This is a genomic window from Mesorhizobium sp. C372A (assembly GCF_030323245.1).
Taxonomy (GTDB): Bacteria; Pseudomonadota; Alphaproteobacteria; order Rhizobiales; family Rhizobiaceae; genus Mesorhizobium.
The window spans coordinates 4144243-4369909 of sequence record NZ_CP100475.1; the positions used below are offsets into that span (position 1 = coordinate 4144243).

General features: G+C 61.9%; 226 protein-coding genes, 5 tRNA genes, 3 pseudogenes and 1 riboswitch (2 of these 235 running past the window's edge). Of the genes and pseudogenes, 135 read left to right on the forward strand and 99 right to left on the reverse strand.

Annotated features, from left to right (window positions below):
• Both gcvH and gcvT read right to left on the reverse strand, forming a co-directional pair.
• Positions 1-105: the start of a glycine cleavage system protein GcvH gene (gcvH, locus tag NLY42_RS19655; RefSeq protein WP_023725711.1), read on the reverse strand. The gene continues 264 nt to the left of window position 1, outside the view; 105 of the gene's 369 nt are visible here — the first part of the coding sequence; the start codon lies at positions 103-105; its stop codon lies beyond the left edge, outside the window.
• Between the two features lie 5 nt (positions 106-110).
• A complete protein-coding gene (gcvT, locus tag NLY42_RS19660) occupies positions 111-1211 on the reverse strand; it encodes a glycine cleavage system aminomethyltransferase GcvT (RefSeq protein ID WP_023691145.1) in 1101 nt (366 codons plus the stop codon).
• Between the two features lie 149 nt (positions 1212-1360).
• Positions 1361-1447: riboswitch (glycine riboswitch) on the reverse strand.
• Between the two features lie 200 nt (positions 1448-1647).
• On the opposite strand from gcvT, the gene NLY42_RS19665 reads away from it, so the two are divergent.
• On the forward strand, positions 1648-2649 hold the full coding sequence (locus tag NLY42_RS19665) for a hypothetical protein (RefSeq protein ID WP_023751525.1): 1002 nt from the start codon (positions 1648-1650) through the stop codon (positions 2647-2649).
• 151 nt (positions 2650-2800) lie between these two features.
• Here the strand turns inward: NLY42_RS19665 and NLY42_RS19670 are convergent, their stop codons facing one another.
• The 6 genes from NLY42_RS19670 to NLY42_RS19695 form a co-directional block, all read right to left on the reverse strand.
• The gene (locus NLY42_RS19670) at positions 2801-3592 is read right to left on the reverse strand and encodes a molybdopterin-binding protein (protein WP_023681588.1); all 792 of its coding nucleotides are present in this window, start codon (positions 3590-3592) and stop codon (positions 2801-2803) included.
• A 1-nt stretch (position 3593) separates the two neighbouring features.
• Positions 3594-4469: a cytochrome b/b6 domain-containing protein gene (locus NLY42_RS19675; protein WP_023691148.1), complete on the reverse strand. Its 876-nt coding sequence runs from the start codon at positions 4467-4469 to the stop codon at positions 3594-3596.
• 136 nt (positions 4470-4605) lie between these two features.
• Entirely contained in the window at positions 4606-5298 is a 693-nt protein-coding gene (locus NLY42_RS19680; RefSeq protein ID WP_023688301.1) for a DUF1345 domain-containing protein, read from the reverse strand.
• Positions 5299-5319: 21 nt separating this feature from the next.
• On the reverse strand, positions 5320-5793 hold the full coding sequence (locus NLY42_RS19685) for a YaiI/YqxD family protein (protein WP_023695438.1): 474 nt from the start codon (positions 5791-5793) through the stop codon (positions 5320-5322).
• A 64-nt stretch (positions 5794-5857) separates the two neighbouring features.
• Positions 5858-6427: an S-(hydroxymethyl)glutathione synthase gene (gfa, locus tag NLY42_RS19690; RefSeq protein WP_023710637.1), complete on the reverse strand. Its 570-nt coding sequence runs from the start codon at positions 6425-6427 to the stop codon at positions 5858-5860.
• 67 nt (positions 6428-6494) lie between these two features.
• On the reverse strand, positions 6495-7622 hold the full coding sequence (locus tag NLY42_RS19695) for an S-(hydroxymethyl)glutathione dehydrogenase/class III alcohol dehydrogenase (RefSeq protein ID WP_023691151.1): 1128 nt from the start codon (positions 7620-7622) through the stop codon (positions 6495-6497).
• A gap of 237 nt (positions 7623-7859) precedes the next feature.
• On the opposite strand from NLY42_RS19695, the gene NLY42_RS19700 reads away from it, so the two are divergent.
• From NLY42_RS19700 to NLY42_RS19715, 4 genes are all read left to right on the forward strand, one after another.
• The gene (locus NLY42_RS19700; RefSeq protein ID WP_023691152.1) at positions 7860-9872 is read left to right on the forward strand and encodes an acetyl-CoA carboxylase biotin carboxylase subunit; all 2013 of its coding nucleotides are present in this window, start codon (positions 7860-7862) and stop codon (positions 9870-9872) included.
• Between the two features lie 259 nt (positions 9873-10131).
• Complete coding sequence (dnaE, locus tag NLY42_RS19705; RefSeq protein WP_023753323.1) at positions 10132-13659, forward strand: DNA polymerase III subunit alpha; 3528 nt, start codon at positions 10132-10134, stop codon at positions 13657-13659.
• Between the two features lie 169 nt (positions 13660-13828).
• A complete protein-coding gene (locus NLY42_RS19710; protein ID WP_023667583.1) occupies positions 13829-14227 on the forward strand; it encodes a nuclear transport factor 2 family protein in 399 nt (132 codons plus the stop codon).
• Positions 14228-14377: 150 nt separating this feature from the next.
• Positions 14378-15181 (forward strand): potassium channel family protein, encoded by an 804-nt coding sequence (locus NLY42_RS19715; RefSeq protein WP_023753322.1) that lies wholly within the window; start codon positions 14378-14380, stop codon positions 15179-15181.
• On the opposite strand, the gene NLY42_RS19720 is transcribed toward NLY42_RS19715, so the two are convergent.
• On the reverse strand, positions 15156-16070 hold the full coding sequence (locus NLY42_RS19720) for a DMT family transporter (protein WP_023753321.1): 915 nt from the start codon (positions 16068-16070) through the stop codon (positions 15156-15158). The two genes, NLY42_RS19715 and NLY42_RS19720, sit on opposite strands and share 26 nt — an antisense overlap.
• Positions 16071-16253: 183 nt before the next feature.
• Between NLY42_RS19720 and NLY42_RS19725 the strand changes: the two genes are divergently transcribed.
• Positions 16254-16760 (forward strand): hypothetical protein, encoded by a 507-nt coding sequence (locus NLY42_RS19725; RefSeq protein ID WP_023667580.1) that lies wholly within the window; start codon positions 16254-16256, stop codon positions 16758-16760.
• A gap of 6 nt (positions 16761-16766) precedes the next feature.
• Here NLY42_RS19725 and NLY42_RS19730 read toward each other — a convergent pair whose 3' ends face one another.
• Positions 16767-18095 (reverse strand): DNA polymerase IV, encoded by a 1329-nt coding sequence (locus NLY42_RS19730; RefSeq protein ID WP_023667579.1) that lies wholly within the window; start codon positions 18093-18095, stop codon positions 16767-16769.
• A gap of 67 nt (positions 18096-18162) precedes the next feature.
• Here NLY42_RS19730 and NLY42_RS19735 point away from each other — a divergent pair, with 67 nt between their 5' ends.
• The 6 genes and pseudogenes from NLY42_RS19735 (at position 18163) to NLY42_RS19760 (ending at position 23407) form a co-directional block, all read left to right on the forward strand.
• Positions 18163-18738, forward strand: a complete 576-nt coding sequence (locus NLY42_RS19735) for a GNAT family N-acetyltransferase (protein ID WP_286488413.1) — start codon at positions 18163-18165, stop codon at positions 18736-18738.
• Positions 18739-18828: 90 nt separating this feature from the next.
• Positions 18829-19248: a hypothetical protein gene (locus tag NLY42_RS19740; protein ID WP_023753319.1), complete on the forward strand. Its 420-nt coding sequence runs from the start codon at positions 18829-18831 to the stop codon at positions 19246-19248.
• A gap of 15 nt (positions 19249-19263) precedes the next feature.
• Positions 19264-20478, forward strand: coding sequence for an AAA family ATPase (locus NLY42_RS19745; protein WP_023753318.1), 1215 nt, complete (start codon positions 19264-19266; stop codon positions 20476-20478).
• Between the two features lie 81 nt (positions 20479-20559).
• Complete coding sequence (locus tag NLY42_RS19750; RefSeq protein ID WP_156933735.1) at positions 20560-21036, forward strand: hypothetical protein; 477 nt, start codon at positions 20560-20562, stop codon at positions 21034-21036.
• A 243-nt stretch (positions 21037-21279) separates the two neighbouring features.
• A pseudogene (locus NLY42_RS19755) lies at positions 21280-21779 on the forward strand (GNAT family N-acetyltransferase); the annotation flags it as partial.
• 98 nt (positions 21780-21877) lie between these two features.
• Positions 21878-23407: a DUF2125 domain-containing protein gene (locus tag NLY42_RS19760; protein WP_023753316.1), complete on the forward strand. Its 1530-nt coding sequence runs from the start codon at positions 21878-21880 to the stop codon at positions 23405-23407.
• A 25-nt stretch (positions 23408-23432) separates the two neighbouring features.
• On the opposite strand, the gene NLY42_RS19765 is transcribed toward NLY42_RS19760, so the two are convergent.
• Both NLY42_RS19765 and NLY42_RS19770 read right to left on the reverse strand, forming a co-directional pair.
• Entirely contained in the window at positions 23433-24086 is a 654-nt protein-coding gene (locus tag NLY42_RS19765; RefSeq protein WP_023701190.1) for a hypothetical protein, read from the reverse strand.
• Positions 24083-24382 carry a DUF3572 domain-containing protein gene (locus NLY42_RS19770; protein ID WP_023688310.1) on the reverse strand — a complete coding sequence of 100 codons (300 nt, stop codon included), beginning with the start codon at positions 24380-24382 and terminating at the stop codon, positions 24083-24085. Before NLY42_RS19770 ends, NLY42_RS19765 begins: the two co-directional genes overlap by 4 nt.
• A 239-nt stretch (positions 24383-24621) precedes the next feature.
• Between NLY42_RS19770 and NLY42_RS19775 the strand changes: the two genes are divergently transcribed.
• Together NLY42_RS19775 and NLY42_RS19780 are read left to right on the forward strand one after the other, a co-directional pair.
• Entirely contained in the window at positions 24622-24993 is a 372-nt protein-coding gene (locus NLY42_RS19775; protein WP_023667574.1) for a response regulator, read from the forward strand.
• 31 nt (positions 24994-25024) lie between these two features.
• The gene (locus NLY42_RS19780) at positions 25025-26398 is read left to right on the forward strand and encodes a PleD family two-component system response regulator (protein WP_023753315.1); all 1374 of its coding nucleotides are present in this window, start codon (positions 25025-25027) and stop codon (positions 26396-26398) included.
• 409 nt (positions 26399-26807) lie between these two features.
• Here NLY42_RS19780 and rpmG read toward each other — a convergent pair whose 3' ends face one another.
• From rpmG to NLY42_RS19820, 8 genes are all read right to left on the reverse strand, one after another.
• Positions 26808-26975, reverse strand: a complete 168-nt coding sequence (gene rpmG / locus NLY42_RS19785) for a 50S ribosomal protein L33 (protein WP_006201775.1) — start codon at positions 26973-26975, stop codon at positions 26808-26810.
• A 420-nt stretch (positions 26976-27395) separates the two neighbouring features.
• Complete coding sequence (locus tag NLY42_RS19790; RefSeq protein ID WP_023753314.1) at positions 27396-27851, reverse strand: YqfO family protein; 456 nt, start codon at positions 27849-27851, stop codon at positions 27396-27398.
• Between the two features lie 117 nt (positions 27852-27968).
• Positions 27969-29144: an MFS transporter gene (locus NLY42_RS19795; protein WP_023701188.1), complete on the reverse strand. Its 1176-nt coding sequence runs from the start codon at positions 29142-29144 to the stop codon at positions 27969-27971.
• A 79-nt stretch (positions 29145-29223) separates the two neighbouring features.
• Positions 29224-29964, reverse strand: a complete 741-nt coding sequence (locus NLY42_RS19800; protein WP_023753313.1) for an NUDIX hydrolase — start codon at positions 29962-29964, stop codon at positions 29224-29226.
• 87 nt (positions 29965-30051) lie between these two features.
• Positions 30052-30504, reverse strand: a complete 453-nt coding sequence (locus NLY42_RS19805) for a DUF983 domain-containing protein (RefSeq protein ID WP_031194788.1) — start codon at positions 30502-30504, stop codon at positions 30052-30054.
• Positions 30504-32810: a ribonuclease R gene (gene rnr, locus NLY42_RS19810; protein ID WP_023753312.1), complete on the reverse strand. Its 2307-nt coding sequence runs from the start codon at positions 32808-32810 to the stop codon at positions 30504-30506. The genes NLY42_RS19805 and rnr overlap by 1 nt, the downstream gene beginning before the upstream one ends.
• A 4-nt stretch (positions 32811-32814) precedes the next feature.
• The gene (topA, locus tag NLY42_RS19815) at positions 32815-35478 is read right to left on the reverse strand and encodes a type I DNA topoisomerase (protein WP_023725728.1); all 2664 of its coding nucleotides are present in this window, start codon (positions 35476-35478) and stop codon (positions 32815-32817) included.
• 316 nt (positions 35479-35794) lie between these two features.
• Positions 35795-36172, reverse strand: a complete 378-nt coding sequence (locus tag NLY42_RS19820) for a COG4315 family predicted lipoprotein (RefSeq protein WP_023725729.1) — start codon at positions 36170-36172, stop codon at positions 35795-35797.
• Positions 36173-36389: 217 nt separating this feature from the next.
• Here NLY42_RS19820 and NLY42_RS19825 point away from each other — a divergent pair, with 217 nt between their 5' ends.
• The 4 genes from NLY42_RS19825 (at position 36390) to NLY42_RS19840 (ending at position 41515) form a co-directional block, all read left to right on the forward strand.
• Positions 36390-37139, forward strand: coding sequence for a cytochrome c biogenesis CcdA family protein (locus NLY42_RS19825; protein ID WP_023725730.1), 750 nt, complete (start codon positions 36390-36392; stop codon positions 37137-37139).
• 122 nt (positions 37140-37261) lie between these two features.
• The gene (glmU, locus tag NLY42_RS19830) at positions 37262-38635 is read left to right on the forward strand and encodes a bifunctional UDP-N-acetylglucosamine diphosphorylase/glucosamine-1-phosphate N-acetyltransferase GlmU (protein ID WP_023744818.1); all 1374 of its coding nucleotides are present in this window, start codon (positions 37262-37264) and stop codon (positions 38633-38635) included.
• A gap of 194 nt (positions 38636-38829) precedes the next feature.
• Complete coding sequence (gene glmS, locus NLY42_RS19835) at positions 38830-40653, forward strand: glutamine--fructose-6-phosphate transaminase (isomerizing) (RefSeq protein ID WP_023701181.1); 1824 nt, start codon at positions 38830-38832, stop codon at positions 40651-40653.
• 91 nt (positions 40654-40744) lie between these two features.
• On the forward strand, positions 40745-41515 hold the full coding sequence (locus tag NLY42_RS19840; RefSeq protein ID WP_031193123.1) for a DUF502 domain-containing protein: 771 nt from the start codon (positions 40745-40747) through the stop codon (positions 41513-41515).
• Here NLY42_RS19840 and recG read toward each other — a convergent pair.
• On the reverse strand, positions 41467-43575 hold the full coding sequence (gene recG / locus NLY42_RS19845; protein ID WP_023753311.1) for an ATP-dependent DNA helicase RecG: 2109 nt from the start codon (positions 43573-43575) through the stop codon (positions 41467-41469). The genes NLY42_RS19840 and recG overlap by 49 nt on opposite strands.
• Positions 43576-43889: 314 nt before the next feature.
• On the opposite strand from recG, the gene NLY42_RS19850 reads away from it, so the two are divergent.
• Both NLY42_RS19850 and mfd read left to right on the forward strand, forming a co-directional pair.
• Entirely contained in the window at positions 43890-44177 is a 288-nt protein-coding gene (locus NLY42_RS19850; RefSeq protein WP_023753310.1) for an FAD assembly factor SdhE, read from the forward strand.
• A 10-nt stretch (positions 44178-44187) separates the two neighbouring features.
• Entirely contained in the window at positions 44188-47679 is a 3492-nt protein-coding gene (gene mfd / locus NLY42_RS19855; protein ID WP_023756362.1) for a transcription-repair coupling factor, read from the forward strand.
• On the opposite strand, the gene NLY42_RS19860 is transcribed toward mfd, so the two are convergent.
• On the reverse strand, positions 47676-48284 hold the full coding sequence (locus NLY42_RS19860; protein ID WP_198022173.1) for a hypothetical protein: 609 nt from the start codon (positions 48282-48284) through the stop codon (positions 47676-47678). The two genes, mfd and NLY42_RS19860, sit on opposite strands and share 4 nt — an antisense overlap.
• A 271-nt stretch (positions 48285-48555) precedes the next feature.
• Here NLY42_RS19860 and NLY42_RS19865 point away from each other — a divergent pair, with 271 nt between their 5' ends.
• Positions 48556-49929 (forward strand): class II 3-deoxy-7-phosphoheptulonate synthase, encoded by a 1374-nt coding sequence (locus NLY42_RS19865; protein WP_023753308.1) that lies wholly within the window; start codon positions 48556-48558, stop codon positions 49927-49929.
• Positions 49930-49987: 58 nt separating this feature from the next.
• Here NLY42_RS19865 and NLY42_RS19870 read toward each other — a convergent pair whose 3' ends face one another.
• The 3 genes from NLY42_RS19870 to NLY42_RS19880 form a co-directional block, all read right to left on the reverse strand.
• Positions 49988-50758, reverse strand: a complete 771-nt coding sequence (locus NLY42_RS19870) for an RES family NAD+ phosphorylase (RefSeq protein ID WP_023744821.1) — start codon at positions 50756-50758, stop codon at positions 49988-49990.
• A complete protein-coding gene (locus NLY42_RS19875) occupies positions 50718-51113 on the reverse strand; it encodes an MbcA/ParS/Xre antitoxin family protein (protein ID WP_023667557.1) in 396 nt (131 codons plus the stop codon). Before NLY42_RS19875 ends, NLY42_RS19870 begins: the two co-directional genes overlap by 41 nt.
• A 105-nt stretch (positions 51114-51218) precedes the next feature.
• On the reverse strand, positions 51219-52289 hold the full coding sequence (locus NLY42_RS19880) for a GGDEF domain-containing protein (RefSeq protein WP_023695418.1): 1071 nt from the start codon (positions 52287-52289) through the stop codon (positions 51219-51221).
• A gap of 338 nt (positions 52290-52627) precedes the next feature.
• On the opposite strand from NLY42_RS19880, the gene NLY42_RS19885 reads away from it, so the two are divergent.
• The 3 genes from NLY42_RS19885 to NLY42_RS19895 all read left to right on the forward strand — a co-directional run bounded on the left by NLY42_RS19885 (position 52628) and on the right by NLY42_RS19895 (position 54113).
• On the forward strand, positions 52628-53047 hold the full coding sequence (locus tag NLY42_RS19885; RefSeq protein WP_023667555.1) for a GFA family protein: 420 nt from the start codon (positions 52628-52630) through the stop codon (positions 53045-53047).
• Between the two features lie 75 nt (positions 53048-53122).
• A complete protein-coding gene (locus NLY42_RS19890) occupies positions 53123-53482 on the forward strand; it encodes a diacylglycerol kinase (RefSeq protein ID WP_023753307.1) in 360 nt (119 codons plus the stop codon).
• Between the two features lie 43 nt (positions 53483-53525).
• The gene (locus NLY42_RS19895) at positions 53526-54113 is read left to right on the forward strand and encodes a hemerythrin domain-containing protein (protein WP_023667553.1); all 588 of its coding nucleotides are present in this window, start codon (positions 53526-53528) and stop codon (positions 54111-54113) included.
• 3 nt (positions 54114-54116) lie between these two features.
• Here the strand turns inward: NLY42_RS19895 and NLY42_RS19900 are convergent, their stop codons facing one another.
• Complete coding sequence (locus NLY42_RS19900; protein ID WP_023753306.1) at positions 54117-54725, reverse strand: DedA family protein; 609 nt, start codon at positions 54723-54725, stop codon at positions 54117-54119.
• Positions 54722-55285: a DUF1003 domain-containing protein gene (locus tag NLY42_RS19905; RefSeq protein WP_023688332.1), complete on the reverse strand. Its 564-nt coding sequence runs from the start codon at positions 55283-55285 to the stop codon at positions 54722-54724. Before NLY42_RS19905 ends, NLY42_RS19900 begins: the two co-directional genes overlap by 4 nt.
• Positions 55286-55376: 91 nt before the next feature.
• On the opposite strand from NLY42_RS19905, the gene NLY42_RS19910 reads away from it, so the two are divergent.
• From NLY42_RS19910 to NLY42_RS19935, 6 genes are all read left to right on the forward strand, one after another.
• Positions 55377-56093, forward strand: a complete 717-nt coding sequence (locus tag NLY42_RS19910; protein WP_023695415.1) for a DNA-3-methyladenine glycosylase I — start codon at positions 55377-55379, stop codon at positions 56091-56093.
• Positions 56094-56155: 62 nt separating this feature from the next.
• The gene (locus NLY42_RS19915; protein ID WP_023725738.1) at positions 56156-57871 is read left to right on the forward strand and encodes an NAD+ synthase; all 1716 of its coding nucleotides are present in this window, start codon (positions 56156-56158) and stop codon (positions 57869-57871) included.
• 34 nt (positions 57872-57905) lie between these two features.
• The gene (locus NLY42_RS19920) at positions 57906-58790 is read left to right on the forward strand and encodes an SPFH domain-containing protein (protein WP_023695413.1); all 885 of its coding nucleotides are present in this window, start codon (positions 57906-57908) and stop codon (positions 58788-58790) included.
• Positions 58791-58803: 13 nt separating this feature from the next.
• Positions 58804-59754, forward strand: a complete 951-nt coding sequence (locus tag NLY42_RS19925) for a diacylglycerol kinase catalytic domain-containing protein (RefSeq protein WP_081731269.1) — start codon at positions 58804-58806, stop codon at positions 59752-59754.
• Between the two features lie 70 nt (positions 59755-59824).
• Positions 59825-60235 carry a GNAT family N-acetyltransferase gene (locus NLY42_RS19930; protein ID WP_023681545.1) on the forward strand — a complete coding sequence of 137 codons (411 nt, stop codon included), beginning with the start codon at positions 59825-59827 and terminating at the stop codon, positions 60233-60235.
• Between the two features lie 389 nt (positions 60236-60624).
• Positions 60625-62442: an ABC transporter ATP-binding protein gene (locus NLY42_RS19935; protein WP_023725740.1), complete on the forward strand. Its 1818-nt coding sequence runs from the start codon at positions 60625-60627 to the stop codon at positions 62440-62442.
• A gap of 43 nt (positions 62443-62485) precedes the next feature.
• On the opposite strand, the gene NLY42_RS19940 is transcribed toward NLY42_RS19935, so the two are convergent.
• The 7 genes from NLY42_RS19940 to NLY42_RS19970 all read right to left on the reverse strand — a co-directional run bounded on the left by NLY42_RS19940 (position 62486) and on the right by NLY42_RS19970 (position 66850).
• The gene (locus NLY42_RS19940; protein WP_023725741.1) at positions 62486-62899 is read right to left on the reverse strand and encodes a GFA family protein; all 414 of its coding nucleotides are present in this window, start codon (positions 62897-62899) and stop codon (positions 62486-62488) included.
• Positions 62900-62919: 20 nt separating this feature from the next.
• Entirely contained in the window at positions 62920-63384 is a 465-nt protein-coding gene (locus tag NLY42_RS19945) for an SRPBCC family protein (protein WP_023688339.1), read from the reverse strand.
• Positions 63381-63701: an ArsR/SmtB family transcription factor gene (locus NLY42_RS19950; RefSeq protein WP_023681541.1), complete on the reverse strand. Its 321-nt coding sequence runs from the start codon at positions 63699-63701 to the stop codon at positions 63381-63383. Before NLY42_RS19950 ends, NLY42_RS19945 begins: the two co-directional genes overlap by 4 nt.
• A 185-nt stretch (positions 63702-63886) precedes the next feature.
• Entirely contained in the window at positions 63887-64384 is a 498-nt protein-coding gene (locus NLY42_RS19955; protein ID WP_023667541.1) for an NUDIX hydrolase, read from the reverse strand.
• Between the two features lie 206 nt (positions 64385-64590).
• Positions 64591-65091, reverse strand: coding sequence for a xanthine phosphoribosyltransferase (gene gpt, locus NLY42_RS19960; protein ID WP_023667540.1), 501 nt, complete (start codon positions 65089-65091; stop codon positions 64591-64593).
• A gap of 86 nt (positions 65092-65177) precedes the next feature.
• A complete protein-coding gene (locus NLY42_RS19965) occupies positions 65178-66011 on the reverse strand; it encodes a universal stress protein (RefSeq protein WP_023681540.1) in 834 nt (277 codons plus the stop codon).
• A 98-nt stretch (positions 66012-66109) separates the two neighbouring features.
• Positions 66110-66850 (reverse strand): competence/damage-inducible protein A, encoded by a 741-nt coding sequence (locus tag NLY42_RS19970; RefSeq protein ID WP_023681539.1) that lies wholly within the window; start codon positions 66848-66850, stop codon positions 66110-66112.
• 175 nt (positions 66851-67025) lie between these two features.
• On the opposite strand from NLY42_RS19970, the gene NLY42_RS19975 reads away from it, so the two are divergent.
• Both NLY42_RS19975 and NLY42_RS19980 read left to right on the forward strand, forming a co-directional pair.
• The gene (locus NLY42_RS19975; protein ID WP_050586824.1) at positions 67026-68027 is read left to right on the forward strand and encodes an alpha/beta fold hydrolase; all 1002 of its coding nucleotides are present in this window, start codon (positions 67026-67028) and stop codon (positions 68025-68027) included.
• Between the two features lie 65 nt (positions 68028-68092).
• Positions 68093-68365, forward strand: a complete 273-nt coding sequence (locus NLY42_RS19980) for a hypothetical protein (protein ID WP_023688343.1) — start codon at positions 68093-68095, stop codon at positions 68363-68365.
• A 119-nt stretch (positions 68366-68484) separates the two neighbouring features.
• Here NLY42_RS19980 and NLY42_RS19985 read toward each other — a convergent pair whose 3' ends face one another.
• From NLY42_RS19985 to NLY42_RS20000, 4 genes are all read right to left on the reverse strand, one after another.
• The gene (locus NLY42_RS19985; RefSeq protein WP_023667535.1) at positions 68485-68724 is read right to left on the reverse strand and encodes a DUF2188 domain-containing protein; all 240 of its coding nucleotides are present in this window, start codon (positions 68722-68724) and stop codon (positions 68485-68487) included.
• Positions 68725-68783: 59 nt separating this feature from the next.
• The gene (locus tag NLY42_RS19990) at positions 68784-69062 is read right to left on the reverse strand and encodes a DUF982 domain-containing protein (RefSeq protein WP_032891817.1); all 279 of its coding nucleotides are present in this window, start codon (positions 69060-69062) and stop codon (positions 68784-68786) included.
• An 84-nt stretch (positions 69063-69146) separates the two neighbouring features.
• A complete protein-coding gene (locus tag NLY42_RS19995) occupies positions 69147-69461 on the reverse strand; it encodes an SH3 domain-containing protein (protein WP_023691186.1) in 315 nt (104 codons plus the stop codon).
• A gap of 124 nt (positions 69462-69585) precedes the next feature.
• Entirely contained in the window at positions 69586-70683 is a 1098-nt protein-coding gene (locus NLY42_RS20000) for an NADH:flavin oxidoreductase/NADH oxidase (RefSeq protein ID WP_023701165.1), read from the reverse strand.
• Positions 70684-70826: 143 nt separating this feature from the next.
• On the opposite strand from NLY42_RS20000, the gene NLY42_RS20005 reads away from it, so the two are divergent.
• Both NLY42_RS20005 and NLY42_RS20010 read left to right on the forward strand, forming a co-directional pair.
• On the forward strand, positions 70827-71405 hold the full coding sequence (locus tag NLY42_RS20005; protein WP_023753305.1) for an NUDIX domain-containing protein: 579 nt from the start codon (positions 70827-70829) through the stop codon (positions 71403-71405).
• A gap of 88 nt (positions 71406-71493) precedes the next feature.
• Positions 71494-72465 carry an ATP-grasp fold amidoligase family protein gene (locus NLY42_RS20010; protein ID WP_023753304.1) on the forward strand — a complete coding sequence of 324 codons (972 nt, stop codon included), beginning with the start codon at positions 71494-71496 and terminating at the stop codon, positions 72463-72465.
• A gap of 370 nt (positions 72466-72835) precedes the next feature.
• Here NLY42_RS20010 and NLY42_RS20015 read toward each other — a convergent pair whose 3' ends face one another.
• Both NLY42_RS20015 and NLY42_RS20020 read right to left on the reverse strand, forming a co-directional pair.
• Entirely contained in the window at positions 72836-73024 is a 189-nt protein-coding gene (locus NLY42_RS20015) for a hypothetical protein (RefSeq protein ID WP_023688348.1), read from the reverse strand.
• Positions 73025-73748: 724 nt separating this feature from the next.
• On the reverse strand, positions 73749-73970 hold the full coding sequence (locus NLY42_RS20020) for a hypothetical protein (protein WP_023681532.1): 222 nt from the start codon (positions 73968-73970) through the stop codon (positions 73749-73751).
• An 86-nt stretch (positions 73971-74056) separates the two neighbouring features.
• Here NLY42_RS20020 and NLY42_RS20025 point away from each other — a divergent pair, with 86 nt between their 5' ends.
• The gene (locus NLY42_RS20025; protein WP_023667527.1) at positions 74057-74920 is read left to right on the forward strand and encodes an ATP-dependent DNA ligase; all 864 of its coding nucleotides are present in this window, start codon (positions 74057-74059) and stop codon (positions 74918-74920) included.
• On the opposite strand, the gene NLY42_RS20030 is transcribed toward NLY42_RS20025, so the two are convergent.
• The 5 genes from NLY42_RS20030 to NLY42_RS20050 all read right to left on the reverse strand — a co-directional run bounded on the left by NLY42_RS20030 (position 74917) and on the right by NLY42_RS20050 (position 79356).
• Complete coding sequence (locus tag NLY42_RS20030) at positions 74917-75165, reverse strand: hypothetical protein (RefSeq protein WP_023695401.1); 249 nt, start codon at positions 75163-75165, stop codon at positions 74917-74919. The two genes, NLY42_RS20025 and NLY42_RS20030, sit on opposite strands and share 4 nt — an antisense overlap.
• An 898-nt stretch (positions 75166-76063) precedes the next feature.
• On the reverse strand, positions 76064-76255 hold the full coding sequence (locus NLY42_RS20035; protein ID WP_023667524.1) for a hypothetical protein: 192 nt from the start codon (positions 76253-76255) through the stop codon (positions 76064-76066).
• Between the two features lie 1243 nt (positions 76256-77498).
• Positions 77499-77584, reverse strand: a tRNA-Leu gene (locus NLY42_RS20040).
• Between the two features lie 128 nt (positions 77585-77712).
• On the reverse strand, positions 77713-78375 hold the full coding sequence (locus NLY42_RS20045) for an outer membrane protein (RefSeq protein WP_023753303.1): 663 nt from the start codon (positions 78373-78375) through the stop codon (positions 77713-77715).
• 129 nt (positions 78376-78504) lie between these two features.
• Positions 78505-79356, reverse strand: coding sequence for an alpha/beta fold hydrolase (locus NLY42_RS20050; protein ID WP_023753302.1), 852 nt, complete (start codon positions 79354-79356; stop codon positions 78505-78507).
• Positions 79357-79617: 261 nt separating this feature from the next.
• On the opposite strand from NLY42_RS20050, the gene ade reads away from it, so the two are divergent.
• Positions 79618-81429 (forward strand): adenine deaminase, encoded by a 1812-nt coding sequence (gene ade, locus NLY42_RS20055; RefSeq protein WP_023751503.1) that lies wholly within the window; start codon positions 79618-79620, stop codon positions 81427-81429.
• A gap of 21 nt (positions 81430-81450) precedes the next feature.
• On the opposite strand, the gene NLY42_RS20060 is transcribed toward ade, so the two are convergent.
• The 3 genes from NLY42_RS20060 to NLY42_RS20070 all read right to left on the reverse strand — a co-directional run bounded on the left by NLY42_RS20060 (position 81451) and on the right by NLY42_RS20070 (position 85325).
• Entirely contained in the window at positions 81451-82614 is a 1164-nt protein-coding gene (locus tag NLY42_RS20060) for an alpha/beta hydrolase (RefSeq protein ID WP_023734424.1), read from the reverse strand.
• Between the two features lie 133 nt (positions 82615-82747).
• The gene (locus NLY42_RS20065) at positions 82748-83821 is read right to left on the reverse strand and encodes an alpha/beta hydrolase (RefSeq protein ID WP_023695396.1); all 1074 of its coding nucleotides are present in this window, start codon (positions 83819-83821) and stop codon (positions 82748-82750) included.
• A 100-nt stretch (positions 83822-83921) separates the two neighbouring features.
• On the reverse strand, positions 83922-85325 hold the full coding sequence (locus NLY42_RS20070) for an aminopeptidase P family N-terminal domain-containing protein (protein ID WP_031244496.1): 1404 nt from the start codon (positions 85323-85325) through the stop codon (positions 83922-83924).
• Positions 85326-85448: 123 nt separating this feature from the next.
• Between NLY42_RS20070 and ilvA the strand changes: the two genes are divergently transcribed.
• Positions 85449-86705, forward strand: a complete 1257-nt coding sequence (ilvA, locus tag NLY42_RS20075) for a threonine ammonia-lyase IlvA (RefSeq protein ID WP_023753300.1) — start codon at positions 85449-85451, stop codon at positions 86703-86705.
• Positions 86702-87289 carry a DUF1697 domain-containing protein gene (locus NLY42_RS20080; protein ID WP_023753299.1) on the forward strand — a complete coding sequence of 196 codons (588 nt, stop codon included), beginning with the start codon at positions 86702-86704 and terminating at the stop codon, positions 87287-87289. The genes ilvA and NLY42_RS20080 overlap by 4 nt, the downstream gene beginning before the upstream one ends.
• Before the next feature lie 2 nt (positions 87290-87291).
• Here the strand turns inward: NLY42_RS20080 and NLY42_RS20085 are convergent, their stop codons facing one another.
• Both NLY42_RS20085 and NLY42_RS20090 read right to left on the reverse strand, forming a co-directional pair.
• Positions 87292-87585, reverse strand: coding sequence for a DUF2218 domain-containing protein (locus tag NLY42_RS20085; RefSeq protein ID WP_023753298.1), 294 nt, complete (start codon positions 87583-87585; stop codon positions 87292-87294).
• 133 nt (positions 87586-87718) lie between these two features.
• A complete protein-coding gene (locus NLY42_RS20090; protein WP_023681520.1) occupies positions 87719-88159 on the reverse strand; it encodes a VOC family protein in 441 nt (146 codons plus the stop codon).
• Positions 88160-88515: 356 nt separating this feature from the next.
• Here NLY42_RS20090 and NLY42_RS20095 point away from each other — a divergent pair, with 356 nt between their 5' ends.
• The 6 genes from NLY42_RS20095 (at position 88516) to NLY42_RS20120 (ending at position 91929) form a co-directional block, all read left to right on the forward strand.
• Complete coding sequence (locus NLY42_RS20095) at positions 88516-89112, forward strand: cold-shock protein (RefSeq protein WP_031244492.1); 597 nt, start codon at positions 88516-88518, stop codon at positions 89110-89112.
• Between the two features lie 113 nt (positions 89113-89225).
• Positions 89226-89798 carry a DUF192 domain-containing protein gene (locus tag NLY42_RS20100; RefSeq protein WP_023681518.1) on the forward strand — a complete coding sequence of 191 codons (573 nt, stop codon included), beginning with the start codon at positions 89226-89228 and terminating at the stop codon, positions 89796-89798.
• A gap of 10 nt (positions 89799-89808) precedes the next feature.
• Positions 89809-90576 carry an alpha/beta fold hydrolase gene (locus NLY42_RS20105; protein WP_023681517.1) on the forward strand — a complete coding sequence of 256 codons (768 nt, stop codon included), beginning with the start codon at positions 89809-89811 and terminating at the stop codon, positions 90574-90576.
• A gap of 56 nt (positions 90577-90632) precedes the next feature.
• On the forward strand, positions 90633-91004 hold the full coding sequence (locus NLY42_RS20110) for a hypothetical protein (RefSeq protein ID WP_023741428.1): 372 nt from the start codon (positions 90633-90635) through the stop codon (positions 91002-91004).
• 70 nt (positions 91005-91074) lie between these two features.
• Complete coding sequence (locus NLY42_RS20115) at positions 91075-91389, forward strand: hypothetical protein (RefSeq protein WP_023744842.1); 315 nt, start codon at positions 91075-91077, stop codon at positions 91387-91389.
• Positions 91390-91428: 39 nt separating this feature from the next.
• Positions 91429-91929 carry a GNAT family N-acetyltransferase gene (locus NLY42_RS20120; protein WP_023753296.1) on the forward strand — a complete coding sequence of 167 codons (501 nt, stop codon included), beginning with the start codon at positions 91429-91431 and terminating at the stop codon, positions 91927-91929.
• Here NLY42_RS20120 and NLY42_RS20125 read toward each other — a convergent pair.
• Positions 91926-92540: an HD domain-containing protein gene (locus tag NLY42_RS20125; protein WP_023725759.1), complete on the reverse strand. Its 615-nt coding sequence runs from the start codon at positions 92538-92540 to the stop codon at positions 91926-91928. The two genes, NLY42_RS20120 and NLY42_RS20125, sit on opposite strands and share 4 nt — an antisense overlap.
• Positions 92541-92673: 133 nt before the next feature.
• Here NLY42_RS20125 and cysE point away from each other — a divergent pair, with 133 nt between their 5' ends.
• Positions 92674-93522, forward strand: a complete 849-nt coding sequence (gene cysE / locus NLY42_RS20130; protein WP_023667506.1) for a serine O-acetyltransferase — start codon at positions 92674-92676, stop codon at positions 93520-93522.
• Between the two features lie 255 nt (positions 93523-93777).
• Positions 93778-93981 (forward strand): DUF3126 family protein, encoded by a 204-nt coding sequence (locus NLY42_RS20135; protein ID WP_006200852.1) that lies wholly within the window; start codon positions 93778-93780, stop codon positions 93979-93981.
• Between the two features lie 255 nt (positions 93982-94236).
• Here NLY42_RS20135 and NLY42_RS20140 read toward each other — a convergent pair whose 3' ends face one another.
• Complete coding sequence (locus NLY42_RS20140) at positions 94237-94962, reverse strand: hypothetical protein (protein WP_023734416.1); 726 nt, start codon at positions 94960-94962, stop codon at positions 94237-94239.
• Between the two features lie 110 nt (positions 94963-95072).
• On the opposite strand from NLY42_RS20140, the gene NLY42_RS20145 reads away from it, so the two are divergent.
• Together NLY42_RS20145 and NLY42_RS20150 are read left to right on the forward strand one after the other, a co-directional pair.
• Positions 95073-95441, forward strand: a complete 369-nt coding sequence (locus NLY42_RS20145) for a DUF6949 family protein (protein WP_023710584.1) — start codon at positions 95073-95075, stop codon at positions 95439-95441.
• Positions 95442-95525: 84 nt separating this feature from the next.
• Positions 95526-96053 (forward strand): gamma carbonic anhydrase family protein, encoded by a 528-nt coding sequence (locus tag NLY42_RS20150; RefSeq protein WP_023710583.1) that lies wholly within the window; start codon positions 95526-95528, stop codon positions 96051-96053.
• A 243-nt stretch (positions 96054-96296) separates the two neighbouring features.
• Here NLY42_RS20150 and NLY42_RS20155 read toward each other — a convergent pair whose 3' ends face one another.
• The 3 genes from NLY42_RS20155 to NLY42_RS20165 all read right to left on the reverse strand — a co-directional run bounded on the left by NLY42_RS20155 (position 96297) and on the right by NLY42_RS20165 (position 98570).
• The gene (locus NLY42_RS20155; RefSeq protein ID WP_023753295.1) at positions 96297-96905 is read right to left on the reverse strand and encodes a transglutaminase-like cysteine peptidase; all 609 of its coding nucleotides are present in this window, start codon (positions 96903-96905) and stop codon (positions 96297-96299) included.
• 287 nt (positions 96906-97192) lie between these two features.
• Complete coding sequence (locus tag NLY42_RS20160; RefSeq protein ID WP_023667501.1) at positions 97193-97810, reverse strand: PilZ domain-containing protein; 618 nt, start codon at positions 97808-97810, stop codon at positions 97193-97195.
• Between the two features lie 124 nt (positions 97811-97934).
• Complete coding sequence (locus tag NLY42_RS20165; protein ID WP_023706619.1) at positions 97935-98570, reverse strand: PAS domain-containing protein; 636 nt, start codon at positions 98568-98570, stop codon at positions 97935-97937.
• A gap of 400 nt (positions 98571-98970) precedes the next feature.
• Between NLY42_RS20165 and NLY42_RS20170 the strand changes: the two genes are divergently transcribed.
• The 4 genes from NLY42_RS20170 (at position 98971) to NLY42_RS20185 (ending at position 102502) form a co-directional block, all read left to right on the forward strand.
• On the forward strand, positions 98971-99738 hold the full coding sequence (locus NLY42_RS20170) for a rhomboid family intramembrane serine protease (protein ID WP_023753294.1): 768 nt from the start codon (positions 98971-98973) through the stop codon (positions 99736-99738).
• Positions 99739-99876: 138 nt separating this feature from the next.
• The gene (locus NLY42_RS20175; protein WP_023667498.1) at positions 99877-100308 is read left to right on the forward strand and encodes a CBS domain-containing protein; all 432 of its coding nucleotides are present in this window, start codon (positions 99877-99879) and stop codon (positions 100306-100308) included.
• A 201-nt stretch (positions 100309-100509) separates the two neighbouring features.
• The gene (gatB, locus tag NLY42_RS20180; protein WP_023753293.1) at positions 100510-102009 is read left to right on the forward strand and encodes an Asp-tRNA(Asn)/Glu-tRNA(Gln) amidotransferase subunit GatB; all 1500 of its coding nucleotides are present in this window, start codon (positions 100510-100512) and stop codon (positions 102007-102009) included.
• 4 nt (positions 102010-102013) lie between these two features.
• Positions 102014-102502, forward strand: a complete 489-nt coding sequence (locus tag NLY42_RS20185; RefSeq protein WP_023738941.1) for a GNAT family N-acetyltransferase — start codon at positions 102014-102016, stop codon at positions 102500-102502.
• A gap of 16 nt (positions 102503-102518) precedes the next feature.
• Here NLY42_RS20185 and NLY42_RS20190 read toward each other — a convergent pair whose 3' ends face one another.
• The 4 genes from NLY42_RS20190 to panB form a co-directional block, all read right to left on the reverse strand.
• A complete protein-coding gene (locus tag NLY42_RS20190; protein ID WP_050591055.1) occupies positions 102519-103919 on the reverse strand; it encodes an ArnT family glycosyltransferase in 1401 nt (466 codons plus the stop codon).
• Between the two features lie 183 nt (positions 103920-104102).
• Positions 104103-105263: a helix-turn-helix transcriptional regulator gene (locus NLY42_RS20195; protein ID WP_023738939.1), complete on the reverse strand. Its 1161-nt coding sequence runs from the start codon at positions 105261-105263 to the stop codon at positions 104103-104105.
• A 224-nt stretch (positions 105264-105487) separates the two neighbouring features.
• Entirely contained in the window at positions 105488-106360 is an 873-nt protein-coding gene (gene panC, locus NLY42_RS20200) for a pantoate--beta-alanine ligase (RefSeq protein WP_444849040.1), read from the reverse strand.
• A complete protein-coding gene (panB, locus tag NLY42_RS20205) occupies positions 106357-107187 on the reverse strand; it encodes a 3-methyl-2-oxobutanoate hydroxymethyltransferase (protein ID WP_023681501.1) in 831 nt (276 codons plus the stop codon). The genes panC and panB overlap by 4 nt, the downstream gene beginning before the upstream one ends.
• A 325-nt stretch (positions 107188-107512) precedes the next feature.
• Between panB and NLY42_RS20210 the strand changes: the two genes are divergently transcribed.
• The 3 genes from NLY42_RS20210 (at position 107513) to NLY42_RS20220 (ending at position 109037) form a co-directional block, all read left to right on the forward strand.
• Positions 107513-107911 carry an NADH:ubiquinone oxidoreductase subunit NDUFA12 gene (locus NLY42_RS20210; protein WP_023710575.1) on the forward strand — a complete coding sequence of 133 codons (399 nt, stop codon included), beginning with the start codon at positions 107513-107515 and terminating at the stop codon, positions 107909-107911.
• 115 nt (positions 107912-108026) lie between these two features.
• Positions 108027-108578: a DUF2155 domain-containing protein gene (locus NLY42_RS20215; protein ID WP_023681499.1), complete on the forward strand. Its 552-nt coding sequence runs from the start codon at positions 108027-108029 to the stop codon at positions 108576-108578.
• 75 nt (positions 108579-108653) lie between these two features.
• Positions 108654-109037: a hypothetical protein gene (locus NLY42_RS20220; RefSeq protein WP_023667489.1), complete on the forward strand. Its 384-nt coding sequence runs from the start codon at positions 108654-108656 to the stop codon at positions 109035-109037.
• Between the two features lie 42 nt (positions 109038-109079).
• Here the strand turns inward: NLY42_RS20220 and aat are convergent, their stop codons facing one another.
• The 6 genes from aat to NLY42_RS20250 form a co-directional block, all read right to left on the reverse strand.
• Positions 109080-109697 (reverse strand): leucyl/phenylalanyl-tRNA--protein transferase, encoded by a 618-nt coding sequence (gene aat, locus NLY42_RS20225; protein WP_023681498.1) that lies wholly within the window; start codon positions 109695-109697, stop codon positions 109080-109082.
• A 27-nt stretch (positions 109698-109724) separates the two neighbouring features.
• Entirely contained in the window at positions 109725-111068 is a 1344-nt protein-coding gene (gene accC, locus NLY42_RS20230) for an acetyl-CoA carboxylase biotin carboxylase subunit (protein ID WP_023681497.1), read from the reverse strand.
• A 10-nt stretch (positions 111069-111078) separates the two neighbouring features.
• Positions 111079-111543, reverse strand: a complete 465-nt coding sequence (gene accB / locus NLY42_RS20235; protein ID WP_023681496.1) for an acetyl-CoA carboxylase biotin carboxyl carrier protein — start codon at positions 111541-111543, stop codon at positions 111079-111081.
• Positions 111544-111569: 26 nt separating this feature from the next.
• The gene (aroQ, locus tag NLY42_RS20240) at positions 111570-112004 is read right to left on the reverse strand and encodes a type II 3-dehydroquinate dehydratase (RefSeq protein ID WP_023667485.1); all 435 of its coding nucleotides are present in this window, start codon (positions 112002-112004) and stop codon (positions 111570-111572) included.
• Between the two features lie 147 nt (positions 112005-112151).
• Entirely contained in the window at positions 112152-112955 is an 804-nt protein-coding gene (locus tag NLY42_RS20245; protein ID WP_023667484.1) for a DsbA family protein, read from the reverse strand.
• 58 nt (positions 112956-113013) lie between these two features.
• Entirely contained in the window at positions 113014-114426 is a 1413-nt protein-coding gene (locus tag NLY42_RS20250; RefSeq protein ID WP_023691221.1) for a M48 family metalloprotease, read from the reverse strand.
• A 144-nt stretch (positions 114427-114570) separates the two neighbouring features.
• Between NLY42_RS20250 and NLY42_RS20255 the strand changes: the two genes are divergently transcribed.
• Together NLY42_RS20255 and NLY42_RS20260 are read left to right on the forward strand one after the other, a co-directional pair.
• Complete coding sequence (locus NLY42_RS20255; RefSeq protein WP_023725769.1) at positions 114571-115743, forward strand: pyridoxal phosphate-dependent aminotransferase; 1173 nt, start codon at positions 114571-114573, stop codon at positions 115741-115743.
• On the forward strand, positions 115730-116659 hold the full coding sequence (locus NLY42_RS20260) for a glutaminase (RefSeq protein ID WP_023753291.1): 930 nt from the start codon (positions 115730-115732) through the stop codon (positions 116657-116659). Before NLY42_RS20255 ends, NLY42_RS20260 begins: the two co-directional genes overlap by 14 nt.
• Before the next feature lie 93 nt (positions 116660-116752).
• Here NLY42_RS20260 and NLY42_RS20265 read toward each other — a convergent pair whose 3' ends face one another.
• On the reverse strand, positions 116753-119668 hold the full coding sequence (locus NLY42_RS20265) for a ribonuclease E/G (protein ID WP_023756361.1): 2916 nt from the start codon (positions 119666-119668) through the stop codon (positions 116753-116755).
• Positions 119669-120315: 647 nt separating this feature from the next.
• Here NLY42_RS20265 and NLY42_RS20270 point away from each other — a divergent pair.
• The 5 genes from NLY42_RS20270 (at position 120316) to NLY42_RS20290 (ending at position 126719) form a co-directional block, all read left to right on the forward strand.
• Positions 120316-121575 carry an N-acetylmuramoyl-L-alanine amidase gene (locus tag NLY42_RS20270; RefSeq protein ID WP_023753290.1) on the forward strand — a complete coding sequence of 420 codons (1260 nt, stop codon included), beginning with the start codon at positions 120316-120318 and terminating at the stop codon, positions 121573-121575.
• A gap of 213 nt (positions 121576-121788) precedes the next feature.
• Entirely contained in the window at positions 121789-124245 is a 2457-nt protein-coding gene (locus tag NLY42_RS20275) for a penicillin-binding protein 1A (protein WP_023695364.1), read from the forward strand.
• A 130-nt stretch (positions 124246-124375) separates the two neighbouring features.
• A protein-coding gene (gene prfB, locus NLY42_RS20280) for a peptide chain release factor 2 (protein ID WP_155922402.1) occupies positions 124376-125507 on the forward strand; the annotation gives its coding sequence in 2 pieces (ribosomal slippage) (positions 124376-124441 and positions 124443-125507; 1131 coding nt in all).
• 106 nt (positions 125508-125613) lie between these two features.
• Positions 125614-126033, forward strand: a complete 420-nt coding sequence (locus NLY42_RS20285) for a GFA family protein (RefSeq protein WP_023753289.1) — start codon at positions 125614-125616, stop codon at positions 126031-126033.
• Between the two features lie 287 nt (positions 126034-126320).
• Positions 126321-126719 (forward strand): hypothetical protein, encoded by a 399-nt coding sequence (locus NLY42_RS20290; RefSeq protein WP_023753288.1) that lies wholly within the window; start codon positions 126321-126323, stop codon positions 126717-126719.
• Positions 126720-126773: 54 nt separating this feature from the next.
• Here the strand turns inward: NLY42_RS20290 and NLY42_RS20295 are convergent, their stop codons facing one another.
• Positions 126774-127643 carry an NmrA/HSCARG family protein gene (locus NLY42_RS20295; RefSeq protein WP_023667473.1) on the reverse strand — a complete coding sequence of 290 codons (870 nt, stop codon included), beginning with the start codon at positions 127641-127643 and terminating at the stop codon, positions 126774-126776.
• Positions 127644-127746: 103 nt separating this feature from the next.
• Here NLY42_RS20295 and NLY42_RS20300 point away from each other — a divergent pair, with 103 nt between their 5' ends.
• The 4 genes from NLY42_RS20300 to NLY42_RS20315 all read left to right on the forward strand — a co-directional run bounded on the left by NLY42_RS20300 (position 127747) and on the right by NLY42_RS20315 (position 130799).
• Positions 127747-128637: a LysR family transcriptional regulator gene (locus NLY42_RS20300; protein WP_023741411.1), complete on the forward strand. Its 891-nt coding sequence runs from the start codon at positions 127747-127749 to the stop codon at positions 128635-128637.
• 147 nt (positions 128638-128784) lie between these two features.
• Positions 128785-129153: a GFA family protein gene (locus tag NLY42_RS20305; RefSeq protein ID WP_023667471.1), complete on the forward strand. Its 369-nt coding sequence runs from the start codon at positions 128785-128787 to the stop codon at positions 129151-129153.
• 151 nt (positions 129154-129304) lie between these two features.
• The gene (locus NLY42_RS20310; protein ID WP_023667470.1) at positions 129305-129955 is read left to right on the forward strand and encodes a YiaD family glycine zipper/OmpA-like lipoprotein; all 651 of its coding nucleotides are present in this window, start codon (positions 129305-129307) and stop codon (positions 129953-129955) included.
• A gap of 235 nt (positions 129956-130190) precedes the next feature.
• Complete coding sequence (locus NLY42_RS20315; protein WP_023691231.1) at positions 130191-130799, forward strand: hypothetical protein; 609 nt, start codon at positions 130191-130193, stop codon at positions 130797-130799.
• Positions 130800-131037: 238 nt separating this feature from the next.
• On the opposite strand, the gene NLY42_RS20320 is transcribed toward NLY42_RS20315, so the two are convergent.
• Both NLY42_RS20320 and NLY42_RS20325 read right to left on the reverse strand, forming a co-directional pair.
• Positions 131038-131307 carry a DUF2798 domain-containing protein gene (locus NLY42_RS20320; protein ID WP_023667468.1) on the reverse strand — a complete coding sequence of 90 codons (270 nt, stop codon included), beginning with the start codon at positions 131305-131307 and terminating at the stop codon, positions 131038-131040.
• A gap of 47 nt (positions 131308-131354) precedes the next feature.
• On the reverse strand, positions 131355-132239 hold the full coding sequence (locus tag NLY42_RS20325; protein WP_023691232.1) for an NmrA/HSCARG family protein: 885 nt from the start codon (positions 132237-132239) through the stop codon (positions 131355-131357).
• 119 nt (positions 132240-132358) lie between these two features.
• On the opposite strand from NLY42_RS20325, the gene NLY42_RS20330 reads away from it, so the two are divergent.
• A complete protein-coding gene (locus NLY42_RS20330) occupies positions 132359-133252 on the forward strand; it encodes a LysR family transcriptional regulator (protein ID WP_023691233.1) in 894 nt (297 codons plus the stop codon).
• 166 nt (positions 133253-133418) lie between these two features.
• On the opposite strand, the gene NLY42_RS20335 is transcribed toward NLY42_RS20330, so the two are convergent.
• From NLY42_RS20335 to NLY42_RS20345, 3 genes are all read right to left on the reverse strand, one after another.
• The gene (locus tag NLY42_RS20335; protein WP_031196539.1) at positions 133419-135032 is read right to left on the reverse strand and encodes a DEAD/DEAH box helicase; all 1614 of its coding nucleotides are present in this window, start codon (positions 135030-135032) and stop codon (positions 133419-133421) included.
• Positions 135033-135224: 192 nt separating this feature from the next.
• Positions 135225-135992, reverse strand: a complete 768-nt coding sequence (locus NLY42_RS20340; protein ID WP_023681482.1) for an NAD kinase — start codon at positions 135990-135992, stop codon at positions 135225-135227.
• 444 nt (positions 135993-136436) lie between these two features.
• Positions 136437-139412 carry a caspase family protein gene (locus tag NLY42_RS20345; protein ID WP_023688397.1) on the reverse strand — a complete coding sequence of 992 codons (2976 nt, stop codon included), beginning with the start codon at positions 139410-139412 and terminating at the stop codon, positions 136437-136439.
• A 285-nt stretch (positions 139413-139697) separates the two neighbouring features.
• Here NLY42_RS20345 and NLY42_RS20350 point away from each other — a divergent pair, with 285 nt between their 5' ends.
• The 14 genes from NLY42_RS20350 (at position 139698) to NLY42_RS20410 (ending at position 150038) form a co-directional block, all read left to right on the forward strand.
• Complete coding sequence (locus NLY42_RS20350) at positions 139698-140732, forward strand: extracellular solute-binding protein (RefSeq protein ID WP_023688398.1); 1035 nt, start codon at positions 139698-139700, stop codon at positions 140730-140732.
• 97 nt (positions 140733-140829) lie between these two features.
• Positions 140830-142257 carry an amidase gene (locus NLY42_RS20355; protein ID WP_023688399.1) on the forward strand — a complete coding sequence of 476 codons (1428 nt, stop codon included), beginning with the start codon at positions 140830-140832 and terminating at the stop codon, positions 142255-142257.
• A 69-nt stretch (positions 142258-142326) separates the two neighbouring features.
• The gene (locus tag NLY42_RS20360) at positions 142327-143016 is read left to right on the forward strand and encodes a TetR/AcrR family transcriptional regulator (RefSeq protein WP_023688400.1); all 690 of its coding nucleotides are present in this window, start codon (positions 142327-142329) and stop codon (positions 143014-143016) included.
• 166 nt (positions 143017-143182) lie between these two features.
• The gene (locus tag NLY42_RS20365) at positions 143183-143710 is read left to right on the forward strand and encodes a DUF2569 family protein (protein WP_245260196.1); all 528 of its coding nucleotides are present in this window, start codon (positions 143183-143185) and stop codon (positions 143708-143710) included.
• 337 nt (positions 143711-144047) lie between these two features.
• Positions 144048-145391: a tyrosine-type recombinase/integrase gene (locus tag NLY42_RS20370; RefSeq protein ID WP_023753287.1), complete on the forward strand. Its 1344-nt coding sequence runs from the start codon at positions 144048-144050 to the stop codon at positions 145389-145391.
• Positions 145392-145628: 237 nt separating this feature from the next.
• Positions 145629-145868 (forward strand): helix-turn-helix transcriptional regulator, encoded by a 240-nt coding sequence (locus tag NLY42_RS20375; protein ID WP_023753286.1) that lies wholly within the window; start codon positions 145629-145631, stop codon positions 145866-145868.
• 194 nt (positions 145869-146062) lie between these two features.
• Entirely contained in the window at positions 146063-146965 is a 903-nt protein-coding gene (locus NLY42_RS20380; RefSeq protein WP_023753284.1) for a helix-turn-helix domain-containing protein, read from the forward strand.
• Positions 146962-147138 (forward strand): hypothetical protein, encoded by a 177-nt coding sequence (locus NLY42_RS20385; protein WP_023753283.1) that lies wholly within the window; start codon positions 146962-146964, stop codon positions 147136-147138. The genes NLY42_RS20380 and NLY42_RS20385 overlap by 4 nt, the downstream gene beginning before the upstream one ends.
• A 158-nt stretch (positions 147139-147296) precedes the next feature.
• Positions 147297-147509 carry a DUF6074 family protein gene (locus tag NLY42_RS31830; RefSeq protein ID WP_353622727.1) on the forward strand — a complete coding sequence of 71 codons (213 nt, stop codon included), beginning with the start codon at positions 147297-147299 and terminating at the stop codon, positions 147507-147509.
• Between the two features lie 30 nt (positions 147510-147539).
• On the forward strand, positions 147540-148166 hold the full coding sequence (locus tag NLY42_RS20390) for a hypothetical protein (RefSeq protein ID WP_050591053.1): 627 nt from the start codon (positions 147540-147542) through the stop codon (positions 148164-148166).
• Positions 148090-148308, forward strand: coding sequence for an HGGxSTG domain-containing protein (locus NLY42_RS20395; protein ID WP_084779718.1), 219 nt, complete (start codon positions 148090-148092; stop codon positions 148306-148308). Before NLY42_RS20390 ends, NLY42_RS20395 begins: the two co-directional genes overlap by 77 nt.
• A 169-nt stretch (positions 148309-148477) precedes the next feature.
• Positions 148478-148912, forward strand: coding sequence for a hypothetical protein (locus tag NLY42_RS20400; RefSeq protein ID WP_156933734.1), 435 nt, complete (start codon positions 148478-148480; stop codon positions 148910-148912).
• A gap of 278 nt (positions 148913-149190) precedes the next feature.
• Entirely contained in the window at positions 149191-149283 is a 93-nt protein-coding gene (locus NLY42_RS20405; RefSeq protein WP_286488535.1) for a DUF6471 domain-containing protein, read from the forward strand.
• Complete coding sequence (locus NLY42_RS20410) at positions 149241-150038, forward strand: hypothetical protein (protein ID WP_023753279.1); 798 nt, start codon at positions 149241-149243, stop codon at positions 150036-150038. The genes NLY42_RS20405 and NLY42_RS20410 overlap by 43 nt, the downstream gene beginning before the upstream one ends.
• A 611-nt stretch (positions 150039-150649) precedes the next feature.
• Here the strand turns inward: NLY42_RS20410 and NLY42_RS20415 are convergent.
• Positions 150650-151102, reverse strand: coding sequence for an SgcJ/EcaC family oxidoreductase (locus NLY42_RS20415; RefSeq protein WP_286488536.1), 453 nt, complete (start codon positions 151100-151102; stop codon positions 150650-150652).
• A gap of 86 nt (positions 151103-151188) precedes the next feature.
• Positions 151189-151662, reverse strand: coding sequence for an anthrone oxygenase family protein (locus NLY42_RS20420; protein ID WP_031244451.1), 474 nt, complete (start codon positions 151660-151662; stop codon positions 151189-151191).
• An 86-nt stretch (positions 151663-151748) separates the two neighbouring features.
• On the opposite strand from NLY42_RS20420, the gene NLY42_RS20425 reads away from it, so the two are divergent.
• The 5 genes from NLY42_RS20425 to NLY42_RS20445 all read left to right on the forward strand — a co-directional run bounded on the left by NLY42_RS20425 (position 151749) and on the right by NLY42_RS20445 (position 155661).
• Entirely contained in the window at positions 151749-152396 is a 648-nt protein-coding gene (locus tag NLY42_RS20425) for a TetR/AcrR family transcriptional regulator (protein WP_023753835.1), read from the forward strand.
• Positions 152397-153134: 738 nt separating this feature from the next.
• Positions 153135-153881 carry a Crp/Fnr family transcriptional regulator gene (locus tag NLY42_RS20430; RefSeq protein WP_286488537.1) on the forward strand — a complete coding sequence of 249 codons (747 nt, stop codon included), beginning with the start codon at positions 153135-153137 and terminating at the stop codon, positions 153879-153881.
• Positions 153882-154313: 432 nt separating this feature from the next.
• Positions 154314-154481: a hypothetical protein gene (locus NLY42_RS20435; RefSeq protein ID WP_023756173.1), complete on the forward strand. Its 168-nt coding sequence runs from the start codon at positions 154314-154316 to the stop codon at positions 154479-154481.
• 47 nt (positions 154482-154528) lie between these two features.
• Complete coding sequence (locus NLY42_RS20440) at positions 154529-155344, forward strand: 2-keto-4-pentenoate hydratase (protein WP_023756172.1); 816 nt, start codon at positions 154529-154531, stop codon at positions 155342-155344.
• 164 nt (positions 155345-155508) lie between these two features.
• A complete protein-coding gene (locus tag NLY42_RS20445) occupies positions 155509-155661 on the forward strand; it encodes a hypothetical protein (protein WP_245263608.1) in 153 nt (50 codons plus the stop codon).
• 24 nt (positions 155662-155685) lie between these two features.
• On the opposite strand, the gene NLY42_RS20450 is transcribed toward NLY42_RS20445, so the two are convergent.
• The 4 genes from NLY42_RS20450 to NLY42_RS20465 form a co-directional block, all read right to left on the reverse strand.
• A complete protein-coding gene (locus tag NLY42_RS20450) occupies positions 155686-156258 on the reverse strand; it encodes a recombinase family protein (RefSeq protein ID WP_023756171.1) in 573 nt (190 codons plus the stop codon).
• Between the two features lie 1206 nt (positions 156259-157464).
• Complete coding sequence (locus NLY42_RS20455; RefSeq protein WP_031245005.1) at positions 157465-160275, reverse strand: DUF3131 domain-containing protein; 2811 nt, start codon at positions 160273-160275, stop codon at positions 157465-157467.
• Entirely contained in the window at positions 160272-161549 is a 1278-nt protein-coding gene (locus NLY42_RS20460) for a glycosyltransferase family 2 protein (RefSeq protein ID WP_023756169.1), read from the reverse strand. Before NLY42_RS20460 ends, NLY42_RS20455 begins: the two co-directional genes overlap by 4 nt.
• A complete protein-coding gene (locus NLY42_RS20465) occupies positions 161546-162607 on the reverse strand; it encodes an NAD-dependent epimerase/dehydratase family protein (protein ID WP_069202697.1) in 1062 nt (353 codons plus the stop codon). The genes NLY42_RS20460 and NLY42_RS20465 overlap by 4 nt, the downstream gene beginning before the upstream one ends.
• 444 nt (positions 162608-163051) lie before the next feature.
• Here NLY42_RS20465 and NLY42_RS20470 point away from each other — a divergent pair, with 444 nt between their 5' ends.
• Positions 163052-164380, forward strand: a complete 1329-nt coding sequence (locus NLY42_RS20470; RefSeq protein ID WP_031245008.1) for a nucleotide sugar dehydrogenase — start codon at positions 163052-163054, stop codon at positions 164378-164380.
• Between the two features lie 19 nt (positions 164381-164399).
• Here NLY42_RS20470 and NLY42_RS20475 read toward each other — a convergent pair whose 3' ends face one another.
• Positions 164400-165170 carry an endo-1,4-beta-xylanase gene (locus tag NLY42_RS20475; protein ID WP_023756166.1) on the reverse strand — a complete coding sequence of 257 codons (771 nt, stop codon included), beginning with the start codon at positions 165168-165170 and terminating at the stop codon, positions 164400-164402.
• An 838-nt stretch (positions 165171-166008) separates the two neighbouring features.
• On the opposite strand from NLY42_RS20475, the gene NLY42_RS20480 reads away from it, so the two are divergent.
• The 3 genes from NLY42_RS20480 to NLY42_RS20490 all read left to right on the forward strand — a co-directional run bounded on the left by NLY42_RS20480 (position 166009) and on the right by NLY42_RS20490 (position 168589).
• Positions 166009-166530, forward strand: a complete 522-nt coding sequence (locus NLY42_RS20480) for a hypothetical protein (RefSeq protein ID WP_023756164.1) — start codon at positions 166009-166011, stop codon at positions 166528-166530.
• 90 nt (positions 166531-166620) lie between these two features.
• Complete coding sequence (locus tag NLY42_RS20485; protein WP_023756587.1) at positions 166621-167172, forward strand: isochorismatase family protein; 552 nt, start codon at positions 166621-166623, stop codon at positions 167170-167172.
• A gap of 43 nt (positions 167173-167215) precedes the next feature.
• Positions 167216-168589 (forward strand): ATP-grasp domain-containing protein, encoded by a 1374-nt coding sequence (locus tag NLY42_RS20490; RefSeq protein WP_198022243.1) that lies wholly within the window; start codon positions 167216-167218, stop codon positions 168587-168589.
• Here the strand turns inward: NLY42_RS20490 and NLY42_RS20495 are convergent.
• Complete coding sequence (locus NLY42_RS20495) at positions 168497-169420, reverse strand: LysR family transcriptional regulator (protein ID WP_023756588.1); 924 nt, start codon at positions 169418-169420, stop codon at positions 168497-168499. The genes NLY42_RS20490 and NLY42_RS20495 overlap by 93 nt on opposite strands.
• Before the next feature lie 107 nt (positions 169421-169527).
• Here NLY42_RS20495 and NLY42_RS20500 point away from each other — a divergent pair, with 107 nt between their 5' ends.
• Positions 169528-170346 carry an alpha/beta fold hydrolase gene (locus NLY42_RS20500; RefSeq protein ID WP_286489262.1) on the forward strand — a complete coding sequence of 273 codons (819 nt, stop codon included), beginning with the start codon at positions 169528-169530 and terminating at the stop codon, positions 170344-170346.
• Between the two features lie 289 nt (positions 170347-170635).
• On the opposite strand, the gene NLY42_RS20505 is transcribed toward NLY42_RS20500, so the two are convergent.
• The 7 genes from NLY42_RS20505 to NLY42_RS20535 all read right to left on the reverse strand — a co-directional run bounded on the left by NLY42_RS20505 (position 170636) and on the right by NLY42_RS20535 (position 176833).
• Positions 170636-172339: an adenylate/guanylate cyclase domain-containing protein gene (locus NLY42_RS20505; RefSeq protein WP_286488548.1), complete on the reverse strand. Its 1704-nt coding sequence runs from the start codon at positions 172337-172339 to the stop codon at positions 170636-170638.
• Between the two features lie 460 nt (positions 172340-172799).
• Positions 172800-173315, reverse strand: coding sequence for a DoxX family protein (locus NLY42_RS20510; protein WP_023754759.1), 516 nt, complete (start codon positions 173313-173315; stop codon positions 172800-172802).
• A 36-nt stretch (positions 173316-173351) separates the two neighbouring features.
• Positions 173352-173831: a tetratricopeptide repeat protein gene (locus tag NLY42_RS20515; protein ID WP_023754758.1), complete on the reverse strand. Its 480-nt coding sequence runs from the start codon at positions 173829-173831 to the stop codon at positions 173352-173354.
• A 31-nt stretch (positions 173832-173862) separates the two neighbouring features.
• Positions 173863-174834, reverse strand: a complete 972-nt coding sequence (locus NLY42_RS20520) for an MBL fold metallo-hydrolase (protein WP_023754757.1) — start codon at positions 174832-174834, stop codon at positions 173863-173865.
• A gap of 95 nt (positions 174835-174929) precedes the next feature.
• Positions 174930-175175, reverse strand: a complete 246-nt coding sequence (locus tag NLY42_RS20525) for a DUF680 domain-containing protein (protein ID WP_023754756.1) — start codon at positions 175173-175175, stop codon at positions 174930-174932.
• Between the two features lie 279 nt (positions 175176-175454).
• Positions 175455-176294, reverse strand: a complete 840-nt coding sequence (locus tag NLY42_RS20530; RefSeq protein ID WP_023754755.1) for an anti-sigma factor family protein — start codon at positions 176292-176294, stop codon at positions 175455-175457.
• Complete coding sequence (locus tag NLY42_RS20535; protein WP_023716160.1) at positions 176291-176833, reverse strand: sigma-70 family RNA polymerase sigma factor; 543 nt, start codon at positions 176831-176833, stop codon at positions 176291-176293. Before NLY42_RS20535 ends, NLY42_RS20530 begins: the two co-directional genes overlap by 4 nt.
• A gap of 622 nt (positions 176834-177455) precedes the next feature.
• On the opposite strand from NLY42_RS20535, the gene NLY42_RS20540 reads away from it, so the two are divergent.
• Positions 177456-177974, forward strand: coding sequence for an alpha/beta fold hydrolase (locus NLY42_RS20540; RefSeq protein WP_286488558.1), 519 nt, complete (start codon positions 177456-177458; stop codon positions 177972-177974).
• A gap of 353 nt (positions 177975-178327) precedes the next feature.
• On the opposite strand, the gene NLY42_RS20545 is transcribed toward NLY42_RS20540, so the two are convergent.
• Both NLY42_RS20545 and NLY42_RS20550 read right to left on the reverse strand, forming a co-directional pair.
• Entirely contained in the window at positions 178328-178717 is a 390-nt protein-coding gene (locus NLY42_RS20545; RefSeq protein WP_023754752.1) for a cupin domain-containing protein, read from the reverse strand.
• A gap of 167 nt (positions 178718-178884) precedes the next feature.
• A pseudogene (locus tag NLY42_RS20550) lies at positions 178885-179016 on the reverse strand (alpha-hydroxy-acid oxidizing protein); the annotation flags it as partial.
• Between the two features lie 377 nt (positions 179017-179393).
• Between NLY42_RS20550 and NLY42_RS20555 the strand changes: the two are divergent.
• On the forward strand, positions 179394-180134 hold the full coding sequence (locus tag NLY42_RS20555; RefSeq protein WP_031244648.1) for an SDR family NAD(P)-dependent oxidoreductase: 741 nt from the start codon (positions 179394-179396) through the stop codon (positions 180132-180134).
• 91 nt (positions 180135-180225) lie between these two features.
• On the forward strand, positions 180226-180435 hold the full coding sequence (locus NLY42_RS20560) for a hypothetical protein (protein ID WP_023754749.1): 210 nt from the start codon (positions 180226-180228) through the stop codon (positions 180433-180435).
• Positions 180436-180845: 410 nt separating this feature from the next.
• Here the strand turns inward: NLY42_RS20560 and NLY42_RS20565 are convergent, their stop codons facing one another.
• Positions 180846-181538, reverse strand: a complete 693-nt coding sequence (locus tag NLY42_RS20565) for an outer membrane protein (protein WP_031244650.1) — start codon at positions 181536-181538, stop codon at positions 180846-180848.
• 182 nt (positions 181539-181720) lie between these two features.
• On the opposite strand from NLY42_RS20565, the pseudogene NLY42_RS32020 reads away from it, so the two are divergent.
• Positions 181721-181882 (forward strand): annotated as a pseudogene (locus NLY42_RS32020) (transposase); the annotation flags it as partial.
• Between the two features lie 779 nt (positions 181883-182661).
• Here NLY42_RS32020 and NLY42_RS20575 read toward each other — a convergent pair.
• Positions 182662-182737 (reverse strand) — tRNA-Thr (locus NLY42_RS20575).
• A 158-nt stretch (positions 182738-182895) separates the two neighbouring features.
• On the opposite strand from NLY42_RS20575, the gene NLY42_RS20580 reads away from it, so the two are divergent.
• From NLY42_RS20580 to NLY42_RS20590, 3 genes are all read left to right on the forward strand, one after another.
• Positions 182896-183063, forward strand: a complete 168-nt coding sequence (locus NLY42_RS20580) for a hypothetical protein (RefSeq protein WP_023710564.1) — start codon at positions 182896-182898, stop codon at positions 183061-183063.
• Between the two features lie 170 nt (positions 183064-183233).
• Complete coding sequence (locus NLY42_RS20585; RefSeq protein WP_023702462.1) at positions 183234-183482, forward strand: hypothetical protein; 249 nt, start codon at positions 183234-183236, stop codon at positions 183480-183482.
• A gap of 200 nt (positions 183483-183682) precedes the next feature.
• Complete coding sequence (locus NLY42_RS20590) at positions 183683-183991, forward strand: BA14K family protein (RefSeq protein WP_023667455.1); 309 nt, start codon at positions 183683-183685, stop codon at positions 183989-183991.
• 76 nt (positions 183992-184067) lie between these two features.
• Here NLY42_RS20590 and NLY42_RS20595 read toward each other — a convergent pair whose 3' ends face one another.
• Positions 184068-184430 (reverse strand): hypothetical protein, encoded by a 363-nt coding sequence (locus tag NLY42_RS20595; RefSeq protein ID WP_245263552.1) that lies wholly within the window; start codon positions 184428-184430, stop codon positions 184068-184070.
• 47 nt (positions 184431-184477) lie between these two features.
• Complete coding sequence (gene bhcR, locus NLY42_RS20600; RefSeq protein ID WP_023681470.1) at positions 184478-185296, reverse strand: HTH-type transcriptional regulator BhcR; 819 nt, start codon at positions 185294-185296, stop codon at positions 184478-184480.
• Positions 185297-185500: 204 nt separating this feature from the next.
• Between bhcR and gcl the strand changes: the two genes are divergently transcribed.
• The 3 genes from gcl to NLY42_RS20615 all read left to right on the forward strand — a co-directional run bounded on the left by gcl (position 185501) and on the right by NLY42_RS20615 (position 189294).
• Positions 185501-187282 carry a glyoxylate carboligase gene (gcl, locus tag NLY42_RS20605; protein WP_286488587.1) on the forward strand — a complete coding sequence of 594 codons (1782 nt, stop codon included), beginning with the start codon at positions 185501-185503 and terminating at the stop codon, positions 187280-187282.
• A 168-nt stretch (positions 187283-187450) separates the two neighbouring features.
• Positions 187451-188248 (forward strand): 2-oxo-tetronate isomerase, encoded by a 798-nt coding sequence (otnI, locus tag NLY42_RS20610; protein ID WP_023734386.1) that lies wholly within the window; start codon positions 187451-187453, stop codon positions 188246-188248.
• 158 nt (positions 188249-188406) lie between these two features.
• The gene (locus tag NLY42_RS20615; protein WP_023754745.1) at positions 188407-189294 is read left to right on the forward strand and encodes a 2-hydroxy-3-oxopropionate reductase; all 888 of its coding nucleotides are present in this window, start codon (positions 188407-188409) and stop codon (positions 189292-189294) included.
• Between the two features lie 57 nt (positions 189295-189351).
• On the opposite strand, the gene NLY42_RS20620 is transcribed toward NLY42_RS20615, so the two are convergent.
• Complete coding sequence (locus tag NLY42_RS20620; protein ID WP_023754744.1) at positions 189352-190203, reverse strand: TrmH family RNA methyltransferase; 852 nt, start codon at positions 190201-190203, stop codon at positions 189352-189354.
• On the opposite strand from NLY42_RS20620, the gene NLY42_RS20625 reads away from it, so the two are divergent.
• From NLY42_RS20625 to NLY42_RS20635, 3 genes are all read left to right on the forward strand, one after another.
• On the forward strand, positions 190196-190435 hold the full coding sequence (locus NLY42_RS20625; protein ID WP_155929598.1) for a hypothetical protein: 240 nt from the start codon (positions 190196-190198) through the stop codon (positions 190433-190435). The two genes, NLY42_RS20620 and NLY42_RS20625, sit on opposite strands and share 8 nt — an antisense overlap.
• Positions 190414-190498 (forward strand) — tRNA-Tyr (locus NLY42_RS20630). The genes NLY42_RS20625 and NLY42_RS20630 overlap by 22 nt, the downstream gene beginning before the upstream one ends.
• Before the next feature lie 28 nt (positions 190499-190526).
• A tRNA-Gly gene (locus NLY42_RS20635) sits at positions 190527-190600 on the forward strand.
• 16 nt (positions 190601-190616) lie between these two features.
• On the opposite strand, the gene NLY42_RS20640 is transcribed toward NLY42_RS20635, so the two are convergent.
• Positions 190617-191006 (reverse strand): VOC family protein, encoded by a 390-nt coding sequence (locus NLY42_RS20640; protein WP_023688409.1) that lies wholly within the window; start codon positions 191004-191006, stop codon positions 190617-190619.
• Positions 191007-191104: 98 nt separating this feature from the next.
• Between NLY42_RS20640 and NLY42_RS20645 the strand changes: the two genes are divergently transcribed.
• Complete coding sequence (locus tag NLY42_RS20645; protein WP_023754743.1) at positions 191105-191992, forward strand: helix-turn-helix transcriptional regulator; 888 nt, start codon at positions 191105-191107, stop codon at positions 191990-191992.
• On the opposite strand, the gene NLY42_RS20650 is transcribed toward NLY42_RS20645, so the two are convergent.
• Positions 191989-192465 (reverse strand): YidB family protein, encoded by a 477-nt coding sequence (locus NLY42_RS20650; protein WP_023681465.1) that lies wholly within the window; start codon positions 192463-192465, stop codon positions 191989-191991. The genes NLY42_RS20645 and NLY42_RS20650 overlap by 4 nt on opposite strands.
• Positions 192466-192596: 131 nt before the next feature.
• On the opposite strand from NLY42_RS20650, the gene NLY42_RS20655 reads away from it, so the two are divergent.
• Positions 192597-192854 (forward strand): GlsB/YeaQ/YmgE family stress response membrane protein, encoded by a 258-nt coding sequence (locus NLY42_RS20655; protein ID WP_023667446.1) that lies wholly within the window; start codon positions 192597-192599, stop codon positions 192852-192854.
• A 65-nt stretch (positions 192855-192919) separates the two neighbouring features.
• Here NLY42_RS20655 and NLY42_RS20660 read toward each other — a convergent pair whose 3' ends face one another.
• Positions 192920-193807, reverse strand: a complete 888-nt coding sequence (locus NLY42_RS20660; protein ID WP_023695297.1) for a DMT family transporter — start codon at positions 193805-193807, stop codon at positions 192920-192922.
• A 313-nt stretch (positions 193808-194120) separates the two neighbouring features.
• Between NLY42_RS20660 and tuf (NLY42_RS20665) the strand changes: the two genes are divergently transcribed.
• The 18 genes from tuf (NLY42_RS20665) (at position 194121) to NLY42_RS20750 (ending at position 215980) form a co-directional block, all read left to right on the forward strand.
• Positions 194121-195296 carry an elongation factor Tu gene (tuf, locus tag NLY42_RS20665; RefSeq protein ID WP_023723394.1) on the forward strand — a complete coding sequence of 392 codons (1176 nt, stop codon included), beginning with the start codon at positions 194121-194123 and terminating at the stop codon, positions 195294-195296.
• 282 nt (positions 195297-195578) lie between these two features.
• A complete protein-coding gene (locus NLY42_RS20670; RefSeq protein WP_348528098.1) occupies positions 195579-197078 on the forward strand; it encodes a COG3904 family protein in 1500 nt (499 codons plus the stop codon).
• A gap of 458 nt (positions 197079-197536) precedes the next feature.
• Positions 197537-198619 carry a transposase gene (locus NLY42_RS20675; RefSeq protein ID WP_023754741.1) on the forward strand — a complete coding sequence of 361 codons (1083 nt, stop codon included), beginning with the start codon at positions 197537-197539 and terminating at the stop codon, positions 198617-198619.
• 243 nt (positions 198620-198862) lie between these two features.
• A complete protein-coding gene (locus NLY42_RS20680) occupies positions 198863-199963 on the forward strand; it encodes a COG3904 family protein (protein ID WP_245271319.1) in 1101 nt (366 codons plus the stop codon).
• Entirely contained in the window at positions 199926-200381 is a 456-nt protein-coding gene (locus NLY42_RS20685) for a hypothetical protein (protein WP_050591154.1), read from the forward strand. Before NLY42_RS20680 ends, NLY42_RS20685 begins: the two co-directional genes overlap by 38 nt.
• A 91-nt stretch (positions 200382-200472) precedes the next feature.
• Positions 200473-200955, forward strand: coding sequence for a group II truncated hemoglobin (locus NLY42_RS20690; protein ID WP_023707182.1), 483 nt, complete (start codon positions 200473-200475; stop codon positions 200953-200955).
• A 160-nt stretch (positions 200956-201115) separates the two neighbouring features.
• Positions 201116-201191, forward strand: a tRNA-Trp gene (locus NLY42_RS20695).
• A gap of 433 nt (positions 201192-201624) precedes the next feature.
• Complete coding sequence (locus NLY42_RS20700; protein WP_023708950.1) at positions 201625-202089, forward strand: Hsp20 family protein; 465 nt, start codon at positions 201625-201627, stop codon at positions 202087-202089.
• A 73-nt stretch (positions 202090-202162) separates the two neighbouring features.
• On the forward strand, positions 202163-202630 hold the full coding sequence (locus tag NLY42_RS20705; RefSeq protein ID WP_156933861.1) for a hypothetical protein: 468 nt from the start codon (positions 202163-202165) through the stop codon (positions 202628-202630).
• A gap of 487 nt (positions 202631-203117) precedes the next feature.
• Positions 203118-203321, forward strand: coding sequence for a preprotein translocase subunit SecE (gene secE / locus NLY42_RS20710; protein WP_023667439.1), 204 nt, complete (start codon positions 203118-203120; stop codon positions 203319-203321).
• Between the two features lie 27 nt (positions 203322-203348).
• A complete protein-coding gene (nusG, locus tag NLY42_RS20715) occupies positions 203349-203876 on the forward strand; it encodes a transcription termination/antitermination protein NusG (RefSeq protein WP_006333333.1) in 528 nt (175 codons plus the stop codon).
• A gap of 172 nt (positions 203877-204048) precedes the next feature.
• Positions 204049-204477 carry a 50S ribosomal protein L11 gene (rplK, locus tag NLY42_RS20720; protein ID WP_006333334.1) on the forward strand — a complete coding sequence of 143 codons (429 nt, stop codon included), beginning with the start codon at positions 204049-204051 and terminating at the stop codon, positions 204475-204477.
• Between the two features lie 4 nt (positions 204478-204481).
• Positions 204482-205180 (forward strand): 50S ribosomal protein L1, encoded by a 699-nt coding sequence (rplA, locus tag NLY42_RS20725; protein WP_023667438.1) that lies wholly within the window; start codon positions 204482-204484, stop codon positions 205178-205180.
• A gap of 375 nt (positions 205181-205555) precedes the next feature.
• Positions 205556-206074 carry a 50S ribosomal protein L10 gene (rplJ, locus tag NLY42_RS20730; protein ID WP_023667437.1) on the forward strand — a complete coding sequence of 173 codons (519 nt, stop codon included), beginning with the start codon at positions 205556-205558 and terminating at the stop codon, positions 206072-206074.
• 54 nt (positions 206075-206128) lie between these two features.
• Positions 206129-206506: a 50S ribosomal protein L7/L12 gene (gene rplL, locus NLY42_RS20735; protein WP_023667436.1), complete on the forward strand. Its 378-nt coding sequence runs from the start codon at positions 206129-206131 to the stop codon at positions 206504-206506.
• Positions 206507-206754: 248 nt separating this feature from the next.
• Positions 206755-210891 carry a DNA-directed RNA polymerase subunit beta gene (gene rpoB, locus NLY42_RS20740; protein ID WP_023686024.1) on the forward strand — a complete coding sequence of 1379 codons (4137 nt, stop codon included), beginning with the start codon at positions 206755-206757 and terminating at the stop codon, positions 210889-210891.
• Positions 210892-211038: 147 nt separating this feature from the next.
• On the forward strand, positions 211039-215235 hold the full coding sequence (gene rpoC / locus NLY42_RS20745; protein ID WP_023667434.1) for a DNA-directed RNA polymerase subunit beta': 4197 nt from the start codon (positions 211039-211041) through the stop codon (positions 215233-215235).
• A gap of 79 nt (positions 215236-215314) precedes the next feature.
• Positions 215315-215980, forward strand: coding sequence for an O-methyltransferase (locus NLY42_RS20750; protein WP_023667433.1), 666 nt, complete (start codon positions 215315-215317; stop codon positions 215978-215980).
• Between the two features lie 46 nt (positions 215981-216026).
• Here the strand turns inward: NLY42_RS20750 and NLY42_RS20755 are convergent, their stop codons facing one another.
• Together NLY42_RS20755 and NLY42_RS20760 are read right to left on the reverse strand one after the other, a co-directional pair.
• The gene (locus NLY42_RS20755; RefSeq protein ID WP_023756143.1) at positions 216027-216962 is read right to left on the reverse strand and encodes a Gfo/Idh/MocA family protein; all 936 of its coding nucleotides are present in this window, start codon (positions 216960-216962) and stop codon (positions 216027-216029) included.
• Between the two features lie 106 nt (positions 216963-217068).
• Positions 217069-217350 (reverse strand): transcriptional regulator, encoded by a 282-nt coding sequence (locus NLY42_RS20760; protein WP_023713029.1) that lies wholly within the window; start codon positions 217348-217350, stop codon positions 217069-217071.
• A gap of 495 nt (positions 217351-217845) precedes the next feature.
• Between NLY42_RS20760 and rpsL the strand changes: the two genes are divergently transcribed.
• The 11 genes from rpsL to rplV form a co-directional block, all read left to right on the forward strand.
• On the forward strand, positions 217846-218217 hold the full coding sequence (rpsL, locus tag NLY42_RS20765) for a 30S ribosomal protein S12 (protein WP_006333356.1): 372 nt from the start codon (positions 217846-217848) through the stop codon (positions 218215-218217).
• Between the two features lie 60 nt (positions 218218-218277).
• Complete coding sequence (gene rpsG / locus NLY42_RS20770; protein ID WP_008875664.1) at positions 218278-218748, forward strand: 30S ribosomal protein S7; 471 nt, start codon at positions 218278-218280, stop codon at positions 218746-218748.
• A 30-nt stretch (positions 218749-218778) separates the two neighbouring features.
• Entirely contained in the window at positions 218779-220869 is a 2091-nt protein-coding gene (gene fusA, locus NLY42_RS20775; protein WP_023667430.1) for an elongation factor G, read from the forward strand.
• A 65-nt stretch (positions 220870-220934) separates the two neighbouring features.
• Positions 220935-222110: an elongation factor Tu gene (gene tuf, locus NLY42_RS20780; protein WP_023723394.1), complete on the forward strand. Its 1176-nt coding sequence runs from the start codon at positions 220935-220937 to the stop codon at positions 222108-222110.
• A 69-nt stretch (positions 222111-222179) separates the two neighbouring features.
• Positions 222180-222488: a 30S ribosomal protein S10 gene (gene rpsJ / locus NLY42_RS20785; protein ID WP_010909272.1), complete on the forward strand. Its 309-nt coding sequence runs from the start codon at positions 222180-222182 to the stop codon at positions 222486-222488.
• 61 nt (positions 222489-222549) lie between these two features.
• Complete coding sequence (rplC, locus tag NLY42_RS20790) at positions 222550-223278, forward strand: 50S ribosomal protein L3 (RefSeq protein ID WP_023682606.1); 729 nt, start codon at positions 222550-222552, stop codon at positions 223276-223278.
• Positions 223278-223898, forward strand: a complete 621-nt coding sequence (gene rplD / locus NLY42_RS20795; RefSeq protein WP_023672750.1) for a 50S ribosomal protein L4 — start codon at positions 223278-223280, stop codon at positions 223896-223898. The genes rplC and rplD overlap by 1 nt, the downstream gene beginning before the upstream one ends.
• The gene (locus tag NLY42_RS20800) at positions 223895-224188 is read left to right on the forward strand and encodes a 50S ribosomal protein L23 (protein WP_023672751.1); all 294 of its coding nucleotides are present in this window, start codon (positions 223895-223897) and stop codon (positions 224186-224188) included. Before rplD ends, NLY42_RS20800 begins: the two co-directional genes overlap by 4 nt.
• A 23-nt stretch (positions 224189-224211) precedes the next feature.
• Complete coding sequence (gene rplB, locus NLY42_RS20805) at positions 224212-225045, forward strand: 50S ribosomal protein L2 (protein ID WP_023706515.1); 834 nt, start codon at positions 224212-224214, stop codon at positions 225043-225045.
• Positions 225046-225061: 16 nt separating this feature from the next.
• Positions 225062-225340, forward strand: a complete 279-nt coding sequence (gene rpsS, locus NLY42_RS20810) for a 30S ribosomal protein S19 (protein WP_006205463.1) — start codon at positions 225062-225064, stop codon at positions 225338-225340.
• A 2-nt stretch (positions 225341-225342) separates the two neighbouring features.
• Positions 225343-225667: the 5' portion of a 50S ribosomal protein L22 gene (gene rplV, locus NLY42_RS20815; protein ID WP_006205462.1), read on the forward strand. It continues 65 nt past the right edge of the window; the window shows 325 of its 390 coding nt (coding positions 1-325); it begins with the start codon at positions 225343-225345; the stop codon falls past the right edge of the window.

Here is a 225667-nt window from a genome sequence, read left to right on the forward strand (position 1 = left end):
GAGATCGCCAAGCTGTTCCTGCGCATAGTCGGTTATCCCGACGGTGGCGATGCCTCCCTCGACGCTCAGCCATTCGTGATCTTGTGTGAAATAGGTTTTTGCCATCGGAATTATCCTTTGCGGTAGCGATGAGGAGTGAAGGGCAAGGAACTGATATCGACCGGGATTTTCGTCCCGCGAACGTCGGCGAACAGTTTCGTGCCCGGCTTGGCCAAGGCCGTTGACACATAGCCCATGGCGACGGGATGGCCGGCCGACGGGCCGAAGCCGCCTGATGTCACGTAGCCGGCCGGATCGCCGTCGGCATCGAACAAAGCAGCGCCGGCGCGCACCGGCTGGCGGCCGTCCGGCTTCAGGCCGACGCGCTTTTGCGACGGCCCGCGCTCCAGGATGGACCGCAGCGCATCGGCGCCGATGAAGGACCCGCCGGCGCGGAGATCTTTGGGGATCGCCCACATCAGGCCGGCACTCGCCGGATCGATCTCCGGCGTGATGTCCTGGCCGTGCAGGCACAGGCCGGCCTCCAACCGCAGCGAGTCGCGGGCAGCAAGGCCGATCCACAACACACGCTCGTCCTCGAGCAGTTTCGTTACCAGAGCGCGCGCATCCGCCTCCGGCAGGCCGATCTCGAAGCCGTCCTCGCCGGTGTAGCCGGAGCGGCTCATGAACCAGTTTTGCTTCGGCTCGATGCCATGCATGAACAAGAGTGAGCCGGTCTCGATGCCGGCGCGGGACAAGGCAGCCCAGGCTTCCGGCCCCTGGATCGCCAGGAAGACGCGGTCGAGCGCATCGACTTTGACGTCGAAGTCCGCGGCCAGCGCACGCAAATGCTTCTCGTCCTCGACCGCATTCCCGGCGTTGGCGACCACCATGAAGCGCTCGGCGCCGAGCCGGGTGACGATCAGATCGTCGATGATCCCGGCGGCCTCGTTGAGGAAGAAACTATATTTGGACTGTGAAATCTCAAGCGCGCCGGCATCGAGCGGACTGGCGCGGTTGAGCAGTGCCGCAGCGCCCGGTCCGCTGACAGCGAACAGCTTCATATGCGAAATGTCGAACAGGCCGGCATGTTCGCGGGTGTGAAGGTGCTCCTTCATCACGCCGGCCGGATAGGTCAGCGGCATCGACCAGCCCGCAAAGGCGCCAAAGCGTGCGCCGGCGGCGGTGTGCAGATCTTCGAGAGGAAGGTGTTTGGTGTCGTCGCCCGTCATGTCATCTCCAGAGTCGCACGCAATCGGCCGCTGCTGGCGACCAGTCCGTGCCCCTCTGTCTGAAGCCTGAGAGACTCGCGCAACCGGAACTCTGTCGGCGACGCTTACACCTTCGGCGCGGGGGCAAGCCCCGACTTTCCAGAGTGTCTTTCCCGTCTACGGTTCTTTTGCCTGAGAGATTTCGGGCGATTTCCCCTTCGGCGGCAGCTCGCGCTGCTCTCTCCCGCAAACAGGTAGGACTCAAAACTTAAGCCCTCGACGCGCCATCCATAGCTTGTCGGCGACACCTTGTCACCTGCCAGCGACACGTAAAGCGCGGCGTCTTTACAGTCTTCGCTAACCACGCCGTTTGCCGGTTTTTCAAGACAATGTGCGATATTCTGGGCTGACGGTTTGGCCGGCAATTGCGTTGGGCACGGCGGATGGGGATTGACAGATGGGCGAACGGATCGGGAGCGCGCCGGTGGCGGGGCTGGCCTCGAAGGACCGCATCACGGCGGAAGATGTCGTCATGCTGCGTCGCGAAGTGTTCGCCGACGGCGTGGTGACGCGCGGCGAGGCTGAAGCACTGTTCGCGCTCGATGCGACAGCGACGGACAAATGTCCGCAATGGCCTGAATTCTTCGTCGAGGCCGTTACCGACTACATCGTCCACCAGGAAAAGCCGGCAGGCTATATCTCTGAAGACAATGCCGGTTGGCTGATCCAGACCATCTCGCGCGACGGAATGGTCGACAGTGTGACCGAACTGGAGCTGCTGGTGCATGTGCTGGAAAGGGCGAAATCATCGCCCGGCCGGCTCTCCGCCTATGCGCTCGAGCAGGTCGCCAACGCGGTGGTCGACGGCAAGGGACCACTGATGCTCGGCGGCGCGCTGGTTCCCGGGCTGGTCGCCAAGGCAGAGGTCGATCTGTTGCGCCGCATTCTCCATGCCTATGGCGGCGACGGTAACATCGCCATCACACGGGTTGAGGCCGAGGTGCTGTTCCAGATCAACGAGCAGACCGCAGCGACCCACAACGACCCGTCCTGGAACGACCTGTTCGTCAAGGCGCTCGCCAATTTCGTCATGTGTTCGGCCGGCTACGAAGCGCCGACGCGCGATGTGGCGCTGCGTCGTGACAGTTTCTTGGACCAGGTCGAGCCCGAAATTGGTGGCTTCTTCAGCCGCATGGTGTCGGGCGGACTGGCCGGCATCATGGAAGCCTATCGTTCGCCCGGCGATATCGAGGCCGAATGGGAGTCGAAGAACCGTGCCGCCGAGGCACTCGCGCGCCGCGCCGAGACGATCGACGCCAGCGAGGCGAAATGGCTGGCCGATCGCATCGGCACCGACCGCCCGCTGCGTGACAATGAACGCGCGCTGCTGACGCTGATCAAACTCGCCTCGCCGGAGATACATCCGGCGCTCAAGCCACTGCTCGACAAGGTTGCTTAAGCCGCGCCGTTTTCTGCGACCGTTTTGCAGAGGACGATATTGGAGTGTCTTCAGGCCAATCGCCAAGTTCGGCCACGCGATCGAAACCGGCTTCCTCAGGCAAGCTCGGTTCGGTCGGAGTCAGATCGTGCTCGGTCAGAATGCGAGGCCATCAAATCCCGCCATACCAGTCATAGCCATTGTCTTCCCAATAGCCGCCGCGGCCGCCGCCGATATTGGCAAAACTGTCGACGAGCTCGATCTTGTAGAGATACTTCGGCATCTTGTAGCCGAGCTGTCGTTCGACGCGCACGCGCAGCGGCGCGCCGTTTTCGACCGGCAGCGGCTTGCCGTTGAGGCCGTAGGCGAGGATCGTCTGCGGGTGGCGGGCATCGATCAGGTCGATGGTGCCGTAATATTTGATTTCCCCGGAGAGGCTGCGATCGATCGTATCGAGGCAGTGGAACATGACATAGCGGGCCTGCGGCTTGACCACAGCCTGGTCGAGCACCAGCGACAGCGGGGTGCCGGTCCATTTGGCGATGCAGCTCCAGCCTTCGACACAGTCGTGGCGGGTGATCTGCGTGCGGCTCGGCATGTTCTCCAACTGCTCGCGGCTGAGCGACAGCGGCTTTTCGACCAGGCCCGTTACCTCCAGCCGCCAGTCGGCGAAATTGTTGGCGAGCAGGCCCTTGTAGGTGTCATCGTCGGGCGCGGTGACGCCGTTCGGCCGCTGCGGCTGGCGGATGTCGGCCTCGGTGAATTCCGGCGCCAGAGCATCGCGGCCGGCAAGCCAGCGTTGCGCGCGGTAGGTCAGGCCATTGGCGTTTTCGAGGAAACTGCGCAGGCCGTCGCCCATGCCGAGCTGGCTGTCGAAGGCATCGCAGCCCGACAACATGATGCCGGAAACGCCGAGGCCGGCGCCCGTCAGGAACTTTCGGCGGCTGATCTGGAATTTGGCCATCTCACGCACTCCTCTCGGTGTCGCCATGCCTTGGCGGATCGGTGCGGTACCAGCCGGTGATGATCGAGCGCAGTTCGTTGATCGGGCCGGCGGCGAGGATCATCATCATATGGACGATGAAAAAGCCGACCAGCAGCACCATCACCGTGAAATGGATGGTGCGCGCCGTCTGCCTTCCGCCGAGCAGTTCGTTGAGCCAGGGCAGCACCGAGTTCATGCTCGGCGACATGGCAAGGCCGGTGATGATCATGAGTGGCAACAGCACGAACAGTACGCCGCCATAGGCCATTTTCTGCAGCGTGTTGTATTCGCGTGTGTGGTGGAACCTGAGCTTGGCGTGCTCGATGATGTCCTGCGGCAGCCGCTTGAGATCGTCAAGGCGCGGCGCCAGATCGCGGCGCAGATGGCCGTTGACCAGGCTGGCGACCAGCCAGACGACCAAGGTGGTTGTCAGTATCCAGGCGAAGAAGAAATGCACAACGCGGGCGGTGCCGAGATCGTAATAGGACGGGATTGTCGCCCAGGACGGGAAGGCACGCGACGTTTGCTGCCGGGCCGGGCCCGACCAGCCGAGCACGCCTGTGGTGTCGAAGCGATGGCCGAAGATTTCGGTATAGCCGCGCGGGCCGGTGGCGGTGTTTTCGGCGCCGATGGCAAAGACGGTGTTGTTGTACTCGAAGCCGGATTGCTTGCCGATGTAGAGCTGCGGCCGGGCATTGAAGATCTGCAGGCCGGATAAAAGCAAGAAGAACAGCGAGATCGCCCACAGCCAGTGCGTCAGGCGGGTCCAGCGCGATTGCCGGTAGATCAGCGTCGCATCCTTCGTTGAGGCGGCATCGACGCCTGCGCCGGGCTGACTCATGGTAATGGTTTCCATCTTTTCCTCGCCTCCGGCTGCGCGATCCTGGGATGGCCGCGCTCGTCCTTGTCCTCCCAATACGTCGCTATCGAAAGCGATGTTTCATGCGGTCACGTTTTTATTACGGGCACGGGTTTATCGCGGGCACGGATACTCAATTGCCGAGGCTCACCGCGAGATTGACGACGGCGGCGACGATGACGGCGTTGAAGAAGAACGACAGGATCGAATGGACAAGCACCACGCGGCGCATATGCGAGGTCGTGATCGCGGTGTCGGCGGTCTGCGCGGTCATGCCGATCACCGTCGCGAAATAGAGAAAGTCCCAACCGTCCGGCCGTTTGCTGCCGGGAAAATCGAGGCCGCCGACCGGTATCTTCTTCTTGGTTTCGGCATCGATCGCGTCGCCGTCCATCCAGTAGACATGCGCATAGTGGAGGGCGGCCATGGCATGGATGGTGAACCAGCCAAGCGGGATCGACAGCATGGCGAAGCCGAGTTCGATGGGGTCGCGATCCTTGTGATTGATCAAAAGGAACAGCAGGACAATGGCCATGGCGACGATGCCGAGCGTGATGGCAAAGATGCCCAGCACTGGGAGGTCCAGTTCGCGCGCGTTCTTGCTGAGATAGCGGCCGGACAGCAGCGGCATCTTGGCGATGACGAGCGCGATGAAGACGACGAAGAAGGAATCGGCGGCAATCGAGATCGAATAAGCAAGCCGCGTGGAGACGGGGAGCGATCCAATCAAAGGCAATACCGCGGCAAATACGACCAGACCGACGGCTAGCGACACAAAGAACTGCTTGTGCCGCTGCAAGGGGTTATTCGGCGATGTGTCGGCCATAGCCCGACCTCGGATGATGCTTCACGTCTGGTCGGGTGTGACGGATTTCAGAGCCCGCCGCAAGATACGGTCGAGCTCACCCAGGAAACGCGAGCGATCCTGTGGCGCAAAGCTGGCATTGTAGCCCTTGCTCTCGCCGGTTTCGCGCAGATGCTGCTTCAAATCGCGCATTGCAACCGCCATGCCGATGGTCTCCGGCGTGAACGGCCGGCCGGTTGGCCCAAGCACATGCGCGCCGAGCGCCACGGTGCGAGCGGCAAGCGGGATGTCGGCGGTGATCACGATGTCGTTGGGTTTTGCGTTCTCGACGATCCAATCGTCAGCGGCATCGGCGCTTTTAGAGACGACGACGTTGCGAATCATCGGATCGCGCGACGGACGCAGCCCGCCATTGGAGACGTAGGTGACGACCACGCCATGGCGCTCGGCGACCTTCTCGACCTCGGCTTTCACCGGGCAGGCGTCGGCGTCGACGTAGATGGCGGGTGCCGGCATTATCTCTCCAAAACGGACATGGGGCCGGCATGTTACCCGGCCCCATGCCAGAAATCTCGTACTGTCAGGCCGGCCGCGCGCCCGACTTCTTCGCCGTCCAGGTGGCAATGTAATCCATCAGGCCGGGGTTGAGACAGTCATAGGGCTCGAGGCCCATCGACTTCAACTGGCCGCGGATGCCGTCCATGCGCTTGGGGTCGACACCGGATTCGATGATCGACGAAACGAAAGCGGTGAAGCCCGGCGGTGACCAGCCGTCTTCCTGGAAGCGCTCGGGATGGATGAAGGACAGACCTTTGAACGGATGGTCGCGCTCGACCGGTCCGTGCATATGGACACCGCAGCCGGTGCAGGCGTGACGCTGGATAAGTGCCGAGGGGTCGACCACTTTCAGCTTGTCGCCGTTTTCGGTGACTGTGACATCGCCGGTGCCGGCTACGGCCACGACCGAGAACACCGCGCCGTCAGGCTTCCAGCATTTGGTGCAGCCGCAGGCATGGTTGTGGGCGATCTGGCCCTTGACCGTCACCTTCACCGGCTTGCTGGTGCAGGCGCAGACCAGCGTGCCGCCGGCAAAGCTTGCGCTTTCCTTCGGCAGGCCATTGTCGATTTTCGGATGCAGTTTCTCAGGCATTATCTTCCTCCCTTGTTGAACCCATGCAACTACAGTCGCTGGCCCTTCGGTCGGCGGCTTCTTCTCCTCAATAAACGACGACGCTCCTGATCGACTTGCCCTCATGCATGAGGTCGAAGCCCTTGTTGATGTCTTCCAGCTTCAGCAAATGGGTGATCATCGGGTCGATCTGGATCTTGCCGTCCATGTACCAGTCGACGATTTTTGGCACGTCAGTGCGGCCGCGTGCGCCGCCAAAGGCGGTGCCCATCCAGGTGCGGCCGGTGACCAGCTGGAATGGCCTGGTCGAAATCTCCTGGCCGGCGCCCGCAACGCCGATGACGACCGACTTGCCCCAGCCGCGATGCGAGGCTTCCAGCGCCTGGCGCATTACCTTGGTGTTGCCGGTGCAGTCGAACGTGTAGTCGGCGCCGCCGATCTGGTCGGCACCGCGCTTGGTCATGTTGACGAGGTGGGGGACGATGTCGCCGTCGATCTCCTTCGGATTGACGAAATGCGTCATGCCGAACCTCTCGCCCCATGCCTTCTTGTCGTTGTTGAGATCAACGCCGATGATCATGTCGGCGCCGGCCAGCTTCAGGCCCTGGATGACATTCAAGCCGATGCCGCCTAGGCCGAAGACCACGGCGGTCGCGCCTTGCTCGACCTTGGCGGTGTTGATGACAGCGCCAATGCCGGTGGTGACGCCGCAGCCGATGTAGCAGATCTTGTCGAAGGGGGCCTCGGGGTTGACCTTGGCCACCGCGATCTCGGGCAGCACGGTGAAGTTGGAGAAGGTCGAGCAGCCCATATAGTGAAAAATCTTGTCCTTGCCGATTGAGAAGCGCGACGAGCCGTCCGGCATCAGGCCCTGGCCCTGCGTGGCGCGGATGGCGGTGCACAAATTGGTCTTGCGCGACAGGCAGGACGGGCACTGCCGGCATTCCGGCGTGTAGAGCGGGATGATGTGGTCGCCCTTCCTGACGCTAGTGACGCCCTTGCCGACATCGACGACGATTCCGGCGCCTTCATGGCCGAGGATTGCCGGAAACAGACCTTCGGGATCGGCGCCCGACAAAGTGAACTCGTCGGTGTGGCAGATGCCGGTCGCCTTGATCTCGACCAGCACCTCGCCTTCGCGCGGTCCGTCGAGGTCGACCTCCATGATTTCCAGCGGCTTTCCGGCGGCGACAGCGACAGCGGCGCGGGTTTTCATCAGGCAATTCCTCCCAAGGCGATTGGTCTTCAGGCTTTCAGGGTTTTTATACTGTTTCAACCCGATTTGGCGACCAAATATGGCGCAAATCTTGGCTCAGTCGTCGGCGAGCCCAACCTTCGCCCCTCGGCACGGGCCTGGCGGGCAGGGAGTGTCTTGATGGGTGCGCTGCCGGCGGTGCTTGAGCCCGGCTGCCGAAGCCCATAAGAAGGACGAAAGACCGAGGAAACGCCTTCGATGTTCACGAAAATCCTGATCGCCAATCGCGGCGAGATTGCTTGCCGCGTCATCAAGACGGCGCGCAGGATGGGGATTGCCACCGTAGCGGTCTATTCCGACGCCGATCGCGACGCCGTGCACGTCGAAATGGCCGACGAAGCCGTGCATATCGGGCCATCGCCGGCCGCGCAAAGCTATCTTCTGCCTGAAAAGATCATCGCTGCCTGCAAGGAGACGGGCGCGCAGGCCGTGCATCCCGGCTACGGTTTTCTGTCGGAGCGGGCCGCCTTCTGCGAAGCGCTTGAGGCTGAGGGCATGGTCTTCATCGGTCCAAAAGCCAAGGCGATCAAGGCGATGGGCGACAAGATCGAATCGAAGAAGTTCGCCAATGCCGCAGAAGTGTCGACGGTACCGGGCTGGCTTGGTGTCATCGAAAATGCCGACCATGCCGAAAAGATCGCCGGCGAGATCGGCTATCCCGTGATGATCAAGGCCTCGGCCGGCGGCGGCGGTAAAGGCATGCGCATTGCCTGGAGCCAGTCGGAAGTGCGCGACGGCTTCGACCGGGCGCGCTCGGAGGCGAAAAGCTCGTTCGGCGACGACCGCGTCTTCATCGAAAAGTTCGTCGTCGATCCGCGTCATATCGAAATCCAGGTGCTGGCCGACGCGCATGGCACCGCCCTCTATCTCGGCGAGCGCGAATGCTCGATCCAGCGCCGGAACCAGAAGGTTGCGGAAGAGGCGCCGTCGCCATTCCTCGATGCCAGGACGCGCAAGGCCATGGGCGAGCAGGCCGTGGCGCTGGCCAAGGCGGTCGACTACCAGAGCGCCGGCACCGTCGAGTTCATCGTCGATGCTGAAAAGAACTTCTATTTCCTTGAAATGAATACACGATTGCAGGTCGAGCATCCGGTGACGGAGCTTGTTACCGGCATCGACCTAGTCGAGCAGATGATCCGTGTCGCCGCCGGCGAGAAGCTGGCGATCGAGCAGAGCGACGTCAAGCTGAACGGCTGGGCGGTGGAAAGCCGGCTCTATGCCGAGGATCCCTATCGCAATTTCCTGCCCTCGATCGGCCGTTTGACGCGCTACCGGCCGCCGGAGGAGGGCACGTTCGGCGACATCGTCATCCGCAACGACACCGGCGTCACCGAAGGTTCCGAGATTTCGATGTTCTATGACCCGATGGTGGCAAAACTCTGCACATGGGCGCCGACACGGCTGGCGGCAATCGACGCCATGTCGGAAGCGCTGGACAGTTTCGTCGTCGACGGCATCGAGCACAACATTCCATTCCTGGCGGCGCTGATGCAGCATCCGCGCTGGCGCGAGGGGCGGATATCGACGGGCTTCATCGCCGAGGAATATCCTGACGGCTTCGCGCCGATCGTGCCCAATGGCGATGAAAAGGCAGTGCTGGCGGCGATCGCCACCGCGGTCGAGCTTCTGCGCCGCGACCGGCTCGACCGGCTGGGCGGGCGGCTGGCGCCGCATTCGGGCGCACTCAAGCGCGATTGGGTGGTGAAGCTCGGCGACGACTATCTCCAGGCTTCGATCATCGAGGGCATGATCTCCATTCCGATGGAAATCGATCTGTCGGTCGATGGCGGCAAAGCGCTGACCGTGGCGTCCGACTGGCGGCCGGGCGACCTCATCTGGCGCGGCACTGTCGGTGCCCGCAAGGTCACGGCGCAGATCAGGCCGGCGCCGAACGGCCTGCGCATTGCCTGGAAAGGCATGTCGGTGACGGCGCGCGCCATGCTGCCGCGCACGGCGGAGCTGGAAAGGCTGATGCCGGAGAAGGTGGCGCCGGACACGTCCAAGATGCTGCTTTGCCCGATGCCGGGCCTGGTCGTGTCGATCGCGGTTGCCGAGGGGCAGGAGGTCAAGGCCGGCGAGACGCTGGCCGTGGTCGAGGCGATGAAGATGGAAAACGTGCTGCGCGCCGACCGCGATCTTGTCGTGTCGAAGCTCAACGCCAAGCCGGGTGACAGCCTGGCTGTCGATGCGGTGATCATGGAGTTCGCCTAGAGATTGTTTGGAAATTCTACTCCGGCGGCCATCTGAAGGTGGTTCTGCGCTTCCCGTGCTCACGGACCAATGGCCGCTGCGCTCCGGTTCTCGAAACCACCATCATATGACTCGCCAGTGCGAATTTCGAACAATCTCTGAGCCGTGCGGCTGGGTACGGAAGCCTGTGGTCGGTGGTCATTTGTGCTGGACTGGCATCGCCCGGTCCGGGACAATACATCTCCATCGACTCAAAGCCCTTCGAGCAATTTGAAACATCATGGCGGATGACAAACTTCCACGCGATCCCCTGAGGCGCGAAGCAGCGCTCGCTGCTGCGCGCCCGGAGGCGCCGGCGCGGCCGTTCATCCATCTGCGCGTGCATTCGGCGTATTCGCTGCTCGAGGGCGCCTTGCAGGTCGCCGCCGTTGTCGGTCATGCAGTCAAGGACGAGTGCCCGGCAATCGCAGTCACCGACACAAACAATCTGTTCGGCGCGCTGGAATTTGCCCAGAAGGCGGTGAAGGAAGGCATCCAGCCGATTATCGGTTGCCAGATCGATCTCGCCTTTTCCGGCGAGACCAGCGACGCGCAGCGCGACCGCCGCCGCCATGGTCCGGAGATGCACGCCGTGGTGCTGCTCGCCGCCACCGAGGCCGGCTACAGCAACCTCGTCAGGCTGGTCAGCCAGGTCTATCTGGAGACGCCGCCGGGCGAGCCCGTGCATCTGACGTCAGCAATGCTGGAAGGCCATAGCGATGGCCTGATCTGCCTCAGCGGCGGGCCGCGCGGCCCGATCGGCCGGGCGCTGAAGGAGGATCGCCGAGATCTTGCCGAGACGCGGCTTCTGGCACTCAAGGCGCTGTTCGGCGACCGGCTCTATGTCGAGCTGGACCGTGTTTCCGGTTATGACCGCGCTATCGAGAAATCATCGGTCGACCTTGCCTATATCCATGATCTGCCGCTGGTCGCCACGAATGAGGCGTTCTTCGCCGCCCGCGACGACTATGACGCGCATGATGCTCTGATCGCCATTGCCGAGGGTTCGGTGGTTGCCGCCGACAACCGTCGCCGGCTGAGTTCGGACAATTTCCTGCGCAGCCAGGCGGATATGGCGCGGCTGTTCGCCGACCTGCCGGAAGCGATCGACAACACCGTCGAGATCGCGCTGCGCTGTTCCTATTATCCCAAGACCCGCAATCCGATCCTGCCACGCTTTACCGGCGGCGATGTCGCCGACAATGAGGTGGCGCTGAAAGCGGAGGCCGATGAGCTACGCCGGCAGGCGCATGAGGGGCTCGAGGCGCGGCTGGCTGCGCATGGGCCCACTTCCGGCTACACGGTCGAACAATACCGCGAGCGGCTCGATTTCGAACTCTCCATCATCGAGAAGATGAAGTTTCCCGGCTATTTCCTGATCGTCGCCGACTTCATCAAATGGGCCAAGGCGCAAGGCATTCCGGTCGGGCCGGGCCGTGGTTCGGGCGCCGGATCGCTGGTCGCTTATTCCACGACCATCACCGACATCGATCCGCTGCGCTTCTCGCTGCTGTTCGAGCGCTTCCTCAACCCCGACCGCGTGTCGATGCCCGACTTCGACATCGACTTCTGCCAGGACCGGCGCGAAGAGGTCATCCGCTACGTCCAGCAGAAATATGGCCGCGACCAGGTTGGGCAGATCATCACCTTCGGTACGCTGCAGGCGCGCGCGGTGCTGCGCGACGTCGGCCGCGTGCTGCAAATGCCTTACGGCCAAGTCGACAAGCTCTCCAAAATGGTGCCGCAGAACCCCGCCAATCCGGTCAAGCTGGCGGATGCCATCGCCAACGAGCCGCGCTTTGCCGAGGAGGCCGAGAAGGAGCCAATCGTGCAGACGCTGCTCGATATGGCGCAAAAGCTGGAAGGGCTCTACCGCCACGCTTCGACGCACGCCGCCGGCATCGTCATCGGCGACCGGCCCTTGTCGGAACTGGTGCCGATGTACCGCGATCCGCGCTCCGACATGCCGGTCACCCAGTTCAACATGAAATATGTCGAACAGGCCGGGCTGGTGAAGTTCGACTTCCTCGGCCTGAAGACGCTGACCGTGCTGGAGACGGCAGTGAAGCTGATCCGCCGGCGCGGCATCGAGATCGACCTGGCGACGATCCCGCTCGACGACCCTGAAACCTACGCCATGCTGTCGCGCGGCGAAGTGGTCGGTGTGTTCCAGGTGGAAAGTGCCGGTATGCGCAAGGCGCTGATCGGCATGCGGCCCGACTGTATCGAGGACATCATCGCGCTGGTGGCGCTCTACCGCCCCGGCCCGATGGAGAACATCCCGACCTACAACGCCAGAAAGCATGGCGAAGAGGAGATGGCCTCGATCCATCCCAAAATCGACCATCTGGTGAAGGAGACGCAAGGCGTCATCGTCTACCAGGAACAGGTGATGCAGATCGCGCAGGAGCTGTCGGGGTATTCGCTCGGCGAAGCCGACCTGCTGCGCCGCGCCATGGGCAAGAAGATCCGCGCCGAAATGGACAAGCAGCGCGAGCGCTTCGTCACTGGTGCGGTCGAACGCGGCGTCGGCAAGCCGCAGGCCGACTTCATCTTCGACCTTCTGGCCAAGTTCGCCGACTACGGCTTCAACAAATCGCACGCGGCCGCCTACGCCGTCGTGTCCTACCAGACCGCCTATCTCAAGGCGCATTACCCCGTCGAGTTCCTGGCGGCGTCGATGACGCTCGACATGGGCAATACCGACAAACTCGCCGATTTCCGCCAGGATGCGCTGCGTCTCGGCATCGAGGTGGTGGCGCCGTCGGTGATGACCAGCTTCCGCAATTTCGAGGTCGGCGAGAACCGCATTTACTATTCGCTGGCGGCCCTCAAGGGCGTCGGCGACGCTGCGGTCGAGCACATCGTCGCCATGCGCGGCGAAAAGCCGTTCAAGAATCTCGCCGATTTCTGTGAAAGGGTCGATCCCAAGATCGTCGGCAAGCGCGTCTTCGAAAGCCTGATCATGGCCGGCGCGCTCGACTGCTTCGGCCACGACCGCGCCCAGATGATGGCCGGCGTCGAACGGATGATGGGGCTGGCTTCTCTGGCGCAGCAGAATGCCATTTCGGGCCAGCACGACATTTTCGGCGCGTCGCTCGGCGCGCAACAGCAGGCGCTCAATTTGCCGCAGACCGATCCGTGGCTTGCCGCCGACCGGCTGCACCGCGAATTCCAGGTCGTCGGCTTCTATCTTTCGGCGCATCCGCTCGACGAGTACAAGGCGGCCCTGCAGAAGATGCGCGTGCAAAACTGGGGCGAGTTCTCGGCTGCGGTCAAACGCGGTGCCGCCGCGGGCCGGCTCGCCGGCACCGTCACCACCAAGCAGGAGCGCAAGACCCGAACCGGCAACAAGATGGGCGTCATCGCCTTTTCCGACACATCTGGCCAATATGAAGCCGTGCTGTTTTCGGAAGGGTTGGCGCAGTATCGCGATCTGCTCGAGCCCGGACGTTCGGTGGTGATCACCGTTTCGGCCGAGGATAGGCCCGAAGGGGTCAATCTGCGCATCCAGACGGTGCAGTCGCTGGAGGATGAGGCCAGCCGTATCCAGAAGGCGCTGCGCATCTTCGTGCGCGATGCGGCTCCGATCGGCATGCTGGCCGGCCAACTGGCGGTAAAGGGCGAGGGCCAGGTCAGCTTCGTGCTGATCAAGGAAGCCGGGCAAGGTGAGATCGAGATCGAATTGCCCAATCGCTACCGCATCTCGCCGCAGATCGCGTCGGCCATGCGCGCGGTGCCGGGTGTGGTCGAAGTCGAGCTCGTCTAGGCTGCGCTGATATACACGGCAATCGCATCGACGTCGGCCAGTGCATGACGGCATAAAGATGCTCTGGGCCTGACATTGCAGCCGATAGGGCCAGCGTGCGGGGCGTGGTTGACCTGACCTTCCTTTGAACCACATGCGTTGAGCAGAAACTTCAAAGGAACGCACAATCATGCCCAGCCGCGAACGCGTCGAAGCCTTCCTCAAGGAGGTGGTCGAAGGCAGCCACGTCAAAGCGATCGCCGACTTCTACCATGACGATGCCACCATGCAGGAAAATCTCGGCGTCCCGCGGCGCGGCAAGGAAACACTGATGGCGCATGAGCAGGCAGCACTCGACCGGATCGAGAAGATGCACACCCATCCTGTCCAGACATTCCTGGTCGATGGCGACAATGTCGCCATACGCTGGACCTTCGACCGTGTCGACAAGGCCGGCACCGTGCGCCGGCTGGAAGAGGTGGCCCTGCAGCGCTGGCGTGGTGACCGGATTGCGGAGGAGCGGTTCGTCTACGACACCGCCTCGGCCTGGCGCCTTGTCGGGCCGGACGGCAAGGTGGTGGAGGGGTGACGATCACCGGGTCAGATCATGATGAGATTTGGTTGAAATCTCATCATGATCTAACCCTTTGTTGGAGCATGATCTTTTCCGCAAACCGGCACCCCATTTTTTGGGATCATGCTCTAGACGACCCCGGCTGGGACCGTTACGCACTTGGTGATGAAAGCAGCCGAGAAGGACGGATTGCAGCAAAGCTCAGCGATGGCGCGGCTGCGTGACAGGCTGCGCAAGCTCTATCACGGACGCACGCCGGCGGCGTTCCGGTTTCAACTGGCGGCGGTCATCATCGACCTCGCCATCATCGCCTTCTTCGTTGCCACGCCGGTGCTCCAGGACAAGCCGTCATTCCTGTGGCTCGACTATACCGTCGCCGCATTGGTCGCCGCCGACCTGATTGCCCGGCTGTTAGCCTCCAACGACATGCTGCGGCTGATGAAACAGCCGACATCCTGGGTCGATGTCTTCATCCTTTTGACGCTGCTGATGCCGACGGCGCTGGCAAATCTGGCGTTCCTGCGCATCCTGCGGCTGTGGTCGCTGTCGCGCAGCGGTTCGCTGTGGCAGCATTTCGAAATGCGTGGCTTGAGGCCCTGGCGCGAGGCGAGCCACGCGGTCATCAACCTGTTGACGTTCCTGTTCGTCATCACCGGCTTCGTCTACACCTTCTTCTTCCGCACCGGCGCCGGCCTCGAAAACTACATTGATGCGCTGTATTTCACCGTTGCCACGGTGACGACGACCGGTTTCGGCGACATCGTGCTGCCGGGGATCGCCGGCAAGCTGACCGCGATCGCCACCATGATCATCGGCATCTCGCTGTTCGTCAGACTGGCGACGGCGATTTTTCGACCCGCCAAGGTGTTCTTTCCCTGTCCGCAGTGCGGACTGCAACGGCATGAGCCGGACGCCGTGCACTGCAAGGCCTGCGGGCATCTTCTCAACATACCGGATGAGGGGAATTGACCGACCGCTCCGAGGCCGCGACCTCGGCCGGCTTTGGCGCCTTGCGCTGCAGGTTGAGCAGGTTGCCCATCAGGATCAGCAGGGCGCCGCCGGCTGTAAAGATGTCGATCTGTTCGCTGTAGAGCAGCCAGCCGATCAGCGCCGACAGTGGCACGCGCAGGAAATCCATCGGTGAAATCACCGTAGCGTCGGCATAGGTGAGGGCACGCGCCATGCAGAAATGCGACGACATGCCGGTGAAGGCAATCAGCAGGATCCATGGCCAGAGTTCGAGCGGTGGGTTGCGCCATTCATAAAGCGCCGGGATCAGGCCGACCACTGACTGGATGATCAGCATCCAGAAGATGATGCGCACGACACTGTCCGTGCGGGTCAGCGACTTGACCAACACCACCGATACGCCAAAGCACACGGCCGCGCCGAGAACGACGAGGTGACCCGGATCCATGGAGCCGACGCCGGGGCGAACGATGACCACCACGCCGATCAGGCCAAGCACGACCGCCGCAATTTTCGGGCGGGAGAGCCTTTCGCCAAGAAAGGTCACCGCCAGGATCGCGGTCCAGATCGGCGTGGTGAATTCGATCGATATGAGCACCGCAAGCGGGATCAGCGTCAGCGCATAGAGCCATGCCGCCTGGCCCGTATAGTGGATGACATTGCGAGCGATATGGGCCAACGGGCGCTGCGTGCGCATTGCAGCGAATCCGCCGCTCATCGTCACCAGCGGCAACAGGATGAAGAAGCCGATCACCGAGCGCAGTTCCAGCACCTGGAAGACGTTGAGCTCGGCGGTGGTTGCGCGGCCGGCGACCGACATCGCCAGAAACGAGGCGATCGACAGCGCCATCCAGAACGCGGCTTTGGGGATCGATGGGGAAGGTGCCATAGGCGCTATGTCGCAAGCCGGGACTTCTATCGCAACCGTTAGGCGACGCATTCGACTGGGCCAGACCCGTTGCAAAACAGCCATGCTGGAAGTGGAACCTGACGCAACGGCAGGCGTTGGTTCCCGGTATTGGCCAATTGCTGGACGCATCGTTTCTTCAACATCAACGGGGGAGAGATTCCGATGAAATCATTCGCGCGGTTTCTGCTAGCCGGCTGCCTGGTAACTGCAAGCGCCACGGCCGATGCCGACGAGGCGAATTTTCTCAGCTCCTTGCAAGGGAATTTCTCCGGCAAGGGGACAGTCAAGGTCACCACCGACGCACCGACGGTGAATGTGTCCTGCACCTTCAATTCCGACGCGACCTCGAGTTCATTGTCGCTTGACGGCAATTGCCGTGGTCTTGTCGTGGTGACGCGCGCCATCAGCGCCAATCTGAAGGCCCGCGGGGCGAAGTATACTGGCGTCTATGTCGGGTCGCGCACCGGGCCGGCACAGCTCGCCGGCAGCCGTTCCGGGAACGCGATCAGTCTCGGCATTCGCTGGGCGGCGGAGGTCAATGGCGATCGCAAGGCGCGGTTGACGGTCGAGAAAACCAGCGGCGACGGAATGCGGTTGACCGTTACCGACGTCGATCCGAAAACCGGCAACAACGTGGTGACGAGCCGCATCGATCTCAAGCGTATCTAAGCCGTCTCACTCCTCGATCGGCTCCGGCGGGTTGGCGTTGCGGCCTTTACCGAAGGTGTAGCCGGTTTCCACCGCCTTCTTGCCGAACTTGTCGCGCAGCGTATCGATGGCGCTTTCGGCCATGGCGCGCTTGCGCGAGCCGACGTCGACGAGATCGGGCGGATCGGCCTTCTCGTCATCCGAGAGATCGCTGACACCGATGCCGAGCAGCCGGTACTTTGTCCCGTCCGCCTCCTTGCGCAACAGGTCGAGCCCGGTCTGGAAAATACGGTCGGCCAGCCTTGTCGGGTCGCCGAGCTGGCGGTTGCGGGTGCGCAGCTTGAAATCCTGCGTCTTCAGCTTCAGCACCACGGTGCGCCCGGCAATGCCTGACTTCTTCAGCCGCGCCGAGACCTTTTCCGACAATCCCCTCAGCACTGGAACCAGTTCGCCCATTTCAGCTATGTCGGTGTCGAAAGTGGTTTCGGCCGACACACTTTTCGCATCCTGGTCGGGATCGACACGGCGGTCGTCCTGGCCGCGCGAGAGATGGTAGAGCCGGGTGCCCATCACGCCATAGCGGCGCATAAGATCGGCGCGCTCCATGCGCTGCAACTGGGCGATGCTGCGGATGCCGTCGCGTTCTAGCGTTGCGGCAAAAGCCTTGCCGACGCCCCAGATCAGCGTCACCGGCTGTTCGGCCAGGAAACCCAGCGCCTCGGCTTCGCCGATCACCGAAAAGCCGCGCGGCTTGCGGAAATCGGAGGCAACCTTGGCCAGGAACTTGCAGTAGGAAAGGCCGGCCGAAACGGTGATGCCGATTTCCTTTTCGACGGTCTGCGCAAAGCGTGCCAGCACCACTGCCGGCGGCATGCCGTGCAGGCGCTCGGTGCCGGCGAGGTCGAGAAACGCCTCGTCGATGGAGAGTGGCTCGACCAGCGGCGTCAGCGCCTGCATCAGCGCGCGGACCTCGCGGCCGACGCGGACGTATTTCTCCATATTGGGCGGGATGACAACCGCTTCCGGACAGGCTTCGAGCGCCTTGAACATCGGCATTGCCGAGCGCACCCCCTTGATGCGGGCGATGTAGCAGGCGGTGGAGACGACGCCGCGCTTGCCGCCGCCGATGATCAGCGGCTTGTCCTTCAGCGCCGGATTGTCACGCTTTTCGATCGCCGCATAGAAGGCGTCGCAATCGATATGCGCCAGATGCAGCTGGTAGAGCTCGGGATGGCGGGTGAGTCGAGGGCTGCCGCAACGCTCACAGCGCCTGGTATCGCTGCGCTGAAAGGTCAGGCAGTCGCGGCAAAAACCGTGCTCGGGATTGTTGACAGGGGCCGCCATCGCTGCGAACATAAAGAGAACAAATGCAATGGTACGTCAGGACGGAAGCCGCCACAAGCGGTTAGCCGGGAGAGAACTCATGAGCACCACCATAGCGCCGCTGGCGCCTGACCTGTGGGCGGATTTCGAGGATCTTTTCGGCAAGCAGGGCGCCTGTTACGGCTGCTGGTGCACGCATTTCCGGATGGCGCCGGCGGTCCGACGGGCCAGCGACAAGCAGCGCAACAAGGATCTTATCAAGGGGCGCATCGAGGCCGGGCCGCCGCCGGGGCTTTTGGCCTTCGAGGACGGCCAGGCGGTCGGCTGGATGCAGATCGGTCCACGCGCCGACGTGCCCGAATGGAACAATCGGGGCCGGGGCTCGGCGCCGGCCGATCCAACCGACGCCGTAGATCCCGGCGTCTGGGCCATCTCCTGCTTCTTCATCCGCGCCAGCGCGCGCGGCCGGGGCGTCAGCCACCGCCTGGTCGAGGGCGGCATCGCTTTTGCCCGCCAGAACAAGGCGCGGCTGGTCGAGGCGTGTCCGATCGACGTGTCGCGCGATTCGCGTTCGATCGGGCTGTTCGTCGGCTCGTCGCGTGTGTTCGAAAAGGCCGGCTTCGAGCGGCTCCTCGAACGCAAGGCCGGCCGGCCGCTGATGCGGCTTGTGCTGTAGTCCAGTCGTGTTGTTACTGTGACGATATCTCACTATCGATGTTCGAAGCGGTTTTGAGTTCAGTGATTGAAGTGGGGGTTAACATGAAGCGTGTTTTGCTATTTGTCTTGCTGCTCGCATTCGGCACGCCAGCCTTGGGGGCAGGCCCTCGATAGTCAAGGTGCGAAGCAGCTATCGGATGATCTGTCGCGGTATATCGGCAAGAAGGCGCTCGACAGCGGCATTTTGAAGATCTCGGTCGATGGGAATGCCTACCGGATAGGCTTCGACTTCAACTCGGTCCTTAGGGCAAATCCCATTAAGGACCCGCTGACATTCAATCTCGCGCCCTTTGCGATACTGGTCAAATCGCGCAGTGACGGCAGCTGGAGCGTTTCGTCAGATTTAACGCCCAACGCCTTCGTCGATGTAGAGGACCGCACGGGGTGCGGTTATCCTCATGGCACCGAACTGATACTTTGGCAAAAAATTGTTGAACTATCCGTTATATACTCCTATTTTAACGACTGAAAACGGGAGTTTGGCATGCTTTATCGGCTTGAGATTGAGAACTTTCAATCCATTCGAGACCTGCAGATCATCGACCTGGCGGCAGCTGGAAACGCCCCCGACGATCCCCTCCGGCTGGCGCCGCTGTGGAAAGGCGCGACTGCAGTGGCGCCCAAGGTCGTGGGGATTTTCGGCCCCAACGCGTCGGGCAAGTCGAACGTGCTTCGGGCGCTGTCCTTCCTGGCCTGGTTCATCCGCGATAGCTTCCAGATTCAACCAGATACAGCGCTACCGTTCTGGCGCTTTAACGACGCCGAGAGCGTGGGCAAGCCGACGCGCCTTGCCATCGAGCTGGGAGGCGTCGAGGACATTGACCGCGTCGAGGACGCCGATGCATCACAATGTCGCTACCTCTACGAGGTGGTGATCGGCGGTGGCGCGATGAAGCACATCATCGAGCGCGAAGTTCTCTCCTTCCAGCCGAGCAGGTCTCGCCGCGCTGTGAAGCTGTTTCACCGCGACGCCGAAGGCAAGGTGACGGCTGGCAAGGACTTCAAACTTGCCGGCTTTCGCCCCGCGCTGGAGAAGATTCTCCGCCCCACCGTCAGCGTCATCTCGACATTGGCCCGGCTGGAGCATCCGTATTCCAAGGCAGTTTGGCAGGTGACGGAGGGTGTGAAAAGTAATATCCTCGTAGAGCGGAGCGACCCGTCGGATGACCTCGTCGCCCGCAACTACCTTGCAAATCCATGGCACGTCGAACGCTTCAACTTCGAAGTTCAGCGTGCCGATATCGGCGTGCGCAACATCGAAGTTCGCCAGGGCGAGACTGGCCCGGCGATGTTCTTCCATCACGAGGGGCTCGTAGGACCGCTACCGCCCGCTTTCGAGAGCAATGGCACGCGGCAGTTCGTGAAGGTCTTTCCGCTGGTTCTCGAAGCCCTGGCGAGGGGTGGCCTCGCCGTCATCGACGAGCTTGACGCGGCGCTGCATCCGGTCCTGCTTGCGGAGATCGTCAGCTGGTTTCACGATCCCACGCGCAATCCGCGCAATGCACAGCTGTGGATGAGCTGCCAGAACACCACGCTGCTCGACGAGCTGTCGAAGGAGGAAGTGCTGTTCTGCGAAAAGGACAGGCACGGGCGCACCAGCGTATTCCGGCTGCGAGACGTCAAGGGAACGCGCCGCACCGACGCCTTCTCCCGCAAATATTTGGGCGGCGTTTACGGCGCCCTGCCGCAGATCGGTTGAGGGGCAGCGATGCCGCGCCGGCCCCCAAGGAAGCGCGTCTTCGTAGGTGCGGAGGGTGACAGCGAGCGAGCCTACATCCGCATGGTCAGCGCTATCCTCGAAGAGCGCCGTCAAGACTTTCACCTCGACATCGTGCTCCTGAACGGCGGTGACCCAAAGAGCATGATGCAGTTGGCTGAAAAAGAGATCAGGCGACGGGACCTTGGCGGGAAGGACGCCTATGTGGCGCGCTTCGCCTTCCTCGACCGGGACCGTCTGATTCAGAATGCGGTCCGTGGGCAGCAGGCAATTGCCTTGGCGAACCGACTCGGTATCAGCGTGATCTGGCAGGTGCCTTGTCACGAGGCAATGCTGCTGAACCACCTGCCCGGATGTCATTTGCTGCAGCCCCAAACGACGGCAATCGCCACGCAGCGTGTTCATAAGGAGTGGCCAGAGTACGTGAAGCCGATGACCGCGATGGGATTAAGAACAAGGCTAGACCGTGATGCTGTTCTCCGTGTCGCAGCAGTTCACCCCCAACTGAATGGCTTTCTTCATGCCATTGGCTTTATGTAGCGGGCCCTCCCCGTCGATGGCTCTAATTCCACTCACCCTAAAGTCCATGGAAGCCGAGCCGGTCAATGAGCTGCCCAGCTGCAGGGGGAGATGCGGATTTCACGGGACTTTTCGTCACGAAACACCCCAGATTGCCCGGAATATCCCAATCTTGTTCCACCCATCGTGTTCGTCACGTGCGGTAAACTACTGAAATAATGATATTCGTTTGTCGGCAGGGCACGCCTATCTTAGTGGAGGCTCTACGACTGCTGGTGCACCTATATTTCAGACAGGCGCCGGCGGCGCGGCGCGCGAGCGACAAGCAGCGCAACAAGGATCATATCAAGGCGCGTATCGAGGCCGGGCCGCCGCCGGGGCTTTTGGCCTTCGAGGACGGCCAGGCGGTCGGCTGGATGCAGATCGGTCCACGCGCCGACGTGCCCGAATGGAACAATCGGGGCCGGGGCTCGGCGCCGGTCGATCCAACCGACGCCGTAGATCCCGGCGTCTGGGCCATCTCCTGCTTCTTCATCCGCGCCAGGGCGCGCGGCCGGGGCGTCAGCCACCGCCTGGTCGAGGGCGGCATCGCTTTTGCCCGCCAGAACAAGGCGCGGCTGGTCGAGGCGTGTCCGATCGACGTGTCGCGCGATTCGCGTTCGATCGGGCTGTTCGTCGGCTCGTCGCGTGTGTTTGAAAAGGCCGGCTTCGAGCGGCTTGTCGAACGCAAGGCCGGACGGCCGCTGATGCGGCTGGTGTTGTAGGCGGCAGCAATCCATAGGTCTTGTCTTGCGGCTGTGATGGTATTTTCCTACCAGTGGTAGAAGCGGTTTTGACGACTGCAATAAAGTGGAGGATCGATATGAAGCGCGTTTTGCCATTCGCTTTGCTTCTAGCCTGCAGTGCGCCGGCGCTTGGGCAGACGGTCGACAGCGAGGGCGCCAAGCAGCTTACCGACAATCTGGCGCGCTATTTCAGCAAGAAGCCGTTCGAGATCGGATTTCTGAAGGTCTCGGTCGAAGGCGACGCCTACAAGCTCGCATTCGATTTCAAGCCCGTCGTGGAACTCTTGGCAAAACAGGATGGCCTGAAGCTCGATCTCACCCCTTATACGCTGTTGACCAAACCACGCAGCGATGGCGCGTGGGATGTCTCAGGCAATCTGGCGCCGGAAGGGTCGATGGAGTTCAACGGCCCTCAGGGGCCGCAAAGCATGAAGATGTCTATCAAGGGCGGGAAGTTCGTTGGTGTCTACGATCCCGAGTTGGCGGCTTTCAGCAGCGCCACGTCGTCACTTGAAGGCATGAATATGACGTCGCAGGACGCCAGGCAGCGCACGGAGATGAGTTCTGGTGCTGGAACCGCCACAATGAGCGCTACCAAGGGCGCAAATCGCGGTGTCGATTTTAGCATGGTTCAGACGATTGCCGATTTTGCAGAGGTCATCACGATCGACAACCCCAACAGCGGGCAGAAAATCCCGCTGACGGTCAAGTCGCCCGAATTTTCGGTCGACGCGAAAGGCAAGGGGCTGCGCACGAAGCCTATTCTGGACCTGTTGGCTTTCGCCGTGGCCAATGAGGACGAGGCGAAACTGAAAGCCAATCAGGCGGAGCTCAAGTCGCATCTTCTGACCGCGCTGCCGATATGGGAGCGGATTGATGGGGCTTACAGTCTCAAGGATTTCAGCGTCGGCAGCCCGATCGGCAGTTTCGGCGCAGCAACACTCGGCATCGCCTTCGGCATGGACGGTGTCTCGCGCAACGGAACGATCAGCTACGGGATCAAAGCGTCTGGGCTCTCGATACCGCAAAATCTTGTTCCAGCCTGGAGCGTCGCGCTGTTGCCCACCGACGTCGACCTCAATTTCGGTGGGGCCAACATCGATCTCGACACAATGGCCAAGAAGGCTATCGAGGCCTTCGATCTCAACAACAACCCGCCGCTTTCGGCGGATTTCGGCGACGGCCTGAAGAAAGATTTTCTGGCGAACGGCCCCAAGATCCTCATCGGCCACAGCACGGTCAAGGGCGGCGGTGCCGAAATCGGGCTGGAGGGCGATATGACGTTTCCCGATGGCGAGAAGCCCGATGCCAACGTGACAATCGACGTGACCGGCTACGACAAGATCGTGGCAAGCCTGCAGGAGGCGGCGAAGACCGACCCGCAGGCCTCACAGGCTTTTACCGGCGCCTTGGCCATCAAGGGATTTGCCAAGACGCTGCCGGATGGTCGTATCGAATGGGTGATCAACGCCAGGCACGATGGGTCGGTGACGGTCAACGGCGCCATGCTGAAGGGGCCGGATCCGGTCGTGGAAGACAACACCGATCAGGATGCGATCCCTGGCGAGGGCAACAATGGCGGAGCAGGGGCGAAGCTGCAGCCTTGATCGCCAAGCTTGGAGGCGCTTGGGCTTAAAGCCCGAGCGCGCTCGCGATCTTCGGCGCGGCCTCGTGCCAGTCCTCGACGGAGATGATGTCGTCCGGCACCGGCGGCAGGAAGGCGCGCAGCGAATTGTCGGCCATCAGGTGGAAGAGATGGGCGTCGGCAACCGAGTTGCGTGCCGAGATGAGGTTGGCGGGCTGGTCGTCGACAAAGGCTACCGGCCGGCCGTTCTTGCCGCGCAGTTTCGCCACCGCCGGTCCCTTGGCCATTTCGGTGGTCAACAGCGGATAGGGCAGACCGAGCGCATCGAGATGGGCGCGGCGGGCGGCGCGATGCCGGTGCGGCATGGCGGTCAAAAGGACGATCTCGGCGCGGTCGCCAAGGCTGGCAAGCGCTTGTTCGGCACCATCGGTGACGCTCTGCCAGTCGGCCTGCGTATCGAAGAAATCTCCGAGAAGTGCCGTCACCTCCGGCTGTTCGATCAGCCGGCCGCTCGCCGTTTCGGCAATGTTGCCGGTGAGGCGGAAGGAGGCCAGGGTCAGGCCGAAGCCGCGCGATTTCAGGAAATGCGGAAACGGCCGGATGAATTCGAGCACGACATCGTCGACATCGAGGATCAGCAGAGGCCGGTCGTCGGCTGCAAGTTCGGCGATCTGGCGTGCCGTCTCGGGATCGTCGCTCATATCGAATGCTCATGGTCGTCGCCGCCAAGAGGCAGCGCGCGCAACGCCTTGCCGACTGAGGCCGGCGGAGTGTCGGTTTCCTCGGCAAAGCGCAGCAAGGTCGGCTCGTGGGCGAGGATGAACTGCAGCACGCCGGCAAGGAATCCCGGTTCGGCCGCGGCGCGGCGGATGGCGGACGCCTCGATGCCGGTGATGGCCAGGAAGCGCGGCAGGAGTTCGGGGTCGGCGGCGACGAAGCCCAGTGCCTTCACGGCAATGGTTTCCGCTTCCTCGCGCATTGACGCTGCGTTTGCCATCACTACTTTCTCGTTGCGGAAATGAGTCTCTTTTCCGCAGTAATCGCAAGCGTCGCCTGCGGCAAGCCACAGCCCCGATCCAATGTGGTTTTCGAGGTGGAATCCGAATGGCTTTTGCCGCTTCGGGTTTGCATTTCGTCAATCATATTGCCTTAAGAGTGAGCGAGGGTTTGGTGTGCTTCGACAAAGGCGCATAGCGGCAGGGCTTCGGGCAGAAGCCTGGCCGGGACGGGAAATCGATGCCTAAGAAGGTCATGATCGTCGAGGACAACGAGCTCAATATGAAGCTCTTTCGCGACCTCATCGAAGCCAGCGGTTATGAAACGGTGCGCACGCGCAACGGGCTCGAGGCGCTCGATCTGGCGCGCCAGCACAGGCCCGACCTGATCCTGATGGACATCCAGCTGCCCGAAGTGTCGGGGCTGGAAGTGACGAAATGGCTGAAGGAGGACGACGACCTCCATTCCATTCCGGTCATCGCCGTCACCGCCTTCGCCATGAAGGGCGACGAGGAACGCATTCGCCAGGGCGGTTGCGAGGCCTACATCTCCAAGCCGATCTCGGTGCCGCGTTTCATCGAGACCATCAAATCCTATCTCGGTGATGCCTGATGCCTGATGCCTTCAGCCGGAGCCTTGTGACATGACCGCGCGGATCCTCGTCGTCGACGACATCCCTGCCAATGTCAAACTTCTCGAGGTTCGGCTGCTGGCCGAATATTTCGAGGTGTTGACGGCCTCCAACGGGCCGGACGCGATCGAGGCCTGCGAAAACGGCAAGGTCGATGTCGTGCTGCTCGACGTGATGATGCCCGGCATGGATGGGTTCGAGGTCTGCAAGCGGCTGAAAAGCGATCCGGCGACCGCGCATATACCGGTGGTCATGGTGACCGCGCTGGGCCATGTTGCCGACCGGGTGCGCGGCCTCGAGGCAGGCGCCGACGACTTTCTCACCAAGCCGGTCAACGATCTGCAACTGATGACGCGGGTGAAGAGCCTGGTCAGGCTGAAGTCGCTGACCGACGAGCTGCGGCTGCGCGCATCGACCACCCGCAACATCGGCATCGAGGCGCTGTTGAGCCGCAGCTTCGCGTCGGAGGACGCCACGCCGAAGGTGCTTTTGATCGACGAGCGCAAATCGTCGTTCGAGCGCATCCAGAACATGCTGCGCGGCAGCGCCGAGCTCGACATTGCCACCGATCCGCATGCCGGCTTCTTCCAGGCCGCCGAGGCGCCCTATGAGTGCGTGCTGATCTCGACCGGTTTTACCGATTTCGATCCGCTGCGGTTGTGTTCGCAATTGCGTTCGCTCGACCGCACCCGCTTCCTGCCGATCATCCTGATTGCCGACGAAGGCGAGGAGGGCCGCATCATCAGAGGCCTCGAACTCGGCATCAACGACTATCTGATGCGGCCGATCGACCAGCAGGAGCTGACGGCGCGGCTGCGCACGCAGGTGCGCCGCAAGCGCTACAATGACCAGCTGCGCGCCAGCGTCACCCAGACCATAGAGATGGCGGTGACCGACGCATTGACCGGGCTGCACAACCGCCGCTACCTCGACAGCCATTTGCAGACGCTGTTCGACCGCGCCGTGGCGCGGCGGCGGCCTCTGTCTGTGATGATCACCGATCTGGACCGCTTCAAGACCGTCAATGACTCGCATGGCCATGATGGCGGCGACGATGTGCTGCGCGAGTTCGCAAGGCGGCTGCGCAAGAACGTCAGGGGCATCGACCTTGCCTGCCGCTTCGGCGGCGAGGAATTCGTCGTTGTGATGCCGGACACGGACGGCGCGGTGGCGGAGAAGGTTGCCGAGCGCATTCGCGCCGAAATCGCCCAGCTGCCCTTTGCCATCGGCCCTGAAGGCAAGGCGATCGAAGTCACGGTCAGCGTCGGCGTGTCATCGGTTCTGAAGGGCGCGGACACGGTCGCGGCGTTGATGAAACGTGCCGACGTGGCGCTCTACGAAGCCAAAAGTGGCGGCCGCAACCGGGTCGTCGCCAAGGCAGCGTAGGCTAGACCACCGATTATCCAGTCAATCGGATAGGGTTAGGAATTTACCTTAATCCAAGCGATTCGGCAGGCTTGGTTAAGAAACTATTGATTTTCAAACATTGTTGCGCAAATGTGCGGTGCAAGAACAAGGGCGATGCGGGCACGAGGGTAGACAGCCGCATCGCTTCGCCGAATACCCCATGATGCTCAGGTCCGCCGCATCTCCTGGGTCCGTGGGGTCGGCCGGCCGGCGCTGGCACATAGTGGCCTCCTCGTACCGCTGCCATACGCCGACCGGCCCCCTTTTTTGCCAAAAAATGAGATGAGCACTTCGCGCCAAACAGCGGAGGGTTCTGGCTTTTCGGGGCCTTGAATCAAAAACGCCGCCCGAAGGGGCGGCGCTTTTGACAGAGCGTATGAAAACCAGATTACTTGATCTTGGTTTCCTTGAACTCGACATGCTTCTTGGCGACCGGGTCGTATTTGCGGAACGACAGCTTGTCGGTCTTGGTACGGCTGTTCTTGCTGGTCACGTAGAAGAAACCGGTGTCGGCGGTCGACAGAAGCTTGATCTTGATGTTTGCGGCTTTGGCCATTGTATCAGTCCGTTATGTTCGTGGGGTTTTGGCCGCTGGAGCGGGGGAAAACACCCGGACGCGGGAAACTTGGCGCGACACATAAAGAACGTGCCCGGAAAGTCAAGCCCGACGCCTTGCCTCTGTCGTAAGCACATGAGTTGTCCGGATTAGGTAGCACGTGAGTTGTCCGGTTTTATCATCGGCGCGATGGAGGCTGAGGACGAGACGGACAGCATGGCTATGGGCCGGCGAATGCCGGGACGCAGCGAAGCGGCGGGTTGGGCAGGGTGGATTGTCACCCCCGCCCAATTCTTCGCAGGCTCAGGGCGTTCGAATCTCGAAAAACCAAGCAATTGGCTTTTCGTCCGCTACGGACCGCTTCTCACCTCACAACGGGAGAAGGTAAGGCCGGTGCTTCCCCTCAGCGGGGCCGGATTTCTAGGCTTCTTCCTTAACTGGAAGCGCTTTCTTCCAGTCCCCGGTGGTGTTCCACCAGCAATTCGGATTGGCGCGGTCGTCCAGGCCCTTGGAGCGGCTGGCGAGGATTGGCTGGATGCGGATCACCGGCTCCTGGTAGGAATGCGCCTGGAAAATCGCCTCGACGACGCGGGCGGCGAGCGCCTGGTCGTCGGGCAACTCGAACGAGACCTCGACGGTGCCGGGGCGGCGGCGCAGTTCGGTTTCGATGCCGGCGGCTGCACCTTCCAGCGGTCGGTAGCGTTCGATGCCGTGCGCGGTTTGATAGGCGTTGCGGTCGTATTTGCCCATTGCCAGCGGCGCGATCGCGACCACGGCGTCCATGATGCGGTCGACATCGGCTGCCGGGGCCTGGAAGCTGACAAGCAGCAGAAGCGTCATGCGCAGAGATGTGGTTTCAAAGCCGCTGTCGATCATCGCCGTATCCTCAAACTCGGGTTTTTTGGGACACCCTTTTAGCTGAGGTCTCCTGACACGGTTCTGTCAGCAGCGGCGACATCCCGTCAGGATTGCGCAGGCTGGCGGGCGAACAGGCTACCAGATCTTGCGGACCAGCCTGGCGCTGACCAAGGCGATATAGGCGGCAAAGAACAGGCCGAGCGACCAGCCGAAGCCGGAGGGCCCGAAGGCATCCATGCCGATGCCGATCGCCTGCGGGCCAAGCACCATGCCGACGCCGTAGCAGAGCACGAAGGCGGCATTGGCCGAGGCCAGTTCATGGCCGGAGAGCTGCGAGCCCAGATGGGCAAGGCCGATCGTGTACATGGCGGCCACCACGCCGCCCCAGACGAACAGAAGCGCCGCCATCAGGTGCCAATTGCCGGCGAAGAACGGCATGAAGATGGTGCCGGCAAGTCCGACCGTGGCACAGGCCAAAAGCAGATAGCGGCGGTCTGAGACGCGGTCGCTGATCATGCCGATAGGGATCTGCAACAGCACGTTGCCGAGGCCGATCATGGTGAGCAGGAGGGCTGCATCCGCCTCGGAATAGCCGATGCGGTTGCCATAGACGGGGAACAGCGCAAAGCCGCCGGTCTCGACAGCGCCGAACACCAGCACGGCGGCGGTCGCTGTCGGCACCAGCCAGATGTAGCGCAGGAAGTTGCTGGTTTCGCCGTCAACCACGATTGTGGGACTTTCATTCCGTGCGGCCAGCACCGGGATTGCGGCCAGCGCGACCAGGACGATGATGACGCCAAACGGCAAGAAGCCGGTGCTGCCGATATGGGCGAAGATCCATGGCCCGGCGGCGAAGCCGAGCGACAGCACGGTGGCGTAGATGCCGAGCACCAGGCCGCGCCGACGCGGCGGCGCCGAGGTGCTGATCCAGAATTCCGACAGGATGAACAGCACCGTCAGCGCGATGTGCAGCACGATGCGTAGTGGGAACCACATCCAGAAGTCCGGCGCGAAGTGGAAGCCGACAAAGGCGAGCGCGCCGGCGGCGATCATGGCGATCATCGTCCAGGCGACGCCGAAGCGCATCGCCAGCGGCGTGGCCAGCGGGGCGCCGGCGATCGAGGCGAGGCCGGCGACCGCGGTGTTGAGGCCGATCATCGATGCCGAGTGGCCGCGGCTCTCGAGAATAACGCTGAGCAGCGGCATGCCGAGGCCTATGGCGATGCCGACGACGCTGATCGATGAGATCGCGGCGATCATCGGTAGCCAATGTACGCGCTCGTCGCCCTCTTGCTGGGTATCGACCGTCATGTGATGCCTGAATACTCTGTCTGTTTGATATTGCGCAATTCCGGACGGAAAACCGCGTCACACTTTTCCTGGAATTGCTCTAAAGAATTTCGCGAACGAAGCGGTTGCGGACAAGCCGGTAGAACGGCACGGACCCACCGGGTCGCAGGTGCGGATCGCCGGCAAGCCGCGTTTCCAGCTCCTGCAAGATCGTTCGGGTGATGTCGGGGATATCGGCCTCTCTGGCCTTGGCGAGCGGCAGCCAGACCAGTTCTTCCAGCTCATTGGTCGGGCCGCCACTCGGCAGTTCCACGGCGACATCGCTGCGCCAGGCGCTGAAGAAGCGGGTGTCGAAACGACGCACGCGATTGGGCGGGGTGATGGCGCGGGCAATGAAGCGCAGCGGCGCCAGCGAAGGCTGGACGCCGTGCTCGACAAAGCCCTGCCAGTCGCGTTTGTCGGTTGCGAACGAGCCTTTGCGGCCGATGAGCAGGCCGGCTTCCTCATAGGTCTCGCGGATGGCCGAGAGCGCGATGGCACGGGCCCGCGACGGGCTGATGCGGCCGACGCCGGCGGTCAGCCTGGCTTCTTCCTCCGGGAGCAATGGGGTGGCAACGGCAATGCGGCTGTCGGCCGAATCGGTGCGGCCGCCGGGAAAGACGAACTTGCCGGGCATGAAGGCGTGGCCTGCATGGCGCCGGCCCATCAGCACCAGAATCTCGTCGCCCTCGCGGTCGAGCAGGATCAGGGTGGCGGCATCGCGCGGGCGTATGGGCAGGCCGCTGTGGGCGGCCGCGCCACGGTCCATCCTGCTGACTTCCGCCTTGGTCATACCTTCCATGCGCAGGACCTAGCGGAAACTTCTGGCAAACGAAAGTGGCCTTTCACGGTCGGCATGTTGCGCCAGGCGACATTGCCCTGACGCAAACTAGGTTCCGGGATGCGGCTCGGTGCCGTCTTTTTCGCCGCCGAAGCCGTGCATATAGAGCGCCCATTGCAGTCCGATGACGGCGCCCTTGACCGGTTGCAGCAGAGCGACCGACAGCACGATGGTCAACGGCACCCAAATTGCGATGTGCTGCCACATGGAGAGCGTCGAGGTCGCCTCGACGCCCATGAAGGCGCCGAGAACGATGTGGCCGACGATGACGATGACGAGATAAGCGGGCAGGTCGTCGGCACGGTGGTGGTGGAACTCCTCACCGCACACGGCGCATTTGTCGACGCTCTTGGTGAAGCCGGCGAACAACCTGCCTTCGCCGCAATGCGGGCAGCGGCCAAGGGCGCCGCGCTTCATCGCCGTCCACAGCGGGCGGGCGACTCGGCCCGAATGATGTTCGCCGCCGAAAACCTGCTTCTGGATTCCCATTTCGCTTGCCATTATCGTCTCCTGCCGCGCGACCCCGGGCGCGATTGCGACGCGCGGGCGCGGCCTTTTGCCTTGTGAAACGACCGTTTGGAGCCGGGCAGGGGCTTCGGGTCGGTCAGCATCTCGAAACGCATCGCGCCGGCCATAGGCGCCACCTCGATCAGGCGAACCTCGACGCGGTCGGCAAGCTGATAGCCCTTGCCGGTGCGTTCTCCGAACAGCGATCGCGCGGTTTCGTCATATATATAGTAATCGCCATCCAGACTTGACACCGGGATGAAGCCATCTGCGCCAAACTGCGGCAATTGGACAAATAGTCCCGATTTGGTGACGCCCGAAATGCGGGCGTCGAAGCGGTCGTCGATGCGCTCGGCGAGGTAGGCAGCGATCAGCCGGTCGACGGTGTCGCGCTCGGCCGCCATGGCGCGGCGCTCGGTGCCGGAGATCAGCACCGCGACGTCTTCCAGCCGCGTCTCTTCGTCCTGCGTCAGCCCGCCAGGGCCGAGCCCAAGTGCGGCAATCAGCCCGCGATGCACGATCAGATCGGCATAGCGGCGGATCGGCGAGGTGAAATGCGCGTAGCGCTTCAGGTTGAGGCCGAAATGGCCGATGTTCTTGGGCGAATATTCGGCCTGACTCTGCGAGCGCAGCACCACTTCGTTGACCAGCCCCTCATTGTCGGCGCCACGCACGCGCTCGAGAATGCCGTTGAACTGGGCGGGCCGCATCTGCGCGCCACGCGCCAGCGACAGGCCGAGCGTCTGCAGGAACTCGCGCAGCGATTCCTGCTTGGCCAGCGACGGCGCATCGTGGACGCGGTAGACCAGCGCCTGCTTCTTCGCTTCCAGCGTTTCGGCGGCGGCGACATTGGCCTGGATCATGAATTCTTCGATCAGCTTGTGGGCGTCGAGCCGCTCCGGGACGACGACGCGGTCGACGGTGCCGTCCGGCTTGAGCAGGATCTTGCGCTCGGGCAGATCAAGCTCGAGCGGCTGGCGGCCATCGCGGCCGCGCTTGAGGATGGCGTAGGCGTCCCACAGCGGCTTCAGCACCGTATCGAGGATCGGGCCGGTCTTGTCGTCAGGAAGGCCGTCTATCGCGGCCTGGGCCTGCGGATAGGCGAGCTTTGCCGCCGATTTCATCATGACGCGGTGGAAGGTGTGACGCAGCTTGCGGCCATCGGCGGCAAAAATCATGCGCACGGCAAGCGCGGGACGGTCCTGGCCTTCGCGCAGCGAGCACAGGTCGTTGGAGATGCGCTCTGGCAGCATCGGCACGACGCGGTCGGGAAAATAGACAGAATTGCCGCGTTTCAGCGCCTCGCGATCGAGTGCGGTGCCATAGCGGACATAGGCTGCAACATCGGCGATCGCCACCGTGGCGATCACGCCGCCGGGGTTCTTCTCGTCGAGGTCGGGCGTGGCGAAGACGGCGTCGTCATGGTCCTTGGCGTCGGCCGGGTCGATGGTCACCAGCGGCAGGTCGCGCCAGTCCTCGCGGTGAGCAAGCGTCGCCGGTTTTACCGCCTCGGATTCGGCGATGACGTCGGCCGGGAAGATATGCGGAATGTCGTGCGCGTGGATGGCGATCATCGAGACCGCCTTTTCGCTGGTCAGCGAGCCCAGCACCGCCAGCACTTTTGCGCGCGGCAAACCATACCGGGAGGCCCGCGCGGGCTCGACCTCGACAAGGTCGCCGTTCCTGGCGCCGTTCTGGAATTCCTTGTCGACGATCAGTTCGGGCTGGCGACGTTCGACCGGCTCGATGCGGAAGGTGCCGTCCCTCAGGATCCGGAAGACGCCCAGCACGGCATCTGTCCGCTTCTCGAAAATCTTCATTACGCGGCCCGTATAGGCAGGCCCGGTCGCCTCGTCGGTCGGGAAGGTCTTGGCCAGCACACGGTCGCCAATGCCAGGCTGCGGGCCATTGCCGCCGCGGGAGACGCGGATCGAGATCACCGGCGGTTCGCCGGTGCCGACGGCCTCCGCCGGATGCGCCAGCAGAATACCGTCGCCGTCGCGGCCGAAAATGTCGAGCACGGCGACATGGGGCAGGGCGCCGACACGGGCCAGCCGCTTGCGCTCCTTGGTCAGGATGCCTTCGTCCTGCAGGTCGCGCAGAATGTCCTTCAGCCAGATGCGGTCGTCGCCGCGCAAGGCAAACGCCTTTGCGATGTCGCGTTTTCCCGCGCGGTCGGGGTTCTCGGCGATGTAGCGCAGGATTTCGTCACGCGAGGGCCTGTAGTCGTCCTTGACTTTGGCCCTCGTGTCGGCGGTGCGCGGATCGCCGTGGCTTCTACCGGTGATCCTGCGCGCCACGCTGCTATCCCTTTTTCTTCGCCGCCGGCTTCTTGGTCGCCGACTTCTTGGCTGTGGTTTTCTTGCCAGTGGTTGTTTTGGCAGTGGTTTTCTTGGCTGTGGGGGCCCTGGCGGCTGCCGCCTTGCGGAACGGCTTCTTGCCGCCGCCTTTGGCTTCCTTCTCGGCAATCAGCGCCACCGCGTCCTCGACGGTCACCGACTGCGGATCCTTGCCCTTGGGCAGTGTCGCGTTGACCTTGCCGTAGTTGACATAGGGCCCGTATTTGCCATCGCGCACGACGATCTTGCCGCCGCCATCGGGATGGTCGCCGAGTTCCTTCAGCGCCGCCGCAGTGCCGCCATTGCGGCCGCCCTTGCCCTTCAGCTGCTTCTCGGCGATCACGGTGACAGCGCGGTTGAGGCCGATCGAGAACACATCCTCTATGCTGTCGACATTGGCATAGGTGCCATCATGCAAAACGAATGGACCATAGCGGCCAAGCCCGGCGGAGATCATCTTGCCGGATTCAGGATGCTTGCCGATATCGCGCGGCAGCGACAGCAGCGCCAAGGCCTTTTCATGGTCGATCGAGTCGGGCGTCCAGCCCTTGGGCAGGCTGGACCGCTTGGCTTCCTTGCCGTCGCCGCGCTGGATATAAGGACCGAAGCGGCCTGAGCGCAGCGTGATTTCCTCTGCCGTGTAGGGATCGTTGCCGAGCACCTTGGTGCCGTCCTCGCCGCCGCCATTCTCGCCATTCGGGTTGGCGGCATCGCCGAGCTGGCGGGTAAAGGAACATTCCGGATAATTGGAGCAGCCGACGAAGGCGCCGAACTTGCCGAGTTTCAGCGACAGATTGCCGGAGCCGCATTTTGGGCAGATGCGGGGATTCGAGCCATCCTCCCGCGCGGGGAACACCAGCGGCGCCAGTTCCTCGTTCAGCGCATCGAGCACGTCGGTGACGCGCAGTTCCTTGATGTCGGCGACGGCGCCGGAAAAATCTTTCCAGAAGTCGCGCAGCACGTCCTTCCAGGCGAGCTTGCCGTCGGAAATCTCGTCAAGTTTTTCCTCCAGTGAGGCCGTGAAGTCATATTCGACATAGCGCTCGAAGAAGCTTTCGAGGAAAGCCGACAGCAGCCGGCCCTTGGCCTGCGGCACCAGCCGGCGCTTGTCGATGGTGACGTAGTCACGGTCTTCCAACGTCTTCAGGATCGCGGTGTAGGTCGACGGACGGCCGATGCCGAGCTCTTCCAGCTTCTTGATCAGCGACGCCTCGGAGTAGCGCGGCGGCGGCTCGGTGGTGTGCTGGGTGGCATTGATCGCCTGACGGGCCAGCTGCTCGCCGGCACGGATCTCGGGCAGACGACGGTTTTCCTCGTCTTCGGCGTCGTCGTCCTTCTGGTCGGTGTAGGCGGCGATGAAGCCGTCGAAGCGAACGACGGAACCGACGGCGCGAAGCTCCGCGGTGCGAGCGCCATTGACCGCCTCGATTTCGACCGTGGTACGCTCGATCTCGGCCGACTGCATCTGGCTGGCGATGGCGCGCTTCCAGATCAATTCGTAAAGCCGCAGCTGGTCGGAATCGAGATACTGCCTGACCGAAGCCGGCGTGCGCATGAAATCGGTCGGGCGGACCGCCTCGTGCGCTTCCTGGGCATTCTTGGCCTTGGCTGTGTACTGGCGCGGCTTTTCCGGGAGGTATCTTGGGCCGAATTCCTTGGCGATGGTGTCGCGGGCGGCGTCGATCGCCTCCGGCGCCATCTGCACGCCGTCGGTTCGCATATAGGTGATCAGGCCGGTGGTCTCGCCGCCGATCTCCATGCCTTCATAGAGGCGCTGCGCCACTTGCATGGTGCGCGTCGCCGAAAAGCCGAGGCCCGACGATGCCGCCTGCTGCAGCGTCGAAGTGGTGAAGGGCGGGCCAGGATTGCGCCGCGTCGGCTTGGCTTCCACCGACAGAGCCTTGAAGGTCGCGCCTTCGAGCATGCCCTTGATATCGTCGGCCTGCGCCTTGCTGGCGATGTCGAGCTTCTGCAGCTTCTTGCGCTCGAACGCGGTCAGCCGCGCCTCGAAGCTGTCGTTACGTGGCGTGCCGAGGAGGGCAGCGATCTGCCAGTATTCCTCGCGGACGAAACGTTCGATTTCGGATTCGCGGTCGCAGACCAGGCGCAGCGCCACCGACTGGACGCGGCCGGCGGAACGGGCGCCCGGCAATTTGCGCCACAGCACCGGCGACAGCGTGAAGCCGACGAGATAATCGAGTGCGCGGCGAGCCAGATAGGCATCGACCAATGGCGCATCGATCTGGCGCGGATTGGCCATCGCTTCCAGCACCGACGACTTGGTGATGGCATTGAAGACGACGCGGCTGACCGGCTTGTCCTTCAACACGCGCTTCTGCTTGAGCACCTCCAGCACGTGCCAGGAAATGGCTTCGCCCTCGCGATCCGGATCGGTGGCGAGGATCAGGCCATCGGCATCCTTGACCGCGTTGGCTATGTCGGTGAGACGCTTTCCGGACGCGGTGTCGACCGCCCAGGACATGGCGAAATCCTCGTCGGGACGCACCGAACCATCCTTGGCCGGCAGATCGCGGACATGGCCGAACGAGGCCAGAACCTTGAAGTTCTTGCCGAGATACTTGTTGATTGTCTTTGCCTTGGCCGGCGATTCGACGACGACGACGTCCATGAGGTCTCATATCAGCTGTGGGGCGGCAGAAGAATTCCGCTGCGTGACGCATTCAATTGGTCGCTCACATGGCCGCGCTTTTGCGATCGGTCAAGGGCAAGCGGCCAAAATGCGGAGGCGTGTGCCGCAATACACTCTTAGAGTGTATGGAGAAGATCACAAAATTTTTGTCTGGGACGGTTCGTGTTTCGAGCCACCGGGAAAGGCGCCGCGACCAGTTCGTGCTGCGCGTAAATGCCGAACTGGTCGCCGGGTCGCTTGGAGCCGGCGGCCAGCCGAGTCCCGCCGATGGGGTGCGGGATAGAGGTTCGGACGATCAGTCGGCCTTGACGATGTGCCAGACTTCGCCGACGCCGTCGCCCGTGATGTCACCGGCCTTCTTGTCCTTGATGAAGGTGTAGACCGGCTTGCCGTCATAGGCCCACATCTTGGTGCCGTCGGTGCGGTCGACGATGGTCCATTCGTCGTCCGCCTTAGCGCCGTCCTCGGCCTTCAGCGGCGGCCAGTTGGTGGCGCATTTGTCGTAGCAGTTGGTCTTGCCCTTCTCGTCCTTGTCATAGGTATAGAGCGTCATGCCATTGGCATCGGTGTAGATCTTGGTGCCACCGACTTCGGCTTCCTTCCACGCTTCGGCGGCGAAGGATGCGGCGGTGCTGAGCAGAAGGGCGGCCAGGCCGACGGTGATCGTTTTCATGGAAATCTCCCTGGTGATCCGACGAAGCGCGCAGAAATCGCGGCTTCGCTCTGTGAACGCTCGGCGAGGGACATTTCTTCCCCGGCTTGGTCAACTTGGGATTGGCCGCCAACAATTCGTCCGCCGGACCGTATCTGTAGCCAAATGCCACACGATGGTGATTGGCGAACACGGGTTTGCACCGCTATATCGGCGCCAGGGAATCTGGAGTTCTGGAATGCCATTGGACGTCGGCTATGTCAGCGCGGTCGGAGCGGGGGCGATCTCGTTCCTGTCGCCTTGCGTGCTGCCGCTGGTGCCTCCCTATCTCTGCTACATGGCCGGCGTGTCGGTCGACGATTTTCGCGGTGACGATGCCGGCGTCACGGCCAAGGCCGGCGCCCGCGGCGCGCTCATCTATTCCTCGCTCGCCTTCGTACTCGGTTTCTCCACCGTGTTCGTGGCGCTTGGCGCCGGCGCCTCGACCATCGGCCACTGGCTGCGCGTCTGGCAGGAGCCGCTGGCGATGGCTGCCGGGGTGCTGATCATCCTGATGGGGCTGAATTTCCTCGGCATCCTGCGCATCCCGCTTTTGTCGCGCGAGGCGCGCTTCCAGTCGCAGGGCAAGCCCGCCAGCATGGTCGCCGCCTATGTCATGGGGCTGGCCTTCGCCTTTGGCTGGACGCCGTGCATCGGCCCGGTGCTGGGGCCGATCCTGACCTTGGCCGGCGGCCGCGAGACGGTGGGCGAGGGCGCTCTTCTGCTTGCCGCCTATTCGCTTGGCCTCGGCATTCCGTTCCTGATTGCTGCCCTGTTCTCCGGCGCCTTCATGCGCTTCCTCGGCAAATTCCGCGTCCATCTCGGCCGCGTCGAAAAGGCGATCGGCGCGCTGCTGGTCGTCGCCGGCGTGTTCTTCCTCACCGGCGGCGTGCAGACGGTGTCCTACTGGCTGCTGGAGACCTTTCCGCTGCTGGGCCGGCTGGGGTAGAGATCCGCTGATCGAGAGTGAACTGCCTCATCACCTCACCGGAATTTAACCCCATTGGTGCAGCATGGCGCCAGATGCTACCACTCTGCGATTCCTGATCCCATTCATACGGTTGTCCTTCCATGAGCCAGAGATCCTGCTTGTCCGTCATTCTCGCCGCCGGTGAAGGCACGCGCATGAAGAGCGCGATGCCGAAGGTGCTGCACCAGATCGCCGGACTGCCGATGGTCGCCCATGTGGTGAAAGCGGCCGAGGCCGCCGGCGCCCGCAGCCAGGCGCTGGTGATCGGCCATGGCGCCGATGATATGCGCAAGGCGGCGGCGAAATTCGCGCCCAAGGCCGAGACCTTCGTGCAGGAGAAGCGGCTCGGCACTGCGCATGCCGTGCTGGCTGCGCGCGATGCGATATCAAAGGGTTATGACGATATTCTCGTGATGTTCGGCGACACGCCGCTGATCGATGCTGAAGCCCTAGTGGCCGCGCGGCAAAAGCTTGCCGATGGCGCGGCCGTCGTAGTGATCGGTTTCCGTCCGCCCAGCCCGACCGGCTATGGCCGGCTGATCGAAAAGGGCGGCAAGCTCACCGCCATCCGCGAGGAGAAGGACTGCTCCGCCGAGGAAAAGAAGATCGGCTTCTGCAATGCCGGCATGATGGCGGTGGCGGGCAAGCATGCGCTCGACCTGCTCGACCAGGTTGGCAACAAGAACGCCAAGGGCGAGTACTATCTCACCGACATCGTCGAGATCGCCAGTGCGAAAGGGCTCGATGTCCTCGCCACCGAAACGAGCTTCGAGAGCGCGCTCGGCATCAACAACCGGGCCGAGCTGGCGCAGGCGGAAGGCATCTGGCAGGTGCGCCGGCGCTACGAGGCCATGCTGTCGGGCGTAACGCTGATCGCGCCGGAGACGGTGTATTTCTCGCACGACACCGAAATCGGCGCCGACACGATCGTCGAGCCCAATGTCTGGTTCGGCCCGGGCGTGAAAATTGCAACCGGGGCCAAGATACACGCTTTCAGCCACATAGAGGGCGCCACCATCGCCTCCAATTGCGACGTCGGTCCGTTCGCGCGGCTCAGGCCTGGCGCCGATCTGAGGCAAAAGGCCAAGGTCGGCAATTTCTGCGAGGTCAAGCAGGCGGTCATCGAGGAGGGCGCCAAGGTCAATCATCTGACCTATATCGGCGATGCCCGTGTGGGCGCGGGGGCCAATATCGGCGCCGGCACCATCACCTGCAACTATGATGGTTATTCAAAGTTCTTCACCGATATCGGCGAGGGTGCCTTTGTCGGCTCGAACTCGTCGCTGGTGGCGCCGGTTTCCATCGGCAAGGGTGGCTACATCGCCTCGGGCAGCGTCATCACCGAAAGCGTGCCGGACGATGCGCTGGCCTTCGGCCGCGCCCGCCAGAAGACCATTCCCGGGAAAGGCAAGGAATTGCGCGAGCGCTTTGCCTCGGCCGCTGCGGCGAAGAAAAAGGCCGGCACCGACCATTAACCGCCGAAGCAATTGAACAACCGAGGAATTGCGGTAACCGGATTGCAAGAGCGGTGTGTCATGGTGCATCGGGTTGAGAAGCGTTCCGTTACACCAGACGAAATGCAAAGTGACTTTCGCGGCGGGCCGGCAATCCCTAGATAACGCTGGTTTTCCATCGGGACTGGTTTTCCAGGTGAATCGGGGGCAGGCGCATGTGCGGTATCGTCGGAATTGTCGGCCAGAGCCAAGTCGCGCCGCTCATTGTCGATGCTTTGAAGCGGCTTGAATATCGTGGCTATGACTCCGCCGGAGTCGCCACCGTCGAGAAAGGTGCGCTCGGCCGCCGCCGCGCCGAAGGCAAGCTCATCAACCTCGAACGCCGGCTGAAGGAAGAACCGCTCGACGGCACCATCGGCATCGGCCACACGCGATGGGCGACCCATGGCGTGCCCAACGAGACCAACGCCCATCCGCATTTTTCCAACGGCGTCGCCATCGTTCACAACGGCATCATCGAGAATTTCGCCGAGTTGCGCGATGAGCTGATCCGCGACGGCTATTCCTTCTCGTCGCAGACCGACACCGAGGTCGTAGCGCATCTGGTGGCGCGCGAACTGGCCAAGGGGCTGAAGCCGATCGAGGCCGCGCACCAGGCGCTGAAGCGGCTGGAAGGCGCCTTTGCGCTGGCCATCATGTTCACCGGCGACGAGGACCTCATCGTCGGCGCCCGCAATGGTCCGCCTCTGGCCGTCGGCCATGGCGATGGCGAGATGTTTCTGGGCTCCGACGCCATCGCGCTGGCGCCGTTCACCAATTCCATCACCTACCTCGAAGACGGCGACTGGGCGGTGGTGCGCCGCGATGGCGTCACCATCTTCGACATCGACGGCAAAGAGGTTGCCCGCAAGCGCCAGCAATCACTGTCGACCAGCTTCATGGTCGACAAGGGCAACCGCCGCCATTTCATGGAAAAAGAAATCCATGAACAGCCCGAAGTGATCTCGCATACGCTGGCGCACTATGTCGATTTCGTCTCTGGCGTGTCGAAGCCGCTGGAACTGCCGTTCGACTTTGCCAAGATCGGCCGGCTGGCGATCTCGGCCTGCGGCACCGCCTATCTAGCCGGCCTGATCAGCAAATACTGGTTCGAGCGCTATGCGCGGCTGCCGGTCGACATCGATGTCGCCTCGGAATTCCGCTACCGCGAAATGCCGTTATCGGCGGATGATGCCGCCTTCTTCATCTCGCAGTCCGGCGAAACCGCCGACACGCTGGCCTCGCTGCGCTATTGCCGCAAGGCGGGCATGAAGATCGGCGCCATCGTCAATGTGCGCGAATCGACCATGGCGCGCGAATCCGATGTCGTGCTGCCGACCTTGGCCGGTCCGGAGATCGGTGTAGCCTCGACCAAGGCTTTCACCTGCCAGCTTTCGGTGCTGGCCTCGCTGGCGGTGCGCGCCGGCGTGGCCCGCGGCACGATCTCGAAGGACGAGGAAAAGACGCTGGTACGCGCTCTTTCGGAGGCGCCTCGCTACGCCAACCAGGTGCTCAAGCTCGAGGAGCAGATCGAGCGCATCGCGCGCGAAATCTCGCGCTACAAGGACGTGCTCTATCTCGGCCGCGACACCAATTTCCCGCTGGCCATGGAAGGCGCACTGAAACTCAAGGAAATCTCCTACATCCACGCCGAGGGCTACGCCGCGGGCGAGCTGAAGCATGGGCCGATCGCGCTGATCGACGAGAACATGCCGGTCATCGTCATCGCGCCGCATGACCGCATCTTCGAAAAGACTGTGTCGAACATGCAGGAGGTGGCGGCGCGCGGCGGCAAGATCATCCTGATCACCGACGCCAAGGGCGCGGCTCAGGTGAGCGTGAAGACGATGGAGACGATCATCCTGCCTGACGTGCCGGAAATCATCTCGCCGATCATCTATGCGCTGCCGATCCAGATGCTGGCCTACTACGCCGCCGTCTTTATGGGGACAGACGTCGACCAGCCGCGCAATCTAGCGAAATCGGTGACTGTGGAGTAGTCGGCGCTCATCGGCGGTCTTAAAAACTTCGCGGTTCCAAAGCGCCGTTCGCTTCACTAGTGTGGCCCTGCAACCGCGTCCCCGGTGAACCATGTCTGATGCTCCCAGAACTTCCGGCATGACCCGGCTGAGGAACTATTTCCTCACAGGCTTTATCGTCTGCGCGCCGCTGGCGATCACCGCCTATATCGCCTGGTCGTTCGTCGGCTGGGTCGATTCCTGGGTGAAGCCGTACATTCCGGCGCGCTACAGCCCCGACACCTATTTGCCGTTTCCGGTGCCCGGCTTCGGCCTGATCGTGGCGCTCGTGCTGATCACGCTGATCGGCTTCATGACCGCCAACATCGTCGGCCGCGCGATCGTCAATTTCGGCGAACGGCTGCTTGGCCGTATGCCGCTGGTGCGCGGCATCTACGGTTCGCTGAAGCAGATATTCCAGACGGTGCTGTCGAACAAGGGCGATATGTTCCGCCAGGTCGGGCTGGTCGAATATCCGCGAAAAGGCGTCTGGTCGCTGGTCTTCGTCGCCAGCGAGAAGGAAACCGAGATCAACCAGAAGCTCGACCATGCAGGCGACCCGATGATCGCCGTGTTCATGCCGTGCACGCCGAACCCTACCACCGGTTTCCTGATGTACGTGCCGAAATCCGACATCGTGCTGCTCGACATGACGATCGAGGACGGCGCCAGGCTGATCGTCTCGGCCGGGCTGGTGGCGCCCGAAGTCAAGCCGAAAATGGTGACGATGAACGGCCAGCCGATCGACGGAGATCTCGCCAACCCGCCGCTTGGCGGGCTGATCGCCGAGGGCGCTCAGCCGGCGCGCAAGAGCCGTACGGCCTCGTCGCGGCCGAACAAATAGAGCAGCAGGCGCAGCGCCTCGCCGCGCTCAGACTGTAGTTCCGGGTCGCGCGACAGGATCAGCCTTGCATCGTCGCGGGCTGCTTCGAGCAAGTCGGCGTGCACCTCGATGCGCGCCACCTGGAAGCCCGGCGTGCCGGACTGGCGGGTGCCGAGCAATTCGCCTTCGCCGCGCAGCTTCAGATCCTCTTCGGCGATCAGGAAACCGTCCTCGGTCTCGCGCATCACCGACAGCCGGCGCTTTGCCGTCTCGCCGAGCGGGTCCTTGTAAAGCAGCACGCAGGAAGAAGGCTTGTCGCCGCGCCCGACGCGGCCGCGCAGCTGGTGCAGTTGCGCCAGGCCAAAACGCTCGGCATGCTCGATGACCATGATCGTGGCGTCCGGCACGTCGACGCCGACCTCGATAACGGTGGTGGCGATCAGGATGCGGGTTTCGCCGGCCTTGAAGGCGCGCATCGCCTCGTCCTTTTCGGCGCCCTTCATGCGGCCATGGACGAGGCCGATGCGATCGCCGAACAAGGGCTGCAGCGAGGCAAAACGGTCCTCGGCCGACATCAGCTTGATCTCTTCGGATTCCTCGACCAGCGGGCAGATCCAGTAGATCTTCTGGCCGTCGGCGACAGCATCGAGCATGCGCCCGACCAGTTCGTCCAGCCGTTCCAGTGGCAGCGTGACGGTGCGGATCGGCTGGCGGCCAACCGGCTTTTCCGTCAGCTTGGAGACGTCCATGTCGCCGAAGGCGGTCAGCACGAGAGTGCGCGGGATCGGCGTCGCCGTCATCACCAGCATGTCGGGGGCGTCGCCCTTGGCGGTGATGGCAAGCCGCTGGTGGACGCCGAAGCGGTGTTGCTCGTCGACCACGGCAAGCAAGAGGTCGTGATAGGTCACCGTTTCCTGGAACAGCGCATGGGTGCCGACGACGATGTCGATCTCGCCGCTGGCGAGACCTGATAGCGTTTCAGTGCGTTCGCGGCCCTTTTCGCGGCCGGTCAGGATAGCGACGCGCAGGCCGGCCTGTTCGGCCAGCGGCGTGATTGTCGCCAGATGCTGGCGCGCCAGGATTTCGGTCGGCGCCATCAAGGCCGCCTGGCCGCCGGCCTCCACCGCGCGCCCCATGGCCAGCAGCGCCACCACTGTCTTGCCGGACCCGACATCGCCTTGCAGCAGGCGCAGCATGCGCTCGGGGTCGGCCAGATCGGCATTGATTTCGGCAAGCGCGAATTCCTGGCTGCCGGTCAATGAATACGGCAGGGCTGCGCGCAGTTTCTCGACGATGCGACCGTCGCCGATGAGCGGCCGGCCCGACAGGCGGCGCACTTTTGCCCGCACCAATGCCAGCGAGACCTGGCCGGCGAGAAGCTCGTCATAGGCAAGGCGGCGCCATGCCACCCCCTCGATGGCGACATCGATCGGGTCCGCGGGATAGTGGATGCGGGCGAGCGCGTCGGCGAAGGCGGGGAAAGTCTGCTTGCGCATGAAGGCGCCGTCCTGCCATTCCGGCAATTCCGGCAGCCGGCCGAGCGCCTGGCCGATGGCGCGGCGCAGCACCTTGCCCGACAGGCCGGCGGTCAGCGGATAGACCGGTTCGACCAGCGGCAGTGTTTCCGCCTCGCTCACCAGGGCGACATGGTCGGGATGGACCATGGTCGGGCGGCCGTTGAACCACTCCATGCGGCCGGAGACGACGACATGCTCGCCCACCGGCATCGCCTTTTCGAGATAGGCGGCATGGGCGTGGAAGAAGATCAGGCCGATCTCGCCGGTGTCGTCATGGGCATAGACGCGGTAAGGCACCGACCGGTTGCCGCGCGGCGGCGGCTGGTGGCGGTCGATGCGCACGTCGAGTGTGACGATGGCGCCGGCAGGCGCAAGCGCGATGCCGGGACGATTGCGACGGTCGATGACGGTGTGCGGCAGCACGAACAACAGGTCGCCCGCGCGCGCCGGCCGTTCGCCGAGATCGGCCGCCACTACCTTCTCGATCAGAGCGCCAACCTTGGGGCCGACGCCGGCAAGCGAAGTGATGGGGACGAAGAGAGGGTCGAGGAGGGAGGGGCGCATGGCTTTACTCTCCCCCCTGTGGGGAGGGTCGATCCGCGAAGCGGAGCGGGGTGGGGGTAGGTGCGCGTCTAACTTTCGAGGAAGTCGGTAGGTCAGCGCCGCACCCCCACCCCGTCTCACTCGCTTCGCTTTGCGAAGCGTGCTCGCCGACCCTCCCCACAAGGGGGAGGGTGAAGTGCGGGCGGTGTCCGGCACCAGCGTTGTCAGGAGTGTTCTTCACACCCGGGATGTTTAGCCGCCCACCCGTGCGTTGCAAGGCTGACACCGCCCTCTATCCACGCTATATGCGCCGCACCAAGCAAGGATGCGGCACGATGACCGGGACGAAACGATCGAGCGAGGGGCTGGATATCAGGCGCCGCAAGCTGTTGTTCCGCTCCTGGCATCGCGGGATGCGCGAGATGGACCTTATCCTCGGTACCTTTGCCGACAACGAGATCGGCGCCTTGACCGGCGATGAAATCGACCAATATGAAAAGCTCCTCGACATTCCCGACACCGAATTCCTGCCCATGGTCACCGGCGAAGGCCCGGTTCCCGGGAATATCGACTGTGCCGTCCTGCAAAAGATCCTGGCATCGCGCCGGACCATGACATTTTAAACGTGCAACCATGAGCCTCATTCCCAAAATCGGTCTGCCGAAAGGCCGTGCCGGCCAGTTCATCGTCGACGGCGTTGCCGATGGCTACGAAGCCTTTGCGCTGGTGCAGGCGATCCATGAGATTGCGCCTGACAAACCGGTGCTGTTCGTGGCGCGCGACGGCCAGCGCCTGCCGTCGATCATCGAGGCGCTGACCTTTGCCGCCCCCGGCCTGCCGGTGCTGGAGTTGCCGGCCTGGGATTGCCTGCCCTATGACCGCGTTTCGCCAGGCTCCGATGCCGCCGCCAAGCGGCTCGATGCCCTGACGGCGATGATCGCGCTGGCGAAAAAGCCGCATCGCGCGGTCATCCTGACCACTGCCAATGCGCTGCTGCAGCGCATTCCGCCGGCCGATCTGGTCGAAGCGCAGACTTTCCACGCAAGGCCCGGCAACCAGATCGACATGAACGCGCTGGTGTCCCGGCTGGAGATTTCCGGCTTCGAGCGGGTGCCGACGGTGCGCGGTATCGGCGAATTCGCCGTGCGCGGCGGCATCCTCGACCTTTACGCACCCGGCTGGACGGAAGCACTGCGGCTCGATTTCTTCGGCGACACGCTGGAATCGATCCGTGTATTCGACGCTGCCACGCAGCGCACCACCGGCCAGCGCAAGTCGATGGCGCTGCAGGCGATGAGCGAAGTGGCGCTGACGCCCGAAACCATCAGCCGCTTCCGGCGCTCCTATATCGAAGCCTTTGGCGCGCCGCAGCGCGACGACGGCCTTTATGCGGCGGTGAGCGAAGGGCGGCGCTTTGCCGGCATGGAGCACTGGCTGCCGCTGTTCTACGAGCGGCTGGAGACAGTGTTTGATTATCTGCCGGATGCGCCTGTCATCTTCGACCATCTGGCGCACGAAGCGCTGGCTGAGCGTCACACGCTGATCCTCGACCACTACGAAGCGCGCCGCAAACAGGCCGACGCCGCCTTGAAGGACGCCGTGCCCTACAAGCCGGTGGCGCCGGAACTGCTCTATCTCTCACCCGAAAACCTCGTGGCGTCGCTCGGACCGCGCGAAGCCATCGACTTCACCGCCTTCGACGCGCCCGATGTCGGGGCCAAGAAGGTCTTCCATGGCGGCTCGCGCCATGGCCGCAGCTTTGCCGAGGAACGGGCTGACCCAAACATCAACGTCTTCGATGTCGTCGTAAAACACATCGCCGACGAGCGCGCGGCGCGCCGGCGGGTCATCGTCGCCGGTTGGACCGAAGGATCGCTCGATCGGCTCGGCCAGATCCTGGCCGAGCATCATCTCGGCAATCTGGTGCCGGTGGCGACGTTGGCCGAAGCCGAAAAGCTCGAGCCGGGGCAGGCGGCACTCGCCGTGCTGCCGCTGGAATCCGGCTTCGAGACCGAACAGCTGGTTGTCGTCGCCGAGCAGGACATTCTGGGCGACCGGCTGATCCGCCGCTCGAAGCGCAAGAAGCGCGCGTCGGATTTCATCGCCGAGGCCTCGTCGCTGTCGGCCGGCGACATCGTCGTCCACGCCGATCACGGCATTGGCCGCTTCATCGGCCTGCGCACCATCGAGGCGGTCGGCGCGCCGCATGACTGCCTGGAAATCCACTATGCCGGCGACGACCGGCTGTTCCTGCCGGTGGAAAACATCGAGCTTCTGTCGCGCTACGGCTCTGACACAGCCGAGGCGACGCTGGACAAGCTCGGCGGCGGCGCCTGGCAGTCGCGCAAGACGCGGCTGAAGAAGCGCCTGCTCGACATGGCCGGACAGCTGATCCGCATTGCCGCCGAGCGCCAGATGCGTACCGCGCCCCCCATGGTGCCGGCGGAAGGGCTTTACGGCGAATTCTCGGCGCGCTTTCCCTATGAGGAGACCGACGACCAGCAAGGCGCGATCGATGCCGTCGTGGACGATCTCGGCGCCGGCAAGCCGATGGACCGGCTGATCTGCGGCGATGTCGGCTTCGGCAAGACCGAAGTGGCGTTGCGCGCCGCCTTCATCGCGGCGATGGAAGGGTTCCAGGTCGCGGTCGTGGTGCCGACGACGCTGTTGTCGCGCCAGCATTTCAAGACCTTTTCGCAGCGCTTCTCCGGCCTGCCGATCCGCGTCGGCCAGGCCTCGCGGCTGGTCGGCGCCAAGGAACTGGCGGAAACCAAGAAAGCCATCGCCGAGGGGCAGGTCGACATCGTCATCGGCACCCATGCACTGCTCGGGTCGGCGATCTCGTTCAAGAATCTCGGCCTGCTGATCATCGACGAGGAGCAGCATTTTGGCGTCAAGCACAAGGAACGGCTGAAGGACCTCAAGACCGACGTCCACGTGCTGACGCTGTCGGCGACGCCGATCCCGCGCACGCTGCAGCTTGCCTTGACCGGCGTGCGCGAACTGTCGCTGATCGCCACGCCGCCGGTCGACCGCATGGCGGTGCGCACCTTCATCTCGCCTTTCGACCCGCTGGTCATCCGCGAGACGCTGCTGCGCGAACGCTACCGCGGCGGCCATTCCTTCTATGTCGTTCCGCGCATCAGCGATCTCGCCGAAATCCATGATTTCCTGCGCGAATCCGTCCCCGAGCTGAAGGTGGCGGTGGCCCATGGCCAGATGCCGCCGGGCGAACTCGACGACATCATGAACGCCTTCTATGACGGCCAGTACGACGTGCTGTTGTCGACCACCATCGTCGAATCCGGGCTCGACATTCCGACCGCCAACACGCTGATCATCCATCGCGCCGATATGTTCGGCCTGTCGCAGCTCTACCAGCTGCGCGGCCGCGTCGGCCGTTCCAAGGTGCGGGCATATGCGTTGTTCACGCTGCCGGCCAATCGCAAGCTCACCGACACCGCCGAGCGCCGGCTGAAGGTGCTGCAATCGCTGGACACGCTTGGCGCCGGCTTCCAGCTCGCCAGCCACGACCTCGACATCAGGGGCGCCGGCAATCTACTCGGCGAAGAACAATCCGGTCATATCAAGGAGGTCGGATTCGAGCTCTACCAGCAGATGCTGGAGGAGGCGGTGGCCGAGGTGAAGGATTCCGGTGAGGTGCAGGATGGCGGCTGGTCGCCGCAGATCGCGGTGGGCACGGCGGTCATGATCCCGGAAAGCTATGTGCCGGACCTGCAGCTCAGGCTGGCGCTCTACCGCCGCCTTGGCGATCTCGAAAGCACAGAGGAGATCGATGCTTTCGGCGCCGAGCTGATCGACCGCTTCGGCCCGCTGCCGGAGGAAGTGAAGCATCTGCTCAAGATCGTCTTCATCAAGGCACTCTGCCGGAGGGCCAATGTCGAAAAGCTCGATGCCGGCCCCAAGGGCGTCGTCATCCATTTCCGCAAGCGCGAGTTTTCCAACCCGGTCGGGCTGGTCAAGTACATCGGCGAACAGGGCTCGCTGGCCAAGATCAGGGCCGACCACAGCGTGGTCTTCATCCGCGACTGGCCGACAGCCGAGAAGCGTCTGGCGGGCTCGGCTGTCGTCATGACGCAGTTGGCGCGGCTGGTGGCCACCTAGACTTTCGGATGGAAATTCGACTGCAACTGCAGGTCGGATGCCGAGAACGTGCCGGCGCCGACGATGACGTGCCCGGCAGGCACGGTGAAGCCGCGCGCGGCGCCGGCGCCTTTCAGCAATCCGGCCCGGCGGTCGGGGTCGGACTCACGAAAACTGCCGCCCGGTTCCAGCCGGCAACTGTCGACGGTGATCGCGCCGAGAAGCTGGCTGCCCGAACCGAGCACCGTCTCACCGAACACCGCCGCGCCGTTGAGATAGCGGCCTTGATCGCCGATCACGATCGAGGCTCCCGGCCTGTTGGCCTTTGCAGTAAAACCGCCTTCGCCAAACTGGTTGCGTGAGCCGACGCGGATTGCGCCGGCGGATGCTTCGAACAGTGTGTTGGTGTGGAAAATGTTGGCGTCGCCGATCTCCAGCGCGCCACCGTCGGTGCAGAACAGGTAGACGCCGGGGAAGAAGACGTTGCCTCGCCCGATGACGGCGCCTGCGGAAATCAGCGTGGAGTAGGGGTCGTAGATCACGTTGCCGCGCTCGGACAGGCCAACAACCTCTTCGATCGTAAACAGGCCTTGCTCGCGGCGCACGCGGTCAAGGTAGGCGGACACGGACATAGGGACTCCATGGAGAATTGTTGCGCAGCGGACGATGACCGGCGCGACTACATCGGTGAGGATCGATTCTGGCACCAAGGGATATTGCACAGCCGTCGCGAAGATAAGAAGCCAAAGTGGGTCGCGGCATGGAGCTCCCCATCATTCGCCAGCGCTTGAATTCCGGTCTAGAATAGAAAATCGGCTTCGTGTATGGAGCCGCCATCCCCATATGGGGCGGGAATGGCGGGCAAAAGCCTGCTGGAAAGAGCGTTTGGGTGCAGCGATGACGAAATGGTCGCCGAATTCTTGGAGAGCAAAGCCGATCAAGCAGGTTCCTGCCTATCCGGACCTCGCCGCGCTGAAGAACACGGAAGCCCAGCTCGCCACCTTTCCGCCGCTGGTTTTTGCCGGTGAGGCGCGCAAGCTGAAGAAGCAGCTTGCGGCTGTCGCTGCCGGCGACGCATTCCTTCTGCAGGGCGGCGATTGCGCCGAGAGTTTCGCCGAACATGGCGCCGACAACATCCGCGACTTCTTCCGCGTCTTCCTGCAGATGTCGGTGGTGCTGACCTTTGCCGGCGCGCAGCCGGTGGTGAAGGTCGGCCGTGTCGCCGGCCAGTTCGCCAAGCCGCGCTCGTCCGACAATGAGACCAAGGGCGAGGTGACGCTGCCAAGCTACCGTGGCGACATCATCAACGGCATCGAGTTCGACCCCAAGTCGCGTATTCCCGACCCGGCCCGCCAGGAAATGGCCTACCGCCAGTCGGCGGCGACGCTTAACCTGCTGCGTGCCTTCGCCCAAGGCGGCTACGCCAGCCTGGAGAATGTGCATCGCTGGATGCTGGGCTTCGTCTCCGACAGCCCGCAAGGCGAGAAGTATGGCATGCTCGCCAACCGCATCACCGAGACGATGGACTTCATGAAGGCCGTCGGCATCACCTCCGAGACCAATTACGCGCTGCGCGAGACCGACTTCTACACCAGCCACGAAGCGCTGCTGCTTGGCTATGAAGAAGCACTGACCCGCGTCGATTCGACCTCGGGCGACTGGTACGCAACGTCGGGCCACATGATCTGGATCGGCGACCGTACCCGCCAGCCCGATCATGCGCATGTCGAATATTGCCGCGGCATCAAGAACCCGCTCGGCCTCAAATGCGGTCCGTCGCTGACAGCGGACGGCTTGCTGGAGCTCATCGACCTGCTCAATCCGGAGAACGAGCCGGGCCGGCTGACGCTGATCGCCCGCTTCGGCTCCGACAAGGTCGCCGACCATCTGCCGAAGCTGGTGCGCGCGGTGCAGAAGGAAGGTCGCAGCGTCATGTGGTCGTCCGACCCGATGCACGGCAATACGATCGAGGCTGCCGGCTACAAGACGCGGCCGTTCGACCGCATCCTCAAGGAAGTGCAGACCTTCTTCGAGGTGCATCGCGCCGAAGGCACGCACCCCGGCGGCATCCATGTCGAGATGACCGGCAAGAACGTCACCGAATGCACCGGCGGCGCCCGCGCCATCACCGCCGAGGAGCTGCAGGACCGCTATCACACCCATTGCGACCCGCGCCTCAACGCCGACCAGGCGATCGAGCTGGCGTTCCTGGTGTCGGATCTCTTGAAGAAGAGCCATCCGGTGCAGCACAAGCAGGTGGCTAACGGCTGAACCCGTTTTCAGAATTGAAATGATAAGCGCCAGAGAAATCCGGCGCTTTTTCGTTTGATCAACGCCCGCGTTCCCAGCGCAATCCGTTGAGCCGGGGATCATTGGCGAAGGCGGTTCTGGAAAACTCGATGCGCCTTTCCGGAAATTCGCAGATCCCCTGGACGCCGAGGGAGCCTAGCCGGATGCGCCATGTGTGCGGCTCCAGCGGCTTGGCCTTGGTAAAGCCGCGGCATGTCAGCAGCGCCACATTGACGCCCTTCGGGTCGCGCGCCGAACGGTAACGGATCGCCTCCAGCCCAGCCTCACGCGCGACATCGGCAATCGCCTGGCTGGCGGCATAGTCGGTCGGATGCGTCCAATGGGCCCGATCGCGGTCGAGCGGCGGCCGCGTCAGGTCGATGGCATTGTCGGTATGGATCGCGGCGGCGAAGGCGGTGTATTCGGCGGCGTCGCGCGGCCATGGCGTGTCGGGCGAATCGGCGAAGAACAGCAGGCGGTAGAAGGCCATTTCGGCGACCGCCGTCATGATCGTCTCCGCCGCATAGTAGACGCCCAGGGTGCGGCCGGCGCGGCGGAAGCGCGAGCCGTAGGGATAGATCGAGCCGTAGCGGAAGGGCGTCGCCAAGAGATAGTGGAGATGCCGGCATTCCATGGGGATCTGCGGCTTGGTCTCCTCGATCAGATCCTCGAGCAGCGCCTGTTCGTCCAGCGTGTCGACGATCTTCAGCGTCGAGACGCGGTGCTGCGCCTCGACCATGCGCCAGTATTTGCCGTCGAGCCGGACGGCTTCAGACGAGAGCGCGTCGGGAGTCCAGATAGGCAATGACATCGACAAGCCCGGTAATGGTGAGGATCTTTTCAAGCGGGCTGCCATCGAAAGCCGTGTTGGCGTTCTTCAGCCATGCCCGGGCTATCGTCTCGTCACCGCCGACAATGGCATCGAGCGAACGGAACAGCCGCACGAACAGCACCGCGAGTTCGAACGGCTTGGTGCCGCGCTCCAGCAGGAATTCCTGCCTGCGCATGCGTGAAACCGTGGCTTCCGAGACGCCGATGATCGACGCAAGCACCCTGGCGGTTATATCCAGGAGTTCGGCGGCACGCAGCGTGGCCTTGGTCAGAACCGCGTTTTCGGCCGCCGTCGCGGTGAGATCAGGGGCAGCATTGGGTTGTGTAACAGACATGGCCTCTCTCTTTCCATGGAAAATATAGTCCACGGAAATTCATATGGAAAGAGGCGGGATCCGATAAATTTGCCTGTGCCCGGGAATTAGCTGCACGCCGAAGCGTCAGTCTTTCTTGTATAGCAGCCAGTTCTTGCCGGTGCGGCCGGCCATTGTCGAGTGCCGGGTGACGCGGTTGCGCCCGCCAACCTTGGAGCGGTAGAGCGCCCGGTCCGCCTTGGTGTAAAGATCCTCCGGGCTTTCCGCTTCGGAAGCCATGCAGATGCCCATGGAAACGGTCACTGTGCCGTAATTGGCGCCGGTCTGGCTGCTGGTGAACGGCGTCTGTTCGATCAGCACGCGGATGCGTTCGGCGATCTCGTAAGTGGTATCCTCGCTGGCGCCCTCGACGATCAGCGCGAATTCCTCGCCGCCGGTGCGGGCAACGAACATGTCTTCACGGATGCTGGTCTGGAAGATGTCGGCGACGATCTGGATGATCTTGTCGCCGACCGGGTGGCCGTAGCGATCGTTGACACCCTTGAAATGGTCGATGTCGGCAAGGATCAGGGCGTTGAACAGGATCCCCTTGTTGGAGGTGTAAATCGCCGTGATTTGCTTGTCGAAGGCGCGGCGGTTCCAGATATGGGTCAAGGGGTCGGTGTCGGCGAGCCGCTTGTACTCCTCAAGCTTCGACTTGACGCTCTCCAGTTCCGCCGTCTTGTCGCTCAGCGTGGTTGCAACCTGCTTGCCGTGGTCGAGGGTCGAGTTGGTGGCCGCCGCCATGGCGCTGGCGACCTTCTGCAGCAGATCCTGCGAAAGCAGGCTGCGGTTGGCGAGGCCACTCGATGTCTCATCGAGGATCTTGCCGTATTTCTCGATATGGCTACGTTCGCTGCGCAGCAGCAAGGCGATGTCCTCGAGTTCCCTGGCCAGCACGTCGCGCGCCTGCTCGACAATGCCGGGACCGTGATGCTGGGCAAAGAAAGCGCGGCCGATGCGGTCGAGATCGTCCTGCGTCGGCTGGTTGCCCAGCGCGACGACGGCCAGGCCGAGTTCGCGATTGGTGCCTTTCAGTGCTTCGTAGAAGATTTCGTAATTGCGCGGCAGGCCAAGCACGCCGAGCTGACGCATGGTCGCCACAACGGCTGTTGCAATGTCGCTGTTTCGGTCGGTCTGGACGGCTGCCGGCTGCATGTTCTGTTCACTCTGCCTCTGGGAACCATCGCAGACCGTGCGAGATGCCGCCGACCGGAGAGTGCCAGCCGTATTTCGGATCATCCTGCGAAAGACACGTCCCCAATCGCGACATTCGCTTGGCAACGACCATAGATGCGCCGGCGCTAAAGTTTCCTTAATTTGCCGCCAGGTAACGCGTCCGTTCTACCGCAGGCTGCAGAAATGGTTTGCAAAGATCCTGAGGTCAGGTCCGAACACGCCCACCCCATGTCGCATTTGCCGGTGCCCGGCTGCGGCAAAACTGAAATCCTCTCGGCCAGCGGCGAAGCCGTGGACAATGGCTGGTGGAGGTAGGGATGAGCAACAACCACAGCGGATCTTGCCTGTGTGGAGCCGTGCGTTTCCAGACGCGAGGGCCGTTGCGCGGCGTCATTTATTGCCACTGTTCGCAGTGCCGCAAGCAGAGCGGGCATTTTTACGCCGCGACCAACGTCGCCGACGGCGACATCACGATAACCGGCGCCGACAACATCAGCTGGTACGAATCGTCTTCCTTTGCCAAGCGCGGCTTTTGCAAGATCTGCGGCTCGGTGCTGTTCTGGAAGCCGGGTCAGGATGCCTATGTCTCAGTTCTGGCCGGATCGTTCGACAACCCGACCGGGCTCGAAGGCCAATGCCACATCTTTGTCGGCGACAAGGGCGATTACTATACGATCGACGATGGACTGCCGCAGTTCGAGAAGTCGACGCCGACGATCAAGGTTGCGGAGGAGTGATTTTGCGGCGGCTGCCTTATTCCCTTGATCCAGCCATTGCGATATCCCCTGCCGGTGATTCGAAGGGGATGCGGCATGCAGCGGCTGATCGGTGCTTACTTCAATTCTGTGCGAGCCTTTCGCAAGCTCGCCGCCAGCGAAAGGGCATTTCAGCAGGAACTGATGCTGCTGGTGCTGGCGCTGCCGCTCGGCTGGTTCGTCTCGGTCTCGTGGCGCGGCTACGCGCTGTTGATCGGCGCGGTGCTGCTGCTCATCATGGTCGAAGTGCTGAACACCGGCATCGAGGCAGCCTGCGATGCCTTCAGTCGCGAGTTCAACGTCGACATCCAGCTCGCCAAGGACTGCGGCTCGCTGGCGGTGCTGATTTCGGTTGTTATCGTCGCCGGCGTCTGGGGAATCTCCCTCATCGAGCGCATCACGGGACTACCGATCTGATCTGAACGCTCCCATATGTTAGTCACCAAAGGAGACTGACGTCGTGGAAGCCAATTTTCTGCTGCTTGAAAGAGCCGGCCTGCCGGAAGACCTGCGCTGGCTGGCGGAAAAATATCCGCGCGAGACATGGCAGGGCCACGCCAACATCCACGGCATGGCAAACATGTGGCTGCAGCGGCACGACATGTTCCGAGAGCTGGGCGGCATGCTCACCAACGGCATTGGCGACTATCGCGAAGGCAGGCTGACGGCGCCGGATTTCGCGCGCTGGTTCGCGCCGCGGCTGAACCACTTTCTCGGCAATCTCGACGGCCACCACAATGTCGAGGACTACCAATATTTCCCGGCTTTCGCCAAGGCGGAGCCGCGCCTGAAGCGCGGCTTCGAAATCCTCGATGCCGACCATCACACCATTCATGAGGGGCTGGAGCGCAACGCCGAGACGGCGAACGCCTTCATCCGCACGCTCGAGGAGAGCGAGGACAGGCAGCGCTTCGCCGCCGACGCCTATGCGGACGAGAACAGCCGGCTGATCGCCATGCTGAAGCGGCATCTGGCCGACGAGGAAGATCTCATCATCCCGCTGATCCTCGATCGCGGCGACCGGGCTCTGGTCGAGGACGACGACTGAACCTTACGATGTGGTTTCGCTGTCGCGGGCGTCCTTGGCGCGCTCCTTACCGGCGATGGTGCGGGCGATGAGCCAGGCAAGGATGGCGACACCCAGACCTATGGCAAGCGCGATCAGCAGCCGTTCGTGATGGAGCAGTGCCTTGCCTATCATCTGCTCGGCGCCGAGGCCGAAGACGTAGCCGATGCCGCAGAACAAAGCCGCCCAGACCAGCGACGACACCGCGTTGAGGATAACGAAGCGCGCTACCGAAATGCTGGCGAAACCGGCCGCGATGCCGCCGACCAGGCGCAGGCCATAGATGTAGCGGTTGGACAGGACGAATATGTTGGGATGGGACGAGACGAGACGGTAGGCGTGGTTGAAGCCGGGCCTCGCCTTCAGTTTCAGCACCCTGGGATGGTCGGCAAAGCTGCGGCCGAGAATGAAGAAAAACGTGTCGCCGACGAAGGCGCCAATGGCGGCCGCGAGGAAAGCCTTCCAGAGGATGAAGACATGCTGATGGGCGAAGAAGCCGCCGAGGATGGCCGCACTTTCGCCTTCGGCGACACAGCCCAGGAAAACCGCGATCAACCCATATTGCTCGATGAGGTGATGGACGATCCCGGTCATTGAGAGGTTTGCCGGCCCGACACTTTTTCGTCTATGCGGTTCACCTGTTCGGCCAGGCGCGCGATGTCCTCGCGCACGCCGATGATCTGGCTGTGGCGCAGTTCGTCCAGCTTTTCATGCAGAGCCATGATCTCGATCTCGGCCTTGAGGTTGACCTCATAGTCATGCGCGGCGTCGATGCGGTCGCGTGCGGCCTGGCGGTTCTGCGACATCATGATCACCGGCGCCTGCAGGGCGGCGATCATCGACAGCACGAGATTGAGGAAGATGAAGGGGTAGGGGTCGAATGAGTCTCGCCCGAGCAGCCACCAATTGGCGCCGATCCACAGCACCAGGAAAGCAATGAAGGACAGGATGAACGTCCACGAGCCGCCGATGCGGGCAATGGCATCGGCGATCCGGTCGCCGGCGCCCTGAAGGCCGGTGAGGCTGTCGTTGATATCCTGCGAGATGGGCTTGCGGTCGACAGTGCTCTGCAACACCCGCCGCTCGAGCTCGCTGAGGCCCTCCGGCGTTCGCCTCAGCCAGCGGTTGGCCAGTTCTGGCACGGTCTTGTGCATGGATGTCTCCATAGGAAAAGCATCGGCTTGGCAGCCTCGTTTGCATATAGGAAGATGGCGTTTCGTCAAAAGCGCGGCGCGAGGATGCAGGATGCCCGATTTCGCGAAGATTCGCGCCCGTGCTGCAAAACGCAAAGGCGGCGACGCCGTGCTGACCTCGCTGCTCGGGCCGGCGCCTGACAATGCTGCTGTTGCCGACATTACGGACGATCGCATCCTGTCGACGATGGCCGAGCGGGTGTTTGCCGCCGGCTTCGTCTGGCGCGTCATCGAACAGAAATGGCCGGGCTTCGAGGAAGCCTTTCTCCATTTCGAGCCGAAACGGCTGTTGTTTCAACCTGATGACTTCTGGCATGACCTGACGGCTGATCAACGCATTGTGCGCAACCCGCAGAAGATCAAATCCGTCCGCGACAACGCCGCCTTCGTTGAGCGTGTGTCGAAGGAACATGGCGGTTTCGGCAAATTCCTCGCGGAGTGGCCTGACGACGACCAGGTCGGGCTGATGGCGTATCTCGGCAAGCATGGCAGCCGGCTTGGCGGCAACACCGGCCAGTATTTCCTGCGTTGGCTGCAATGGGACGCCTTCGTCATCTCGGCCGATATGGTCGCGGCTTTGCGTGACGCCGGCCTCGACATCGCCGAAAGTCCGACGTCGAAGAGGGATCTCGACAGGATTCAGGCGCAGATCAACAAATGGGCGCAGGAAACCGGCCTGCCGCGCCGGCACATCTCGCGCATTCTGGCGATGTCGATCGGAGAGAACCATTCGCCGCAATCGCTGCGGGAATATATGGGCGATGACTGATCACCGAATTGGTCCAAACGAACGCCATTGCCCGGGCAAATTTGCCGCGCTAAACCGCAGGCATGACCCAGAAGACCGCACCCGATATTCTGCGCATCGCCGTTGCCCAGCTCAACCCGACGGTCGGCGATGTCGCCGGCAACCTTGCCAAGGCGCGCGAGGCGAGGGCCGATGCCGCCCGCCAGGGCGCCGACATCGTGCTCTACACCGAGCTTTTCCTTGCCGGTTACCCGCCGGAGGACCTGGTGCTGAAGCCGGCCTTCCTCAAGGTTTGCGAGAAGGCCGCGCAAGACTTCGCCGGAGATACCGCCGATGGCGGGCCGGGCGTCATCATCGGCACGCCGCTGAAGCGCAAGAGCGGCACCCACAATTCGATCATCATCGCCGATGGCGGCAAGATCCTCGCCGAGCGCTACAAGCTCGATTTGCCAAACTATGGCGAGTTCGACGAGAAGCGCGTCTTTCAGGCCGGCCCCGAGGCTCAGGGACCCGTCAATTTCCGCGGTGTGCGCATCGGAATTCCGATCTGCGAGGACATCTGGGGCGACGTCGGCATCTGTGAAACCCTGGCCGAAAGCGGCGCGGAAATCCTGCTGGTGCCGAACGGCTCGCCCTACTACCGCGCCAAGATGGACGTGCGCCATCAGGTCGTTATCCGCCAGGTCATCGAGACCGGTTTGCCGATGATCTATGCCAATCAGATCGGCGGCCAGGATGAGCTGATCTTCGACGGCGCCTCTTTTGCCATAGGCGCCGACAAGACGCTTGCCTTCCAGATGAGCCAGTTCGAGGAAACTGTCGACGTCACCACCTGGAAGCGCAACCGCGTCGCCGCAGGCGCGCAAAACGCAGAAGAGTTCGACGGCTGGGTCTGCTCGGAAGGGCCGATGTCGAAAATCCCCGAGCGCGAAGAGGCGGACTACCGCGCCTGCATGCTCGGCCTGCGCGACTACGTCAACAAGAACGGCTTCAAGAACGTGGTGCTGGGTCTCTCCGGCGGCATCGATTCGGCGATCTGCGCGGCCCTTGCCGTCGACGCACTTGGCGAGGAGCGGCTGCGGGCGGTGATGATGCCCTACCGCTATACCTCGGAGGATTCGCTGAAGGATGCCGAGGATTGCGCCCGTGCGCTTGGCTGCCGCTATGACATCGTGCCGATCTTCGAACCGGTCGAGGGTTTTCTGCATACGCTGACGCAGCTTTTCGAGGGCACCAAGGAAGGCATTACCGAGGAAAATTTGCAGAGCCGCGCGCGCGGCACGATCCTGATGGCGATTTCCAACAAGTTCGGCTCGATGGTCGTCACCACGGGCAACAAGAGCGAGATGTCGGTGGGCTACGCCACGCTTTATGGCGACATGAATGGCGGCTTCAACCCGATAAAAGACCTCTACAAGATGCAGGTCTATGCGCTGTCGCGCTGGCGCAACAGCCATGTGCCGCCGGGCGCGCTCGGTCCCTCAGGCGAGGTGATCCCCAGGAATATCATCGACAAGGCGCCGTCGGCGGAATTGCGCGAGAACCAGACCGACCAGGATTCGCTGCCGCCCTATCCGGTGCTGGACGACATTCTGGAATGCCTGGTCGAGAACGAAATGGGCGTCGACGACATCGTCGCGCGCGGCCACGATCGGGCGACGGTGACGCGCGTCGAACATTTGCTCTACATTGCCGAGTACAAACGCCGGCAAGCGGCGCCGGGTGTGAAGATCACCCGTAAGAATTTTGGACGCGACCGCCGCTATCCCATCACCAACCGTTTCAGGGATCGCGGCTAAACATCTGATTAAATTGATGAACCTTGGGGGGCGCATGTTTATCAGCTATTTCAAGGGAACGCCTGAGTATCACATCCTGCGCTTCAAGAACGGCAAGATCAGGGAGCAGGGGCGCGGCATCTCCTTCTGGTACGGCACGTTCGGCACCACGATAGCGATGGTGCCGGTGACGTCGCTCGATAACCCCTTCATCTTCACCGAGACGACGGCGAATTTCCAGGATCTGGCAATCCAGGGGTCGGTCAGCTACCGCATCATCGATCCACTCAAGGCAGCCGAAGGTTTTGATTTCAGCGCCAAGCTCAGCCGTGCCGACGTCGTCGGCGACGGCCGGGAGAAGATCGCCGAGCGCCTGGTGCTGGCGATACAGAGCCGCGCCCGCGCGGTGGTTTCGAGCATGACGCTGGAGCAGGCGCTGGCCGAGGTGACCAAGCTCGGCGGCAATCTCGCCGAACTCCTGCGCAACGATCCGATTGCGGCAACCGCCGGCCTGTCGATCGAGGAGGTCCACATCACCTCGGTCCAGCCGACGCCGGAGATCCGCAAGGCGCTCCAGACCGAATATCGCGAGGCGCTGCAGCGCCAGGCCGATGCCGCGATCTATGGGCGCCGTGCCTGGGGCGTGGAGAAGGAGCGCGAGATCAAGCAGAGCGAACTGGCGACCGAAATCGAGCTTGCCGAACGCAACAAGCTGCTGGTCGACACCGAAGCGCGCAACAAGCTGACGCTTGCCGAGGCGGAAGCCAAGGCGCAGCAGCTGGAACTGACCGTCTATTCGTCGGCGCCCGCCCACGTGCTGACGGCGATGGCCTTCAAGGCCTGGGCGGAAAAGGGCGGTTCGGTCGGCAATCTGTCGATCACGCCTGACATGCTCACCAGCGCGCTCAGCCAGCTTTCCACGCCGAAAGCCGGGTCCTGAAAGGCAAGCACGGGTGGCAAGCGACCAGAGCGGCAGGCCGATCGACCGGGTGATCGTCGTCACCCGCAAGACCGAGCTGGAGGAGCTGACGACGCGCTTCAACACGCAGGGACAGGCGCGCTTTTATCTCCGGCAGGCCGGCATGGATTTCGACCCGGTCAAGGCGGCGCATGACGTCTATCACCAGGCGCTCGACCGGGTGATGGGTTCGCTTCCCCAAGGCCTCAAACAGTTGCGGCTCGACCGCGAACTGGTACCGCAGTTCGAATTCGGCTCCGACGCGGTGATCGCGCTCGGTCAGGACGGGCTGGTGTCCAACACCGCGAAGTACCTCCCGTACCAGCCGCTGATCGGCATCAACCCGGACCCGGCGCTTTTCGACGGCGTGTTGCTGCCGTGGAATGCCGACGATACCGAAAAGGTCCTCGGCCTGACGATCGCCGGCAAGGCGAAGCGCCAGGCGGTGGTGATGGCCGAAGCGCGCTCCAATGACGGACGCCGGCTGATCGCCTTCAACGATCTGTTCGTTGGCGCCTCGACGCATGTCTCGGCGCGCTACGAATTGACCTATGGCGGCAGGACCGAGCGCCAGTCGTCGAGCGGCATTATCATCTCCACGGGCGCCGGCTCTACCGGCTGGCTGCGCTCGGTGATGGCGGGCGCCGCGGGACTGGCCGCGGCCTATGGTGACAACTCCGTGCCGACCGTGCCGCCGCAAGGCTATGACCGCGAAGCCGAACAGCTGTTCTTTTCGGTGCGCGAACCGTTTCCGAGCAACACGACCGGCGTGTCGCTTGTGCATGGCGTCATCACCCGCGACCGGCCGCTGGTGGTTTCTTCGCGGCAGAGCAGGGGCGGCGTCATCTTCAGCGACGGGATGGAGCTCGATTTCGTCGAGTTCAATTCCGGCACCCACGTGACCATCGCGATCGCCGACCAGAAGGCCTATCTCGTGGTGCCATAAGCGCGCCACGTGGGCAGCCAAATCACCGGCCGGACTGAATTCGGCCGCCCTCCATTCTTTGCGAGGCACCATGCCCGACTGTGAAATCAGCTTCGACATGTCACGGATCGATTTCCGGGCGACCTCCGATCTGTTGATGGCGAGTTATTGGGGCGCCGGCCGCAGCGATGACTTTCATCGCCGCGCCTTTGGCAACTCGTTCTGCACCGCGGCCTATATCGATAGGAACCAAGTCGGTTTTGGCCGGGCCATCACCGACCGTACGGTGTTTGCCTATCTCGCCGACATCATCATCTGGCCGCAGCATCGCGGCCAAGGCATTGGCACGCAACTGGTGCGGGCGCTCATCAACCACCCTGAACTCAACACGGTCTCGCACTGGAGCCTGTCGACCAGTGACGCGCATGGCCTTTATGAGAAGCTGGGCTTCAAGGCATCGACCGACGGCCGCTACATGCGCCTCGATCGCAACCCGGAATGAGGCATAGCGAGGGGTTGACCCGCTGTTGTTGCAAAATAACCTCACTGGTTGGACCAGTTACGCTTTGCCACGTGCCCGGCCTTGGCGATCCTTCATGGCGTCTCTATAAGGACCGCTCCGCAAGTGTCTTGCGGGAGGTCTGAATGGCAGTATTTCACATGGTAATGCGAGGCCGCGAAGCCTAGGTCTCACCTGGCGTCCGGCGAAGGTTTGCCCTTCGCACCGATGCCGGGTCGAGTACAGGCTTCTGCCGATGCCGGTCGCCACCCGACAACCCGGGGCGCGCCGCCACCCATGCCGAACCTCCGCAGCCCCGGGCGAATTGCCCAGCGCGGTTTTCAATTTTCAGACCTTACCGGGACCGGGCAGATTTGCGCCCGGATGACATCATGGCTCGTTTTCGAATCGATCTGCGTGCAAGCGCCTTTCGCAGCGTTCTTGGCTTCACGCTCAGCCACTGGCGGCGCCAGCCGTGGCGGCTTTCGCTGATCATGGGCAGCTTCCTGCTGTCGACCATAGCGGACGTGTTGACGCCGCTCTATTCCGGCCGGCTGGTCGACGCCGTCGCCAGCAGTGCGTTGGCTGACGATGTCGCGTGGAATGCGGCAATGGCGGCGTTCTTCGCGCTCATCGCTTTGGCGATGACCGGCGTGGTGCTGCGCAACCTGGCTTTCATGGGCATTGTCGAGCTGACGCTGAAGATGATGGCCGACATCGCCGCCGACGCGTTCCATCGCGTGCAACGCTTCTCAACCGACTGGCACGCCAATAGCTTTGCCGGATCGACGGTGCGCAAGGTCACGCGCGGCATGTGGGCTCTCGACCTGCTCAATGACACCATCCTGATTGCGTTGTTGCCGTCGGTCGCCATGCTGGTCGGCTCGACGTTGCTGCTCGGCTGGTTCTGGCCACTGATGGGGCTGGTCGTGGCAGTCGGCTCGCTGCTGTTCATCACGGTGACGGCGCTGCTGTCGCTCGGCTATGTCGCGCCCGCGGCACGGCTCGCCAACAGCTGGGATACGCGGCTTGGCGGCTCGCTTGCCGATGCGGTGAGCTGCAATGCCGTGGTCAAGGGTTTCGGTGCCGAGACGCGCGAGGAGACGCGTCTTGCCAAGGTCGTCGCCAAATGGCGCGCGCGGACCAGCCGCACCTGGGTGCGCGGCACCATCAACGGCACGACGCAAGGCGCCATGTTGCTGGTGCTGCGGACGGCAGTAATCGGCCTGTCGCTGATGCTGTGGGCCTGGGGCCAGGCAAGTGCGGGCGATGTCGCCTTCGTGCTGACCTCGTTCTTCGTGCTGCAGGGCTACCTCAGGGACATCGGCACGCATATCCGCAATTTGCAGCGTTCGGTCAACGACATGGAGGAACTGGTCGATTTCCAGTCGCAACCGCTCGGCATCGAGGACCGGCCCGGCGCCAAGCCGATCCGGATCACGCATGGCCACATCGCCTTCGATAACGTCACCTTCCACTATGGCTTCCACTATGGCAGCCATCGCCTGCCGCTCTACCGCGATTTTTCGGTGGAGATAGCGGCGGGCGAGCGGGTCGGACTGGTCGGCCATTCCGGCTCGGGCAAGACGACCTTCGTGAAGCTGATCCAGCGTCTCTATAATGTCAGCGGCGGCAGGATCCTGGTCGATGGCCAAGACATCTCCCAGGTTGCACAGGCGTCGCTGCGCGCGCAGATTGCCATCGTCCAGCAGGAGCCCATCCTGTTCCACCGCTCGCTGGCGGAAAACATCGCCTATGCCCGTCCGGACGCCACGCAGGCCGAGATCGAGCATGCCGCCAAGCTCGCCAGCGCGCACGACTTCATCACCAGCCTGCCGAAGGGCTACGGCACGCTGGTCGGTGAACGCGGCGTGAAACTGTCGGGCGGCGAGCGCCAGCGGGTGGCGATCGCACGCGCCTTCCTGGCGGATGCGCGCATCCTGATCCTGGACGAGGCGACATCGAGCCTCGATTCGGAATCGGAAGTACTGATCCAGCAGGCGATGGAGCGGCTGATGGTTGGCCGCACGACGCTGGTCATCGCGCACCGTCTGTCGACGGTGCGAGCGCTGGACAGGCTGCTCGTGTTCGACCGTGGCAAGATCGTCGAGGAAGGCTCGCATGACGAGCTGATCCGGCTGAAGGGCGGCATCTACCGCCGCCTGTTCGAGCGGCAGGCGCTGGAACTGACCAAGGGCCTGGTGATCTGAGCTGAACGCAGAGCCCTATCCGAGGGATAGGGCTCTGCCTGGTTCATCCAGGCATTCGCTCGAATGGCTGAAGCGCTGGGTCGATCGTGTCCCAGGCGTGGCCGCGCACGGTGTAGGTGACCGCCTGCGGGTCGAACTGGCCGGGATCATCGAGGCTCGTGGCCTGGATAGCCGTCACCTCCGGCATGGCGACGAACGTTACGTAGACCGGCGTGCCGCAGGTCGGGCAAAAGGCCTGGGCTTTTTCATTGCCGCTGTCGGCGATCATCCGCCACGTGCTCGGCTCGCCGGTGATCTTTACGTCAGCGCGCCGGCCGAAGGTCACATAGGAACAATGGCCAGTACCGCTGCGCTTTTGGCAATCGAGGCATTGGCAGTGGTTCTGAAAGATCGGCTCGCCGCTGGCCTCATAGCGGATCGCGCCGCAGGCGCAGCCGCCGGTAAAGTGCTTGGTCATCATCGTTCTCCGCGGTTGCTTCAGGCCGATTTCGGCTTGGCGAACAGGTCGATGCCCGTGCCGGTTTCGAGGAAGGATTTCATGCTGGACAGCACGGCCGGCCAACCCTGGCTGATGCCCTTGGCCATGCCGCTGCCGGCTTCGAGCTCGTCATGGCTGACGGTCAGCTTGACCATGGTGTCGTATTCCTCGATGGCGAACGTCACCTGGCTGTGCTTGGTCGGATCGTCGGCCTGCGAGGCGTTGGCCCAGCTCATGACCAGCCGGGTTGGCGGCGAGATTTCGACGACCTTGCCAACGAGTTCGACGGTCCGTTCGTCATTGGCGCGGATGTGTTCCCATTTCGAGCCGGGCTTCCAGTCGGAGACGTTTTCGTGGCCCCAGTAGCGCTTGGCGATATCGGGCCTGGTGATGGCTTCGAACACCTTTTGTGGCGTCGATCTGATGTAGGTCACGTAGACAAAACTGGTGGTTTCCCGGGTCATTGGTCGTCTCCTTCGAGTTCTTGTTTCAGGTCGTGCAGCAGGCTCAGCCGCTGCCGTTCGAATTTTCGCACCCACCGCTCGTAGACTTCGTGCAGCGGCACGGGGTTGATGAAATGCAGCTTCTCGCGGCCACGCTTGACCGTGCTGATCAGATTGGCCGCTTCCAGCAGATCGATGTGCTGCGTGGCGGATTGCCTCGCCATGTCGAGATTTTCGCAAAGCTCGCCGAGCGTCTGGCCGTTCTTCTCACACAGAAGATCGAGCAGCATTCTGCGGGTCGGGTCGCCCAGCGCTTTGAAAACCTTGTCGGCGTCCATCGGTCTCACTCATCTTGAAGACACAATATGCAGGTAAATGCCTGCATGTCAAGCTGTGGCTAAGCTTGGCCTGAAGGGGAGGGATTTATAGTGTCGGATTGCTGGCGCGCGGAGCGAAGCACCGAGCCCGGAATCGGGGCAAGAACCGGTGCGGGCGCGCAGGACTATGCAGCGGTGGCTGTGAGCTAGGCTCTAACGACGAACTTGTCGGGATCGGCGCAGAAATGGGCGATGATCTGGCAGAGGTCCGGCTCGTTGACCATGCGTACGGCCTCGGCCCCATTGACCCATTTGCGGGTGCGCGCGCGCTTTTCCTTCCAGCGGTCGGCAACGTGCTCGACCTGCAGCGGAAACACCAGCACTTCGCAAGGGACTTCCTCGCCGGACGCGAGGGCCTTGGCGTAGAAGTAACGACCGGCCTCGAAAAGCGAAATTTTGCCACGCAATCCGGCTTCCTCGCCCGCCTCGCGCGCCGCTGCCTCGCAGAGCGGCTCCCTGGCCTCGGGCCAGCCCTTCGGCAGCACCCAACGCCCGGTGTCTCGGCTGGTGATCAGCATGATCTCGACGCCGTCTTCGTTATTGCGCCATGGCAAAGCGGCAACCTGCAGGCGACAAGGCGAAGTGCCGAAGAGCTTGCGGACCCTTTCAGCCAGATGGTCGTGTGTCGCCGGTGTCGTCAGCATCAGTGAAAGCTACCCCAGCCCTCAGAATCGTTAGCCGCCGTATGAATCTTACCGACAAGTGTAAGTCTTAAAAGTAAAAAACATCACACCAACCGTCCAATCCGCCAACAGGCGTCGATTCGACAGAATAATGTGCCTTCCAGTGTCTGTTTTCATAGCAGACGGGGCGGGTTTGGCCGTCTGGGCAGAAATGGGGCTGGCGCGAATCAGCCGGCGTGATCGTCGGCGATCGGCTTCTGGTAGGTGAAACCCATGTCCCAGGGAAAGTAGATCCAGGTGTCCTGGCTGACTTCGGTGATGAAGGTGTCGACCAGCGGCCGGCCTTTCGGCTTGGCGTAGACGGTGGCGAAATGCGCCTTGGGCATCATGGCGCGCACGATGCCTGCCGTCTTGCCGGTGTCTGTGAGGTCGTCGATGATCAACACGCCCGCGCCATCATCGGCGAGCAGCGCCGGCGTGATCTCCTTCAGCACCTGCAATTGCCCCTGGCTGGTGTAGTCGTGATAGGAGGCGACGCAGACCGTCTCGATGACGCGTATGCCGAGTTCGCGTGAGATGATGGCAGCGGGAACCAGGCCCCCACGGGTGATGCAGACGATGGCCTTCCACTGACCCTTGTTGGCGCCGGCAAGCCGCCAGGCGAGCGCCCGGGCATCGCGGTGGAACTGGTCCCAGGAGACCGGAAAGGCTTTTTCGGGAAGGGACATTCTGCACTCCGCGCGCAACATTGTGGAATGCGCGCGGAATTAACTGGAAAGTCAGGGCATTGGCAAGGGCGGGGCCAGCTGTGGAGTTACCGCGACAAAAAGGCCGCAACCGGCACGCTGCGCAACACGGTGCGCGTGACGCCGCCGAACAAAAGCTGACGCAGCCAGGAATGGCTGTAGGCGCCGAGCACCAGAAGGTCGGCTCCGGTCTCGGCGATCCGGGTCTGGATGACGTCATCGACCGAAGCATTACCCGATTTCTGCACCGACACGCTGACCGTTGCGCCATGCCTGGAGAGTGCCGCGGCGATCTCGGCGCCGGCGGCTTCCGGGTTGTCATCCAGCGTATCCGGCGGATCGATGACCAGAATGTCGGTCTTTTCGGCCTCGATGATGAAGGGCAGCGCGTCGAAGGCGGCACGCGCCGCCTCCTTGCTGCCGTTCCAGGCCAGCAGCACATGTTTGAATGTGGTGACCAACGGCCCCTCATGCGGCACCACCAGCACTGGCCGGCCGGCATCGTAAACCAGCGTGTCGACATCGGCGCTCGTGTCGCCCCCGGTCTCGCGCTGCGCGGCAATAATCAGATCGGCGGCGCGCACGCTGGAAATACCCGTCAGCGCGCTGTCGCCGGAAAAGCTCTCGAGGCTGCGCCATTCGAAGGAAAGGCCGGAATTCTCGATCCGCCCAACGAAAAGCGCCTGCAATTTCTCGGCGCGCTCGCGGTTCATGTCGGCGGAGACCTGCAGGAACTCAGTGTCGGGGAAGCCGGTTGCCGAGGTGTAGGGAACGGGCAGCGCTTCGGCATGGATGCCGATGAGATGGCTCTCGAACCGGTCGGCAAGCGGGATGGCGCAGTCGAGCACGCGTTCGGCGTCCTGTTCGTTCTGCAATATGGCGACGATGGTCTTGAAGCGCATGCGAAATCCCTCAAATCTGCCAGCGCGTGCTGCGCCCGAGGGAAAACGTGGGAGTGCGGTGCTTGGTTCCGGCCCGGCGATGGTCCGCGAACCCAGGGTCAATTGGCGGCGGTGAAGCCGGCCACCATCGCCTCGACGTCCTTGCGTGCCGAATCCAGCGCCTCCTGGCTGCGGGCGCGGACCACCAGCTCCGTCCAGAATTTGCCGTCGCCATATTTCGGATAGGAGCCGATGATGGTGTCGGGATGCGCCTTCTGGATGTCGCCCAGGGGACCGCCGATCAGGCCTTCGCCGAACGGGCAATGGACGGTGGCCGACAGCATCTTGGTGCCGGCCTTCAGCGTCGGCACGACATTGTCGAGCATGGCCTGGAAAATCGCCGGCACGCCGGCCATGACATGGACGTTGCCGATGCGAAAGCCGGGCGCGACGGAGACCGGATTGTCGATATGGTCGGCGCCGCGCGGCATGCGCGCCATGCGCTTGCGGGCCTCGGTGTATTCGATGCCGCGCGCGGCATAGCTCTCGCCCAGCATGGCATAGGCCTTGGCGTCGTATTCGCACGGCACCCCAAAAGCCTTGGAAACGGAATCGGCGGTGATGTCGTCATGCGTCGGGCCGATGCCACCGGTGGTAAAGACATAGGTGTAGCGGGCGCGTACGGCATTCACCGCAGCGACAATCTCGTCCTCCTCGTCGGGAACGATGCGCACTTCCTTCAGGTCGATGCCGATGGCCGTCATGATGTCGGCGAGGTGGCCGATATTTTTATCCTTGGTGCGGCCGGACAGAATCTCGTCGCCGATGACAAGCATGGCGGCAGTGACGATTTCAGGCATGGAAGGCTCCGGCAAACAGGCCCGTTGGCAGACAAGGTCGCCTGAGGCAGAAAGAAGGTCGCCTGAGATAGCGCGCCATCGAACTGGCGGCAATGCCGACACAAGCCGCCATCTGCCTTGCCGAGCGTTCGTCAGTGGGTGATGGTGCGCGCCGGTCCGCTTCCCGGGTGAAAACATGCTGGTATCGATTCTGCTTTGGCTTGTCGCCGGCCTGTCCGTGCTGGCTCTCGTCATCGTGGCCTGTCTGGTGGCCGCTACGCTCTGGATTGCCGCCAAGGCCGAAAGGCTGGTGCCGGCCAGCGGAAACTTCGTCGAGATCGACGGCAGCCGCATCCATTATGTCGAAACGGGCGAGGGACGGCCGATCCTGTTCGTGCACGGACTTGGCGCGCAACTCCACCAGTTTCGCCACACGCTGTTTGAGCGCTTTGGCCCTGGCTACCGCCTCATTGCACTCGACCGGCCGGGATCGGGCTATTCTGTTCGCGCGCGAGGAGCCACCGGCCGTCTGCCTGAACAGGTCGAGATCATCAGGCGCTTCATCGAAACACTCGGGCTGGAAAGGCCGCTCGTGGTCGGGCACTCGCTGGGGGGCGCCGTCGCGCTGACCCTGGCCTTGGAGCATCCCGGCGCGATTTCCGGCATCGCTTTGCTGGCGCCGCTGACGCATCTGGAAGCCGGCGCCCGCGAGAAAGCGGGCCTGCTCTATATCCGTTCGCGGCTTTGGCGCTGGATCATGGCCTACACCGTCGCGATACCGACAAGCCTCAGATATGCGCGGCAGACACTGGAGTTCATCTTCGCGCCGCAGGCCGTTCCCGCCGACTACATGATCGATGGCGGCGGATGGCTCGGGCTGAGGCCAAGCCATTTCCATGCAACCTCCACCGATTTCGTAGCGGTCGAACAGGATCTTGGCCGCATCGAAGAGCGCTATGAAGAGATCGCCATGCCGGCCGGCATTTTCTTCGGGACAGCCGATCGCGTCATCGCCATGCGCATACATGGGGAGCCGATGAAGGACAGGATCGAAGGGCTCGATTTCGAGACGGTCGAAGGCCTCGGCCACATGCCGCAATTCGTCGAGCCGGACCGCGTCATCGCCTTCATCAAGCGCATTGCCGAGCGGACATTCGCCGGCCAAGACCTCACCACAGCCTCACAACAATTTCACTGAACCATTCGGCTGATATCCGGTTTTACCCCGTGTCGCACCCAAGGCGGCGGATACGGAGTAATTCAATGTACAGGAAAGTTTTTGCAGCATCCGTGCTGACGATCGGTCTTGCCACATCGGCGATGGCGCAGTCATCGGACAGCACGTATTCCAACCATCACAGCTGGTGGCCGTTCGGGAACGAGCAGTCATCGACCGTCGACCAGAGCACCACCGGCAGCATCAATGCCGACGGCAGCCAAGGCTATGGCGGCGCTACGGGGCCGTGCGCCTCCGACCCGTCAGGACCCTATGGAAATGTGAGGCCCAACGTGAACGATCAATATTGCGGCAAGTGATCAAGCCGCGGCTTCGACTGACCGGCAGGATGTCCCGCCTGTTTGTTTTGACACGCAATTCCCAAGGGAATTGCTTAGGCGAGCATCCATGGCCGGCAGCGAAAGCTGAGGGGCAAGGATCAGTCGGAAACTTCGGTCTGCGGCCGGTCGCGGCCGTCGGCCAGTTCGTCGTGCCACTTGCCTTCGGCATCCTCATACTGGATGCCGTCCGTGGCGCCGGCGATCTGCTGTTCGGCCGAGGCGATCTCGGCGGCGCGCAGCGCATCCTGGTGGGTCGGGAATGTCTCCGAGAATGTCGAACCGACCTTGTAGGCCCAGCCCCCGTCATGCTCGACGATCTTGTAAGTCAGCTTCGCCATGGAATCCTCCGGTTCGTCCGTCCGCTCAATGCGGCCCGTTTTTCATTGCAATTTGGGCTTCAATGCAACTTGGCGTCTGGCAGCCGGTCTTCGGGAACCAGCACTTCCGATTCCTTGGCCGCTTCGATCAAAGCCCTGCGTGCATCGGCCGTCGAACGATAACCTTCCAGCACTTTGAGGCAAGTGTCGAGAGCATCACGATGGCGCGGGCCGCGATTGAGCGGCCACACCGTCATCAGACACTCCGCCGCTTCCTGGGTGCTGCGGATCTGGCGATATTTGCCGACATGGCCGAGTTCGACCACGACCGGGGTTTCAAAAGGTTTGTTATCCATGATGGCCGCAACGCAAAGCAGCCAATATGGTTGCAAAAGTGGCCGTCAGCCTGCGCCCAAACGTCTCACCAACCGCAATCGTTGGTCTCAGTAACCGCAGTCGTTGCGCAGCCAGTGGGCGTTGGCCCAGCCGGTCCGTCCGCCGATTTCGACCTGGTACCAGTTGCCGCGGCGGTCGAAAATCTCCGTGTGGTCGCCGTTGAACAATTGCCCGATCATGCGCGACGACGAGTTCGGCCGTGCGCGCACGGCGAGAAACCCGCTGCCGGTATCCAGATCGTAGTGCCTGGACAGGCCGTGCACCGTGCCTTCGCAATATTGCGCGCCGACCGGAGACGACGCGGCGAACGACAGTGCGACCACCAGAGCGGCTGCCGCCGGATAGATTGCCCTTGATGCCATGGACTTTGCTCCCAATCCGGCCGCCAAGGCGGCCTGCCCCCAGGGACTATAGCGGGCGGATTAACGCGAAGCTGCGGCAATCTGTCCAGCAGATGCGTTTGGCGCATCCGTCGGCGCTGCCTGTTCAGCCCTTCGTCCAATGCTGCATCGTCGTCACCGAGCGGGCGAGCTGTGGCGCGGGATGGATTTTCTCGCTGAAGGTGGCGGCGGCGCGCCAGCCCCAGCGCGGATCGGCGAGGAAGGCGCGGGCCAGCGCGACTATGTCGGCGCGGCCGTCGGCGACGATCGCCTCTGCCTGCGAGGGATCGTCGATCAGGCCGACAGCCCGTGTCGGGATGCCGGCGCCCTTGCGCACCGCTTCGGCCAGATGCACCTGATAGCCGGCGCCGGTCGGCAGCTTCTGCAACGGCGAATTGCCGCCGCTCGAACAGCAGATATAGGCAACATCAAGCGCCTTCAAAGCTTTGGCCACCTCGATCGCCTCTTCGACCTCGAAGCCGCCATCGACCCAGTCCTTCACCGACAGGCGGGCGCCAAGCATCAGGTTTGGAACTGCCTTCCTCACCGATTTGGCGATCTCGATGAGGAAGCGCATGCGGTTTTCCAGCGAGCCGCCCCAGCGGTCGGTGCGCTGGTTGGAAAGCGGCGACAGGAACTGGAAGATCAGATAGCCGTGCGCGGCGTGCAACTCGAGGAAGTCGAAGCCGGCGCGCTCGGCCCGCTTCGCGGCTTGAGTGAAGCGCTCGATAAGCTGCAGGATTTCATCCTCCTCCAGCGCATGCGGCACATTCCAGCCGGTGTCATAGGCGATGGCCGAGGCCGAGACGGTCTGCCAGGGATCCTCGCCCGGCTGCAATGGGCCGCCGCCTTCCCAGGGCTTTCGGTTGGAGGCCTTGCGGCCGGCATGGGCAAGCTGAATGCCGAATTTCGTTTCCGGCGCGGCGACGCGCCTTGCTGCATCCAGCGTGCGCCGGGCGGCCGCCTCGTTGTCGTCGGAATAGAGGCCGAGGCAGCCATGGGTGATGCGGCCGCGCCGTTCGACGTCGGTCATCTCGACGGTGACCATGCCGGCGCCCGACATCGCCAGGTTCATCCAGTGATAGAGATGCCAGTCGCTGGCCGAGCCATCTTCGGCGGAATACTGGCACATCGGCGCCACCGCGATACGGTTCGGAAAGGTCAGGCCGTCGAGAGCGATCGGCTGGAAAAGCGCTGCGGTCATCAAAAAACTCCGGAGAGGGACTGCAGCTATTTAGGCGATGGCAGTTGCCGGCACCAGACACGAGGCGGTGAAAGCGTCGCCGTTTCGGTTGCGCGCAAAACCGTTCGCGGTTACGCCATGGCGCCGACAGCTTGGAGCTCATCATGGAAGATCGTATCCGCATCCGCTCGGAGGAAGTCCTGTCCGACGACTGGGCGGTCCTGAAGAAGACTATTCTCGATTACCGTCGGCGCGACGGGCAGTGGGAGACGCAGATTCGCCAGACCTACGATCGTGGCGACGGCGCGGTGATCCTGCCTTTCGATCCCGAGCGTCAGACGGTGCTTCTGGTGCGGCAGTTCCGCTACCCCGCCTACGTCACCGGCCACCGCGAACCGCTGATCGAGGCCTGCGCCGGCCTGCTCGACAAAAACGATCCCGAAACCGCCATCCTCAAGGAGGCCGAGGAAGAGCTCGGCTATCGCCTACAGAACATCGAGCGGCTGTTTTCCCCCTATATGAGCCCGGGCAGCGTCACCGAACGGCTGTGGTTCTTCGTGGCGCGCTATTCACCCGCCGACCGCATCTCGGCCGGCGGCGGCGCGGCCGACGAGGGCGAGGACATCGAGGTTCTGGAAATGCGGCTTGATGAAGCGCTGGCCGGCATTTCAGACGGCCGCATCATCGATGCCAAGACGATCATCCTGATCCAGCATTTGAAACTGTACCCGATGAAGGGCTAGCTCGGCGAAGCTCGACGTGCCTCACTGCTGCGGGCAGGGTGGCCGTCCACTTCGCGGATGAAGTTGCGCAAGTTGCAAGGACACCGGAATGGCGCGTGGCGCAAAGGCATGGCTGAAGCGAAACAGCGCGCGGGCATCTCTCCTGTTGCTGAACGCCGCGCTGCTTGTCCGCTATCGCCGGTTGACCCAGCGTTTCCTTGAGCGAATGCGGCATCTGCCGAATTTTGCAGCCCCGGTGACGTTCACGGAAAAGGTCCACTGGCGCAAGATTTTCGATGACGATCCTCGCTTTATCGGCCTTCTCGACAAGCTCAAGTCCAAGGAAATCGTCAGGGAGCGGCTTCCCGGGCTCGCCATCCCGGAGGTGCTGTGGCAGGGCGACGATCCGCGCCAGATCCCCTTCGATGACCTGAAAATCCCATACGCCGTCAAATGCAACCACGGTTGCGCCATGAATGTCATCGTTCGCGATCCGGCCAACGCCGACCGGGAGGCGATCATTGCCGAGATGACGGAATACCTTGGCCAAACCTATGGCGCCCGCAAGCTGGAGCGCAGCTATGCGCACATAGAGCGGCGGGTTTTCGTCGAAGCGCTTGTCGGCAAGGACCAGGATTATGACCCGGTCGACTACAAATTCTGTGTGCTGGCTGGCCACGTCGCCTACATTGTCGTCGTCGCCTTCCGTTCCACGGTCAAGAATACCGCCCACCTGGATCGCGATTGGCGCCCGCTGAACATCGTCCAGGGCGCGATCGACTCGAGCCTGGAAATTCCCCCTCCCAAGAGCCTGGCGCGGATGATCGAGGCAGCCGAGGCGCTCGGCAGCGAGTTCGACATGGTGCGTGTCGATTTCTACGAGGAGGAGGGGGAGCCGATCTTCGGAGAATTCACGGTCTACCCACGCAGCGGCTTGCTGCAATTCGACCCGGCTGCCTTCGACCGCGAACTGGGCGCGCATTGGGATATTGGCGCGTCAGGTTACCTCAGTCGTTTGCCCAGCCGATTTGCCCAACGATACAAGGCGATGCTCGTCGCCGCCGGCTATCTCGACGTTTGAGATGGCTGCCTTGGGTGGCGTGCCACCCGAAGCTCGAAGAGCGAAGGGTGGTGCGGAGAACCCATACGATTAGAGATCGAGGCAAACTGATAGCTCAGCAGGTCAATAGCCGTGATTTCGAAGTGCTGCCTCAACTGAGCCGTAGCGGTCAATTTGCCCTGCTGGGATCAATCTTCGTGAGCCGCTGCCTGGTCTCGACCACGCGCCTTTGCGCAGATCGGATTCGGCAAGGCGAGATTCATAGCGACGCCGCAGTCTTCATCGAGCAAGTTTTCAGCGCGCTTCCTGCTGCGACTCGGCCGATTACCGCTAAGGTTACCGGCAAGCTCTCCCACGTCCGGACTGGGTCGAGATCATTTGAAGAACTCTTTCAGCTTGTTGAGTCGACTGTCGCCAGAGGCCTTCCGGCCTTCAGGACACGCCGCCTCGCCGATCGTATCCTGCTGGATAAAGCGAGGTTCTCAGCCACCATTTTCTCGCTGAGTACCAGCGCGAACTCGGTCTGTTTGATGCGCTGCTGAGCATCAGCGAGTTGCATCGTGAAAAGATCGGTTGCCATTGTTGATCCGGGATCCGCGAGATTCATGATTGCGTAACACATGGCGGCCGAAATCGTTCCTAGTTGTCGGGCGAAGCCGGTGCCGCAAAGGGCGGCTGAGTTTCAACTTCCGACCCGACCAGACGTCCGCGAGCGCCAAGGCATCGAGAGCCCAGTGATCGGAGGGCCACGACGAGCGGGCGCAACCCGACCACTTAAGTGATCAGCCTCGCTACAGCCTTGACAGGTACAGTCGCGGCCTCATCAAGGGGAGGTATCAATGGTCTCGGCGATTGGAAACCAACATCGGCAGGCAGCTGAAACTCGACCGAAACCCGCAAAGACAGAACCGGGCGAAGGATTTGCGCCAGGCAAAAGCGCAGACAGCGTAGGACATCGCGCCAAGGCAATGGCGGCAGAAAGTGGCGACACGGATTCTGGCGCCCAGGGGCGCGCCGCATCGACAATCGCCAGGATGGATATCACCGTTTTGGCTCCACAGAGCGAAGAGCCGCCTTTGGAGTAGCCCGGGCGGCCGTGCCGCTGCCTCAGTCCTTGTGCAGCACAACGCGCGCTGGCTACGCTCGGTGGCCATCGTCGTCTCGAAACACTTCGGGCGTTGCACTGCCGCGAGCCGCCTTCGCTGCTGGTCGAGGGGCTGTAACCCTTGGTGAGGCCGGCATCGCCTCGCCGGTCGTTGCGAGCCCACGATCGGGCGGCCAAGCGACCTTCCCTGTGTCGGTCTCTATTTGATACTAGGGGACGGCGGTTTCATCACGGGCAGTTGCAGCTGGTCAATGGTTGCGACGATGCCGGCGGCAATGGCTTCCGCCTCATGGATCAGTTCCGGACCATAGAGCCCATTGACCATCTCTTCGCTCGGCAGCACGCCAGGAGGACAGTGCTCTTCCATTGTGCGCCGGATGAGCGTCAGCGCTGCCCGGCATTGGTCGGCTTCGATCTTCATAGCTCTTCAAACATCCAATTCGTCTAAAATGTTCCGGAACTAATTTAGCGATAGCTAATTGAAGTCGTGGTTCTGCGAGTCAGTGCATGCGTCTGAAATTCATCAAGCCTATGGAACCCGAACTGGTCGACACGCCGCCGATGGGCGATGATTGGATTCATGAGATCAAATTCGATGGCTACCGCACCCAGGTCATCAAGGATGATGACGGGATTCGGCTGATCACCAAGAACGGTTATGATTGGACGGGCCGCTACATCCAACTTGCCGGTGAGGCGGAAGCGATCGAGGCGAAAGACTTCATCATCGACGGCGAGACCATTACGATCAATGAGGCTGGCCTATCCGACTTCCATGCGCATCAATCAGCCGCGACCAGCCGCAAGCCGTCGCGCGATCTGTATCTGCTAGCATTCGACCTCTTGCACCTGAACGGGCATGACTTGCGGAACACGCCGGTGGAAGACCGTCGCGAGATCCTCCGGGCGTTGATCCCGGACGGCGGCCGAATCCAGTTCAGCGAAGCGATGCCGGGCACTGGCGACGCCGTCTTTCATCTGGTCGACCAGGCTGGGCTTGAAGGTATCGTTTCAAAGCGGAAGGGCAGCAAGTATCGGTCGGGTCCGACGACGAACTGGCGCAAGATCAAGTGCTATGCCGAAAAGGAGATGGACATCATCGGCGTGCAGCGCGAGGCCGGCAAGCCTGCCATGGTGCTGATGGCCGACAAAGGCCACTATGCCGGCGGCGCCTTCGTCACCTTCAAGGCGGACAAGCGCCAGCGCCTATGGGACCGCGTGCAAGGCAAGATTGGCGGGCCGGCGCCGAAAGGGCTCAAGAGTGACAAGGCCGAATGGCTAAAGCCGGGCCTGGTCGGCCGCGTGCGGTTCCTAAAGGGCGAGGAGAAGCTTCGCCATGCCAAGCTGCTGGATTTCCGGGAGGAGACTTAGCCCGGAGGCTTGTCCCGGGGCTGTGCCGGTCCTGTCCCGTTCCACTGGATGAACTTCGCCCTCTGGCCGGTGATGGTCTCGATCGACTTCAACAGGGGTCCATGGACCTTACGTAGAGCTTGGTAGTGCTCGCCGTGGTACGCCAGGAGCGGCCCGACGATGCTCTTGTGCAGCGCTTCGGCTGCCGCCAGGAAGCGCTCGATTTCAGCCCGGGAAAGTTGTTCCGAAGGTTTGGTTCTGGCCATTGGCGCTCTCCATTGAGGGGTCGCCGCAACGAGGACTATAATCCTACATGCCGGACTGCCTGACAAGAGGGCTCGCCGGCCTTACCCCGCAGGTAGCAGTAGGGCGACGGCGCCAAGCGCAGCATCAGGAGCAACCACCAGCAAAGATGAGCAACGGCAGGCCCGGCGACCTCCTTTGGCACACGGGACAAACAAGAAGGTCGCCGAGCCTTACCGGCGCTGCTTTGTGAGGGAGACGACGCCGGATGAGATGAGAGTATGCGATCGTGCTAATCTCTGCGAACCATGCGAACGAAGGAAAGCCTTGTGGCACCGACGTTGAGATCAAGGTCGGCGGGGCGCTGATCGCTGCGGCAGGATTCTTCCAAAGCGGTAGTGAGTCCAGAGCGGAACATTAGCGTCGGCTAACGGTTAATTCGGCAGTGTTCCGAACCGTGATTGGTAGAGCGATGGTGACGTTTCATCTTGTCTATTTTTCCGGCCTGACGGCAGACCAGCTGCTAGGCAGCGCCGTTTCTATCCTGGCGTGTTTGCTGCTTTATAACGCTCTGGCTACGGACGCCTGACTGATAGGTCGGCCAGCGGCCCGGCATCCTTGGCAGCCGGCGATTGCCATCCCGATGCCAACTTCAAGACCTATCACGAGGCCAAAGACAAGCTTGCCGACGAAATCAATGGCGAGGGCCGGACAGGACGCCACACGTCCAGGCAGGGCTCTCTGAGGGCATTGGCGATGCCCGTTGCCTCAAGGTGGCGAGCTTTTTTAGTTAATAGGCCTCCGCGCTGGGCAATCTGTTCCGAGAGCTTCTGTGATGCCTCTATGACGTGGCAAACCTTGGAAAAGGTTTCCGTGGCAGGACCGGGGTACGATTCTAACCAACTAGGGCTGTATAGGCCACTAGCGCCCGACGATCCGGCTAATCATGTCGTCGTCAGGTGCGCTGTCGGTGAATTCCCGTAGGAGCGCCTTCGCGTGGTCTACCCAATGCTCTTCAGCCAGGTTCAGCTCCCGAACGGATCTCCTGAAGGTCTCGCACACCACATCGAAATCGAAGGCGTCAATGCTGTAGCCTTCCTCGTCATGGTCCATCGGCCGCCTCCCCCAATGGGGGAAACTGTACGGAATCGTACGAAGCAAGTGCAAGGGCATTCAAAAGCAATTGGCTGATGCCGCCCGATCGTTCCACAATGTGTTGCTAATATGCAGCACCGACTGAATCTCCGATCAGCGGCACTTGTGGTTGGTTCCAACAGCTGCGCGTTGACGGCAAGATGCCAAAGCCAACGACATGCGGGCGACGAAGATGGACAAGCGACAAAACACAAGAAATGTTGAGTTGGTCGGTCTTCTGGCCGTGCCGTTGTCAGTTCTAATCACGCTGCTGATAGCTGGAATGATCCTTTGCTGAAATGTTTGAGTGGCAAAAGGCTGGGGCGGGTTTTTCCCCTTTGAAAGAAGTCACGATGTCCCTATCCGTCGAACCCCCGATATTGCCAGAGGATAGCCCAGACCGTGAGGTGAACTGTGAAGTCGCATTAGAAGCCGCGTTTGCGGCCTTGGTGACTGCGTCAGAAGCGCAAGGTTGGACGCCACAGGAAACGGCTGCAACTCTTCTTAAAATCGCGACGGAGCATGCCCACCGGGTTGAGGCCGCTGCGGCCCCAGCCGGCTCCCAAGGGAGTGCTTGACCTGGCCCGCGCGGTCGGTCGCTACCGACAGGAGTGTTGCAGCAGGTATTCCAGCAAGAGTGTTAAACCTCTTCAGTTTTGTCCCTCTCCTCTGCCAATGCGCTTTTATCAAAGCCAAGCCCCAGTGGCATCGGCATGATAAGGTCTGTGAGTTGCGGCTTACACTCGAAGAGGATTGCCCTGGCCAATAGGTGGCCGGCTCGCAAAGGTCTTTGAGACGTTCTGCAGCCACATCCTCTATGCCGACATGCTCCATAGCGTATGAAGAGCTACCAGCACGCTTGTAATATAGCTTTTGATCGCTGCGGTGTGGTCGACGTTCCGACCGTGGCACGTCGATGACTATGAAACCGGCGTTTTGGTCGGCATTCGATGCAAGTCCGGCGACACGGATACCGTCGTTTTTCGGCTGCATTAGATCCCCAACTGCCGAGCTTACGACCGAAAGGGCTACAGGTTCGGGATTTGGCTCAAGCGCAGTTGCGCCGTCAGCCCCGTCACTGTTCTTACGGCAGCCAATACCGAACACCAAAACTCCAGCATGGCAGTTCCTGGCTTTGTATCCCGGCTCTACGGCTACCCGCGTCAGCCTTTTCTATGGTAGCCAGTGAGTTCTTACAGAACGAATCCTAAGCATTTCAATTTGGTGCGGACGACGGGAATCGAACCCGTACGATCAGAGATCGAGGGATTTTAAGTCCCTTGCGTCTACCAATTCCGCCACGTCCGCAGGCCAGCCCTTTTCAGACGCCAGCGAAAACCCGTCAAGCCATCTTTTGCCGAGTGTCGGACTCATGAAAGGTGGTTAGTGATGGCAAAACAGTTGGTTGTTGCCAAAATCTCAGTCGCCGAGAAGGCTCAGAATTTGTAGCTGAGATTGATACCGACCGCGTTCATCTTCACATCCTGATCGCGATCGTTGAAGGGTTCCGCCACGTCATAGTGCTCGGAGCCGAAATCGTAATAGCGATATTGCGCGCCGACGATGAATTTGTCGGTCAGCGCGTAGTCGACGCCGGCGCCCAAGGTCCAGCCGACATTCGTGCGTGTGCCGGCGAACGACGCGCCCGCGACTTGCGAAGTTTCGATGCCGGCAAAGGCGACGCCGCCGACGCCGTAGACCAGCACGCGGTCCATGGCGAAGCCCGCTTTGGCGTTTACAGATCCGAACCACTTGATGTCCGTGCGGAATGTGCTTCCAAGGCCTGATACCGCCGTACCGTCGACGGCGGAATAATTGAGCTCCGCCTCGGCGCCGAGCACCGCCTGATCGAACTGCCACAGGCCGGCGACATGGCCGCCGACGAAACCGCCGTCAATGTCGGGCGAGATGGAAAACGGCGCGCCTTCTGTCACTGATATGTCGGACTGGCCCCAGCCGTAGCCGGCCTGCAGGCCGGCATAGTAGCCGGTCCAGTCGAAGCCTGGTTCGGTCATCGGCACCGCCATCGGGTCGGCGGCGAACGCCGGCGCGGCCAGAGCAATCAGAAATCCGGCACTGGCAATGGTCAGACAGCGCATCGAGTTCTCCGAAAAGGCGGTTAAGAAGGCGCCTTGCCGGAAGGTAATCCTATTCGTCGCAAAACGGAACCCATTGTTCAACAATCGGAAGCACCCGTTGCTGTGCTGGGGTGCTCTATTTTGGGGGCGCTATTTGGCGTCGATGAAGTCCAGCGCCGCCTGACTATATTCGTCCGGCGCCTGCAGCATGGCGAAATGACTGGCGTTGGGCAGGATGATGAGCTTGGCGCCCGGAATGACGGAGGCCATGTATTCGGTGTGTTCGCGCTTGATCGCCTCGTCATGGTCGCCGGCAACGATCGCGGTCGGCGTGGTTATCTTGCCGAGCTGTTCCTTGGTCCAGGCCGGCTCCGACTCCCACATGTGGCTGATCTGCGCCACGAAGGCATCGTACTGGTCGGGAGTCTTCGACAGTTTCTTGTAGTCGCGGCCCGAGCGGTCGATATAGGCGGCAAAGGTCTTGTTGGTCAGCACACCCGGATCGACGCCATCGGTGGTGACGTTGGCGGCCTGCGCAAAGAGCCGTGTCAGCCGCTCCGGATGATGCAGCGCGATGTCGATGCCGATAATGCCGCCGTCGCTCCAGCCGACAAGAGCGGTCTTGTCGATCTTGAGATAGTCGAGCAGCGCAAGATAGTCCGACGCCATGAGGTCATAGCCGTAAGCTTGCTCGGTGCGGGTAGAACGGCCATGGCCGCGGCTGTCGGCGATGATAACCATGTGCGTCTTGGACATCGTCGCCACCTGGCTTGCCCAGATGTCGCCATGGCCAAGGCCGCCATGGATCAGGAGAATCGGATCACCGGCGCCGAAAACGGCATAGTACATCTGAATGCCGTTGACCGGCGCATATCCGCTCTGATCCGGTTTGGGCATCGCCGCCGGCTCCGGCAAGGTCTGCCAACGCTCCTCGGCGGATGCAAAGCCGGACGAGATCAGGAACAGGGTGACGAAGGCGAATGCTTTCAGGAACCGGATCATGACTTCACCTCAGGAGGTTTCGGGCTCATCACAACAAAAACCCGCCTCGCGGCGGGTCGTCGGCGCAAATCAGCACGATCGCCAGAATAGTAGCATAAGTGCCGGCACAAGCCAAACTGAATGACTGCACCGTTGATGCTGTCGTCGGGGTGAACAGGTGCAGCGCATCCGCCCGGGCGAGTTCTCATCGACCGGATTTCGTCCGCAATCGCTGGTCAAAACGTTGCCGGCTTGGCACAGTCGGGCAAACAGGAGTCTTTCATGGCCAAGCAGCCGTCGGCGACGAAACCCAAGCCCTGGACCGAGATGGCGACGCATCTGGTCGATGTCGCGACGGGGCGCAAGCCGGCCGACCTCGTCATCCGAAACGGCCGCTGGGTGAACGTGCATTCGGGCGAAATCATCGCCGGCACCGACATCGCCATATCAGGCGGCCGCTTCGCCTATTGCGGGCCGAATGCCAGCCATGCCATCGGCCAGGGCACCAAGGTGGTCGACGCCGGCGGTCGCTATCTCGTGCCCGGCCTGTGCGACGCGCACATGCATGTCGAGAGCGGCATGGTGACGGTGACCGAGTTCTGCCGCGCCGTCATCCCGCACGGCACCACCTCGATGTTCATCGATCCGCACGAGATCGCCAATGTGCTGGGTCTGCCCGGCGTGCGGCTGATGCATGACGAGGCCGTCGCCATGCCGATCAACGTCCATGTCCAGATGCCGTCCTGCGTGCCGTCCGCGCCGGGGCTGGAGCATGCCGGGGCCGAACTGACGGTCGCCGATGTCGCGGAAGCGATGACCTGGGAAAACATCATCGGGCTCGGCGAAGTGATGAATTTTCCCGGTGTCGTGGCCAACGATCCGGTGATGTCGGGCGAGATAGCCGCCACGGTGCGAGCGGGCAAGACGGTCGGCGGCCACTATGCGTCGCGCGATCTCGGCCTGCCGTTCCATGGCTATGTCGCCGGCGGGCCGGAGGACGACCATGAAGGCACGCGCGCCGAGGACGCGATCGCCCGCGTGCGCCAGGGCATGAAGGCAATGCTGCGGCTGGGCTCGGCCTGGTACGATGTTGCCTCGCAGATCAAGGCGGTGACCGAGAGCGGGCTCGACCCGCGCAACTTCATCCTGTGCACCGACGACAGCCATTCCGGCACGCTGGTGCATGAAGGCCATATGGACCGGGTGGTGCGCCACGCCATCCAACAGGGATTGAAGCCGGTGACGGCGATCCAGATGGCGACGCTGAATACCGCCCAGCATTTCAAGCTGGAGCGCGAGATCGGCTCGATCGCGCCGGGACGGCTGGCCGATCTGCTGATCGTCGCCGATCTCGCCGCCATGACCATCGACGAGGTCTATGGCCGCGGTATCAGGCTGGCCAAGGGCGGCAAGCTCGAGATCGACATCCCGGCCTATGATTACCCCAAATCGGCGAAGAACACCGTCAAGCTCGGCAAGAAGCTGAAGCCAGGCGACTTCGACATTGCGGCGCCCAAGGGCGCCAACGAGGTGCGGGTGCGGGTCATCGGCGTGATCGAAAACCAGGCGCCGACGCGGGCGCTGGAGGCCGACCTGCCGGTCGAGGACGGGCTGGTCGCCATGGACCGCCGCAACGACATCTGCCAGATCGCGCTGGTCGAGCGCCACCGCGGCACCGGCGGCGTCACCAATGCCTTCGTCTCAGGCTTCGGCTATATGGGCGACTGCGCCATTGCGTCGAGCGTCGCACATGATGCCCACCACATCATCTGCGTCGGCACCAACAAGGAAGACATGGCGCTGGCCGTCAACCGCCTGGGCGAGGTCGGTGGCGGCGTGGTGCTGTTTTCAAAGGGCAAGGAACTGGCGCTTGTCGAAATGCCGATCGCCGGGCTGATGTCGGACGAGCGCGCCGAAATCGTGGCGGCCAAGGCCGAGAAACTCACCGAAGCAATGCGCAAGATGGGCTGCTCGCTCAACAACGCCTACATGCAGCACTCGCTGCTGGCGCTGGTCGTCATTCCGGAGCTCAGGATTTCCGATGTCGGCCTGATCGACGTGACGACGTTCCAGAAGGTCGATCTTTTTATCTGAGATCAGCCCGCTGCTTGGCTCTCATCCGCCGGTGGCGATGGTCAGCACCTTGAATGGCGTGGTGATGATGATCTCGGCGACGGATCCGACTGCCTTGCCGAGGCCTCGGCCGAGATTGTCGATCTGGCCCTGCGTGGGTTCGTCCGATGCCAGGCCGGCTGGAGCGCGCAGACGGTCGCCGAGCAATTGCACAAGGAACGGGTTGTCGGCGAATTTGGCGTGGTTCAGGCGGTCGCCGCCCTTGATCTGGCTGAGGTCGGCCACAACGACGCCGTAACTGGCAATGTCGGCGGCGTTGCCGTAGTCGCCGACGCGCGGCTTGTCGCCGGATAGCAGGCTGGACAGTCTCAGAGCACGGTCGTCGGCGGAAAGCAGGATGACGAACGGCCTGTCGGGCTTGCCGTAGCGGATCATCTGCTTCTTGAAGACGTCGACATCGATATCGGGCGATGCCAGGACGACACGGCCGAGCTTGCCGTCGAGATCGCGGTCGCCGGTGATGGCGAGCTGGCGCAGCGCTTCCATCGTCACCCAGGTTCCCATCGAATGCGCGATGATGTCGATGCTCTTGACCTTTGTCTTGGCGAGCATCCTGAGCGTCGCCTCGAGGTCGTCGCGCGCGGCGTTGGCGCTGTCCTTGTCGTAGATATAGCCCGTGGTCTTGCCGCTCGAAGCCCACGAAAACAGGATCGGCGTGCCGGGATATTCGGTGTCGTGGGCGATCTGCGTCAGCCGGTAGACCCCGTCGTCGAAGCCGTTGTTGAAGCCGTGGACGAAGACCAGCGCGCGGTCGCCATTCATGGTGATGTTGGCACCGACGGCCTTGGCGAATTGCGAGGCGTCGCCATAGTGGACGACGTCGGTGGCGGTGAATTGCTTGGCCGGGTTCGAATTTGCCGAGCCCTTGGCGCGCTCGATGGCGCCGACCTGGTGGACCTTCGGCACGGTGACGTCGACGCGGGCGTAGCTGGTGGTCAGCGAGCGATCGCCATCGAACACCTGGCGTGGGTCCTTGGTCGCCTGCTTGCGGGTGGTGGCGACGAAGATTTCGTGGGTGGCCGCGATGTCGGAGGCAGGCACCGAAACCGTCGTCTTGTTCAACAGGTCATGGGTGTTGGGGCCGGCGCAGCCGGCGGCAGCGAGCGCGAACGCAAGGACCAGGACAGTCTTCCAACGCTCGTTCACGCGGGCTCCCGCTGGCGCATTGGCGCCGATTTCAATGTCGTAGAGGCAGAGACCGGCCCGGTCCAGTTGAAAGTGATCGGGCCGAGCGGCATTCGCGACCTCACGCGGCGACGGTCGCCGCAAGGCGACAGCCTTATTGTCCGAGCGCGCTGATACGGTCGGTCACCGTCTGGTCGCTGGCAAAGCCATCATCCTCGCGCAGCCGCTGGCCGATCATCTTCACCAGTTCGGGATTGTCGGCGAACTTGGTGTGGTTGAAGCTGTCGCCTCCCTTGACCTTGGAAAGGTCGACCACGGTGACGCCATAAGCGGCGAGGTCGGCGGCATCCTTGTAGTCGCCGACGCGTGGCCGCGAGCCGGCGATCAGGCCTGAGAGCCGCAGCGCCCGGTCGTCGTCGGAGAGCAGCAGGATGAACGGCTTGTCCGGCTTGCCGTAGCGGCGCATCTGGCTCTTGAAGACGTCGACGTCGATGTCGGGAGAGGCCAGCACGACATCGCCGAGCTTGCCGCCGAGATCGCGGTCGCCGGTGATGGCCATCTGGCGCAGCGTTTCCATGGTCACCCAGGTTCCGAGCGAGTGGGCGACGATGTCGATGCGCCGCGCGCCGGACTGCTGCAGCATGCGCAATGTCACCTCCAGCTGATCGCGGGCGGCGCTGGCGCTTTCCTTGTCATAGACATAGTCGGTGGTTCTGGCGCCGGATGCCCAGGAAAACAGCACCGGCGTGCCGGGATAGCCGGAATCGTGGACGATCTGGGTCAGGCGGTAGACCGCGTCATCGAAGCCGGTGTTGTAGCCATGCACGAAGACCATGACGCGGCCGCCGCGCGCGGCAATGTCGGCATTGAGCGCGCTTGAGAATTGAGGCTGCGCATCGTAGCCGACGACCTCGGAAGCCATGAAGTATTTCGCCGGGTCGTTCGACTTGCCGCGCGAGCGGCGCTCGATCTGGCCGGTCTGGTGGGTGCCGGGAACGGTGACGGTGACGCGGGCGTAGTTCAGCGTCGCCGAGCGTTCGCCGTCGAAAACTTTGTTGGGATCGTCGGATTTCTTGCGTGTGGTGGCAATGAAGATCGAGTGATTGCCCGAGATTTCGGTCACCGGCGTGGACATGACGGCGCTGCCGAGCAGTTCCTCGGTTTTGCGGCCGCCGCAGCCGGCGATCAACAGGGCAAGTGCAAGAATGCAAATCGTCTTCAAACGCACGTCAAAAATTCCACTCCGGCCAAAAGGCCCATATACCCCCGCGACACCTCCCGGACAGTGAGAGTGCGGCAGAAGTAAGTCGTGTCCAGCCGAAATGTGGTCAGCGTCGAGCCACGGTCATCGCACTGTTGCGCGAAAGCCAGAATGGCGGCAGGAACGCCGGAATGTTGGAGAAGGGCAATACCTCGGGTTTGAGCCTGATGCCCAGCACGTCGCGCATGAAGGCGCGGCGCGCCTCGATGCGGCGCCATGCCTCGGGATAGCGGGCCGCGATCTCCTCGCGCAGGGACTCATCGGCAAGCGCGATGCCGTCTTCGATGTTGGTGGTGAAATAGCTGGTTCCGGTCGCCGGAATGATGTCGACCTGCAGCGCCATGCCCGATTGCAGCTTGATGTCCGAGCCGGAAAACACCGGCGAATGCATCCATTCGTCGATATGGACGAGATGGCCGGGATTGAGCGAGACGCCGAAGAACGGGTCGCCTATGCGGTCATGCACGGCTTTCCAAAGCGCTCCGCCGGCAACGCCTATGCCGATGGTCTCGTACCAGTCGACGACGGCGGCGAAATAGGGCGCTACCAGCTGTTCGACATAGTCGCTTATCTCGCGCGGCAGTTCGGCCGCGCTCTCGACCAGGAAGCCGGCGCGGGCGTTGAGCGAGCCCTGGATGCCGTACGCCATGGTGACGGGATCGCCGCGCTTGATGATGTCGAGGCGCGGGCTAGGCAAGCCGTAGGGCGCACGCCTGCCGGCGGACAGCATCGGGTGGCAGCAAAGGGGCAGGCCGTTGATCCCCATCAGCCGCGCGGCCTGCAATCCGCTCATGCCGGGCTCGATATTCCCAAGCACGTTGCGCAGGCCCTGCGAGGAAAAGGTCGCGGCGAATTCGAAGGACGCCAATTGGTCTGCCTCGTTGATGGCGCGTAGGCCGTCGGATGGGTTCATCAACGGGTTGGCGGCGTTGACCACCGCGCCTCTGTCGCCGGCCAGTGTGCGCAGCGTATCGGCGATGAAGGACGGCAGGTCGAGCGTCGTCTCGCCAAAGCCGCCATCGCCGGGCCCGAACGGCTTCCAGCCGATGGCGCCGATCTTCTGGCCGGCTTTCAGGCCGCAGGCGGCAAGCGTGTCGGATAGAGAGGCCGAGCGGTCGCGTGGCTGCGCCGGCAGCGAGAAGGTCTGGTAGAGGACGCGCTCGTAAGGCCCGTCGCAGAATTCGGCATAGCCCCAACCCTCATTGCCGACGAGAAGTTTTGGCTGGCTGCCGGGAACGATGACCAGCAGCGTCTCCTCGAAACGCGGATCGTAACCACTGAGATAGGCGACATTGGCCGCGTGCTCGCGGTCGCCATAGACGGCAAAGGCGTCGAGCCCGGCCTCGGCGCCGCGCGCCAGCAGAGCCTCGATGCGCGCTTCGTAGGTCCGCCGCTGAACTAGCGGCATCACTGTTGGTTCGCCGAATTCAGGAAGGTCTACGGTCTTCAGGGCGACAGCCGAAACAGGCATGAAGATGGCTCCAATGGATTCCTGCTGGCGCGTCAAAGCGGCCGCGCCGCATCGGTGGCTGCAAACGGCGAATTGTGCAATAGGCTTCGCCTTCGAACCATTCGATCCAGAGGTGACGGCGCCATGAACAGTTTCTCCTCCCGTGTCGCCACCGCCGCAGCCGCGATCCGCGAGATCTTTCCCGAAACGCCGCTGCAGGAAAACGACTATCTGTCGAAGAAGACGGGGGCTCGGGTGCTGTTGAAGCGCGAGGATCTTTCGCCCGTGCGCTCCTACAAGATCCGCGGCGCCTTCAACTTTTTCCGCAAGGCGCTTGCCGCCGGCAACGAGGCCGAGCTGTTCGTCTGCGCCTCGGCCGGCAACCATGCGCAGGGCTTTGCCTTCGTCTGCCGCCATTTCGGCAAGAAGGGCGTGGTCTTCATGCCGGTGACGACGCCGCAGCAAAAGATCGACAAGACGCGGCTGTTCGGCGGCGATTTCGTCGAGATCAGGCTGGTCGGCGACTTCTTCGACGACTGCTACCGCGCCGCCTTCGAATTCACCGAAAGTTCCGGCGCGCATATGGTGCCGCCCTTCGACCACAAGGATATTATCGAGGGGCAGGCGACGGTCGCCTATGAGATCGCCGACCAGATGCCAGGCGCGCGCATGCCCGACATCATCATGCTGCCGGTCGGCGGCGGTGGCCTGGCCGCGGGGGTGACGCACTATTTCGCCGATCAGCAACGTGAGGCGCGCTACGTCTTTTGCGAACCGGCCGGTGCGCCGAGCCTGCATCAGAGCCTCGCCAGCGGCAAGCGCGTCCGGCTCGCCAATGTCGACAATTTCGTCGACGGCGCGGCGGTGGCCGAGATCGGCCGCGAGCCGTTGCGCCACCTCAAGGAGTTCGCCGCTCAGGCGGTGCGGCTGATCCCTGAGAACCGGCTCTGCGCCACCATGATCGAGATGCTCAACATCGAAGGTGTGGTGCTGGAGCCGGCCGGTGCCTTGGCGATCGACGCGTTGAAGGATTTTTCGCGCAAGGAAATCCGCGGCAAGACCATCGTCGCGGTGGTGTCGGGCGGCAATTTCGATTTCGAGCGGCTGCCCGACGTGAAGGAGCGGGCGCTGCGCTTCGAGGGGCTGAAGAAATATTTTATCATCCGCTTTCCGCAGCGGCCGGGCGCGCTGCGCGACTTCCTGGAACTGCTCGGTCCCGACGACGACATTGCCCGCTTCGAATATCTGAAGAAATCGGCGCGCAATTTCGGCTCTGTGCTTATTGGCATCGAAACCAGGGATCGGCGAAACTTCGATTTGCTGAAGGCGAATTTCGAGGCCGAGGGCGTCCACTATCAGGACATCAGCGACAACGAGACCCTGGCCGGGTTCATCATATGAGCGGTACAGCCTGCCACCCGAAGCTCGAAGAGCGAAGGGTGGTCTTCGTCGCGCTGTTTTCCGGCATCAATGTCGGCGGCAACCGCATCGTCAAGATGGCGGAGTTGCGGGCGTTTTTTGAAGAGCTCGGTTTCTCCGACGTAGCCAGCTATGTACAGAGCGGCAATGTCGTGTTCCGGGCCGAGAAGGGCGACGCCGCCACGCTGGCGAAACAGATCGAAACGGCGTTCGAGAAAAAATGGGGCTTTCACTCGCGCATCATGGTGCGCGATCTCTCCTGGTTCGAACGGCTGGTGGGCGAAAATCCCTATCCGGAGGTCGCCGGCGATCCGACCAAGCTGCACGCCTACACGCTGGAGCGCCAGCCGACGGCGGACGAGATCGCCAGGCTTGCCGAAAAATGCACCGGCCCGGAAAGCTTCGAGGTCAAGGGTGACGTGCTCTACCTCAAGGCGCCGGACGGGCTCGGCAAATCGATGTTCGCCAATCTCATCCCGCGCACGTTGAAAGTGCCCGGCACCGCGCGCAACTGGCGGTCGGTGCTGGCGCTGCTGGAGATGGCCGGCAAAGCCGGTGCAAAATAACGCTATGCCGCCGGTGCCTGCTTCCACTCGAAAGTCAGCTCCTCGCGGAAGGCAAAGCGCTTGATGTGATCGGCAACGACGCTCTCCATGCGCTCCAGCGATCCGCTTTCATCCGTCGACACCGTGATATGCAGCGCTGCCGCATCGGCATCGAGAACCGTGCGGCCGAGCGACAGATCGATGGTGCCGTGGTTCGGATCGAACTCGACGGGAAATTTGTGCGCCCAGTGCTTGCACAGCTGCTGCAAATAGCGGCTGGCATATGCGGTGGTGACATCGGCACGGCTGGTCGGCATGAACGAATTCTCCTGGATGAGGCACTGGCTTTGCTTGGCTGGCGCGACAGGCAGGTAAATAGGTGCCGTTGGTCGAAATGGCAAAGGCGGCCGGCTTGTCGGCGCGGCCGCCTCGCTCAAGATGGCGTGATCGCTACCAGGTGCCGGTGTTCGGCATCGATGCCCACGGCTCGGCCTTGGGTTTGGCCGGGCCCTTCTGCAGCAGTTCGAAGGAGATGCCGTCCGGCGACTTGACGAAGGCCATGTTGCCGTCGCGCGGCGGCCGGTTGATGACGACGCCATTGTCCATCAGATGCTGACATGTGGCGTAGATGTCGTCGACCTCATAGGCGAGATGGCCGAAATTGCGGCCGCCCTTGTACTCCTCCGGATCCCAATTGTAGGTCAGTTCGATCAGCGGCGCCTTCTCAGTGATGCCGCTTTCTACATCCTCAGAGGCGGCGAGGAAGATCAGCGTGAAGCGGCCCTGCTCGTTTTCGTAGCGGCGCACTTCCTTCAGGCCGAGCTTGTTGCAGTAGAAATCAAGCGAGACATCGACGTCGGCGACACGGACCATTGTGTGGAGGTAGCGCATGGGATTTCCTCGGGAATGTTTGGGTTGCGAGGCAACATAAGGTCCACCCCGCCGAAGGGCAACGAGCATCGGACTGGAAAAGTGGTCACCGGTTTTGGAAAATCAGGTTGCTCTGACAAAAGCGTCGGACACAAGTGGTTGCCGATTTCGGCGAAATCCCTTGCAAATTGCCGACCGGTTGACCGCCTTGATGGATCGTCATTGCTGTCGGCAGCAACGCCGGCAAACAACAAGTCAGCTATTCCTGTATTCAACCGTGAAAAAAGGCACGGCAGGTCTTGCACACCCCGGAAGCGGCGGTGTTAATCTAATGTCAAGAATCACTTGCGGTTTTCTTGAAAAAAGGGGGCATTCTTATGGGGGATAAGGCCTCTTTCACGAGGCGGGATGAGAACCTTGACGACGCCCTGAAGAGTGACAGTGGCGGCGATAGCGCCGACCTTGTCGAAATCGCCGGCGCCATCAAATGGTTCGACGTGGCCAAGGGCTACGGTTTCATACTTCCCGATGACGGTTCTTCGGGCGACATCCTCCTCCATGTCACCTGCCTTCGAAAGGACGGTTTTCAGACTGCATTGGAGGGCGCGCGTGTCGTGTGCCTTGTCAAGCACGGCGACCGTGGTTTGCAGGCGTTCCGGGTGCTGTCCATGGACACCACTACGGCGATCCATCCGGCCGAGATGCAGGAACAGCGCACCCATGTGGCGGTGACGCCGGAAAGCGGGCTCGAGCGGGCGCTGGTTAAGTGGTTCAACCGCACCAAGGGCTTCGGCTTTCTGACGCGCGGCGAGGGCACCGAGGATATCTTCGTCCATATGGAGACGCTGCGCCGCTATGGCATCACCGAGCTCAGGCCCGGACAGGTCGTGCTGGTGCGTTTCGGACGCGGTGACAAGGGCCTCATGGCTGCCGAGATTCACCCTGATATGGGCACCTTGCCGGTCGCGCATTAGGACGCGAGCCTTCCTGAGGAAGTCAGGACGGCGTTTTTCTTGGTTTCACCACGATCTTATCCGAATACCTGAGACCACTTTTAGGGATCATGGTCTTTGGTCGAGGATTTCCAATGGCGTACAGGAACTGGCTGACAGCGGGCGCGCTCTGCGTCATCGTTGCGGTAGCCGCAGGCGCTTACTTCTATTCCGGGCAGCCGACCGCATCCCAGCAGACGATCGCCGGCGGTCAGGCGATGATCCTTCCCGTCGATCCGACACCATTGGTCGTGGCGACGAAAGGGGGCGATAAATCCTTTTCGATCGAAGTCGCCGACACCGACTCGGAACGCGAGGCCGGCCTGATGTATCGCCAGGATATGGCCGACAATCATGGCATGCTGTTCGTCTTCGAGATGCAGAAGCAGGTCGGCTTCTGGATGCACAACACGCCGATGCCGCTCGACCTGATCTTTGTTGGACAGGACGGCAAGGTCCGGGCCGTCAAGCACGGCACTCCATTGTCCGATGCAGTCATCTCGCCGGGTGTGCCAGTGCGCTTCGTGCTGGAGCTCAAGGCCGGCACCGCCGCCAAAAACGGCATCGACTATGGCGATCTGCTGCGCCATCCGGCCGTCGGCACGGTGTCCGGCCCCGGCATGCCGCCATCGGACAAGGGCAACGCGCCCACGCCCGGCGCCGGCTGAGCCGCTCCCGATGCAATTCTTCTCCCATGACGGGTTCGACTTCGCCTTCCTCGACCGCCAGCCGGCGTCGGGGGCGGGCGATCCGGTGCTGATGATCCACGGCTTTGCCTCCAGCCACTATGTCAACTGGGTATCGCCCGGCTGGTTCAAGACGCTGAACGATGCCGGCTATCGCGCCATCGCCTTCGACAATCGCGGCCACGGCTCGTCGTCGAAAAGCTATGACGAGGCCGACTACACCCCGGCCAAGATGGGCTCGGACGCGGCGGCCCTGCTCGACCATCTTGGCATCGGCCGCGCGCATGTCATGGGCTATTCGATGGGCGCGCGCATCGCGGCGTTCCTGGCACTGTCGGATCCCGACAAGGTGGCGACGCTTGTCTTCGGCGGGCTCGGGATCGGCATGGTCGACGGCGTCGGCGACTGGGATCCGATCGCCGAGGCGCTGCTGGCCAACGATCCGGCCGCCACCAGCCATCCGCGCGGTCGCTCGTTTCGCGCCTTTGCCGATCAGACGCGCAGCGACCGCCGCGCGCTGGCCGCCTGCATCGCCACGTCGCGCGAACTGCTCAGCGAAGACGACATGACGCGCATCGCCCAACCAACGCTGATTGCGGTCGGGACGACAGACGATATCGGCGGCTCGCCCGACGAGCTCGCCGCGCTGATGCCGAACGCCAAGGTGTTTCACATAGACGGCCGCGACCATATGCTGGCTGTGGGCGACAAGACCTTCAAGCAGCGGGTTTTGGAGTTTTATGCCGAAAATCCGCTTTAACCGGTAAGCGATTTTCGGGCGATATGGATTGGGCGGCCGGCGAGGGGTGGCAAACAATGGCACAATGGGGAAGAAGCGCCGACGCTCTGCCGGGCGCCGTCGTGACAAGCAAGTTCGGCAAGCGTTCCGTCATCCTGGCGCTGCTCGCCTTCGGTGCCGGTGTGATGGCGCTGACCACAATGGTGGCGCTTCCGACCCACGCATCCGAGCGTGCCCAGAACATCGCCACGGGTTTCTTCATGGCGGTTTTCCTGCTGGCAGGGCCGTTGGCGCATATTGCCGGATTGATTTTCGGACTGATGGCGCTGGTGCGTTCGAACGATAGCCGCGTGCTTGGGGTCGTCGGCATCCTGCTCAACGGCGGCTCCCTGGCGGTTGGCTTCCTGCTGCTTGTGGCAATGGCATCGACGATAGGCGCTTTCACCTGATCGGGGACGAGTAATGGCCGGATGGGGAAGAAGCACGATAGCAATGCCCGGCGTGGTGGGGCGGAGCAGCTTGGGCAAACGCTCGGTGATCCTGGCCCTGCTGGCGTTCGCAATGGATTTTGCGGCGGTGGTCACGCTGGCGTTGATGCCAGGCGAGGCGTCGCTGGCCGCTCAAAACGTCCTCGGCGGGGTTTTTCTGGTGGTGTTTCTCGTTGCGGCGCCGCTGGCGCACATCACCGGCGTGGTTTTTGGCTTGATGGCACTGGGACGTTCAAACGACAATCATGTCCTCGGCATCATGGGTATCCTCCTCAACGGGCTGTCGTTGGTGATCGGCCTGTTCTTTGTTTGGGCGGCGACCAAATCCGTTGGCGCCTTCAGGTGATCGATCTTCGTCTGGCTTGCAGCCGGAGGCGGTGCCGCTTTGGTTGAACTTTTCGTCACCTATATGGAAATGCGCCAGGCCGATCTGGCGCCTGCGCGCGCCAACCCGGCGGCAAGTGCCAGGGTTGTGCGTGAGAGGCTGGACCGCGCCGCCTATCTCAGCCTCTACCGCGCTGTCGGCGAGCCGGTGCAGTGGGACCAGCGGCTGCGCATGCCGGCGGAAGACCTCGAGCGCCTGCTGGCGCTGCCCTCGACACATATCCATGTGCTGCGCGTCGAGGGCGAGGCCGCTGGCCTGTGCGAATTCAACGGCGTCGGCCAGCCTGAGGTCGAGCTGGTTCATTTCGGGCTGGTTCCCGCCTTCCAGGGTCGCAGGCTCGGCCCGTTCCTGCTCGACCAGGCGCTTCGCGCCATCTGGTCGCGGGCGCCGCAAAGGGTCTGGCTTCATACCGACACATACGACCATCCGGCCGCGCAATCGGTCTACAGGCGCGCCGGTTTCAAAGCCTATGCGCAGCGCATGGGGACATTTCCGGATTAGGATTTGAGCGTTTCTAGAGACCGCGCCAGGTTTTGCCTGGCCTGGGGCTCGAACCTGTGGCGGAATTCCTGCGTGTGAAAAATATGCTGGCGCGCGAGGAAAGTCTTGAGAATCGCGCCGCGGCCGGCGCGCCACATAGGCTCCTCGACCCAGCCATATTCGCGTCGGACCGCTTGTTCATAGGCGTCGAAAGCGTCGGCTGACGCACCCAGTATCGCCAGGTCCATGTCGAGGAAAAGCGCTGCGTCGTGGAGGGCGTTCTCATCGGCAAGGCCCCGTGGTTGAAGGCTGGGCAGTTCATGCGTGGCAGTGGCGACGATCATCGCCGCGATGCGGCCGAGGCGCTCCGGATCGGTGCGGGCGGCAAGTTTGTCCTGCGCAAGTGCTGCACTCCTGGCCTCGTTGTCCTTGGCGCGGCTGTCATATATGGCGTCATGGAACCAGATTGCGGCTTCGACGGCGCCGGAATCATGCAGCGATGCTCGATATTCGTCCGCCAGCGCCAGCAACGCCTCGATATGGGCGAGGTTGTGATAGTGGCGATCCGGAGCTTGATAGAGCGCGGAGAGCGCGCGTTTCAGCGGAGCGTCGATCAAGGGTTCGTTTTCCATGGCGGCTTGAATTTCCGTGAACCAAATCCATTTCACCGAGCACTAAGGAAAATTGAGTTCAATCGTGCTATGATCTGGCTTATATGTGCCGCCGGAGAATAGGCAAGCGGCCAGGACGCAGGACAAGACGTCGATGAACAGCATCAGCATTTCCCGCCCCACAATGGTCCAGCCGGTCGATCCGATCTGGCGTTCGGTCCGCGACGAGGCGATGGAAGCGGTCAACCGCGACCCGCTTCTGGCGGCGTTCCTCTATTCGACCATCCTCAACCAGGAGAGCCTGGAGGAAGCTGTCATCCATCGGCTCGCCGAGCGGCTCGCGCATCAGGACATCGGCTCCGACCTCATCCGCCAGACGTTCAAGTCGATGCTGGCCGACGACAAGGAATGGTCGTCGATCGTGCGTGTCGACATCCAGGCCTATTACGACCGCGATCCGGCCTGCGACCGCTTCATCATGCCGGTGCTCTATTTCAAGGGTTTCCATGCGATCCAGACGCACAGGCTGGCACATTGGCTGTGGAATCAGGGCCGCAAGGATTTCGCGCTCTATCTGCAGAGCCGCTCGTCCTCGGTGTTCCAGACCGACATCAACCCGGCCGCCCGCATCGGCAAGGGCATCTTCATCGACCACGCCACCGGCCTCGTCGTCGGCGAGACGGCGGTGATCGAGGACGATGTGTCGATCCTGCATGGCGTGACGCTGGGCGGCACCGGCAAAGCCGGCGGCGACCGTCACCCCAAGATCCGTTACGGCGTACTGATCGGCGCCGGCGCCAAGATTCTCGGCAATATCGAGATCGGCCATTGCTCGAAGATCGCGGCAGGCTCGGTCGTGCTGTCGCCGGTGCCGCACAACAAGACGGTTGCCGGCGTACCGGCCCGCGTCGTCGGCGAGACCGGCTGCGACCAGCCTTCGCGCCAGATGGACCAGCTTTTGCCGTCGCAATCGATGGACCAGGTCGTCAGCTTCGACATCTGATTTGCAACACCCGGCGTGCCGGACTGAGTCCGGTTGCCGGCGCCGTTGCCCCTGGAGCATGATGCCGAAAAGTGTGAGGCGGTTTTCGGACGACATCATGCTCTACCTCCTTGATTTAGAGGCGGATTTGGATTCGACCTGAAATCATCCGGCCCCAGGGTTCGCGTTCTATCCAGCCGGCTTGCCTTTACATCGCCATTGTCGACGTGCCAGAAGCGCGTTCCAACGAGCAAGCCCGACGATCGGAGAAGACTTTTGAAGCCGGACGAAATCAGAAAGCTGGACGCCTATTTCAAGCGCGTCTTCCAGAATCCCAAACTCGAGGTGAAGGCGCGGCCGCGCAAGGAAGATTCGGCCGAGGTCTATGTCGGCGACGAGTTCCTCGGCATCGTCTTCAAGGACGAAGACGACGGCGACTATAATTTCTCGATGGCGATCCTCGACATCGATCTGGCCTGAGCCCAGACGGCTACGGACTTCGGCGATTGGCGGCAGCCAGCTGCGCCATCGTCATCCCGGGGAGAAGCAGCCGCACAGCGGCGTCGCTGAGACCCTGGGATATATTCCAGGCCTCGGCTCAGGAATGTGGCGGTCCAGAACTGCCTCTGCTGCTTCCCAACAGTAATTCTGCACCGCTTCGCTGCCTTAAGGGCATGGAACGGATCCTCGGGTCCGCGCGGCTTCGCGCCCATGTATGACAAAAGCAGAGGGCCGCTACCGTGCGGTCTTTAAGACGCGCGTGGCCTCGGCGACGATAGCGGCGTCAAGCGCTGGCCAGTTGCCCAGCAACTCCCGGGGAAAGCGGTAGGTCAGGCTGAGGCTGTCGCCGACCTGGATGTCGCGCTCGCAGGGCGCCAGCGATTCCTCGGCGCTCGGTCCGCTCAGGCAGCGGGCGACGAACGGGTCCTTGCCGGCCCGGTCGGCGACCGCAAGCACCTCGTTGAGATAGCCTGATTTTTCGCTAAAGCCGTAAATCGTCGTGCCGCCGGGGCCGGGCGCGCCGGGCTGGCTGATCAGCGCGCTATAGATCGGCGCGAAACGGCCGCTCATGTCGCGCGACATCATCTGCGGTTCGAACGACAGGAAGATGATGTTCTTGGCCGTGCCCGTGTGGTTGAAATCGTCGCGTGCGGCTTCGCTGTAGCCGTCCATCTGGGGATAGCGCAGATAAAGGTCGAGGCGCGAAGCGATGCCGTCGCGCCGCGCCTGCAGGAAGCGGATGGCGTTGGCCGGCACGGCAATGACATTGTTGCCGATCACCACCTTGTGGACTGTGGTGTCGTCGGTGTAGCCGGCCATGGCGATCGAGCGGCCGAACCATTTTCCGCCAAGGCTGATCGCCAGCGACAGCAGCGCCAGTGCGGCAAAGGCATAGAACACCCGCTTCATCAGCACGGAATCGACGACGTTGAACTCTTCGGCGGTCGCTGCCTGCTTCATCGCAATCCCCATAGTCGCCGCCGTCTGTCCCTGGGCGGCACACATGCCGTGGCACGGCTCTTGCTGCGCTGGACGCGACTGTGCGATCTCATGGTAAACGGAAGGTAAAGATGAGCCTGCTGCTGCCCGTTCTCTTCGCTTCTGCAGTCGGCCTCACTGCCTGCGGGCTTACCGGGTCCGTGATGGAACTGGCGGCGGGCCGCCGGCTTGCCTTTGCCGAGCCTTATGTGTCGCCGGCGTACATCCTGCGCTCGCTGGCCGCGACCGCTTGCGCCGGTCCGTTCATGCTCGCCAACGATGCGCTCGATGCGCGGCGCGAAGGCCGCATTTCGATGCTGATGCTGGTGTCCTGCGGCTGCACGGTGATCGCCTGGGCGCTGGCGCTGGGCATCGTGCTGATCGCCATTGCCTCCTGGGGCATTGGCTCTCCTGGTGCGCTTCAGCTTTTGGTGGAATCGCTGGCGCGGTATTTGCCTTGAGGCAATTGCTGGGGAAACCGCTACGCGGTTTTCCCAGGATTGTTCTAGGGTTTGTCCCGGCCTGCGACGAATCGGAGACTGGAAATGCCGACCTATGCAATCGACGGAAAATCGCCCCGTTTCGAGGATGCCGACAGCAACTGGATCGCGCCCGATGCGACCTTGATCGGCGACATCAGCGTCGGTCGCAATGCCGGCTTCTGGTTTGGCGCAGTCATCCGCGGTGACAATGAGCCGATCGTCGTCGGTGCCGACAGCAATGTCCAGGAGCATACGGTGATGCACACCGATCCCGGCTTTCCGCTGACGATAGGGCAAGGCTGCACCATCGGCCACCGCGCCTTGCTGCATGGCTGCACGATCGGCGACAACAGCCTGATCGGCATGGGCACCATCGTGCTCAACGGCGCCAGGATCGGCAGGAATTGCCTGGTCGGCGCCGGCGCACTGGTCACCGAAGGCAAGGAGTTCCCCGACAATTGCCTGATCGTCGGCTCGCCCGCGCGGGTGATCAGGACGCTGGACGATGCCGCGGTCGCCAGGCTGCGCGCCTCGGCCGCGCACTATGTCGCCAACGGCAAGCGCTTCAAGGCCGGGCTGAAGAAGGCCTGAACTCTATTCCTGTTTGACGATGATCTTTCCCGAACGGCGGGTCAGCGCAGCAAAAATCGTTTCTCGCTTTCGCTGACGCGGTCCTTCGGTTCGGGATCATGGTCTGAAATGGTGGAGCCGGCCCGGGGACGGGGCCGGCTCCTTAAAACCCGGTCGTTGGGGACGGGGAGGGTGGGGACTCGACCGGGCTTTCTCGTTAGGCACGTCGCATTATTCGATGTGCTTGACCTCTGTAATGGCGTCCTAGCGGACGCTGGCGACCGCGTCGGCGCGGCCGTCGTTGATCGTCACCCACACGCCGGAATTCTGGTCGGACTGGCGCTTCAGGTAGGTGTAGTCGGTGTCGGTCCAGGACAGCACCTTGGACTCCAGATTATCGAGGATGAACTCGCCGAGGCTGGTGCGCACGGTCAGCACCGCATGGCCGTCGCCATTTTGTTGGCGCGCCACGGTCATCAAGAGATTGCCGGCGGGAACGCCAAGCGCCATCAATTCGCGGCGCTTCTCCAGCGCATAATCCTCGCAGTCGCCGAAGCCGCTGTCGGGATAGGACCAGACCTCTTCCTTGCCCCACATTTCCATGTCGGTGCGCGGCACGATCCGGGTGTTGACAGAATTGTTGACGTCGACGATCGCCGCCCACAGCTTGCGGGTCAGTTCGACCGGTGTCTGCTTCGGCGTGCGCTGAGCGCATTCCTGCGGCAGCTTCTGGCAGAATTCGTAGTGACCGACCGGCTGTGTCGTGCGGCCGCCAGTGTGCATGTAGGCCGGTCCTGCTGCTTGCGCCGTTCCCCAAGCGGGAAGCTGCATCGCCATTGCCATGAGCAACAGCTTGCCCCACGTCTTTGCCATTCGTCAGTCTCCCCGTTTGAGGAGACAATGACAGCGTTGGATTTATTTGACGCAAAAACCCGAAGTAGACATTGAGTAAAACCCCAATAGAATAAGCGTAAAATTTGATCTATTTTAATATAAAATCGTTCAGGGTCTCGGCGTAAAACCGCGGTGTCGGAGGCGCGGATTCCGGGTGGAGCCGTGGATTTGCGAGTGCCGCTACAAGCTGCAGAGGCAGGCGGAACGCCGGCAACAAAAACCGGCCGCGCAGGGCGGGTTCGTCTTTGCTGCCTGTTGCCGATCGTTCAGGCGCGCGGAGCGTTGAACTCGGAATCGAGCGTTTCCGGGCGCTGGATGACGGCGAATTCGATGGCGACGCCATCCTCGAAATGACGCACCACCTGGCCACGCATGGTGCCCAGCATCACCTGGATGCCGAGCGCCGGCTTGACGTCGATCTCGACCGCCGCGCCCGACAGCGACAGGTCGATGATGCGGCACTGGTACTGCCGCCCATCGGTGAGCTGCAGCACGCTTGTCGGGTTGCGCGGCGCCACGCGTTCGTGGCGGCGGTCTTCCGGCAGGTCGAGTTCATGCTTGTTGGCGAGCCAGGTCAACTGCGCGGCCAGTTTGTCCTTCTTGCGATCCGAGGCAATGACGGTCATGGCAAAGCCGTCCTGCGAAGTGCGCGTCACCACGCCCTCGATGCGGCCGATATGATCGATATAGGCAATGATTTTTTCGCCCGGCATGCCGACGCGCTCGGTGCGCAGCGCGACATTGCCCGGCGACATATCGACGACCTGGCAGGGGTGCTCGGTGCGGTCCTCCAGCATGAAGCGCCCGTAGATCTTGACCCGGACGCGCTGAAAATTACGCCTTTCGGCGCGGGACGGTGCGTATTCGACCGCCGCTGACCTCATGACTGCCTACACCCCGTTGGCATTCCCGCGTCGTGCGTGGAATCTCGGCAAAAACTACAGCCAAGCAGGTTAACAAAGGGGAAAAGCGGGCCGCCGATAGTTAAGATTAGCGCCGGCTTGGAGACTATTGCTCGCGCCCGCCGTCGAACACGACGAGGTGGCGGATACGGCGCGAGCGACCGAGCGCCGAGATGGTCTCCGGCGCTTCGAGTTCGGGAGCCAACGACGGAACGGATATTTCCGGCCGGTTTTTCAGGAACATCGGGTCCTTGTCGGGATCGATGACGTGGATGGCATCGATCAGCGCATCGGTGATCGGGTCGGCGCCCAGCCAGAACGGCTTTTCCACGGCGCTGATGACGCCGAGGCAGCGCGGGTTCTCGACGCCGCCATCGAGCGGCAGCGCAAGCAGTTCGAAGTGGTTGGAACGGCCGCTGCGGCTGAACCCCTCATAAGTGATCAGCACCACGGATTTCTGCTCGAAAACCCCGTGAATGAGGCGCGACACCAGCCGCTGGTCCTTCTCACGCCATAGCGAGGGGAACGAAAAACCCTTGAGCTCGCGGCCGTAGCCGGCGCAAAGCCTGGTGCCGGCAAGCCGGAACACCGCTTCGCCACGCGTATCCCTTTCCAGGATGAAGGTGTCGGCCAAAAGCGCCTTGATGTCGGCAGGTTCGATCTCCGAACGCTTTGGGGCAGGACGTCCACCACGCAGGCGATTCCAATAATGGAACAGCGCGATTGATCCGTTCTGGTTCATGCTATTAAACTCCGCGCATTCTGCCGTCTGATGGTCCCATCGGTGAACAGAAAGGGCGCCCTCCGATGACCTACATGCGTTCCGGAGCAGGATGCGTGCCAGCGTCGTTAAGACTTGTTCACGGGTCGGGGGCGTTAAGGTTAACAAGTGGTTTACGTTGCGCGCGCAGGCTTGCCATGGCACACCAAAACCACTCCAGAAGCGGTCGTTTCGCGACGACCAACAGCACTTCGGTCAATAGTTTTAGGGGAGCAGGGGGCTCGACCAGCCGTTCAAGGGAAACCTTGGACGGCTTCTTTTTGATTCGCGGTTTGTGATTCGCGCTTTGTGATTCGTAGTTTGTGATTTGTCCGGGCATGGCCTAGATGCTCGCGACACGCAAATCCCTGGATCAGAGCATATGAGCGAACCGGCCGGCCCCCTGGAGACCGAACAGACCGCGGAGGCGCCGCCGCCGCGCCGCGAGCCGGTGTTCAACCTGCCACCGGCGGTGCTGGCGGTGATCGGCATCTGCGTTGCCGTCTTCCTGCTGCAGCAATATGTGCTGACCGAAGAGCAGCAGATAACATTGCTCACCGACGGCGCCTTCATTCCGGTCCTCTACACCGGCCAATACGGTTTCGACTGGTTCCTCTTCACCCGTCCTTTCACCTATGCCTTCATGCATGGTGGCGTTGCCCACATTGCCATCAACATGGTTGCGCTGGCCGCCTTCGGGTCGCCGCTGGCCAACCGTCTCGGCTGGTTCTGGTTCGCCTTGTTTTTCGCCGCCACCGGGCTGGCCGCGGTGGTGCTGTTCTGGGCGGTCCATCCACACGGCGAAGCACCGCTGGTCGGCGCTTCCGGGGCGATATCGGGCATGATGGGTGCGGCGGCTCGCTTCGGGTTCCGTACCGAGCGCTCCTCCGGCAGGGCGGCCTTTGCCGGTCCCATGCTGCCGATCGCAATGGTTTTGCGCATGCGCGGCGTCGTCAATTTTCTCGGCGCCTGGATGGTCATCAACCTCGCCACCGGCCTTTACGGTCTCGGGCTCGGAGAACCCGGCCAGATCGCCTGGGAAGCGCACATTGGCGGCCTCGTCGCCGGCTTCTTCGGGTTGCGCTGGTTCGACCGGCGCTGGCGGGCGCCTGAATGGGAGATCCCCGACGACCAGCGCACCCTCGACTAGCGCACTCTATTGGGGCACCCCACTGGCCCACCCCACTGGCACACTTGAAAAGCAACCGATCACGGCGCACGATGTTCACTCTTATGTGAAGCCGGTCAGGGCGGGAGCTGGCTAGCCAAGCAGGAGGAGGAGGACGCCATGACGGTTAAGGCAATTCTCGAGAGAAAAGGCCATGACGTGTTCACGCTCGGGCCGAATGTAAAGCTCAGCGAAGCCATTCGAATCCTGGCCGACCACAAGATCGGTGCACTGGTCATCACCAATGGCGATCGCAAGATCGTCGGCATCCTTTCCGAGCGTGACATCGTGCGGGTCGTTGCCAGGGAAGGCGCTGCCGCACTTGATATAACGGTACGCTCGGCGATGACGCCGAAAGTGAAGATCTGCAACGAGAACCACACGGTCAACGAGGTGATGGAGATCATGACCAAAGGCCGTTTCCGCCATCTGCCGGTGGAAAAGGACGGGCTGCTCGACGGTATCGTGTCGATCGGCGACGTGGTCAAGCGCCGCATCGAGGATGTCGAGCGCGAGGCCGACGAGATCAGGGCCTATATCGCAACGGCCTGACCTGACGAAGAGACCGCCGACCGAATACCGGCCGGCGGCGTTCATTCATCGGTTGCCGAGCGGCCGAAAAGGGCTGAAAAGGCCAGCCCGCTGCTCTGCGCTGCTTTGGGCGCTTGTCTCGCGAAGCGGTTTGCACTAGCGAAGACCGATACCCAAATTCGCGAAAATCGCAGTTTTCGCGAGCCAAAAGCGCAGGCCACCATGACCCTTATCGATACCCGCACGCCCGATGCCAAACGTTTTATTCCCGGCGCTACCGGCGATTGGGAGATCATCATCGGCCTCGAGGTTCATGCGCAGGTGACCTCGGAAGCAAAGCTGTTTTCCGGGGCGTCGACGACTTTCGGCGCGGCGCCCAACGCCAATGTCAGCCTCGTCGACGCGGCCATGCCCGGCATGCTGCCGGTCATCAATGAGGAATGCGTCAAGCAGGCGATCCGCACCGGCCTCGGATTGAAGGCGCAGATCAACCACAAGTCGGTGTTCGACCGGAAAAACTATTTCTATCCCGACCTGCCGCAGGGCTACCAGATATCGCAGTTCAAGCAGCCGATCGTTGGCGAAGGCACGATCGTCATTTCGGTCGGTCCCGACCGGCAGGGCAAGTTCGAGGACATCGAGATCGGCATCGAGCGCCTGCACCTGGAGCAGGACGCCGGCAAGTCGATGCACGACCAGCATCCCACCATGTCCTATGTCGATCTCAACCGCTCCGGCGTGGCGCTGATGGAGATTGTCTCCAAGCCCGACATGCGCTCCGCCGACGAGGCCAAGGCGTATGTCACCAAGCTGCGCACCATCGTGCGCTATCTCGGCACTTGCGACGGCAACATGGACGAAGGTTCGATGCGCGCCGACGTCAACGTCTCCGTTCGCAGGCCCGGCGGCGAATTCGGTACGCGCTGTGAGATCAAGAACGTCAACTCGATCCGCTTCATCGGCCAGGCCATCGAGTTCGAGGCGCGCCGCCAGATCGCCATCCTCGAGGATGGCGGCAAGATCGACCAGGAAACCAGGCTGTTCGACGCCGTCAAAGGCGAGACGCGCTCGATGCGCAGCAAGGAAGAGGCGCATGACTACCGCTACTTCCCCGATCCCGACCTTTTGCCGCTGGAGTTCGACCAGGCCTATGTCGACGCGCTGGCCAAGGAGTTGCCGGAACTGCCCGACGACAAGAAGGCGCGGCTGATCTCTTCACTTGGCCTGTCGACCTACGACGCCTCGATCCTGGTGTCGGAAAAGCCGATCGCCGACTATTTCGAGCAGGTGGCCTCGGGCCGCGACGGCAAGCTTGCCGCCAACTGGGTCATCAATGACCTGCTCGGCCAGCTTAACAAGGCCGGCAAGGGCATTGAAAATGCTCCTGTAACACCGGAGCAGCTCGGTGCCGTGATCGACCTGATCAAGGAAGGCACCATCTCCGGCAAGATCGCCAAGGATCTGTTCGAGATCGTCTGGAACGAGGGCGGCGATCCGCGCCAGTTGGTCGAAAGCCGCGGCATGAAGCAGGTCACCGACACCGGCGCCATCGAGAAAGCGGTCGACGAGGTGATCGCCGCCAACCCCGACAAGGTCGAGCAGGCTCGCGCCAAGCCGACCATGGCCGGCTGGTTCGTCGGCCAGGTGATGAAAGCCACCGGCGGCAAGGCCAACCCGCAGGCGGTCAACGATCTGGTCAAGGCCAAGCTCGGTATCGAATAGAACAATGTTCGTCCGCACCGCCAGCGAACGTGACCTTGCCGCTGTCCGCGCGCTGCTGGTCGAAACCTGGCACGCAACCTACGACGCGATCTATGGCGCCCAGCGGGTGATCGAAATTACCGACGACTGGCATTCGATCGCCTCGCTCAAGGCGCGGCTGACAAGGCCGAACTCGGAATTCCTGGTCGCCGATGACGGCAAGCGTATCGGCGGCATGGCTTTTGCCGCCGCAACGACGGATGCGAAGATCGTGCTGCTGAACCAGCTCTATGTACTGCCGGCCTGCCAGCGGCAAGGCATCGGCCAGGCCTTGCTGGACGAGGTCGAAGCCAGCTTTCCCGAGACGAACAGGTTGCGCGTCGAGGTGGAAGAGGCCAACGTGCCGGCCATCGCCTTCTACCGTTCGAAGGGATTTTTGCCGGTCGGCAGCACCGCCGATTGCGGCGGCGGTTCGGGGTTGCCGGCGCTGATCTTCGAGAAACCGCTGGGATAGGCGCCCGACGAAACGCTCAGTGCTGTCCTTTCAGCACGACCAGATAGCCGCGTTCCACCGGCTGCCGGAAGGCGATCTGTTCGGATGTGCCCGGATCTTTCGATTGCTTTTCGATGACGTAGCCGCCGGGGTGAGACTTGAGCCATTCCTCAGGCTTGTCGGCGTTCTCGAATGGCTTCTCTATTCGCCCAAGGAAACCGACCTCGCCCTGATAGTCGTAAGCGACGGCCCAGTCGGCGTCCTTTCGTTCGTCGATGAAGCTCGCCAGCTGCGTGAGATCGTAGCGTTTGAACACGGTCGCCGAGGCGGCGGCGTGGCCGATGGCGAAAAGGGCAAGCATGACAAAGGCCGTCGCCCTCAGCCTGGCGACTGAAATCTCGGCCATGAAATAGCCCAGCAGAATGGTCGCGAACGGTAGTGCCGGCACGACATAGTGCGGCTGCTTGCCGGATATGGCGCTGAAGACCAGCAGCACCGCAATGAACGAGAACGACAGCAGGCGCAGGGCACGCAGATCCGGGGATTTGGTGTCGATCAGGCTGCGTATCCGGGCAACCGGCCTCAGCCGCCACACCGGGGGGATAACGGCCCAGGGCACGAACATGAGCGGCAACAGCATCAGGTAAAAGTAAAACGGCCGGCCATGCGAATTGTGCAGGCTTCCGGTAACCCGACCTGCCGACTGGTTCCAGACGAGATCGTAGACGAAACTGCCCTTGGTCAGGATGGTCGCGGGCGCCAGCCATATAGCGACCGGGGCAAGGGCGGCGAGAATTGCCAGGCCGGCTCCGGCAAAGAACTGCAAAGGGGCAAGGCCGGCTCGCCGGTCACGCCAGAGGGGATAGAGCAGGACGGGCGCGCCGATGTGAATGAGCACGACCGGGCCTTTGGCCAGCACGCCGAGCCCGATGAAGAGACCCGCCAGCACCGCCTGCCAGCGGTTGCCGGTCCTGGCGAAGCCCAGCAACGCCAGCAGTGCGGCGACCACACAGGCCGTCAAAAGCATGTCGAACAGGATCAGGGTCGAATAGATGACAAAGACGGTGCTGCCGGCCACCAGCCAGGGGATGCGACTGGCGATTTCCGGGCGCTCGGGAAACAGGGTTTTGGCCAGAAGTGTCGTCAGCCAGATGACCAGCGACGAGGCAGCGAAGATGACGAGCATCGCCGCCGCGCGGCTCACACCGAAGATGTTCCAGACGAGATCGATGAGCCAGAACAACAGCGGCGGCTTCTGCAGATAGGGCGCAAAGTTCATCGTCGGTACGAAGACATGTCCACCGAGATACATCTCCCAGGCGACGCTGAGATAACGCGTCTCGTCGACCGGCAGTAGCGGACGGAAAGCGAGCGCGATGCAAAGCAGGGCCAGCAGGAAGAGGTAAGGCAGCAGCCGTTCAATTCGTGTCGGTATCAAGTTCGGGGACCGCCCAGGAAATGGTTTTCCACGTCCGGTCGTGCACGATGCACCGTCTCCGGACCGGAGCAGAACCGCACCATGATTTTGGCCGAATTGCAACGATGCCGGCTTGGTATTGTGGATTACGCCTGCGTACCGGCAAATAGTTGAAAAATTTGATGATTGGCTCCGAGTATGGCTTCAGGCCGAGCGCAGCGGCGGCGTCAATTCGCGCATCAGGAGTTCCAGCTCTCGCTGGTCGCCGGTGGCGGTCTTGTCGAAGATGGTTGCCAGCTGTGATTTGACGGTGCCGTCCGAGACGCCGCTGGCAGCCGCGATTTCACGCCGTGTCAGCCCGGCGGCGACATGGCCGGCGACACGCTTTTCCGCTGCGGTCAGTCCGAACAGCGCAGCGATCGCTTCCAGCGCCGGCACTGATGCGGCGCCGGCGGCGGCAATGAAGATGGCCGCGGCGGCGCGCGGCGACATGCGGGCCGAAATGTCGCGTCGCGCCAGAGGCATGACATGCGCCACCGCCGGAGACATGGCCTTCACCAGCGGAATGTTGATGCCGGACGGTCCGAGCGCGAATTCGTCGCGCGTGCCGAGCTGGACGGCGCGGCCGATGGCGGTGTTGGCGTTGGCATAAGCGAAGGACAGCTGGCCGCGCACCGAGGACACTGAGGCGGTTTCGGTGAGCAGGGCTTCGGCTGCCGGATTGGCGAAAATGATCTGCATATCGTCGGCGACGATCAGCACTGGATGGTCGAGGCTCTCAAGGATCGAGCGAAAGATGTCGGCCTTGCGCCGCTCGGCCTCGAACAGGTCGCCGATGGTCACCGCACGCCGGACATGGGGGGCGAGCCTGGACATCAGGTCGATATCCCTGGCTGAAATCTGGGGCCTGTCCTTGTCGGTAACCACCATCAGCGTGCCGGTGCGCGCCGGCTGCTTCATCAGCGCTACCCAGAAGAAATCGTCGAGACGGTTGGGTTCCACCCACTCGCGCACGATGCGGCTTTCGAGCCAGTTCTGGCGGGCGTCAGGGCCTTGCAGGGCGTAGACGCTGTCGACGGTCAACGGTATGTCGACTTCCATCTTCGGCACCGCCTTGAAAAAGGGCACCTCGCAGGCGTAGTCGCGCTGCAGCGGCTCAAGCAGAACCGGATCGCCGCAGGAAGTCGAAAACCGGGCCGAGTTTCTCGCCGTATCGACGACCGCCAGCATGGCAAGCCGGCCGAGCGCCAATTTGCAGATTGATTCAAGCGTCGATGGCCAACGGCCGACATCGACAATCGAATCGTAGATTGCCTCGACGATCTGCGGCAGGGCGCGACCGACTATGTTGGCCTGGACAGACACGTAGAGCCTCGTAAGGATTGCAGCGTAGTGGCAGGTCACACACTGTCTCTGCCTGGGGTCGCACACAACATAGCCGGCTTGGTTACGTCTGTGAAACGTCTCACAGCGGCGTTCGGTGTATCGTGAGCGCTTACGGGCTGGCCAGAACGTACCTGATGAGCCGTTGTCTAAGAGCGCTCGGGCCGCTCTGCGATACAAATCAAAGTGAACGGAATTGGAATTTTTCAGGGAATAAATGAGTAAACTTCCACATTGTCGATCAACCTGGTTCTGCCAAGCCACGCCGCGGCAAGCAGGCGGCCATCGCCGTCACGCCGCCACGAGGTGAGCGTCAGGCTCTCGCGCGCGGCGACATAGTCGACGCTGTCGAAGCCTGCCTCGAGAAGCGCGGCAGTGGCTTTACCGGTCACGCCGTTTTCATCGGCACCGGCCGCGAGCGCTGCCGCCGTCTGGCGCAAGATGACATTGAGCTGTCGCGCGACGTCGAGCTCGGCGGCGTCGAGATAGGCGTTGCGCGACGACATTGCCAGGCCATGCGCATCGCGCACGGTTGGCGCGCCGACGATTTCCACCGGAAGGTCAAGATCGCGGCAGAGCTTTCGGACGACGCAAAGCTGCTGGTAGTCTTTTTCGCCGAAGATGGCGTAGTCGGGCAGGGCTTGCAGAAAGAGCTTGGCCACGACCGTGGCGACGCCCTCGAAGAAGGTCGGCCTGAAATCCGATTCCAGGCCAGAAGACGGGCCGCCGACCGAAATCTTCGTCGCAAAGCCTGCCGGATACATTTCGGAAACCGTAGGCGTGAAGGCAAGCTGTGCGCCGGCCTCGGTCAGCCGGTCGAGATCGCGGGCCAGCTGCCGCGGATACTTGTCGAGATCTTCAGTGGGGGCGAACTGGGCCGGGTTGACGAAGATGGAGACGACGCAGCGATCGGCCGTTGCGAGCGCAGCCCCGACCAGCGAGATATGGCCGTCATGCAAAGCGCCCATGGTCGGCACCATGGCGACGCTCAGGCCTTCGCGCCGCCATTCGCGGATCTGCGCGCGAAGGCCGGGCACGGTGTCGACGACGAGCGGCTGGCGGATGGGGGGCCGGTTCATGCCTTGTCCTTGTCGCTCGCGGCTGAAAAGACGTGGCCCGGCCCGGGGAAGGTGCGGCTGCGCACCTCCGCCGCATAACGCGCCGCGGCATCGGCGACAGCGCTGCGCAAATCGGCGTATTCCTTGACGAATTTCGGCACCCGGTCGACCGTCAGGCCGACCATGTCGTCGATGACCAGGATCTGGCCGTCGCAATCGCGGCTGGCGCCGATGCCGATGGTAGGAATGGTAATGTGCCGGGTGAGGTCGGCGGCAACGGTCTCGACCGTGCCTTCGATGACCAGCGAAAACGCGCCGGCCTTTGCGACCGCGTCGGCGTCGCGCATGAGCGCGGCCACATTCTCCGGCGTGCGGCCCTTGATCTTGTAGCCACCGTCCTTTTCCACCGATTGCGGCTGCAAGCCGATATGGCCCATCACTGGAATGCCGGCCGTGACGATTGCGGCGATCTGGAGGGCGACTTCGACGCCGCCTTCCAGCTTCACCGCCTCGCAGCCGGTTTCCTCAGAGATGCGGCGCGCCGAGGCAAGGGCTTGCGCGGCCGAAGTCTCGTAGCTGCCGGCCGGCATGTCGACCACCACGCAGGCCTTTGACGAACCGCGCATCACGGCCTGGCCATGGGCGATCATCATCTCCAGCGAGGCGCCGAGCGTGGTCTTGTGGCCATGCAGCACCATGGCAACGCTGTCGCCGACCAGGAGAAGGTCGACATGATCGTCGAGCAGGCGGGCGACGGGATAGGTGTAAGCGGTAAGGCATACGACCGGCACGCCGCCCTTGCGGGCGCGTATTGTCTCCGCACTGATCCTGGCGACAGCTAAGGCCATTCCTCACCTCCCGCAGCCGGCGTTGACTACAGCGCCGCGCGTCCCGTGGACGCGCAAAGGACGCTGTAGCACTTTGGTTTGCGCATGATCCTTTCCGAAAATCGATTTCGATTTTCGGGGTCATGCGGCAGCGCCGGGCGATGAGAGCTTTAGGAAGACGCAGCCGGCTTGGCAAGCGTCGGTTCGCAGGTGCGAAATGGATCGGCCAATGACCGAGCGTTTCGGCATGCCGTCAGTGCCGCAGGCGCCGCAAAACCCTTGCCTTCGCCAAGGCCTGACGCCATAAGCAGGGAACAGCCACCGCCGCGCGCCCGCGAGGATCTGAATGAAAACTTTCCTTCTGCAGTTTTTCACCTGGTGGAACCGCCAGACGCTGGGAACCCGTTTTCACACCTGGCGCCACGGCAACAAGGTCGGCCAGGATGGGGCCGGCAATGTCTACTACGAAGGCGGCGTCGATTCGGAAGGCCGCACCCGCCGCTGGATCATCTACGCCAATTATTCGGAGGCGTCGGCGATCCCTCCGGGCTGGCACGGCTGGATGCATCACCGCGTCGATGTGGCGCCGCCAAGCGACGACTATCGGCCGCGCGAATGGGAAAAGGCGCATGAGCCGAACCTCACGGGAACACCGGCGGCTTATCGCCCGAAGGGTTCCGTGCTCACCAATCAGCACCGTCCGCAGGTGACGGGCGACTACGATGCGTGGACGCCTGGTTCTTGACCGCCGGCCGGTCCTTTGTCGCCACAATTGGCGTTTAGCTGCTTGCTGATATGACAACGGCGAATAGCCTTGGGCGTGACAGAATCACCCGGGCCCAAACCACCGGTATCTCCGCATGAACATTTTCAGCCTGACATCGATGGCCGGACTGGCGGCAATTGGCGCTGTCGCCATGTTCCCGACAGCGTTTGCCGCGGCGCAGGCGCCTGCGGCAGCACCCGCAATCTCCGATCGCATCACCAATCCGGTCGCCGAATTTGCCGGCATCGACAAGATCACCGGCCGTATCATCACCTTCGATGTCTACATCGACGAAACCGTGCAGTTCGGCGCTTTGCAGGTGACGCCGCGCATCTGCTATTCGCGGCCGGAGAATGAAGAGCCGAAGACCGATTCCTTCGTCGAAGTCGACGAAATCACGCTCGACCGCAAGATCCGCCGCATCTTCACCGGCTGGATGTTCGCCGAGAGCCCCGGCCTAAACGCCGTCGAGCACGCCGTCTATGACGTCTGGCTAAAGGGCTGCAAGCAGAAGTCGGATGTGCCGCCGCCCGACGCGGCCAATGCCGAGACGCCCAAGGTCGACACGTCCAAGCCAAAGCCCGCCGCTGCTCCGGCCGCCGAACAGCCGGACCCTACGGAACCTGACGCGACCAACACCAACTGATCCTCCGGAACCGTGGTGGCAACTATGCGTTGGGCCATGGACGATGACGCATTTATGCGCTTGGAGGATATTCTGATGTCGGACAGCAAACGGATCACGGCCAGCAAAGACGACCTGCTCGAACTCGAAAAGGGGTTCTGGACGGGCGACGAAGCTTACTACGCCGCCAATGTCGACACAGAATGCCTGGTAGCATTTCCTGAGATGGCACAGGCAATGGACAATGCCGATCTGGCCAAGACCGCGACCAAGCCCAACCGCTGGCGCGACCTTCAGATCGACCTCAAGGGTATCATCGAGCCCGGCAGCGACATTATCATGCTGACCTATGAGGCTCATGCGACACGAGAAAACGGCGAGCCCTACGCCGCGTTGGTTAGCACCGGCTATGTTCATCGTGTCAACGGCTGGAAGATGATGTTCCATTCGCAGACGCCGATGGAAACCGCGAAGGGCTGACCCCTTTCACCGGTCGAGCCGGCTCGGCCGCTCGGTCTCCGGTCAGGGATAAAAAACGGCTTCGCCCTTCAGCGCGTCGGCCAACATCTTCTCGTATTTGACGCGCGGCACGTCGACCGCGCCGAAGCGTTTGAGATGCTCAGTGGTGAATTGCGTGTCGAGCAGGGCAAAGCCGCGCGCCTTCAGCCGCTCGACCAGATGATACAGGCAGGTCTTGGACGCGTCGGTTTCCCGGGCGAACATGCTTTCGCCGAAGAACACGCGACCGAGCGAGACGCCATAGAGGCCGCCGACCAGCCGTTCCTCGCGCCATGCCTCGACCGAATGGCAGTGCCCCAGACGGTGCAGCTCGATATAGGCTTCGCGGATCGGCGCGTTGATCCAGGTCGAGCGGCGCTCCTCGCGCTTTTCGGCGCAGCCGTCGATCGTCGCCTCGAAATCGAAATCGAAGCGGATGTCGAACGGGTGCTTGCGAATTGTCTTCCGCAAGCTCTTCGGCGTGTGGAAGCCATCGAGCGGTATGATGCCGCGCGTCTCCGGCCGCACCCAGAACACTTCCGGGTCGGAAGCGCTCTCGGCCATCGGGAAGACGCCCGAGGCATAGGCCTTGAGCAACAGGTCGGTCGGAATGCGATAGCCGGGAGCGTAAGGACGGGTCATCGCGGCATCATAGCGGCAAGTCGGGCGCTATTCCTCTTTGGCCAGATACTTTTCCAGCCAGTGGATGTCGTAGTCGCCATTGGCGATATCGGCATTGCCGACCAGGTCGCGAAACAGCGGCAGCGTCGTTTTGATGCCGTCAACGACGAATTCGTCGAGCGCCCGGCGCAGCCGCATCATGCATTCGACGCGGTTGCGGCCGTGCACGATCAGCTTGCCGATCAGGCTGTCATAATAGGGCGGGATCTTGTAGCCGGAATAGACACCGGAATCGACGCGGATGCCGAGACCGCCAGGCGTGTGGAAATGCGTAATCGTGCCGGGCGAAGGCGTGAAGGTGCGCGGGTCCTCGGCATTGATGCGGCATTCTATGGCGTGGCCGTTGAACTTGATGTCCTCCTGGCGCACCGAAAGCCCGCCGCCGGAGGCAACGCGGATCTGTTCGTGGACGAGATCGATGCCGGTGATCGCCTCCGTCACCGGATGCTCGACCTGCAACCGCGTGTTCATCTCGATGAAGTAGAACTCGCCATTCTCGTACAGGAATTCGATGGTGCCTGCGCCGGAGTAGCCGAGGTCGGCGATGGCCTTGGCACAGATATTGCCGATGCGGGCGCGCTCCTCGGCGTTGAGGGCCGGCGAGGGCGCCTCTTCCCAGACTTTCTGGTGGCGGCGTTGCAGCGAACAGTCGCGCTCGCCGAAATGCACGCCGCGGCCGGCGCCGTCGCCGAATACCTGCACCTCGATGTGGCGCGGCTTTTCCAAGTATTTCTCGATGTAGACGGCATCGTCGCCGAAGGCGGCTCCCGCTTCCGTGCTCGCTGTCTGCAAGGCGATCTCGAGGTCAGCCTCGGTAAGGGCGACCTTCATACCGCGCCCGCCACCGCCTGCCGATGCCTTGATGATCACGGGATAGCCGATCTCGGCGGCAATGCGCCTGGCTTCCTTTTGATCGGTGACGGCGCCGTCGGAGCCCGGCACAACCGGAATGCCGAGCCGCTTTGCGGTGCGCTTGGCCTCGATCTTGTCGCCCATGATGCGGATGTGGTCGCCCGACGGGCCGATGAAGGTGATGTTGTGGGCGGCGAGAATGTCGGCGAACTTGGCGTTTTCCGACAGGAAGCCATAGCCCGGATGCACGGCATCGGCGCCTGTGATCTCGCAGGCTGCGACGATCTGGTGGATGTTGAGATAGCTGTCGCGCGACGGCGGCGGACCGATGCACACGCTTTCGTCGGCGAGCCTGACATGCATGGCGTCAGCGTCGGCGGTCGAATGCACGACCACGGTCTGGATGCCGAGTTCCTTGCAGGCGCGCAGCACCCGAAGCGCGATTTCGCCGCGGTTGGCGATGAGGATCTTCTGGAACATCCGGCCCGCTCTACTCGATCACGACGAGCGGCATGCCGTACTCGACCGGCTGGCCGTCCTCGAACAGGATCGCCGTCACCGTGCCGGCGCGCGGCGAAGGGATCTGGTTCATCGTCTTCATCGCTTCGATGATCAGCAGCGTCTGGCCTTCCTTGACCTTCTGGCCGACTTCGATGAAGGCCTTGGCGTCGGGCGAGGGCGCGAGATAAGCGGTGCCGACCATCGGCGAGGGGACCGCGTTCTTGGACGGATCGGCCACTGCTGGTGCGGCAGCCGCGCCCGCCGCGGGCTGCTGCGCTGCCGGAGCATAACCGGCCTGCGGTGCGGCGATGGCGTGGACGGCCGGCGCCTGGCGCGACACGCGCACCTTCAGGTCGCCGAGCTCGACTTCGATCTCGGTGAGATTGGTGTCGTTCAGTATGCCCGCGAGATCGCGGATCAGTTGCTGGTCAACACCGGTCTTCTTTATCGACATTTTCGAGCCTTCTGTTTGTGGGCCGGTCATAGGCGTGCCGCCAGCGCCTGCAGCGCCAGCGAGTAGCCAAGCGGCCCGAACCCGCAGATCATGCCGACAGCGACCGGCGCGACCATGGAGACGTGGCGGAATGGTTCCCGCGCGTGGATGTTGGAGAGGTGAACTTCGGCGACGGGCAGCGGCGCGACAGCGCGGATGGCGTCGTGAATGGCAATCGAGGTGTGGCTGTAGGCACCCGGATTGATGACGATGCCGGCTGCCTTGTCGCCGGCTTCCTGGATCCAGTCGACGAGGTCGCCCTCATGGTTCGACTGGCGAAAATCAATCTCGAGGCCAAGGGCGGCGCCCGCCTGCTTACAGTCGTCGGCGATCGCGGCAAGCGTCTTGCCGCCATAGATGCCCGGCTCGCGCTTGCCGAGCGCGTTCAGGTTGGGGCCGTTCAGGACGAAAATCGTTTTCAAAAATGCCGACCTTTTCCGACGCCGGCCTCAAGCCGGCGCGCAGGGCCTTCTATAATGGGCATAGCCGCCCGCGGAAAGAGCACAAGTGCGATCTTTCACTGTCCACAACAGGCGGAAATGTGCCCGTGAGAAGGCTCGCGTGCAAGATCAGAGCGCGGCTTTCGCCGCCTCGATCTTTTCGGCCAGCACTTCCTGGCCGAGCGCGCCGAACACCACTTCATTGCCGACGACATAGGACGGCGTTCCGGTGATGGCCAACTTGTTGGCGAGGTCGAAGGTCTTGGAGAAGGCCTCGGTGATGGTCGGGTCCTTCATCTTCTCGCGCAATTTCGCCTCATCGGCGCCTAGCGACAGCGCAACCTTGATGGCCGCCGCCTCGGTGGCGCGGCCCTGGCCGCCGAGCAGGGCGTTGTGGAACTCGCCGTATTTCTCCGGATGCATCAGGTGGAAAGCCATCGAGACGACGCTGGCCTTTTGCGAATCCGGCCCGAGGATCGGGAATTCCTTGAGCACGAAGCGCAGCTCCGGATCGGCCTTTGTCAGAGCCTGCATGTCGTCGATGGCGCGTTTGCAGAAGCCGCAATTGTAGTCGTAGAATTCGACGATGGTGACCTTGCCCTTCGGATTGCCGACGACGCCGTCGAAGGTCGAGTTGAAAATCTCGGACTTGGCCTTCTCGATGACGCCGAGGCTGGCTATGCGCTGCTCTTCCTTCTGCTTGGCCTCGAGCGCCTCCTGCACTTCGAGCAGCACTTCGGGGTTCTTCAGGAGATAGTCGCGGATAATGCCCTCGACCTCAGTGCGATCGATCTTGGTGTCGGCAGAGGCGGTCTGCACGGTCTGCGCCGTGCCGGCCTTGGCCACCTGCGGACTGCCGGCGACGAACCCGAAAGCGAGCATGGCAAGAGCAGCCGCCACTCCCGTCGTGCCGAGCAATATTGCCTTGTTCATCGTCTCATCCTCTTTACCGGTTCCGGTCTATCCTAGTCGCCGCGGGCGACCGGAAGGTTCATTTCTTGAGTTTGCCTGAAGGGTTGTAGTTTATGATGTCCTGCGCCCGAATCCAGCCGGGCTCGCCGCGCTTCAAGTCTTTTTGCGCGCGCATGGCGAAAATTTTCGCATTCGTGTAATCGCCGGAATAAAAGTGGCCCTCGGCGGTGGCGAGTTCCGCCGCCGGAATGTTGCCAAGCTCGCCATAGGCCTGGGCGAGATAGCGGTATCCGACCGTGTTTTCCTTGTCGCGCCCGAGACCGTTGTTGATCTGCACCACCGCCTTCTTCAGCGAGTCGGGCGTGCCGATGGCCATCAGCGCCTGGCCGAGGGAAACGGGCAACAGGCCCGACCTCACCGGATCGAGGCTGACCGCCTTGGCATAGGCGTCCGCGGCGTCCTTGGGCTTGTTGGCCTTCATCAGTATGTCGCCGCGCATTTCCTGGAAGTAGGGGTTCTTCGGCTGTTCCTTGATCAATGCATTGGCCTTGGTCAGTGCTGCACCCAGATTGCCGTAGAGATAGGCCATCTGCGCTTCGCCATAGCGCGAGGCGAGGCTGCCCGGGGCCTTGCGGATCAGCCGCGTGGCGGCGGCCTGGCCGCCCATATAGGCGGCGATCTTGATGCGCATCATGTCGTGCCGCTGCTGCAGTGCCGGCGGATCGACCTTGTCGACGTTAGGGCTCTGCTTGACCAGCACTTCGAGATTGGCGATGCGCTCCTGTGGCATCGGGTGGCTGATGCGGTAGGGATCGACCTGCGTGCCGGAAAGCGACAGCGCGCTCTGGAAGCGGGCGAAGGTCTTCAGCATGCCCATGCCGGACTGGCCGGTGGCATTGAGATAGGTGATGGCAGAGCGGTCGGCGGTCGACTCTTCGGTGCGCTGGTAGGCAAGAATGCTGCGCTGCGCCATCTCGCCGCCGCCCGCAGCCACGCCCATGCCGGCGCCGGCAAGGCCGCGGCTGTTGGTGGTGGCGCCGGCAACGATGGCGCCGGCGCCAAGCAGCGTGGCGATGATGGCCATGGTCTTGGCGCGCTCGAGCTGGTCGCGCAATTTCTGCTGATGGCCGCCGGCGATGTGGCCGGCCTCGTGGGCGATGACGCCGATGATCTCGTTGGGCGTTTCGGCCTGCATCAGCGCGCCGGTGTTGATGAACAGCCGGCGCCCGGTAACGAAGGCGTTGAAGCTCTGATCGTTGACCAGAACGATATCGACACCGTCATTGGCAAGACCGGCCGCCTTGAAGATCGGCCGCGCATAGTCGCGCACCAGCGCCTCGATCTCGGCATCGCGCACGACCGGCACCGCCTGCGCGAAGGCCGTCACCGAGCCGGTGACAGCGACGGCGGCGGCAAGCAAAAGCGTCGCGAAGCCGCGCGCTGTCTTCCCGATGGAAGATTTGGACATCGTCGATTTGGGTCGGCTCAGCATGAGGTCCACTGGTAAACGAGCGGGCGAACGATGAAAAGTCACGGCACCGAAACTAGGCGAACTTGTGATCCTCACATCAATCGGGCATTTGTGCGGCGCTGCCGCCGGTTGATGGCTTCGAGCGGCGGGCCGGACGGAGGTCAAATGGTAGTTTCGCTGTCGCGCCGCGGTGAAGTCGAGCCGTTTCACGCCATGGACATTCTGGCCGAAGCCAACCGGCTGAAGGCGACGGGCGTGCCTGTCGTGTCCATGGCCGTCGGCCAGCCATCCGATCCGGCGCCCGTGGGCGTGAGGGAAGCAGCCGCAAATGCGCTGAGGATCGGACGCATCGGCTATACCGACACGCTCGGTCTGGCGGATCTGCGTAAGGCGATCGCGACGCATTGTGGCGACCATTACGGGATCGATGTCGCGCCGAACCGGATCGCCGTGACCACGGGATCGTCGGCCGCCTTCAATCTGGCATTCCTGGCGATGTTCGATCCCGGCGACCGCGTCGCCATCGCAGCACCCGGCTATCCGGCCTACCGCAACATCATGGCCGCGCTCGGTATCCAGATCGTCGAGATCGAGCTCGGCAGCGACGCCTATCTTCATGCCGAACATTTGAAATCGGCGCACCGGGAAAAACCGCTGAAGGGCGTGTTGTTCGCCAGCCCGGCCAATCCGACAGGTGCGGTCATTCCCGTCGACGAGTTGTCGGCACTGGTGAGGACAGCCGAAGAACTCGGCATCGCGGTGATATCGGACGAAATTTATCACCGGCTGGCCTATGCCGCGCCCGACACCACGGCGCTGGCCCATGGCTCAGGCGTGACGGTGATCAATTCCTTCTCGAAATATTATTGCATGACCGGATGGCGCATCGGCTGGATGGTGCTGCCGGAAGCTCTGGTGAGGCCGATCGAGCGCATCGCCCAGAGCCTCTACATCTCGCCGCCGGAACTGTCGCAGATCGCGGCGATCGAAGCCTTCAAGGCGACGCAAGAGCTGGAAGCGGTAAAGGCGCGCTACGCCTGGAACCGCGAGCTGTTGATGCGGCGCCTGCCGGAACTCGGATTTCCCTTGGCGGCGCCGATGGACGGCGCCTTCTACGCTTTCTGCGATGTTACCCGGCATACCAATGACAGCATGGCCTTTGCGCGCAAGATGCTGGCCGGGGCGCATGTGGCGGCGACGCCCGGCCGCGATTTCGATCCACTTCAGGGCCACCGCACGATGCGCTTTTCCTATGCCGGCAGCCATGACGACATGGTCGAGGCGATGGCGCGCATCGAGCGCTGGCTGAAAAGCGGGGACGAGCATGCCGGATCTTGAACAAGTGCTGGCCGATGTCGCCGCCGAGATGGCCGAGCGCACCGATCGCGGTGACGTCGCCACCTACATTCCGCAGCTCGGCAAGGTCGATCCGAAGAAATTCGGCATTGCCGCCGTGACCAATGACGGCCGCGTGCTGGTCGCCGGCGACGCCGACCAGGCGTTTTCGATCCAGTCCATCTCCAAGGTGTTTACGCTTACGTTGGCGCTCGGCAATGTCGGCGACGCGCTGTGGCAGCGTGTCGGACGCGAGCCGTCGGGCAATCCGTTCAACTCGATCGTGCAACTCGAGCATGAGAACGGCATTCCGCGCAATCCGTTCATCAATGCCGGCGCCATCGTCGTGTCCGACATACTGCTTGCCGGCCACCAGCCGCGCGAGGCGATCGGCGAAATCCTGCGCTTCATCCAGTTCCTTGCCGATGACGAAACCATCATCATCGACCGCGAGGTCGCGGCATCCGAACGCGCCACCGGCTATCGCAACTTCGCGCTTGCCAACTACATGAAATCCTTCGGCAATCTCAACCATGCACCCGAGCTGTCGCTGGGCGTGTACTTCCACCATTGCGCGATCGCCATGAGCTGCCGGCAATTGGCGCTGGCCGGCCGCTTCCTCGCCAATGGCGGCAGAAACCCGGCAACCGGGCACTCCGTGGTGTCTGCCGAGCGGGCGCGGCGCATCGGCGCCATGATGCTGACCTGCGGCCACTATGACGGCTCCGGCGATTTCGCCTTCCGTGTCGGCATTCCGGGAAAAAGCGGCGTCGGCGGGGGCATATTGGGGATCGTGCCGGGTGTTGCTTCGCTCGCCGTATGGTCGCCGGGCTTGAACGCCAACGGCAATTCCAAGTTGGGGTCGATCGCCTTGGAAAAACTGGCCAGGATGATGAACTGGTCGATTTTCGCCCCCTGACGCCTTCCATCATTCGCGCATGAAAAAATCCCGCGCCGTGGTTTGAATGGCGCGGGATTTTTGTCAGGAACCTATCTTAATCGGCTGAATAGCTTAGAAAAAGCCCTTCCGCTGCCACCAGCCGGCGCGCTTCGGCTTTTCCTCGGCCTTTGCCTCGTCGGCAACGCTGGAGGAAACCACCGGCACCGCGGAGGTATCCGCGGCCACGGCTTTGCGCCGTGACGGGCGAGCCTTGGCGGGCTCGTCGTCGACGGTCGTTTCCGTGGCGGCATCGGCCGCAGCGGGGGCGGCAGCTTCGACGGCAGCTTCCGGTGCAGCCTCGGCCGCCGTCTCATCGGCGACTTCCACCACAGCCTTCTTTGCCCTTGAAGCGCGCTTCTTCTTCGGCTTTTCGGCTGGAGCGTCGTCGTTCGCCGCGGCGGGAGCCGCCGCTTCTTCAACCGCTACGGCTGCTACGGGCTCGCTTGCGGCCGTTCCGACTTCAGCGGCCTCGGCCACCGAGGCGGTTTCGCCGGCTTCGGTCTCCGTGCCGTCTTCGCGACGATTGCGCTTGCCGCCGCGCTTGCCGCGACGGCGCTTCTTGCCCTGGGCGTCATCTGATGCTTCCACCGTTTCGACGGCGCCAACCTGGGCTTCGTCTTGCTGTGTTGCATCGTCATCGCCTGGTTCAGCGGCAAAGTCGTCGCTTGCCGCCGAAACCGAAGCACCTTCGGCGCCATGCTCGCGATCGCCATGTTCGCGTTCGCGATCCTTGCCGCCGCGCCGCCTGCGGCGCTTGCGACGCTTGCGGTCGCGGCCTTCGCCGTCCTCAGCCGATCTCGGCTGCTGCTGCGATTGCGGCTGCGCCTGGCGCGGCTGCTCGGCCTGTACCACAACCTCGTCGTCTTCCTCCTCGATGACGATCTCGTCCTCGGGCTCTTCCGGCTCGACATAGGCCGGGAAGGTTCGCGCTTCGACAAAGCCTTCCGGCTTTTCGGCAATGGCGCCGCGGAAGATCGCGTAGTGCTGCACACCGACCGTATCATCGGCCTCGACGGTGATGGTCAGGCCAAAGCGGCTTTCGAGTTCCACCAGCGTGCCGCGCTTGTGGTTGAGCACATAGAGAGCGGTCGCCGCCGGGGTCCGCACCGTGATGTGGCTGCGCGAATCCTTGAGCAGGAATTCCTCGATCGCCCGCACCACCATCAGCGCCACCGACGAATCGGAGCGCACATGGCCGGTGCCGCCGCAATGAGGGCACGGCTTCATGGTTGATTCCAGCACGCTGGCGCGGATGCGCTGGCGCGACATCTCCATCAGGCCGAAATGCGAGATGCGGCCGACTTGGATGCGGGCTCGGTCGTTCTTGAGGTGATCCTTCAGCCGCTTCTCGACGGAGCGGTTGTTGCGGTTCTCCTCCATGTCGATGAAGTCGATGACGATCAGGCCGGCGAGATCGCGCAGCCTTAATTGCCTGGCGACTTCTTCCGCCGCTTCAAGGTTGGTGTGGAGAGCGGTGTCCTCGATCGAGTGCTCCTTGGTGGAGCGGCCCGAATTGACGTCGATGGCGACCAGCGCCTCGGTCTGGTTGATGATGATGTAGCCGCCGCTCTTCAGCGTCACCTGCGGCTGCAGCATGCGGTCGAGCTGCGCCTCGATCCCGTTGCGCACGAAGATCGGCGTCGTGTCGCGGAACGGCTGAACCACCTTGGCGTGGCTCGGCATCAGCATGCGCATGAAATCCTTGGCCTCGCGGTAGCCTTCCTCGCCGGAGACAAGAATCTCGTCGATATCCTTGTTGTAGAGGTCGCGCACCGAGCGCTTGATCAGGCTGCCTTCCTCATAGACGAGGGCAGGGGCGGTGGATTGCAGCGTCAGATTGCGGACGTTTTCCCAAAGCCGCATCAGATATTCGTAGTCGCGCTTGATTTCCGCCTTGGTGCGGCTTTCGCCGGCGGTGCGCAGGATGACGCCCATGCCCTGCGGCACTTCGAGATCGGCAACGACCTCCTTGAGGCGCTTGCGGTCGACCGCACTGGTGATCTTGCGCGAAATGCCGCCGCCGCGTGCGGTGTTGGGCATCAGCACGGAATAGCGGCCGGCAAGCGACAGATAGGTGGTGAGTGCAGCGCCCTTGTTGCCGCGCTCTTCCTTGACCACCTGCACCAGCAGGATCTGCCGGCGCTTGATGACTTCCTGAATCTTGTACTGGCGGCGCACCGGCTTGCGGCGGCTGCGCACCTCTTCCAGCGCATCCTCGGCGCCTACGGATTCGATCTCGTGGTCGTCCGGATGCGAGGACTGCACCTCTTCCAGCATGCCGCGATCATTGTCCTCGGAGGTGGCTTCGCCACTTGCCTCGCTGGACGACCTTTCGTCACCCGGCTCCGCCGCAGGGACAGCTTCGGAGATCACATCCGCTTCGACGCTTGCCGCGATCGATGTCGGGCCGCCTTCCGACGGTTCGGTCCCGGATGTCTCGGCGTCGGAGGCTTCGCTGTCGCCATGCCCGGCATGATCGTCATGCCCGGCGGTATTGGCCGCGGCATGCTCGGAAGCAGGCGCTTCGGAGACGGCATCGCTGCCGGCATCGCCATGTTCGCCGTTTTCATCATCGGCGCCGGCGTCGCGCTTGTGTTCGCCGCGCTCACGACCCTTGCCGCCGCGCCGGCGGCCGCGCCGGCCGCGATCGCGACTCTGGCGGTCGTCGCCGTCATTGTCCTCGTTCTCCTCGTCCTCGGCTTCCTGCGCTTCGGCGCGCAGCAAAGCCTGACGATCGGCGACCGGGATCTGGTAATAGTCGGGGTGAATTTCACTGAAGGCGAGGAAACCGTGACGGTTGCCGCCATATTCGACAAAGGCTGCCTGGAGGGAAGGTTCGACACGCGTTACGCGGGCGAGATAGATGTTTCCTTTGAGCTGCTTCTTGTCCTGAGATTCAAAGTCGAATTCTTCAATACGGTTACCGCGGATAACGACAACGCGTGTTTCCTCCGGGTGGGAGGCGTCTATCAGCATTTTGTTGGGCATTATTTCGTTTCCTCCCGGCAGCCGTCAGCCGCAGCTTGCGAGGCAAAGCCCGCTGCTGCGTGTCTGGGATGTGGGTGCCGGATGTCTGAATGTCCGCCGGACGCCGCTTGAGCGCCATGGCGGTGCCGCCCGCAGCCACAATGGCGCGGTTTGATGCGGACCTTTCCATGATTGCGCTTGAAGCCATCGTCACCAGCAGAACCTTTTGAACCAAAGCCCGGACGAACCGGACCAGCTTGTTTGCTCATACAGAGCCGGCACGGGAACAAACCCGGCCGTTTTCCTCACGCAGGCGATTCCCCCGCCACGGGCGCACACCTGCGAAATTCGTCGCGATCACCTGAAGCCTTTTCGCTGGAGCGAAAGGAGCCGCCTTTCATCTGACCTGTAGCAGGAAGCTGCGGGAGAAGCGGTTCCAGGATTGCAGTGATCCACCATCGCTTTTATGATTTGACGGGGTGGAAGGCAACCCCGATTTCGGATGCCGGCAAAAAGCAGTGCCGTAACGGAAGCACAGGCCTTAATCCTCAATGAAAAGGCTTGGTTAACCTTCTCTGGATACCAATCGTTAATCGAGTCTGCGGCCTGACCGGCATTTCGACCAACCACGCGGGCGCAAGCGCCAAATCGGGAGCGACTGCAAAGAAATGGGACTGGCGGGCATCACAGACAAGGGCCATGGCCGTGCAGGCCGTTTCCTGCGCGCTGCCGGTGTGCTGTTGCTGCTGGCGCTTTGCCTTGCTTTTGCGCCGGTTTCACGCGCCGCCGATGCGCCACTCGGCGCCACCGCCTACAAGATGGCCGGCGACGCAACCAAGATGCGCATCGTCATCGATTTCGACCGCGAGCCCGACATCAAATGGTTCCTGCTGCGCGGCCCCAACCGGCTGGTCATGGACCTGCCGCGCACCCGATTCGCCATTGGCGCGAAGGAGGCCAAGGCCCGCGGCCTGGTCAAAGCGGTGCGTTATGGCGATCAGGGCGAGGGATCGCGGCTGATCCTGACCGGCAAGGGGCCGTTCTCGGTCGACAAGCTCGAGGTGCTCAAGAACGAGGACGGCGCAGGCTATCGCATCGCCATCGACATGTCGGCAGCCTCCGACCGCGAGTTCGACGAAGCCCTTGCCAACCAGGCGCTGACCACTGGCTCGACCGTCTCCACCGACAAGGGCTCCAGGGTCGGCACAGGGCCGATCTCCAATCCCGGGCATCGCTTCACCATCGTCATCGATCCCGGCCATGGCGGCATCGACGGTGGCGCCGAAGGCCTCAACGGCACCATCGAGAAGAACGTGACGCTGGCCTTCGCCACCGAATTGCGCGACAAACTCGCCGCCGTCGCCAACTACGACGTGTTCATGACGCGCGATACCGACGAGTTCCTGCGGCTCGATGACCGCGTGCGCATCGCCCGGCAGCACGAGGCCGACCTTTTGATCTCGATCCATGCCGACACGATCAGCGTCAAGGGTATCAGAGGCGCCACCGTTTATACCGTCTCCGACAAGGCGTCCGATCCGCAAGCGCAGGCGCTTGCCGACCGTGAAAACCTCTCCGACCAGTTCGCCGGCATGGTGATCAAGGACGACAACAAGGAAGTCACCGACATACTGATCGACCTGATCCGCCGCGAGACGCATAATTTCTCGATGAGCTTTGCCCACACTCTGGTCGGCCAGTTGTCCACCAGCGTTGGCCTGATCAATAATCCGCAGCGTTCGGCCGGCTTCAAAGTGCTGAAAGCGCCCGATGTGCCGTCGGTGCTGGTGGAACTTGGCTATCTCTCCAACGCCAAGGATGAAGCGCAACTGCTCGACGCCGACTGGCGCGGCAAGGCGGCGCAGAGCATCACCAACGCCGTCGCCCTGTTTGCCTCCGCCAAGATGGGAACGGGAACCGGAGGCTGAGATGGTCGCCGCCGCCCACGACCGGAGGCAGCGTTGCACGACGACAACACCAGGCGCTTTTATTTCAGGTGGGGGATGCCTAAACCGGGCACTGCCGTATTTTGCCCACATGGTGGCGACATGGGTTTTCCATCACGGATCGGGACAGTTGCGAAGGCTTGCGCGAAAGGCGGCTTCGTCTAGGAAATTCCCGGACCTCGGACTGGAGCGGGCATGATTCGTCTTATCGGCTATTTCTTTGGTATCGGCACGACGCTGGCGCTTATCGTCGCCGCGGGCGTGGCGATATACATCAGCCATCTGTCGAAAGACCTGCCCGACTACGAGGTGCTGGCCAAGTACGAGCCGCCGGTGACGACCCGCATCCATGCTTCCGACGGCTCGTTGATGGCCGAATATGCGCGCGAACGGCGGCTCTATCTGCCGATCCAGGCGGTTCCGGACCGGGTCAAGGCGGCGTTCCTGTCGGCCGAGGACAAGAATTTCTACAACCATCCCGGCATCGACATCACCGGGCTTGGCCGCGCCATCTACGTCAACCTGCAGAATCTGGGTTCGGGCAGGCGCCAGGTCGGCGCCTCGACCATCACCCAGCAGGTGGCGAAGAACTTCCTCTTGTCCTCGGACCAGACCTACGAGCGCAAGATCAAGGAGATGATCCTGGCCTTCCGCATCGAGCAGGCTTATTCGAAGGACCGCATCCTTGAGCTTTACCTCAACGAAATCTTCTTCGGTTTCGGCGCCTATGGCGTTGCGGGCGCGGCACTGACCTATTTCGACAAGTCGGTCAACGAACTCACGGTCGCGGAAGCCGCCTATCTGGCGTCGCTGCCGAAGGGGCCCAACAACTACCATCCCTTCAAGCATGCCGACCGCGCCATCGAGCGCCGCAACTGGGTCATCGACCAGATGGTCGAGAACGGCTACGTGACGCGCGAGGAAGGCGACAAGGCCAAGGCCGAGCCGCTCGGCGTGACGCCGCGTCGTAACGGCTCCTATCTGTTTGCGGGTGAATATTTCACCGAGGAAGTGCGCCGCCAGATCATCTCGCGCTATGGCGAGAACGCGCTCTATGAGGGCGGCCTTTCGGTGCGCACGACGCTCGATCCGAAGATCCAGCTCATCGCCCGCAAGTCGATGCAGAACGGCTTGCTCAAATATGACACGCTGCGCGGCTATCGCGGACCGGTGACGCATATCGATGCTTCCGGCGACTGGGGCGTGGCGCTGGGCAACGTCAAGGGGCTGGAAGACGTGCCGGAATGGTCGCTTGCCGTCGTGCTCGACAGCTCGGCGACCGGCCTTTCCATCGGCCTGCAGCCGACGCGGCAGATTTCGGGCGATATCGTCAAGGAACGCGTCGAAGGCGCCGTCAGCAAGGAAGACATGAGCTTTGCCATGCGCCATGTGGTCGATGGCAAGACGGTCAAGGCCAAGTCTCCGGCCGATGTACTGCAGCCCGGCGACGTCATCTTCGTGCAGAAGAACGAAGGGTCGGAAGGCGCCTACACGTTGCGCCAGGTGCCGGAAGTGGAGGGCGGCCTGATCGCCATGGATCCACATACCGGCCGCGTGCTGGCCATGGTCGGCGGCTTCTCCTATGCGCAGTCGGAGTTCAACCGCGCCACGCAGGCGATGCGCCAGCCGGGATCGTCCTTCAAGCCGATCGTCTATTCGGCCGCGCTCGACAATGGCTATACGCCGGCCTCGGTTATCATGGACGGACCGATCACCATCCAGAGCGGCAACACGACCTGGACGCCGAAGAACTATGACGGCACGGTGGCCGGCCCCGCGACCTTGCGCTCCGGCATCGAAAAGTCGCGCAATTTGATGACGGTGCGGCTCGCCAACGACATGGGCATGAAGCTGGTGGTGGAGTATGCCGAGAGGTTCGGCGTCTACGACCATCTGGCGCCGTATCTGCCGATGGCGCTGGGCTCCGGCGAGACGACGGTGATGCGCATGGTGTCGGCCTATTCGATCATGGCCAATGGCGGCAAGTCGATCAAACCCTCGCTCATCGACCGCATCCAGGACCGCTACGGCAAGACCGTGTTCAAGCAGGACGAGCGCGGCTGCGAAGGCTGCAACGCGCCCGAATGGAACAACCAGCCCGAACCGGAACTGGTCGACAATTCCGAGCAGGTGCTCGATCCGATGACGGCCTACCAGATCACCTCGATGATGGAAGGCGTGGTCCAGCGCGGCACCGGCGCCACCATCGCCGAGCTTGGCCGCCACATCGCCGGCAAGACCGGAACGACCAATGACGAGAAGGACGCCTGGTTCATCGGCTATACGCCGAACCTCGTCGTCGGCCTTTACATGGGTTACGACACGCCGCGCGGTCTCGGCCATGGCGCCACTGGCGGCGGTCTGGCGGCACCTATCTTCAAGGACTTCATGCGCGTTGCGCTGGACGGCACGCCGAATGTCGACTTCAAGGTGCCGGAAGGCATGAACCTGGTCGCGATCAACCGCAAGACCGGCATGCGTGCCGCGTCGGGCGATCCCGGCACCATCATCGAAGCCTTCAAGCCTGGCACCGGCCCAGCCGACAGCTATTGGGTGATCGGCATGGGCGCCGACGGGTCCAACGGCGCCGGCGGACCGCTATCGCCGCAGGCAACGGAAGCCATCCAGGCACCCGGCGGCGGACTCTACTGACGACCTGATTTTTTACGTCGAATGGGCTGGCTTGTTGAGCCGGCCCATTTCGCTTTACAGGCAGCAATGCCGTGCCTATGTATCGCGCCGACCCAAGCGCCACTTCGAAAACAGGACAGAACAACCAGCCATGCGCGCGGAAACGCAGAATATTGTCGACGAGATCAGGCAGGCGATCACCCTGCTGAGGAGGCATCTTTGACTGGGATCAGGCTATAAAGCGGCTTGAATACCTGAACGTGCGCGCCGAGGATTCCAGCCTCTGGAATGATCCGCTGGAAGCGCAAAAGCTGATGCGCGAGCGCCAAGGCCTCGAAGACGGGATCGCCGGCGTCAAAAGCCTGACTCAGGCGCTGGAAGACAATATCGGCCTGATCGAACTGGGTGAGGAAGAGGGCGACCAGAGCGTGATCGCCGAGGCGGAAGCAGCCCTCCGCTCGATGCAGGGCGAGGCCAAGGCCCGCCAGGTCGAGACGCTGCTGTCGGGCGAGGCCGACGCCAACGACACCTATCTCGAAGTCCATGCCGGCGCCGGCGGCACCGAGAGCCAGGACTGGGCCTCGATGCTTCTGCGCATGTACACGCGCTGGGCCGAGCGTCGCCGTTTCAAGGTCGAAGTGCTGGAAGTCCATGACGGCGAAGAGGCCGGCATCAAGTCCGCCACGCTCCTGATCAAGGGCCACAATGCCTATGGCTGGCTGAAGACCGAGTCGGGCGTTCATCGCCTGGTCCGCATTTCACCCTATGACAGCAATGCGCGCCGCCACACGTCCTTCTCCAGCGTCTGGGTCTACCCGGTCGTCGATGACAGGATCGAGATCGACGTCTCGGAATCCGATGTACGCATCGACACCTACCGCTCATCCGGTTCGGGCGGCCAGCACGTCAACACCACGGACTCGGCGGTTCGCATCACCCATATCGCCACCGGCATCGCGGTTGCCTGCCAGGCCGAACGCTCGCAGCACAAGAACAAGGCGAAGGCCTGGGAAATGCTGCGCTCGCGCCTTTACGAGGAAGAGCTGAAGAAGCGCGAAGCGGTGGCCAATGCCACAGAAGCGTCGAAGAGCGACATCGGCTGGGGTCACCAGATCCGTTCCTATGTGCTGCAGCCCTACCAGTTGGTGAAGGACCTGCGCACCGGCGTCGAGAGCACCAGCCCGTCGAGCGTGCTCGACGGCGACCTCGACGACTTCATGGAAGCCTCGTTGTCGCAGCGCATCGAGGGCGGTGCCGGTGAAGCCGTGGCCGACCTCGACTAGGATATGTTCATATTCAGCTGAGGCCGGCCTGCGAATGGATGATACCTGCGCTTCCGCCACTTTCTTGAATAAGAACATCCCTTGGCGGGGGAGCGAAGGAGGAACCATGACTCGCAGGCTCACCGGCAAATGCTTTTGCGGCACGGTTCAGTATGAAGTGGCGGACGAGTTCGTCTATGCCGCGATCTGCCATTGTTCGAACTGCCGGCGCACCACAGGTTCCGCCTTCAAGCCCTTCGCCGGCATCGAGCGCGAGAAACTTGCCCTTGCCGAAGGGCATCACGGGCTCATCCATTTCGGCGATGACAGCGGCCACGATGCGCATTGCAGCCGCTGCGGCTCGTTGCTGTATTCGCTGGTCCGCGACGGCGCCTATGTCCATGTCGCCATGGGCACGCTGGTCGACGATCCGACGATCCGGCCGACCGCGCACATCTTCGTCGGCTCCAAGGCGCCATGGTTCACCATCGCCGACGACTTGCCGCAATATGAAGGGCATGTGATCGCCGGTCCAGGCGACGTATAGGCTGGAACCACATACGGCCAATCCCGTTGTTTCGTTGCCCGTCTGCCGGGAGTTGAGCCTGGCCTTGGATCTCGTCAGCGGTTGCAGATAGCGGCGCAGATGTGCGGCCTCGCGCAGCAACTTCTTGCGCCGGCCAAGGAATCAGCCCAGCATCCGAGGGCTGGAAGAGAAAAAGCATTTATGGCCGGACGCGGCATATCTGCGACCTGACGATCCGGCCACTGGGAAGACACGTTCCGGGAACGGGCAAGCGAAACGCTTGATGCTCGTTTGAAAGGAACGCTTCCATGTCTGCTGCCACTCTCCGATCGGCCAGAGCCGTTCAACCGGCTGGCCGACTCGTGTTTTCAATGTTCGTGACCCCGATCTTTGCCATCGCGATGCTTGCGATGGCGGTGCTGACCGCACCCGCCTTCGCCCATGACGCCAAGCCCACGGCGGCGAAGCCGCAAGGCTGGAGTTATCCCTTCGCCTGCTGTGCAAACTACGACTGCCGCACCACCCATACCGGCGAGGTGCTGGAAAAGCCGGAGGGCTATGTCATCGCCGGAACGGGGGAGGTCGTGCCGATGAGCGACAAGCGGGTCAAGGACTCACCCGACGGCGATTTCCACTGGTGCGCGCACCAGGCCGGCCTCGACGCAGGCAAGACGATCTGCCTGTTCGTGCCACCGCGTTCCTACTGAGTTCTGTTGGCAGTTCTCATCGGAAGGCCGGCCTTGGTGCTGAAGGCGCTTGCGTCAGACGGAAGCAGCGAGTGCTGAGGCGAAGTCGCGATACGGCCGCAGTGGGCGACCCAGAAGTGCCGTCAGGCGCTCGACGTCGCCGGTCTCGGGCAGCATCCCGTCGGTAAAGAAACGCTCGCCCATCAGGCGCATGTCGTAGGCCATCCAGGCGGGCAGGAACTGCTTGAGATTTTGCTCAAAACCCTCCGTATTGTCGCCGCTGTAGCTGATCGGGCGGGCGAGTACGTCTGACCAGATTGCGGCAATGTCCGTCCCGGTCAGTGTCTGCGGACCGACGAGGTTGATCCTCTCGAACGCAAGCGGCTCCTTGGACCGTTCGCGACGCAGCAGCTCAAGAGCGGCGATCTCGGCGATATCGCGGGCATCGATCATGGCGAGACCCTTGGGGCCGATCGGCATTGGGTAGGTGCCGTAGCCGGTGATGACGTCTTCGACCGTCAGATCGTTCTGGATGAAGTAGGCCGGGCGCAAGATCGTAGCTTTGAAGTCCATCTGTTCGATCATTCGCTCCACGCCGAACTTGCCCGCGAAATGCGGCACGTTCACATAGACGTCAGCGTGGATCACCGAGAGATAGACGATCCGCTCGATGCCGGCCGATCGGGCGACATTCAAGGCGATCAAAGCCTGGGTGAATTCGTCCGGCACCACGGCGTTCAAGAGGAACAGCGTGGAAACGCCAGACATGGCTTTGCGCAGCGAATCGACATCGAGAAAGTCGCCTTGCACGACGGATACGCCTGCCGGAAAACTGGTTTTCGACGGATCGCGCACGAGAGCACGCACATCGGCGCCGCGCTTGGCGAGCTGTTCGACGACTTGGCGGCCGATATTGCCGGTGGCGCCGGTAACGAGAATGGTCATGGAATTTCTCCTGTTGGGTTGCTTGACAGCCCCAATATGTGTGGCTCACAAAGAGCCCAGTAGACGGCAATTTTAGACACGTCGTCTCACTGGTGGGACAGTCATGGATCTTTTAGCCCTTGCCGATTTTAACCTCGTGGCTCGCCATGGCGGCTTCGGCAAAGCGGCAAGGTCCACCGGCCGGCCCAAGGCAACATTGTCCCGGCGCGTTGGCGAATTGGAAAGCAGTCTGGATCTGCGTCTGTTCGAACGGGGTGCGCGTAACCTGAAGCTGACCGAAGAAGGACGGGCGCTCTTCGAGCGGACGGGGGCGTTGCTTGCCGAGCTGGACGAGACGGCATCGGCGATTGCCTCGGGCGGTCAGAGACCCAAGGGCAGATTGCGGATCAGCGCGCCTTTGCATTTTTCGCAGACTGCAATGGGGAGGATCGCTGCGGGATTTGCCCTGAGGTATCCTGAGGTGAGGCTTGAAGTGACCACCGAAGACCGGCATGTCGACATGATCGAGGAAGGCTACGATCTGGTAATCCGGGTCAATCCGGATCCCGATGAAAGCCTGGTCGGACGGGCGTTTCTCCGCGACCGCCTGGTCGTCGTCGCGAGCCCGGACCTTCCTCGCCCGACCGATGGGCTCGCCGCTCCTGGCGTTGCGCGCGGGACAGGCGAGCGGCAAACATGGCAGGTGAAGACACCAGGTGGCCGGGCAACACTTAGAATCGAGCCGATCCTCGCCTTGTCGACACTCATCATGGTCCGCGATGCGGTGCGAGCCGGAATCGGCGCAGGACGGCTTCCCATTTCGTTGGTGGCCCACGACCTGGCTGACGGCACACTGGTGAATTGGGGGGATATCGACGGCCCGGAGATCTCTCTATGGACGCTCTACCCGTCGCGGCGGCTGCTCAGCGCGCGCGTGTCGGCGTTCCTGGATTTTCTGAAACAGGCTTTCCCAAACGGGACGCCGGACGAACTGGCCGCCTATATCGGCAGGTGACCACGATTGGGAGGTGACGACGGGTCCGCTTCGGCCAGAGCGCCGCTCGGCTCGATCGATCAGAGCCTGCTGACAGACAGTTGTCAGGAGCCTTCCTTTATGGTGCCTTGCCGCATGGGTGGCGGGCAACGGAGAGGAAAGCTTTTCATGACCATCAAGGCCAGCTGTCATTGCAAGGCGACGACGTTCGAGGTCTCGCAGGCGCCCGAGACGGTAACACAATGCACCTGCTCGTTCTGCTCCAAGCGCGGTTCGCTGTGGGCTTACTACGTTCCGTCGCAATTCAAGCTCACCAGCTCGCCGGAAAACGTTTCCTTCTATCAATGGGGATCGAAGACCGTCAAACACGGGTTTTGCGCCATTTGCGGCTGCGGCACCTTCACCGAAACGCCGGACTGGTCGACCGGAAAACCGGACTTCGACAATCCCAAGATCTCAGTCAATTCGCGGCTGTTCGACGATTTCGACCTCGACAAGGTCGAGGTGGTCGTCATTGACGGCAAGAACCTCTGGTAGGCCAGCACCAGCCACCGAAGCGGAAGTGTGGCGCGAGCGGGGAGAAGCCGCTTTCGCCGCTCGGTTTTTCGCCGCATTTCATGTTACAAGACCGGAGAAGGGCTTATATGCGCGAGCCGCAAAGGCCGCGCTTTGGAGAGGGACGATCCTTATGAAAAAGACTGTGCTCGTCGCCGTTGCGACGGCTGTGCTGGTGAGTGCCTGCACCACGACCGATCCGTACACCGGGGAGCAGAAGGTTTCGAACACCGCAGCCGGCGCCGGCCTTGGCGCCCTGGCGGGCGCGGGCCTCGGCCTGCTTGCCGGCGGCAATGACCGCCGCAACGCGCTGATCGGCGCCGGTATCGGCGCGCTGGCCGGCGGCGCCATCGGCGCGACCATGGACCAGAACGAGGCTGAACTGCGCCGCCAGCTCGAAGGCACCGGCGTCAGCGTCACCCGCACCGGCGACCAGATCATCCTCAACATGCCGTCCGACATTACTTTCAACGTCGACCAGGATGCGGTGAAGCCTGGCTTCTACCAGGTGCTGAACTCGGTTGCGCTGGTGCTGAAGAAGTTCAAGCAGACCACGGTCGACGTGTTCGGCCACACCGATTCGACCGGCGGCGACGAACACAATTTCGATCTGTCGCAGCGCCGTGCATTGGCGGTCGCCAACTATCTCTCGGGCCAAGGTGTCGATTCGCGCCGCTTCGCCGTCACCGGTTTCGGCAAGACCCGTCCGATCGCGTCCAATGGAACGGCGGCCGGCCGTGCGCAGAACCGGCGCGTCGAGATCCAGCTTTCGCCGCTGACCTGATCAGGTCGGCATCGAAATGCGAAGGCGGCCCCGCAAGGGCCGCTTTCTTTTTGGGCTCCTGCGGTCCGCCAAAAGGTCTAACGCATTAGAGATTTCTAATAAGCCCTTTCCGGAGGCCTTGGAAGGGATTAGCATTGGTGCGGTTCCAGAGGGGATGGGGCGATACAAACGGCCATGCAGTCACTTAGTCGGCCCCGGTCCTGCACGGCCAGATAAGGAAATCTGGGAGGAATGCATGACAAGAACAGCTCGTCTTGGGCGTTGCGGCGTCCTCATTTTGACAGGTCTGGTCTCTGCTTGGTGCGCGGCGGCCACGGCTCGAGCCGAGGACGCCAACAAAGCCGACATCGAAGCGTTGAAGAAATCGCTCGCCAAATATGAAGACTACACGGTCGCCGTCCGCGACCTTTATCTGTCGACTGTCGGGTGCGTCTATTACAGCGGGGACAGGATCGAGGGCGCAATGGACTATCCGAAGGGCGCTATGGGCATCCATTTCGTCAACGTCCCGAGTGTCGGTCAGAAACTCGATCCGATGCGCCCCAATGTGCTGATCTACGAGCCGACCAAGAAAGGCTTGAAATTGGTTGGCGTGGAATGGCTGGTGCCCCTGACGCCAGACACCAAGGAACCTCCAAAACTATTTGGCCAGACCTTCATGGGACCGATGGAAGGGCACTATCCGCTCATTCCGAGGGAGTTCGTCCACTACGACCTTCATGCCTGGCTGTTCAGAGACAATCCGAACGGCATGTTCAGTCCGACCAACCCGAACGTGAAATGCAGCAAGGCAGAGTTTCCGATGCTGGAAAACCCGACCAAGATGATGCCCGGCCCGATGTGACGGACGGGCCAGGATAGGAGCGTGCCAAGAGTGCAAGCTGGCCGGCTGCATTTGAGAGCGCTCGGGAGTCAGGCTCGGACGACGATCGGCATGAGGGCCGGCGCGCATGAAGGCTGCCCGCATGAAGACAGGTATCTGGTCGCGGAAGTCGACAATGGCGCTGCGAGCCGTCAGTCGAAGGTAAAAGCGGCCCGCAAGGGCCGTTCTTGTTTGGCATGTCGGACTCCGTAATCAAGGCCTACGAGGTCGGCTGATCGACAATTGCCGCAACGATACGGCGCACGATCGGCAAGACCAGCAGCAGACTTGGAAAGCCCACTAGCCATGATGCTCCCCATGCATACGGCCAGGTCGCCACGAAACCGGTTGTCCAGCCCGCATTGATCAGCGTCGCTACCGCGGAAACAATGCACGACATCAGGATGGAAAGTACGAATGGCATTACCAGCGCATTGTAGGAGGCCGGTAGCTTCCTCGATTTCAAAACCTTGTGGGATGACGGTCGCATCACCTATCTCCTTCTCGAAAAGTGGAAGTATGCGCGGCTGGGCGCAGTCAGGCGGCCTGCGCCATTTGCTGGGCAAGGTTTCGAATAAAGCCGCGCAACGAACGCGGTTCGCGGCCCAGGGCGGCGCGCAATGTCAGACTGTTTCCGCCAAGGCCATAGTGGGCATAGTGGGCGTATATTTTGGCCAGCACCTGCATTTGGCGGTCATTGTAGGGAAGGCGTGCCTCGGCCGCCCACTCGCCAAATGTCGGCTCACCAGAAGAGATGGGTCTGCCAAGTTCCTCACTCATCATCGCAACGATGTCTTCCCGGCTGTGCATGCCGTCAGCGCACAGATCGAGGGTCGCGTAGGACAATCGCGCTTCGGTTAGGGCGATCGCCGCCACCTCAGCGACATCGCGGTAGTCGACGCGGGCCAGCTTCGCCGTCTTTGGAAACGGTTCCGAGAAAACACCATGTTCAACGACGGACGGCCAGGCCGCTGCGAGGTTCTGCATGAAATTGGCAGGGTGCAGAATCGTATATTCCATCGTCGTCGAGTAGAGAGCAGCCTCGACAGGCACCTTGCTGGCATGGTTCTTCAGTCGCGTATTGGTAGGCTGGATCACCGACGAGAAGACGAACTTTCGAACTCCTGCTCGCGTGGCGGCCTCAACCATGGCAACGCCCATGGCTGCTTCATCGGGAGCAAAAGCCGGCCCAATGTGAAAGACGCCGTCGACGCCCGCGACCGCCCTTTCGAGGCTCTGACGATTTCGCAAATCTCCTGTCGCAACCTCGGATGCCCCCACCTTCCGGGCCTTTTCGGCATTCGCAGGGTCGCGAACGAGCGCTCGAACATTGGCATTGCGGCGGACAAGTTCAGGCACGACAAGTCCCGCAACTCGGCCTGTGGCACCAACAACCAGAACAGTTGGATTGGCTACTTGCATGACGATTTCCTTCCATCAAGCCTGTCCTCGCGGGACAACTTGCAGAGAGGTACGACGTCGCAATTGTCGTTACAATTACCCGTTTTTGCGATATATTATGTCGAATGTCGGGAGAATGCATGAGCCGGATGGACGATTTCGAGGCTTTCATCGCGATCGTCGAGCATGGAAGTCTGACGACTGCCGCACATCGGCTGAACCGCTCGCTGCAGTCGGTCAGCCGGTCCCTGGCGGCACTGGAGCAATCAGTCGGCGTCGAGCTGATCCACAGGACAACGCGTCGCTCGACACCAAGTGAAGTCGGAGCAGCCTTTTTCAACCGGATCAAACCCGCGGTCGACGAAATAAACGACGCAAGACTTCAGGCGATCAATCAACGATCGGAGCCGGCAGGCGTCCTGCGCATCGGGGCGCCGGTTCTGTTTGGCCCGAACGTCCTGATGCCTGTCATCGCGGAATACATGCGGACATTTCCCCGGGTCGAGGTCGATCTTCAACTTTCCGATGGATTTGCCGATCTTGGCGCCGAAGGTCTCGACCTGGCAATACGCATCGGCGATTTGCCGGATTCCAACTTGAAAGCCAAACGCCTGGGAGCGTTGCGGCGCGTTGTGTTCGGCGCGCCTTCCTATTTCGCGCGGTGCGACCGGCCGGCCCATCCCTTCCAGCTGAGTGAGCACAGTTGCATCATCAGAACCGCTAACGAGCGTCCAGGTGAATGGACGTTTCAGATCGACGGGAAACCCCGGACCGTGAAGGTCGCAGGCGCTTTTCGCTCCAATCTGATGACCTCGGTCTATGCCGCCGCAATCCACGGACTGGGTTTGGGCTTCTCGCCTCTGTGGCAGATAAGACATTTGGTCGACGACGGTCTCGTCGAACTGGTTTTGACGGAATTCGAGCCGGCACCGGTGCCGATCCATGCCTTGTGGCAGGAAGGCCGGTCATCTTCGGCCAAGGTTCGGGCATTTCTGGATTTATTGGCATCCCGCCTGGAACTCAAAAGCCTGTAGCATCGACGGGTATTTGAAGCGCTCCAGGCCGGAAGAGATCGGGCAGATCGAGCCTGTCTTGCGAATGCCGCGCATGGCGCTGATTGATCCTGAGCGGGCTCCAGATCTCGCATCCCAATCGCGTCCAGGAAAGCCGCGCGTCCTCGGGACGCCGCGGCTCATGGAATCAGACCTTGGCGACGATCTTCATGAAGGCCGGCATGTCGTCGCCGAAGCCGACGGTGCCGTCATTGTCTTCACCGCGGTTGTTGCCGCGGGCAGGGCGGCTGTTGCTGGCGCGCTGCGGCCTTGTGTCGCCGCGTTCCGGGGCGCGGTTCTCGTTGTTGCGATCGGAGACCTTGCGGTCGCTGTTTTCGGAGCGGATCGCTTCCTTGCGCTGATGCCGTTCGCCGATGTCGGCGACCGCGGCCTCGGCTACCACCGGCTGTTCCTCGCGCGCGGCATCTGCCGCCGGCGCGTCGTCGCTGCGCTTGGCATGGCGTTCGCGCGGCTTGCGCTCGCCACCCTCCTTGCGATCATGGGCCTTGCGGTCCTCGTCCTTGCGGCCGGCGCGGCGCGGAGCGCCACGGCCACGGCGGGGCGCTTCGTCCTCGCCGCCTTCGCTGGCGACCACGGTCGACAGGTCGCCGTCATGCCACTCGATCTTGTTGCCGATCAGCCGCTCGATGGCGTCGATGTATTTGGTGTCGGACTTGGTGGCGATGGTGAAGGATTTGCCCGAGCGTCCGGCGCGGCCGGTGCGGCCGATGCGGTGGACATAATCTTCGGCGTGGATCGGCACGTCGTAGTTGAAGACGTGGCTGACGTCGGGAATGTCGAGGCCGCGCGCGGCGACGTCGGACGCCACGAGATAGCGCAATTTGCCATCGCGGAAATTGGCCAGCATCTGCATGCGGGCGCGCTGGTCCATGTCGCCATGCAGGGCGCCGGCGTCGAAGTCATACTTCAACAGCGAGCGGAACAGCTCCGCGACCTCGACCTTGCGGTTGCAGAAAATGATAGCGTTCTTCAGCTCGGCGTCTTCGGCCTTTATCAGATTGCGTAGCGTCTCGCGCTTGTCCCACGGCTTGGAGCCGGACTTGACCAGGCGCTGGATGATGTTGGTGGCAGCGGATGCCGCCTTGGAAACCTCGACGCGCACCGGCGCATGCAGGAACTTCTCGGTGAGCTTGGTGATCTCCGGCGGCATGGTCGCTGAGAAGAACAGCGTCTGCCTGGTGAACGGGATCATCTCGCAGATGCGCTCGATGTCGGGGATGAAGCCCATGTCCAGCATGCGGTCGGCCTCGTCGATGACGAGGATCTCGACGCCGTTGAGCAACAGCTTGCCGCGCTCGCGGTGATCGAGCAGACGGCCGGGCGTGGCGATCAGCACGTCGGCGCCGCGCTCCAGCTTCTTGTCCTGCTCGTCGAAGGAGACGCCGCCGATCAGCAGCGCGATGTTGAGCTTGTGGTTCTTGCCGTATCTGATGAAATTCTCTTCGACCTGCGCGGCGAGCTCGCGCGTCGGCTCGAGGATCAGCGTGCGCGGCATGCGGGCACGGGCCCTGCCTTTTTCGAGGCGGGTCAGCATCGGCAGCACGAAGGAAGCCGTCTTGCCGGTGCCGGTCTGTGCTATGCCCAGAATATCCTTGCCGAGCAAGGCATGCGGGATGGCGCCAGCCTGGATCGGCGTCGGCACGGTGTAGCCCGCATCGGTGACTGCGGAAAGGACCTTGGGCGACAGGCCGAGGTCTGAAAAGGTCAACGCTTCTAGAGCGGTCGTGGTGTCTGAGGACAAGAGTTGCTGTCTTTGGCTGGTTCGGGGAAGCGCAACGGCATCCGTCGCGGCAAGCACAGCGTGCCTGCAAGATTGGTATTGCGATTAGGCGCAAGCCCGCGATTTGTCAACAGAAACGGGCGGGATTGGCACGATTGTGAAAACGTAAGCTTAATCGCGATGCTTAATTAGGTAGTCACTCTTTGCGCCGGCTCAATAGCGAAACTGCTCGGCGAGAATGCGTTCGTTCCACGAATGGTTGGGATCAAACAGCAGCGTTGCCGTCGCAGTCGGCGATTCGCGGACCGTTACGGAAGCCACCGCCTTGACCTCGGTGTGGTCGGCGGCGGTGTTCACCGGGCGCTTTTCCGACTCCAGAATATCGAAGCGTACGGTCGCCTTGTTTGACAACAAGGCACCCCGCCAACGGCGCGGCCGGAACGGGCTGACCGGGGTCAGCGCGAGCAACGGCGCATCCAGCGGCAGGATCGGCCCGTGCGCCGAAAGATTGTACGCGGTGGAGCCGGCCGGCGTCGCGATCATCACGCCGTCGCAGTTCAGTTCCTCGATGCGGACCTGCTCGTCGACGGTGATGCGGATCTTTGCCGTCTGGTAGGACTGACGCCACAGCGCCACCTCGTTGATGGCGAGTGCCGAAACCGTCTCGCCCTCATGCGTCAACGCCAGCATTTCCAGCGGGCGGATCGTTTCGGCGACGGCGGCCGCGATGCGCTCGGTGAGGCCCCCGACGCGGTACTCGTTCATCAGGAAGCCGATGGTGCCACGGTTCATGCCGTAGACCTTCTTTCCCGTGCTCATCGTGTCGCGCAAGGTCTGCAGCAGGAAGCCGTCGCCACCCAGTGCCACCACCACCTGGGCGTCGTCGAAGGATGCCTGGCCATAGCGGGCCGACAGGCTCTCCATCGCCGCCTTGGCATCGGCAGTGTCGGAGGAGACGAAGGCGAGATTGGCTTTGCTCATGACATTCCGATGGCGGTCGGCCGATGGCGGTCGGCGGCGGTTGCGTGGGGTAGCATGGGCAAGCGCATCTGCAAAGGGAGGCATCGTCCGGGCCAGTTGCGGCCGCGGCGAAACGAAATCGGCGGCTCGCGCTTCATGTCGCCGGAACGGCGAATGTGATGGTTAAGTGCGAGCTTAAGCACTCGTAAAGCCTGATCGATCATGTTAGCCGACAGAGGATGGGTGGCTGGGGGGCTAGCCAGTCGAGACCTGTCTATTGCCGGTGACACGCCTGATTATCGTCTTCCTTGTGATGGGAAGTTTCGCCCTTCTCTTTGCGGAGCTTGTGCGGCAGTCCGAAGACATGAGCTCCAGGCCGATGGCCTCACGCTGCGGCGGCGCCGGCGTGCCATGCCCGCAAAACGCATTGTAGGCGAAGCCAATCCGCCAACGACGATCCGTCGCCTACTGCCCGACAATCCTCAGATTGGCGTTGCCGTAGAATGTGTAGGCGAGATAGGTCGGATCGCCGGTCCGGTAGAATTCTCTGCGGACATCCTGCAGGATCTCGGCCAGATAGACCGGCCCGTCCTTGATCCGCGTGCTGATGCCGCCATAGAAATCGGTCGAGAAGGCCGCTGCCGCGCGGTCGGTCAGTGGCCACATGCCGCCGATGAAGCCGGAAGCGCCGCCCGCCAGCACCGCCGGACCCCAGCCCTGCACGAAGCCGCCGAGCATCTGCGAACGGCCGGTGTCGCAGGCGTTGAAAAAGTAGAACGGATTGCCCTTGCCATGCGCGGCCGCGACCAGCGCGGCCCATGTATCGGGGTCGAGCGACTGGTCGACGAGATCGATGGCAAAGACCGGCCGGCCACTGCTCGGCTGGTTGACCTCGCCATGACCGGAGAAATGAATGAAACCGGTCGAGACTTCACCGACCAGTTTCTCGAAAGAGGTGAAATCGCCATCGAAGCGGCGGTAGCCGTAAAGCTTGCTCAGCGCCGCGATCTCGTCCTGCTGAAAGCGCAGCGAGCGCTTGTCGAGATAGGAGGGCGCGACGGCCGCGACGCCGGTGAAGGTCATGCGGTCGAGCGGGTTGTCGACCTGTGAGGCACTGCTGCGCGGAGCCCAGCGCGCCAGCCGGTAGCCCATGCCGAGAAAACCGTCGGCGACGGCGCCGTCGGCGCTGCGCGGGCGGATCAATTCCCAGGGCAGCGTCGGGCTGTTCGAGGTGATCTGGATCGAATGGAGTTCGCCTTTGCCGCGCAGCGACCAGAACACGTCCTTGAACGGTTTCGGCACATAGTCGCGGTAGAGCGCATCGCCAAAACCTTCGGCGGCGAGCGTGACAAAGCGCTTTTGCGCCCCCGTATCGCTGCTTGCGGCAGGCTGCTGCAGCGAAACGGCGCCGCGCAGGCTCAATCCGAGCTGCAGCAGGCGGCGGTATTCGGAGTCCAGCCATGCCGCCATCTCAGGTGGCGTCGAGAACGTATCGGTCACCGGACCGGCCAGATGCGGCGAATGGATGATGATCTGCCCCGAACCCAGCCCGCTCGGATCGTCATAGAGGATGGTCACGTCGAGATCGGGGACGTCATCGCCGGCTGCGCCGCCGAGCGTCACATTGCCAGTTACCGCCGGCTGCGGCGCCGCTGCGGCCAGCATCAGCATGGCAGGTGCTGCGGAGCGTTCGGCTGTGGCGCTCAGAGCGGCTGCCTCGACAGGCGCGGTGCGGCGAATGATAACCGACCGCGATGCCGATCCCAGGAACCTCCCGGCGCTGTAGATGCGCGCGATGAACTGGGCCGGCTTGCTGTCCTTGGCGATCGGCCGCGCCTTGACGTCGAAGCGGACGAAGTCGCTGTCGCCCTGGCGGTAGAGCGTCGTCCGTCGGCTCCATTTGCCGCCGTCAGCGAGATCGAAGCCGGAGGCGAACAGATCGATATCGATCGGCCATTGCTCGGTTCCCGCCGGCATCGCCATGGCCAGGGCGCCATCTTCCGTCACCGACGAGCCCGGCGCTGCCTTCACCTTCACTTCGGGCGTGAATTGCTCTTCGGTAAGGGCGATCGAAACGGTCACCGTCTCGCCGGCGACAATCTCATCCGGCGCATCGATGGTTGGATGGCGCACCACCTCGACAGCGCCCGTCTCGGGTTGTGGAAGGGCGCCGCCGGAAGGAGGGCTTTGCGCCTGGTCGATGGGCGGCGGCGCTGGTTTCGGTGGCGCCTGCGCCTCCGGCGGACTTTCGGCGCCGGTCGCGGGTGGCGGGGCCGATGTCATGCCGTCCTCAGGGGGGATCCCTGCCTTATCGGGGGGCGGTTCGGCGCCGGTGGCTCCGCCATCCTGCGGATAGGTCCCGCCGAGATTGTTCTGGGCAGCGGCCACAGCTGCGTCTTCAAGACGTTGCTTTTCCTCTTCGTATCGTTGCCGAGCCTGCTCTTCCTGCAATTGGCGCTGCTGTTCCTGGCGTTTGTATTCCTCGTAGAGCGCCGCCTCCTTGGCGCTGTCGCCCATCGCGGCATCGGGACTGCCGGAGCCCGGTGCAACGTCCATGGGGTAGGGCTCCTGACCGCTGCCATCGGCGTAGTCGCTGCCATCAGGCTCCCAACCGCCACTCCCGGAGATGTAGCCGCCGCTCGCCATCGCCGGCGGTGCCGGTTCCGGCACAAGCGGCAGCGCCGGTGCCGCGCCGGCCACCTGGTCCGGCGTCAGCACAAAGGCAGCGTCTGCCGAGCGGCCATATGCCATCCATGGCCACTGGGCGCCTGACGTTTTGTCGATAGTGGTTTGCCTGACCGAGGCGAGGATGATGGCTATGTCCGCGCCGCGCTTGACCAGCGCAGCGGTGAGCGCATCGGCAAATACGGTGACGGGGCGGGCTTCGTCCAGTGCAACGGTTCCGGGTTTGGCCGACAGAGCGACGATGGCGTGGGTGAGGGGATCGACCGCCGCCAGACCCTGCATCACGCCGGAAGTAGGGTTGTGGCCATCGCCGGGATTGTCGAGCAGAACCACCTTCAATGTCGGGGTTGCCTCGAGCGCCTGCATGAACAGATCGAGGGGCAATGCCGTCTGGTCGACCGTTTCCTTTGAATCGATCCGGGTGCCGCGCGTCAGTAAATAGTTCCTGCCGTTGGCCTGCGCGGTGTGGCCGACATAGTAGAAGATGCCGACGGAGTCCGGTTTGGCCAGGGATTGGGCGAAATCATGCATGGCGCGCGCGACATCGGCGCGGTCGCCATCCGACACCTGCCGGACGGTGAAGCCAAGCGATCGTAGTGTCGCTGCAACGAGTTCGGCACTGAGGTCGGCGTTGGCGATTGCCGGTGAGCCCTCAGAGGCCGGATTGGCGACAACCAGCGCTATCCGCTCTTCGCCGCGCGCAGCGGAGAAGAGCGCCATGGTCATCAGCAGCACGACCGCCAGAAAAAGGCGCATGACCGTGATCCAAGCCCTGCAGGCTGCGGCGCTCACGCCACGGCTTGCCCCAATTCATCAATGGCCCAACCTTGACCATATCATGTCGGCTTCGCCGGCGCACTGCCGGTGCCGATGATGCAGTTGTGTCGCTAAAAGATATTGACTGTATGTTTAGTAATTAATACCGTTGCCCGAGATACCGAGTTGGTCAGCCGGCATTCGCCGGTGAATGATCACCAGGACGAAGGGAACTTAGGGACTCGAGGCGCAATCCCGCCGGTCCCAACAATGGGAGACACAAGCATGCAGTTGAAATCGACCGCCACGGCGCTCGGCCTGTCGCTGCTGGCGATGACCGGCATTGCCCGCGCCGAGGGCGAACTCCAAATCTACAATTGGGGCAACTACACCAGCCCGGACCTGATCAAGAAGTTCGAGGAAACCTACAAGGTCAAGGTTACCGTCACCGACTACGACTCCAACGATACGGCTCTGGCCAAGGTCCGCCAGGGCGCTTCCGGCTATGACATCGTCGTTCCATCGGCCAGCGTGATGCCGATCTGGATCAGCGAAGGCCTGCTCTTGGAAACCGATCCCAACACGATGGAGAACTTTAGAAACGTCGATCCGAGATGGGTCGACGTGCCGTTCGACCCCGGCCGCAAATATTCGGTGCCGTGGCAATGGGGCACGACCGGCATCTCGGTCAACAAATCGGTCTATGCGGGCGATCCGAACACCTCGGCGATTTTCCTCGATCCGCCGCCGGAACTCGTGGGCAAGATCAATGTCGTGCCCGAAATGGGAGACATCATGTTCCTCGCCATTGCCTATGAGGGCGGTAAGTACTGCACCGACGACAAGGTGCTTTTGAAAAAGGTGCATGACAAGCTCATCGAGGCGAAAGCGAAATGGCTGTCGCTCGACTATGCGGCCGTCGACGGTCTCGGCAGGGGCGACATTGCCGCCGGCGTCAACTGGAACGGCATATCGCTGCGCGAGCGGCTGGAGAACGACAAGATCGTCTACGGCTATCCCAAGGAGGGCTTTCCAATCTGGATGGACAATGTCGCGGTGCTCAAGGATGCCAAGAACGTCGAGAACGCCAAGCTCTTCCAGAATTTCATCATGGACCCCAGGAATGCAGCGATGATCTCGGCCTTCGCGCACTACGCCAATGGCATCAAGGGCTCCGAGCCCTTCCTGCCGGCCGATATGAAGGGCGCGCCCGAAGTGGATGTTCCGGCCGAATTTGCCGACAAGGGCCAATTCATGTCGGCCTGTCCCGCCGACGTCCAGGCGCTCTACACCAGGATCTGGACCGATCTGCAGAAATAGCAGCGCCGCCGGCCGAAGCTGACCAACATCGGGCCGCGCATCGCGGCTCGGCCATCCCCAATGCCAGATGCCGTAAAGCCGCCGCGGGAGATTTTTTATGTCCGATCTCGACCTTTGCTACATGCCGGCCAGCGAGGCGTTGCGGCTGTTCAAGGCGAAGAAACTGTCGCCTCTGGAACTGATGCAGGCCACCATCCGCCGCGCCGAGGCAACCAAGGCGACGATCAACTGCCTCACCTTCACGCATTTCGACGAGGCGATGGATCTCGCCAGAAAAGCCGAGGCGAAATACGCCAGAGGCGCCAGGACCGGCGCGCTCGAGGGCCTGCCGATCGGCATCAAGGATGAGAGCTACATCAAGGGCAAGCCGACCTCGCATGGCTCGCTGCTGTCCGGGGACGCCATTGGCGGCCATACCTCGACCATGAACGAGCGTGTCATGAAGGCCGGCGGCATCGTCCACGCCCGCACCGCGACGCCCGAATTCAGCTGCGCCGGTTATACCTGGTCGAAGCGCTGGGGCGTCACGCGCAACCCCTGGAACCCGGATTTCACGCCGGGCGGTTCGTCGGGCGGTTCGGCGGCAACGCTGGCCTCCGGCACGTCGTCGATCGCAACCGGCTCGGACATAGCGGGCTCAATCCGCATCCCTGCCTCGGCCTGCGGCCTGGTCGGCTTCAAGCCGCCTTACGGCCGCAATCCCGATGAGCCGCCGTTCAATCTCGATTTTTTCTGCCACACCGGGCCCTTGGCCCGAAACGTCGGGGATGCGATCCTGCTGCAGAACGTCATGGCCGGGCCGAGCCCGCTCGACATCGCCACGCTGCGCCCGAAACTGCGCCTGCCGCTCGACTACAAGCCGATCAAGGGTTGGAAGATCGCATTCTCCATGGATCTCGGGTCCTTCGAGGTGGATGCGGACGTGCGCAAGAACACGCTCGCTGCCTGCGATGTGTTCCGCTCGCTCGGCGCCACCGTCGAGGAGGTGGACCTCGGCTGGGGCGACGAGGTGCTCAAGGCCGGCATGGCCTATCTCGAACATCTCTTCGGCGCCTCGCTGTCGCCGCTGCTCGCCAAGAACGGCAAGGACATGACCAGCTATGCCAGGCAGTTCGCGCAGGACGGGCAGAAGTCGAAGGCGACGGATTTTGTCGCGACGCTCGATGTGGCGGCCAGGATGTACCTGACGCTGGGGCCTTTGCTGGAAAAATACGACGTGCTGATCTGCCCGACCAATGCGCTTCCCGCAGTGCCGGCGGAATTCGATCAGACCAAAGGCAAGGTCGAGATCAATGGACGAGAGGTGAACCCGTCGCTGGGCTGGGTGATGACGACGCCGTTCAACATGCTGAGCCGCTGCCCGGTTCTGTCGATCCCGTCGGGCCGCGCCGCCAACGGCGTGCCGACAGGCATCCAGATTGTCGGCCGCACCTATAGCGACGCTGACGTGTTCCGGGCGGGTATGGCCTATGAGACGGCTCGTGGTCAGTGGTACACGAATGCCGGGACACGCCCGGCGCTGTGAGTCCGCAGGGCGCCGGCATGCCAAGGCAGCGGCGGGATGTTTCGGCCGCCGGGGAAAGGCCTGACGACAATGGCGCAACGCATAGCCACTCCGGATGCGGGAAAAAGCAAGGCGGCCAAGGGTGCGGCGAACGACGCCGCGCCCAAGGACCGCCGGCGCGAGCGCGGCGAAGCGAGCGTCCAGCGCATCATCGACGCCACCATCGAGCTCATCGCGGAGGAGGGGCTGGCCAGCGTCACCATGCAGCGCATTGCCGAGCATGTCGGCTCGTCCAACGCACTGGTGGTCTTTCATTTTCGCAGCAAGGAGAACCTGTTCCGGGCCGTCCTGCAATATCTCAGCGACCAATATGACGCGCTGTGGCTGACGCTGGTGCGGGCGCCCGGCCTGTCGCCGGTCGAGCGGGTGTTGGGCGCGGTCGATTGCGCGCAGCGCTTTGCCCGGCAGCATCCGAAATGGGTCTCGGTCTTCGTCGTGTTTTCCAGCGACCGCAAGAGCATGCAGATCTACAATGAAATCGGCCTGCCGAGCGATCTCGCCTACACGGCCGAAGCGCGCGAGCTGCTGATCGAGATTTCACGCAGCGGCGGTTACACCGGCGTCGACATAGACACGCTGTCGGAGAGCCTGAACTATCTGGTGCATGGCGCCTGGTATTGGGACCATCTCAACCCGTCCAGCCGCGACACCGACGTGCTGCGCAAGACCATGCTGCTCCTGCTGCACCAGGCCTTTCCGCGGCATTTTGACTTGGGGTGAGATGCGGCCATTGCGAGCGACGAAAGCGTCCTCTGCAAACCTAAACCCGAAAATCTCTACGATGCCTTGATCTCTGTAAAAACGCTTGCACAATCCAGAGGTGCGAGCTAAACAACCCAGGGATGTATTCGAGGGTGGGTAAATGTGGCATTGGGCGATACTTCTGTTGCTGATTGGCGTGCCGGTTTTCTTCGCCGTCCGGTCGTCGCGCAAATCGTCACAGAGCCCAGATGACCTCGTGGGGTTCGGCGGCTGGCTGATCCTGCTGGCGATCAGCCTGTCCCTTTCGCCGTTGCGCACACTTGTCGATATGGCCAGTCTGGTCAAAACCTACCAACAGCTTGTTACAGTGCCCAACGGGGCCTTGGCCATCTATGGCGAGGCAGCCCTCAATCTGGCATTTCTGGTGCTTCAGCTGGTCGTGCTTGTTTCGATGCTGCGGCGAAGCCACCGCTTTCCGCAGCTGTTCATATGTCTGTGGTTCGCGATCCCTCTCTTATTCGTACTGGACACAGTTTGGATATCGACTGTTCTGGGTGTCCCGGTAAACCGTTTGCTTGCCGGAGGAGCTCTGGTTACACCTTTGGCATCCTTCATAGTCACAGGGATCTGGGCCGCCTACGTCTACAGGTCGGTTAGGGTGAGGAACACGTTCGGCGATACGGCAGCCATACAGGCTGCCACATTTTCCTAGAAGGTCCGACGGCTGCGAGTTGGCCTGATGTCGTGCTGCCAGCTCCGCAGAATAGAACCGTCGGCAGTCCTCCTTCGTCTAACGAGCTTCGAGTGGCCTGCCACCCGAAGCTCGAAGAGTGAAGGGTGGTGCCCCCGGACGGAATCGAACCGCCGACCTTCGGTTTACAAAACCTGAAACTCAGGGTAACGGCGCCTAACAAAACCGAACATCCAATCCTGGTCTATGCCTTTCTCTGCCTTGCTTTGCGGCATTTGTTATCATACGTTGCCAACATCGGGTAACGGAGCATAACACGCGCATTGTGTTACCCCAATGTTACCCAGGGGGATCGGACATGGCAAAGGCACTTACGGCGGCGTCTCTTCTCAAGCTGAAGGCTGACCCCTCCAGGCGACGAGAAATTGCAGACGGGATTTTGACGGGTCTTTATTTCGTGATCCAGCCCACCGGCCGGAAATCCTGGGCAGTTCGCTACCGGGCCTCCGGCATCCCGAAAAAGGTCACGCTCGGCAATTCTCTCTTCGGTGACGACGTCGACGCTGCCGGCGAAGAGTTGACCCGCATCCGCCGGGAAGCAGCGCACATACTGGATCGCGTTCGCCGGGGCGAAGATCCCGGTGCTGAAAAGCAGGCCGCGAAGCGAGAGGTGAAGGACGAGGACCGGGACAAGTTCCAGACCGTGGTCGAACGCAATCTCAAAGAGTATGCATCGAAGCGCCGGGGTGCGACCGAGAAGGCGCGGCTCCTAGGCATGCGCCTACAAGATGGCGAGTGGATCACCAATCCTGAGCGCGCTGTTGGCCTGTGGGGCGACAAGCGCATTCAGGACATCACCCGCCGCGACATCAGAGAGCATCTGGAGAAGCTTGCCGCCACGGCGCCGATCGGCGCCAACCGCACATTTGCGGAGCTGCGCAAGTTCTTTAACTGGACAGTTGGCAAGGACATCCTGACAGCATCGCCAATGACGGACCTACAGGCGCCGTCCGAGGAGAACAACAGCCGCAACCGAATCTTGACGCGGCGCAAGGAAGTCCCCGGCTCAAGTGACAATGAACTGCGCTGGTTGTGGCAGGCCTGCAAAGCCTATGACGGCGCAGCGGGCAGGGGGCCGTTCGGGCTGTTCCTGCAACTGTTGGTCATGACCGGACAGCGCCGCTCCGAGGTCGCGGAGATGACATGGGGCGAGATCGACATGGAGGCTGCCGAATGGACCATTCCGGCAGCGCGGTCGAAGAATGGCGAGCCGCATGTGGTGCCCCTGTCAAAGCAGGCTCTCGCGATCTTGCGCGCCGTGCCACGCATCAAGAGCAAGGCGGGTTATGTTTTCACCACCGGCGGCGAAAGCCCCATCAGCGGCTTCTCCAGGATGAAACTGCGCGTCGACAAGCTCATGGCCAAGAGTGCCGGCGAGACAAAGATTGCTGATTGGACACTGCATGACATCCGCCGCACCGTTGCCGCTGGCATGCAGCGCCTAGGCGTGCGGATGGAAGTGACGGAGAAGGTGCTCAACCACAAGTCCGGTTCGTTTCGGGGCATAGCTGCTATCTACCAGGTTGATGACTACGCCGACGAGAAGCGGGCCGCGCTCGACGTGTGGGGGCGGTTCGTCATCGACCTTGTAGAAGGCAAGGCGGCGCAAAATGTGGTGCCGCTCCAGCGGACGAGCGCCTAAATCTGGTCCTACCCCCCAAATGCCTGTGGAAACCGGGTATTGCCGCTGATTTGGAACGAAAAAAGAACGGAACTGCTTGCCGCCGAATCACTACATACGATAACTTGTAGCTAACGAGCCGCATGGTTCGGAAATTGAAACAGCCGGGCTTCGCCCTAGGAAAGCTGCCCGGCTGTTTTTTAATCAGAAATCACACCCGAAAGGTGTGTCTCCCCTTTGCGCAAGGATTCCTCACGCATGGTTTTTATGCCCCAGACTGCAGCAGCAAGCAACACACAAAATAATCCGAAGTCCGAGTTCCTCCCCGCCGGCCAAGTCTGGCGTCGCTACGGCGTCTCGTCGATGTCGCTCTGGCGCTGGGTGAAGGACGAGACGCTGGGCTTCCCGAAACCGTTCTATATCGGGCGCTATCGCTATTGGCGCCTTGCCGACATCGAAGCCTGGGAGTCTGCACAGTCCGTTAGGGCGGTGGCATGATGACCGGCGTCTACAGCGACGACCACGCCTCCTGTGAGGGCGCCAATGTCGAGCGCGGCCTTCGCTTCCTGTCGGAAACTCCGCGCCATATCAGGGGTGCCGCTATACCAGCGCTGCGCCAACTCGGCCTTAGCCCAAAAGAGTCCTGTGAGGCAGTTCGCCAGCACAATCTTGCAATGTCGAGGGCGGGCTAAATGGAGATCAGGAAGAAATCTCCAATCGAGGAATTGAAGCGGGCATTCGATGCGATTTCCTCCGCCGAGTGCCCGGCCATTCCAACGGAAATTGCGCCCAGGATGACCATCGAAGGTTCTCTGGGAGCGCTGCCGACGCCGCGGAACCCCGATAAGGCAACGGCCGCCGAGGTCAGCGCGTTTACGAGTGCCAAGCTTGACATGATCAGTTGGATCCTGCGGGACCATCGTAAGGAGATGACTCCTTCAGCCAAGACCACGGCCATTTATCTGTTGCAATGCGTCAACTGCGCGACGCTCCAGTGCAACCCGTCATATCAAACGATTGCCGACGGCCTAGACTACAAGGACGAGAAGACGGCAGAGCGCGCCGTTAAAGTCCTTAAGCATTGCGGATGGATCGACATCCGGCGCTACAACCGGAAAAAGTCAAATCGCTATGTCTTCCTATCCAATGCCCAGGTCACGAAGGAAATCGATGACTACCAGGACCACCTGCGCGATCAGAGGAAGGCCGAACGAGAACAGGGTGAAAGGGCATCGCTCGAACAGACAAATATGTCGGGTCGAACTGTTGTCGAACCGACATTTGTGTCCCCTCTCGAACAGACAAATATGTCGGGTAAACACCTTAAGGGAACACCTGAAGTAGTTATTAGCTTTGAAGGTGAAGAACCCTATAGCGAGGCTATTTCTAAAAACGGGTATGCGGCTGCAAAATCCGACGATCTGCACATCCCGTTCCCCTCGCCATCCAGCGAAGACGAATTGGCCGCGGTGATGTCGAGTCTGTTCGCCGGCGTCGGGCTCGGTCCGCTCACATTGCAACGAATGAGGACGCTGCTCGCAACGGGGCGGCTTACCCCAGCCATTGTTCAAGGTCAACGGAGGGACGCGGCATGAAAAAGCGCAAGCACGATCCGGCCCAACTCGACCTCTTCGCATGGGCAGCATCGCGGCCGACCGCGAAGATCATCAGTGCCATCCCCGGCCTCGCGAAACGCATGTGGCGCGAACGGCATATGCAGCAGCCCAACAATCCGCCGCACATTGTTCCGATGCGGAGGCGAGCATGACTGAAAACCAGGTGACACTCGGACGGCGATTTGACTACGCCGCCGTGCCAACCGACCAAGCGGCAGTTTCTAGTACGCCCTCCGGCAGAAACAGTGGCTTACGTGGCAATCGCCTCCAATTGAGGCTGAACATGCCTGACAAGGTGATCTGTTCCCACATGCGCCGGCGCGTTGGACAAATTCGAAAGGCCGCGAAAGCCCTGGCTAACCTGAAAGGGAAGGGCGCTGACCACTATCGGCGCCAGACAGCGGCAGGCCTTGTCGGGCAGCTCACCAAGGGGGGCCCGAATCTGAATTCCGGTCGCACATCGGCGCCACTGCAAGGCGAGTGCAGCGGGCGACTGGTCCAGAACGATGGCGACGGGGCATGACCTGTATCTCCGACCGAACAGTGTGGGCACATGACCGCCATTAAGCAGTGCAGAGACAACGCGGTTACCCTTCAGGTCGACCCCGACGCACCGCCGGGTCGTCTGCATAGCCTGGGTGGATCTAAATCCGATGTCGGGAACAACCTGATCGCCAACCAGGCCATCCAAGCTCTCTGGCTAAAGAATTCAAGCGCTGAAGAACGGGACAAGCAATTAACTGCTACGGTTGCGGCCCTGATGGGTATCGCCCCAAGAGACGAACTGGAAGGAATGCTAGCTGCTCAAGCGATCGCCGCCCACAATGCCGCGATGGAATGCTATCGACGCGCTATGATCGGCGAACAGACTTTTGAAAGCCGCAAAGAAAACCTCAGCCAGGCAAACAAGCTGTCGCGAACTTATACGACCCTGCTGGAGGCTTTGAACCGTCATCGAGGCAAAGGGCAGCAGAAGGTCACGGTCGAGCACGTTCACGTCCATGCTGGCGGACAAGCGGTCGTCGGGACGGTGAACGCCGCATTGAAGGAGGGGGGAGGGGCCACCAACCAAATCGAGGATCAACCCCATGCAAAGCTTTCAGATGCATTCCAGCCCGCGATGCGGTGCAAGGACGAGGTCGACGACCCCGTGCCAGTCACCGGCGATGCCGAACGGTAGGTGCAGATTGCACGGCGGCAAGTCTCCTGGTGCGCCGAAAGGCAACAGCAATGCTTTCAAACATGGGAGGTACTCGGCTGAAGCAATGGCGGAACGTCGGCACTTCCGCGAGCTTCTTGCGGATATCAAAGAAGTGGGCTGACATGCCAAGACCTCTACAGCGAGCTACGCTGGAAGCCGGCCTTAAGCTCGACATAAACCGCTTGATCCGAAATGACTTCCTCAGGCCCGGTTCATATCGGAGCTGTTCGGTCACCTGGACAGATAGCTATAGCGGTGAGCCGCGGGCGGCCGCTACGATCACCGCCGACATGAGCAGTCCCGAGGGCTGGTTCGAAGTCCGCATCAACAATGAAATCCAGCGCATCCCTCTATGGACGATGCCCCGACACTTCGGGGGACGGCAGTGGTATTTTGCATGTCCTCGTCTGCATGTGCCCGTGTCAGTGCTCTGGATGCCGCCAGGCGCGGTCAGGTTCGCCTCAAAGAGACATTGGGGCCGACAGGTCGCATATCAGTCCCAGTTCCTCGACCAGACGGGGAGAGCGCATCAGGGAAAAGCCAAGATCAAAAGGCGCCTCTGTTCCATCGGGTCGTTCGATCCTGATGAATGGGACTTCCCACCGAAGCCGAAATGGATGCGTCAGCGAACGTATGACAAAGCTGAGGTGAAGTTCGACCACTACGAAGAAATGCTGGAAGCTGGAACGTGGGAGCTCGTGGCCAGGCTGAAGGGCTTTTTTTAGGGATTTGTCCCCTGTGCGAGGCAGGGGCTCGGATTCCCGCTTAAGCTGTGCTCAACTCGCTCGAATGGCCGGATCCCCCAGACATCGAAGTTTAGCGTTCTCATGCCGGATCACCTGATCCAACAGGCGCTCTCACTGTATGGGACAGATGCGGACGCGCTTGCCGGTGCTTTCCAAGTCTCGCCCGAAGCCATGCGAATCCGCCTAGGCTTGCTGCCGAAGTACTAGGCGGTCGCGCGTGCTGATGGAAGATTGGCGTTGACGAGAAAGAGGTAAACGTGCGGAATAAGCTCCCTAGGGGCAAATTCACGGCGGCGTTTCTACTTCAATGTCTAACCGCAATCGGTTCACAGACGCTGCACTTGGCGTAGTTGTTGGCGTCGGCATTGCCCTATTATTTCTTGTCTGGGCCTTCCCTGGGTTTCGTAATCCAGCCTATCAGCAAGATGGATACCAAAACTCGCAAAACAGCGAGACCGGGAAAAACAATCCAGTCATAAGGCCCAGCCTCTGGGAAACCTACACTTCGCCTACGGATACGTACGCACAGTGGGTCGCAGCGCTCTCCGCTCTCTTCGGCATAGGCGTCAGCACTTGGGCCGTATGGTTGGTCAGAAGCACTCTTAGCGCGAATACCGATGCCAACCGCATCTCTCGGGAGAGCACTGAAGCGCAGCTCCGCGCCTACCTCATCGTTGAAGAGGTCAGCGCTGAATACGTGCTCTACGATGACGGAACCGCCGCCGCTGTCCACCTGAAAGTCATCTTGCGCAATGGCGGCGCAACGCCTGCTATTCAGATAGGCCAAACAATCTCGGTTACAGAAGCCGCAGTTGGCAAACCGGCGAATACCCGCGCCGTTATCACTTTCGACGGGCAAACCCATCGCGCCATCGACCTCGGCCCCAACATGCCTTTGACTATTCTGGATCAGGAAATTCCAATCCAGAACTTTCAGGAATATCGGCACAACAAAAAGATCAATTGCAGCATCCGATGCTCCGTAGGCTACATGGTAGTTGTCAGCCCGGAATTGAGATATCTGGAAGCCAACTTTTGGGTGCGAAGCAGGTCGGTACCCACTGGCTTTAACATCTCCCGTTCCGGCCCACAAAGATCCACCTAAAAGGATTGCGGCCGCCGCCACGCGCGCGGTCACCGCGCAACTCTGGCGCTTGGTGCGTTTACTACTTAAGACCGCGCTTTTGTGCCCCTATTCTAGACCATCGTACTTTTATAACGGGATAATCCTCTTTTTTAAAGCTGCGCCGAACCGGGCATTTCGGAAAAGCCGAATACAAAAAACGGGGCATTTGAGATTTGGCAACCTATTTCGATTTCCGAAGTGCAGCTTAGGCAGAGCTAAGAGCATTCGCCGGGACATAGGTTCAAATAGATTTATCGTCTGAACCATCTCGAAGGGACCTTAGGCCGTGAACTCATAATCCGGAAACAGATGGGGTGGAAGCAGAAAGCAACCGGACGATCTGCTGGGTGGCAAGCGATACCCGATTCCCACACAGGATCCGCCGCGGTTGAATCCCAACATGAGTTCAGAAGCTCGCGTGTGGTGGCATTTGAAATCCCCCCGTGCAGCGAAGCTCTTGGTGCTTGGTAGTTGACAGTCCGGTTTCTTCCCGCTGATTTCGATCGGCGCGATGAAATTCACCCGAATGCGTCATGGAATCCTGGGAAGGATCAGGCGGCCAACAGCGATCAGCCGCCTATAGAAGCAACTCAGGCCCGCGGCATGCGTGCTTCTGCCCCGGAGACCTCGTTGGTGTTTTGCCCAGCCGCGATCCGCCATCCGGCAGGTGATTTGACGGTGACCAGCAAAAGAATTCCTTGACGCGGCGCCCCGATCGCCTCGAACGGATCCAGATGCCCAGTCATCCGCCACCGGACGTGGACCAGGGCAACCTCGGCACCGAGGAATCTGAGCGAGGCGATGTCCCACACGAGAACACTGTTTTTAAGGAAGGTCGCATGCGTATGGGCGTGGGCGGCCTGAATAGCATTGCGGCCGCGCCACCACATTCCAACTACGTTGACGAACTCGGCGTCATCGGCAAAGAGCGTTCCGAACGCCTGCATATCGTGGCGGTTCCAGGCAGTATCGAAACCTTTCACCAACTGGGTAACGGCGACCCGATCGGCGTCAATTGTGGAGGGATCTAGATTTGTAAACATGAGTTTGTTCCTTGGAATGAGCGGGCGCGCTCTCATAGACGCTGGTCGCCTCGTGGATTGGGTTGACGATCGGCAGATAGGATCGTTCACGCAGTGCGGTCGGCAAAGATTGCAGCAATGAGCATGACTTCACCCGCAAAGCTCGCACAAAGCCGAACAAGATGGAGCGTCCACCATTTGTCCCGAATGTTGGCCCAATTGTTGGGAAGCGAGGCCGCTGACCAGTGCATCATCTGCGCGTTGATTGGTTGATTTCCGAATCGCGTGACAAGGCCCGCGATTGCGATGGCGGCAAGCGCGGTCAGATAAAGGCCCAATACAGGCGGCCGGTTCCGGCTGAGAGCCGCAAGAGCTGCCGTCGCCAGCAAACATGCCAGTCCAAGGGCCGGCAGCAGAAGATTTAAGCCACGGATGGCGCCTTGTTGCATCTCGACGAAGGTAGACGCACTGAGAAGGGCAGGATTGTAACCGCGCCAAACGCCGAACACAGCCCCCATCACTAAGGAGATCAGAAGGATTGCGGTAAGTTGCAGGCCGGAAGTCATGAGGTCGGAAGACATTGTAAGCTCCTGATTAATGCGCGGCTTGCGCCGCGCGCCGTATTGATGCACTGTAACTGCATTCAATACACCTGTGGTGCATCTAAATGAATGCTGATGTCAAGCCTCGCCGTAAATACGAGTCCGCTTCACGCCATCGCCAGGCTGAGCAAACCCGTTCGGCGGTCCTCGATGCGGCGTGGAAGTTGTTTGGGCAGAATGGCTGGGAACGAACCACCATCGCGGCAATTGCCCGTGAAGCAGCTGTCTCGAAGGAGACCATTTATGCGGTGTGGGGCGCAAAGACCGCCATCCTCGCCGACCTTGCCAAGCGAGCGGTACGAGGCGCGGCTCCCGAAACTCCACTGCTGGACCAGGATGCGCCAAGGGCGGCAATCGAAGGAGCAACGGCTGCGGAAAAGATCGAGCGGTTCGCAGCGACTGTCACCGAGATCCTGGGTCGCATCGCACCGATAGTGGACGTCGCACGAGCCGCTGCCCAAATAGACGGGGACTCGGCCGTGCTATACAGGTCACTCCACGAAGGTCGGCGCCGCAATCTTAACGTGTTCGCGGCTTCGCTCGCCCCCGATCTGCGAGCCGGCCTATCGGTGTCCGACGCCAACGAAGAGCTTTGGCGTCTCGCAAGCCCCGAGCTCTACCTGCTCCTCATCAAAATCGGCGGGATGACAGCGGATGCCTATGCGGAATGGCTGGCTCAGAGCATCAAGGCACTGGTCCTAGGCCCACATTAGTGCGATCGATGAACGCTTCCTAATGGCGCTTCCTGCCCGCCAAAACGGCCGTCGATATTGCATCATTACGACAAGGGAGATTTTGGCTAGTTGGTTTGTTCCCGCTTGCGCGGCGTGACTGACTTTTTTTGCCCAGCAGGGTCGTCGGAACGCCTGTGGATGCAGTCGAAGACCATGGTAGAGCGACACCCCGGAGACCTAGCGGAACTCGAACTTGGTACCAATGCGTTTGCGGCCTCTCATTTGGCGATTCTGCTATCGACCCTTTTGGCAATGGCCATGCGTGGCTCTCTGGTGGACCCCGACGCGTTGGCCCGTTGGCAGCATGACCAACGGCCGCAGGCCTCGAATTCCTTGAACAATAACATAAGTTAATCCGGCGGATAACAGGCTGTGATCCGGAAGGTGCGGCTTCGAAGGAGTTGGGGCCTCGCAAAACAGTCACTTAGATGGGAACTTATATCAAATGTTATAGTTAGGAGGGGTCTTTGAGCGGTCAGGAAGGAGTTTAGGCAGCATGAACTCTGAAGCCGAGCGTCGCCTTGTACAAAGGCTTATCGAAGAGAGCGACATCACGGAGCCGCAAGCATTGGAGTTGATAGCGTTGCTAGGAGCGAATTGGTCCTCCCTGATGCGGGAAGCCAAAGGCATCAAGCACAATCTAACGTCGCCAGCCCTACCGCCATCGAGAACGTTAGCGCCCACAGCAAATTGGTCGGCTACCCGAACGGGGTCTTGATGGCACAGGCTCCTACTTCAAACATCTTGATCCGCAAGCTCCAGGCCATCTCGGAACTCGCACAATCAGATATTGGCATTCTGGGGAACATCTCGATTCAGGAGAAGAAATATCAGGCCAATGAAGACATTTTGCGCGAGGGCGAAAAGCCGACCCTTTCCTTCGTCGTTCTTGACGGCTTGATAGGGTCGACCAAACTAACCGGGGAGGGCAAGCGTCAGATCTCCTCCTTTTTTGTTCCGGGCGACATTCCCGACCTGCATGGTTTGCATTTGTCGGTCATGGATTGCACTTTCACCCCTCTGATGCCCTCTCGAGTAGGCTTCATGCGGCACGACGATCTTCGCGCCATTTGCGAACAGCACTCTTCGATAACGAGAGTGTTTTGGCGCTCCACTGTGATCGACGCGGCGATCTATCGAGAGTGGGTCACCAACGTCGGAAGGCGCGACGCCTACTCTCGTATGGCTCACATTTTTTGCGAACTCATTGTCCGCCTTCGCTCAGTAGGTCGCATTGAAGATCATGTGGCCTATCTCCCCATAACGCAGGCTGCACTTGGCGACGCACTTGGCCTCTCCACCGTGCACGTCAACCGAGTGCTTCAGGACCTTCGACGCGACGGTCTGATATCCACCGTTGGCTCGCGTTTTCATGCGACCGACTGGGCAGGGCTCATTCGCGCCGCAGATTTTGACTCTACCTATCTGCATCATAGGGCTGCGCAGACGGGTGCCGGTTTCTGAGAAGGCTGGGTCGCTCATGATGCATTGAGCCAACCCACCCCTCGCGGCCCTGCCGTGATGATCTGGGGCAGAGCAAATGGCTTCGTGATCATGATGCTTTCCGGAACACCCTCAGCGCCCCAGTGAACCGCGCTATCCCCGCTGATGTAAACCACAGGGAAAGTGGGATTTGTGCCTCTCAGGTACTTGGCTAGCTCCCATCCGGCTTCTCGTTAAACACCTCAATGGCCGCTTCGGCGGTGGGGACGGCGAGGACTCGAAGGCCGGCCTCTTCCAACGTCGTTTCAAGGTCGAGCAATATCAGTGGCTCGTCTTCTACGACCACAACCAACTTTTTTCCATCCGGAATGCACCCCTACACCCGGCGCCGAAACGCACAACCCGCACCTTAGTTCCATCTAATACATCATTCGGTTGTGGTACGGATGGGACATGCAACCACTGAACGACATCGTATTGGCGCGCGCCCTACGTATCAGCCTGGCGCACCACCGGGCGCTAATGCGCGCCTTCCTGGACGAACTGGCCCGCGTCCGCATGGAAATCAGAGACGCCGCAGCAATCCGCGCTCATACGCGAGCATTCGCTGCCCAGCCGTAGAGGAATGGACACAAAATACCCGCCACTAGAGAGGGGGCTCGAAGTCAATGATAGAGCATTCAACGATTGAAACCATCGCTCGTGAACTGAGCGATGTGTTTGGAAGTGGGCTCGAACGACCGCGGCTTACCGAGACGTACCCGGGTTTAGATCTCCCAACCGCCTATCGCATCGCCCAGGCGGTGCAGCTTCGTAGGGAATCGCTGGGCGACCGCTGCGTCGGGCGCAAGATTGGATTTACCAATCGCCACATGTGGCAAGCCTACGACGTCAAGGCACCCATCTGGGGGCCAATTTATGAAAGCACTGTACGCGACCTTCAAGACACTAGCGGTAGCCTCGTTGTCTCGAATTTTCCCCATCCGAAGATCGAACCAGAGATCGTTTTCGGGCTTGGGGCATCACCACGGTTTGGGATCACTGAACGAGAGCTGCTGGATTGCGTAGAGTGGGTGGCCCTCGGCTTTGAACTCGTCTCTTCAATCTTCGCCGGCTGGAAATTCGAGGCAGCTGACGCTGTTGCGGGCTTCGGCGTTCACGCGGGCCTCATAATAAACGATCGTGTGCCTATCTCCAGCGTAGACGAGTGGCTCGAGTGGCTCGCCAATTTCGAGGTCGAGTTGTGCTGCAACGGAGAAGTGGTTGCCAAGGGCAAAGGTGCTGATGTTTTGGGAAGCCCGTTGAATGCTCTGCGGCATCTTAATGAGCTTCTTTCAAATTCCGCCTACGGCCCTCCGCTGTGTTCTGGCGAAATCATAACGACCGGGACCTTAACCTTGGCGATGCCTGTGCAGGCAGGTCAAATATGGTCTGCCACGCCAACAGGCACTCGATTGCCGGCGATGTCGGTTCTTGTGGAGTAGCATTTCTTGCTGTGAGCGAGACGTACAGCCCATTAGCCAACGCCCGTCTCGTCAGACCATACGCCAATTGGGATGATCCTGGCGCGGCAGCAATGGAACTAACTTCCAGACTTGGTCGGTTCCTTCCATCTGCCAGCCAGCAGATCTGAACCGCCGAGCCGCACTTGGTCGAATCCGCCATCGCCGCTGCCGCCTTCGGGCTGGGCAGCAGGCTGGTATTCACTCGACCGGCTTTTGCCGAGACACAGGTGGAGCCGACGGTCGGGTTCTCGGCACGCATCGTGAGTCGTAATCAGCGTGACGCGGCCTGTCATTGAAGCTTTGAGCACTCACGAATTCGGTCAACGCAACGAGCTAGCGCGAGCGGACGGGAAATAAGAATAAAACGTCGTGCGTGACACTCCTAGCCTTTGAGCGATTTCTGCGACGGGGATTGTGCCCGCCCTCAAAAGTGCGCGCGCGGCCTCCAAGTCCCCGTCAGTGAGCTTCTTCTTACGTCCTCCTTTGCGACCGCGGGCAAGGGCTGCCTTGAGTCCCTCCATTGTGCGCTCGCGGTTAAGGTCGAGGAAATACTCGGCCATGGCTCCGTGCATCTGCAACGCGAAACGCCCATGAGCGGTCTCGCTGTCGAAATGTTCGGTGAGACTTTGAAAAGCCACTTCGCTGCGCCGTAGCGTGTCGATGGTGCGCATCATCTCGACCAGGGATCGCCCCAGTCGGTCGAGCTTCCAGACGATCAGGACGTCGTCGGGCCGCAAGAAGGCGAGGGCAGCCTCGAACTCCGGCCGCTTGGTACCGGACCTGCCGGATTTCTTTTCCTCGAAAATCTTCGTGCAGCCGGCACGGGTGAGGGCGTCACGCTGCAGGTCAAGGTTCTGATCGATGGTCGAAACGCGCGCGTAGCCAACTAGCATGTGCGGATTGTTTCATGAAAGGGTTATCCACACAATAGAATTCTGTACATAATTTCTGGACACATGCGGCTTCGGTTCCTGCCTCTCTGGAGGGTCTCGGCCTGCTGTCCGGAAAACGGTCGATTGCCGGACACTACGATGTCGCATATTTGCCAAGGTTGCTAATGCCCGACGGTGAGACTTCGCTGTCAGGATAGCGCCTCATGTCGGCCGTTTAGACCCATTTCGGCGTTCCCAAAAGCGGACATTGCGAGCGCTAGGCGGCACATCTAAGTGGCGACACACCGGACATTGATCCGCGAGGATAGCCACAACACAATGGACTAGCGCTGCTACTGACGGCCGTATTTCTTGAAGGTCGCGTTCCTTCGCGATCCTCTGAGGTGCATTACGCATCGCCGCGACGAAGGCAGCGGCCTCAGCGCCGCAGTTGATCATTGGGCAAATCACTCCGTAGGCTCTGGTGCTCGATAGGGCAGGGACTATTCTAGCCGCCAAGACTAAAATTCGGTGGGCACACCCACCTGAAGTCGCATAAAATGCAGTCCGGAACTCAATCAGGACCAAGGCCAACAAGAGGCCACAAACAGGGTTAAGCGCCGGGAGGCTTGGCGGGCGAGATGAGCGTGCCATTCGAAAATCTGCCGGCGCAGACAGAAGTGCATCCGGCATCATCCCTGTTTCCAGGACGGCCGTCATCAAGACTGTCGATAAGCGAAGCGGCGAGATCCATTCATTGCTGCAAAGGTGGATCGGAATAGCGTGTGCCAAAGGTCAAAGGTCAACCGCGGTGCACGCAGCGAGTTCGTCGACGGTCCCGGGTGCTGACCGAGATATGCCCTCATATCTTGGTCCGCTCGCGCCTTGCGCGGAGCGAGCCACCATTCACCAAGGGAACCCAATCCAGCGGTCGCCCGTTTATTCACGCCAGGGCCTTCCTGGTTGCTCCAAGCCTTTGCCCGCTGGCTTCGGTCTCAGCAGCTATCGTACTTCTCGCGCGCGCCGGAAACTCTGCACTAACGAGAAATTCGAGCGATTCCCGGCGCGAGGCTCGCGGAGAACGCGGCTCTACTTAAACGCGGCTCTACTTACATGACCGAGACGATCGCAGGGGCCAGCGCCGCAACGCGCATCTCCGCAATCGCTCCCGGCGGAAGCCCATGCTACACAATCCGTACAAACCGCTTCAAGCTTTGTTGGAATTGCTCATGCCTCTTCCGAGAGCAGGAGTGGTTTTCGCCCACCAAGAATATAGGCGACGGATTCGAGGATGATGCCGTTGGTGTTGACGTCGCTGACCCGGATGGCCTTGCCTGTCTTTTCCGAAATGCCGGAGGAGAAGCCCATGCCCGGCATTTTCGCTCGATCCCTGACCAGGTCGACCAGGATGGTCGAATAATCACCGGGGCGTGACGCGTGCCAGAGATAGGCGCCCTTGGCGCTGACCAGACGCAGGGAATCAGCCAGTTTTGCCGCCTTGTCCGGGGCCGAGGTTTTCATCGTGTCGACCGTGAAATTGCCGCCAATGTCGGTCAACTGATACCCCTGATAGGTAAAATAGGGTGGGCCGACCATGGCGCTTTCCGAGACGCAGGTGACAATGCCGGTCTCACGATAGCGCTTGAGCTGGGCGGCGTAGAGGATGTCGGCCATCAGGCGGCAGTGCGGTGAACCGCCCAGCTCGATCTCCTCGGTGACGTGAGGTTCGGTGGCGATCCGCCCGCGGCGCTGGATTTCCCCCAGCGCAACAACGGCCTCGTCCATGTTGCGGTCCGGATGGGCTGTATCGAAGACCGGCTTGAGCTCTTCGCCCCACATGCTGTAGCCGCGGCCGGCATAGCCGGCATAGCTGTTCGCATGCGCGGACGAAATGCGGCCCTTGTCGCTGACGACATGCATTTCGCCGCCCTTGAGTACGGGCTTGAACGACCAACCCGACACAAGGTCGAAAACAGGGAACGTGCCGGACGTGTAGTTGTCGAGGATCTTCAGAGCGATCAGCAAGCGTCCGGTGTCGGCGCTGTCGAAGCCGTCGCGCTGGCCAGCTTGCGACTTCAAGGCGCGCTCGGTGTGCGGCAGTTTTCCGCCTGCATAACGGAAGCTGGTTTCGCCCAGGAAAGCAATGATCCGGCTGACGGTCGTCTCGAATTCGGTTTGGCCGATGATGCCGAGACGCTCGGCCGACAAGGCGGCGAGGATGTACGATCCGACATCCCACATCGTCGTGAACGGGTAGCCCGTCTGCTTGCCGAACTCGATCCATGACGTGGCCGGAACCATGCCGTTGTAATTCTTCGCGCCCCAGTCGAAATAGCTCCAGGCCAGTGCCGCATCTGCTTTCAGCACGCCGTCGTCCAGCGGATACGGATCCGGTTTGATCCAGTCGCGCACCGACACATCGGCGCGCGCGCTGCGAATGCGATCGACCTTCGGCATCGCCGGACTGACGGCGCGACAATATTCGTCGAAGTTGACGAGTTTCGTGCCGGGCTGACTGGAAAGCTCGGCCAGCATGTCGAGGACCAGCGCCTGCTTTTCCGGCGTGTTGGCAGTTTGCGGATGGATGCAGAACACCGCATCGTTGTGGGTGCCAAAATAGTCGAGCACCTGCTGCCTGGTGAAATAGGGGAGGTCGGGGGTCCAGGCTTTCTCGAATTTCATGGTGTTGGAGACGTGCAGGATGCCACGCCTGTCGATCCCGCTGAACCAGCGCAGATCGCCCTTCTCGGCGCTGAAAACGGGCGTGCCGGTGGCAGCCACAGCATTCAGCGTGTTGTCGTCGAAGGCGTCGTTGGGCGGGATGTAGGAAGTCGGGAACTTGCCCGTGGAGCGATAGACCTCGCTGATACCGTCCCTGATCAGGTCGAAGTCCTTTTGCGACGAATTGCCGAGCAGTTCCTGTGGCGTATGGTTCCAGCCATGTGCGGCGATATCGTAGTGCTTTTCCGGCAGCATTGCGCGCAGAAAGGCCTTGATTTTTTCATCCGTGGACAAACGGCCCGACCGCGGCGCGGGGATGATCGCATCGGTGACGGGATAGCCGGACTCGATCAAATCGTAGACAAAAGCCATATGGCTCGGGTCGGTGTCGCGGTCGACGCGGAGATCATCGACCCGGACGACGATGAGGCGGTTGGTCTGCTTGCTCTGGACGTAGAGTTTTTGCGGCAGAATGCTCCGCACCTTGCCGCTCGCGATGGCATCGACCGCCGCCTGTGCGACGGTCGCCCCATAACCGGCCAGATCGCCGTCGCTGAGGCCTGCCAGTGCCGCAAACGGGATATCGACAATGATCGGATTTTTGCGGTCGGTCAGGCCGGCAATGTTGGCGCCGAGGGTCGGCACATCCATCGGGCCTGAACTCGCGGCCGCCGGCCTGGTCGAGGTCAGGGCGGAAGCGAAGACATTGACCAGGTTGGTGTCGGTGCTCCAGTAGCCGCCATCAACCGGCTGCAGCCCGACCTTGTCCTCGAGCCCGCCACGCAGCCTGATCAGCGAACGGATACCGGCCGCGCGCAGCGACGAGGCGTCCTGGTGCGACCGCAACGGCGAATTGGTTGTCATTGTCAAAGCCGTGATGACCGCCTTCGACTGATATCTCTGGTACTCGTTGGCCAGATAGGAAAAGGCGGCCTGGATGTCGCTGGCCTGCCGCGCCTGGAAATAGGGATCCGCAGAAGTGATGGTGTCCGTGTGCGCGCCGAATTCGATCCCGCCCGTATTGAGCAGGATCGTCTGGCGCAGCCATTTGGCCACGTCGGAATTGTAATCGAGCAAAGCACCAGTGGCATCGACGGGCGCGATGGTGACCAGGATCGGCACCTTGCGGGCCAGGAAGGCATCGGTAAGTGCTGCGAGCCGGGCCGGCTTTGCCGTGGCATCAAGTCCGCTGATGGCGACGATCAGCGGGTTGGGCAATGTCTCGGCGGTCGCGGCCCGCGAAATGCCTTTGCCCGCGAATGCGAGCAGCGGCATCGCAAGACCACCAAGAAGGGCAGTCCGTCGGGTTATGTTCATGTTTTCCTCCCGTCGAGGACGACTGGCACGTATCGTTCCGGACTGATCCAGCGGCCGTCCGATTTTGCGGAAAGCGACTTGAGCAGCGCGCGCAGGAAAAGAGCAGCGTCGAGCAGCCGGATGAATGGAAATGCAAGGCCATAAACAAGCAGACTTGGACGGCACTCAATGACGGCGACGACGAAGGTGAGCGAGTAGTCGACCGCAAGGAACAGGGCCAGCAGGCCTAGTGGAGACACCGGATGCACAGCCAATTCATTGAGCGAGATGGCCGGAATCTCGATACCCGTTGCGAGATAGAAGATCGCGGCGAAAGGCAGTGCCAGCGCAAACAATGAGATGACCATCAACTCCGTCAGCAGTCCGCCCAGCGACAGCCAGAACCGGCTTGGCCAGATCCCGTGGCGCCATACGGTCTGCCAGAAGCCGAGGTACCAGCGCTGAACTTGCTTGCGATAGTCGTTTAGTGTGAAGGGGTCTTCGGAAGAGCAGCGGGCCAGTGGCGAGTAGGCAACACGCCCCAGCCGCTTGTGCTGGACCTCGAAGGTCATATTGAAATCCTCGATGACAAGTCCGGGCGCGGTGATATCGATGAAGCGTAGCGCGTCGGTGCGATACATGCTGGCAAAGCCCGGCGCGATATAGGTGACATTGGTCCATTTCCAGGACTGTCCGTATTGAAATGCTGTCTGCAGAATCCGATAGAGCCGCGTCCGGTAGGCCGCAAACAGCATGTCAATGCTTGGCCAGCGGTGGTCGCGCCAGCGCGACAGGACATGGCCTGCAACTGCCGCCACACCGGGATCGTCGAACAATGGCAGTGCGTGGCGGAAATAATGCTGATCGATTTCGGAATCCGCGTCCTGGATCAGCACGGCCTTGTATCGATCGCAAAGACGGTAGTGCCGTATCGCCTGGTCGATGGCCTTGGCCTTGCCGCCATTGGGCTGGATGTCGAGAGCCCTGCAGCCGGCAGCGCGAGCAATCGCCACTGTGGCGTCGCGGGAACCGTCACTGGCCACGTAGATTTGTCTGGCCGGAATGATCTGCTTCAGCGCTGCGATGCATTTCGGCAGGGCGATCGCTTCATTGTGCGCGGGAATGACGACGGCTACATCGGCGAGGCGGACACTCGGCAGTGCGCCCGTGGCATTTCGCGATCCGAATTCGCTCACGAACCTGATGACGCCGATCGTGCACCAGAAGATGATGTTGATGCCCAGCGAAGCGCTGAGCACCATCATGGCTATGTTGGCCGCCGCGACCTCGTTCATGTCAGGGCCGGTCGCAGATCGGGATCGAGTCCTGCGGAAATTCGACGTCCCAAAAGCTGACTGGTCACCGCGCCGTTGCTGCAGGGCGAATGAGCGTTGATCGATGCCAGCAGATCGCGATGGCTCTGGCGAATGCCGTCGGCGAGCGAGACCTGCGGGCGCCATCCCAGCGCCCGTACTTTTGCGGTGTCGGGGCACCGGCCGCGATGATCGGCAATGAAGTGTTTCTTGAACTGTGCCTTGCCCGCGAGGCCGGTTGCCGTCTTCACCAGCTCGAACAAGTCGCAGATGGTGATCTGCGTATCGCCGCCAATGTTGTAGACTTCGCCTTTCTTGCCTTTTTCCATGACGGTGACCAGGCCGTCGACCAAATCGTCGACATGGAGGAAGGTCCGGGTCTGGGCGCCGTCGCCATAGATCGGCACCGGCTTGCCGGCAATCAGCCGCGACAGCATCTGCGGGATAACCCGCTGGTCATCGGGCGACATTGCTGCACCGTAGGTGTTGAAGATACGCACAATGCGGACATCGACATCGTACTTCTGGGCCCAGAAGTGAGCGAGGGCTTCGCCGAAGCGCTTGCCTTCCTCATAGGGGCTGCGCGGGCCGACAGGATCGACCTTGCCGACATAGCTTTCCGGCTGCGGAAAGATTTCTGGGTCGCCATAAACCTCTGCGGTGCTGGCGAAGAGGTAGCTGGCCTTTGACCGGCGTGCGACCTTGAGCAGGTTCAATGCGCCAATCGAAGATGTCATGAGCATTTCTTCGCCGAGCAACGCAATATTGGGTACGCCGGTCGGGCAGGCAAGGTTGTAGACGTGACTGTAGCGGCGCCGCAGCAAGCGGTCGCAGGATGCCGTATCCGTCACATCGAGCTTGATGAAGTTGAAGTTCGGATATCGGGCAAGATCCGTCACATTGGCCTTGCGGCCTGTCGAAAAATTGTCGACGCAATCCACGGTAGCGCCATTCTCAAGCAGACTGCGCGCGAGGTTCGTTCCGACGAACCCTGCACCTCCCGCTATCAGGCATCTGACTTCTCTGATGTATGTACCCATAATGGCGACACTCCTGCATTGAAGACGAAGGACAACCGCACCCCCTCATTGTGCGCCCCAGGTATCGAAACAACTTTTCCACAGGCAAATGCAACTAATTGTTAACGATATGACTAACGGGAGTGGTTAACTATCGTATTGTAATCATTGGATTTTTTGGGACACAATTTGCTATATGAGCTACTACGCAACAAAGATGTATGATTTTGGCACGTCTCTTGCTCTTGACATTTTCAATGCTCAGCAGCAGCCGGAATCCCGTCTTTCTCACCTCCTGGGCCGTTTGAATGCGGAATTTTGCCGGATAAATACGGATTGGCACAAAGGTTGCGCTCTGTCTCAAGGCGGGAGACGCAATTCGCGGCTCTCAAGTTGTTGAGATTGCAGCGCGAACGTCCTCGCCTTGCATCTTTGGAGGCGCAATTGAACATTCATACGGACAAGATGCGCGGTGCCTTGCTTCTTTCCAGACTGGAAAACCGCACGGCGACAATCGGTGTTGTCGGGCTTGGTTATGTCGGCCTGCCACTGGCCGCTGTCACAGCGCGCGCCGGCTTCAAGGTCATCGGATTCGACGTCGACCACAGCAAGGTCGAGAAACTGAAAACAGGCCGCTCCTACATTGGCGCGGTCAGCGACGAAACGCTGCAGTCGATCATGGCCGAAGGCTCGTTTACGCCGACATGCGACTTCGCCAGCTTTGCCGAATGCGATGTCATTTCCATATGCGTTCCGACGCCGCTGACCAAGCAGCGCGAACCCGATCTTTCCTTCGTCGAGAACACGACGCGCGCAATTGCTGACTATCTGCGCAAGGACCAGTTGATCGTACTTGAATCCACCACCTATCCCGGCACGACCGACGAGGTGATGAAGCCTATTCTGGAAGCCGGCGGGTACCGGTCCGGGCGTGATTTCTTCCTCGGCTATTCGCCGGAGCGCGAGGACCCAGGCAGCGTCGGCTTCGAAACCGCGACCATCCCCAAGGTCGTTGCGGGCGATGGCGCGATCGCGGCCAGGCTGGTGGCGCAGTTCTATGGTGCCATCGTCGACAAGGTTGTGCCGGTGTCCTCCATCAAGGTCGCGGAGGTGGTCAAGCTGACCGAAAACATCTTCCGCGCGGTGAACATCGCGTTGGTCAACGAACTCAAGGTCATTTATGCCGCAATGGGCATCGATATCTGGGAGGTGATCGAGGCAGCCAAGACCAAGCCCTTCGGCTACATGCCATTCTACCCGGGACCGGGGCTTGGCGGGCACTGTATCCCTATCGACCCGTTCTATCTGACGTGGAAGTCCCGGGAGTTCGAGGTGTCGACAAAATTCATCGAACTGGCCGGCGAGATCAACGTGTCGATGCCGCACTATGTCATGTCGAAGCTGTCGGAGGCACTGGATACGCAGCTTGGTCTTCCACTCAGCCAGGCATCCATTCTCATCGTCGGCGTCGCCTACAAGAAGAATGTTTCCGACGTGCGTGAAAGTCCGGCGCTCAAGCTCATCGAGTTGCTGGAAACAAGAGCCGCGGACATCGCCTATCACGACCCGCACGTGGCGCGCATTCCAAAGACGCGCAAGCACCCGACGCTTGCCGGCAAGGATTGCATCAAGTTAAGCCGTGATTCCATCGGCGCTTACGACGCCGTGGTCATCGTGACTGATCACGACGATATTGACTACGGCTTGCTGGCCAACCATTCGAGGCTCATCATCGACACGCGAAACGCCATGCAGCGCAATGGCATAGTCTGCGACCGGGTGGTTAAAGCGTAGGATTTCGGGCAGGGCAGGGTCAACGCCGTGGCGCACCCTGCAACGCCCGCACCACGGCGTCAAAAGCCGGCTTTGGCTGAAGCCCGTCATCGAACAAGGCAGGGCGAGCCTTACCGGATCGGCGCCTTTCCCGTGTCTGGCGCCGGACCACCCAATTGTCGAAATCCGAGATGCCCCAGAACACCAGGCGCTTGACCGATCGTCTGCTGAGAACCACCGTCAGAAAGTCTTCGTAGTAGGCTGCGACCGCATTGTCACGAACCGCAGTGTCGACGGGCATGGTGGAGTCGTTGACGTCGAGTTCCGAAATGAAGACATCGAGACCGAGATCCGCTAGCCGGTCGATGAAGCGCACGGTCGATTCAGCCGACGCTTTGTGGATCGACGACAGGTGGCCCTGGATGCCGATCGCATGCAGCGGGCCGCCCATGGCCTTGATCTGCACGATCAGCCGCAACATGTTGTCTTGCTTGGCATGCGACCAGTCGGTGGCGCATTCCAGATTGTAGTCGTTGATGGCGAGGCGGGCGGCCGGGGCACATTCGTGCGCGAGGCGCAGACAGTAGTCGATGAACTGCAGGCCGAATGGCTGGATGAAGAACTCGTCGCGCAACGGCGCCTGCTCGCCGACAATCTCGTTGAAAACATCCCACGAGACCGCCTGGGGGTAGTGTTGCATGACATCACGGATGAAGCCGCCATAATTGTGCTTCACCCGATCGAATTTTTCACTTTGCGCCCAGCGGATCGGCTCTTGGTGCCAGAACAGCGTATGGCCGTGGAACGCCATGTTGTTCGAGCCAGCTTTGCAATCGCGTTACAGGGTTCGAAATTGTACGTCGAGGTCCGCCTCGGTCGCACAAATCGTGGTTTCAGTTGCCATTCCGGGACGATTAGTCGGGAATGATGAGCAAGCAATCGACGATACCGCGCGTCGACATTTCCGGAAAAGGCACAACCTATCTCCAAACCGCTATTTTTGCCCAATTCCGCAAGGGAGGGATATGCTGTTGCCAAGCCCCATTTGATATCATCTTGTTCCATTGTTTCTACTAAGTGTGCGGGCAGTTGTAGCGGTCGACAGCGTCTTGCGCGTTCCAGTTCGGCTGTCGTGGCGCCCCACACGCATCAAGGCTTCCATAGCGTCTGGCGCGGCGCCTACGGCACGGTCGTCACGGCTATCGTGCGCCTGCCCGACGGACGCGTTGCCGGTGCCTTTACCACAACCGGCGGCATCGGGTGACATACGGATACCGATCTGCCAAGTTGACGCCAACAAGACTGTGCAGGTCGTGGCAAGCGCAACCGGTGGCCGGGAGGGGGTGTTCGTGTACGGGTCAGCGCCGCTGATTGGCTTTTTGCGATCGAGACTGTTGCAGGCAATTGCGGTGTCTGGCGCTCTGGCGTGCCTGGTCGAGGGCTGCGCGAACCCGCGCGTCATTGAAAGCGCCGTCCCGGCGGTTCCCCCATCCAAGGCCGCTCCCCCATCCCCTGCGGTTCCCCCGGCGCCGGCGGCTCCTCCGGCCGGAGCCCAGCCATCCTGCACCGCGCAATGGCGGGCTCGAGGCCACACGACCCAGCCCCAGGCACAGGCGTTCGCCAAAAAGTGCCTTGACGGGCAAGGCGCGGTGGAAAAGCAGCTCGACAACAAGATAGTCACCCGCAAGGTGACGGCGCTGATCAATGCAGACACACCCTTGACTGCGCTGGAACCCTCCGACATCGCAACTTTCTGCCCCGGCTACATGCTGCAAGACAGAAACGGGCGGGCGGTTTTCTGGCGCACGATGATTGCTGACCTGGCCGCTGAAGAGTCCGTAAACAATACCTCGGCGGCCTTTTGGGAAGCGGATCAGGGCCAATATTCCATCGGGCTGCTGCAGCTGTCGCTGGCAGATGAAGAGAGATACAGATGCGGCTTCAAGTCGGAGGTCGACATCACCGATCCCAACCGCAACCTCGCCTGCGGGATCAAGGTCGTGACGATGCTCGTCGGGGCGGACGGCATGATCGGCGGCGGCGCGGGGCGCGAGATGAAGGGGGCCGGAGCCTATTGGCAGAACCTTCGGCAGCCATCCGTAGTGCGCACCCGGTTGATCAACACTACCAAGGCGGTCCCGCAGTGCAGACCCGACCCGCGCAGCTCGTAGCCGATACCGACGGCGCCGGCAGCTCGCGTCCGGGAGTGCCTGCATCCTGAAATCCTTGACCCGCCTGTCACCCGCGCTATGGTCGCGGCCATGTCAAAACCAGCACCTGCATCCACCGCGCCGCTCATCGTCATCGATCTCCAGACCGGCATGTTCGACGGCATCGCCGAGCCGCCGATCCATGATGCGGCGGGCATCGCCGCGCGTGTCCAGGCGCTGTTGGAATGGGCACGCCGCGGCGGGCGCAAGATCGCTTTCATCAGGCATGATGGACCGGCGGGAGACCCGCTGGCGCCCGGCGCGCCGGGCTGGCCGGTGTGGTCGGCACTCGGCCAGGCCGACAGCGAGCCGACCTTCGCCAAGAATGTCGGCGACGCCTTCAGCAATGCCGCACTTGGCGAATGGGTTGCAGGGCAGGGCGCGGGTGAGGTCGTGCTCATCGGCGCGCAGAGCGACTATTGTGTTGCGGCCACCGTGAAGGGCGCCTTTGCTCGCGGGCTCGGCGTCACCGTGGTGTCCGACGCCCACAGCACGCTGGACAGCCCCAGTGAGACGGCCGCGCAGATCATCGCCCGGCATAATGCCGATTTCGCCAGCGCCGGTGTGACGCTGGTGACGACAAAATCCTTGACCGGCGTTTGATCCTCGCTCCGCTGTGATGTCGGTGCCGCATGCAAATAGCACCGTGCTGATCACCGGAGCCCGGGCGCCGGTGGCGTTGCATCTGGCGCGGCTGCTGCACGGCGTCGGGCGGCGAGTGATCCTGGCCGACAGCCCGGCACATCCGATCGCTGCGGCGAGCACGGCATGCGCGCTTTATCGCCGCCTGCCGCCGCCTCGTTTTGCGCCCGATGCCTATGCCGAGGCGGTGGAAGCGCTGGTACGCAGCGAGGGCGTCGTCCTCGTCATCCCGACCTGCGAGGAGGTTTTCTATCTCGGCCAGCTCTGGCGCGACCGCGCCATGACTGCCCGCCTGTTTGCGCCTGACATGGATCTGCTCGCCCGGGTCCACGACAAGCACGCCTTCATCCGGCTGGTTGAAAGCCTCGGCCTCGCCGTGCCGAAAACGACGCTGCTGCAGAGCAGGCACGATCTGCAGGCTGTGCACGACCGGTCGCGCGAGCTGGTGTTCAAGCCGGTCTGGTCGCGTTTTGCCAGCCATGTCCTGCTGCGCCCGTCACCTGAAGAACTCGACGCCATCAGCCCTTCGCCGGAAATGCCGTGGGTGGCGCAGCGTTTCATTGCCGGCGAGGAGATCAGCGCCTATGCGGTGGCCCGTGACGGCAAGCTCAAGGCGCTGGCGTTCTCTCGTTCGCTCTATCGTGCCGGCAAGGGCGCCGGCATCTGCTTCGAGCGGGTCGAGAATGTGGCCGCGCGCGAGCTGCGCGTCGCGCTCCCTGGCCTCTGCCAGCAGCGTTTCGCGCGGCGGCATGGAGATGATGGCGTTCACGCGCGGGTTGAATGCGTAGATGCGGTCGAGATAAGCGGTCATCACCTCGACGCAAGAAACTTGCTTCGATTTGATAGCGCTCGAAAGCCCGATGCCGTCCATAAGGACGATGTCGGAGATCCTACCGGTAGCCATTGCCTTGCGTCCCCAGTCTCATCCGTCGAGCACCCCGGCACTTCGGTACCGCCCGGCGGCCGGAATCTTACTAGCAGGCTCTCTTTCCTCAGTGCAACGCGAGTGACCGCAGACAATTTGGGCCGGCCCGATGTGAGCGAGGGCCGCTTCTGGCGCAAAGCGGTCTGCACTAGGCTGGACGCAACGGTCGGCTTTCTTGCCAGTCATCCTGAAAGCTGCCAGGCCGTTAACGGCCCCAAATTAGACGTCGGTAAAATGAGGGCAGGGGGCAGTTCATGGCGCAGACGAGATAGAGTCTCTGAGCAATTATCGGTTGTGCGCGACAAGCAGCCCGCCACGATCTTACCCTCGCGGCCCTCGAACTCCCAGTTCGCGTCTCTATTACTGTGTGTCCGCGTACCGAATGATGCTCTGATTTTGCACGCTATCTATCAACTCATCGACCCGAGACAGGAGCCGTTGCAGCAATGGTGAAGAATTCGCGTCGTTGTATCCCAGGTTGAGACCAATTTTAGGAGGTGTACCGTCAAGTGCCCTCGCGACGACGTTTGGGCTCAACATATTCTGCGCATACAGTGGCACGAGTGTAACTCCGCCAGTGGAGACGACAAGCGACATTGCCGACGATATGTTCTCGCCCTCGTATCTCGCCTTGAGCGCGATCCCGGCTTTCGATGCGTAATCGAGGATTACCTCCTGCAGGACCGGGGAGGTCCGCGCCGAGCTGACATAGATTTCGGACACAAGATCCTGCGGCGAGATTTTCTTGCGAGAAGCCAAGCGATGACCTGCCGGCAGAACCGCAATCAATGGTTCTTCAGCAAGCAATTTGAACGAGAGGCCCAGACTTTGTTTCTCGGTGCGAAGAAATGCGATGTCCAGTTTCCCGCGCATCAATGCAAGGGCGAGCTCAGGGGAGGACAGGCTGCACAGGGTGACCTCTATGTCCGCTGCTTCCTCTCGGAGTATGCGCAACAGATGCGGAAGCCACGTAACCTCCAGTCCTACCAGGAATCCTATGGAAAGAGATGGCCTTTTCGGCTCAGCCGCTCGTCGCGCGCTATCAACAGCTGCTTCGACCTGCAGTAGGGCCAGGCGCGCGTGATTGAGGAAAATGCGACCCGCAGGTGTAAGCGAGACGCCTCGCGCTTGTCGTTCCAGCAGTTGCACACCCACTTCAGCTTCCAAGTCCCGGATTTGCCGGCTCAATGAGGGTTGCGACGTATTCAGCCGCCGCTGCGCTGCCATCAACAAACTACCTTCTTCAACCACTGCGACGAAGTAACGAAAATGCCGGAGTTCCATCGTATCCCTCGACCTATACCTTTCAGGCATAGGTCGAGCATACAAGGTCTTTGTTGCGGGAAGAAGGAGAATCTATGTTCCGCGATATCCAAAAAAGGAGCGGATCGATGCCTACTTTTACAACGACGGACGGCGTAAGTATTTTTTACAAGGACTGGGGCTCGGGCCAACCGATCGTTTTCAGCCACGGCTGGCCGTTGTCGGCGGACGACTGGGATGCCCAGATGACATTCTTCCTTCATCACGGGTATCGGGTGATCGCCCACGACCGGCGCGGCCACGGCCGGTCCGACCAGCCCAGCAGCGGAAACGACATGGACCACTGGGTTGCCGATCTCGCGGGCCTGACTGAACACCTCAACCTGCGCGAGGCGATACATGTCGGGCACTCGACAGGTGGCGGTGAGGTGGCTCGCTATGTCGCACGGCACCCGGAGCGCGTCGCGAAGGCGGTGCTGGTCGCTTCCTTGACTCCTAACATGTACCGGAGCGAAGACAACCCGTCCGGTCAACCGCCGGAGTGGTTCGAAGCGATCCGGGCAGGCGTGCTGGGCAACCGGTCGGAATTTTTCCGTTACGTCCCTGAGCATCCGTTCTACGGGTACACCCTCGATGGAGCCAAGCCTTCGGAGGCAATCATTGCGAACTGGTGGCGCCAAGGCATGGCCGGCGGTGCCCTCGCTCACTACGCGACCGTAGACTCTTGGCTCGAGGATTACACTGAGGACCTCAAGAAGATCGCCGTGCCGGTGCTGGTGATGCATGGCGAGGCTGATCAAGTCGTCCCATTCGCAAGTTCCGTGCCGCGCGCGGTTGAATTGCTCAAGATCGGGTTGCTGAAGACTTATCCCGGCTTCCCTCACGGCATGCTAACCACACATGCTGATGTCCTCAATCCCGACCTGCTTTCGTTCATAAGGTCTTGACGACATCTCTCATCCATCATCGTCCAGAGAATGCTGACGGCGGTCTCTTCGCATTTGTCTTCACAAGCCCATGCAATTACCTGACATAATTTCCGTACAGGATTCTATGTCAGCTTTCCGGTCGATTGCCGGACACTGCGATGTCGCATATTTGCCAAGGTTGATATTGCCCGACGGTGAGACTTCGCTGTCAGGATAGCGCCTCAGATGACGCTCGATCCGGTTCGCGCCGACTGACCTCCGGCATCGTAGGGAGTGTGCGAGGCCGGCATTTCGAGCCCGCCTTATCTCATTTTGCTGGCAAGGCGATCGGCACCGCCGCGCCGCGCGGCACGACCAGCACGCCGAGCGGGCGCGCACGGCCGCGGATGTCGATCTCGCGCGCCTCCGCGCCGGGTAGTTCCATGCCCGAAAGCCGCACCGTCGCTTCGGAGACGACGATCTCCGCCTCGAATTCCTTCGCCGCGGCCTCCAGCCGGCTGCCGACGTTGATAGTGTCGCCGATCGCGGTCACGTTCGTGACCGCGCCGTAGCCCATCGAGCCGACGATCGCCTGGCCGACATGGATGCCGATCGCGACCTTGATGGTGGCGCGCAGTTCCTCGGCAAAGTCGTCGCTGAGGGCGCGAACCCCTTCGACGATGGCGCTGGCGGCAGAAAGTGCGTTGCGGCATGCCTCGCCGGGCGTGGTCTCCAGCCCGAACAGCGCCATGGCGCCATCGCCAACGAACTTGTCGACGCGGCCGCCTGAGCTCTCGACTGCGCGGCCGATTACGCCGAAATAGCGGTTGAGCAGGAAGACCACGTCGAATGGCAGGCGCTGGTCGGCCATCGCCGTGAAGCCGCGCATGTCGCAGAACATCACCACCACTACCTTCTCGTGGCCGGGATCGCTGGCGGTTGCGCCGAGCGGGCCCCCCGCCGTGACCGGCGGCGACAGCAGCGGCGCGACGCGAAGATCGCCGCGCGGCCTGAGCTGGCAGGCGAGCCGCACGTCGCCGTCGGCCGCGATGCGGCGCAGGGTCGCCGCTTCGATCGGACTGGGCTCCGGCTGCTCGGCCAGGCCGTCGACCACGCGGATGCGGCAGGTCGAGCAGCGTCCGCGCCCGCCGCACACGGCATAATGCGCGATGCCGCCCAGCCGGCTGGCGTCGAGCACGCTGTAGCCGCGGGGAATGCGTACCTTGCGCCCGCCGGCATAGCGCACCTTGATCAGGTTGCGCCGCTCGATGCGGTCGCGAACGATGCGCGCCGCCAGCACCAGGACGATCAGTCCCGCAAAGCCGGCATAGATGCTGCTGTCCATGCGCTCCTTGGTCGCCAACGCCCGGTCGAAAAGGGCTGGCTCGATGGGCTGCGACTGAGGCGGTCCCATCGCCGAGACCTCCTTTCCGGCGCTGGCGAAACCGAGCAGCGCCAGGACTGGAACCAGCACCGCCAGGACCAGCAGAGCCGACGCGACGCGCGGATACCACCGACGATAGCGCAGCCAGAAGCAGAGGCCGAGGCAGCCATGTGCCCAGATGACGACCACCGCGATCGCCTGCCGCACCCCGACCTGCGGTGTCAGGATCCATAGCGAGCGCACCACAAACTCGTAAGTGTCGTTGGCCTCATAGAGGGCGTGCATGGCACGCGTGCCGACCACGTGCTCGGCAATCAGAAGCGGGATGGAGAGGCCGAGCAGTATCTGTGCCCACTCTCGCACCGGCATGGCCAGCGTGCGGCGGTGGTAGAGCGCCAGCAGCGACAGAACGAGATGCGTGGCGACCGCGCCGTAGAGGAGCAGCGTCCCGGCCGGGTTGCGCCAGATCAGCAGGAACACCGCGCGCCCCTTATCCGCTGCTTCAAGCGAGATCAGGAGCAACGCATGGTTCAGGAAATGCAGCGTCACGAACGCCATCAGCACAAGGCCGGACACCAGCCGTGCGTTGCGGAGCCACGCGTCCGGCAACCATCCGGGCGGTGGTGCTGGGACCTGCGATTGGCTCATTTGCAGTGCCTTGCACGATTCGCTGACCAAAACACGCCGGCAATAGCGCCTTCCGGTCAAGATTTGCCGGCGGCGACAATCAGTCAATCAAGCCTTGCCGCCTGTCATTCCACGACGTGGTGGCAGTTCGATACGGCCAAATCGCCTGGGGTTCCTGGATGCTTTTGCGGGGCTTATGGACAAAGTGGGACAAAGATTCGGTTTTTGGATAGCTTTGAAGGCAGCGACTTCTGGCACATGCGCCAGATAGCGCGTCGGCACGAACTTCCAAGCGTGCTACCTTTTGAACGGCAGCTTTGCGCCTCATATCGGCGATAGGACGTTCCTATCCGTGCCGATAAGCGGACGTCGGTAAACAACCCGCCATGAACGGCTTTCGTCATCAGGGGTCGCCCGAGGCGTTTGTAGCGTTCGGATCGGGCGGGCGGGTTGATATGAGACCCCCCGATGTCTTGGCGATTTAGAATGGAAGCTTGATATCGCCGACCGAGAGAGGCCTACCGGCCGCTATGAGCGCCGCAACCGTCTCTCTGTCCTGTTGCCGGCGCTTCACGAGGCCGTTCAGCACCCTGTCGAGAGATATCGCGCCGGCGCCGGCTATAGCCAGGACGAACATGCCGCCCGCTATGGCAAGGTCCTTTTCGAAATGCAGCAATTCGTCCTGGTTGGCGAAATTGGTGTGGAACAAAGCTGCCGTTGCCAAACAGAAAAGTCCGAGCGCGACCGCGCCCAGACGCGTCAGCAGACCAAGGCCGACCGAAAGGCCAGCTCCCAGCTGCAGCGCTATGGTGGCTATCAAAAGCGGCAGGCTGACGCCGAGCGCCGTCATCGCCTTGGCTGCACCGGCGAAATGCGTCGCCAGCTCCAGGCCTTCATGCACGAAGAGCAATGAGAGCAGCAGGCGACCCGTCAGCAGGGTCAAGTCGGTGAGATGAAGTTTCGAGGCGGTTTGTGTCGTTGTCACGATGGGCTCCATGGGAAAGGAGCAGGCGCCTTGCAGCGCCTGCCTGGTTTACTTGGTCACCTTGGTGTCGATGGACTTGTGGAGGTCTTCGAGTTCTTCACAGCCGGCGGGACACAGCTTCTGCAGCGATGCCAACTGCTCGTTGGCCTTGGCCATGTCGCCGGTCTCTACATAGAGTTCGCCCAGATATTCGCGGGCGGCCTTGTGGTCGGGCTTCAGCTCGAGCGCCTTGTTGTAGTAGGTCAGCGCGGTGGTGAAATCGCCGGTCTTGCGCAGCGTGAAGCCGAGCAGGTTGTAGACGTCGGCCTGCTGGTTGTCCTGCGCGAGATCACGCAGATCGGCCAGCGCGCCCTTGTAGTCCTTTATGGCGATCTTGGCTTGGACGGCGGTGAGGTCGGGCGCATCGGCGCCTTCGATGTCGTCGACCGCATAGGCCGGCAGGATAGTGGCCACGGGAAGGACGGTCAGCACGGCAATGGCGCCGAGCAGGCCAAACAGGGCGTGCTTGCCCAGATAGTATTGTTTCATCATCTTTCTCGCCTGGGTTGGGAGCTCGCGCTCAAATCTGAACTGGGGTGAAACCATAGGCATTGCCGTCTTTCACGAAGACGCCGGTGCCGGGGAACGGGAAATGCGAACCCGAAATGCGGATGTTGTCGGCGATCACCCGGTCGATGATCTTGTGGCGCGTGGCGATCGCCGTCGGCCCATCCTGGTCGTAACTGCCCTGCCACTCCGGATGCGGCGCCAGAAGGGCGGGCACATACATGGTGTCGGCCGAGATCATCAGCTGTTCCTTGCCGGAGTTGGCGAGGAAGACCGAATGTCCCGGCGTGTGGCCGGGCGCAGCGATGATCTGGATGCCGGGTGCGACTTCGGCGCCGTCATTGACCAGCTTCCAGTTCTTCCATTTCGGAAAATTTTCGGCGATGCGCTTGCCCGCCGGCTTGCGGCCTTCCGGCAGCTTGGCCAGCCGGCTGGGGTCGGTCCACCACTTGTATTCCGTGGCGTTGACGATCAGCTCGGCATTGGGGAACACCGGTGCATTGGTCCCCTTTTCCATCAGGCCCCAGACATGGTCGGGGTGGAAATGCGAGATCATGATGGTGTCGATCGTCTTATAGTCGATGCCGGCGGCGGCCATGTTGGCCGGCAGATGGGTGGCATTGGTCTGCCATTGGCCGACGCCCGATCCGGCATCCATCATGATCAGCCTGCCGTTCATCTTGAGGACGACGACGGTGAGCGGGATGGGCATGAAGTCCGTCGTCAGGCCGGCCTTGGCAAGGGCGGCCTTGGTGTCCTCGACGGAGACATCCTTGATGAAGGCCGGGTCGTGCGGCTTGCGCCAGATGCCGTCATAGATGGCCGTGATCTCGATATCGCCGACCTTGTATTTGTAGAAGCCGACGGCCGGCTCGACCGACGTTTCTGCGAAGGCGGGACGGGTGAATTCCAGCTTGCCGGCGAGGCCGAAGGCGGTCGCGGCGAGCGTGGTTCCAAGCAACGTGCGACGTGTCATCATGAACATAGGTGTTCTCCTGCAGCGTTATGGGGTGATGATGGAGAGGCAAAGGTTTGGCTCTCCATCATGAGTGGTGAGAGAAGATGTTCGGAAGGGTGCCTTCAGCGGCCCCAGATGCCGTCGTTGTTGTGCCTGGTGATGATGTCCTGAACCGACCCCTGGCGCGGCTCGGTCGTCACCATGGTGTCGACGCCGGCTTGGTGCGGGGAGGGGGAAATGGAAGCAGTGGCATTGGTGTCAACGGTAGCGACCGGCTGATTGGAGTTGTTGGCGCCGTGGTCGCTGCCGGCAAAGGCAGCGCTTGAGGCAAGCAGCAGGGCAGCCACGCTGAGAGCGAGCTTGGTCATCTCGGTAGATCCTTGTTTCGTTTCTTGGGTGCGTGCCGGGAAATTGGGCCCGCTAACCACAAGACCCATCAGGACATCCCTTTATTCCCGGGCGGCGCGAAATTCTTTTGAGATTTCCCGAAAACAGGGGCCGGCGTCCGCCCCGAACTGGAGCCGACGCTGCACGAGGACGCGTTGGACGTCGGCGCCATGCTGCTGCCGTGGTCTGTCATCCGGGCAGGAACGTCACGGCTAGTCAGGTCGGCACTCGATATCGGTTGGGGTGCCGACGGTCGGTTATCAGCCGGGGACGACCGCGGCGCGGAAGCGCGCGACGAAATCGTCGAGCTCCGGCCGCTCCATGTCGGAAATCGCCCAGTATGAGAAGGCGCCGTCGCTCCAATGCACAAGCGAAAAACCGCCCTCCGAGAGATCGACAGGGTCGGTCACAGCTCCGGCATTTTGAGGCTCGGCCACAAGGGTGATCAGATGTTCGCGGTGGCGATAGACCAGCGCTGGCACCGCCCGGCCGCCGATGACCTCGACCCTGCCACCGATGAGCGCAAATCCGTCCTTGGCCATGTCCGGCGCCGGCGGCGAAAGGCCGAGCCTTGCATCGAGCCATGGCTTTACCGTGTGCCGGTCCGACGAGACGACATCGACAGGGCTGGTCGCCAGCAGGCTGCGTTGGTGGCCGCTGGCTACCCCTGCGGCAAAGCTGTCGGCTACGCTAGGCTGCATCGCCCATTGCGTCGCGCCGCTGGCCAGAACTGCGCTGATCATGATCGAGGCCGCCATCGTGCGCCAGTCGAATGATCCGAAGTTGCGCGCCGACCACCACGTTTGAGCCGACTTCGCCTGTGTCGGCGCTCTGGGCCGCAGCACCTCGACGCGGCTGGACGCGGCCAGGGCTGCAATGCGCGCGCTGAACTCGTCGCTCACTCGGGGCTTCGGAAGCCTGGCCACAGCCCCTTGCAAGACCATGATGCGGGCATGTTCGGCCGCCAGCTTGGGATCGGCTGCGATGCGCCGCTCGACAGCCATGGCCGCGGCGGCGTCAAGCTCGCCATCTATCAGCGCGTGCAGCATCAGGTTCATGCCTGCGGCGTCCTCGGGCAATCCATCGTTGTGCGCACTCATTGCGCCCTCCCAAGGTCAGAGATCAGCAGGCCACGCGCCCGCGCCAGCCGCGACATCACCGTGCCCATCGGCACGCCCAGCATGGCTGCGATATCGCGGTAGGCGAGGCCATTCACGTCGCGCAGCACGAGCGTTTCTCGAAAGGGTTGCGGCAGAGCGGCGATCGCCGCCTCAAGGGCCGCCACGTCTGCCTTGGCGATCAGGCTCGCCTCCGGGCTTTCGCTCTCAGTCAGATCGACTGCGTGAGCGGCGCTCACCTCGTCGAGATCACCGAGGTCGCCCACCGAGACGATGCTGCGCGGGCGATTGCGCGACAGCCATGTGTAGCACGAGTTGCGAACGATGGTGAGAAGCCAGGCACGTGCATTGCCGCCGGCATAGCTTGCGATGTTGGCGTGTGCCTTCATGCAGGCGTCCTGCACGACATCCTCGGCGTCGGTGGCATTGCCGGTCAGCCAGCGGGCCAGCGAAAGCGCGTCGGCGAGATGGGGCATTACCACTTCGCCGAAGCGGTCGGCCCGCGCATTGCTGCTCAGCATCGGTACACCGTCATATGCGCCTCGCCTCGAGCTCGTGTGCTCATATGGCGAGAATGGTTCTGCGTTGCGATCGAACCCAGAGGAAATATGCCGGGTCGCCAGCTGCGGTGAATTTGAAGGCAACTGTCTCATCGATGTCAATCACACACAGGACCGCAACGATGCATCCACCCGGACGCGCTCTGAGCACAAGCATTGCCGAATCCACGGCCGGCATCGATCCGTGGCGTCTTAGCTTTCTCGATCCCGACCGGGGCAGGACGTTTTAAGGTAGACAGGCTGGGAGCCAGCCAGCCGCAGGCGCCCAACGCGTCGCCTTCAAGAGGTCTTGGGAACGCGTCGACCGTTGCCGTCATGGTCGTCAGTATGTGGGATTGCAGGGGGGCGTTCCTTCAAGGTCAATCAGCAGCGTATGCATGGAAGACCAGGGCGGGCGGCGTTTTATTCCCGAACAGCGAAAAAAGAGGACTGGAGGCCGTGCGACAGGCGCCACCAGCGGCGCACAGACATTGTCCATCTGGCGTTAGCCGAGAGGATCAAGAGTTCGAACCCTCCGACAATATCTGCTCTTTAAAGAAATCAATAAATTTCCGCGTCTTCAGGGGCAGGTAGGCGCGCGAAGGTGGCTCGCTATGTCGCACGCCACCCGGAGCGCGTCGCGAAGGCGGTGCTGGTCGCTTCCTTGACTCCGAACATGTACCGGAGCGAAGACAACCCGTCCGGTCAACCGCCGGAGTGGTTCGAAGCGATCCGGGCAGGAGTGCTGGGCAACCGGTCGGAATTTTTCCGTTACGTCCCTGAGCATCCGTTCTACGGGTACACCCTCGATGGGGCCAAGCCTTCGGAGGCAATCATTGCGAACTGGTGGCGCCAAGGCATGGCCGGCGGTGCCCTCGCTCACTACGCGACCGTAGACTCTTGGCTCGAGGATTACACTGAGAACCTCAAGAAGATCGCCGTGCCGGTGCTGGTGATGCATGGCGAGGCTGATCAAGTCGTCCCGTTCGCAAGTTCCGTGCCGCGCGCGGTCGAATTGCTCAAGATAGGGTTGCTGAAGACTTATCCCGGCTACCCTCATGGCATGCTAACCACACATGCTGATGTCCTCAATCCCGACCTGCTTTCGTTCATAAGGTCTTGACGACATCTCTCATCCATCATCGTCTAGAGAAATGCTGAAGGCGGTCTCTTCGCATGTGTCATCACAAGCGCATGCAATTACCTGACATAATTTCCGTACAGGATTCTATGTCAGCTTTCCGGTCGATTTCCGGACATCGCGATGTCGCGTACAGACTAACGCGCTATCCGGGCTCTAAGGTCCGATCCAGGATCTGATTTAGGCGAGCAAGATACGCTCAGCGAGCGTGCGATGACCTTCTTTGGGGTAGGCTATCATTTTGTCGATCAAAGAGCGCAGAACTCCTTTGACCCATTCGTCGCCCACGGCACGGATCGCGTACTGCGCGCATCGATAATCGTCGAAATTCGGGATCAGTCTGCCGCCGATGGAAGCCAGCGACGGACAGGCTCGCTATGATCAAAGGCCGCCTCGAAAATTGATGATGCGAGCACGGCATATATGTGAAGGATTTCAGAGCCGACGTTTCGAAACCGGTGTTTTCGATTAGCCGGAACAACAAGCGATTGCCCTTCGATTATGCTAACCGACTCGTTGTCGATCCAAATCTCTGCTTTGCCGGTGACCACAGAGAGCACTTCTTCAACACGGTGACTGTGCGTCGGGGCACCCATAGCCGGCGCTACCCATTGCTCGAAAATGCACAGCTGAAGCGCGCCGTTCTCAGCGGATATAAGCATCCGGGTTTCTACTCCAACGCGCCATTCCTCCCGTCGCTGTTCTGCATGTGAGATTATCTTCATGATGATTGTGGACCCCTCTCACTTCAAGCAAATGTTCTTCTCCTGTAAGGACCCCCCCGCCAGTCTGAAATGCACATCGAAGCAACGTCCCAACCTTGGCCAGAGCACAAGTAGATGGTCCGTGTCGGCGTCCCCGGAGCCCTCAGCGACATCCATCCCCCTGCTTGTCACCAGATGAGACTTCGATCAATCTCGCCAATTGAGGTCCTCCCGGTTAACGCCATTGCCGTTTCAAATTCCCGGCTTAACAGGTCAACACAGTGCCTGACGCCATCGGATCCGCCCAAGGCAAGCGCATAAAGAGCCCGTCGGGGGAGACGCCAAGGGGATAGGCATCGCGGCTGGCACGATTGTAGTAGGTGCTAAAGCATCTCTGCCCAACATGCAGGCGGCTCTCTGACCGCGAAGAACACATATTAGCCTGCGCTAACTAATGGCGAAAGCCCCCCTCATCGAAATATCGCCGGCCTGTCCTGATTGTCTCTTTGGTTGTTTCAAACTGGGCAATGGCGTGTCGCCGCAGGAGAGCGGGACAAAGAACAACATCGTCGGTGTACGACCTGGCTCGCTGCCGACCAGGTCATAGCTGGCTCCGGCGCTGCCAAGATCTGGTGACACCCGTCTGGCCGCTGGCTAAAATATGCGATCCTGCTAAACTTAGCCCGTGTGAACACGCATGAATGGGGGCTTTGTGCCGGTATCATATGACCTCTTTGGCAAGACAGCCGTCGTAACCGGCGGAGCAAAGAGTATCGGCAAGGCAATCGTAGAGCGCCTTGTAGCGTCGGGTGCTGCAGTGCACGTGTGGGATCGAGATCAGATCGAACTGAAGGGTGTGGTGTCTACGAAGGTCGATATTACCAGCCGCGATCAGGTAACCCATGCGATCAACATGATCGTCGGTCGTGGCCAGCGTATAGACGTTCTGGTTAACAACGCCGGTTATCTAGGAACCCTTCACCCGTTTGACCAACACGAACCTGCAGACTGGCGAAGCATCATCGAAACCAATCTGATCGGCACGATGCAAGTGACGCAGTTGGTTTTGCCCCACATGCGAAAATGGGGTGTTGGCCGCATTGTCAATATGGGCTCTTTGGCGGGCAAGGAAGGACTTGCCAACCTTGCCGCCTATTCAGCCTCCAGCGCAGGTATCGTAGTCTTCACAAAGGCGCTTGGGCGTGAGGTCGCCAATACAAACATACGCGTGAACTGCGTCGCTCCTGGGCCAATCGATACGGACATGATCCGAAACCTCGGGGTCGCAGCTGTCGAGACAATGGTCGCCGATAGTCCAATGAACCGGCTCGGCCGGGTCGAAGAAGTTGCCCACATGGTGGCCTGGCTGTGCTCGGACGCCAGCAACTTCAATACCGGCGCGGTATTCGACATGTCGGGTGGGCGGGCGCGTTACTGAACGCCGACTGTGTCTCGGTGCTTTCAGGCGGCCCCGCGTCACCGTGGACCAAATATTCCCAACCCCTAACGCGGACCTATGTGATCCCCTCATGGCAACTCTGCGGTACGAGGTAAGGCGGGAACCGGATGGGACGTGGACGGTGTTCGACGTGTTCACGGGGCTGCCGGCTATTGTAGCGGGCCACCCTTCTGTCGACCTTCCCGACATGGAGTATGCTGAAGAGCTGGCAGCCATCCTGAATGCCAACGACCTGAAGCAGAGGCTATCTCATGGGAGGTTCCCCGGAGGGTTCGCCTGACTAAGGTGGCATGACAAGTTAGCCATTCGCCAGCCTGCGTACTGCCCATTCAGGATGGTTCAACCGTTTCCATGCAACAATGGCTGCTTTTCCGCTTATGCTTTCCTCTGCCGCCGGCGCCACTGTCTGTTATCAGTGGCGAGGCCGCTATCACCTTCTGAGCGGTCTAGCGATGGAGTGCCTTCGAGGGTGAAGACAATTCAGGCGTCCTCAAACGCTTGGCGCATGGCCGCGATGTTGTGGGGACGCGGTTTCCGCAAAGGCCAATCCTAGCGAAATGACGATCCGCGATTTTGAGCAGGGCGTTAGGCGGTTGCACATCGTGGATGCCGTCGACCGCAGTGGTACGTTTGCAGGGCGAGGAGGATTTAAGAACGCTTCGCTTCAGGATTTTCGCGAAGACGTATAGCTCAGAACTTGTAGCTGAGAGCGAACTTGACGGCATTTTCCTTCAGATCCACCTTCGTGGTGCCAACCCCGGCGAACGGCGTTGCAAAGGTGGTGCTGCCATAGTCGGAATACCGATAATCAACATTGGCAACGAAATGATCGGTTATGGCGTAGGCCAAGCCTGCACCAACGGTCCACCCGGCCTTGGTTTCGCTAAAATCGGTCCCAGCAACGATGGGGCCAGGGAAGAAGCCGATGCCACCGCCGCTATAGTCAATGAAAGCCAAGCCGCCGGTCACGTAAGGCAAAAACCGGTCAAAGGCATATCCAACCTGGCCGCGCAGCGACCCGCCGTAGTTCACTGTTATGGATTCGCCGTTGGGACCGCTATTCAGTTGTGCAGCGTCTTCTTTGTTAAAGTAGCTGTAGATATCGCCCTCGACGCCTACGACGACGCCACCATCAAATTGATAGCGATATCCAGCTTGGCCGCCTAAGGAAAACGCATTAGGCGAAGGATTGCCTTCAAAACCTCCGGGGAACCCTGGGAAGGTAATGCTGGAATCAACCCAAGAATAACCGCCTTGCGCACCGACGTACAAGCCGGACCAGTTGAACGACGAAACCGGCGCCGCGGGTTCCAAGATATCAGCGGACCAGGCCGAGCCCGTAGCGGCCAGGAAAATGGCGGCTGCAACAGCAACTTGTTTCATCGATTTTGACCCCAAGTCTTTGACCCGCTCTGCCCGACCTGTAGACCAAATGGGGCGGCGCGTCTGTGACATTCCGGCAACTTCGGGAACCATTTAAGCCTCAGAGGCTGACTGAAAAAGGAGTTGGGTGATTTCGAATCGGTTGTGATTGCATTGGGTTTCGAAGCACAATGGAGATCACGATGGCTTGGACTGAAACCACCCGGCGGCACTATCGGCGCGAAGCCCTGCGCTACGCAAGCGATTTGACGAATGCGGAATGGGCGCTGATTTCGCCGTTTCTGCCGGCGGCCGGCAAGCGGGGGCGGCCAAGAAAAACCGGCCCGCGTTCGGTGGTTGAATCTGAAATCGCAGGAAGTGCTGGTGGAGCGCGGCCCCTAAGAATTGTCTGGAACAAGAGCCGCCTCTGCGGGTTTATGTCGTGCAGCGGTCTTCTCCGGAAAGTGGCCGCCCTATTCAAGGTGCAGAACCCGCCGCCCTGCGCCCCGTCTCAGCGGCGGGTTTCTCTATTCCGGCGGACTTTTTCTGTTGAGCCGGTCGCCCTAAAATCGGGTCCGATTCCGACCCAATTATTCGGCCTCCCACTTTGAAAGAGGCTGAATTGGCACCGTAATCTGCCTCACGGTGGCAGGCTTCTTATATTAGCAATGCATAAAATTCGAGAAGGTCCATGGCATAGTTGTTAGCAAACTCGCTGCTATCGTGCCACCTAGTGTCGGTGGATGGCGTGTTTGCGATGCGCGGGGCTGGATGGATCAAGGGCTTAAGGGAAGCCGAGGCTCGCGAACTGCGAAGCGATATCGATCGGCTCGAAATAGACTTGATCGCCGCAGCCAATTGTAAGGGTCAATCTAGGCTGCACGACGTCGCGAACACACTGCGATGCAAGAGAGTACGCTTGGAACGTCTGGAAGAGTTTCTCGGTTCAATGACGTTGAAAGGCCGGCCAGCGATATCCGCAACCCCGCCCAATGAAGGCCGGCGGTAAAAGCGCCTGACCATTTCCCCGAAGAGGAACGATTCTGCCTCCCGGTGGGGGCTTTTTGTTACCCTATTTGTTACCCAGGAGGGTATTCCTAGCGGGATGACGCGAAGGGAATGTTCTCTAACATGTTGATTTTATTGGTGCCCCCGGACGGAATCGAACCGCCGACCTTCGGTTTACAAAACCGCTGCTCTACCAGCTGAGCTACAAGGGCACGGCGCTCCGGTTAGCATATTTCGTGCGCCAGTAAAGACAAAACTCCGTTTTCGATCGCTAATGGACCCCGCCGAGGTGGGCGGGCCGCCATGCTGAAAACCGCCAATGCGATCCCTACATATCTCTCAGGTGCAAACGCATCGAACGGGGTGTCGCATGATCAGACTTGTCATCATCCTGCCGCTTGTCGTCATCGCCTGGTTTCTCGTGGTGAAGCTCATCAAGGATGTGAAGAGCGCCAAGATCGACTGGACCGGCGTCGCCACCATCATCGGCTTCATCGTGCTGGCCTTCTGGCTGCGGCACGTTACGGGCATGGGGTGACGGGAGCGAATAGCGAATAGGGAGTAGCGAATAGGGAAGTCTTAACTCCCGAAAGCCATTTCGCTACTCGCTACTCGCTACTCGCTACTCGCTGAAACCTTCGAACCTTTCGCCGCACCGCGACGACTGATCTCCAGAGGCGAATGGTCGCCTCGACCAGGGAGATCATCATGTTGAAGCGCACTCTTACGTCAGGCCTCGTCGCCATTCTCGTCGCCACCGGCGCGCTCGCCGGCACCGTGCAGTCGTCCTCCGCTCACAGCCACCACCATCATCACAAGCACCACGACAAGCCTTGGTGGTGGTGGAACCACCACCACAAGCACCACCACCACGACAAGCCTTGGTGGTGGTGGAACCACCACCACAAGCACCACCACCACAAGCATCATCATGGCAAGGTGATCATCTTCCTTTGAGCGAGACGACCGCCTCGCGGAAAGGGCGGCTTCGGCCGCCCTTTTTTGCTTGGCCTCGATAGCGATGAAACCGGCACGCAGCAGATTTTTGCCGGACCCGAGAAGAAATCTCAAAAACCTTCGAACCTTTTTTCTCGTCGCGACGACCCATCATCAAGAGGCGGATGGATCGCCTCTCGCAACGAAACAAGGAGATCGTCATGTTCACGCGCAAAATCGCTTCCGCTCTTATCGCCAGCACTGTCGCCGCCACCTCGCTGGTCGGCACCGTCCAGCCGTCGGCCGCCCACAGCCATCACCACAACCGCGAAATCGGCATCGGCATCGCCGCCGGCGTCGGCGGGTTCGTGCTCGGCAGCCTGCTCAACCAGCAGCCCCGCACCGTCTATGTCGACGACGAGGGTGGCTCCTGGCACGTCCGCCGCTGCGCCAACCGCTACGCCAGTTACGATCCGTACTCCGACACCTATGTCGGCTATGACGGCTACCGCCACTATTGCCGCCTTTAGGAGGAGGCACCCCCACACGGAAAGGAGGGGCTGTACACAGCCCCTCCTTCCTGATTTGAGCGCGCCGCGGTGCGGGCTACGGTTCGGAGATCGGCAATCCCGCTGCACGGCAGATGCGGGCAACACTCGCATTCTGCGATTGATCGCCCATGGCGATGAGTTCGAAGCTGCTTCCTTCATCCGGATAGATCTTGGCGGCGAACGGTTGGTCTGTTGTATGACCACCGGACGACGTCTTTGCAGCGACATGGCCGCAGACCAGGATTTCGCGGCGGCCGTCGAGCGTTCGCTCGCCGGCACGCATCTGCCCGAATCTGGCGGATACAGGATCCTGCAAATGCTGGCGAATGCCGATCGTGATTGTCTCCTCCAAAGCGAGCGAGATCGGAATCTCGCTGACTTGCTGGGAGACAGGGGCGGGTTCGGGCGCCGTCGCCACGCATCCGCACAGTGAAGCGGCGAGCAAAAGCTGAAGCGTTCTCCGCATTATAATCGGAACCCGCCGATCATCCTCGTCACCTCAGCGGCGGCGTCGCGCACCAGCGGCCCGATCTCGTCCAGCCGCTCCATCGTCACCCGCACCGTCGGTCCGGAGACCGAGACACCGCCGATCGGCTCGCCGAACTCGTTGAAAATGGCGGCGGCTACGCAGCGCATGCCGGGATGCCGCTCCTCGTCGTCGACCGACCAGCCGCGGTGCTTGATGACAGCCAGGTCATGGGCCAGCGCCGAAATGTCGGACAGCGTCTTGTCGGTGAAGCGCTGCAGGCCCGACTTGCGCAGGATGGCGGCGACGCGTTCCGGCTCGAGCTGCGCCAGCACCGCCTTGCCGATGCCCGAGGCATGGAAGGAGCTGCGCGTGCCCGGGCGGAAGAAGGCGCGGATCGCCTGATGGGTCTCGACCTGGCTGACGAAAACGACGCAATCGTCCTCGGCGACGCCGAGATTGGCGGTTTCACCGGTCTTCTCCATCAATTCCTGCATGACCACGCGGGCCCGGTCGACAAGCTTGCGGCGGCGCAGGAAGGCGGCACCCATGCGGTAGGTCTCGACGCCGATCGACCACAGCTGGTCCGATGTATCGAATTCGACCATGCCGTGGTTCTGCAGCGTCGTCAGCATGCGATAGGCGGTGGACGCCGCAAGCTCGCTGCGCGCCGAAATCTCGCTCAGCGACAGGCCGCTGCCTTCGGCGACGATGGCCAGGATGCGCAAGGCCCGGTCGAGCGACTGTACAGAACCGGCCTCGGACGGACCGTTGAAAGCGCGCGGCCGGCCGCGCTGGCGTTTTTCGCTGGTTTCCATGGCGGCATTGTCGCCGGTTTCGCCGAAATCGCAATGAAAAACTTTTTCATCGATTTTGATGGCCGGATTTATGGAAAACGAAAAAGCCAGGGGAATCAGTGTATAGAAGCGGTTTTCTCGAAATGAAAAATTATTCTGAAAAAATTGAAAAATGAAAACGACACTGGCATTGTCAACCAACCAACAATCTTGAGGAGGCTGGACATGGCCAGGATGCGCGCTGTCGATGCAGCGGTTCTCGTTCTCGAAAAGGAAGGCGTTTCCTGCGGCTTCGGTGTGCCGGGCGCGGCGATCAATCCGTTCTATTCGGCGCTGAAGGCGAGGGGCTCGATCCGCCACATCCTGGCTCGTCACGTCGAAGCGGCCTCGCATATGGCCGAAGGCTACACGAGAGCCAAATCAGGCAATATCGGGCTGTGCATCGGCACGTCGGGCCCGGCCGGCACCGACATGGTCACCGGGCTCTATTCGGCGGCGGCGGACTCCATCCCGATCCTGTGCATCACTGGTCAGGCGCCGCGGGCACGGCTCAACAAGGAGGATTTCCAGGCGGTCGATATCGCCGCCATAGCCGCACCCGTCGCCAAATGGGCGGTCACGGTCATGGAGCCCTATCTCGTGCCGATGGCGCTGCAGAAGGCATTTCACCTGATGCGCTCGTCGCGACCGGGCCCGGTGCTCATCGACCTGCCGGTCGACGTGCAATTGGCCGAGATCGAATTCGATATCGATGCCTATGAACCGCTGGTCCCGTTCAAGCCGGCAATGTCGCGCGCCCAGGCCGAAAAGGCCTTGGCGATGCTCAATGCCGCGGAAAAGCCGCTGATCGTCGCCGGCGGCGGCATCATCAACGCCGATGCGTCGGATCTGTTGATCGAATTCGCCGAGATAACGGGCGTGCCGGTCATCCCGACGCTAATGGGCTGGGGCGCGATCCCCGACGACCACCGGCTGATGGCCGGCATGTGCGGGCTTCAGACCTCGCATCGCTACGGCAATGCGACGATGTTGGAAGCCGATTTCGTCTTTGGCATCGGCAATCGCTGGGCCAACCGCCACACCGGTTCGGTCGATGTCTACACCAAGGGCAAGAAATTCATCCATGTCGACATCGAACCGACCCAGATCGGCCGGGTGTTCGCGCCGGATCTCGGCGTCGTCTCGGACGCCGGTGCGGCACTGAAGATGCTGCTCGACGTCGCCACCGAATGGAAGACGGCAGGAAAGCTGCGCGACTGGTCGGGCTGGGCGAAGGAATGCCAGACCCGCAAGAAGACGATGAAGCGCAAGACGCATTTCGAGCAGGTGCCGCTGAAGCCGCAGCGCGTCTATGAGGAGATGAACAAGGCGTTCGGCCGTGACACCACCTACGTCACCACGATCGGCCTCTCGCAGATCGCCGGGGCGCAGTTCCTGCATGTCTACAAGCCGCGCAACTGGATCAATTGCGGCCAGGCCGGCCCGCTCGGCTGGACGCTGCCGGCAGCGCTTGGCGTGCGCGCCGCCGATCCGGATCGCACCATCGTGGCGCTGTCGGGCGACTACGACTTCCAGTTCATGATCGAGGAACTGGCGGCCGGCGCACAGCACAAACTGCCGTATATCCATGTCGTCGTGAACAATGCCTATCTCGGCCTGATCCGCCAGGCGCAGCGCGGTTTTGCGATGGATTTCGAGGTGAGCCTGGCCTTCGAGAACGTCAACCGCGCCAACGATCCGGAGGCCGGCTACGGCGTCGACCATGTCGCGGTCGCAGAAGCGATGGGCTGCAAGGCGGTCCGGGTGCGCAAACCGGAAGAGTTCGCCGGCGCGTTCAAGGAAGCGCAGCGGCTGATGAAGGAATACCAGGTGCCGGTGGTGCTCGAATTCATCCTCGAGCGCGTCACCAACATTTCCATGGGCACGGAAATCGACAAGATCACCGAATTCGAGGACCTTGCCGAAAGCCATGAGGATGCGCCGACGGCGATTGTGTTGCTCGATTAGGCGCGCCGATATTCAGGTGAGACAGGCCTGCAAACGGCGCCTTCCTGCGCTTCCGGTGCTCACGTACAGAAAGTACGTTCCGCTCCGGTTCTCGAAAGTCACCGTTTTCGACTCTGCCTGACCTGAATCTCAACACGCCTAGGGCCAAGCAGAAGAAGGAGAAAAAGAATGCCGCGTTTTTCAGCCAATCTGTCGATGCTCTTTGGCGAGCATGAGTTCCTCGATCGCTTCGATGCCGCAGCCCGCGCCGGCTTCAAGGGCGTCGAATATATCGGCCCCTATGATCATACGCCTGACGTGGTCGCGGCCCGGCTGAAGAAGAACGGCCTGACACAGGTGCTGTTCAACCTCCCGGCCGGCGACTGGGGCAAGGGCGAGCGCGGCATCGCGGTTTTGCCCGACCGCGCGCCGGAATTCCGGCAAGGCATCGCCAAGGCGATCAGCTATGCCCATGCGCTCGGCTGCGAGCAGGTCAATTGCCTCGCCGGCATCGCGCCGCAGGGCGTGGATCGTTCGGTGCTGGAAAATACCTTTGCCGAAAACCTGGCGTTTGCAGCCGAGAAACTGGAGCAGGCCGGCATCCGGCTTTTGATCGAGCCGATCAACACGCGCGACATACCGGGTTTTTTCCTGAACTATTCGGAGCAGGCGCTGGCGCTGATCGAGCGCGTCGGCTCGAAGAACCTGTTCCTGCAATACGACATCTATCACATGCAGATCATGGAGGGGGATCTCGCCCGTACCATCGAGGCCAACCTCGGCCGCATCGCGCATATCCAGCTTGCGGACAATCCCGGCCGTCACGAGCCGGGGACGGGCGAGATCAATTATCCCTTCCTCTACGAGCATATCGACAGGATTGGTTATTCCGGCTGGGTCGGGGCGGAATACAAGCCGAAGGCGGGGACGGAGGCCGGGTTGGGGTGGTTCAGAGAGCTTAACGGGCAGGGGAGTGCTGCGGCTTAAGCGTCGCAGCCCCCTCATCCGGCCCTTCGGGCCACCTTCTCCCCGAGGGGAGAAGAGATCGCCGAGGTTAGCGCCAGCCTCTTCTCCCCAACGGGGAGAAGGTGGCCGCGTAGCGGCCGGATGAGGGGGCGTTTCACACAGTCATTTGGAGAACAACAATGGAAACCATCGGCTTCATCGGCCTTGGCATCATGGGCGCGCCGATGGCGGGGCATCTCCTGGATGCCGGCTACGCCGTCATTGCCAGCGACCACCGCTCGAAGCCGCCGGCCGATCTCGTCGCCAAGGGCTTGAGAAGCATCACCGGCCACGCGGCAGTGGCGAAGGCCGCGGATATCATCATCACCATGGTTCCCGACACCCCGCAGGTAGCCGAGGTGCTGTTCGGCGAGAACGGTGTCGCTTCCGGCCTGAGCAAGGGCAAGCTGGTCATCGACATGAGCTCGATCTCGCCGATCGAGACCAAGGTTTTCGCCAAGAAAATCAACGATCTCGGCTGCGACTATCTTGACGCGCCGGTGTCGGGCGGCGAGGTCGGCGCAAAGGCGGCGTCCCTGACCATCATGGTCGGCGGCGAGGACAAGGCGTTCGAGCGCGCCAAGCCCGTGTTCGAAAAGATGGGCAAGAACGTCACGCTTGTCGGCCCGAACGGCGTCGGCCAGACCACCAAGGTTGCCAACCAGATCGTCGTAGCCCTGACCATCGAGGCGGTCGCCGAGGCGCTGGTCTTTGCCGCAAAAGCCGGCGCCGACCCCGCCAAGGTCCGGCAGGCGCTGATGGGCGGGCTGGCGGCATCGCGCATCCTCGAGGTGCATGGCGAGCGCATGATAAAGCGCACCTTCGCGCCGGGCTTCCGCATCGAACTGCACCAGAAGGATCTCAACCTGGCGCTGGAAGGCGCCAAGGCGCTCGGCGTCTCATTGCCCAACACCTCGACGACGCAGCAGCTGTTCAACTCGTGCGCGGCGAATGGCGGGGCGAAAGAGGATCATTCGGCGCTGGTGCGGGCGCTGGAGCGGATGGCGGGGCATGAAGTGGGTGAATAGTGAACGGTGACGGTAAGAACGCTTCCATTCACCATTCACCATTCACTATTTCACCATTCACTTTCCAAGGAATTTCCGTGCCGCATAAAGGCTCACCGCCGCGGCGTTCGACACGTTGAGCGAGCGGATGGCGCCGAGCATGTCGAGGCGGGCGAGTGTCGTCACCGTCTCGCGCGTTTTCTGGCGCAGGCCCTTGCCTTCGGCGCCGAGCACCAACGCTATCTTTTCGCCTGAAAAACTCGTTTCGAGCTCCGCTGGCCCATCGGAATCGAGGCCAATGGTCTGGAAGCCGGCTTCGTGCAACTGTCCCAGCGCGTCGGCCAGGTTCTTCACCTCGATCTGGTCGATATGTTCCAGTGCGCCGGAGGCGGATTTGGCCAGCACGCCGGATTCCTGCGGGCTGTGGCGGGCCGTGGTGATCAGCGCACCGGCGCCGAAGGCGACCGCCGAGCGCAGGATGGCGCCGACATTGTGCGGGTCGGTGACCTGGTCGAGCACCAGCACCAGTTTGGTATCGCCGAGCGCGTCAAGGCGCTTGGGCTTCAGCGGCTCGGCCTCGATCAGCACGCCCTGGTGGACGGCGTCCGAACCGGTGATCTTGTCGATGTCCTTCGGCTCGACCAGTTCGGCCTTGAACGGCAAAGCGGCGAGGTCGGCGATCGCCAGCCGCTCGGCGGCATTGCGCGTCACCAACATCTTTCTGATCCGCCGGCGCGGATTGTCGAGCGCGGCGCGCACCGTGTGCAGGCCATAAAGCCGCACCAGCCCGTCGGCGGCGTTCTCGCCCGGCGGCACCGGCTGGCGCGGCCGGAAGGCGGGCGCGCCGCCGGCCTTCTCGTCGCGATGGGCGCGACGCAGCTTGGCGTAGTGGGTGTCTTTGGCGGTCTTGGGCGTGTTGTCATTGCTCATGGCCGGCTTCTATAGCCGCGTCGCCGGGCTGTGGATACAGGCAGAAAGCCGGCTTGCCGGGCAGGCTGTCAAATTCAGCGCATTTTGCCTTGCGGTGCGGTTGACACCCACTGGCCTTGCCGCCATAAGGCGCTTCGCTGATTTCGGACAAAACCCTGGTTTCGACCTGATCGGCGAGAATGCCTCGTTGCAAGGCTTCGACGGCAGGCTGGAGAGGTGCCCGAGTGGTTAAAGGGGACGGACTGTAAATCCGTTAGCTTAGCTTACGTTGGTTCGAATCCAACCCTCTCCACCACTGCCAGCCCGCGAACCTTGAGGACGATGCGGGTATAGCTCAGTGGTAGAGCAGCAGCCTTCCAAGCTGAATATGCGGGTTCGATTCCCGCTACCCGCTCCAAACTCCCCACTCCGCATCAGATCTCAGCGAATATCTCGACAACGTTGCCGTCCGGATCGCGGAAGAACACTGTCCTGTGGCCCCATTCCTGGTCGGTGAGCGGCAGGACCGGCTGCACGCCCTTGGCCTGAAGCGCCTCGGCGCAAGCAGCGACCATCTCCGGCGCCACCCGGAATGCCAGCTGAAGCGACAGCGCATCCCGCTGCTGCGGCGTGTCGTTGAACATCATGCCGAGGCTGGTCAAGGCCAGCGTGTTCGGGCCGACCCGATATTCGATCCACCTGTCGCCGAGTTCGCGCTGCAGATCAAATTCCATCACATCCCCGTAGAAGTGCCGCATGGCGGCCATGTCGCGGGCGAAGATGACGGTGTAGTCGATCTGACGGATTTCATTGAGCGCATTCATTGTCGAAGTCCCGTGGGCTGATGTTCGATCGCCCGCAACCTAGCTTTCCTTTAAAGTAGTACAAGACTATAGCTTATACTGGTATCGGAGGTGACTGCATGCCATACGACGGCCCACGGCACGATGAGCTTGCCCGCTTCCTGCGCGAGCGGCGGGACCGCTTGCCGCGGATCGATGGCGCCAATGGCCGCCGCCGGGCGCCGGGCCTCAGGCGCGAAGAGGTCGCCGCCGAGGCGGGGATCAGCACCACCTGGTACACCTGGCTCGAGCAGGGACGGGAGGTGAACGCGTCGCCGCAGGTGCTTCGCTCGCTGGCGCGGGTGCTGAGACTGAGCCGGTCGGAGCAGGCCTATCTCTTCCAATTGGCGCGGCCCGATCTCGATTGGCGAAACCGGCTCGGCGCGCAAGGCCTGCCCAGCGCGCCGTTGCTCAGCCTGCTCGACGGGCTGGCGCCGCACCCGGCATATGTCGTCAATCGCTACTGGCAGGTCGTCGCCTGTAGCCATCCGGCGGCGGTGCTGCTTGGGGATTTCGAGACGGATGATGAGTGGTCCGGCAGCCTGCTCGCCCGGCTGTTTCTCGACCTGGAATGGCGGCAGCGCTTTGTCGACTGGCCGGAGGTTTCGCGCTCGGCGGCGGCGCAGTTCCGGCTTGCCACTGTCGCCATGACTCGCGATCCGGTGCTGGCTGCGCTGGTTTCGTCACTGGAAGCGGCAAGCGAAGCGTTCGCCACGTGCTGGAACAGCCGCGACATCGCCGAGCCACCGATCTGGCGGAAATCCATCCGGCACCCTGTCGCCGGCGCGATGTCGTTCGATTTCGCCACGCTGCAGCCGGGCGGCCGCGACAGTGATTTCTCGGTTTCCGTCTACACGCCGGTCGATGCGTCGACTGCCAGGCGGTTCGCGGCGCTGGTCGCAGCAACGCCCGACAGCCGCAAGGCGGTGCCGGGCGTGTTTGCGCGTGATGCAGGCGCAGAAGTCTAGCTGTTGAAGGCGGACGCGACCTGGTGTTGCTGCGGCACCTGTCCGTTCGGCGTCAGTCTGTCGACAATGCCGGGCAGGGCTGTGGACAATTGCTTGAGCAACTCCTGCTCGTCCAGTCCGGTCCTTTGCGCGATCTCTCGAATGACCTGCGGGCCGATCGCCTTGCCGAGATCATTGGCGTTGATCGGCTGGTTCTGTCCGGTGCCGACCCAGGAGTCAGCGACATTGCCTTGGCCGGCAGTCTTGAGCTTGTCGAGCAGTCCGCCCAGTCCGCCAAGCAGGCCGCCATCCCCTGAGGCCGTGGTTCCGGTGGGGGCTGGCGTTTGAGGCTGGGCGGGCTCGCCCGTCTCTTCGGCACTCGTCTGTTCGGCGCTTCTGCCGCTCAGCATCTTTCCCACCAGCAGCGCGCCGAGCGCGATCATCAGCGGTTTGGTGATGTTGCCGCCAGGTACGGCGTTGTCAAAAAGTCCCATAGGTCAATCCTCCATAACGACCAAGCCCGTCCCGCCGGCTACAATGGAGCATGCGGGCGGAAATTCAAGTTGGCTTGAGCTTTTGACAATCATGTGACCATGATCGGCCGGCGGGGGAATGGAGAGGAAAAATGGGCATTATCAGTTGGATCATCCTCGGCGTCATCGCCGGCTTTATCGGCAGCAAGATCGTCAACAAGACCGGCCAGGGCCTGATCATGGATATCGTGCTCGGCATTGTCGGCGCCATCGTCGGAGGGCTGATCTTCAGCGCCTTTGGCGCCACGGGTGTGACCGGCCTCAACATCTGGAGCCTGATCGTCGCCGTCATCGGCGCGGTGGTCGTGCTGTGGGCCTATCACCAGTTCTCCGGCAAGCGAACGCTTTAGGCGCCAGTCTGCCGACTGGTTGACCGCAGGACGGCCGAACCTGCTTCGACGCGTTGACTTGAAGGTCAGGCGACGACGGTCAGCCTTCGTTTGCGTTCATCGAGCGAGACGATGGTCAGCCCGCTCGCGACCACCAGCAGGATGCCGCAGACCGCCAGGGCATTCGGGAACTGCCCGAACACCAGCACGCCTGAGATGACCGCCCAGACGGTGAAACAGTAGTAGAACGGCGCCACGATGCCGGTCGGACCGACGCGATAGGCCATGAAGATGAAGAAATGGCCGAAGATCAGGAAGAATCCGGCGCCGGCCATGAGCAGCAGGTGCCGGGCTTCCGGCATCACCCAGCGCTCGGAAACGAGATGCGCGGCGCCCGCGCCGATCAGCACCACCACGACGGCGGAAATGGCGACGATCATGCCCGGCACCTCGGCCGCGACCCGCCTGCCGGCAAGATCGCGTGCCGCCGCCAATGCCGCGTTGCCGAGCGCCAGCAACGCATAGACCGAGATGCCCTGCATGGTCGGCTGGGCCACCATAAGCGCACCGATGAAGCCGAGCCCGATCAGCGCCATGCGCACGCCGCCGATCCGTTCGCCGAACAGGATGGAGGAGCCGACCAGCATCAAAAGCGGGGTGATCTGCCCGAGCGCGGTCGAATCGGCGATCTGCATGTTGGCCAGCGCCACGACGTAGCAAAGGATGGCCGCCAGCTCGAGCAGGTTGCGGCGCAGCACGCGTTTGTCGAAGATCAAAGGGATCTGCCTGCGATAGCCCAGCAGGAACAGCAGCGGCATGCCCCATAGCGTGGCCGCGACCCCGCGCAGGAACAGCACTTCATAGGACGGCAATCCCGCTGTGGCGAGCTTCATCATCGTGTCGTTGACGAGGTACGACCCCGTCGAAACGATCATGAACAGCGGGCCGCGTATGGAGGTCGGTATGAATTGCATGGGGCAACCAAATCAGACCGCCGCCGCAGCGGCAATGGGCCAGGCGCCGGCTGCAAATCCGGCAGGCAAAGGCCAGGACATGGGCGGGACAGGACATGGGCGGGAATAGCAAACAGGTGCTGGAGCCCGCAGCCCCCATTTCATTTCCGCTCGCGCGTTCCTATATCAGCGCCACATCCCCGCAATCGGATCATCGGTTGAGACCGAGTGGACAGCGCACCCGGCCACAAGGCACTTGTGTTTTTCGGCCGTAGTCGCTAATCGCCCCGCATTCGACTGAACTGAAGGTCAAGGCCGTCCAAGGAAAGAGACTATGGCAAAAGGTAAATTCGAGCGTAACAAGCCTCATGTGAACATTGGCACGATTGGCCACGTCGATCATGGCAAGACGTCGCTGACGGCGGCGATCACGAAGTATTTTGGCGAGTACAAGCGCTACGACCAGATCGATGCGGCGCCCGAAGAGAAGGCCCGCGGCATCACGATTTCGACGGCGCACGTCGAATACGAGACGGCAGCGCGCCACTACGCCCATGTCGACTGCCCCGGCCACGCCGACTATGTGAAGAACATGATCACGGGTGCTGCGCAGATGGACGGCGCGATCCTGGTGGTGTCGGCCGCCGACGGCCCGATGCCGCAGACCCGCGAGCACATCCTGCTTGCCCGTCAGGTCGGCGTGCCGTCGATCGTGGTGTTCCTGAACAAGGTCGACCAGGTCGACGATGCCGAGCTGCTCGAACTGGTCGAGCTTGAGGTTCGCGAGCTTCTGTCGAAGAACGAGTTCCCCGGCGACGACATTCCGATCGTCAAGGGTTCGGCGCTGGCTGCTCTGGAAGACTCCAACAAGACCATCGGCGAAGATGCGATCCGCGAGCTGATGGCTGCGGTCGATGCCTATATCCCGACGCCGGTTCGTCCGCTGGACAAGCCGTTCCTGATGCCCATCGAAGACGTGTTCTCGATCTCGGGCCGTGGCACGGTCGTGACCGGCCGCGTCGAGCGCGGCATCGTCAAGGTCGGCGAGGAACTGGAAATCATCGGCATCCGTCCGACGACCAAGACGACCTGCACGGGCGTCGAGATGTTCCGCAAGCTGCTCGATCAGGGCCAGGCCGGCGACAACATCGGCGCGCTGCTGCGCGGCGTTGATCGTGAAGGCGTCGAGCGCGGCCAGGTTCTGGCCAAGCCCGGTACGGTGAAGCCGCACAAGAAGTTCGTGGCCGAAGCCTACATCCTGACCAAGGACGAAGGTGGCCGTCACACGCCGTTCTTCACCAACTACCGTCCGCAGTTCTACTTCCGCACGACCGACGTGACCGGCATCGTGTCGCTGCCGGAAGGCACGGAAATGGTTATGCCCGGCGACAACATCACGGTCGATGTCGAGCTGATCGTGCCGATCGCCATGGAAGAGAAGCTGCGCTTCGCCATCCGTGAAGGCGGCCGCACCGTCGGTGCCGGCATCGTCGTCACCATCAAAGAGTAATCGAGCCCGGCATCGCCGGATCGAAACGGATAGGGGCGGCCCTCGGGCCGCCCTTTTTCGTTGGCCAGATGTGCCTGTTTGGGGTCCCAATCTCTGTTGCAAGTCTGTGAGCCTCTACAGTATAGATTGCGTTGAGGGCTTGGTCGGATGGTTCCACAGCACCGTTTGCATAGTCGGCCATGGTTGGCACTGGGGCTGATCTGCCTGGTGTCGATGCTTGCCGTGGGCAGCGCCGCCTTCGCGGCCGAGACAAAAAATTCAGAGCCGGATCCGGATCCGCCGATGCGGTTCGTCGTCGTGCGCAGCGACGCGGCGGGCTGTGAGCCGACCTGTCCGGAATGGATATCGGCCGAGGGTGCGATATCGGCCAAGTCGCCGGCGCTGCTCAAGGCTGCCCTGAAAACGCTCGGCGGCCGCAAATTGCCGATCGTCATCAACTCTCCCGGCGGCGATGTCGATGCGGCCATCGCCATGGGCCGGATGATACGCAAGAACAAGCTCGACATCGCGGTCGGCAGGACCTGGTTCGTCGGCTGCGAGCCGGGGGTGAAAAACTGCAAGGAGAACGACGCCAGAGGCGCGCACTATATCGGCAGCCCCTATGTGCTCGGCAGCTATTGCGCATCCGCTTGTCCAATGATGCTGGCCGGCGGCACCAGGCGCCTGGTCGGGCCGCTGGCCTATCTCGGCGTCCACCAGATCACCACCACGATCGTGCAGATGAACGTGCAATATCAGGTCCGCTACCGGATCGTGAAAGGCAAGAAGCGGGTCATCAGCAAGAAGGTCGTCAGCCGCAAGAACACCGGCAGCTACAAGACCTACGAGATGAGCAAGGGGGTGGAGCGCAAGCTGTCCGCCTATTTCAAGGAGATGGGTGTCGACCTCAGCATCATCGAGACGATGAAGAGCACGCCGGCCAGCGACATCCAGCAGATCGACCTCAGCGACATGCTGACAATGAAGCTGGTCACCAGCGACGACGCTGCAGATTTGCTGACCAGCGCAAGCCTGTGCAGGCTGAACCTTCCGGCTCCGAATTGCCGGGAGATACCGGAGAACAAGCCAGCCGGCGGCCTGCCGGAAGTGGCAAAGGCTGCGCCGCTGCCGGTGAAGCCGGAGAGCGCGCCGCACGATGACGGCATGCGCTTTGTCGTGGTTCGCGGCAGCAACCCGCTCTGCAATCCCGACTGCCCGGAATGGATTGCAGCGCAAGGCGCGATTACGCCCCAGACGCCGCAGAAACTCAGCCAATTGGTCGCCACGCTTGGCAACCGGCGGCTGCCGGTGGTGATCAGCTCGCGAGGCGGAGACCTCTCCGGCGCCCTGGCGGCGGGCCGGATCATCCATGAAAAGAAGCTCGACGTTGCCGTTGCCCGCACCGATTTCGTCGGCTGCGACCCGGCAGAGTGGAATTGCCTGGCCAAGGACGGCGCCTATGCCGGGCTGAGCGTCGATGGCGACGGCGAGTGCGATTCGGCCTGCGCGCTCATGCTGGCCGGTGGCGCCAGGCGGCTTGTCGGTTCCCAGGCGCGGCTCAGCCTCTATCTGATGGGGCAGAAGCAGGCGGTCAAATCCTACCTCGACGAGATGGCGATCAGCCCCGCTTTGTTCCGGGCGCTCCAGGGCAGTTCGGTCGAGCGTCAGCTCGAACCCGACATGATGCTGGAGGTCGGCCTGACGACCGGGCGCCAGTCGGTGGATGCGCTGACGGGGTCCAGCATCTGCAGATCGGCGCCGAAACCTGAGAATTGCCGCGTGGTGCCGTCGTCCAATGGCTGATCGCGCCTATCGTCATGGAAGAGAAGCCTTGCTTCGCCTTCCGTGAAGGCGGCCGCACCGTCGTGCCGGCGTCGTCATCACCATCGAGAAATAGTCGAGCCGGTGTCAGCCGGATGGACCAGGAAAGGGCGGTCTTTGGGGCTGCCTTTTTGTTTCCGGCGTTGCGCGGCACAAGTATTGCACGATTGTTTCAAAGCTATTGCAAGCACCGTCGCCGCAACTATTATGGATTGCATTGAGGGGTTTGCCGGGCGTGGTTTTGGGACAACGTTCAGACACTGTGGGACGGTGGCGGCGCGGGCTGGTCCGGCTGTCGACGGTGGCCGCGATGGCGATGGCTGCCTTCGCCGCGAAGGCCGAGGATGCCTCCCCCGGGACATGGCAGACAGTACCCCCTTGTGGGCATAGGCGCTAAGATAGGTATTGCCCTGCGGAATCGGGTGTGATTCTACACTGCGATGACACACGAATCGCTTGTTGATGACGGCTGGGCCGAGACGATTGAGCTTCTGGGCGGCGAAGAGTTGATCGCAGCAAGTGCCCGCGAGACGAAGGCGTTCCTGCGCCCGCGCGGCGTCAGGTCGGCGAGCGACCTGTTGCGCCTGACACTGGCTTACTGCCTTGGCAAGGTTGGCATGCGGGGCGTCGTGGCCTGGGCGGCGGCGAGCGGGATAGCCGACATTTCGGACGTGGCGTTGCTTGGCCGGCTGCGCAATGCAGGACCATGGCTGCAGCAGTTGATTGGGCACCTTTTGAAGCGCGAGGATGCAGGTTTGGCCAAAGGCCGACTGGTTCGCATCCTCGATGCGACAGCGGTTGCCAAGGCCGGTGCGTATGAGAAGAAGAAAAATGGTCTTTGGCGCATGCACTGCGCCTTCGAGCTTGAGCGCGAGCAGTTCGACTTCATCGAGATCACCGATCAGAGCGAGGCCGAGCTGATCGACCGCGTGCCGGTGGTGCCGGGCGAGATCCGCATCGGTGACCGCGCCTATCTGCAGGCCGAGCGGATCGCAAAGGTGATGGCGCAAGGCGGCGATGTTGTTGTGCGCGCGTCGTGGAAAAACGCGCGATGGCTCGACGCCAACGGCAGGGCGTTCGATCTCATCGGCTACCTGGAGAACTGCCGGGAGGAAGTCTGCGAAACGCCTGCCCGGCTGGCACTCAAGAAGGGCGAGCCTGTGAAGATGCGCCTGATCGCCTTGCGCAAATCCGAGGCTGCGGCACAAGAAGCGCGGCGCAAAATCAACAAGGAAGCCAGGGCCAAGGGCAACAAGGTTCAACCACAGACGCTGATTGCGGCCGGCTTCGTCCTGCTTGTGACCTCGCTTGACCGGGAGGAGTTTCCCGCCGATACGGTCCTCAAGCTCTACCGCATGCGCTGGCGCATCGAACTCGCCTTCAAGCGCCTGAAGAGCCTGATCGGGCTGCGCTCTCCTCCCGCCAAAGACCCAAGGATCGCAAGGCCTTGGATCCTTGCCCACTTCCTCATCGCGCTCGTGACCGAACCCCTCTCGCAGGAGTTGGGTGTCTCTCCCCCTTGAGCGACGGGCGCCCGCTACTGTGGCGCGCCACCCGCCAGATCGTCGCCTCTCTGATCGCGACCATCTTTACTCAACCTTCCTTGGCGGCCCTGCGCCGAAATCTCCGTGCCTTGCGATATCGCTGGCGCGAACCACCACGAAAGCGCAAATTTCAGTCCATGCCAAAGCTATCTTAGCGCCTATGCTCTGCAGGGAGTGCTCTATCCGACCGATCCGACGATATGGACCGACGATCACTCGGAGATGCAGTTTGTCGTCACGCGCAGCAGCGCACCTGGCTGCGAGCCCAATTGTCCGGAGTGGATCTCCGCCGAAGGCGACATCTCAGCCGGCACGCCAGCCTTGCTCAAGCGTACCTTGAAGAAGCTTGGCAGCCGCAAACTGCCCATCATCGTCAATTCCTTTGGCGGCAACGTCAATGCAGCGCTCGAACTTGGCCGGATAATCCGCAAGAACAAGCTCGATATCGCCGTAGGCAAGACCGAGTTTTCCGACTGTTGGCCCGGGACGGATGGTTGTGGTTTTAGTTACGGCAAAGGTTCCGCCTATCTCGGCCGGGCGTCTGATGGCGCCAGCTGCAACTCCGCCTGTCCGCTGATGTTTGCCGGTGGCGTCCGCCGCGTGGCCGGCGGCTGGAACTATCTGGGTGTTCATCAGATCACCACCACCTGGTTCCCCTCCACAACGCACTACCGGACCACATATCGCGTCAAACGGGGCAAAAAATATCGGGTCACCACGCAAACGGTCACTCAAGGTGAAAGCTACAAGACCTATGAGATGAGCAAGGGGTACGCGAGAAAGATCTCGGCCTATCTCCGAGAGATGGGTATCGGGCAGGGCGTGCTGGACTTGATGAAGGCGACGCCGGCGAGCGACATCAGGCAGATCGGCCTCCACGATATGCTGACGATGAAACTGGCGACCAGCACGGACACTCTTGAGCTGTTTACCAGAGCAAGTTTGTGCATGTTCGACCCGCCGGCTCCGAACTGCCGGGAAGTGCCTGGACCGGCAGGCAAGCCGACGCCGCCGGTCGCTGCCACGACGGTCGCAGTCAAGCTCGCGAATGTGGCAGCCAAGCCCGCCGCTGTCACAAAGCCTTTGCCGGACCCCGCAGCGGCTCGTGTGGATATGAGCTTTGTCGTGGTCCGCGGCAGCGACCAGCATTGCACGCCGCAGTGTCCGCAATGGATTTCTGCGCAAGGCGCGATCACGCCTCAGACACCGCAAAAAATTGCGCCAATTACTCGACACGCTTGGCAACCGGCGGCTGCCCGTGGTGATCAGCTCACGAGGCGGAGACTTGTTCAGCGCTCTGGCGACCGGACGGATCATCCATGAAAAGAAGCTCGACGTCGCCGTTGGCCGCACCGATATCGGTGACCCGGTCGAGGACGGCATCTATGCCGGGCTGAGCTTCGACGCCGGAGCCGACTGCGATTCGGCCTGCGCGCTCATGCTTGCCGCCGGCGCCAAAAGGCTGGTCGATCCCAAGGCGAGGCTCAGCATGTCCTCGAGGGGACAGACGCAGTTGGTTAAAGCCTACCTGGAGGAGATGGAGATGGACCCAGCTCTGTTCGCCGCGATAGGCTCGGTCGAGCGTCAGCTCGAGCCCGACATGATGCTCAAAGTCGGGCTGACAACCGGGCCGGAGTCGGTGGAGGCGCTAACTGGCCCCGCTATTTGCAAAACCTCACCCAAGCCCGACAACTGTTTGCTTCCGCCGACAGCCAAGGCCGAGTCGCCCGCCAAACTGTAGGCATCGCAGAAACTGGCCATCGAGGCAGGTTGAGCCATGCCCGATTTCTCCGCTATCGTCGTGGCAGGCGCCGCCCGGGGGAGGATCGAGAATGAGCCAGGATATCCCGACACTCTACGAATGGGCCGGCGGCATCGAAGCCCTCAATCGGCTGACGGAAACCTTTTACGACATGGTGTCCCGCGACCCGGTGGTCGGCCCAATGTTCAAACACATGTCGCCGGATCATCCCGCGCATGTCGCGGCCTTTATCGGCGAGGTTTTTGGCGGGCCGAAGACCTACAGCGAGAAATTTGGCGGTCACCGCGAGATGGTCATGCATCATCTCGGCAAGCATTTGACGGAGGAACAGCGCCGCCGCTGGATCAGCCTGCTTGCCGATGCCGCCGATGCGGTCGGGTTGCCGGACGATCCCGAATTCCGCTCCGCCTTCATCGGCTATGTCGAATGGGGATCGCGGCTGGCCAAGATGAACTCTGCCCTCGGCGAGACTTGCGACCCGCAGACCGAACCGATGCCGGCCTGGGGCTGGGGCGTGCCGGGCGGGCCGTACAAGCCGCCGGCCGGGGGCTGAGCGCCGGCATGCGGCTTCAGGCAGGCGAAAAATCGAGATAGGCAGGGACGGGCTGGTCATCACCTATCCGGATTTCCGGCAAAGGATCTGAAAGCGCGTCAGACAACTCTTTACAGCGCGCCCGGAAGCTTTTAGGAAGCGCCTGCGCTGAAACGCGCGTACGGGCATAGCTCAGTTGGTAGAGCGGCGGTCTCCAAAACCGCAGGTCGTAGGTTCGAGCCCTGCTGCCCGTGCCATTTTCCTTGTTGGAATCCGGCATTTTAGAAACGCCTTGTTTTGGCTCCTCGTTTGGTTGGGCTGAAGCCGCGTACTCACGAGCGACGTTCCGAAGGCATGCGCAGAGCGAGAGCGCTGATGCGCAATGCCGAAGTCGGCGTATTTCCACGAACCGATTTCCTTGATCCAACTGCCATTGGCGAGCCAATTGCCGTTTGCGTTCACAATTCAGAATAGGCCTATTTTGCTGCCGCCGGCTGCTTTTCAGCGGCTGCGAATTATTGGAAGCGGGATGCTGGCCTGGCTTCTGGAATTTTTTTGAACAGGGGTCTTGAACCGGTTTTCAGCCCTTCCTAATTCGTTTCGCGCCGAGGCCGATTGGCTTGGCAAAAAATGGCGGCGCCGCACGGGGCGGCGTCCTTGTACCCATGTTGCTTCAAGGAGGATGTGGCTATGAGAACCTTTGATACTCTCTATCGGACCACCGTCGGTTTCGACCGGCTTTTCGACATGCTCGACAGCGGCACGCGTCCGGACTGGCCGCCCTATAACATCGAGAAGGTCGACGAGAACGGCTACCGTATCTCGATGGCCATCGCAGGCTTCAGCCAGGATGAGGTTGAGCTGACCCAGCATGGACCCGAACTGGTCGTGGTAGGCCAGAAGGCTGATGATCAGAGCGGACGCCAGCTGCTGCACCAGGGCATCGCCTACCGCAGTTTCAGGCAGACGTTCAAGCTTGCCGACCACATGAAGATCAAGGCAGCAAACCTTGAGAAGGGTCTCCTGACCATCGACATCGTCCGTGAGATTCCCGAAGAGCTGAAGCCGCGCCGCATCAGCATCGGGGCCGGCGACGCTCAGGTGGGCGGCAAGCAGATCGCCCAGGATACGGAACGCACCCGCAAAGCGGCCTGATCGTATCGATTCAGTTATCCCTGCGGTCCGCCTCCCGGCTTCGGCCGGGAGGCCCAGATTGCGGAGAATGGAGATGGACAACTTCTACGAGACACCGACACTTTCTGCGGCACGCTCGGGCAAAATTGAAACTTCTTTGTGCCTGCTCGACAATCCAGACGACGTCATCAACCATCCACGCCTCAGCCGTGGAGAAAAGCGGGCACTGCTTTCCTCGTGGGCGTCCGATGCCTGCGCGGTGGAAAACCAGCCTGCCTTGCGCCGCCTGGACAACGGCACGGTAATCCCTGTCGACCAGATTCTGAGGGCGTTGAAGGCTCTGGATGAGAAACCCACGCTGGGGAAAGAGACTTCAGGCCGAGTGCTGCCTTGGCGACCCTCCTCGCGCCGCAGCGCTCTCAAGGCTTGGCGGCGTCGTGGCCGTTCTTTCGGCCCCGACGATGACGACGACCCGCCCCCGTGCCCGGCAGTGATCGCGCCGCGCCCACGCCCACCACGCGGAATCGGCGCAGTGGCCGGGGTCGAACTCGCCTGTGCCTGAACTAACCCTGGGTTGATCCAGCTGCCTCGCCAGGGGCAGCTGGATTCCAACCTTGGGTGCTTCATTTGCTTTCCAAAACAGCAGGTCGCAGGTTCGTCCTCAACGCCATTTCCTCGAACTTGTAGTCACGTGCCTGATTTCCGGATGCACCTCCGGAATTCGGGTCCGGCATTGAAAAACGGCAGGCGGCTTGCCATATTGGGTGAACTGAGGCATAAGGCCCCGATAGCCGGGACGGGACGACTGGATGGTTCCGAGGCGGCGTTTGGTCATAAAGCGGACACTTGCCACTTGCGTGGATCAAGAATCGGTTTTATGTAGACACAACAGACACGCGACGCGTGGAGCTGGGAAGCCGGCTTTACGCGTCCGATTTGCATGGGCGAAATGGCGCTGATTCGGCGCCGACTTGAACCCAGGCGGCACGTCCCGGCCAGCGGGATCATCCAGGAGACCCGGCCAACGGGTCTTGAAGACAGAGCGGCATATGGCTTCGAAAACCACAAATCCTTTCGTCTTTCTCCAGCAGGTCCGCGCGGAGACCGCCAAGGTGACTTGGCCGTCGCGCCGGGAGACGATGATCTCGACGGTGATGGTGCTCGTATTCGCGGTCATCGCGATGATCTTTTTCTTCACCGCCGACGTGGCCATGGGCTACGCGATCGAGCGGTTACTGAGCCTCGGCCATTAAGTCCGGCGATTACGGAGAAGTCTTGAAATGACCGCGCGCTGGTACATCGTCCACGCCTATTCGAACTTCGAAAAGAAGGTCGCCGAGGACATTGAGAACAAGGCCAAGCAGAAGGGCCTGTCCGCCGATATCGAGCAGATCGTGGTGCCGACCGAGAAGGTCGTCGAAATCCGCCGCGGCCGCAAGGTCGATGCCGAGCGCAAGTTCTTTCCGGGCTATGTGCTGCTCAAGGCCAATCTGACCGATGCGGTGTTCTCGCTGGTCAAGAACACGCCGAAGGTCACCGGCTTCCTCGGTGACTCCAAGCCGGTGCCGATCACCGAAGCCGAGGCGCAGCGCATCCTGAACCAGGTTCAGGAAGGCGTCGAGCGGCCGAAGCCTTCGGTCACTTTCGAGATCGGCGAGGCGATCCGCGTTTCGGATGGTCCGTTCGCCTCGTTCAACGGTTTCGTCCAGGAAGTGGACGAGGAGCGGGCGCGGCTCAAGGTGGAAGTTTCGATCTTCGGGCGCGCCGTGCCGGTCGATCTGGAATTCGGACAGGTCGAAAAGGGCTGATCCGAAAACCCTGCGCCGGTTCGCCGGCAAGGGGAGGCGGCGCGGAAAGCGCGCGGCCATGAACGGGTGGGAGGCGAATGCGGCTTTAGCCGGCCGCGCGGACCGCACCACCAGACTGCAACCGCCGGTGTTCCCGATACTGGGGCCGGCATGAGATAAAGGCAGGAAAGAGATGGCTAAGAAAATTGCAGGCCAGCTCAAGCTCCAGGTCAAAGCGGGATCGGCTACGCCGTCTCCGCCGATCGGCCCGGCACTTGGTCAGCGCGGCATCAACATCATGGAATTCTGCAAGGCGTTCAACGCGCAGACCCAGGAAATGGAAAAGGGATCGCCGATCCCGGTCGTCATCACCTATTACCAGGACAAGTCCTTCACCTTCGTCATGAAGACGCCGCCGGTGAGCTACTTCCTGAAAAAGGCGGCGAACTTGACTTCGGGTTCGAAAGAGCCGGGCAAGATCAAGGCCGGCACGATCGGTCGCGACAAGGTGCGCGCCATCGCCGAACAGAAGATGAAGGATCTGAACGCAAACGACGTCGAGGCGGCCATGCGCATGGTCGAGGGCTCCGCCCGCTCGATGGGTCTGGAAGTGGTGGGCTGAGATCATGGCAAAGATTGCAAAGCGTGTATCGAAGTCCCGCGACGGCATCGACCCCAACAAGGCCTATGCCCTTGGTGAGGCGCTGAAGCTGCTCAAGGACCGTTCGACGGTGAAGTTCGACGAGACCATCGAAGTTGCGATGAACCTCGGCGTCGACCCGCGCCATGCCGACCAGATGGTCCGCGGCGTGGTCAACCTGCCGAACGGCACCGGCCGCTCTGTCCGCGTCGCCGTGTTCGCACGTGGCGGCAAGGCCGATGAGGCTCGCGCCGCCGGCGCCGACATCGTCGGTGCCGAGGATCTGGTCGACATCGTCCAGAAGGGCACGATCGACTTCGATCGCTGCATCGCCACGCCGGACATGATGCCGCTGGTCGGCCGTCTGGGCAAGGTGCTCGGCCCGCGCGGCATGATGCCGAACCCGAAGGTCGGCACCGTCACCACCGACGTCGCCGCCGCCGTCAAGGCATCGAAGGGCGGCGCTGTCGAGTTCCGCGTCGAGAAGGCCGGCATCGTTCATGCCGGCGTCGGCAAGGTCTCGTTCGACGTCAAGGCGCTGGAAGAAAACGTCCGCGCCTTCGCCGATGCCGTGACCAAGGCAAAGCCGGCTGGCGCCAAGGGCAACTACGTCAAGAAGGTGTCGGTCACCTCGACGATGGGCCCGGGCCTCAAGCTCGACGTCTCGACGCTCGCAGCGTCTTGATACGAACATCTGGATCGGCTGCCAAGGCGCTGATCCGCAAGTGAATTCCGGGCCTCCGACTTGTCGGCGGCCCGGTACCGGAAGTCGAGAGGCTTCCGGACATCCTGTCCGAGATTGCAGGCGGCCCAGAAGCCTTAATTGAATTGGGCCTGCATGAGACGGGTGAAAACCGGACAACGGAGCGACAAGCTCCAATGAAAGGTTCGAACCGTGTTTGCCTTTTGTCTGCGCATCTCCGGCTTGCCGTCGATGTGGCGAAAGGGGGCAGGATCCTCGAGCGTCGTTCGGGAGATCTGTAATGGATGGCCCGGCCGGCAAAAAGGCAACCCGACGCCTGTCCCACTAGCGGGGCCAGGGGTCAACTGGAGATAGGCAGTGGACAGAGCGGAAAAACGCGAACTCGTCACGGGCCTGAATGGTGCTTTTGCAGGCGCTGGTTCAGTCGTCGTGGCCCACTACGCCGGTATCACCGTCGCGCAAATGAACGACCTTCGGTCGAAAATGCGCGCTGCCGGTGGCACCGTCAAAGTCGCGAAGAACCGTCTCGCCAAAATCGCTCTTCAGGGCACGGACTCCGCATCGATCATCGACCTGTTCAAGGGACAGACGCTGATCGCTTATTCGGAGGATCCGATTGCGGCGCCGAAGGTCGCGTCCGATTTCGCCAAGGGAAATGACAAGTTGGTCATTCTCGGCGGCGCAATGGGCACCACCTCGCTCAACGCCGACGGTGTGAAGGCACTCGCCACACTTCCGTCGCTCGATGAGCTGCGCGCCAGGCTGGTTGGCATGATCGCCACGCCGGCAACCCGGATCGCCCAGATCGTCAATGCGCCAGCGGCTTCGGTCGCGCGCGTCATCGGCGCTTACGCCCGGAAGGACGAGGCGGCATGAGGCCGTTCCTCGCTATCACAAACACACGTTCGAACCTGATGAAGGAATACAACAATGGCTGATCTGGCAAAGATCGTAGACGACCTTTCGAAGCTGACCGTCCTCGAGGCGGCCGAGCTGTCGAAGCTTCTGGAAGAAAAGTGGGGCGTTTCGGCTGCTGCTCCGGTGGCGGTTGCCGCTGCCGGCGGCGCTGCCGCTGCTGCTGCTCCGGCTGAGGAAAAGACGGAATTCGACGTCGTCCTCACCGAGGCAGGCGCTCAGAAGATCAACGTCATCAAGGAAGTCCGCGCCATCACCGGCCTGGGCCTCAAGGAAGCCAAGGATCTGGTCGAAGCAGCTCCGAAGCCGGTCAAGGAAGCCGTTTCCAAGGCTGACGCTGAGAAGTTCAAGGCCCAGCTGGAAGCAGCCGGCGCCAAGGTCGACCTGAAGTAAGCGTAAAAGCGGCGGGCGGCCTCGCGCCGCCCGCCACTCCCTTCATCAGAGGGGAGGATGCGTAGCGCGAGATGTACGAGAACCTCTTTCCTGAGGGCCGAAACCGGCCTTCAGGAAACGGGTTTTCTCCCGTTTTAGCCGTCGCCGCCAGGCGGCGGGAAACAGATCAGGGGCCGCCGCCGAGGTGGCCGCGCATGCAAGGTGAGCCGCGGCGAGGCTCGCCCCGAGTTTATAGCTAAGGAGCGACGATGGCCCAGACCCAGACTTTCAATGGCCGCAGACGCGTACGCAAGTTCTTCGGAAAGATTCCGGAAGTTGCGGAGATGCCGAACCTGATCGAGGTTCAAAAAGCATCCTATGACCAGTTCCTGATGGTGGCGGAGCCCAAGGGTGGGCGTCCGGACGAGGGACTGCAGGCCGTTTTCAAGTCGGTTTTCCCGATCTCCGATTTCTCCGGCTCCTCGATGCTGGAGTTCGTGAAGTACGAGTTCGAAGGACCGAAATTCGACGTTGACGAATGCCGTCAGCGCGACCTGACCTATGCCGCGCCACTCAAGGTGACGCTGCGCCTCATCGTGTTCGATATCGACGAGGATACCGGCGCAAAGTCGATCAAGGACATCAAGGAGCAGGACGTCTATATGGGCGACATGCCGCTCATGACGCTCAACGGCACCTTCATCGTCAATGGCACGGAGCGCGTCATCGTCTCGCAGATGCACCGTTCGCCGGGCGTCTTCTTCGACCATGACAAGGGCAAGTCGCACTCCTCGGGCAAGCTTTTGTTTGCGGCGCGCGTCATTCCCTATCGCGGTTCGTGGCTCGACATCGAGTTCGATTCCAAGGACGTCGTGCACGCCCGTATCGACCGCCGCCGCAAGATTCCGGTGACGTCGCTCTTGATGGCGCTCGGCATGGACGGCGAAGAGATCCTGTCGACCTTCTACAACAAGATCACCTACAAGCGCGCCGGCGACCACTGGCGCATCCCGTTCAACGTCGAGCGTTTCCGCGGCCTGAAGGCCGTTGGCGACCTCGTCGATGCCGACACCGGCGAAGTTGTCGTCGAGGCCGGCAAGAAGATCACCGCCCGCCAGGCAAGGGCGCTTGGCGAAAAGGGTCTGAAGGCGATCAAGGCGACCGACGAGGATCTGCTCGGCAACTACCTGGCCGAGGACATCGTCAACTACGGCACCGGCGAGATTTTCCTCGAAGCCGGCGACGAGATCGACGAAAAGACGCTGAAGGTGCTGCTCGGCACGGGCGAAAGCGAGATCAAGGTTCTCGACATCGACCACGTCAATGTCGGCGCCTACATCCGCAATACGCTCAACGTCGACAAGAACGAGAGCCGCCAGGACGCACTGTTCGACATCTACCGTGTCATGCGCCCGGGCGAGCCGCCGACGCTTGAAACCGCCGAAGCCATGTTCAACTCGCTGTTCTTCGACTCGGAGCGCTACGACCTGTCGGCCGTCGGCCGCGTCAAGATGAACATGCGCCTCGAGCTCAAGGCTGAGGATACCGTGCGTGTGCTGCGCAAGGACGACATCCTGGCCGTGGTCAAGACGCTGGTCGAGCTGCGCGACGGCAAGGGCGAGATCGACGACATCGACAATCTCGGCAACCGCCGCGTGCGTTCTGTCGGCGAGCTGATGGAGAACCAATACCGCGTCGGCCTGCTGCGCATGGAGCGCGCGATCAAGGAACGTATGTCCTCGATCGAGATCGATACGGTGATGCCGCAGGACCTGATCAACGCCAAGCCGGCGGCTGCCGCCGTGCGCGAGTTCTTCGGTTCCTCGCAGCTGTCGCAGTTCATGGATCAGACCAACCCGCTGTCGGAGATCACCCACAAGCGCCGCCTGTCGGCACTTGGCCCGGGCGGTCTGACCCGCGAGCGCGCCGGCTTCGAAGTGCGCGACGTGCACCCGACGCATTACGGCCGCATCTGCCCGATCGAGACGCCGGAAGGCCCGAACATCGGTCTGATCAACTCGCTGGCGACCTTCGCGCGCGTCAACAAGTACGGCTTCATCGAAAGCCCGTACCGCAAGATCGTCAACGGCAAGCTGACCAATGAGGTCGTCTATCTCTCCGCTATGGAAGAGTCCAAGCACCACGTCGCGCAGGCCAATGCCGAGCTCGACAAGAATGGTGGTTTCGTCGACGAATTCGTCATTTGCCGCAGCGCCGGCGAAGTGATGATGGCGCCGCGCGAAAACGTCGATCTGATGGACGTGTCGCCCAAGCAGATGGTGTCCGTGGCCGCGGCGCTGATCCCGTTCCTCGAGAACGACGACGCCAACCGCGCGCTGATGGGCTCCAACATGCAGCGTCAGGCCGTGCCGCTGGTGCGCGCCGAAGCGCCGTTCGTCGGCACCGGCATGGAGCCGATCGTTGCCCGTGACTCGGGCGCCGCCATCGGCGCCCGCCGCGGCGGCATCGTCGACCAGGTGGACGCGACGCGTATCGTCATCCGCGCCACGGAAGATCTCGATCCCGGCAAGTCGGGCGTCGACATCTACCGGCTGATGAAGTTCCAGCGTTCGAACCAGAACACCTGCATCAACCAGCGTCCGCTGGTGCGCATGGGCGACCGCGTCAACAAGGGCGACATCATCGCCGACGGTCCGTCGACCGAGCTCGGCGATCTGGCGCTCGGCCGCAACGTGCTGGTCGCGTTCATGCCGTGGAACGGCTACAACTACGAGGACTCGATCCTGCTCTCCGAGCGCATCGTGGCCGACGACGTCTTCACCTCGATCCACATCGAGGAATTCGAGGTCATGGCCCGCGACACCAAGCTTGGACCGGAGGAAATCACACGCGACATTCCGAACGTTTCGGAAGAAGCGCTGAAGAACCTCGACGAAGCCGGCATCGTCTATATCGGCGCGGAAGTGCAGCCGGGCGACATCCTGGTCGGCAAGATCACGCCGAAGGGCGAAAGCCCGATGACGCCGGAAGAAAAGCTCCTGCGCGCCATCTTCGGTGAAAAGGCGTCCGACGTTCGCGACACCTCGATGCGCATGCCTCCGGGCACCTTCGGCACCGTCGTCGAAGTGCGCGTCTTCAACCGCCACGGCGTCGAGAAGGACGAGCGCGCCATGGCGATCGAACGCGAGGAGATCGAACGCCTCGCCAAGGACCGCGACGACGAGCAGGCGATCCTCGACCGCAACGTCTATTCGCGCCTTTCCGACGTTCTCGTCGGCAAGGAAGCGATTGCCGGGCCGAAGGGCTTCAAGAAGGGCTCGAAACTGTCGAAGGACACGCTTGACGAGTATCCGCGTTCGCAGTGGTGGCAGTTTGCGGTGGAGAACGAAAAGCTCCAGAGCGAACTGGAAGCCCTGCGTGGCCAGTACGACGATTCCAAGAAGGCGCTCGAGCAGCGCTTCATGGACAAGGTCGAGAAGGTCCAGCGCGGCGACGAAATGCCTCCGGGCGTCATGAAGATGGTCAAGGTCTTCGTGGCCGTGAAGCGCAAGATGCAGCCGGGCGACAAGATGGCGGGACGTCACGGCAACAAGGGTGTCGTGTCGCGGATCGTTCCGGTCGAGGACATGCCTTTCCTCGAGGACGGCACGCATGCCGATATCGTGCTCAACCCGCTGGGTGTGCCGAGCCGCATGAATGTCGGCCAGATCCTGGAAACGCATCTGGGCTGGGCATGCGCGGGCATGGGCAAGAAGATCGGCGAGCTGATCGACGCGTACAAGACGGCTGGAGACATCAAGCCGTTGCGCAAGACGCTCGAGAGCTTCATCCCAGCCAACGACCGCAACGAGCCGGTCCGCGAATATGACGACGAGAGCATCGTTCGCCTCAGCGAGCAGATGCGCCGCGGCGTCTCTATCGCGACACCGGTGTTCGACGGCGCGCATGAAGTCGACATCAACATCATGCTGGAGCAGGCGGGCCTGCACACCAGCGGTCAGTCGCAGCTCTATGACGGACGCACCGGCGAGCCGTTCGATCGCAAGGTGACGATGGGCTATATCTATATGCTCAAGCTTCACCACCTGGTGGACGACAAGATCCACGCGCGTTCGATCGGTCCGTACTCGCTCGTTACCCAGCAGCCGCTGGGCGGCAAGGCGCAGTTCGGTGGCCAGCGCTTCGGCGAAATGGAGGTCTGGGCGCTGGAAGCCTATGGCGCCGCCTACACGCTGCAGGAAATGCTGACGGTGAAGTCGGACGATGTCGCCGGCCGCACCAAGGTCTACGAGGCGATCGTGCGCGGCGACGACACGTTCGAGGCCGGCATTCCCGAGAGCTTCAACGTGCTCGTCAAGGAAATGCGGTCTCTCGGCCTCAATGTCGAGCTGGAGAACACCAAGCTCGACGACAACCCTGTCCGGCTGCCAGATGCTGCCGAATAGGGGCGCGGCCGAGTAAGCAAGACATCCGGTCGCGGAACGCCGCGACCGGATGCGACAAATTCTACGGCCAGTGGGCCGACCACTCAGCGGGCATTTGGCCCGCGTTAGATGCAAGGGGTTTTCGAGGACCCCGAAAAGGAGAACGGCATGAACCAAGAGGTCATGAATCTCTTCAATCCGCAGGCGCCGGCGCAGGTGTTCGATTCCATCCGGATATCGCTCGCCAGCCCTGAGAAGATTCTGTCCTGGTCGTTCGGCGAGATCAAGAAGCCGGAGACCATCAACTACCGCACCTTCAAGCCGGAGCGTGACGGTCTGTTCTGCGCGCGCATTTTTGGCCCGATCAAGGACTATGAATGCCTATGCGGCAAGTACAAGCGCATGAAGTACAAGGGCGTCATCTGCGAAAAGTGCGGCGTCGAAGTCACGCTGTCGCGCGTTCGCCGCGAGCGCATGGGCCACATCGAGCTGGCGGCACCTGTCGCTCACATCTGGTTCCTGAAGTCGCTGCCGTCGCGCATCGGCACGCTGCTCGACATGACCCTGAAGGACATCGAGCGCGTCCTCTACTTCGAGAACTACATCGTCACCGAGCCTGGCCTCACCGCGCTGAAGGAGCACCAGCTGCTCAGCGAGGAAGAGTACATGATCGCCGTCGACGAGTATGGCGAGGATTCGTTCACCGCCATGATCGGCGCCGAGGCCATTCATGACCTTCTGGCCGGCATGGACCTGGAGAAGATCGCCGGCGACCTGCGTTCGGAACTGGCTTCGACCACGTCCGAGCTGAAGCAGAAGAAGTATCTGAAGCGGCTCAAGGTCGTCGAGAACTTCATGGAGTCCGGCAACCGTCCGGAATGGATGATCATGAAGGTGGTTCCGGTGATCCCGCCGGACCTGCGCCCGCTGGTTCCTCTGGATGGTGGACGTTTCGCGACGTCCGACCTGAACGATCTCTATCGCCGCGTCATCAACCGCAACAACCGTCTGAAGCGGCTGATCGAGCTGCGCGCCCCCGGCATCATCGTGCGCAATGAAAAGCGCATGCTGCAGGAAGCCGTCGATGCGCTGTTCGACAACGGCCGTCGCGGCCGCGTCATCACCGGCGCCAACAAGCGTCCGCTGAAGTCGCTGTCGGACATGTTGAAGGGCAAGCAGGGCCGGTTCCGCCAGAACCTGCTCGGCAAGCGCGTCGACTATTCGGGCCGTTCGGTCATCGTCACCGGTCCGGAGCTCAAGCTGCACCAGTGCGGCCTGCCGAAGAAGATGGCGCTCGAACTGTTCAAGCCGTTCATCTACGCCCGCCTCGACGCCAAGGGGTTCTCCTCGACCGTCAAGCAGGCCAAGAAGCTGGTCGAGAAGGAGCGTCCGGAAGTCTGGGATATCCTCGACGAGGTCATCCGCGAGCATCCGGTGCTCTTGAACCGTGCGCCGACGCTGCACCGCCTCGGCATCCAGGCGTTCGAGCCGATCCTGATCGAAGGCAAGGCGATCCAGCTGCATCCGCTGGTCTGCACGGCCTTCAACGCCGACTTCGACGGCGACCAGATGGCCGTTCACGTGCCGCTCTCGTTGGAAGCGCAGCTTGAAGCCCGCGTGCTGATGATGTCGACCAACAACATCCTGCACCCGGCTTCCGGCGCGCCGATCATCGTGCCTTCGCAGGACATGGTCCTGGGTCTCTACTATCTCTCGATCGTCAATCAGAACGAGCCGGGCGAAGGCATGGTGTTTGCCGACATGGGCGAACTCCAGCACGCGCTCGAGACCAAGGCGGTGACGCTGCACTCCAAGATCAAGGGTCGTTTCCGCACGGTCGACGCCGAAGGCAAGGTCGTGTCGAAAATCTACGACACCACGCCTGGCCGCATGATCATCGGCGAGCTGCTGCCGAAGAACGTCAATGTGCCTTACGAGACGGCCAACCAGGAGATGACCAAAAAGAACATCTCCAAGATGATCGACACCGTCTACCGCCACTGCGGTCAGAAGGAGACGGTCATTTTCTGCGACCGCATCATGGCCCTCGGCTTCAGCCACGCCTGCCGCGCCGGCATTTCGTTCGGCAAGGACGACATGCTGATCCCGGACGCCAAGATCAAGCTGGTTTCCGACACCGAAGCTTTGGCCAAGGAATACGAGCAGCAGTACAATGACGGCCTGATCACTCAGGGCGAGAAGTACAACAAGGTCGTCGACGCCTGGGCCAAGTGCTCGGAAAAGGTCGCCGACGAGATGATGGCCCGCATCAAGGCCGTCGAGTTCGAGGACAGTGGCCGTCAAAAGCCGATGAACTCGATCTACATGATGTCGCATTCGGGTGCGCGTGGTTCGCCCACCCAGATGCGTCAGCTCGCCGGCATGCGCGGCCTGATGGCAAAGCCCTCGGGTGAAATCATCGAGACGCCGATCATCTCGAACTTCAAGGAAGGCCTGACCGTGCTCGAGTACTTCAACTCGACCCACGGCGCCCGCAAGGGTCTGGCCGACACCGCCTTGAAGACGGCGAACTCGGGTTACCTCACCCGTCGTCTGGTCGACGTGGCGCAGGACTGCATCGTCAACTCCGTGGATTGCGGCACCGACAAGGGCCTCACCATGCAGCCGATCGTCGATGCCGGTCAGGTCGTCGCTTCGGTCGGCCAGCGCGTGCTGGGCCGCACCTCGCTCGACGACATCACGCATCCGGTTTCGGGCGAAGTTCTGGTCAAGGCCGGAACGCTGATGGACGAACGTGACGTGGAAAAGATCGAAAAGGCCGGCGTGCAGTCGGTCCGCATTCGCTCGGCACTGACCTGCGAGGTCAGGATCGGCGTGTGCGCGGTCTGCTACGGACGCGATCTTGCCCGCGGCACCCCGGTCAACCAGGGCGAAGCCGTCGGCGTCATCGCGGCGCAGTCGATCGGCGAGCCGGGCACCCAGCTCACCATGCGTACCTTCCACATGGGCGGTACGGCGCAGGTGGTGGACAGCTCGTTCCTTGAAGCCTCGTATGAGGGCAAGGTCGAGATCCGCAACCGCAACGTGGTGCGCAACTCGGACGGCCAGCAGATGGTCATGGGCCGCAACATGGCGGTGCTGATCCTCGACGAAGCCGGCAAGGAGCGTGCCTCGCATCGCCTTACCTATGGTTCGCGCATCTTCGTGGACGATGGCGACAAGGTGAAGCGGGGCCAGCGTATCGCCGAATGGGATCCCTATACCCGCCCTGTCCTTACCGAAATCGAGGGCAAGGTGTCGTACGAGGATCTGGTCGACGGCATTTCCGTTCAGGAAACGGCCGACGAATCGACCGGCATCACCAAGCGCGAGGTCATCGACTGGCGCTCGACGCCACGCGGCAACGACCTCAAGCCGGCGATCGCCATCCTTGACCCCAAGGGCAAGGTCGGCAAGCTGTCGAAGGGCGGCGACGCCCGCTTCCTGCTCTCGGTAGAGGCCATTCTTTCGGTCGAGCCGGGTTCGCAGGTTCGTCCCGGCGACGTTTTGGCGCGTATCCCAATGGAAAGCGCCAAGACCAAGGACATTACCGGCGGTCTGCCGCGTGTTGCCGAACTGTTCGAGGCACGTCGTCCGAAGGATCACGCCATCATCGCCGAGATCGATGGCACGATCCGCTTCGGCCGCGACTACAAGAACAAGCGCCGCATCATCATCGAGCCGCATGACTCGACGCTTGAGCCGGTCGAATACCTGATCCCGAAGGGCAAGCCGTTCCATCTCCAGGACGGCGACGTCATCGAGAAGGGCGACTACATCCTCGACGGCAATCCGGCGCCGCACGACATCCTGGCGATCAAGGGCGTGGAAGCACTTGCTTCCTACCTCGTGAACGAAATCCAGGAAGTCTACCGTCTGCAGGGCGTGTCGATCAACGACAAGCACATCGAGGTGATCGTTCGCCAGATGCTGCAGAAGGTCGAGATCACGGTACAGGGCGACTCGACCTACATTCCGGGCGACCACGTCGACGTGATCGAACTGGAAGAGGTCAACGAGCGCCTGGTCGAGGACGGCAAGAAGCCGGCCGAAGGCCAGCCGGTGCTGCTGGGCATAACCAAGGCCTCGCTGCAGACGCCTTCCTTCATCTCGGCCGCCTCCTTCCAGGAGACGACCAGGGTGCTGACCGAAGCTGCGGTTGCCGGCAAGACCGACATGCTGCAGGGCCTGAAGGAAAACGTCATCGTCGGCCGGCTGATCCCGGCCGGTACCGGCGGCACGATGAGCCAGATCCGGCGCATCGCCACCTCGCGCGACGAACTGATCATCGACGAACGCCGCAAGGCCTCCGGTGTCGAGGTCGCCGAGCCGATGCTGACCGACATGGTCAACGCCGCGCAGTAAGCGCGGTAGGACGAGAAGAAGGAAGGGGGCCTCAGTGGCCCCTTTTCGCGTTTTGACCCCCAATCGAATCGAGGAAAACATGAGCAAGAAGGTTTGGACTGACGTCGACGACTACATCGTTTCCTCTCTCTTCGAGGCAGATCCCATCCTCGAAGCGGTGCTTGCGGCCAACCGCGACCAGGGCCTGCCGGCCATCGACGTATCGCCGGCGCAGGGCAAGCTGCTGTCGCTGCTGGTCCGCATCAGCGGCGCCAGGAAGGTGCTGGAGATCGGCACGCTTGGCGGCTACTCGACGATCTGGATGGCAAGGGGATTGCCCGTCGGCGGCAAGATCGTGACGCTCGAACTCGAGCCGCATCATGCAAAAGTCGCGCACTCGAATCTCGAGCGGGCAGGGGTGCCGGACAAGGTCGAGCTCAGGATCGGCCCCGCGCTTCAGTCGCTTGAGACGCTGGCTGCCGAAAATGCCGGTCCGTTCGATCTGATCTTCATCGACGCGGACAAGCCGAACAACCCGAATTATCTGTCATGGGCCATGCGCCTGTCGCGGCCGGGGACGGTCATCATCTGCGACAACGTCATCCGCGACGGCACCGTGCTCAACGACGATGGCCGTGACGCGTATGTCGAAGGCGCACGCGGTGCGTTTTCCTTCATCGGCGGCGACAAGCGCCTGGACGGCACCGCCATCCAGACCGTCGGCGCCAAAGGCTATGACGGGTTTGCGATTGCGATCGTCGAGTAAGGCTGCATGATGAGTGTCCGGACTGCGGTCCGGCAGAACTCATCGCTCAATCGAAGAACGCTTCCACCACATTGCGCTTGCCGAGCATGAAGGCGTCGGCCACGTGCTGCAGGGGTGCCAAATCGACATCGGAGACGCCGGCGCGTACGATTTCAGCGAAGCGCCGGTAAAGCTGGGGATATTCGGCTTCCGGCTCGTCGTGAACCACCTTTCCGTCGATGACGAGCCTGGTGCCGCCGCCCGACAACACCATCTTGCCCTTGTCGGTGTCGGCCAGGATGTCCCAGCTCTGTGGTCCAGTCTGCAGCCAGTCGAGCTCCATGGTCACCGGCAATCCGTCGGAGGTGCGGAAGGTCACGTGGGCCGCCACCGGCGAGGCGCGGTTTTCCGGAAAGTCGAGGACGGCCGAGGTGATGAACATCGCCGGCAGGATGTGGGTTGCGATCGACAGTGCGTTGATGCCGGGATCGAAGACGCCGAAACCGCCGGCCGCCCAGATCCAGTCCTGGTTTGGGTGCCAGCGGCGGACGTCTTCCTTCCAGACGATAGCAGCCGAGTTGACCCTGGCCGACGCCAGGAAGGCGCGCGCGGCCTCCACTGCCGGCGCGTAGCGCGAATGCCAGCTGGCGAACAGTGAGACGCCGTTGGCTGCCGCCAGCCGCTTCAGGTCCTCGACCTCACTGACCGTGGCGCCCGGCGGCTTCTCCAGGAAAACATGCTTCTTCGCTATTAGCGCGGTGCGTGCCGCGTCGTAGCGGAACTGCGGCGGCATGCACAGCGACACGGCCTCGAGTTCCGGCACCGCGTCGAGCATCGCCTCGATGGTCGGAAAATTCGGGATGCCGTCCACCTTGCCGTGCCGGCTGGCGGCGGCGATGAGGCGGTAGTCCGCATCCTTGGCCACTGCCGGCAGATGCTGGTCGCGCACGATCTTGCCGACGCCGACGATGCCGAGCTTGATGGGACCATTGTTCGAGGGCATGGGAACTCCGCGGATTCGAATTTGGCTGGTTAAGTCGCCCGGTTCTTAGCAGAGAACCGGTGCCGGGCAAGCCGGCGCGGTGACAGGCGCAAGCAGCCGGCGACGCTCAGAGCGGAACCTCGAACGTAACGATCGACACTTCGCCTTCGAGCGCGCCCTGGAAGGCCGACAGATGCGGCTCCTCGTCGGGTACGCCCTCCATATCGCCGATCTGGTCGAGCTCAGCTTCGGCATAGCCTTCGGCGGCGAGCGATTCGAGCGCCCGGCGCACGGCCGAATCGTCGTCGGGCGCGACCAGCATCACATGCACGCCTTCCGGCTTGCCGCCCTTCTTTTTCCAGACCCGGCCGGTGATGATGGTGACCGGGCGCTCCTCATTGTCGTTCACGGGCTGATTCCTTTTGAGACGGGTGCGGGCGAGGGGATTTGCGCTGTCCATGGCGCCTTTTGCCATGAAGAACCCGCGCATGACAGCCAAAAGCCGGTCACTTTCTTGTCTGCGCGGGTCACTTTATTCCTCTGCCTTGCAAAATGAAGAAAGAAAATTACATGCGTCTTTCACATGGCTGCCAAGCCGTCGTCAGCGCGCAATATTTGGCGTGCCGGGGTTGACGGTTCACGGTCTTGCGAGTAGAAGCCGCCCAGTCAGAACCGATGTGAGGCTCTCCCTTCCGAAGCGACACGCTTTGGAGTTTGCCTCAAACAGGGTTCGTTTTACGAGCGAAAAGACATTTCCGGCGCGCATGAAGCGGTTCCCGCTTCCTCTGCATTTTGTTCGGGCAGGACCGCGAGGCGCGGTTTATGGCCCGAATTTGCGTATGGAATTGGCGCTTTGAGCGGCCCTGACCGGGCGAGACACGGAATTGAGAGACAAGAGGGTTTAATGCCTACCGTCAACCAGCTGATCCGCAAGCCGCGCATTGCGCCGGTGAAGCGCAACAAGGTCCCGGCCATGCAGCAGAACCCGCAGAAGCGGGGCGTCTGCACGCGCGTCTATACAACGACGCCGAAGAAGCCGAACTCGGCACTGCGCAAGGTGGCCAAGATCCGCCTGACCAACGGCTTTGAAGTGATCGGCTACATCCCCGGCGAAGGCCACAACCTTCAGGAACACTCCGTGGTCATGATCCGCGGCGGCCGCGTCAAGGATCTTCCGGGCGTGCGCTACCACATCATCCGCGGCGTGCTCGACACGCAGGGCGTGAAGAACCGCAAGCAGCGCCGTTCGAAGTACGGTGCCAAGCGTCCGAAGTAAGATTTTCCGGCCCTGGCGCTGCTTGAATGCGTCGGGCTACGAGATTGAGAGACAAAAGCCATGTCGCGTCGTCACAGTGCAGAAAAGCGTGAGATCAATCCGGACCCGAAGTTCGGCGATCTGATCGTTACCAAGTTCATGAACGCCGTCATGTATGACGGCAAGAAGTCGGTTGCCGAGACCATCGTCTACGGTGCGCTCGACCAGGTTCAGTCGAAGACCAAGCAGGAGCCGGTCACCGTCTTCCATCAGGCGCTCGACAATGTCGCGCCGCATGTGGAAGTCCGGTCGCGCCGCGTCGGCGGCGCTACCTACCAGGTTCCGGTCGATGTGCGCCCCGAGCGCCGTCAGGCCCTGGCGATCCGCTGGCTGATCGCCGCGGCCCGCAACCGCAACGAGACCACCATGGTCGACCGCCTCTCCGGCGAGCTGATGGACGCGGCCAACAACCGCGGCACCGCCGTGAAGAAGCGTGAAGACACCCACAAGATGGCAGAAGCCAACCGCGCTTTCGCACACTACCGCTGGTAAAGCGCGAACGAGACTGAGAAGGCATCCAAGATGGCCCGCGAATATAAAATCGAAGACTACCGCAATTTCGGTATCATGGCGCATATTGACGCCGGCAAGACGACGACCACCGAGCGCGTCCTCTATTACACGGGCAAGTCGCACAAGATCGGCGAAGTCCACGACGGCGCTGCCACCATGGATTGGATGGAGCAGGAGCAGGAACGCGGCATCACGATCACGTCCGCCGCCACCACGACCTTCTGGAAGGGTCGCAGCGGCAAGATGTACCGCTTCAACATCATCGACACTCCCGGACACGTCGACTTCACCATCGAAGTCGAGCGTTCGCTGCGCGTGCTCGACGGCGCCATTGCGCTGCTCGATGCCAATGCCGGTGTCGAGCCGCAGACCGAGACTGTCTGGCGCCAGGCCGACAAGTATAAAGTTCCGCGCATGATCTTCTGCAACAAGATGGACAAGATCGGCGCCGACTTCTACCGCTCGGTCGAGATGATCGGCTCGCGTCTTGGTGCGCATGCCGTCGTCATGCAGTTGCCGATCGGCGCCGAGACCGAGTTCAAGGGTGTCGTCGATCTCGTCGAGATGAACGCGCTGGTCTGGCGCGACGAGACGCTGGGCGCTGCCTGGGACGTCGTCGAGATCCCGGCCGACCTGCAGGCTCGCGCCGAAGAATACCGCGAGAAGATGATCGAAGCCGCTGTCGAAATGGACGAGACGGCACTCGAGAATTACCTCGAAGGCAAGATGCCGTCGAATGACGAGATCCGCGCGCTGATCCGCAAGGGCACCATCGCGGTCAAGTTCTACCCGATGTTCTGTGGCTCGGCCTTCAAGAACAAGGGCGTGCAGCCGCTGCTCGACGCCGTCGTCGAATACCTGCCGTCGCCGGCCGATGTTCCCGCCATCAAGGGCGTCGACGCCAAGACCGACGCCGAGATCGAGCGTCATGCCGACGACAACGAGCCGCTGTCGATGCTGGCCTTCAAGATCATGAACGACCCGTTCGTCGGCTCGCTGACCTTTGCCCGCATCTATTCGGGCAAGCTGACCAAGGGCATCTCGGTCGACAACACCGTCAAGGGCAAGAAAGAGCGCATCGGCCGCATGCTGCAGATGCATGCGAATTCGCGCGCCGACGTCGAAGAAGCCTTTGCCGGCGACATCGTCGCTCTGGCTGGCCTCAAGGACACGACCACCGGCGACACGCTCAGCGATCCGCTGCACCCGGTCATCCTCGAGCGCATGGAATTCCCCGATCCGGTCATCCAGATCGCCATCGAGCCGAAGACCAAGAACGACCAGGAAAAGATGGGCCTCGCCCTTCACCGCCTGGCCGCCGAGGATCCGTCCTTCCGCGTCAAGACCGACGAGGAAAGCGGCCAGACCATCATTTCGGGCATGGGCGAGCTTCACCTCGACATCATCGTCGACCGCATGCGCCGCGAGTTCAAGGTCGAGGCCAATGTCGGCGCGCCGCAGGTGGCTTACCGCGAGACGATCACCCGCAGGCACGAGCAGGACTACACCCACAAGAAGCAGACCGGCGGTACCGGTCAGTTCGCCCGCGTCAAGATCGTGTTCGAACCGAACCCGGAAAGCTCGGAGTTCGAGTTCGAGACCAAGATCGTCGGCGGCGCGGTTCCCAAGGAATACATCCCGGGTGTCGAAAAGGGCATCAACAGCGTCATGTCGTCGGGTCCGTTCGCGGGCTTCCCGATGATCGGCGTCAAGGCGACGCTTATCGACGGCGCTTACCACGATGTGGACTCCAGCGTTCTGGCATTCGAAATCGCCGGCCGCGCCTGCTTCCGTGAAGCCGCACCCAAGCTTGGCGTGCAGCTGCTCGAGCCGATCATGAAGGTCGAAGTCGTGACGCCGGAAGACTATGTCGGCAGCGTCATCGGCGACCTGAACGGCCGTCGCGGCCAGATCCAGGGCCAGGAAGCGCGTGGCGTGGCTGTCGTCATCAACGCGATGGTGCCGCTGGCCAACATGTTCAAGTACGTCGACAACCTGCGCTCGATGAGCCAGGGCCGCGCGGCCTACACGATGCAGTTCGATCACTATGAGCCTGTGCCGACCGCGGTCGCCCAGGAAGTCCAGAAGAAATACGCGTAACCTGAACGGGTTGCATCGGTAACTTAATTCAAGGCCCGTACGGGCGAGCAGATTGGAGACATCACATGGCAAAAGGTAAATTCGAGCGTAACAAGCCTCATGTGAACATTGGCACGATTGGCCACGTCGATCATGGCAAGACGTCGCTGACGGCGGCGATCACGAAGTATTTTGGCGAGTACAAGCGCTACGACCAGATCGATGCGGCGCCCGAAGAGAAGGCCCGCGGCATCACCATTTCGACGGCGCACGTCGAATACGAGACGGCAGCGCGCCACTACGCCCATGTCGACTGCCCCGGCCACGCCGACTATGTGAAGAACATGATCACGGGTGCTGCGCAGATGGACGGCGCGATCCTGGTGGTGTCGGCCGCCGACGGCCCGATGCCGCAGACCCGCGAGCACATCCTGCTTGCCCGTCAGGTCGGCGTGCCGTCGATCGTGGTGTTCCTGAACAAGGTCGACCAGGTCGACGATGCCGAGCTGCTCGAACTGGTCGAGCTCGAGGTTCGCGAGCTTCTGTCGAAGAACGAGTTCCCCGGCGACGACATTCCGATCGTCAAGGGTTCGGCGCTGGCTGCTCTGGAAGATTCCAACAAGACCATCGGCGAAGACGCGATCCGCGAGCTGATGGCTGCGGTCGATGCTTACATCCCGACGCCTGTTCGTCCGCTGGACAAGCCGTTCCTGATGCCGATCGAAGACGTGTTCTCGATCTCGGGCCGTGGCACGGTCGTCACCGGCCGCGTCGAGCGCGGCATCGTCAAGGTCGGCGAGGAACTGGAAATCATCGGCATCCGTCCGACGACCAAGACGACCTGCACGGGCGTCGAGATGTTCCGCAAGCTGCTCGATCAGGGCCAGGCCGGCGACAACATCGGCGCGCTGCTGCGCGGCGTTGATCGTGAAGGCGTCGAGCGCGGCCAGGTTCTGGCCAAGCCCGGTACGGTGAAGCCGCACAAGAAGTTCGTGGCCGAAGCCTACATCCTGACCAAGGACGAAGGTGGCCGTCACACGCCGTTCTTCACCAACTACCGTCCGCAGTTCTACTTCCGCACGACCGACGTGACCGGCATCGTGTCGCTGCCGGAAGGCACGGAAATGGTTATGCCCGGCGACAACATCACGGTCGATGTCGAGCTGATCGTGCCGATCGCCATGGAAGAGAAGCTGCGCTTCGCCATCCGTGAAGGCGGCCGCACCGTCGGTGCCGGCATCGTCGTCACCATCAAAGAGTAATTTAGACTTAAACCGATCTGTCGCGGGCGCAGGATTTGCCCGCGCCGCGCCAGAACAAGGAAGTGACGCATGAACGGACAGAATATCCGCATCCGCCTGAAGGCGTTTGATCACCGCGTGCTTGACGCCTCGACGAAAGAAATCGTGTCGACGGCCAAGCGCACCGGAGCAAACGTCCGCGGCCCCATTCCGCTGCCGACGCGGATCGAAAAGTTCACGGTCAACCGGTCGCCTCACGTCGACAAGAAGAGCCGCGAGCAGTTCGAGATGCGCACGCACAAGCGTCTGCTCGACATCGTCGATCCGACCCCGCAGACGGTCGATGCTTTGATGAAGCTCGATCTGGCCGCCGGTGTCGACGTCGAGATCAAGCTCTAAGGGAATGAGAGCGCGGTAAGGGGCGGTGCCCCTGGCCCGGAACTCTAAAGGAATTGAACCGATGCGTTCAGGTGTGATTGCAAAGAAGGTGGGAATGACCCGCATCTATAATGATGCCGGGGAACATGTTCCCGTCACCGTTCTCCAGATGGAGAACTGCCAGGTCGTGGCTCAGCGCACGCAGGAGAAGAACGGCTATACGGCCGTCCAGCTCGGCGTTGGCCTTGCCAAGGTGAAGAACACGTCGAAGGCGATGCGCGGCCATTTCGCGACCGCTTCCGTCGAGCCGAAGGCGAAGGTCGCCGAGTTCCGCGTCTCCGCCGACAACATGATCGATGTCGGCGCCGAGATCACCGTCGAGCACTTCGTCGCCGGCCAGAAGGTCGATGTGACGGGCACGACGATCGGCAAGGGTTTCCAGGGCGTCATCAAGCGCCATCACATGGGTGGTGGCCGCGCGACGCACGGTAACTCGGTTTCGCACCGTACGCACGGTTCGACCGGCCAGCGTCAGGACCCGGGCAAAGTGTTCAAGGGCAAGCATATGGCTGGCCACATGGGCGACACCCGCGTCACCACACAGAATGTCGAGATCGTTTCGACCGACGCCGATCGCGGCCTGATCCTGATCCGCGGTGCGGTTCCCGGATCGAAGGGCGCCTGGATCCTGGTCCGCGATGCGGCCAAGGTGGCACTGCCGGCCAATGCGCCGAAGCCTGCCGCGATCCGCGCCGTTGCTGCCGAGAGTGGCGCCAAGAACGAGGCTCCGGCCGCAGAGGGAGCAGAATAATGGATCTCAAGATCACAACGCTTGGCGGCAAGGACGCCGGCAAGGTGAAACTCTCCGAGGAGATTTTCGGCCTTGATCCGCGCGAGGACATCCTGCAGCGCGTCGTGCGCTGGCAGCTGGCCAAGCGCCAGCAGGGCACGCACAAGGCCAAGGGCCGCGCCGAAATCGCGCGCACCGGCGCTAAGATGTACAAGCAGAAGGGTACGGGCCGCGCCCGTCACCATTCGGCACGCGCTCCGCAGTTCCGCGGCGGCGGCAAGGCCCACGGCCCGGTCGTTCGCAGCCACGAGCACGATCTGCCGAAGAAGGTGCGCGCTCTGGGCTTGCGGCATGCTCTCTCGGCCAAGGCCAAGAGCGCGTCGATCATCATCATCGACGAGCTGAAGCTGACCGAGGCCAAGACGAAGGCGCTGATCGCGAATTTCGCGACACTGGGCCTGACCAACGCCTTGGTGATCGGCGGTGCCGAGCTTGACCAGAACTTCAAGCTGGCGGCGACCAACATCCCGAACATCGACGTGCTGCCCATCCAGGGCATCAACGTCTACGACATTCTGCGCCGCGGCACGCTGGTCCTTTCGAAGGCCGCCGTCGAGGCTCTCGAGGAGCGCTTTAAATGACCGACCTCCGTCATTACGACGTGATCGTCTCGCCGGCGATCACGGAAAAGTCGACCATGGCTTCCGAGAACAACCAGGTTGTTTTCAACGTCGCCAAGAAGGCGTCGAAGCCGGAAATCAAGGCCGCTGTCGAAGCGCTGTTTGGCGTCAAGGTTACGGCCGTGAACACGCTTGTCCGCAAGGGCAAGATCAAGCGCTTCCGCGGCACGATCGGCCGCCAGAGCGACGTCAAGAAGGCGATTGTGACGCTGGCCGACGGCCAGTCGATCGACGTCGCGACGGGTCTCTGAGCTAGGCCGCGAGGACAACAAACATGGCACTTAAAAAATTCAACCCGGTAACGCCGAGCACCCGCCAGTTGGTCATCGTCGACCGCTCGGGCCTCTACAAGGGCAAGCCCGTCAAGGGCCTGACCGAAGGCCTGACGAAGTCGGGCGGCCGCAACAATCACGGCCGCATCACGGCCCGCTTCATCGGCGGCGGTCACAAGCGTTCGTACCGCATCATCGACTTCAAGCGCCGCAAGTTCGACGTCGTCGGCACGGTCGAGCGCATTGAATACGATCCGAACCGCACCGCCTTCATCGCGCTGATCAAGTATGACGATGGCGAGCTGTCCTACATCATCGCTCCGCAGCGCCTTGCCGCCGGCGACAAGATCGTGGCCGGTGAATCGGTCGACGTGAAGCCGGGCAATGCGATGCCGCTGGCCTCGATGCCGGTCGGCACGATCGTCCATAACATCGAGCTGAAGCCGGGCAAGGGCGCCCAGGTTGCCCGCTCGGCAGGTGGCTACGGCCAGCTGGTCGGTCGCGATCAGGGCATGGCGATCCTGCGCCTCAACTCGGGCGAGCAGCGGGTCGTTCACGGCTCCTGCATGGCCACCGTCGGCGCCGTGTCGAACCCCGACCACGGCAACATCAACGACGGCAAGGCCGGCCGCACGGTCTGGCGCGGCAAGCGCCCGCACAATCGCGGCGTGACCATGAACCCGGTCGACCATCCGCATGGCGGTGGTGAAGGCCGCACCTCCGGTGGCCGTCATCCGGTCAGCCCGTGGGGCAAGCCGACCAAGGGCAAGAAGACGCGGTCCAACAAGGCGACCGACAAGTTCATCCTGCGCTCGCGCCATCAGCGCAAGAGCTAAGAAGAGGTAACGCCAAGTGACTCGTTCTATTTGGAAAGGCCCCTTCATCGACGGCTACCTTCTCAAGAAGGTGGACAAGGTTCGTGAAGGTGGTCGCAATGAGGTGATCAAGATGTGGAGCCGTCGCTCCACCATCCTGCCGCAGTTCGTCGGCTTCACCTTCGGTGTCTACAACGGCCAGAAGCATGTTCCCGTCTCGGTGAACGAGGACATGGTCGGTCACAAGTTCGGTGAATTCGCTCCGACCCGGACCTATTACGGTCACGGCGCGGATAAGAAGGCGAAGAGGAAATAATCATGGGCAAGGCCAAAGCTCCGCGCAGGCTTGCTGACAACGAAGCGCGCGCCGTTCTGCGCACGATCCGTATCAGCCCGCAGAAGCTGAACCTGGTTGCCGCGCTGATCCGCGGCAAGAAGGTCGCGACAGCGCTTTCCGATCTCGAATTCTCGGCCAAGCGGATTTCCGGCACGGTCAAGAAGACGCTGGAATCGGCGATCGCCAACGCGGAAAACAACCACGACCTCGACGTCGATGCGCTGATCGTGGCGGAAGCCTATGTCGGCAAGTCGATCGTCATGAAGCGGTTCCATGCTCGTGGCCGCGGTCGCGCCAGCCGTATAG

Coding starts and splice junctions, on each gene's coding strand:
- gcvT (WP_023691145.1), bottom strand. CDS start 1,211: ATGACGGGCGACGACACCAAACACCTTCCTCTCGAAGATCTGCACACC.
- NLY42_RS19665 (WP_023751525.1), top strand. CDS start 1,648: ATGGGCGAACGGATCGGGAGCGCGCCGGTGGCGGGGCTGGCCTCGAAG.
- NLY42_RS19670 (WP_023681588.1), bottom strand. CDS start 3,592: ATGGCCAAATTCCAGATCAGCCGCCGAAAGTTCCTGACGGGCGCCGGC.
- NLY42_RS19675 (WP_023691148.1), bottom strand. CDS start 4,469: ATGGAAACCATTACCATGAGTCAGCCCGGCGCAGGCGTCGATGCCGCC.
- NLY42_RS19680 (WP_023688301.1), bottom strand. CDS start 5,298: ATGGCCGACACATCGCCGAATAACCCCTTGCAGCGGCACAAGCAGTTC.
- NLY42_RS19685 (WP_023695438.1), bottom strand. CDS start 5,793: ATGCCGGCACCCGCCATCTACGTCGACGCCGACGCCTGCCCGGTGAAA.
- gfa (WP_023710637.1), bottom strand. CDS start 6,427: ATGCCTGAGAAACTGCATCCGAAAATCGACAATGGCCTGCCGAAGGAA.
- NLY42_RS19695 (WP_023691151.1), bottom strand. CDS start 7,622: ATGAAAACCCGCGCCGCTGTCGCTGTCGCCGCCGGAAAGCCGCTGGAA.
- NLY42_RS19700 (WP_023691152.1), top strand. CDS start 7,860: ATGTTCACGAAAATCCTGATCGCCAATCGCGGCGAGATTGCTTGCCGC.
- dnaE (WP_023753323.1), top strand. CDS start 10,132: ATGGCGGATGACAAACTTCCACGCGATCCCCTGAGGCGCGAAGCAGCG.
- NLY42_RS19710 (WP_023667583.1), top strand. CDS start 13,829: ATGCCCAGCCGCGAACGCGTCGAAGCCTTCCTCAAGGAGGTGGTCGAA.
- NLY42_RS19715 (WP_023753322.1), top strand. CDS start 14,378: ATGAAAGCAGCCGAGAAGGACGGATTGCAGCAAAGCTCAGCGATGGCG.
- NLY42_RS19720 (WP_023753321.1), bottom strand. CDS start 16,070: ATGGCACCTTCCCCATCGATCCCCAAAGCCGCGTTCTGGATGGCGCTG.
- NLY42_RS19725 (WP_023667580.1), top strand. CDS start 16,254: ATGAAATCATTCGCGCGGTTTCTGCTAGCCGGCTGCCTGGTAACTGCA.
- NLY42_RS19730 (WP_023667579.1), bottom strand. CDS start 18,095: ATGTTCGCAGCGATGGCGGCCCCTGTCAACAATCCCGAGCACGGTTTT.
- NLY42_RS19735 (WP_286488413.1), top strand. CDS start 18,163: ATGAGCACCACCATAGCGCCGCTGGCGCCTGACCTGTGGGCGGATTTC.
- NLY42_RS19745 (WP_023753318.1), top strand. CDS start 19,264: ATGCTTTATCGGCTTGAGATTGAGAACTTTCAATCCATTCGAGACCTG.
- NLY42_RS19750 (WP_156933735.1), top strand. CDS start 20,560: ATGGTCAGCGCTATCCTCGAAGAGCGCCGTCAAGACTTTCACCTCGAC.
- NLY42_RS19760 (WP_023753316.1), top strand. CDS start 21,878: ATGAAGCGCGTTTTGCCATTCGCTTTGCTTCTAGCCTGCAGTGCGCCG.
- NLY42_RS19765 (WP_023701190.1), bottom strand. CDS start 24,086: ATGAGCGACGATCCCGAGACGGCACGCCAGATCGCCGAACTTGCAGCC.
- NLY42_RS19770 (WP_023688310.1), bottom strand. CDS start 24,382: ATGGCAAACGCAGCGTCAATGCGCGAGGAAGCGGAAACCATTGCCGTG.
- NLY42_RS19775 (WP_023667574.1), top strand. CDS start 24,622: ATGCCTAAGAAGGTCATGATCGTCGAGGACAACGAGCTCAATATGAAG.
- NLY42_RS19780 (WP_023753315.1), top strand. CDS start 25,025: ATGACCGCGCGGATCCTCGTCGTCGACGACATCCCTGCCAATGTCAAA.
- rpmG (WP_006201775.1), bottom strand. CDS start 26,975: ATGGCCAAAGCCGCAAACATCAAGATCAAGCTTCTGTCGACCGCCGAC.
- NLY42_RS19790 (WP_023753314.1), bottom strand. CDS start 27,851: ATGATCGACAGCGGCTTTGAAACCACATCTCTGCGCATGACGCTTCTG.
- NLY42_RS19795 (WP_023701188.1), bottom strand. CDS start 29,144: ATGACGGTCGATACCCAGCAAGAGGGCGACGAGCGCGTACATTGGCTA.
- NLY42_RS19800 (WP_023753313.1), bottom strand. CDS start 29,964: ATGGAAGGTATGACCAAGGCGGAAGTCAGCAGGATGGACCGTGGCGCG.
- NLY42_RS19805 (WP_031194788.1), bottom strand. CDS start 30,504: ATGGCAAGCGAAATGGGAATCCAGAAGCAGGTTTTCGGCGGCGAACAT.
- topA (WP_023725728.1), bottom strand. CDS start 35,478: ATGGACGTCGTCGTCGTCGAATCGCCGGCCAAGGCAAAGACAATCAAC.
- NLY42_RS19820 (WP_023725729.1), bottom strand. CDS start 36,172: ATGAAAACGATCACCGTCGGCCTGGCCGCCCTTCTGCTCAGCACCGCC.
- NLY42_RS19825 (WP_023725730.1), top strand. CDS start 36,390: ATGCCATTGGACGTCGGCTATGTCAGCGCGGTCGGAGCGGGGGCGATC.
- glmU (WP_023744818.1), top strand. CDS start 37,262: ATGAGCCAGAGATCCTGCTTGTCCGTCATTCTCGCCGCCGGTGAAGGC.
- glmS (WP_023701181.1), top strand. CDS start 38,830: ATGTGCGGTATCGTCGGAATTGTCGGCCAGAGCCAAGTCGCGCCGCTC.
- NLY42_RS19840 (WP_031193123.1), top strand. CDS start 40,745: ATGTCTGATGCTCCCAGAACTTCCGGCATGACCCGGCTGAGGAACTAT.
- recG (WP_023753311.1), bottom strand. CDS start 43,575: ATGCGCCCCTCCCTCCTCGACCCTCTCTTCGTCCCCATCACTTCGCTT.
- NLY42_RS19850 (WP_023753310.1), top strand. CDS start 43,890: ATGACCGGGACGAAACGATCGAGCGAGGGGCTGGATATCAGGCGCCGC.
- mfd (WP_023756362.1), top strand. CDS start 44,188: ATGAGCCTCATTCCCAAAATCGGTCTGCCGAAAGGCCGTGCCGGCCAG.
- NLY42_RS19865 (WP_023753308.1), top strand. CDS start 48,556: ATGACGAAATGGTCGCCGAATTCTTGGAGAGCAAAGCCGATCAAGCAG.
- NLY42_RS19870 (WP_023744821.1), bottom strand. CDS start 50,758: ATGTCATTGCCTATCTGGACTCCCGACGCGCTCTCGTCTGAAGCCGTC.
- NLY42_RS19875 (WP_023667557.1), bottom strand. CDS start 51,113: ATGTCTGTTACACAACCCAATGCTGCCCCTGATCTCACCGCGACGGCG.
- NLY42_RS19880 (WP_023695418.1), bottom strand. CDS start 52,289: ATGCAGCCGGCAGCCGTCCAGACCGACCGAAACAGCGACATTGCAACA.
- NLY42_RS19885 (WP_023667555.1), top strand. CDS start 52,628: ATGAGCAACAACCACAGCGGATCTTGCCTGTGTGGAGCCGTGCGTTTC.
- NLY42_RS19890 (WP_023753307.1), top strand. CDS start 53,123: ATGCAGCGGCTGATCGGTGCTTACTTCAATTCTGTGCGAGCCTTTCGC.
- NLY42_RS19900 (WP_023753306.1), bottom strand. CDS start 54,725: ATGACCGGGATCGTCCATCACCTCATCGAGCAATATGGGTTGATCGCG.
- NLY42_RS19905 (WP_023688332.1), bottom strand. CDS start 55,285: ATGCACAAGACCGTGCCAGAACTGGCCAACCGCTGGCTGAGGCGAACG.
- NLY42_RS19910 (WP_023695415.1), top strand. CDS start 55,377: ATGCCCGATTTCGCGAAGATTCGCGCCCGTGCTGCAAAACGCAAAGGC.
- NLY42_RS19915 (WP_023725738.1), top strand. CDS start 56,156: ATGACCCAGAAGACCGCACCCGATATTCTGCGCATCGCCGTTGCCCAG.
- NLY42_RS19920 (WP_023695413.1), top strand. CDS start 57,906: ATGTTTATCAGCTATTTCAAGGGAACGCCTGAGTATCACATCCTGCGC.
- NLY42_RS19930 (WP_023681545.1), top strand. CDS start 59,825: ATGCCCGACTGTGAAATCAGCTTCGACATGTCACGGATCGATTTCCGG.
- NLY42_RS19935 (WP_023725740.1), top strand. CDS start 60,625: ATGGCTCGTTTTCGAATCGATCTGCGTGCAAGCGCCTTTCGCAGCGTT.
- NLY42_RS19940 (WP_023725741.1), bottom strand. CDS start 62,899: ATGACCAAGCACTTTACCGGCGGCTGCGCCTGCGGCGCGATCCGCTAT.
- NLY42_RS19945 (WP_023688339.1), bottom strand. CDS start 63,384: ATGACCCGGGAAACCACCAGTTTTGTCTACGTGACCTACATCAGATCG.
- NLY42_RS19950 (WP_023681541.1), bottom strand. CDS start 63,701: ATGGACGCCGACAAGGTTTTCAAAGCGCTGGGCGACCCGACCCGCAGA.
- NLY42_RS19955 (WP_023667541.1), bottom strand. CDS start 64,384: ATGCTGACGACACCGGCGACACACGACCATCTGGCTGAAAGGGTCCGC.
- gpt (WP_023667540.1), bottom strand. CDS start 65,091: ATGTCCCTTCCCGAAAAAGCCTTTCCGGTCTCCTGGGACCAGTTCCAC.
- NLY42_RS19965 (WP_023681540.1), bottom strand. CDS start 66,011: ATGCGCTTCAAGACCATCGTCGCCATATTGCAGAACGAACAGGACGCC.
- NLY42_RS19970 (WP_023681539.1), bottom strand. CDS start 66,850: ATGCCTGAAATCGTCACTGCCGCCATGCTTGTCATCGGCGACGAGATT.
- NLY42_RS19975 (WP_050586824.1), top strand. CDS start 67,026: ATGCTGGTATCGATTCTGCTTTGGCTTGTCGCCGGCCTGTCCGTGCTG.
- NLY42_RS19980 (WP_023688343.1), top strand. CDS start 68,093: ATGTACAGGAAAGTTTTTGCAGCATCCGTGCTGACGATCGGTCTTGCC.
- NLY42_RS19985 (WP_023667535.1), bottom strand. CDS start 68,724: ATGGCGAAGCTGACTTACAAGATCGTCGAGCATGACGGGGGCTGGGCC.
- NLY42_RS19995 (WP_023691186.1), bottom strand. CDS start 69,461: ATGGCATCAAGGGCAATCTATCCGGCGGCAGCCGCTCTGGTGGTCGCA.
- NLY42_RS20000 (WP_023701165.1), bottom strand. CDS start 70,683: ATGACCGCAGCGCTTTTCCAGCCGATCGCTCTCGACGGCCTGACCTTT.
- NLY42_RS20005 (WP_023753305.1), top strand. CDS start 70,827: ATGGAAGATCGTATCCGCATCCGCTCGGAGGAAGTCCTGTCCGACGAC.
- NLY42_RS20010 (WP_023753304.1), top strand. CDS start 71,494: ATGGCGCGTGGCGCAAAGGCATGGCTGAAGCGAAACAGCGCGCGGGCA.
- NLY42_RS20015 (WP_023688348.1), bottom strand. CDS start 73,024: ATGGCAACCGATCTTTTCACGATGCAACTCGCTGATGCTCAGCAGCGC.
- NLY42_RS20020 (WP_023681532.1), bottom strand. CDS start 73,970: ATGAAGATCGAAGCCGACCAATGCCGGGCAGCGCTGACGCTCATCCGG.
- NLY42_RS20025 (WP_023667527.1), top strand. CDS start 74,057: ATGCGTCTGAAATTCATCAAGCCTATGGAACCCGAACTGGTCGACACG.
- NLY42_RS20030 (WP_023695401.1), bottom strand. CDS start 75,165: ATGGCCAGAACCAAACCTTCGGAACAACTTTCCCGGGCTGAAATCGAG.
- NLY42_RS20035 (WP_023667524.1), bottom strand. CDS start 76,255: ATGGACCATGACGAGGAAGGCTACAGCATTGACGCCTTCGATTTCGAT.
- NLY42_RS20045 (WP_023753303.1), bottom strand. CDS start 78,375: ATGCGCTGTCTGACCATTGCCAGTGCCGGATTTCTGATTGCTCTGGCC.
- NLY42_RS20050 (WP_023753302.1), bottom strand. CDS start 79,356: ATGATCCGGTTCCTGAAAGCATTCGCCTTCGTCACCCTGTTCCTGATC.
- ade (WP_023751503.1), top strand. CDS start 79,618: ATGGCCAAGCAGCCGTCGGCGACGAAACCCAAGCCCTGGACCGAGATG.
- NLY42_RS20070 (WP_031244496.1), bottom strand. CDS start 85,325: ATGCCTGTTTCGGCTGTCGCCCTGAAGACCGTAGACCTTCCTGAATTC.
- ilvA (WP_023753300.1), top strand. CDS start 85,449: ATGAACAGTTTCTCCTCCCGTGTCGCCACCGCCGCAGCCGCGATCCGC.
- NLY42_RS20080 (WP_023753299.1), top strand. CDS start 86,702: ATGAGCGGTACAGCCTGCCACCCGAAGCTCGAAGAGCGAAGGGTGGTC.
- NLY42_RS20085 (WP_023753298.1), bottom strand. CDS start 87,585: ATGCCGACCAGCCGTGCCGATGTCACCACCGCATATGCCAGCCGCTAT.
- NLY42_RS20090 (WP_023681520.1), bottom strand. CDS start 88,159: ATGCGCTACCTCCACACAATGGTCCGTGTCGCCGACGTCGATGTCTCG.
- NLY42_RS20095 (WP_031244492.1), top strand. CDS start 88,516: ATGGGGGATAAGGCCTCTTTCACGAGGCGGGATGAGAACCTTGACGAC.
- NLY42_RS20100 (WP_023681518.1), top strand. CDS start 89,226: ATGGCGTACAGGAACTGGCTGACAGCGGGCGCGCTCTGCGTCATCGTT.
- NLY42_RS20105 (WP_023681517.1), top strand. CDS start 89,809: ATGCAATTCTTCTCCCATGACGGGTTCGACTTCGCCTTCCTCGACCGC.
- NLY42_RS20110 (WP_023741428.1), top strand. CDS start 90,633: ATGGCACAATGGGGAAGAAGCGCCGACGCTCTGCCGGGCGCCGTCGTG.
- NLY42_RS20125 (WP_023725759.1), bottom strand. CDS start 92,540: ATGGAAAACGAACCCTTGATCGACGCTCCGCTGAAACGCGCGCTCTCC.
- cysE (WP_023667506.1), top strand. CDS start 92,674: ATGAACAGCATCAGCATTTCCCGCCCCACAATGGTCCAGCCGGTCGAT.
- NLY42_RS20140 (WP_023734416.1), bottom strand. CDS start 94,962: ATGAAGCAGGCAGCGACCGCCGAAGAGTTCAACGTCGTCGATTCCGTG.
- NLY42_RS20145 (WP_023710584.1), top strand. CDS start 95,073: ATGAGCCTGCTGCTGCCCGTTCTCTTCGCTTCTGCAGTCGGCCTCACT.
- NLY42_RS20150 (WP_023710583.1), top strand. CDS start 95,526: ATGCCGACCTATGCAATCGACGGAAAATCGCCCCGTTTCGAGGATGCC.
- NLY42_RS20155 (WP_023753295.1), bottom strand. CDS start 96,905: ATGGCAAAGACGTGGGGCAAGCTGTTGCTCATGGCAATGGCGATGCAG.
- NLY42_RS20160 (WP_023667501.1), bottom strand. CDS start 97,810: ATGAGGTCAGCGGCGGTCGAATACGCACCGTCCCGCGCCGAAAGGCGT.
- NLY42_RS20165 (WP_023706619.1), bottom strand. CDS start 98,570: ATGAACCAGAACGGATCAATCGCGCTGTTCCATTATTGGAATCGCCTG.
- NLY42_RS20170 (WP_023753294.1), top strand. CDS start 98,971: ATGAGCGAACCGGCCGGCCCCCTGGAGACCGAACAGACCGCGGAGGCG.
- NLY42_RS20175 (WP_023667498.1), top strand. CDS start 99,877: ATGACGGTTAAGGCAATTCTCGAGAGAAAAGGCCATGACGTGTTCACG.
- gatB (WP_023753293.1), top strand. CDS start 100,510: ATGACCCTTATCGATACCCGCACGCCCGATGCCAAACGTTTTATTCCC.
- NLY42_RS20185 (WP_023738941.1), top strand. CDS start 102,014: ATGTTCGTCCGCACCGCCAGCGAACGTGACCTTGCCGCTGTCCGCGCG.
- panC (WP_444849040.1), bottom strand. CDS start 106,360: ATGAACCGGCCCCCCATCCGCCAGCCGCTCGTCGTCGACACCGTGCCC.
- panB (WP_023681501.1), bottom strand. CDS start 107,187: ATGGCCTTAGCTGTCGCCAGGATCAGTGCGGAGACAATACGCGCCCGC.
- NLY42_RS20210 (WP_023710575.1), top strand. CDS start 107,513: ATGAAAACTTTCCTTCTGCAGTTTTTCACCTGGTGGAACCGCCAGACG.
- NLY42_RS20215 (WP_023681499.1), top strand. CDS start 108,027: ATGAACATTTTCAGCCTGACATCGATGGCCGGACTGGCGGCAATTGGC.
- NLY42_RS20220 (WP_023667489.1), top strand. CDS start 108,654: ATGTCGGACAGCAAACGGATCACGGCCAGCAAAGACGACCTGCTCGAA.
- aat (WP_023681498.1), bottom strand. CDS start 109,697: ATGACCCGTCCTTACGCTCCCGGCTATCGCATTCCGACCGACCTGTTG.
- accC (WP_023681497.1), bottom strand. CDS start 111,068: ATGTTCCAGAAGATCCTCATCGCCAACCGCGGCGAAATCGCGCTTCGG.
- accB (WP_023681496.1), bottom strand. CDS start 111,543: ATGTCGATAAAGAAGACCGGTGTTGACCAGCAACTGATCCGCGATCTC.
- NLY42_RS20245 (WP_023667484.1), bottom strand. CDS start 112,955: ATGAACAAGGCAATATTGCTCGGCACGACGGGAGTGGCGGCTGCTCTT.
- NLY42_RS20250 (WP_023691221.1), bottom strand. CDS start 114,426: ATGCTGAGCCGACCCAAATCGACGATGTCCAAATCTTCCATCGGGAAG.
- NLY42_RS20255 (WP_023725769.1), top strand. CDS start 114,571: ATGGTAGTTTCGCTGTCGCGCCGCGGTGAAGTCGAGCCGTTTCACGCC.
- NLY42_RS20260 (WP_023753291.1), top strand. CDS start 115,730: ATGCCGGATCTTGAACAAGTGCTGGCCGATGTCGCCGCCGAGATGGCC.
- NLY42_RS20265 (WP_023756361.1), bottom strand. CDS start 119,668: ATGCCCAACAAAATGCTGATAGACGCCTCCCACCCGGAGGAAACACGC.
- NLY42_RS20270 (WP_023753290.1), top strand. CDS start 120,316: ATGGGACTGGCGGGCATCACAGACAAGGGCCATGGCCGTGCAGGCCGT.
- NLY42_RS20275 (WP_023695364.1), top strand. CDS start 121,789: ATGATTCGTCTTATCGGCTATTTCTTTGGTATCGGCACGACGCTGGCG.
- NLY42_RS20285 (WP_023753289.1), top strand. CDS start 125,614: ATGACTCGCAGGCTCACCGGCAAATGCTTTTGCGGCACGGTTCAGTAT.
- NLY42_RS20290 (WP_023753288.1), top strand. CDS start 126,321: ATGTCTGCTGCCACTCTCCGATCGGCCAGAGCCGTTCAACCGGCTGGC.
- NLY42_RS20295 (WP_023667473.1), bottom strand. CDS start 127,643: ATGACCATTCTCGTTACCGGCGCCACCGGCAATATCGGCCGCCAAGTC.
- NLY42_RS20300 (WP_023741411.1), top strand. CDS start 127,747: ATGGATCTTTTAGCCCTTGCCGATTTTAACCTCGTGGCTCGCCATGGC.
- NLY42_RS20305 (WP_023667471.1), top strand. CDS start 128,785: ATGACCATCAAGGCCAGCTGTCATTGCAAGGCGACGACGTTCGAGGTC.
- NLY42_RS20310 (WP_023667470.1), top strand. CDS start 129,305: ATGAAAAAGACTGTGCTCGTCGCCGTTGCGACGGCTGTGCTGGTGAGT.
- NLY42_RS20315 (WP_023691231.1), top strand. CDS start 130,191: ATGACAAGAACAGCTCGTCTTGGGCGTTGCGGCGTCCTCATTTTGACA.
- NLY42_RS20320 (WP_023667468.1), bottom strand. CDS start 131,307: ATGCGACCGTCATCCCACAAGGTTTTGAAATCGAGGAAGCTACCGGCC.
- NLY42_RS20325 (WP_023691232.1), bottom strand. CDS start 132,239: ATGCAAGTAGCCAATCCAACTGTTCTGGTTGTTGGTGCCACAGGCCGA.
- NLY42_RS20330 (WP_023691233.1), top strand. CDS start 132,359: ATGAGCCGGATGGACGATTTCGAGGCTTTCATCGCGATCGTCGAGCAT.
- NLY42_RS20340 (WP_023681482.1), bottom strand. CDS start 135,992: ATGAGCAAAGCCAATCTCGCCTTCGTCTCCTCCGACACTGCCGATGCC.
- NLY42_RS20345 (WP_023688397.1), bottom strand. CDS start 139,412: ATGCGCCTTTTTCTGGCGGTCGTGCTGCTGATGACCATGGCGCTCTTC.
- NLY42_RS20350 (WP_023688398.1), top strand. CDS start 139,698: ATGCAGTTGAAATCGACCGCCACGGCGCTCGGCCTGTCGCTGCTGGCG.
- NLY42_RS20355 (WP_023688399.1), top strand. CDS start 140,830: ATGTCCGATCTCGACCTTTGCTACATGCCGGCCAGCGAGGCGTTGCGG.
- NLY42_RS20360 (WP_023688400.1), top strand. CDS start 142,327: ATGGCGCAACGCATAGCCACTCCGGATGCGGGAAAAAGCAAGGCGGCC.
- NLY42_RS20370 (WP_023753287.1), top strand. CDS start 144,048: ATGGCAAAGGCACTTACGGCGGCGTCTCTTCTCAAGCTGAAGGCTGAC.
- NLY42_RS20375 (WP_023753286.1), top strand. CDS start 145,629: ATGGTTTTTATGCCCCAGACTGCAGCAGCAAGCAACACACAAAATAAT.
- NLY42_RS20380 (WP_023753284.1), top strand. CDS start 146,063: ATGGAGATCAGGAAGAAATCTCCAATCGAGGAATTGAAGCGGGCATTC.
- NLY42_RS20385 (WP_023753283.1), top strand. CDS start 146,962: ATGAAAAAGCGCAAGCACGATCCGGCCCAACTCGACCTCTTCGCATGG.
- NLY42_RS31830 (WP_353622727.1), top strand. CDS start 147,297: ATGCGCCGGCGCGTTGGACAAATTCGAAAGGCCGCGAAAGCCCTGGCT.
- NLY42_RS20390 (WP_050591053.1), top strand. CDS start 147,540: ATGACCGCCATTAAGCAGTGCAGAGACAACGCGGTTACCCTTCAGGTC.
- NLY42_RS20395 (WP_084779718.1), top strand. CDS start 148,090: ATGCATTCCAGCCCGCGATGCGGTGCAAGGACGAGGTCGACGACCCCG.
- NLY42_RS20400 (WP_156933734.1), top strand. CDS start 148,478: ATGAGCAGTCCCGAGGGCTGGTTCGAAGTCCGCATCAACAATGAAATC.
- NLY42_RS20410 (WP_023753279.1), top strand. CDS start 149,241: ATGTCTAACCGCAATCGGTTCACAGACGCTGCACTTGGCGTAGTTGTT.
- NLY42_RS20415 (WP_286488536.1), bottom strand. CDS start 151,102: ATGTTTACAAATCTAGATCCCTCCACAATTGACGCCGATCGGGTCGCC.
- NLY42_RS20420 (WP_031244451.1), bottom strand. CDS start 151,662: ATGTCTTCCGACCTCATGACTTCCGGCCTGCAACTTACCGCAATCCTT.
- NLY42_RS20425 (WP_023753835.1), top strand. CDS start 151,749: ATGAATGCTGATGTCAAGCCTCGCCGTAAATACGAGTCCGCTTCACGC.
- NLY42_RS20430 (WP_286488537.1), top strand. CDS start 153,135: ATGGCACAGGCTCCTACTTCAAACATCTTGATCCGCAAGCTCCAGGCC.
- NLY42_RS20435 (WP_023756173.1), top strand. CDS start 154,314: ATGCAACCACTGAACGACATCGTATTGGCGCGCGCCCTACGTATCAGC.
- NLY42_RS20440 (WP_023756172.1), top strand. CDS start 154,529: ATGATAGAGCATTCAACGATTGAAACCATCGCTCGTGAACTGAGCGAT.
- NLY42_RS20450 (WP_023756171.1), bottom strand. CDS start 156,258: ATGCTAGTTGGCTACGCGCGCGTTTCGACCATCGATCAGAACCTTGAC.
- NLY42_RS20455 (WP_031245005.1), bottom strand. CDS start 160,275: ATGAACATAACCCGACGGACTGCCCTTCTTGGTGGTCTTGCGATGCCG.
- NLY42_RS20460 (WP_023756169.1), bottom strand. CDS start 161,549: ATGAACGAGGTCGCGGCGGCCAACATAGCCATGATGGTGCTCAGCGCT.
- NLY42_RS20465 (WP_069202697.1), bottom strand. CDS start 162,607: ATGGGTACATACATCAGAGAAGTCAGATGCCTGATAGCGGGAGGTGCA.
- NLY42_RS20470 (WP_031245008.1), top strand. CDS start 163,052: ATGCGCGGTGCCTTGCTTCTTTCCAGACTGGAAAACCGCACGGCGACA.
- NLY42_RS20475 (WP_023756166.1), bottom strand. CDS start 165,170: ATGGCGTTCCACGGCCATACGCTGTTCTGGCACCAAGAGCCGATCCGC.
- NLY42_RS20485 (WP_023756587.1), top strand. CDS start 166,621: ATGTCAAAACCAGCACCTGCATCCACCGCGCCGCTCATCGTCATCGAT.
- NLY42_RS20495 (WP_023756588.1), bottom strand. CDS start 169,420: ATGGAACTCCGGCATTTTCGTTACTTCGTCGCAGTGGTTGAAGAAGGT.
- NLY42_RS20500 (WP_286489262.1), top strand. CDS start 169,528: ATGCCTACTTTTACAACGACGGACGGCGTAAGTATTTTTTACAAGGAC.
- NLY42_RS20505 (WP_286488548.1), bottom strand. CDS start 172,339: ATGAGCCAATCGCAGGTCCCAGCACCACCGCCCGGATGGTTGCCGGAC.
- NLY42_RS20510 (WP_023754759.1), bottom strand. CDS start 173,315: ATGGAGCCCATCGTGACAACGACACAAACCGCCTCGAAACTTCATCTC.
- NLY42_RS20515 (WP_023754758.1), bottom strand. CDS start 173,831: ATGAAACAATACTATCTGGGCAAGCACGCCCTGTTTGGCCTGCTCGGC.
- NLY42_RS20520 (WP_023754757.1), bottom strand. CDS start 174,834: ATGTTCATGATGACACGTCGCACGTTGCTTGGAACCACGCTCGCCGCG.
- NLY42_RS20525 (WP_023754756.1), bottom strand. CDS start 175,175: ATGACCAAGCTCGCTCTCAGCGTGGCTGCCCTGCTGCTTGCCTCAAGC.
- NLY42_RS20530 (WP_023754755.1), bottom strand. CDS start 176,294: ATGAGTGCGCACAACGATGGATTGCCCGAGGACGCCGCAGGCATGAAC.
- NLY42_RS20535 (WP_023716160.1), bottom strand. CDS start 176,833: ATGCTGAGCAGCAATGCGCGGGCCGACCGCTTCGGCGAAGTGGTAATG.
- NLY42_RS20545 (WP_023754752.1), bottom strand. CDS start 178,717: ATGAAGATAATCTCACATGCAGAACAGCGACGGGAGGAATGGCGCGTT.
- NLY42_RS20555 (WP_031244648.1), top strand. CDS start 179,394: ATGAATGGGGGCTTTGTGCCGGTATCATATGACCTCTTTGGCAAGACA.
- NLY42_RS20560 (WP_023754749.1), top strand. CDS start 180,226: ATGGCAACTCTGCGGTACGAGGTAAGGCGGGAACCGGATGGGACGTGG.
- NLY42_RS20565 (WP_031244650.1), bottom strand. CDS start 181,538: ATGAAACAAGTTGCTGTTGCAGCCGCCATTTTCCTGGCCGCTACGGGC.
- NLY42_RS20580 (WP_023710564.1), top strand. CDS start 182,896: ATGATCAGACTTGTCATCATCCTGCCGCTTGTCGTCATCGCCTGGTTT.
- NLY42_RS20585 (WP_023702462.1), top strand. CDS start 183,234: ATGTTGAAGCGCACTCTTACGTCAGGCCTCGTCGCCATTCTCGTCGCC.
- NLY42_RS20590 (WP_023667455.1), top strand. CDS start 183,683: ATGTTCACGCGCAAAATCGCTTCCGCTCTTATCGCCAGCACTGTCGCC.
- bhcR (WP_023681470.1), bottom strand. CDS start 185,296: ATGGAAACCAGCGAAAAACGCCAGCGCGGCCGGCCGCGCGCTTTCAAC.
- gcl (WP_286488587.1), top strand. CDS start 185,501: ATGGCCAGGATGCGCGCTGTCGATGCAGCGGTTCTCGTTCTCGAAAAG.
- otnI (WP_023734386.1), top strand. CDS start 187,451: ATGCCGCGTTTTTCAGCCAATCTGTCGATGCTCTTTGGCGAGCATGAG.
- NLY42_RS20615 (WP_023754745.1), top strand. CDS start 188,407: ATGGAAACCATCGGCTTCATCGGCCTTGGCATCATGGGCGCGCCGATG.
- NLY42_RS20620 (WP_023754744.1), bottom strand. CDS start 190,203: ATGAGCAATGACAACACGCCCAAGACCGCCAAAGACACCCACTACGCC.
- NLY42_RS20640 (WP_023688409.1), bottom strand. CDS start 191,006: ATGAATGCGCTCAATGAAATCCGTCAGATCGACTACACCGTCATCTTC.
- NLY42_RS20645 (WP_023754743.1), top strand. CDS start 191,105: ATGCCATACGACGGCCCACGGCACGATGAGCTTGCCCGCTTCCTGCGC.
- NLY42_RS20650 (WP_023681465.1), bottom strand. CDS start 192,465: ATGGGACTTTTTGACAACGCCGTACCTGGCGGCAACATCACCAAACCG.
- NLY42_RS20655 (WP_023667446.1), top strand. CDS start 192,597: ATGGGCATTATCAGTTGGATCATCCTCGGCGTCATCGCCGGCTTTATC.
- NLY42_RS20660 (WP_023695297.1), bottom strand. CDS start 193,807: ATGCAATTCATACCGACCTCCATACGCGGCCCGCTGTTCATGATCGTT.
- tuf (WP_023723394.1), top strand. CDS start 194,121: ATGGCAAAAGGTAAATTCGAGCGTAACAAGCCTCATGTGAACATTGGC.
- NLY42_RS20670 (WP_348528098.1), top strand. CDS start 195,579: ATGCGGTTCGTCGTCGTGCGCAGCGACGCGGCGGGCTGTGAGCCGACC.
- NLY42_RS20675 (WP_023754741.1), top strand. CDS start 197,537: ATGACACACGAATCGCTTGTTGATGACGGCTGGGCCGAGACGATTGAG.
- NLY42_RS20680 (WP_245271319.1), top strand. CDS start 198,863: ATGCAGTTTGTCGTCACGCGCAGCAGCGCACCTGGCTGCGAGCCCAAT.
- NLY42_RS20690 (WP_023707182.1), top strand. CDS start 200,473: ATGAGCCAGGATATCCCGACACTCTACGAATGGGCCGGCGGCATCGAA.
- NLY42_RS20700 (WP_023708950.1), top strand. CDS start 201,625: ATGAGAACCTTTGATACTCTCTATCGGACCACCGTCGGTTTCGACCGG.
- NLY42_RS20705 (WP_156933861.1), top strand. CDS start 202,163: ATGGACAACTTCTACGAGACACCGACACTTTCTGCGGCACGCTCGGGC.
- secE (WP_023667439.1), top strand. CDS start 203,118: ATGGCTTCGAAAACCACAAATCCTTTCGTCTTTCTCCAGCAGGTCCGC.
- nusG (WP_006333333.1), top strand. CDS start 203,349: ATGACCGCGCGCTGGTACATCGTCCACGCCTATTCGAACTTCGAAAAG.
- rplK (WP_006333334.1), top strand. CDS start 204,049: ATGGCTAAGAAAATTGCAGGCCAGCTCAAGCTCCAGGTCAAAGCGGGA.
- rplA (WP_023667438.1), top strand. CDS start 204,482: ATGGCAAAGATTGCAAAGCGTGTATCGAAGTCCCGCGACGGCATCGAC.
- rplL (WP_023667436.1), top strand. CDS start 206,129: ATGGCTGATCTGGCAAAGATCGTAGACGACCTTTCGAAGCTGACCGTC.
- rpoB (WP_023686024.1), top strand. CDS start 206,755: ATGGCCCAGACCCAGACTTTCAATGGCCGCAGACGCGTACGCAAGTTC.
- rpoC (WP_023667434.1), top strand. CDS start 211,039: ATGAACCAAGAGGTCATGAATCTCTTCAATCCGCAGGCGCCGGCGCAG.
- NLY42_RS20750 (WP_023667433.1), top strand. CDS start 215,315: ATGAGCAAGAAGGTTTGGACTGACGTCGACGACTACATCGTTTCCTCT.
- NLY42_RS20755 (WP_023756143.1), bottom strand. CDS start 216,962: ATGCCCTCGAACAATGGTCCCATCAAGCTCGGCATCGTCGGCGTCGGC.
- rpsL (WP_006333356.1), top strand. CDS start 217,846: ATGCCTACCGTCAACCAGCTGATCCGCAAGCCGCGCATTGCGCCGGTG.
- rpsG (WP_008875664.1), top strand. CDS start 218,278: ATGTCGCGTCGTCACAGTGCAGAAAAGCGTGAGATCAATCCGGACCCG.
- fusA (WP_023667430.1), top strand. CDS start 218,779: ATGGCCCGCGAATATAAAATCGAAGACTACCGCAATTTCGGTATCATG.
- tuf (WP_023723394.1), top strand. CDS start 220,935: ATGGCAAAAGGTAAATTCGAGCGTAACAAGCCTCATGTGAACATTGGC.
- rpsJ (WP_010909272.1), top strand. CDS start 222,180: ATGAACGGACAGAATATCCGCATCCGCCTGAAGGCGTTTGATCACCGC.
- rplC (WP_023682606.1), top strand. CDS start 222,550: ATGCGTTCAGGTGTGATTGCAAAGAAGGTGGGAATGACCCGCATCTAT.
- rplD (WP_023672750.1), top strand. CDS start 223,278: ATGGATCTCAAGATCACAACGCTTGGCGGCAAGGACGCCGGCAAGGTG.
- NLY42_RS20800 (WP_023672751.1), top strand. CDS start 223,895: ATGACCGACCTCCGTCATTACGACGTGATCGTCTCGCCGGCGATCACG.
- rplB (WP_023706515.1), top strand. CDS start 224,212: ATGGCACTTAAAAAATTCAACCCGGTAACGCCGAGCACCCGCCAGTTG.